Here is a 228,286-nt window from a genome sequence, read left to right on the forward strand (position 1 = left end):
TTTCGGCGGGCTATCCCCCAGTTCAGGGCAGGTTGGTTACGCGTTACGCACCCGTGCGCCACTAGTAGTATTGCTACTACCCGTTCGACTTGCATGTATTAGGCCTGCCGCTAGCGTTCATCCTGAGCCAGGATCAAACTCTCCATTGTAAGATTTCTCTACACCATAGCGAACTATGGCTGATGTCAAGTGCTGATCCGACCCTTAATATGTCACTCTCCTAAAAGAGCAACTGATTCGCGTCAATCATTTGCCTTCCACCTCGCGGTTTCAGGCCTTACCTATATTGTCTTTTCCAGTCATTCAAAGAACGTGTGCATCCCTCCGCGTTTGGAGTATGCCGTGCCCTTCACTAAGTGAAGTTGGTTTGTTGTGGGCCCCTTCCGATCGAAGCGGGCTGCAAAGGTAAGTAGCTTTTCGCTACTTGCAAGGGAAAGAAGAAAAACTTTTTTTTCGAAGCGTTTCTTTTCTCGACTTACTGTATCCCCTTCCGGTTGAAGCGGGCTGCAAAGGTACGCCGCTTTTCGGTTGGTGCAAGGCTTAGAGAGAAAAAGTTTTTCTCTTTTTCGGCCTTCCCGCTAGTGCCAGTCGCCTTTTCAGCGGACTTAGCGAAGGTGGGTAGCAGCGCCTCCGGTTGAAGCGGGGTGCAAAGGTAGCAAATCCTTTTTGACTTCCGCAACTGCCAGGGCAACCTTTTTTTCAGGAACCCTTCCGGGGAAGTGGCGGTCCCGACCGCGTTCCGGTTGGGGATGCAAAAGTGGGGCATTGCGCCGGATTACGCAAACCCGGGAGGAAACTTATTTCTGGCGCCCGATAACTGTTGAGGTTAGCAGGCTGGATGATAACCAATTGGGGCGGTGAGTTAGTTCAGGTAAGTGGTGATATTTCTTTGCTGTGCGGGGTTGTGGGACACAAAAAACCCGAATTGCTGGCGGCAATCCGGGTTTTGAGGGGCTGTTTTACTTTCGAAAATCAGTTCATATGCAGCGTGCTTACCCGGTCGGGGCCGACGCTGACGATGCTGATGGGCACTTCGAGGTGCTGCTCCAGGAACTGCACGTAGCTGATTAGCTCGGCTGGGAGGGCCTTGGGGTCGGAGATGGCCTGCAGGTTGGTGCGCCACCCGGGCATGCTTCTATATACAGGAGTCAGCTTTTCCAGGTCGCCGTGGTCGGGCAGGTGGTCGGTTTTTTCGCCGTTGGGCAGCTCGTAGTGCGTGCAGATGCGGATTTCGTCGAACTCATCGAGTACGTCGGCCTTCATGAGGTGGATTTCGGTGACGCCGTTGAGCATGATGCTGTAGCGCAGGGCGGGCAAATCAATCCAGCCGCAGCGGCGGGGGCGGCCGGTGGTGGCTCCGAACTCGCGGCCGGCGGCCCGAATCTGCTCCCCAACCTCGTCGTGCAACTCGGTAGGGAAAGGGCCGGCGCCTACGCGGGTGCAGTAGGCTTTGCTGATGCCATATACCTTATTGATGTGGCGCGGCGCAATACCGAGGCCGGTACAGGCGCCCGCCACGATGGTGCTGGACGACGTAACGTAAGGATAGGTGCCGAAATCGATATCGAGCATGGAGCCCTGGGCGCCTTCGGCCAGTACGTTCTTACCCTCTTTCAGCAGATCGTTGAGCAGGTACTCGGTGTCGGTGAGCTGCAGGGTGCGCAGGAACTCGACGGCGGAAAAGAAATCGGCCTCGAACTCTTCAATGTCGAGGCCGCGGCCGTGGAATTCAGCAATGGTGGCGTGCCGGGCAACGGCTTCGCGGTAACGCTGCTCAAAATCGGGGAGCAGAATGTCGCCGACGCGCAGGCCGGTGCGGCCAATTTTGTCCTGGTACGTAGGGCCGATGCCCTTGAGGGTGGAACCGATTTTGTCGCCGCCGCGGGATTCCTCGTTGATACGGTCGAGGGCGCGATGCGAGGGCAGAATCAGCTGAGCCTTGCGCGAGATGTAGAGGTTGCGGCTGTAATCGACGCCCCGGTCGGTGAGCTTCTGGAGCTCTTGGCGGAATACTACCGGGTCGAGCACTACGCCGTTGCCGACGACGTTTAGGATATGAGGGTGAAAAATACCCGACGGCACCTGGTGCAGCACGTGCTTGATGCCATCGAAGGTGAGCGTGTGGCCGGCGTTGGGGCCGCCCTGGAAACGGGCTACTACATCATAAGTGGGGGCGAGGACATCGACAATCTTGCCTTTACCCTCATCACCCCACTGTAATCCTACCAGTACGTCAACAGGCATTAGTTTGCGGTTTTCAAAAGTTGAGCGGCCGCTGATTCATCATCGGCCACAGAAAAAATTGCGTTCAGCTTGGTCAGGGCCAGCATTTTGCGGGGGTGGTCGGCGGGGTTGATGAGCACCAGCTCGCCGCCGCGGCTGCGAAACTTGGTGAGCAGCGACACCAATACCCCGATGCCGGTGCTGTTGATGTAGCGAATGCCCGACAAATCGACGGCACAGTGCAGCAGGTCTTCGCCAAGGTGCTGGTCGACGCTTTGCAGCAGCTGCTGGGTGTCGGGGCTGCCGATTAGGTCGCCGGAAAGGCGCACAAACAGAATGCCGTCCTGGACGGCGGAATCAGTTTTCATGAGGTTTGGAGGGCGGCGGCCTGGGCGCGGCAGTCGCCGCACACGCCATAAAGGTTCAAAGAGTGGTGCAAGATATGGAAGTTGAGTAACTCCCCGACCATCGTCTGGATGCCGTGGATGCGCGGGTCGCAGAACTCGACCACTTTATGGCACTCGGTGCAGATGACGTGGTCGTGCTGGCGGTAACCGTAGCTCTTTTCGTACTGGGCGAGGTTGCGGCCGAACTGGTGGCGGCTCACGAGGCCGTGCTCGACCAGCAAATCGAGCGTGTTGTACACCGTGGCCCGGCTTACGCGCAGGCCCTGCTCCTTCATGCCGGCATACAACTGCTCGACGTCGAAGTGACCGGTGCGAGAGTATATTTCCTCCAGGATGGCGTAACGCTCCGACGTTTTGCGCAAACCCTTATTTTCGAGGTAAGCCGTGAAAATCTTCTTGACCTCCTCGTACTTTTCTTTATCGAGATGCTTCTCGGAAACTGCCATGCTTGGGGACCTTCTATTATAAGGAGTGAAACCAGTGAAAAAGGCTAACTCCGGAATGCGTTACAGTAACTACAGCCAGGTACGCAGCTCTTCTCTTATACCGTTTTATACTCTTCGTTTTGTGGAATACCTTTTAGAGCTACTGCAACAACTATTCTCTTCCAGACCTCCCTCCTACCGGGCTCCTATGCCTTTCAGGAGTCGAACCGCTCTACGGTCATCACGCCGTTTACCTTGTTCAAGCGCTGAATCAGGCGGTCGAGGTGAGCCGTGTCGTTGACAAAAACCATAATCTGGCCTTCGAAGATACCATCGTTCGAGTCCATGGTGATGGAGCGCATGTTCACCTTAAGGCTGGTGCTGATGATGCGCGTGACGTCGTTGACGAGGCCCACGCGGTCGGCGCCCTTGATGCGGATGCCCGCCAGGAAGGCCAGCTCCAGCTGCTCGGTCCATTTGGCGCGCACGATGCGGTTGCCGTAGTTGGACATCATCTGCACAGCTTGGGGGCAGGACGTACGGTGGATAACGATTCCCTCGTCGGTTTCGAAGCCAAACACGTCGTCGCCGGGGATGGGGTTGCAGCAGGGCGCAATGGTGTAGTCGAACTTGTCGGTCCGCTCGCCGATTACCAGCATGTTGGCATTCACGCCCCGCACTTTCTGCACCTCGTGGTCGAAAGAGCGCGGCTCCAAGCGCGAGGGCAGCCGGGGCGACTCGCCGCCCTCGAAAACGCCGCGAACGATTTCGCGGCCGTCGAGCTGACCGAGGGCGATGCGGTAGAACAGTTCGGGCAGGTTGCTGACGTTGAAGTAGGCCAGCAGGCGGTTCAGGTTTTCCGGATTCACCTCCACGCCGAGCAGTTCCAGCCGTTTTTCCACCAGAAAGCGGCCGTCTTCCGACTTGGCTTTGCGGTCGTCGCGGAGCCAGTCTTTGATGCGCGTGCGGGCCTTGGAGGTGGTTACGTACTGCAGCCACTCCTCGGTGGGGCGCTGCTTCTGGGACGTCAGGATTTCGACCTGGTCGCCGTTGTGGAGCTGGTAGCTCAGGGGCTGCAGCTTCTGGTTTACCTTGGCGCCGAGGCACTGCAGGCCAATCTGGGAGTGAATCTCAAAGGCGAAATCGAGGGCCGTGGCCTTATCGGGCAGGATGATGAGCTTGCCCTTGGGCGTAAAGGCGTACACCTCCTTCACGAACAGGTTCTGGCGGAACTCGTCCATGAATTCGAGGGCACTGGAATTGTTGGTTTCCAGCATCTCACGCACCTTATTGATCCAGCTTTCCAGCGTCGATTCGGGCTGGGGCACGCCGGTATCCTTGTATTTCCAGTGAGCGGCATAGCCTTTCTCAGCAATGTCGTCCATGCGGCGGCTGCGTACCTGCACTTCTACCCACTGCCCGGTGCGCGACATAACGGTGGTGTGCAGGCTCTCATAGCCGTTGGCCTTGGGCGTGCTCACCCAATCGCGCAGACGATCGGGGTTGGGCTGGTAGAAGTCGGTGACGATGCTGTAGACCTGCCAGCAGGCTGCTTTTTCCTGTTCCGGCGGCACGTCCAGAATAATTCGGATAGCAAACAAATCGTACACCTCATCAAAGGAGATGTTCTGCTTGCGCATCTTTTTAAGGATGGAATAGATGCTTTTGGGCCGGCCTTTTATTTCATACTTAAAGCCCTGGGCGGCCAGCTCGTCATCAATAGGCTGCACGAACTCCTTGATAAAGCGGTTGCGCGAGATGCGGCTCTGGCGCACCTGAGTTACCAGCTCCTCATACACCTCGGTGTCGGTGTACTTCAGGTAGAGGTCCTCGAGCTCGGTTTTGATGGTGTACAGCCCCAGGCGATGGGCCAGCGGGGCGTAGAGGTAAATGGTTTCCGACGAGATTTTGAGCTGCTTGTGCCGGGGCATCGACTCCAGCGTGCGCATGTTGTGCAGGCGGTCGGCGAGCTTGATGAGAATCACGCGCACGTCGTCGGAGAGCGTGAGCAGCATTTTGCGGAAGTTTTCGGCCTGCTCGGAGGTGCCGTAGTCGAACACGCCCGAAATTTTGGTGAGGCCATCGACGATGCGGGCCACCTTGGAGCCGAACTCGCGCTCCACGTCGGCTACCTCCCAGGGCGTGTCCTCCACCACGTCGTGCAGCAGGGCCGCCACGATGCTGGTGGTACCGAGGCCGATTTCCTCCACCACAATCTGGGCCACGGCCAGCGGGTGCAGAATGTAGGGCTCGCCCGACTTGCGGCGCATCTCCTTGTGGGCTTCCAGGGAAGTATTGAAGGCCTTTTTGATGAGCTTGGCGTCGCCGGGCTTGAGGTAGGGCTTGGCGGTACGGAGCAGGCGGCGGTACTGGCGCAGGATTTCCTGGCGCTCTACCTCGGGGTCGATAACGATAGACATGGCGGACGGGCGGCACCCCACGGTGCCGAAAAGAACGAGTAACGAAGATACGAGGCCCTAAGCTGGAAAGTAACAACCCCGGGCCGGACTTGGTGCGGCAGTACCCATAGCGCAAAGCGGCTGAACGGTTCGGGCAACGACAATGAACCGGAATGAGCGGTGAAATACCCCGCAAAGACGCAACTCCGCCTTACTTCCCTAACTCTTATTGGCTTTTCAACATTGCGCAGAAGGTTTTACCAAGCGTTTATCAGAAAATACATTGGTTTTGTAATAGCACTTGCGTAGTTTTGCGCCCCCGAGGCAGATGGCTTCGTACTGCGGATGTGGCGAAATTGGTAGACGCACCAGACTTAGGATCTGGCGCCGCAAGGTGTGTGGGTTCGAGTCCCTCCATCCGCACAAAGTGGGTTTCAGCTTGGCTGGAATCATTTTTAAACCCTCAACCCACCCGTTGGGGGTTTCTTTTTGGGGGTCGGTTCCATCCCGGCCCTTTTTACCCCAACGTAGCACCTTTAACCGACCAGCAGTGGATATCACCCTCGACAAGCAAGACGACCAGCTTCATGCCATCCTGACAGTAAACCTCACGGAGGCTGACTACGCCACCGCCGTGGAGAGCAAGCTGAAAGAGTACAGCAAAAAGGCCCAGATCAAGGGCTTCCGGCCCGGCAAGGTGCCCGTAACGCTGGTACGCAAGATGTACGGCAAGGGCATTCTGGTGGACGAAATCAACGAGCTGCTGGGCAAGTCGGTGGATGGCTACATCAAGGAGAACAACCTGCGCATTCTGGGCGAGCCCCTGCCGGTAGCTTCCGATATCGACTTCGACAACCAGAAGGACTTCTCGTTCCAGTTCGAGCTGGGCCTGCTGCCTGATTTCGAGCTGCCCGCCGATCAGGCTATTACTGTGGACCGCCACAAGGTGACGCTCGACGAGAACACCAAGAACGAAACCTACGAGCAGCTGGAGCGCCAGTTTGGCGAAACCACCGAGCCCGAGGCTGCCGAAGCCGGCGACTACTTGGTGGGTCGCCTGCGCAAGGACGGTGAGGAGGGCGAAGGCCGCCTGCTGATGCTGCCAACCAACAAAATGAAGAGCGAAGCCGATAAGTTCGTGGGCGCCAAGCCCGAGGACGTTATCAGCTTCGACCTCAAAAACGCTTTCGACGGCGACGCCAAGGCCATTGCCAACTTCACCGGCATGAGCCGCGAGGAAGCCGAAGCCGTGGAGGGTACCTACACCCTGACCGTGGAGAAGGTGCAGCGTACGGCCCCCGCCGAGTTCAACCAGGAGCTGTTCGATAAAGTATTCGGCAAGGACATCGTGACGTCGAAGGAGGATTTTGATGCCAAGGTGACCGAAACGGTGATGGAGAACTACGACCGCGAGTCGGACAACCTGATGAACCGTCAGATTATCGACAAGATGCTGGAGAACGTAAGCATCGACTTGCCCAAGGAGTTCTTCAAGAAGTGGCTGGTGCGCGCCAACGAAGGCAAGCTGACGCCCGAGCAGATTGAGGAGCACTACGACGACTACGCCAAGGAGCTGAAGTGGTCGATGATCCGCAACAAGGTGGTGGAAGCCAACGAGCTGAAGGTGGAAAACGAGGAAATCGTAGACCGCACGATGCAGAAAATCCTGGGCCAGTTCAACATGGAGATGACGCCCGAGCTCGAAGAGTCGGTGCGCGGTTTCGCCGACAACTTCCTGCGCCAGGAGAACGGCAAGAACTACGTACAGGAGTACGAGGCCATTCTGGCAGAGAAAGTGCTGGAAAACCTGCGCGGCAAAGTTGTTGTTAACGACAACGAGATTACGGCCGAGGACTTCCGCAATCAGAACGCCGGCTAAGCCCTGCCGTCGTTTCGGTTTTCAAAACCACCAAAAAGCCCTTACTTGTTTGTAGGGGCTTTTTTGTTGAGAAGCTAGGAGATAGAAGTTAGGAGCTAGAATCATTTTTGATTTCCGCTCCTTGACTACTCCAATTTCTGGTCTCTCAATTCTAGCTCCTAGCTTCTATCTACTAACTCCTTTTTTCCCCCCATGCTGAATAAACAAGAGTTCCGCAAGTTTGCCGTGAAGGGCCAGGGTCTGAATGGCCTGGGCGTTGACCAGTACATCCAGCACGTAGAAGGCCAGACCCGCGGCGGGCTGATTATGCCTTCCAACATGACTCGCTCGGTAATTGAGGAGCGCCCCACCCGCTTCGCCGAAATCGATGTATTCTCCCGCCTGATTATGGATCGGATTGTGTTCCTGGGCACGGCCGTGGACGATTACGTGGCCAACATCCTGACGGCCCAGATGCTGTTTCTGGAGTCGGTTGACGCCAAGAAGGACATTCTGCTCTACATCAACTCGCCCGGCGGCTCGGTGTACGCCGGCCTGGGTATCTACGACACCATGCAGTACGTGAACCCCGACGTGGCCACCATCTGCACCGGTCTGGCGGCCTCGATGGGCGCCGTGCTGCTGGCCGGCGGTGCCAAAGGCAAGCGTTCGGCCCTGCCCCACGCCCGCGTGATGATTCACCAGCCCTCGGGTGGCGCGCAAGGCCAGTCGTCGGATATCGAAATCACGGCCCGCGAGATTCTCAAGCTTAAAAAGGAGCTCTACGACATCCTGGCCGACCACACCGGCAAAACCTACCAGGAAATCCATGACAACTCCGACCGCGACTACTGGATGCGCGCCGATGAGGCCAAAGAGTACGGCCTGATTGACGAGGTGCTCGAAAAGAAGAAAGCTGACTAGTTGCACGGCTGAATAAACCGTCATGCTGAGCGAAGCGGAGCGTAACCGAAGCATCTCTACCGCCAAAGTAACTCTGACGTTTGATTAGCACTGCGGTAGAGATACTTCGACTACGCTCCGCTTCGCTCAGCATGACCCGCTCTTTAGCAGTCAGATACCAAAAAAGCCCGCGTTTGCGGGCTTTTTTGTTTACTTCACGTTCAGCGCCGGTGGCACGTTTTTACGGCTGCTTGGCGTTGGGCTTTTCGTACCTTTGAAGCCGGTTGGTACCAGCAACCCGCTTCCCTCCTATTTCAGCGAGTTCCTTTAGCAATGGCAGATATTACGTGCTCGTTCTGCGGCAAGAACAAGAAAGACGTTACGGTGATGATTTCGGGCATTAATGCTCACATCTGCGAGCGATGCGTGGGGCAGGCCCAGCAAATCCTGAACGAGGAAAATAAGATTCGGGCCAACTCGAAGACTCCGAAATTCAACCTCGTGAAGCCCCGCGAGATGAAGGACTACCTCGACCAGTACGTGGTGGGCCAGGATGAAGCCAAGAAGGTGATGTCGGTGGCGGTGTACAACCACTACAAGCGCCTGATGCAGACGCCGCAGAAAGACGATGTGGTGATTGAAAAGTCGAACATCATCATGGTGGGCGAAACCGGCACGGGCAAAACCTTTCTTACGCGCATGCTGGCCAACATCCTGCAGGTGCCCTTCTGCATCGCCGACGCCACCGTGCTCACGGAGGCCGGCTACGTGGGCGAGGACGTGGAAAGCATCCTCACGCGCCTGCTCCAGGCCGCCGACTACAACGTGGAAGCGGCCGAGCGCGGCATTGTGTACATCGACGAAATCGACAAGATTGCCCGCAAGAGCGACAACCCCAGCATCACGCGCGACGTGAGCGGCGAGGGCGTGCAGCAGGCCATGCTGAAGCTGCTGGAAGGCACGACGGTGAACGTGCCGCCCCACGGCGGCCGCAAGCACCCCGAGCAGAAGATGATTACGGTGAACACCGAGAACATCCTCTTCATCTGCGGCGGCGCCTTCGTGGGCATTGAGCGCATCATCAAAAACCGCCTCAACACCAAGCCCATTGGCTTCGCCAAAACCCAGCTCGAGGAGCAGCACGACACCAACAACTTCCTGCGCTACGTCACGGCCCAGGACCTCAAGTCGTTTGGCCTGATACCCGAGCTGATTGGCCGCCTGCCGGTGCTCACCCACCTCAACCCGCTCGACCACGCCACGCTGCGCAAAATCCTGACCGAGCCCAAAAACTCCATCGTCAAGCAGTACCAGCGCCTGTTCGACATGGAAGGCATTGAGTTGAGCTTCTCGGAAGGCGCCCTCGAATATATTGTGGTGAAAGCCGACGAGTACCGCCTCGGCGCCCGCGGTCTGCGCAGCATCTGCGAAGGCATTATGACCGACGCCATGTTCGATATGCCCTCCGAGGAAGGCGTGAAGGAACTAGTCATCGACGAGGACTACGCCCGGAGCAAGTTCGAGCAGACCGCTATGAAGCAGCTGCGGGCGGCGTAATAATTTCACAAGTGCTCTTTCAAATGGAAAGAGCGAAGAGCCTGAGTTTAAAGGTTGCTTTGACTATTGACTTTACGATGTCGTTAGTTGGGATTCTGACGTTCTCACCACTCCTATTTGTGTTGCTGACCCAAAACCTGACGAACATGCTGACAAAGTTCACAAGTGTAGTAGGTGGAGTAGCTCTCGTGGGGGAACGGTTTCCAGACTCCGTACTATCAGACATTGGAAGCATAGAAGAAGCATCCTGAATTCAGGACTGAGAGCGGGGGTTCGAGTCCCCCACCCCCACCAGACTCAAAAGAGCCTCACTAGAAACTTCTGGTGAGGCTCTTTTTCTATCAATTCTTAGAGCGTGCGGGCAAGCCAAACATTCACTTCCCGAAACTCACCGTTTTTTAAGGTAACAAATACTTGGCAGCACTTTTTGCCACCTGAACTGCACCTACAGCGGATTTCAGGTTGGTGTACCGGGTCGTTCTGGTGTCGCGCCTCACCCCCCGGCCCCCTCTCCGAAAAGGAGAGGGGGAGCCAGTCGAATGCAGGCTGTACACCAACCCGAAATTCGCTCTAACTACGGCAGTAGCAGTAGCAACTCGACCAGTTCGCCAATAGTGCTTCAAGTTGCCAAATCACTATTGGCGAGCTGGGGATGGGGCTATTTTGAAGGACTGCACTTTATTTCGCTCGTGGGCACCGCCGGGATGTTGTTAGTAGCTAACCTGATTATCCACCGGAGGGTCGCCCCGGGCTAGATAGGCCTCATCAACGCGCAACTGGGCCGCCCCGAGTGGCAGGGCGGCCCAGTTCTTATTGGTCAATGGCGCTCAGATGGCGGTTACACGCTCAGCGTGGCCGGACCGAACTCCTCGAAGTGAATGGCCTCGCGGGGTACGCCCAGCGCGGCCAGGTCCTGCACCTGCTTGCGGATGAAGGGCGCGGGGCCGCAGATGTAATAGTCGGCGTCGGCGGGCAGCAGCGTGCCGCCGTTCAGAGTATTCAGGTCCACGATGCCCTGGTAGTGGCCCTCCTGCTCGGGGCTGGTGGCCAGCTTGTCGTAGAAGATGTGCTGCTGTACCTGCTCATGGCGGGCGGCCAGCTCGGCTACCGGCTGGCGAAAAGCGTGCACCTGCGGATTGCGGCTGCCGTGCACCCACAAGACCTCGCGGGGGCTGTTGGTGGAAATCAGGTGTTCGAGCATGCTCAGCAGGGGCGTCTGGCCCACGCCGCCGCTCACCAATACCACGGGGGTCGGCTTGGCGGTGTCGAGCATGAAGTCGCCGGCCGGAGCGGCCAGCTCCACGATGCCGCCTTCCTCCACAAAGTCGTGCAGGCGGTTGCTGATCATGCCGTTGGGGTGCTGGGGGTTGCCAGCCTCCTTTTTCACCGAAATGCGGTAGTACTCGCCGTTGGGGGCGCTGGAGAGGCTGTACTGACGGGGCTGGAACAGGTTCAGCTCGGGCAGGAACAGCTTCAGGCTCACGTACTGGCCGGGCTGGAAATCGGCCACCCGGCCGCCGTCAGTCGGGTACAGGTAGAAGGAGGTAATTTCATCGGATTCGGCCACCTTACGCTTTACGGTGAAGGGGCGCCAGCCGGTCCAGCCGCCCTCCTGGTTGGCCGCCTTTTGGTAGAGGCCGCTTTCGAGGCCGCTCATCAGGCCGGCCAGCTCGTTGTAGGCGGTGGCCCAGGCGTCGAGCAGTTCGGGCGTGGCGGCGTCGCCCAGCACCTCCCCGATGGAGGCAATCAGGTGGCGGCCCACAATGGCGTAGTGCTCGGGCCGGATATCGAGGCTGACGTGCTTGTGGCCGATTTTGGTAACGGCATGCACGAGCACCGAGGGGTCCTCGATGTTTTCGGCGTAGGCCAGCACGGCCATGGCCAGCGCCATCTGCTGCTTGCCGTTCTGCTGATTGCCCATGTTGAAGACGTTCTTCAGCTCGGGGTTGTGCTCGAACATGCGGCGGTAGAAGTGCGTCGTGAGGGCCACGCCGTGCTCGCGCAGGGTATTTACGGTGGCCGTTACGAGGGCTTTCTGATCGGTATTCATAAAGAAGAGAACTAGGTTATTACCGGATGATTTTGTCCGGTATCTGGATAAAAAAAGGGTTCAACTGAATTGGCGCAGGAAGCCCAGGCCGTCGTGCACCTTGCCGGCCAGCTCGCCGATGGTGTGGGTGCGCAGTACTTCGTTGAGCTGGTCGCGGATGGGCAGGAACTGGTAGTGCAGCGGGCAGGGCTGCTTGGCCGAGCATTGCGTCAGCCCCAGCGCGCAGCCCTGCAGCATCTGGCCCCCATCAATGGCCAGCACCACCTGCCGGAGCGTAACGGTGCGCAGTTGCTCGGGCGTCAGGGTAAAGCCGCCGGTGGGGCCCTTCACCGAGGTTACCAGCCCGGCGCGAACCAGCTGCTGGAGCACCTTGGCGGTGAAGGCTTCCGGCGAACCAACTTCGGTGGCAATGTCGCGCAGGCCTACCCGGCGGCCACTATCGGCCGACTGCTGCCCGATGTAGATAGCAGCCCGGATACCGTACTCGCAGGCCTTGGAGAACATTGCCATGATGGGACAAAGGTACGGCCGGATTCAATACCGGACAAATACATCCGCTATAAAATCCATCCTTTTTGAGCCAATTAAGGCCCCTTCCCTCCTGCTTAGGCCGGAACCAGCCGGCTCGATTTCAGGTACACCACCGTGCGGTTGAGGTAGGGCAGCAGGCCCACCAGCAGCAGCGTGCCCACCAGCAGCCAGGCCATCAGCTCGTAGTAATCCATGGCGTAGCGGATCTGGCTCTGGCCGTTCACGGCGGCCACCAGCAGCTTGGCGGCGGCTTTGCCCGAGCGGTCGGGCGCGAGGCCGTGGGCCAGCAGCCGGCCGGCCTGGGCGTCGAGCGTGTGGCGGACTACGGGGTTGGTGCGGGTGAGCACGTCCTGGAAAGCGCTGTAGTGGCGGCCCTTCTCCAGCAGCTCGAAAAAATTGAGCAGCGCCACGCTGGCACAGTACCCCATATAGCGCACCGCCAGGCAAATGCCCGCCGCCGAGGGCCCCAGCGCCACCGGCACCGAGGCAATGGCGAACACGATGGTGGGCACCATCACGAGCCCGATGCCCAGGCCCTGCACGAACAGCGGCCCGTAGAACGTATCCTCGTTGGCCTGGGTATCAAACAGGAAAAACATGACCACGTGGAAGCCCAGCAGCAGCCCGAAGCCCGCCAGCCAGATAAAGCGGATGCGCACCTGTTGCAGCGTGAGGGCCGCGGCTACCACCACGCCCACCACCAGCCCGGCCAGGTTCAGCAGGTTGAGGTAGGAAACGTGCATCGGGTCGAGGCGGAGCACGGTGGCGAAAAACCCGTTGGTGATGCCGCCCGCAAACCGGCACAGGTACAGAATGAACAGCAGCAGCAGCCCGATTTTGTAGTTGCGAATCCGGAAGATGGCCAGCGCGGTGTAGGGCCGCTTGAGGCTGCGCTGCCGCAGCACGTACAGCCCCCCCAGGCCCAGAATGGCCAGCACGCTCCGCCGGATGCGCAGGTCGGCGAGCCAGTAGTACTCTTGGCCGTAGATGGCAATGTAGCCCAGCAGCACCAGCACGATGCTGTAGAGCGCGAAGCTCTGCCAGTCGAGCCGGCGCAGCGGGAAGTGCACGTCGAGCCGGATGTTGTTCATGCTTACCAGCAGCGCCAGCAGGCCGGGCACGTAGGAGAAGATGACGCCCTTGTACACGGCGTTGAAGTTGAACGAGTCGATAAGGTCGGCCGTGACCAGGTTGTTGAAGGGCAGCGCGCAAATCAGCATGCCAAAGAACACCGAGAAGCTGATCTCCCGGGCCCGCTCGCTCCGCAGACGCGTGAACATGAAGGCCAACGACAGGTTGACGGCGCTGGCAAACAGGATGCCCTGCACAAAGCGCAGCGGAAACAGCACGTACAGGTCCTGGGTCTGGTAGCAGCCGTAGGCCACCGCCAGTTGCAGTAGCGTGATGACGATGAAGTACTCCTTGGTGGCCAGATACTGGAAAAACCGCCGTTCCAGGGCGTAGAACCCCGCGTAGCCCGAGTAGAACAGGGCTACGGCAAACTGAATGTCGGCCGGCTCGCTGCCGTAGTAGCCGGCGGCGGCATTGGTGTTGGCCAGCGGCAGGAAGAACAGCACCAGCCCCGGCAGCAGCACACTGAACAGAACGACCTTCACGAGCCATTCGGGCATCCAGGGCCGGAACAGCGGCAGCAGCGGCAGGGGCTTATCCACGGCGCGGGCGCTGGGCGGCTACTGTTGCGCCGGTTGCGTGGGGCGGCTGCTCCTTGGTCACCGACACGTTCACGTTCATGCCCACCTTCAGCAAATCCAGTTCGGCCCGGGCGCCGGTTACCCGGATGCGCACGGGCACGCGCTGCACGATTTTGACGTAGTTGCCGGTGGAGTTGTCGGGCGGCAGCAGCGAGAAGCTGGAGCCCGTGGCCGGCGAAAACGAAATAATGGTACCCTTGAACAGGTGGTCGGGGTAGGCGTCGGCGGTGAAGGTGGCCGTGTCGCCGAGTTGCAGGCTGGCCAGCTGGGTTTCCTTGTAGTTGGCTACCACCCACTTGTCGGTTTCGTTGTTCACCACGTAGGCCAGCACCTCGCCGGCGTCTATCATCTGGCCCGCTTCCACGGTGCGGCGGCCCATGCGGCCGTCGTAGGGCGCCACAATGGTCGTGTAGCTCACATCGAGCTTGTGGCGGTCGAGCAGGGCCCGCAGGTTGGCAATCTGGGCTTTCACCACGCCTTTTTCCAGCTCGGTGTCGGCTATTTTCGAGCGGGCCGCCGCGTAGGTATCCTGGGCGGCCTGGTACTCGCTACGGCTCACATCGAGCGTGGCCTGCATGGCTTCGAGCTGCTGCTGGGTGGCCGATTCTTCGGCCGTAAGCTTCTGGTAGCGGTTGTAGTCGAGCTGCTGCTTCCAGAGGCGGGCCTTGGCGGCCGTTACCTGGGCGCTGGCCGCCCGGGCCGATTCGCCCAACGTCTGCACGTTGCTGGCCAGTACCCGCAGGTGGGCTTCTTCGCGCTCAATGGCGGCCTCGGTCTGGGCCTGCTGGATGGTGTACTCGCGCGGGTCGATGAGCAGCAGCGTATCGCCCTTGCGCACCACCTCATTTTCCTCAAATTTCACCGCCACAATAAAGCCGCCGGCCCGCGAAATAACCGGGTTTACGTACTCCTGCACCTGGGCGTCGTTGGTTTGCTCGGCCACGTGGAAATCCCACAGCGTGCGCACGCCCCACACGGCCAGCACCGCCACCGTGAGGCCCGCCAGCCAGCCCGTAATCCTGGTAATCAGCCGGTCGGTAACCGTGTATCTTCTTTTCATTTTAGGGTAAATTCGGGGTTGATGGTACTGTCGTACTGATTGACCGTCATGCTGAGCGGAGCCAAAGCATCTCTACCGCTTCGTTGAGAGTGAGTTGATTACTGTTGCGGTAGAGATGCTTCGACTTCGCTTCGCTCCGCTCAGCATGACGGGCTGAGGGCTGAGGGCTACCAGCTTTCAGCTAAAAGCTCATAGCGTGCCGACTACGTTTTGCAGCCGGTAGTATTTGTTCTGGGCCTGAATGCGGGCGGCGGCCAGCTCGAACTGGGTTTGCAGCACCTGCACGTCGGCGTCGAGCAGGTCGGTGATGAGGGCGGTTTGGTGGAAGTAGGTGTTTTTGACGATGCGGCCGTTTTCGCGGGCCTGGGCCACGTTCACCTCGGCCACCCCAATGCGCACCAGCGCCTCCTGGTAACGCAGGTAGCCCTCGTTCACCTGCTGGCGCACGCGGTCCTGGGTGTCGTGGTGCATTTCCTCTTCCTTGGCCAGCTCCAGGCGGGCCGCCTTTTCCTTGTGCACATTGTGGTAGAGCGCCGAAATCGGGAACGAGGCCCGGATGCCGGCAATGCCCAGTGAGTACCAGTAGGGGTTGTAGGGATAGAGGAAAATCTGGGGGTTGGCGTAGTAGAAGTCGCCGTACATGCCCACTTTGGGCCGCACGTTGGCCTGCACCTGCCGCACGTTCAGGCGGCTCAGCTCGGTTTGCTGCTCCGAAAGCTGGTTGAGGAAGGAGTGCTCCAGCGCCTCGGCCAGGTAGGCGGGGTAAGCGTGCAGTTCGTTGGAAGCCGGGTCGGCCAGCGGCGCAGGCTGGATGGTGCGCTCGTCGGGCTCGCCGATGAGCTGGTTGAGCTTCTGGCTGGCCAGGCGCAGGTCGTTTTCAATGGTTACCAGGGCCAGCTTGCGCCTTGACAGTTCCAGGCGCACCCGCAGCAGGTCGCTTTTCAGCACCACGCCGTTGCGGTGCAGCGCCTCAATTTCGAGCAGCTGCTTTTCCTGGTTGCGGATATCCTCGCGCAGCAGCCCCCGGAAAATAGCGGCCTGCTGCAACTCCAGGTAGCGGCTAGCGGCCAGGTAGCGGATATCGGACACGGCCTGGGCCTGCTCGACCCCGGCCAGCCGCAGCCGGATGCGCTCCTGCTCAATTTTGAGGTTGAGCTTGTTGCCGTTGTAAATATTGAGGTAGAAATCGGCCCCCACCCGGTAGAGCGTGTGGATGACTTCGTGCTGCTCGGGGGCGCTAAGCAGGCCGTTGGTGTAAATGGGAATGTTGGTGGCCTTCTCGGCGCTGCCCATCACGCCGATTTCCGGCAGGCGCTCGGTTATGGCGTCCCGCACTTCCTCCTGGCCCACGGCCACGGCCTGCTTTTTAATAGTCACAACCCGGCTGTGCTCATCGGCCCGCTGCCAGACTTCGGGCAGCGTCAGGCGGAGCGTATCGGTGGGGGGAGATTGGGTTAGGGAAGTGGGGTGATGCTGGGCTCGCAGAGCGCCGCCGGTGAGTGCTAGTGCCGCCGATAAAAGCAGCCGTCCCTGTCGCATAATGGGGTTGTCGTGGTTTCGAGGGGCAAAAGTACCGGGGCGAAAAGGCGCATACTTTTTATAAACGGCCAATTCGTTATTGATTCCGGCCCAGTGCCGACTTTTGCCTGAATTTGCGCCCGGCCCCTGCGTACTTCGTAAGGTTGCCGGCGCTTACGGCGCCACGCTGCCCGCCCTCCCCTACCCTGTTCAACCCTGCTACCCAATGGGACTTATTGCCGCCCTGCCCGAAATCGACCGGCACCCGGATTCCGTGTTCGTGATGCACGAGGCGTCGGAAAAGCTCATTCCGCTGCACGCCCACACCAAGGGGCAGCTGAGCTACGTGGAGGGCGGGGTGGCCCACATCACCATTGGGTTTCGTACCTACGTGGTGCCGGCGCGGCACTACTTCTGGGTGCCCAAAGGCCTGGAGCACGTGGTGCGCATCGGCCACTCGGGCACGGTGTTCCGCTCGCTTTATTTCTACGCCGAGCACGACGAAAACCATCCGTTCTACAGTCAGCTGGGCATTTATCCGGCCTCCGAGCTGCTTATCCAGATGATTGGCTACTCCAAATGCTGGGACGGCCGGCACGTGAGCCGCACCGACGAAAACTTCGAGTTTCTGATGGCCCTCAAGCAGCTGCTGCCCCAGCTGGGCCACAAGTCGCTGCCCATCGTGCTGCCCATCACCGACGATGCGCGCATGAACACCATCACGCGCTACCTCCGGCAAAACCTGGCCGAGCCCTTGAGCCTGCAAACGCTGAGCAAGGAGTTCAGCATGAGCGAGCGAAGCATGTCGCGCCTGTTTCAGGCCCTGCTGCACATCTCGTTTTTGCAGTATCTTAAAACCCTGCGCATGATTCAGGCCATCGAGCTGCTGCTTAAATCGAGGCAGAGCATCAGCGAAATTGCCTTTCAGGTGGGCTACCACAACATCGGCTCGTTCAGCAACGCCTTTTTCGAGTTCACCCAGGCCCGGCCGTCCGACTTCCGTAAGAACTGACACCGGCCGGCCCACCAGCCGCGCTACCTCACCCCACAAACCCCAGCGCCATGCCCTCCCGACCCGCCACCATTGCGCAACGGCAGCAGCTGGCGGCCCAGCGGCCGCCCGAATTACCCACGGTGCCGGAGCGCCCGCCCTACGCCGCCGACTTTGCCGAGGGGCTGGCCTATGAGCTCGCCCACGCCCGGCCGCCGCAGGTGCCGGCGCTGCTGCACGCCCACTTCCCGGCCCCCGACCAACCCGACTGCGACTACCTGGCCGGCGTGCTCCGGCAGATTGACGAGGCGCGGTACTGCGAGCGGGCAGTGGGCTGCGGCACCGATTTCGTGTTCTGGGGCATCGAGTACTCGGCGCCCAATATGGCCGCGGCCCGAAAGTGGCTGGCCGCGGCCGGCGCTACGTTGGTTGCCCAAAATAGCGCCGGCCGCGGCCAGCCTTAAGTCGGCAGTAGCTGCCGGCTTAGTCGAAGTTGGAGTCGCGCAGGTGCACGGGGCCGGCGGGCGACTTCTTGCGCAACCGGATGTTGAACAGCTCGACCAGCAGCGAGAAGGCCATGGCGAAGTACAGGTAGCCCTTCTCGATTTCCTGGTGGCCGGCTTCCATCACCAGCATCACGCCAATCATAATCAGAAACGACAGCGCCAGCACCTTGATGGTGGGGTTGTTGTTGACGAAACCAGCCACCGCGCCCGAGAAGGCCAGCATCAGGCCCATCGAAATAACCACGGCCACAATCATTACCAGCACGTTATCCACCAGGCCCACGGCCGTCAGAATGGAGTCGAAGCTGAACACGATATCGACCACGATAATCTGGAAGATGACGTTGGTCATGGTGGCCGAGCCGGCGCCGGGGGTTTCGGTTTCCTCTTCGCCCTGGAGCTTGGTGTGCAGCTCGGTGGTGCTCTTGTAAATCAGGAACAGGCCGCCGGCCAGCAGAATCAGGTCGCGGCCGCTCACGCCGAAGGGCTCGTCCTGCCAGGGCAAGTCGAGGGTGAACAGCGCCGCCCGCAGCCCGATAATCCAGCTGATACTCAGCAGCAGCCCCAGCCTGAACACCAGGGCCAGCATCAGCCCGATGGTGCGCCCGCGCGCCTGCTGGGCCGCCGGCAGCCGGCTGACGATGATGGAAATGAAAATGATGTTGTCGATGCCCAACACTATTTCCATCAGCGTGAGCGTGAGCAGGCTAACCCAGGTAGCGGGCTCGGCAAAAGCGGCAAAATCGTACATCGTTCAATTAAAAATCAGCAGTGAAAAAGTAAAAACCCGGGGTTCCGGGGCTTTCTTCCGGGCTATTTATGGCAGCTGCGCATCAGTCGTGTTTTTTGGCCGGGCATTGAGTGGCGCGGCGCTACAATTTGGTTTCGCTGTCAATCGGAGAAATTTTTAATTTTTCACGTTCGGTTTTTAATTCGGTCCACTCAGCCGGCTATGTCGCCGCTGGCTTCGGGCTGGTGCAGCACGGCCTCCACGAAATAGGTGGCCTCGCCCTTGGGCATGGGCCACACCACTTTGTCGCCGGGGCGGCAGCCGAGCACGGCGGTGGCTACGGGGGCCAGAATGGATATTTTGTTGGCTTTGATATCGGCGTGGCGCGGGTACACGAGCGTGATTTCGAGCATGCTGTTGTTGGTCGCGTTGCGCAGCCGCACGCGCGAGTTCATCGTCACCACGTCGGGCAGAATGTCGTACGAGTCTACCATTTCGGCCCGTTTCAGTTCCCGCTCCAGGCCTTCGACCACCCGGTTGCCGGTTACCTGACGTTCCTGGCGCACCAGATCAACCAGGTGCTGGTAGTCGACTTTAGTGATGTAGATGGGGCCGGAAGTGGACGGGATGTTTTTCATGAATGAAACGAGTAGAAAGTGAGAGGTTAGACGCTACCGGAGTGGTTTGGCTTGCTCAAGTTACCATAAAGGTATCGGGCTGGGCCGCGGCCAGGGCATGGGGCCGGCGAAAACAGGTGGGCCGGAGCAGCTGCGGTATGCTGCAGGGGCGTAGCAGGGTTGCTGAGGGGCCTAATCCAGCGTCTGCTCGCCCCCGCCGTTCACGAACAGCACCTGCCCGCTCACCCAGCCCGAAACCGGTGCCGCGAAATAGAGCACGGCCCCGGCAATGTCGTCCACTTCGCCCAAACGTTGCAGCGGCGTGTGGGCCAGCATACGCTGCTCGATTTCGGGCGTGAGCACGGTGGCCAGCGCCCCGGTGCGCACCGCCCCCGGCCCAATGGCATTCACCCGGATGATGGGGCCGTAATCGAAGGCCAAGTTGCGGGTCATGTGGTTGATGGCGGCCTTGGAGGAGGCGTAGGCGCTGATGGCCGGGCTGTGGTTGATGCTGGCCATCGACGACATGTTGATAATGGAACCGTAGCCGGCCTGCTGCATGTGCGGAGCGCACAGCTGGCACAGGCGCCACATGCTGAACACATTCAGCTCGAACACGCGCGCAAACTGCGCGACCGTAAGCTGGCTCGGACTTTCCTTGCCCGCGCCGCCGCCACCCACGTTGTTCACCAGAATATGAATGCCGCCAAACTCGGCCAGCGTCTTGTCTACCAGGTTGGTCAGGTCCTCGTCGTCGGTAACGTTGCAGGCCAGGCCCCGGGCCTGGCCGCCGCGGCTGGCAATGCTGGCGGCAGCGCGCTGGGCATCTTCCAGCTTGAGGTCGGCAATAACCACGTTGGCCCCGAAAGCGGCCAGCATCTGGCTGCTGGCCAACCCGATGCCATTGGCTCCACCGGTTACGATGGCCGTTTTACCGCTCAGGTCGAATAGTTCGGAAGGCTTCATGGCTCCAGCAGTTGGCCGCCGGCGGGCAGCAGGAATGAATGATGCCCGGCAGACAGGCTGGCCGGGTATTGGTGCATACGCACAACAAAACAGTGCAGAACCCTCCGGCCCATCGCGAAGCGAAACATGCAGCTCCCGCCTGACGACGGGCCGGAACAGGCCCCATCCTACTAACTACGCCGCTGAACGAATTTGGATGAGGCCGGGCAGCGCCGCCGGAATTGAAAGCTGCCCCGCCAAGAGCAGCAGAAGCGCCTGTCAGCGGAGGCCGGCACCTGGCCGAAGCGCGTTAGTACACCGCGTGGAAGACGGCCAGCGGGGCACGGCGGCCCACGTTCAGCATCAGCGTATCTCCTTGCAGGGTAAAGTTGTCGGCCTGGTTGAGCACTTCGAGGAAGCCGCGCTCATTCTCGGGGCCGGGGCAGGCCCGAAGCGTAGTGAGCAGGTTGCTGAAGCGCAGGCGCATCTGCTGCTCGTTCAGCTCGTACGAGCCGTTGAGGCTGTTGCAGCCGCCGTAGCCAACCACCCGGCTGCTGTCGGTGAGCATAAAGTAGGCGTCGCGCTCCTGGCCGGCGGCCATCTTCACGGGCTGGCCCTCCAGCATCACCAGCTGCCAGTGCTTGTTTTTGATGCCCTCGGTTTTCTGGCTCATGCCGGTCGAAGTATCAGGAGTGGTGATGGTATTCCTGGTCGATTCGCAGCCGGTGAGCAAAGCGGGCGTGAGCAGCAGCGCAAACAGGTACTTTTTCATAAGCAGTGGCAGTCAGGAGGGTGAGAGGAATCGGGCCGGGCAATCAGCTGCCCCGGTAGGTGGAGTAGCCGAACGCCGACAGCGTAATAGGTACGTGATAATGCGCCCCGTCGGTTAGCTCGAACACCACCTCGATGTAGGGGTAGAACGATTCCTGCTTTTTGGCCGCGAAGTAGGGCTTGGTCAGAAAGGTGAGCTTGAAAATGCCCTGCTGGGTGCCATCCTTGCCGGCTGTGGGCAGAAAGTCGCCAATGCGGCCAGCAGCGTCGGTTGTTTTTTCGGCCACGGCCATCCAGGTTTTTTTGGCCGGGTCGTACTTTTCGAGGCGCACCGTTACGCCCGCCGCGGGCAGGCCCTGGTTGATGTCGAGGATGTGGGTGCTGAGCTGGTAAGCGGGTGGGGTTTGCGGCTTTTGTTGGGCCAGGCCCAGCAGGGGAAGCAGGCTCAGCAGGGTAATAAGCAGGGTTTTCATAGGGAAATTCAACATGACAAACGGGTAAAAGAACTGACGGCCACCATGGGCCGCCACAGGTTAAGGCGTGGTAATGCCCGCTTCGGGCAGGCTGGCCGCGTGGCCGATGAGGTCGTCGTTTTCGGCGCCACCGCCGCCCGATATGCCCACCGCCCCAATCACCTGGCCCTGGTAGCGCAACGGCACGCCGCCGCCCAGCAGCAGCAATTCGGGCAGGTTGGCCAGGTTCTGGGTGTCGGGGTTGGTGCGGGCCTTGCGGCCCAGCAGCAGCGTGGGGGTTTTGGTAGATACAGCGGTGAAGGCCTTGCGGCGGGAGGCTTCCGTGTTGTGCGGTCCTACCCCGTCGCCCTGAGAAAGCAGAATCGTCTGGCCGCTGGCATCGACCACGGCCACCGATACCTGCTGGTTGAGGGCCGCGGCCTTGGCGCGGGCCCGCACGGCCAACTCCAGGGCCGCGGCCTGCGTCAGCCGGAAAGTGGGGGCCACGTAGGTAGCAGCGGCCGGGGTGGCAGGGCGGGCGGTTTGCGCCGAGGCCAGCACCGGCAGTAGCAGCAAAGCCAAACTCAGGCCCGCCAGTTGTTTCAAGTTATGCATCAAAGGCTGGTTTTAGGAATTGTAGTTGCCGCACTCAGCGCTGCTCGCGAAACAGATGCACCATTGCCTGGCCCGATTTTTTTCCGGCTTCGGTGGCAATGTACAGGTCGCCTTCGGGCGTGAAAGCCAGCCCTTCGGCCTGCGGAAACAGGTTGCCGGGCAACGGCGCGACGGCCAGCAGCTCGCCGGCCTCGTTCAGCTCCACCAGCGCGTTCTGGCGGGCCGACAGCACGAATACGTGGCCCGTGCGCGGATGGACGGCCACGGCCGAGGGCGCGAAGCCCTTCAGCCCGCCCGCCTGCTTGCTTTTCTTGCCTTTCTTGCCCTTTCTAGCTGTTTCCGGCGCGACATCTGCACCAGCAGGCTTGGGCACCGAGGCCACAATAGCGTCCACGTCGAGTACGTAGGCGGCGGGCGTCTGCACTTTGAACGTGGTGGGGTCGAGGCGGTAGATGGCGCGCTTGGTGGCAGTCAGGTTGCCGCCGGGCGAGCCTTTGCAGGCCACAAGCAGGGTTTTCGAGCGGGCATCGTAGGTAAGGCCCTCGGCGTTGTTTTCGATGGTGAGACCGGTCTGGTACTGCCGGGTGCCGCTGGCCGAGTGGCGGAACAGCGTGCCGTCGCTGCGCAGCACAAACCAGTCGTTGCCCACGCGGGCCAGGTCCTCGTAGTCGCCGGCCGGCCCGAAATCAACGGTGCGGGTGACGCGCTTATCGGTCAGGCTGTACTCGTAGAGTCGGCCGGTTTCGTCCTGTACGCCGGTTAGCTGCCCCTGGCCACTGAACACAATGCCCGACAGCTCGGCCAGCTCGGCGGGCATGGGGTAAGTGGCAGCCGGCTGGCTGAAATCGTAGGCCAGGCGGCCGGAAACCGGCGCGCTCGGGCCGGAGCTGGCCGCGCTGCTGCGAGAGTCGGGGGCGGTTAAGGCTGACGCATCGGAAGTGGGCGCGCAGTAGTTGAGCAGCAGCGCCAGGGGCAAAAACAGGGGGTTAATCATACCAGTGCGGTTGAATTCAGGTTACCAGCAGAAAGTTGGGGTACCGACTTAGCGCAGGGCCAGCGTATCGGGGGCGGCAGCTTGGGCAGCGGCCCGGCTCTGGCAGGCCGCCAGGCGCTGCCGGGTCTGGCGCAGCTCTTCGTGCAGGGCCGTCCAGGCGCTGTCCTGCTCCTCATCGTCGTCGTCGCCATCGAAGAGACCCAGCGTGTTGGGCGCCCCGGCCCGGTTTTGCCGCACCGACTGGTAGTCGGGCGTGAGGCAGTACAGGTTTACGCCCACCGACAGCACCAGCGCCCCGGCCAGCAGCCAGGTAAGCAAAGAAGCAGGGGTAGACGAATGAACAGGAGCGGCCATAAACCGGGAGCTACATAAAGTACAACACAAAAGTATTTCAACGGTATTAACGCCGTCTGAGCGCCACATTAAAAGAACATTAAGCGGCCGGCAGCAACAGCTCGGCCTGCGTGCCCTCGCCCACCACCGATGTTATCCGCAGCTGCCCGCCGTGGGCCTGCACAATTTTCTGGGTGATGGGCAGCCCCAGGCCAAAGCCCGGCCGGTCGCGGCTGTTTTCGCCCCGGAACAGGGGCTCGGTGAGGCGGGCCAGTTCGGCCGCCGGCAGGCCCGTGCCGGTGTCGGCTACGCGCAGCCACAGCTGCCGGGCGGGGTTGTAGTTCAGCTGCACACTTACGCCGTCGGCCGAGTACTTGCAGGCGTTGTCGAGCAGGTTGAGCACGGCCGTGTGCAGCAGCTGCTCGTTGCCGCGGGTGCCGAAGGGCACCTCCACCGTGTCGGGCCAGGAGCCAAAATCGACCTGCACGGTGCGGCCCGGGTAGCGGGCGCGGCAGCTGGCCACGGCCCGCAGCACCACATCATCGAAGGGCACGAGCTCGGTTTCCGGCGCCGCTCCCTCGGCTTTGGCCAGCGCCAGCAGGCTGTTGGTCAGGTCGATGACCTTCTGGATTTCCTCCACCGCCGACTCCATACTGCGGCGGGCCGTGGGCAGGTCGGGGTCGTAGGCGGCGGCCGTTTCCAGCGTGCCCAGCACCGTGGCCAGGGGCGTGCGCAACTCGTGCGAGGCGTGGGCCACGAAGCTTTTGTGGGCCTCAAACGCCTGCTCCAGCCCGCGCAGCATCTGGTTGAAGGTGATGGCCAGCTGGGCAATTTCGTCGCGGCGGTTGCCCTCGTCCACGCGCTGGCGCAGGTTGCTGGCCGTAATGCCGCGCACTTCGGCCACCATGCGCGCCAGCGGCCGCAGCAGGCGGCCCGCAAAAAGCCAGGCCGCCCCAATAATGAGCACCAGCGCCCCCAGGTTGCCGCCCAGCAGAATGGCGCGCAGCGTGGCAAACTCACGCCGCCCAAATACGTCGCGCCCGGCCACAAAAATGAAGTAGCGCTGCCCGCGGTGCCGGTACTGCATGCCCAGCACCTCTACGGCACCCCGATGAAAGCGGGCCGGCTGGCTGCGCGTAATCTGGCCGAAATACACCGAATCGGCCTTGGATATGGCTTCTTTCTTTTTCTGGCTGATCTGGAAAACCAGCTTTCCATCGGGCGCATAAATGCTGATGCGCTCATTGTGCATGGTCAGCAAATCCTTTTTGCGCAGGCTGCTTAGCGCCTCGGGTTGCAAATCGAGGCGGCCGATGAGCAAGTGGGCCGTCTGCTCGGCCTTGCTTTCGAGGCGGTGGTAGAAGCGCAGCTCCCGTGCCCGCACGCTGTAGTAATAGATGAACCCCGTCAGGCACAGCTGAATGGTGAACACCAGCGCCATAAACCACAGCATCAACTGGTTCCGAAACAGCATTTTTTAGTGGTTAGTGATTAGCGGTTAGTGATTAGCGGTTAGTGAAGAACGTCATTCTGAGCGGAGCGAAGAATCTCGCGTGTTATCGTTGAACAATCGGTACAACGTCAGCACGCGAGATTCTTCGCGCTGCTCAGAATGACGTTCTTCACTAACCACTATTCACTATTCCCGCATTACGTAGCCCATGCCTACTACGGTGTGGATGAGCTTGGGGGAGAAGCCTTTGTCGAGCTTGCGGCGCAGGTGGCTGATGTAGACGTCGATGACGTTGGTGTTGGTGTCGAAGTCGAGCTCCCAGACTTTCTCGGTGATGTCGACCCGCGAGATAATGCGGCCGCGGTTGAGCAGCAGGTATTCGAGCAGGGTGTATTCGCGGGCCGTGAGCTCGATGCGCTGGCCGGCGCGGGTGACGGTTTTGCGCTCCAGGTTCAGCTCCAGGTCGGCCAGGCGCAGGGTGCGGGCCACGGCCGAGCGGCCGGCCTGGCGCTTGGTGAGGGCGCGGGCCCGCAGCAGCAGCTCCTGAAACTTGAAGGGCTTGGCCAGATAGTCGTCGGCGCCGGCCTCGAAGCCGCGCACTTTGTCGTCGAGGCTGTCGAGGGCCGTCAGGAACAGCACCGGCACGTCGGGGTTTTCCAGCCGGATCAGCCGGCACAGCTCAAAGCCGTTGTAGTGGGGCAGGTTCACGTCGAGGATGATGAGGTCGTACGCGTGCTGCCGAAAAAACGACAACCCCAGCTGTCCGTCGAAGGCCACATCAAGCTCGTAGCCTTCCCCCCGGAACCCTTTTTCGACAAACGACGCGAGCTTGGGCTCGTCTTCCACCAACAGTACTTTCATAAACCGGCCTTGCTGAGTCGCTGAGATGGTTCAAAGCTACGGCAAACCCGCCGGCTACGGCCCGGCCACCCGGTAATCGGCGCCTTTTTCGCAATTTGCCCGCATGCACACTCCCGGCTTCAGTTCCCCCGCCCTGGTTCCCGAGCTCCATACCGAGCGGCTGCTGCTGCGCGCCTTCCGGCTTGAGGACCTTTCCGAGTACAGCGCCCTGCACCAGGACCCCGATTTCTACCGTTATCTGACCAAAAAACCAACGCCTAAGGAAGACAACTGGCGGCGCATACTCACGCTCATGGGCCACTGGGCGCTGCTGGGCTACGGCTACTGGGCCCTGGAGGAGCGGGCCACCGGCCGCTTCTGCGGAACCGTGGGCCTGGCCGAGTACCAACGGGGCCTCACCCCTTCCATCGACAACGTGCCCGAAGCCGGCTGGGTGCTGGCCCCACGCCTGCACGGGCAGGGCTACGCCGCCGAAGCCGTAGCCGCCGCCCTGGCCTGGGCCGACGCCCACCTGGCCGCCCCGCGCACCGTCTGCATCATCAACCCCGAAAACGCCCCCTCCCTGCGCCTGGCCGCCCGCTTCGGCTACCGCGAAATCGCGCGCCCCCAGTACCACGACGAGCCCATCGTACTACTGGAGCGGCGAGGTCGGTGAATGAGTGAGTTGGTGAATGAGTGAATTGGTGAATGAGTGAGTTGGTGAATGAGTGAATTGGTGAATGAGTGAACTCGTCTGTCATTGCGAGCGAAGCGAGGCAATCTGCCCGGCCAAAGCAGTAAGCTGCGGAAAGCGCAAAGCCCCTAATGCCACGACGGACACTAGAGGCTTTGCGCTTATTCGGAGCTTGCCGTTTGGTTTCTACCGGATTGCTTCGCTCCGCTCGCAATGACAGACGAGTTCACTCATTCACCGAGTCACTCATTCACCGAGTCCCTCATTCACTTACTGAATGAAGTCCGGGCGAATCAGGTTTTCGAAGGTGAAGATTTCGTCCCACTTTTCCTGGGTGAGCAGCTGGCGCTCGGTTACGGCAATATCGTGGACGGATTTGCCGGTTTTGAGGGCCTCCTTGGCGATGTCGGCCGAGGCCTCGTAGCCGAGCAGCGGGTTGAGCTGCGTAACGATGCCCACGCTGCCGTACACCAGCTCGGCGGCGTGCTGGCGGTTGGCCGTAATACCCACCACGCACTTTTCGCGCAGCGTGCGGCAGGCGTTGCTCATGTAGCTGATGCTGGTAAACAGCGCAAAGCTGATAACCGGCTCCATCACGTTGAGCTGCAACTGCCCCGCCTCGGCGGCCATCGTTACGGTCAGGTCGGCGCCGATGACGTAATAGGCCGTTTGGTTGACTACCTCCGGGATAACCGGGTTCACCTTGCCAGGCATGATGCTGGAGCCGGGCTGCTGGGCGGGCAGGTTGATTTCGTTGATGCCGCAGCGCGGGCCCGAGGAGAGCAGGCGCAAGTCGTTGCAGATTTTGGAGAGCTTGACGGCCGTGCGCTTGAGCACGCCCGATAGCTGCACGTAGGCGCCGGTGTCGTAGGTGGCCTCGAACAGGTCGCCGGCCAGAATCAGGTCCAGTCCGGCAATGGTGCTCAGGTGGCGCGTAACCAGCTCGGCGTAGCCCTGGGGCGCATTTACGCCGGTGCCAATGGCCGTGGCGCCCATGTTGATTTCGCTGATAAGCCGGCGGCTGTCCTCGATGCGGGAAAGCTCCTCGCGCAGGTTGGTGGCGAAGGCGTTGAACTCGTCGCCCATGCTCATCGGCACGGCGTCCTGGAGCTGGGTGCGGCCCATTTTCAGCACGTCCTGGAACTCCACGCCCTTGGCGGCAAAGGCCCCGGCCAGCTCGCCCAGCCCCTCGCTGTAGCTCACCAGCTTGTGGCTGAGGGCAATGCGGAAGGCCGTGGGGTAGGCGTCGTTGGTGCTTTGCGAGCAGTTGACGTGGTTGTTGGGGTGGCAGAACTGGTACTCGCCCTTCTGGTGGCCCATAATTTCGAGGGCCACGTTGGCAATTACCTCGTTGGCGTTCATGTTCACCGAAGTGCCCGCCCCGCCCTGAATCATGTCGGTCGGAAACTGGTCGTTGAACTCACCGCTGGCCACCCGGTCGCAGGCGGCAGCAATGGCCCGGGCAATGCCTTCGGGCAGCACGCCCAGCTCGGCGTTGGCCAGCGCGGCGGCCTTTTTCACGTAGGCCAGCGCCCGCACAAACAGCGGCTCGGAGCTCAGCGGAATACCCGTGATGGCGAAGTTTTCGAGGGCCCGCAGCGTCTGGATGCCGTAGTAGGCGTTATTCGGAATCTCACGCTCACCCAGAAAATCGTGTTCGAGGCGGAAGTCGGCAGTTGTCATAAGCATAGGGCAGCGAATGGGGGGAAGTAGAACACGAAGGTAAGCCGCCCAACCGAAGCAGCCTCCCGGCCACGCCTGGCTGGCACGGCCGGGAGGCTGCTTGGGCTGAGTTGGCTGCCCCGGTTCGCCGCCTAGAAGTTGTAGGCCAGGCCGCCGGTCAGGGCCGTGGATTTGCCCACGTTGCGGCCCGCCACGTAGGTGCTGCCGCCCAGCACCAGCCCGAAGCCCTGGGCCAGCGGCCGGAAAGCACTGGCCCCCACCCGGATGAAGTTAACCCGGGTAGCCGGAAAAAAGCCATCGAAGCCCGGCTGCAGAATATCGGTGCCGGGGCCCGAGCGCTGCATGGTAGCCCAGCCATCGACGTAGATGGCTGGGCCGGCGTAACCGGTTTTCAGCTCGGCCAGGAAGGCGTTGGGCACCCGGCCCGAGCGCAGGCTGTAGCCCGCCTGGCCGGTTACGAACACGCCCGAAGCCGTTTGCAGGTGCGCAATGCCGGCCGTGGAAACCTTGGTGGCCCGGTTGCCGATGGCAATAATATACTCCAGGCCCTGCTCGCTTTTGTACTTGCTGGCCGGCGTGCCCACGCTCACGGCGCCCAGCAGGTTCAGCACGCTGCTGCCCAGCACCGTGGAGTAGGCCTTGAACTTGAGCAGCCCGGTTACGTCCTGCAGGCCCTGGCGCACATTGGTGTAGCCCAAATCGTTGAGTACCTGCTCGCCGGCGTGGCCCTCGGAACGCACGAAGGGCAGACTGACCACGGCCTCAATCTTATCGGTGAGGCCGTAGTTGGCAAACAGGTTGACCGACTGGATATGAATCCGCTCGAAAATCGGTACCCGGTCAACTTTCTCAGGCACCAGGTACACCTGCTGGTACCACTCCTGGGTGGTGGAAACGGACAGGGAGCCATGCTTGCGGCCCGACATAAAGCCGTTGCTCAGGCTCTGGGCCGAAGCGTGCACTCCGCTCAGCAGCAAAACGGCCACGATGGGCGAGAAGTAGCGTTGTTTCATCGAAAAAAAGAAGTTAACCGAGAAAGAAAGGTAAGCACACTTAACCGGAATAACACAATTCCCGAATCAGGAACAAAAGTAGTGTACGCAAGTTATTCCAGCGGCTCACCTACGCGAAATAATCGGCCAGCGGTTTGCATCTTCCCTAAATCCGGGGAACTTTTGTTCTCGTTAATAGAGCCTGAACCTGGCGACGAACGCCAGAAAAGCCAACTTTTGCCTTGCCAAAATATGCGTAACCTCTCCTCTCGTTGTTTTTACCTGGCAAGTGCCGCCGTCCTGCTATTAACGGGTTGCTCCGAGAAGCAGGATGTCACTCCCTCTATTGCCGCCGTTGCCGTTAATACGGCCGAGTTCCAGATTCTGGAAGACGCGGCCGTGCGCGGCGGAGTGGTTCCGCTGCTGTCCAATAAAAATCCTAACGACCCCAGCGGTAACTTCACGGTCTTCGCCCCCAACAATGCCGCCTTCGCCCGGCTGGGCCTCACTGCGGCCGCCGACCTGAACGGGCTGCAGAAGGACTTCCTGACCAACACACTTTATTACCACGTAGCCAACGGCAACCTGCCGGGCTCCGAACTAACGGCCGGCAGCGCTTCAGCTTCGGCCTTCAAGGAGGCTGGCCGGCGCATTATTGTGCGGGCCGATGGCGCCCGCTACGTTAATGGCTCGCGCCTCGTTGCTACCGACGTACCGGCCGCCAATGGCACCATTCACGTCATCGATAAAGTACTGCTGGCCACCAACCTCGACATCGTGCAGTCGGCCGTGGCATTGAGCCAGGCCGAAGTATTCGTGAAGCCGGAGCTGACGTTTCTGGTAGAAGCCGTGCTGTACGCCGACCTGGCCAGGGAGCTTTCGGTCACACCCGGCGGGCCCCAGCTAACCGTTTTTGCCCCCACCGACCAGGCCTTCCGGGAACTGGGCACTTTGCTGGGCGTACCACTGCTGGTGCCGAACGACATCCGCAAGCTGCCCAAAGAAACGGTGAAGGCTGTGCTGCTCAACCACGTAGTAGCCGGCGGCCGCTTCACCCCCGAGCTGCCCGAAAACGCCGCCCTACCCACGCTGGGCGGCGGTAGTCTGCGCCTGGGTCCCTTCGCGGCCGGCACGCTGTCGGTGCAGGGCGCCGGCAACGCTGCCCCGGCCGGCATGGTCATTCCCGACGTGCAGTGCCTCAATGGGGTAGTGCACGTGATTAACCGCGTACTGCTGCCCTAGCTGCCCTGGCAGCCTGCCCGGGCAGCTCAACAGTAGATTCAATACCTTGCAAACCCCGGGGTTCCGGTCGGCTTCAACTTCTATGACTGCTTACTTGTACTTCCGCCGTTTGCTGCGCACGCTGCCTTATCTGAGGTTGCCGGTGCTGCTGCTGGCCCTGCTGGCGGGGCTGCCATCGGCCCGCGCCCAGGGGCCGGGTAAGTATTCGCTCGAAGGCGAGTGGAAGGGGCCGCTGGCTGTGCCGGGCGGCAGCCTCCCGATTCAGCTTTTTGTGACGGAGCTGGCCAGCGGCAACCGCTTTGCCGTGCTGAACGTGGTGCCCCAGCGCATCAACCGCATTCCTACCTCGGTGGAGCAGCGGGGCGACACGGTGGTGTTTGTGGCCGAGCAGGTGGGCTGCCGGTTTAAAGGCGTGCGCACCGCCGAGGGCAACCGCCTGACGGGCATCTGGAGCCAGCCCGGCTATCAGGCCCCCCTCACGCTGGAGTTTGTGCCGCCCCCGGTGGCCGCCGCGCCCAAAACCTTCCGGTTTCCGCCGCCCTACCGGGTGCAGGAAGTGAAATTCGCCAACGAAGCCGACAAGATTGTTTTTGCCGGCACGCTCACCATCCCGGCCGGCGAGGGCCCTTTTCCGGCCGTAGCGCTGCTCTCCGACTGGGACGCCCAGGACCAGGACGGCCGCTACGGCGACTACAAGCTGCTGGGCGGACTGGCCGATTATCTGACCCGGCGCGGTATTGCCGTGCTGCGCTTTCCTGACCGGGGCGTGGGTGAAACCGGGGGCCGCACCGAGCTGGCCAGCCCCGAAGACCGCACCCGCGACGCCCAGGCCGCACTGCAGTTCATGCGCACCCAGCCCCTGCTCGATGGGGCGCACCTGGGGCTGCTGGGGCACGGCGAGGGCGGCAACGTAGCGCTGCTGGCGGCCGGCCGGCTGCTGCCCCCCGCCTTTGTTATCACGCTGGCCGCGGCCGGGCAGTCGGGCCTGGAGGTGCTCAGCACCCAGCCCGCCGTGGGCTGGCCCGCCGCGCTGGCCGATTCGCTGCTGGCCCGCACGACCCGCGAGCAGACGGCCAGCCGGGCCATCGGGCAGGCCCGGCTGGAGAAGATGCGCAGCAGCGGGGCCAACGCGGCCCAGCTGCAGGTGCAGCAGGAGCAGGTTTTTCTGCGGCAGCGGGCCGAGGAAAAAAAGCGCCTCGAAGCGCTGGATCGGGCGCAGCGGCCGCTGCTCGATATCGTGCGCCGCACCCCCGATGATGCCACCGCCCGCGGCCTGCTGCAGGCGCTGCGGGCACAACGGCCCAACCAGCCCGATTCGGCCTACGCCGCGGTGGCCGACCGCCTCACCACGCCCTGGGCCCGCTCGTACCTGCGCTTCTATCCTCAGCAGGAACTGGCGGCGGTGCAGTGCCCGGTGCTGCTGCTGCACGGCGCCGACGATTTACTGCTCAGCGCCGACACCAACCTCAGCCTGCTTACCAAAAACCTGAAGGCCAACAAAATGGTGGAAAGCCGGCAACTGAGCGGCGTCAATCACCTGTTCCAGGGTCCCGCCAGCGAGTGGCCGCTCATCGACGGGCGGCAGGCGCCGGCCGTTTCGACTGCCGCCCTCGATGCCATCCGTACCTGGATTCAGGCCCTGGCCCCGCCGGCAAAGTAGGGCGCTGCCTGCAAAGCGGAACCGTGCCCAGGGAAAGGAGTAGCCCCTTCCGGAGCCCTGGTTGCCGGAGGGGCGCCGGCAGGATTTTGAAACCGTACGTCTGCTTTTCTGCCGGACCCGTTTGGCCTTGGGGCCGTCTGGGCATTTTGCTATCTTGCCGCCTCCGGTCTGGTAGTTTAGGTCGGCTGGATACATTTTACTGATGGATTCTTACGCTCCCGGCCTGCATATTCTGGCTACGTTTACGGCCCCGGAGCCGGCTCTGCGCAACATGGCGGCCTGCCGCGCCTTCTTCGATGAGCAGATTACCGCGCGCGGCCTCACGCCGGTCGGCGCGGCCTACCACGCCTTCGACGAGGGCGGCTTCACGGCCGTGGTGGCCCTCACCGAGTCGCACCTGAGCATTCATACCTGGCCCGAGCACGGCCTGGCTACGTTCGATGTATTCCTGAGCAACTTCCGGCGCGACAACGCCGACCGGGCCCGGGCGCTGTACGCGGCCACGCTGGATTTTTTTGGGGCCACCGAGCAGCACAAAACCGAAGTCCGCCGATGAGCCAGCCCGCTCCTGCCTTTGCTCCGGCGGCCGTGCGCTGCCCCCACTGCGGCCGCGAGATACGTTATTTCGATGTGCAGCAGAGCACCTTTTTTGGCTGCCCCGAGTGCCATACTTTTTTCGAGCAGGCTGCCGGTGGGGCTTCTAAACAATTGCGTCGCTTCAAACAGTACCCAAAGCCCCCCCGGCCGCTGGCGCTGGGCAGCACCGGCCAGCTGGCGGGCGAAACTTACCGCGTTACGGGCTACCAATGGCGCTGCGAGGCCAAGGGGCCCGATTACCGCTGGGAGGAGTTTCAGCTCCGCCACGAAACCACCGGCGCCAGCCGGCAGCTGGCCGTGTACCAGGGCCACTGGCTGCTGATTGAACCCACCGCCGAGCAGTATAAGCCCGACAAAGAGGGCTCCATTACAACCACGGAACATAATTTCCAGCTTTACAACCGCTATTCGCCCCGGGTGCTGTACGCCGAGGGCGAATTCGACTGGAATATCCTGGCCGATGAAAGCCTGAAGATTTCCGAATACATCGATCCACCGCAGATGCTGGTGCGCGAGCGGAACGCCAGCAAGCACGATACCTGGTACCTGGCCCGGCACCTGGAGCCCGCCGAGGTGGCCGAAGCGTTTAGCGTGCCGCTCACGCAGCTGCCCGACCGCAATGGCGTGGGGGCCGCCCAGCCGGCCCCGGGCGGCACGGCCTGGCCCCAGCTGCGCACGGCCGCCCTGCTCATGGCCCTGCTCGTGGTGCTCACCCACGTTGCCCTGATGAAGTGGGGCAACGAAACGGTGTTCAACCAGGAGTTCGTCAGCCCAGCTCCCGCGCCGGGGGCCCTGGAGGTACCCGAGCGGCCGATGCAGGTGTCGCCCTCGTTCACGGTGCCCGGCACCGGCGCGCTCACCGTCGACCTTTGGGCCAGTGTGGACAACAGCTGGGTGGAAATCCCCTACGCGCTGGTAAATGAGCAGACCGGCCAGCAGTTTGCCGCCACCAGCAGCCTGGAGCATTACTCGGGCGTGGAAGGCGGCGAGAGCTGGCAGGAGGGCAACCGGGAAGCGGCCACGCTGCTCAACCAGGTGCCGGCCGGCCGCTACCACCTCAACTTCTACCCCCTGGCCGATCCGGTTAAGGCCGAGCAGGTGCAGTTTCGGGCCACAGTGCAGGCCCGGGCCACGGCCGGCTCCAACGCCGTGCTGGCCCTGGTGCTGCTGCTGCTCTATCCCGCCTACATGTACTTCCGCCGGGCTGCCCACGAAAACACCCGCTGGTCAAACAGTGACTTCGGCCCCTAACAAACCTGCTTTTTCACCCGCCGCATGGACTGGCTTCGCTCGCTCTGGAAAATCCGTTTTTACGCCCTGTTTGCCGTGTTGGTGTATAGCGGCTTCGTATGGGCCGGCCTCTCGGGCCTGCGCCTGCTCGGCGACGACAACGAGGCCGAGCCCAACCGCAACGGCACCGCCCGCACCGGCGGCTCCCGCGGCCGGGTCATGTATTTCCATAAGTGATTTTTTGAGAAGCCAGGAGATAGAAGCAAGGAGTTAGAATTTGTTCTTCTGGCCCAAAGGCCCTTCAAGAAACCCATCTGCATCCTTGCTTCTCAGTCCGGGTGCCGCGTCGGCTGCCTTCTGCTTCTCCCCTGATTCTAGCTCCTAGCTTCTAACTCCTAACTCCCCCCCAATGGAATATCTCAACTTCAAGCTCGTCATCTCGTCGGTGCTGTATTCGGTGCTGGGCATTATCATTTTGATGCTCAGCTTTTTCATTATTGATAAGCTGACACCCGGTACGCTCTGGAAAGAGATAATTGTGGAGCACAACGTGGCGTTAGCCATTATGGGCGCGGCCTTTATGATTGCCGTAGCCCTGATTATCAGCTCGGCTATTCATGGATAAAGTACCCGTGCGGCGGGTGAAGCGGCCGGCCCTCGGGGCCTCTACCGCCGCTGCCGTCGCCCCCACCGACTACCGCTCGACCCTGCTGCTGGGCTCGGTGTTCGTGATTGCCACCTGCGGGCTGATTTACGAGCTGATTGCCGGCACGCTGGCGTCGTATCTGCTCGGCGACTCGGTGTTGCAGTTCTCCACCATCATCGGGGCCTACCTCTTTGCGATGGGCATCGGCTCGTGGCTGTCGCGCTATTTGGGCGGCTCGCTGCTGCGCTGGTTTATTCAGCTCGAAATTCTGGTGGGCCTGGTGGGCGGCTTCTCGGCCCCGCTGCTGTTTCTGGTCTTCGAGCACGTCAGCTCCTTCCGCCTGATTCTGTACGCGCTGGTGGGCCTGACGGGCGTGCTGGTGGGCCTGGAAATTCCGCTGCTGATGCGGATTCTGGAGGGCCGCTTCGAGTTCAAGGACCTGGTGTCGCGGGTGTTTACCTTCGACTATATCGGGGCCCTGCTGGCTTCGCTGGTGTTTCCGCTGGTGCTGGTGCCGCAGCTCGGGCTTATCCGCACCTCGCTGCTGTGCGGGGCCCTGAACGTAGTGGTGGCCGGCATCGCGCTGTACCGCTTTCCCGAAACCCGGCCTTTTAGGCGCAGTATGGGTGGGGCGCTGGTGGCCTCGCTGCTGGCCCTGGCTGTGGCCTTCGGCTTTGCCGAGCGCCTGCAGGCTTATACCGAAGGACTGGCGTTTCAGGACCAGGTGATTTACACCAAAACCACGCCCTACCAGCGGCTGGTGCTTACCAAAAACCAGCGCGAGCTGCGCCTGTTTCTCAACGGCAACCTGCAGTTCAGCTCGGCCGACGAATACCGCTACCACGAGGCCCTGGTGCACCCCGTCATGCAGGCGTTGCCCCAGGCCCGCCGGGTGCTGGTGCTGGGCGGCGGCGACGGCCTGGCGGTGCGCGAGCTGCTCAAGTACCCCCAACTCCAACACATCGACTTAGTGGACCTCGACGCGGGCATGACCCAGCTGTTTCAGCACAACCAGATGCTGCTCGAACTCAACCACCGGTCCTTACTCAACCCCAAGGTGCGGGTCATCAACGCCGATGCCTACCAGTGGGTGCGCCAGGACAGCAGCCGTTACGACTGCATCATCGTCGATTTTCCCGACCCCGGCAACTACTCCATTGGCAAGCTCTACTCGGCCGCCTTCTACCGGGCCCTGGAGCAGCGGCTGGCCCCCGGCGGCTGGGCGGTGGTGCAGAGCACCTCGCCCTACGTGGCGCGCCGCTCGTTCTGGTGCGTGGCCCACACGCTGGAAGCCGCCGGCTTCACTGCCCTGCCCTACCACTGCTACGTGCCCTCGTTCGGCGAGTGGGGCTTCGTGCTGGCCGGCCGCAACCGCCACTGGCGCCCCGATGCCGGCCCCCTACCCCCCGGCCTGCGCTACGTTACGCCCGCCACCATCCGCGCCATGCGCTTCTTCCCGCCCGATATGAGCGAAGTGCCCACCGAAATCAACCAGCTCAACAACCAGGCGCTGGTGCGCTATTTCGAGGAAGACTGGGGGCCGTATGTGCATTAAGGGACTGGGGGACGTGGGAGATTGGTCGTCTGTCATCCTGAGCGGAGCGAAGGACCTTATCACGTGAAAACAACTCGTGCTGACATAATAAGGTCCTTCGCTCCGCTCAGGATGACATTATCTTTGCCCAGTCCCCCAGTCCCCACCTCATGCCCTCTTCCCGCCGCCATTTCCTGCAACGTGCTGCCCTGGGGGGCGCGGGGCTGCTGCTGGCCCCGCTGGCGGGGCTGCACTCCTGCGCGCCGGGCAGCAGCCGCAGCCATATCAGCGGCAGCCTGCACGGGGCCAACCGCGCTACCGGCCACCTGCTGCGCGACCCCGCCAGCCTGCCCGCCCCCACCCGCACCGAGGCGGTGGAAGTGCTGATTGTAGGCGGCGGCGTGGCCGGCCTAACGGCCCGGCGGGAGCTGGCGCGGCTGGGGCTGCGGCCCGAGCAGGTGCTGCTGGTGGAGCTGGATGAGCAGCCCGGCGGCAACTCCCGGGCCGGCCGCAACGCCGTGTCGGCCTACCCCTGGGGGGCCCACTACCTGCCCGTGCCCGACCCGCGCAACCACGAGTTGCTGGCGTTTCTGGCCGAAGCGGGCATCCTGACCGGCACCGATGCGGCCTCGGGCCTGCCCATCTACAACGAGTATTACCTCTGCCACGACCCCGAGGAGCGCCTGTTCATCAAGGGCCACTGGCAGAACGGGCTGGTGCCCGAGCTGGGCGTGCCCCCGGCCGAAAAGGCGCAGCTGGCCCGCTTTTTCGCCCTCATCGACGAGCTGCGCCAGACCGTGGGCACCGACGGCCGCGACGCCTTCCGGATTCCGGTGGACGAGTCGTCGTGCGACGAGCAGTTCCGCCACCTCGACGAGCAGCCGTTTGCCGCCTGGCTCGATGCCCAGGGATTTACCGGCTCGCACCTGCGCTGGTACCTCGACTACAGCTGCCGCGACGACTACGGGGCCCCCGCCGCCCAGGTGTCGGCCTGGGCGGGGCTGCACTACTTCGCCGCCCGCAAAGGCCGCGCCCACAACGCCAACGGCGCCGATGTGCTGACCTGGCCCGCCGGCAACGGCTTTCTGGTGGAGCAGCTGCGCGCCCAGGCCCCCTCCCCCATCCGCCCCAACACGGTGGCCTTCGCCCTGCACGCCACCCCCACCGGCCTGGCCGCCGACTGCTACAACGTAGCCACCCGCCAGACCGTCCGCGTAGCGGCCCGGCAGGTTATTATGGCTACGCCCAGCTTTATTACCGAGCGGCTGCTGGCCAGTCTGCCCGCCGCCGCCTACCGCCCGCTGCCCGTCCACCGCGCCCCCTGGGTGGTCGTCAACCTCACCGTGGAGGGGCTGCCCCAGGGCCCCGGCCAGCCCCTGAGCTGGGACAACGTGCTCTTCGGCACCGATTCGGTGGGCTACGTGGACGCCGGGCATCAGAGCCTGAGCCTCACCGACGCCGGCCCGCGGGTGGTTACCTGGTACCGCCCCCTGTCGGCCCCCAACCCCGAAGCCGCCCGCCGCCAGGCCTACCAAACCAGCTACGACGACTGGGTGCGCCAGGCGCTGGCCGAGCTCGAAACGGCCCACCACGGCCTCACGGCCCAGGTATTGCGGGCCGATGTGTGGGTTTGGGGCCACGGCATGGTGGCCCCCACGCCCGGCTTCGTATGGGGCCCGGCCCGCGCCGCCGCCGCCCGGCCCTGGCAAAACCAGCTCTTCTTCGCCCACACCGACCTGAGCGGCATTTCCATCTTCGAGGAAGGTTTTCACCAGGGCCAACGCGCCGCCCGGCAGGTGCTGGCGGCTCGCAGTACGGGCTTAGCGTAGCTTTTTGTAAAAACAGACCGTCATTCAGAGCAGCGCGAAGAATCTCGCGTGCCAAAGTAATTATGACGTCAGGTTAGCATGGCCCGCGAGATTATTCGCTGCGCTCAGCATGACGGTCTTTCGTATTTTCGGTTCCTATGATGCCAGTTGCTACCACTGCTCCTACTGCTCCGCCGCGCCTGCGCCCTACTGCCAGCCAGCCCTGGATTCGGTCGGCGTGGTTTGATGGGCTCTGGATTCTGGCCCCGCCGTTTCTGGCGCTGGTGGTAGTGGCCGCTTTGCCGGCGGCCGGGCGCACGGTTTCGGCGCTGCCGCTGTGGGCCTGGGTGCTGCTGGTAGTGCTCATTGATGTGGCCCACGTGTACAGCACCCTGTTTCGTACTTACTTCGACCGGGTGCGGCGGCAACGGTTCCGGACGCTGCTCTGGGCCGTGCCGCTGGGCTGCTACGTGGTTGGGGTGGGCCTGCACGCACTGGGCGGCAGCCTGTGGTTTTGGCGAATACTGGCCTACGCGGCCGTGTTCCACTTCGTGCGGCAGCAGTACGGCTTCCTACGCCTCTACAGCCGCCACGAACAACAAACAACCGCCGGCCGGCACCTCGATACCGGGCTGATTTACGCCGCCACGCTCTACCCGCTGCTCTGGTGGCACCTGTCGGCGCCGCGCAATTTCAACTGGTTTGTAGCGGGCGACTTCGTGCAGCATAACTGGCCCGCCGGGCGACTCGCGCTGGGCGTTTTATACGTCGGGCTGCTGGCCGCCTACCTGCTGAAAGAAGCGGGGCAGTGGCGCCGCACGGGCCACCTAAACTGGCCGCGCAATCTGCTGCTGCTGGGCACGACCGCCTCCTGGTACGTGGGCATCGTGCTGTTCAACGCCGATTTGGTCTTCACGCTGCTCAACGTAGTGGCCCACGGCATTCCGTACCTGGCCCTGGTCTGGACCAGCAGCCGGCCGCCGGCCGCCGCCGCGGCCCCAGGCAGCCGGGGCTGGTGGCAGGGGCGCTACGGGGTGCTGCTGTTTCTGGGCAGCCTGTTTGGGCTGGCACTGCTGGAGGAAGGCCTCTGGGACGGGCTGGTGTGGCGGGAGCACGCGGCCGTGTTCGGCTGGTTCCAGCAGCTGCCCGCCGTTTCCGACTCGACCCTGCTCACGCTGCTCGTGCCCCTGCTGACCCTGCCCCAGGCCACCCACTACGTCCTCGACGGCTTTATCTGGCGACGCGGCTCTTGACTTTTTGAGCTGTTAGCTCTCCGACCAGCATTGCATCAGTTCAAATGAAAACGCCCATCTTCCAAAGAAGACGGGCGTTTTAAATCGGGTATTTGGTGGCAGCATTTACGCGGCGCGGGCCAGCGGAGCCACTACCTCAATGTCGAGTATCTCCACCACGAAGCCCTGCTCGGGCGCGTAGCTTTTGCGGTACGACACCAACAGCGTCCGCCCCTTGGCCGACTCGGCCGTGGTGGTGCAGATTTCACCGTAGGCCTGCTCTTTTTCGAGAAAAGGCCTTAATTGCTCAATGGCCGGCAGAAACTCGGCGGGCAGCAGACCCTGCCGCTCCTGCAACTGCACAGCACTCACGGGATACAGAAAACGAGTGGGAAGAAGCAACATATAGTCGGGGAAGAAGTGGCTAAAAATCAACTCCCCCAAAACACCCCTAATCGCCCGATAATTCCCCCTTGCAGCAAGCTGACAGTCTTTAATTATCAGCCATTAACCACCATTACAGTTAGTTGATTTGCTAATACATACACTTCCCTTTTACCATTAAAAAAAACGGATGTATGCCTTTGATTTAGGACTGAAAAAGCTCCAGCAAAAAGCTGTCAGCCAACAGCTCAAACAACCAGCTCCGCTACTACCGCCGTCGAGCCGCCCGCGTCGTCGTCGGTTACCAGCAGCAGCTCGAAGCGGCCGGATGCCAGCTGCCGCCGCACGGCCACGCTTTCCACTTTACCCAGATAAGACCGGCCGTCGGGCCAGGCCAGGCGGGCCAGCGCCGCGGGGCCGCCGTCGAGCGGCAACACGCCCACGAACGAGCCCAGCACGGCCCCATCGAGCACCGCATCTGCCGTGTCCTCGACTGAGGCCGTTACGAAGAGTCGGTTCGCAAACCAGGCGGCGCCCGAGAAGCCGGCCGGCTTGCCGTCGATAACCGGCAGCCGAAAGCCTTGCACCCGCACCGGGGGCGGCAGCGGCTGGCGGCGGTGCAGAAAAGCCAGCGTAGCGGCCAGCGGCAGCCGAAACAGCAGGTTGCCAGCGGCCGCTCCTACGGTGCGCTGGAGCAGCAGCAGCTCGGTTTCGGTGGCGGCGGCGGCTTCCAGGTTGAGCGTGGCGCCGGCCGGCAAATGGGGCCGCAGCGCCGCGTATAGGCCCGCCAGACTCAGCGGGTACACGGTGCCGGGCAGGCGGTCGGCCCCGGCCAGGGGCACCCAGTAGCCCTGCTCGCGGGCCGGCGTGGCGCCCGAGCCCAGCGCCAGCAGCCCGGTCTCGCCGCTGCCGGCACGTAGCAGCGTCAGGCACTCCAGGTCGGGCTTGAGGTGCTTGGGAATGCGCCCCTGGCTGAAATGGGCCGTTTCGAACAGTGGCGTGGGCCGGCCGGCCGCCAGCGTGGCCGCATCGAGCCGGTAAAGCCAGGGCGAGTCGTCGCCGATAATGTAGAGCGCATCGCCAATCAGCTCAGCCCCCGAAGCCGAGGGCAGGTTGGGCAGGGCAACCTCACGGTGAACCAAGGCGTGCATAGTGGGAACTGTTAGCTGTTAGCTGAACTGACAAGCTAAATTGGTAGGCAGAACGTCATTCAGAGCGCAGCGAAGAATCTGGCGTGAACTCGTTCAACGGCTGTTCGAGCGAGATTCTTCGCTGCGCTCTGAATGACGTTCTATACACCAACTTAAACTGTCAGTTCTGTTATCTGTTTTACTGAGTTGTGCCTTTAGCAGTTGTTATGCGCAAGTTCCGCCTCTTGAGAGCAACTGACAGTGGCCTGGCTTCGGCTTGCCGTCGCCGCTACTTGACGATGGTGAACTCGACGCGGCGGTTGAGCTTGCGCGTGTTTTCCTGGGCGTTGGAGGCCCGGGGCCGGCTGCCGCCAAAACCAATGGTGCTGATGCGCCGCTCGGCCACGCCCCGGCTCACGAGGTAGCGCTTCACCTCATTCACGCGGTCTTCCGAGAGCTTCACATTCAGGTTGGCCGCGCCCTGGTTGTCGGTGTGGCCTTCGAGGCGGATGTTGACCATGGGGTTGTCTTCGAGGGTGCGGGCCAGGCGGTTGAGCTCGGTATAGGAAGCCGGCAGCAGCGTAAACTTGCCCTGGGCGAAAATCAGCGTGGGCAGCTCCAGACTGGAGCCCACGGCGGCCGGCACCAGCGTCAGCTCAATGCTGCGCGACCCCGTCATCGAGATGGTATCAGTGGCCGTGAGGTAGCCTACGCGGGTGGCCTGGATGCGGTAACGGCCGGGGGGCAGCGTCATCTGGAAGGCCCCCAGCGCCACGTCGGTGCGGGCCGTGGCATTGAACATCAGGTCGTTGCCCAGGCGGTTTACCTGCACCTGGGTAGCCAGGGCTTTGCTGGTTTTGGCATCGAGCGTGCGGCCCGTGAGCAGCGTGCGGGGCGTAGCGGGCGTGGGCGTAGCCACGGCTACCGGCGGAGCTGCCACCGTGTCGGGGGCCGCGGGTTTGGCGCCGGTAGCGGTCCGGAACAGGTCGGCCGGGCCATTGATGGAGGCCGTGGACGAAAAGAAGGCCTGCTTCTCATCACCCGACAAACTCAGGTAGGCGTTGAAGCCGGGCCCGTTGATGGGGAAGCCCAGGTTGCGCGGCTCGGTCCAGTTGGTCCAGGAATCGTCGAGGCGGGTGCTCACAAAAATATCGGAGCCGCCGTAGCCTGCATGGCCGTAGGAGCTGAAATACAGCGTTTTGCCGTCATTGGAAAGCCAGGGTGCGAAATCGAAGCCCGGCGAGTTGATGACGGCTCCCAGGTTGAGCGGCTGGGTCCAGAGGCCGCTGGGCGTGGGGCGGCTCACGTACAGGTCGTTGGCGCCTTCCGAGTCGCTGCGCTCCAGGCTCAGCAGCAGAATCTGCTCGTCGGGGCTCATAAAGAAACCCGTGGATGCACCGGCCGAGTAGTAATTGGCCACCTGCACTTCCTGGGGGCGGTTTTTCTTGGCCGATACGCTGCGCGGCACCTTGCTCAGGCCCACGTCCTGAAACGAGCCGTCGCGCCCGTAGGAGCCGCGTACTATCAGCGCCTTGCCCTCTTCCACCAGGCTCATCACGCCGTTGTGCTGGGGCGTGTTCAGCTCGTCGAAGCGGGTGGCGGGCTGCCAGGTGCGGCCGTTGTTACTGGAGTTGCTCACCCAGATGTCGCCCGACTCGGTGATGCCCTCGGTGTTGCCGGCGTAGCGGGTCCGGCTGAAATACAGCGTACTGCCATCAGGCGACACCACCGGCTGCAACTCGTTGCCGGCGGGCGTGTTCAGACTCAGCAGCGGCTCGGGCACCCCAAAACCGGGCAGCGAGGGGTCTATGTTCAGGCGCAGCTTAAACAGCTTCCACTGCTGCGAGGCGCGGTTCTGGGGTTTCTGGCCCACCAGGGGCGTACCGTTGAACTTGTCGGCCGCGGCCAGCGAAACGCACTTATCGTTGCCCCGGCTAATGAGCATAAAGCTGCCCAAAGGTCCCGAGGGCACCAGTTTCCACTGCTGGTAAAAGCTGCCATCCCAGGGGCGCTGCGTAAGGGGCGCGTTTTCGTCGGGACTGGTGAGAGTGAGGCACTGGCCGGTGTGGCGCACCACAATCCGGAAGAACTCGCTGCCCGCCGCGGCCGGCACAAAGCGCCATTGCTGGCTGTCGGCGTGGGTGAACTCCCACTGCACGGCGGCCGCACCAGCTTCGGCCGAGGCATTGGCAATGTCGAGCGAGCGGCCGCTGCTGCGGGCAATTACCCCATACCAGGCCGAGGCATCGGGCAGCACCGGACCCGATTGAGCCCGGGCGGCGGTGGCAGACAACAGGAAAAATACGGGGAGCAGCCAGATGGTCCGGCGGAACAGAAGCTGAATCATGCACACAAAACGATGAACGAGGGCGCAAGTTACCCCAATTGCCGGGCTACCTGCCGCCACCCCAACACCACGGCACCGCGCCTCCCAGCGGAAGCGCGGTGCCGGTTTGCCTGGCTGAACAACCCGGGAGAGAGTTGCCGGGCGAAGACAGGGGACTGATTAGTTGTTGTGCATGTACTTGAAGCGCACGAACCGCTCGTTTTCGTAGATGGCCGCAAAATGCCCGCCCGGCTTCGGGGTTTCCGTTTTGCGCGGCACGGATTTGCGGTTGGCAGGGGCCGAAGAAGTGGCAGCGGAACCAGTACTCATAGCAGGTACATGGCAGATAAAGGAGAGGATTTTCGATGACATGGCAGCTGACAGTTGGAATCAGTGAAAGGTTCGCATTGGGTTGTTTTCAGCGGCCCGGCAGTTCCTCCCGCCTGCAGGAAGCGGTTCCGGTGAGGACTACACGAACATGAAGATTACTTTATTCAATTGAATGATGCTAAGGTATATTTTTTATTGGCAAAATCTAAATCACCCCGCCATTATTGTAAAAAATACGTGCCAGTACGTAGGCCCGGCTCCGCCGTGGCACGTACTGCGGCCTACGAGCCGGCCTGCCGCAACTTTTGCGGGCACCTGCTCTCTTGTAATCCCGCACTCGATACCGCGCCGGCCGAGCGCGGGCAGCACGGCAAAAAACCCCGGGCCGCGCCACCCCTTAACCAAGGAGTGGCGCGGCCCGGGGCGCTTATAACAGGTGGCTGCGCTGCTACGCGAGCAGGTTGTGGCGGATGGCGTACTGAATCAGCCCGACTGCCGACTTGCACTTGGTTTTCGTCAGCAGGTTGCGGCGGTGGGTTTCCACGGTTCGCTCGCTGATAAACAGGGCTTCGGCAATTTCCAGGTTGGAGTGTTCGCGGGCGATGAGCTGCAGGATTTCCCGCTCGCGCCGGGTAATGGCCGGTGGGCCCGGCGTTTCGAGGCTGGCCGTAATCTGCAGGTTCTGGAGCAGCGTATCGGCCACGTCCTGGCTGAAATAGGTGCGGCCGGCGGCCACCTGCCGGATGGCGGTGCTCAACTCGGCGCGGCTGGCGGTTTTCAGCACGTAGCCGGCCCCGCCGGCCTCCAGCACTTCGGCCACGGTGGCGTGGTCGTGGAACATGCTCAGGGCCAGCACCCGCACCTCGGCCCAGCCGGCGCGGATGGCGCGGGCCAGCTCTACGCCGCTCATGCCGGGCATGCTCAGGTCGAGCAGTACTACCCGTACTTCCGGATGGGCGCTGAGCAGCTCCAGCGCCTGCTCGCCGCCGTTGGCCTGGGCCACCACCCGCAGGTCGGTTTCGGGCAGCAGCATCTGCCGGATGCCTTCCACGACCATCGGGTGGTCATCCACCAGCAGCAAGTCAATCACGGCTTCGGATGCAGATAAAGCAGACATGGAAACAAGATAAGCCCCGGCTCCGGCTCCACTACGGCGGTCCGGCCTTACACGAAAGATACGCAAATCCAGCCGGGCCCGCCGGCGCGGCGCGGCCCGGCGGCAACGCGCCACCCGAATTGGCAGTAAAACCTAGCCTCCCTGCTGCCCATTCTTTCTTCTCACCGATTTTCTTTTTGTCACTCATGCGCAAAGGCACCCAAGTAAGCTGGAAATACGGCACCGGCACGGCCACCGGCAAAATCGAGGAAACCCACAAGGAAACGGTCAGCCGCAAGCTCAAAGGCTCCGAAATAGTGCGCCACGGCACCCCCGACAACCCTGCCTACCTCATTGTGCAGGAAAACGGCGACCGGGTGCTCAAGCTGAAAAGCGAAGTGAAAGCGGCCGGCTGACTGCCCTGACTGCCCGCCACGCAAAAGCCCCGTCAGAAGGTTCTGACGGGGCTTTGCCTTGGGTTGAAGCCGGTGGGCTGTTGCCTAGAGGTTGTCTTTATCAGGCTTGATGAAGGCTTCTTCGTCCATCTCGGTGGGCACTACCACCACGCCTTTCTGGAGCATGGAGTTGCGCTTGCCGTAGAGGAAGTACACGATAAAGCCCAGCAGCATCCAGCCAGCGGCCACTTCCAGCGTAGCCGAGTCGAGGCCGATGATGAGGGCCGTGCATACCAGGGCGCCCATGATGGGCACCAGCGGGAAGCTGGCCGACGAGAGCGGCGCGCGGAACGGCCGCGGCTGGTCGGGGTCGGACTTGCGCATAATCCACACGCCCAGGCTTACCAGCACGAAGGCCAGCAGCGTACCGAACGAGGTCAGGTCGCCGGCCAGGTTGCCGGGCACGAAGGCCGCGAACAAGCCCACGAACAGCATGAGCATGAGGTTGGATTTGTACGGCGTGTTGAAGCGCGGGTGCAGTTCGGAGAAGGCCTTGGGCATCAGCCCGTCCTTGGCCATGGAGAAGAACACGCGGCTCTGGCCCATGAGCATCACCAGCATTACCGAGGTGAAACCCAGCAGAATACCAATGGTAACGGCCGTAGCCAGCCAGCCGTAGCCGGTCATGTGCGCGCTGATGGCGTAGCTTACCGAAGCCTCGCCCCCGATGGCCGGATCGGCAAATTCGCGCCAGTTGGCCACCCCCGTCAGCACGTGGCCGAACAGGATGTAGAGAACGGTACAGATGGCCAGCGAGCCTAGAATACCGATGGGCATGTCGCGCTTGGGATTGCGGGCTTCCTGTGCGGCCGTGCTCACGGCATCGAAACCAATGAAGGCAAAGAACACGATGCCTGCGCCCCCCAGAATGCCGCCCCAGCCGTGCTTGTTCCAGCCTTCGTAGGTGCGGACCACCTCGCCGGCGGCGTTTTTCACTACGGCATCGGCCGGAATGAGGTAGGGCGTGTGGTTGGCGGGGTTGATGAACTGCCAGCCCACGGCGATGAACACGATAACAATCAGCACCTTCAGCACCACGATGATGGCGTTGAACATGGCCGACTCCTGGGTGCCTTTTACCAGCAACAGGCTCAGGGCCACGATGATGAGCAGCGCCGGCAGGTTGATAACGCCCTGCTCAGCTACCCCGTTGATGATGGCTTTCTCGAAGGGCGAGTGGCTTAAACTATAGGGTATACTGGTCCCAAACGTCTCCAGCAGCTTGTTGAGGTATTCGCTCCAGGCGATGGACACGGTGGCCGCGCCCAGGGCGTATTCCATAATCAGAGCCCAGCCGATAATCCAGGCTACCAGCTCGCCCATGGTGGTGTAAGCGTAGGTGTAGGCCGAACCGGCGATGGGAATCATGGCGGCGAACTCGGCGTAGCACAGGCCCGCGAATACGCAGCCGAAAGCGGCCAGAACGAAGGCCAGCGTAACGCCCGGCCCCGAGGCCTGCGCGGCGGCGGCGGCGGTGCGCACAAACAGGCCCGCTCCGATGATGGCGCCTACGCCCAGGGCGACCAGGTTGCCCGCACCCAGCGTCCGTTGCAGGGTGCCATGCCCGGTGGAGTTGGCCTCGCCCAGGAGCACGGCCAGCGGTTTTTTGGCGAAAATATTTGCCATAAGGGAAAACGAGGAGTTTAAGGAAGTGAAAAGATGAGAAGCTGATGTAAGCGAAGTGGGCTGCCAGTTCTTTGGCAGGCCCAATATAGGGCCATAATCCGGTTTCTAAGGCCCTGTTTGCCGACGCGGATAAAAACCCACCCCGTTAAACCCCGGGGCCGCGCCGGCATCTATCGGCCGTAAACCAAGTCCACAGACCCCCCGACTATGAAAAAGTTGCTCATCCTGCTGGCCGCCGCGGCCCTGACTGCCGGCGCCGCTACCGCCCAAACCACCAACCCCACGCCCCGATCGGCCGGCGGCCGCATGGAACAGGCCACGCCCGAGCAGCAGGCCGACCGCCTCACCAAGCAGCTCAGCCTCTCGGCCGACCAGCGCACCCAGCTGGTAACGCTGGAGCAGGCCCGCCGCGCAGAAATGCAAACCATGCGCGGCCAGATGCCGGCCGGCGGCGACCGCACCGCCATGCGCCAGACCATGCAAACCATGCGCGACAAGTACGACACCCAGCTCAAGGGCATCCTCACCGCCGACCAGTACACCCGCTACAGCCAGCAGCGCGAGGAGCGCGCCGAAAACCGGGGCGGCCGGAAAATGAAGATGAAAACCAAAAGCTAGCCTCCCGGCGGCGGCCCCGCGCGCCCTGCCCGAAGCCCCGAACCACCTGGTTCGGGGCTTTTTTCAGGCCCCGGCCCGCCGGCTGCCCGGCCGGCCGGCGGGCCGGGGTGGGCAACTTTTGCGGCGCGGCGTGGTTGGCTTGCGTATATTTGAAAGTATGCCCTCTGCAATGGCGGCCCGGCCGCCGGGGCACCTCTCACCACACCCAACACCCCATGAGTCCTCTGCCCAGTAGTACCGGCTCGGTACAAATTCAGCAGTTCTACGATAAAGGCCTGGCCCACGCGAGCTACGCCATCCGCAGCGAAGGCCAGATTGCCCTCATCGACCCGGCCCGCGACCCGCAGCCTTACTACGATTTCGCCGACGAGCACGAGTCGCGCATCGTGGCCATCATCGAAACCCACCCCCACGCCGATTTCGTCAGCTCGCACCTCGAAATTTCGCAGGAAACCGGCGCCCCTATTTATGTCAGCCAGTTGGCGCACGTCAGCTACCCCCACCAGGGCTTCGACGACGGCCAGCGCGTTGTGGTGGGCACCGTCGAGCTGCACGCCCTGAACACCCCGGGCCACTCGCCCGATTCCATCAGCGTGCTGCTCATGGATGAGCTGGGCCAGACCCGGGCCGTATTTACCGGCGACACGCTATTTGTGGGCGACGTGGGCCGGCCCGACCTGCGCGAGTCCGACGCCGTGGGCGGGCACAGCCGCGAGTCGCTGGCGGCCCAGCTCTACCAGAGCACCCGCCAGAAGCTGATGACGCTGCCGGCCTCGACCAGGGTATACCCGGCCCACGGCCCCGGCTCGCTGTGCGGCAAAACCACCAGCCCCGACCTCGACAGCACCATCGGCAAGGAAATCAAGACCAACTACGCCCTGCAACCCATGAGCGAGGCCGATTTCGTGCAGGTGCTGCTCGAAGACCAGCCCTTCATGCCCAAGTATTTCGGGCACGATGTGCTGCTCAACAAGCACGGCGCCGCGCCCTTCGAAGACAGCATCCGGACGGTGCCGCGCCTGCGCTCGGAAGACGAGATAGAGCCCGGTTTCCTGCTGATTGACACCCGGCCGGCCGAGGAGTTCCGGGCCGGCCACCTGCCGGGCGCCATTAACCTGATGGACGGGGGCAAGTTTGAAACCTGGCTGGGCTCGATTGTGGGCCCCGACGAGCCGTTCTACCTGCTGGCCGACTCGCAGATTGCCCTCGACACCGTCATCCGCAAAGCCGCCAAAATCGGCTACGAAACCAACATCAGGGGTGCCCTGCTCACGCCCCGCGAGCTGCCCGCCGGCAGCCCCGCCCCCGACGTGGAGCAGGTGCGCCGACAGCCCGAAGACTTTACCATCGTGGATATCCGCAACCGCACCGAGGCCAAAGAGCGGCTGTTTGAAAACGCGCTGGTGATTCCGCTGCCCGAGCTGCGCGAGCGGGCCCAGGAGATTCCGACCGACAAGCCCGTACTGGTGCACTGCGCCGGCGGCTACCGCTCGGCGGCCGGCTCCAGCATTGTGCGGGCCGCTTTGCCGGGCGCGGCGGTGTACGACCTCTCGGACGCAGTAACGTCGTTCCAGCCTGTTCAGTAATCGTTTCTCGCAGCGGTTCGCGGAGGGATACCAGAGGTGAAAGGGAATCCTCTTTTCACCTCTGGTATCCCTCCGCGAACCGCTGCGAGAAAACCCATAGCCCAATGCGCATCCTTCATACCGCCGACTGGCACCTGGGCCAGCGGTTTATTCAGGGCCACGAGCGAACCGAGGAGCACCGCCACTTTCTGGACTGGCTCATTGCCACCATTCAGCAGGAAAAGGTTGAAGTGCTCATCATTGCCGGCGACGTTTTCGATACCGGCTCGCCTTCCAACCAGGCCCTGGAGCTGTACTACGATTTCCTGCTGAAACTGCGCCAGACCGGCTGCCGCGACGTGGTGGTGGTGGGCGGCAACCACGACTCGCCGGCTACCCTGAACGCGCCGGCGCGGCTGCTGCGCCACCTGCGGGTGCACGTGGTGGGCTGCGTGCCCGAGTGCTTCGAGGAGCAGGTGCTGGTGCTCGACGATGCCAACGGCCGGCCCGGGCTGGTAGTGTGCGCCGTGCCCTTTCTGCGCGACCGGGACGTGCGCCTCTCGGTGCCCGGCGAATCGGCCGAGGAGCGTGAGGCCCGCATCAAACAGGGCCTGGCCGACCACTACGCCCGCGTGGCCGACATCGAGCAGGTGTGGCAGCTGAAGGCGCTGGGCGTGCCGGTGCTGGCCACCGGCCACCTGTACGCCGCCGGGGCCGCCCCCTCCGATTCGGAGCGCACCATTCATGTGGGCAACCTGGGCCAGGTAACCGCCGACCACTTCCCGGCCGTTTTCGACTACGTGGCGCTGGGCCACCTGCACCGGCCCCAGCGGGTGGGCGGGCGGGAGCATATCCGCTACTCGGGCTCCCCCATCGCGCTGTCGTTTTCCGAAGTCGACCACGGCAAGGAAGTGCTGCTGGTGGAGTTTGCCGCCGGCAAGCTGGCGGAGCTGCGCAGCCGGCCGGTGCCGGGCGCGCGGCGGCTGGTGCGCTTCCACGGCACGCTGGAAGAAGTTGGGGCTGCCCTCGTAGCCTACGACAATGCTGGCTACGCGCTGCCCGCCTGGGCCGATGTGCAGGTGCATTCGGAGCTGAGCCAGCTGGAGGTAGCCGAGGCGCTGCTGAAAGTGATTGACGCCCTCGACCGGCATCAACTGGTAGTGCTGGCCCGCCGCCACCTGCGCCTGATTGCCCTGCGCCCCCTGGGCTCCGGCCCCGACGACGACGAGGCAGCCGCCAGCCTCACCCGCAGCCTGCACGATTTCACGGCCCGCGAGGTATTCGAGCAGCGCCTCGATGCCGAGCCCGCCGAGGCCCGCGCCGAGCTGCTGCGCACCTTCGACGAGTTGCTGGAGGGCCTGTAGCAGCAGCAGCGGCGGCCGGCTTTCGGGGCGGCCGGCTTCGGTCGGTGGTTGTACCTTTGGGCGAGAAGCGCGGGTTGGGCCGTCCTGGCCCGCCCTTCGTTGTGGGTGGGCGGCACATGTTCGCCGGCCGCTCCTGTTCTCCCCTGCCCCATTGCTTTTATGGCCGTATCCAAAATAGTTCGTCCGCTGGTGCGGCCGTTTGCCGAGTTTTTCCGCCGCGAAGCGGCCGGCGGCATTATGCTGATGGCAAGTGCCGTGCTGGCCCTGATTATGGCCAACAGCAACTGGGGGCCGGCGCACTTTTTCCCCGAACTCTGGGACAAGCACCTCAACCTCTCGCTCAACGGCTACGGCCTCGACCTGAGCTTGCTGCACTGGATCAATGACGGGCTGATGAGCATTTTCTTCCTCATCGTGGGCCTGGAAATCAAGCGCGAGGTGCTGGAGGGCGAGCTTTCGGAACGGCGGCAGGCCACGCTGCCCATTGCCGCCGCCATTGGCGGCATGGTGGTGCCGGCGCTGGTGTACTTCTTCATCAACCGGGGCCACCCCGCCGCCAACGCCTGGGGCATCCCGATGGCCACCGACATTGCCTTCGCGCTGGCAGTATTGCAGCTGCTGGGGCCGCGCGTGCCGCTGGGCCTCAAGGTGTTCCTCACGGCCCTGGCCATTGTCGACGATTTGGGCGCGGTGCTGGTAATTGCCGGCTACTACACCACCAACCTGCACCTCAACTACCTGTATCTGGCCCTGGGCACCTGGGTGCTGCTGATGAACCTGAACCTGCTGGGCGTGCGCAGCCTGGTGGTATTTATGCCGCTGGGGCTGCTGCTGTGGTTTTTCATGCACGAGTCGGGGGTGCACGCCACGCTGGCCGGCGTGATGCTCGCCCTCACCATTCCCTCGCGCATCGGCCAGGCCAAGCCCGAAATCCTGCTCATGCTCAACAGCCGCCTGAGCATGATTCAGGACGAAGTGCACGGCGCCGATGCCAACCCGCGCATCATCAGCGAGGAGTTGGAGTACCTTTCCGACGCCATCAGCTCGCCGGCCCAGAAGCTGGAGCAGCGCCTGCACTCGGTGGTGGCCTTCGTGATTATCCCGCTCTTCGCCTTCGCCAACACCAGCCTCGAAATAGATGCCTCGGTGTTCCGCGACCTGCTCACGCCGCTGGGCCTGGGCATCATTCTGGGCCTCACGGTGGGCAAGCCGCTGGGCATCGGGGCGATGAGCTGGCTGAGCATCCGCCTGGGCTGGGCCTCGCTGCCGGCCGGCGTCACATGGCGGCACATCTGGGGCGCGGGCCTGCTGGGCGGCATCGGCTTCACCATGTCGCTGTTTATCACGCTGCTGGCCCTGGGCGAGCACACGGCCGGCGAGCCGGTAGCCAAGCTGGCCATCCTCACCGCCTCGTTCATCTCCGGCACCCTCGGCTTCGTGCTGCTGCGCACCATGCCGTTGCCGGAGGAAGTAATAGGTAGTAACGCTACGCGGTAGCCCCGGCGAGGCGGCCTGGCCCGGTAGCCTAATAGTAGCAGCAGCTACCAGAACCCCAGCGGGGCAACGCAATTGGGTTGGGTTAGCAGATACCGTTTTGGATGGCTTTAGCCAGCACCTTAGCGGCTCCATTGCTGCCCTATAATGTGCAGCAGGTTTACGCTTTGGTATCTACAATGACATTCGCGCCGACGCCAGCACTTGCGCTGGCCTGAACTCATAGGTAGTTTGAGCCAGTTGAAACGGACTCACAAAGCTGTACTGATACTTTCGGATATCAAAAATATTGTCCCAGCGCAACTCCAGGTCAATTTTGCGTCCTTTGGTGGGCAGCGCGTAGCGGTAGAGCACATCGGCAAACAGGGCGCGTACCGTGGGGGCCGGGCCGTGGCTGTCGTAATAATCGATGCTGAGCGTGAGTTGGTGCCCGCCTACCGGAAACAGGCTGGCGCTGGCCTGATGCTCCTGCACCAGGGCCGGGGTGCTGGTCCGGGTGGTTATCTGGCTGCGTAGCGTGGTGAGGCTGGCCCGACCTTCTACGCTGCCCCATGCCAGGGCTAATATGCTGGCCTTAAGGCTGGCTGTGCCGCTTTGGGTACGGGTGTTGGTTATCCGGCCATTTAGCATCTGGGGCTGCTGGCGCAGGTTACCGAGTACCTGGAAGCTCAGGTTGGTTTTCCAGGGGCTGATAAACTGACTTAGGTTCGCGCTGAGCAGATGCGAATTGGCACGGTTGGCGCGGTCGAGGGCCATGGTCGTCAGCGCGCCGTCGGCATTTATCTGGCTGCTGTAAAGCCGGTTGCTTAGCGCGCTGCTGAAAGCATAGCTGGTGTAGAAAAATCGGGAACGGAGAGGGTCCTGAAAATAGATACTACCCGCGTAGCGTTGCGTTTGGGTCCGGGCCAGGGGCGCATCGTTGCGCTGCATTGTGCGGTAGTCGCGCAGCAGGTAGCCGTAACTCAGTTGGTTGATGTCGCCAAACATATTACTCAGGCTCCCATCGGCCGACACTTGCCAATGTCGCCCCAGAGGGCGGGTCAGGTTCAGGCTGGGTTCGGCCACTACCGCGCGCAGGCGCTGGCTGGCTTCAAGCGGCGCATCGGTGGCCCGGAAGCCATAGTAGCTCAGCGGCACGCGCAAACTCAGGCTCCAGCGGTCAGTATTACGGCTCAGTCCGGGCTCGATGTAGTAGCGGGCATGGTTCCAGTGCAGCCTATTGCGCCGCAACGGGCCAACAGTAGTAGGCTCCGGAGTAGTGGTAGTCAGTGCCGAAGACAGCCGCTGGACTTCCTGCGAAAAGCCCACCTGGCCCGACCAGTGCCAGTTGCCCCGCCTAAACGTCAGCCCCGCCGAGTTGGTGGTCGAAAACGCCGCGAGCTGGGCCTGCTGCCGGACGGAGTCGTAGGCTACGCCCCCCGCAAGCAGTGGCGCAAAAGGCCCCGGGCTCACGGCCAGTTCCTGCGGACTGTTACTGAATCGCGTAAGCGACGAGAGCTGCAACAGCGGCCCGCCGCCGAGGGGGCGTACCAGTCTCAGCCGGTTGGTCAGGGCCAGAAATGGATTGTGCGCCTCCTGAGCCAGGCGCAGGCCGGTTTCGGGGCGGTAGATATTGCCGGTTTGGGCATCCCAGCGGCCGTCGAGGCTCAGCGTGTTTTTTAGGTAATAGCGCCGCACGTTTTTGCTGAAAGCCAGATCGGCCAGCAGCTGGCGGAACGTAGCCTGGGTGGCCTTGGCTTCTGTTAGGGTCACGGTTCGGTTATCGGGCAAGAAGAACTGCGTTTGGCTGCCTCCCCGCGCCGTTTGCACATCGTGCAGATAGGAAGCGTTGACACGCAGCTGGTTTTCGGGGCCGACCGGAATGAGGTGGTTGGCACTCAGCAGATGTACCTGGTTGAACAAGTAGCGGCTGGCCCCTGCCGGCGGGCGGCCTAGACCCACTATGTGCGTCAGGTCGGGCTTCTGGCTACTGGACTCATTACCGGACGGAAAATCCGCCGCGGTTAAGGCCCGGAGCTGGGTCGATATGTCCTGGCCGGTGTTGTTGGTCTGGTAGGTATCGAGCAGTTGCTGGCGTCCCGCAAAGAGCATAGGCGCCAGATTGGCGCTCCACAGCGCGCCCAGCGGGGCAGGCCCCCAGCCAGCTCCCAATTGTACCTGACCGGTAGCCGTCACCTTACGCTTGAGCTGCAGGTTGAGGGCCGCGTTATCGGGCCGGTTCAGACTGTCGAGGGCCCGGATGGGCTGGTGGCGCTCCAGTACCTGCACACTCTGCACGGCCTCGGCAGGCAGGTTATTGCTGGCCAGTGAGTACCGCCCTTCCAGCAAATCCTGGCCATTAATATAGAACTTGTTGATGAGATTGCCCTGATAGGAAATCCGGCCATCGCCGTCCACTTCAATACCCGGCATCTTTTTCAGCACATCGGCAATTACGCGGTCCTGCTTGCCAGTAAAGGCACTCACGGTATAGCTGAGCGTATCGCGGTGCCGGGTAATGGGCGCACTTCGTACCGTTACTTCCCGAAGCTGCGTTGGGATGGCCTGCAGGACAAGCGGCACGGTTTGGCTGCGGTTGACCAGCCCGAGCCGTTGGGCGGCGTAGCCCAAGGCGCGGGCATGCAGATACATCGAGTCGGAGACAGGTGTAGCGGCCAGTTTCAGGGTGAAGCTGCCATCGGTAGCCGAAACGACGAAGGCCGTAGAGGGCGGCTGGGCCTTCGTTTCCGCTTCGAGCAGCACCCCGGCCAGCGGCTGGCCAGCAACGTCGCGCACGGTGCCGCTCAGAATGGTTTGGGCGCAAACGTGGGTGTTAGCCAAAAGCAGCAGGCCCACCAGTAACAGCCACGCCAGTTGAGTTTTTACAACCTGCACGGCCCTACTTATTTCCGTTCCAATGGATTGTTGCGGCGCTTTATCATTTGAACGTGATTTTGACGCATGCTTTCTGGAAACTGATTGCCAGCAGCTGCCATTCGGTCCAAGAACGTCAAATCATCATTGTATTTAGCCTGCAGAAATTTAGCTTTTGAAATAACGGGAGCCGACAGTTTAGGTGCGAAAGGCGATTGGTCGTCAGTGGGAAAATCGATGGGCTGTGGATTGGTATCAAGGCAGAGCAACGAGAACACGTAGTTATCATGCGTATCGCGTACCTGCAGAATCAAGCCAGGCAGGCCGCAAAATTTATAGGGGCCGTCGCTCACCGGAATGGCGCGGGTGAACCAGGCTTCCCACACCCGCCCACCAAACGCGCTGTAGGCCTGCTGACATTCGTAGCTAGCAATAGTTTTTTTAGCCGACGTTGTGCGCCAAGTAAATACGGCTGCTTTTTCCTGGTATTGGTACTGCTCAGAATTAATGTTATCGTAATACGCAATCATATTTTTAGCAGGTTCTTTGATAATCGAATAGTGGAATTCGTTCTTACCTCCACTGCGCGATGCATCAAATGCCTGTTGCATGCGGTCCTTATCGGGAAGAGCTTTCAGGCTGGCATAAACGCTGTCTACAATATGCTCGCTGGTACTTTCAAAGCGAGAAGCACCGTTACTCACACGCAAAATCATTTGCACCCGTTTGGGGGTTGTAACAGCCGAATCAAGCTTGTAGTCCAATTGATAAACCGCCCGTAGACTGGTGCTAGTTGCTGACTGAGCGCTAACATAAAACGGTAAAGGCACAAACAATAGTGCTATTATCAAATTATTAATATAATTTTTGTGACTTTTCATAGAAATCGAAAAAACATTTTTGAAAAGAATTACTTTTGCTTAATTAATGCTTTTTGGATACAGTAAAACCAACAAGCAGTAGCAATAATGCACAGCATTAGTATTTCCCAAGGGCTTACAAGGGCTTATCCAAGGCGGTATTATCGTTTGCTTTAAGGGCAGTAGCTTTGCTAGCAAAGCCTATACCGCAAAGCGCGGTGGCAATAGACAGGAATCTTTTCATGGGTTTTGAAATGGATGATAACTAAACATAGCGCCTATTTTATTTTCGGCATTTACGGGCTAGCGAGTGCAATAATGGATTTTTTTTACACAGCAAAATACAGATAAAATCAAAATAGCAATAATTTTGATTTTTAAAGCTAAATGCCTGGCCACCAAACCTAAGACTATTAGGCATTATTTTTCAATTCTTATAGCAAATCTAAGCTGCGGAAGGCAATGTAGGGCGGGGCTTGCCTCCGCCCGCCGTCGGACGATGCGTAGACTACCTGCGTTGAGCCCCTGCAACGCCCGTGCAAACGGCGGGGGCAAGCTTTGCCCCTACATCGCGCAAACACAGACATGCCGCAACTTGGTTTACACGACTTAGTAATCATAACACAAGCCTCGCGTCACCTGCCAGCTCCCTCCACGCAAGCACCATATCATCGAATTTCGGAACGCATTGGAGTCGTACTGGCCACTTTTCATGTGGCAAAAGCGGTGCAGATAGGATGAGCCGAAGAAGTGGCTGATGCATAGGAGTAACTGGCAGTTTTCAACTCGCCGGATAAACCGCGCCCGTCCGAACGGCTTACCTTTGTTGACCTCCCTTCCGGCTCCACTCACCCCGCATGAAAATCCTCCGCGTCCGCTTCCTCAACCTCAACTCTTTGCGCGGCGAGCATTTCGTGGATTTCAGCCAGGCCCCGCTGGCCGATGCGGGCCTGTTTGCCATTACCGGGGCCACCGGGGCGGGCAAAACCACCATTCTCGATGCCATTACGCTGGCCCTCTACGGCCAGGTGCCCCGCCACGAAACCACCGGGCCCGAGCACGTAATGAGCCACGGCACGGGCGAGAGCTGGGCCGAGGTAGAGTTTGAGGTGAATGGCCGGCAGTACCGCAGCAAGTGGGGCCAGTACCGCGCCCGCAAGCGCGCCGGGGCCAACCTGCAGGACCCCAAAATGGAGCTCAGCGAGCGGAAGCAGGCCGAAGACGGCACCGAAACCTGGGAGTTTCTGGAAACCTACAAGGCCAAGGTGCCCCGGCGGGTGGCCGATTTAAGCGGGCTCGAATACAAGCAGTTTCTGCGCTCGGTGCTGCTGGCCCAGGGCGACTTTACACGGTTTTTAAAGGCCCCGGCCGGCGAGCGGGCCCAGCTGCTGGAGAAAATCACCGACACCAAAAAGTACTCCGACATCTCGCGGGCCGCCTTCGAGCGGGCCAAGCACGAAACCCAGCAGGTGGAGCAGCTGCGCCAGGGCCTGCAGGGCGTTGCGCTGCTCTCGCCCGAAGAAGTGGCCTTTCTGGAAGCCGAAGCCCAGGACCTGACCCGCCAACTAAGCGAGGCCACTGCCGGCCAGGAGCAGCTGCGCGAAATGCAGCGCTGGCACCAGCGCCTGCACGAGCTGCAGCAGAAGCAGCTGGGCGCCGAGCAGCGCCGCCGGCAGCTGGCCACCCAGGCCGAAACCCTGGCCCCGCTGCGCCAGCGGCTGGCGCTGCACCAACAGGCCCTCCCCTTCGCCCCGGCGCTGGCCCTGCTGCGCCAGGACGCCGGGCAGCTGGCCCGGCTGCAGGCCGAAGCCGAACACCTGCGCCGCCAGCTCCCCCAGTTGCAGGAGCGCCTCGCCACCGCCGAAACCGCCCGCCAGCTGGCTCGCCAAACCCACGAGGCCGCCGCCCGGACCCGCGAAACCCGGGAGCCCGATTTGCGCGCCGCCGAGCAGCTCGACGTAGTTATTGCCCAGCAAACCCGCGAGCTGGACGGGCGTACGCAGGCTTATAAGAAGAAGCTGGCCGAGTGTAAAAGCCTGAGCGCCGAGCTGGCCGCCACCACCGCCCGCACCCAGCAGGCCCGCACCCAGCTAACCGCCGCCGCCGACTGGCTGCGCCTGCACGCGCACCGGGCCGACATGATGGAGGCGTTCGGCGTGTTCACGGGCCTGGTGCAGGACCACGACCGGCTGCACGGTGAGGATGGCCAGCTGAATCTGCGCATTACCACCCTCGACGCCCGCCTGCACGAGGCCCGGCAGCAGGAGCAGCAGGCCGCCGAAGCCGCCCGCCTCGCCCGCCGCAGCCTCGATGATTACGAGCAGCAGGCCGCAGTAGCCGCCGCCACCCGCGACGAGCAGCTGCGCCGGCTGCACCACCACGTACAAACCCTGCGCCACGAGCTGGCCACCACCGAAACCCACCGCGAAACCCAGCGCCAGCTGGTGCAGGCCCAGCAGCTGATTCTGAGCCACGAGCAGGCCCGCCAGCAGCTGCAGCCCCACGAGCCCTGCCCGCTGTGCGGGGCCCTGGAGCACCCCTACGCCGCCGGCGTACTGGGCCTGACCGATGCCGGCCTGGCCCAGCAGCAGGCCAAAGCCGAGAGCCTCACCCAGCAAGCCCACGCCCTCAACGCCCGCGTCAACCGCCTCAACACCTTTCTCAACCTGCTCGAAAACGCGGGCGGCGACGCCGGCCGGGTGGCCCCCGATGCGCCGCTGCAGTTCATCACGCCCGCCCGCGAGGAGGCCCTGCCCGCCGAAAGCCGCGCCCTAGTCCAGCAGCTCAAGGACCTGGAGCAGCTGCGCGCCGCCGCCGAAAAGCAACTCGCGCAGGCCCTCTCGGAGCAGCAGGGCGCCGGGCGCGCCCAGGTGGGCACCCAGCAGGATTTGCAGGAAGCCCGCCGGCAGCTCGCCGACGTGCGCGAGCAGCTGCCCACCATAAAAGCCCAGCTCGAAAGCCTGCTCAGCAACTTCGGGCTCACGTTTACGGGCGAAAACGGGGCTGCTATGCAAACGCAGCTCCGGGCGCTGGAAACCGAATTCAAGAACCGCCAGACCGAGTTCAACAAAGCCAGCCAGGAAACTGAAGTAGGCCAGGCGCTTATCGAGCGGCTTACCCGCGACGAGCAGGAGGCCAAGGCCTGGCTGCAGGAGCACAAGCAGGGCCTGGTTGAGCAGCACCAAGCCATTGAGCAGCAGAAAGCCGAGCGCCAGGCCCTGCTGCCCGAGCCCGATGTGGCCGCCGTGCGCCAGGCGCTGGAACAGGCCCTGAAGCAGGCGGAGCAACGCCGCGAGCAGGCCGAGGAGCAGTTCCGCCAGCACGATACGGCCCTGACCATTGCTGCCGACCAGCTCCGCCAGCGCGCGCACGACGCCACCACCCAGCAGCAGGCCCACGACCAGCGCCACGCGGCCCTGACCGCCGAACTAACTGCCGCCGGCCTCGCCCCCGACCCCGCCGCGCTGCCGCCGCTGCTGCTGCCCGAAACCGAAGCCGCCGCGCTGCAAACCCAGCTGCGCCGCCACGAAGACGATGCAGTGCTGGTTGAGCAGGTGCTGATTGAAACCGGCACCGAGCTGGAGCAGCAGGCTGCCCGCGCCCTCACCACCAACGCCCCCGAGCACACCGCCCAGCAGCTCGCGGCTGCCAACGAGCAGCTGGCCACGCTCAACCAGCAGCTCGGCCAGCGCCAGGAGCGCCTCGGGGCCCACCGCAACGGCCAGCAGCGCCACGCCGAACTAGCCGCCGCCCTCGAAAAGCAGCAGCAGCAGGCCCTGCGCTGGCGCCACCTGGCCGAGCTCATCGGCTCGGCCGACGGCAAAAAGTTCAGCGAATTTGCCCAGGGCCTCACCCTGGCCCGCCTCGTGGACCTGGCCAACCGCCACTTGCACCGCTTCACCGACCGCTACCGCATCCTGCGCCACGCCGAGCAGCACCTCGACCTGCTCATTCAGGACGAATACCAGGCCGGCGGCGTGCGCTCGATGAATTCGCTTTCGGGCGGCGAGAGTTTCCTGGTAAGCCTGGCGCTGGCCCTGGGCCTGTCGGAGCTGGCCGGCCGCCGCACTCAAATCGACACGCTCTTCATCGACGAAGGCTTCGGCACGCTCGACCCCGACACGCTCGACGTGGCCCTTTCGGCCCTCGAAATGCTGCAGGGCACTGGCAAAACCATCGGAATCATCTCGCACGTCGAAGCCCTCAAAGAACGCGTGAGCACTCAAATCAACGTCCGCAAAGGCACCGGCGGCGTCAGCTCGCTGCAGGTGCTGGGGTTTGGGGAGAAGTGAGAAGTGAGAAGTGAGAAGTGAGAAGTGAGAAGTGAGAAGTGAGAAGTGAGAAGTGAGAAACGGTACGGGAGACGGGCAGTAGAAGGGGTGTCATTCTGAGCGGAGCGAAGAATCTCGCGTGCCATGGCAACTCCTGACGATAGGGTTACCATGGCACGCGAGATTCTTCGCTCCGCTCAGAATGACACGTTCCTGATTTCCCCATCACCTATCACTCCATCGCCCCATCACCTCTCCCCTTACATCCCCATCGCCTTTATCTCCGGCCAGGTCCAGTACCGCTTCGGCTCGATGCCCGCGTAGCCAGCCTCGAAAAACGCTACTACTTCCTGCTCCAGCACGTCGGGCATAATGGACGACTCAAAAATCGGGCGCTGGTCGGGGTCGGCGTAGCGCTGGGGCTTGCTGAGGGTGCGGCCGCTGAGGCGCAGCAGCGGGCCGGTGTCGGTGATGCCTTCGTGGGTCCAGCGGCGGGGGGTGGTTTCGAGGGCGTTCAGGCGGTCGGTGAGGGGCGCGAGGGGCAGGCGGGGCAGCGTGGGGCGGCTTTCCAGGTCGATCCAGGTGGTGTACTTGTACTCGAATTCATAGCGCTGGCCGTCGTAGAGGCTCAGTACCATATCGGTGCCGATGCTGGGGCCGAACAGGGCATAGTAGGGCAGCGGCGCGGGCGTCTGCACCACCGTCAGGCCGATGGCGGGGTAGCGGCGCACGGTGGTAGCGGGGCTCTGCACCACGGCTACGGCCTGTTGCACGCGCCCAAATTCGGGCTCCCAGGCGGCGCGCCCGGCTTCGGGGTTTTCCAACAACTCCGCGAAGCGGGGCAGGAACCAGGCGAACTTCTCGGCCGAGGCCTCGTCTTCGCGGCGGCGGCGGGCGGGGGCGCCAAAGGGTTCGTAGAAGCGGGCCTTCTCTTCGGCGTTCAGCCAGCACACCAGCTGCAGCGCGTGGCTGGCGAGCGGGTGCTGCCAGTCGATTTCGCGGAAGTCGCCGAGCGTGGCCACGAGGCGCAGCAGGGTTTCGTAGCGCAGGGCCAGCACGGGGTTCAGCAGCGCCCACACGCCCACGAACCCGTCGATATCGAAGTGGTTGGCCGTTACGGCGCGGGCCTGCAGGCCGGGTGTTTCGGGCGCGTGCAGGGCGCGCAGGGCCGAGCCGGCGCTGGTATCGTCGCGCAGAGCCTCGGGCGTGGCCGCGCCGCGCCAGTGCGCCAGCGTGAGTGCCGCGCCCAGCCCCGTACTATCCACCACAATAGTCGGCTGCCGGCGCAGCTGCTGGAACGGAACAAAGTATCGGGACATGCTGGAGTGCTGAGATGATAGGGTGATGGGGTGATGCAGGGGCGGGGTAAAGGTACTGTCATCCTGAGCGGAGCGAAGGACCTATATAGATGGTGTTATCTTTTGAAATTACCTTCTGTATAGGTCCTTCGCTCCGCTCAGGATGACAACGGCTCCTCTCCCTATCACCGCTTTCCCCGGCGGTTACTGATGCGCTCTATTCGGCTGCGGCGAATCCAGTGCAGGTATTTCTGCAGCTCCGGGGCGTTGCGCAGCTGCTCGATGCCGGCATAACGACGGGCCAGGGTTTTGTTGTCGAGCAACAGATGGATGGTGCTGTGGCAGGGCTGGCAGAGGTCGGTGGTGGGGCCGTGGCGGCCGCCCTCTTCGCGGGGCACCAGGTGGTGGCGGGAGGTTCGCTGCACTTCCCGCTCGCACAGCGCGCACCGGCTGCCACCCGGCTCTCCGGCGGCTATAGCAGAAGCAGCAGCAGGCATACAAACGAAAATAACAGTTGGGGTAACAGACGAAAAAACAACCCGCAGACCGCCGCTGGGTTTTGGTGATTTTGCCGCCCCGCCCCCGCCCGCCAGCGCTGGAGCACCGCCCGATGAGCCAGGACCCTGGGAACGAAAATCGAGCCCGATGTTGGCCGTCAAATCCCCTAACCTAGTTTTTGCCACTCGTCATTCAAATAATAATACTATTCGGATAAATTAAATGCCATAATGTTGTAAAAGTGTTCTGAATATGATTTATATTTGAATACGCCTTGCCTATATTCTCAAATAGTACCTGATTGCCACGCGGTAGTTGGGAAGTGCAGGCTACCTTTTCACCGACACGCTTTTCACACTTTAACCGCTTTCTATGCGTCTTTCTACTTTTGATTTTGTTCTGCGTCGGCTGTTGCCGGCCGCTGCCATGGTGTTCGTGCTCACCCTGTTTGCCCCTTCCCAGGCGAAGGCGCAAACCTGGCTGGTATCCACCGAAAGCTTCGTCAAGCTGGGCGTGGTGGATAAGTTCGGGCAACTGGGCGCCTTCACGGCCAAGTTTGTGGTAATCAGCCAGCGCAATGGCAAGGAGTACACGCTGGTTAAGGAAATTGAGAAGGGCCAGAACGGCATCGACGTGGTGTACCCCTCGCTGGCCACCGAGGCCGATTACTTCAAGGCCAGCTCGGGTGAGGCCGGCACGGCGGCCCCCGGCTCCTACACCTGGGAGTGCCAGGTAAACGGCAAGAAAGTCGTGGGTGGCCGTTTCAGCTTCTCCGAAGTAGCCAACGACGTGAACCTGATAAGCAAACAATAGCCAGTGGTTTAGTCCGCTGCATTTGTCAGGCAATGAAAGCCCGGTGCCGCTGCACCGGGCTTTTTTGCGTGCAGGTGCCCCGGCCGCCTACTTTTACCGGGCAGCTTCGTACAGACAGGCACCACCCGTTAGTGGGTCGGCAGCACACCTCATACTTCGCTCATTATGCCTAAGAAATCCTTTTCCGAGCTCATCAACAGCCCCGGCATGCCGGTGCTGGTCGATTTTTATGCCGACTGGTGCGGGCCCTGCAAAACCATGGCCCCCATTCTGGAGCAGGTGGCCAGCCAGCACCAGGGCAAGCTCAAAGTCATCAAAATTGACGTTGATAAAAATCAGGCAGCGGCCCAGCAGTTCCGGGTCCAGAGTATTCCCACGCTCATCCTGTTTCACAAGGGCCAGCCGGTGTGGCGGCAGGCCGGCGTGGTGCCCGCCGCCCAAATCAGCCAGGCCATCCAGGGAGCAATGAAGTAGCCCAGCCGCGCCGGTTACGGTTCGGATCCGTCGGGCTGCGGGCAGTTGGTTGCAGGCTGTTTTACGGGGGGGGGCGGCACTGCCGGAAAGCAGCGGCAACATTCGACCCGGCGCCGGGTTTGCAGAACGCGGACTTACCTTTGTGCGCTACTGCTCGGTTAGGTTTGATGAATTTACGGTTCGCCTTCGGGCTCTTTCTGCTGGCCTGCCTGCTGCTGCCCGCGGCCGCCTTTGCTCAGGTCCGGTACACGCTTGGTGGGCTGGTGAAAGCGGCCGGCACCGGCGAAACACTGCCCGGCGCCACCGTGGCCGTGCCCGCCCTGGGCCTGGGCGCTACCGCCGACGAAACCGGGGCCTACCGCCTGGAGTTGCCCGCCGGCCGCTACCAGCTGGTGGTATCGTTTATCGGTTATCAGCCCCTGAGCCGCGACCTGAACCTGACCCGCGACCAGCGCCAGAGCTTCCAGCTGCTGGCGGCCGGCAACGAGCTGGGCGAGGTAATTGTGCAGGGCAGCGGCACGCTGCAGCAGAAGCTGCAGACCACCCAGATGAGCGTGGAGCGCCTCACGGCCAAGGAGGCCAAACTGCTGCCCGCGCTGTTTGGCGAGGTGGATATTCTGAAAACGCTGCAGCTCAAGCCCGGCGTGCAGAACGGCGGCGAGGGCACCAGCGGCCTGTTTGTGCGCGGCGGCTCGGCCGACCAGAACCTGGTGCTGCTCGACGATGCGCTGGTGTACAACCCCAGCCATTTATTCGGCCTGTTTTCGGTCTTCAACCCCGATGCCGTGCAGTCGGTGGATTTGTACAAGGGCGGGTTTCCGGCGCAGTACGGCGGCCGGCTCTCGTCGGTGGTCGATGTGAAGCTGCGGCCCGGCAACTCCGACAAGATTGGGGTAAGCGGCGGGCTGGGCCTGATTTCGTCGCGCCTGACGGTGGAAGGGCCGATTAAGAAGGGCAAGGGCGCGTTTCTGGTGGCCGGCCGTCGCACCTACTTCGACGTGTTTACGCGCCAGATCAACAACCTGAACAAAGACGACCCCGACTTCAACCCCATTCCCGACTACTACTTCTACGATTTCAACGCCAAGGCCAACTACAAGCTGGGCGCCAAGGACGAGCTGTTTCTGAGCGGCTACCTGGGCAACGACGCGTTCAGTTTCGGCTCGGGGCAGGGTTTCAATTTCGATTTCAACTGGGGCAACCGGGTGGCGGCGCTGCGCTGGAGCCACCAGTTCAATTCGCGGCTGTTTCTGAACACCACTGCCTCCTACACCGGCTACAAGTACGAAATCAGCAACAAGCTCGACCAGTTTTCCTTCAACCTGGCCTCCGACATCCAGGACCTGAACCTGCGCTCCGACCTCGACTACCGGCCCAATGAGCAGCACACTTTAAAGGTAGGCCTCACGGCCACGGCCCACCGCTTCGGCACCGGCCGGCTGCGGGCGGGCTCCGGCGACGGCCGCCTCAACCTGGGCTCCGACATCCGCTACTTGGGCCAGGAGGGCGCGGTGTACGTGTCGGACGTGTACAATCCGTCGGAGAAGTGGCAGTTTGAGGCCGGTTTGCGGGCCTCGGGGTTTCAGTCGGGTGGGCAGCGGTACGGCGGGCTGGAGCCGCGCGCGGCGGCCCGCTACGCGGTGTCGCCCACCGTGTCGGTGAAGGGCAGCTACGCGCTCATGTACCAGTACGTGCATTTGGTCACCAATTCGGGCGCCTCGCTGCCGACTGATATCTGGTATCCTTCGCGCGGGTCGGTGCGGCCCCAGCGCAGCCAGCAGGTGGCCGGCGGCGTCAGCTGGCTGCTCGGCGACGGGCGCTACCTCATCACCAACGAGGTGTATTATAAGTGGGCCCAGCGCCAGATTGACTTCAAGGACGGCGCCCAGCTGTTCGTGAATCCCGACCTCGATTCGGAGTTCCTGTTCGGCAAGGGTTGGGCCTACGGCAACGAAATCTACCTCGAAAAAAAGCAGGGCCGCACCACCGGCTGGCTGGGCTACACCCTGGCCTGGACCAAGCGCCGCTTCCCGCCCCAGCGCGGCACCTCGGGCATCAACAACGGCAACACGTTCTACCCCAGCTACGACCGGCGCCACAACCTGACGGCCGTGGTTATCCACAATCTTTCGGAGCGGGTGAAGCTCTCGGGCTCGTTCGTGTTCAGCTCGGGCCAGGCCACTACCCTGCCGCTGGGCCGCTTCGGGTTCCAGGATGTGTACGGCTCCGAAGCCTCAGCCGTGCCCATCTACCCCCAGCGCAACACCTACCGGCTGGCCCCCTACAACCGCCTCGATCTGGGCGTGGTGTGGCAGATGAAGCCCACGCGCTGGTTCCCGGAGTCGGACCTGACGTTCAGCATGTACAACGCCTACAACCGCCGCAACCCGTATTTCGTGTATTTCGATCAGGTGAAGGACGAGCAGACCGAGCAGGTGACCAGCTTCCGGGCCCGGCAGGTGTCGTTGTTTCCGGTGATTCCGTCGGTGACCTACAACTTTAAATTCTAAGCGCCGATGATGCCGATTTCGGGAATTTCGCGGGGGTTGATTCCGGTTCGGGCGCTGCGGGCCGGGGTGCTGGCGGGGCTGCTGGCGGGCGGCGCGGCGCTGGCGGGCTGCGGGCTGCAGAAGGATATCGACGTGGTGCTGCCCGCCTATCCGGCCCAACTGGTGGTGGAGGCCTACCTCGAAAATGGCGACGTTCCGCGCATCACCGTCACCGAATCGGTGGACTACCTGGCCGCGCCCACGCCCCAGGTCCCCACCGACGTAACGGCCACGCTCACACTGCCCGACGGCCGGCGCGAGGCACTCAAGTTCGCGCCCGGCGTAGACAGGCGCACCGGCAAGGCCTACACCCACATCGGCCTGCGCAGCCTGACAGCCCGGCCGGGCCAGACGTTCGGCCTGGAGCTGGCCGACACCAGGGGCCGCCGCGTAACCGGCACGGCCACCGCGCCCGTGCTCGTGCCCATCGATACAGTCGAGTGGGTGTTCAACGACAAGCCCGAAGCCGACCGCCGGGCCTACGTGCTCATGCGCTTCCACGACCCCGCCACGCCGCTCGACTACTACCGCTTCCAGATTCATCGGCGCCGCGTGAACCAGGAGCCGGAAACTGACTACGTTATTGAGGACCGCCTCAACAACGGTACTGAGTATTCGCTGGGCACGGGCTACGATTTCAAGCGCGACGACACGCTCGTTGTCAGCCTCTACCACCTCGACCGGCCCTACTACCAGTTTCTACAGTCGGTGCAGGATGCGCGCAATGCCAACGGCAACCCGTTTGGCCAGCCTTCAGCCATCAAAAGCACTATTGAGGGTGGCCTGGGCGTGTTCACGGTGCTCAGCTACCAGCGCCGCCAGGTTATCGTGCGCTGAAGCAAGGGGTGAGGATGCAACCATTGCCCGGGCGGGGGCGCTCCTATCGGCAGTTCTCCTCCCAAACGGCTAAGCTTATGAAGCGTTTTCTGCTCCCGGTCCTGGCCGCCCTGGCCCTCACGCTGGGCAGCTGCGAAAAAGAACCCATCGACTGCGGTTGCACGCCGCCACCCCGCGAGCCGGTAACGGCCGCCTCCCTCACCCGAACCAGCACCTGGTACCTGAGCGAGTACACTGCCGCCAACCAAACCACCAGGGCCGACGCCATCAAGGACCGGTTTGCCCTGCGCTTCGCCCCCGATGGCAGCTACCGCCGCATCCTGCTCAGCGACTACTCGGAAACGGCCGGCACCTGGAAGTTCACCGACCCCGATAACCGCCAGCTCCATCTCATCGACCACAAAGGCGACCCGCAGAATTTCACGGTGGAAGCAGCCAACGCAGAAACCCTGTTTCTCTACCGCCCCGACAAAACGGGCATGGATGAAATGTATCTGTTTAAAACGGTGCGCTAACATTGCCCCTGATGAAAAGCGGCTACATGGCCCGAGCTGACTTTCGTAAAAAGCCCAACTCAAATTAAGCGCCCCCCTGAGGCCGGTACCGGCTTCAGGGGGTTTGTGTTTTATTAACTCGGCGCCCGATACTGCCCGGCCGCGCGGCTGGTCACTGATACCCGAAAGCTATTACCCCCTTATTGCTGTCCTTCCAGGGTTTTGAGGAAGAAAATATATTTTCCATGAAACTATGTATGTACATTATATGTATATACATTTGTAAGCGTACCGTAGTTAAACGTATGCTCATAGCTACCCTACAAAGGTCGCTTCCTTTCACCTCACGCAACAACTCCTACTCTATGGAACCCCGCATCTTAGGTCTGCACCACATCACGGCCATCACCAACAGCGCCCAGCGCAACCTCGATTTCTACACCAAAGTCCTGGGTTTGCGCATGGTCAAGAAAACCGTCAACTTCGACGACCCCAGCACCTACCACCTATACTACGGCGACGAGTCGGGCTCGGCGGGCACCATCCTCACCTTCTTCCCCTGGGAAGGCATGATGGCCGGCCGCCGCGGTACGGCCCAGGCCACCGAAATCGGCTACTCAGTGCCCGAGGGCAGCCTGGATTTCTGGATGAAGCGCTTCGACGCCCACGGCATTACCTACAACAAGCCCAGCGAGAAGTTCGGCGAAAAGTACCTGACCGTGCTCGACCCCGACGGCATGAAACTGGAGCTGGTGGTATCCAAGACGCCCGACCCGCGCACGCCCTGGACCACCGACGAGGTAGACGCCAGCGTGGCCACCCGCGGCTTCCACCACGTGACGCTCACGCTGGCCAGCATCAAGGGCACGGCCGATGTACTGACCGATATTTTCGGCTATAAGCTCATCGAGCAGCACGTGAACCGCTACCGCTACGCCACCGACACGGTGGAAGGCGCGGCCCTGGTGGAGCTGGTGGAAGTACCCAGCGAGAAACGCGGCCACGTAGCCGCCGGCTCGGTGCACCACGTGGCCTTCCGGGTGAAGGACGACGCGGCACACGCGCACTTTCGCCAGAAAATCGCGGCCAAGGGCTTCAATGTTACGCAGCAGATTGACCGCGACTACTTCCACGCCATCTATTTCCGCGAGCCGGGCGGGGTGCTGTTCGAAGTAGCCACCGACAACCCCGGCTTCACCGTGGATGAGCCGCTGGCCCAGCTCGGCACCGGCCTGATGCTGCCCAAGCAGCACGAGCGCCTGCGCCCTCAGCTCGAAGCCACGCTGCCCAAGCTCGATTACTAACGGAAACGCTGGCCCGCCGTAGGGGCGGGATTTGCCCCTACGGCGGGCTGGTAGCTCCGTAAACTGTCCTAACAAAAGCTACTAGCCATCCGCTAAAAGCTAACAGCTAACAGAATTGACAAGGTAAATTGGTAGGCAGAACGTCATTCAGAGCGCAGCGAAGAATCTGGCGTGAACTCGTTCAACGGCTGTTCGAGCGAGATTCTTCGCTCCGCTCTGAATGACGTTCTATACACCAACTTAACCTGTCAGTTCAGCTAACCACTGAATCCATGAACTATCAACCTTTGCAGTATATCTATCAGCCCGCCACCGCCGCGCCTACCGGCACCACGGTGCTGCTGCTGCACGGCACCGGCGGCGACGAGCGCGACTTGCTGCCGCTGGCCCGCAACTTCGGGCCCGGCGTGAACGTGCTGAGCGTGCGCGGCAACGTGTCGGAAGGCGGCATGCCGCGGTTTTTCCGCCGCCTGGGCATGGGCGTGTTCGATGAGGACGACGTGCGTTTCCGCACCCACGAGCTGGCTGCTTTTTTAAAGCAGGTCAGCGAGAAGGAAGGCTTTGAGGCCGACCAGGTGGTGGCCGTGGGCTACTCCAACGGGGCCAACATTGCCGGTAGCCTGCTGCTGCTCTACCCCGAGCTGCTGGCCGGCGCCCTGCTCTGGCGGCCCATGCAGCCGCTCACCCGCGAGGTGCCCGCAGTAACCACCACGCGCCGCGCGCCGGTATTCTTCAACCCCGGCAGCCACGACCCCATGGTGCAGCCGGCCGAATCCGACCGCTACGCGGCGCTGCTGGAAGGCGCCGGCTTCCAGCTCACCCGTCTCGACACGCCCGCCGGCCACAACCTCACCCCTACTGACGTAGACGCGGGTACCAAGTGGTTCCAGCAGCACTTCGACCGGCCGGTGGCCGACCAAGCCCGCTAGGCCGGAGCGCCCACCCGCAAGCCGCCGCCGGGCAACCGTTGCGCCCCCGCGCGTTCGTCGCTTTGGCGCCGGGGGCGGCCTGACAACCGGGGCCGGGAGGGCGACATCGTCTTCCCGGCCCCGGTCGTGTTGCTATCCTTATCTGCTCGTATGCCCCGCTTACTCGTTCTACCCGACAACCAGCAATTCGACAGCCGGCCCGGCGAAACCATTCTGGCGGCCGACCTGCGCCACGGCGTTGCCCACGTGCATGCCTGCGGAGGGCAGGCCCGCTGCTCGACCTGCCGGGTGCAGGTGCTCGACGGCCTCGAACACCTGCCGCCGCGCAACGCCCCCGAGCAGGCCCTGGCCCAGCGCCTGCGCCTGCCCGACAACATCCGCCTGGCCTGCCAGACCAGCGCAACAGCGGGCCCGGTACGCTTCCGCCGCCCCGTTATCGATGAGCTGGACGTGCGCCTGACCCGGCAGGAGCTGGCGCACCCCGACCAGCAGCTGGGCGAGGAGAAGCGGCTGGCCGTGCTCTTCTCCGACATTGAGGACTACACTGTTTTTGCCGAAACCCTGCCCGCCTACGATATCATCCATGTGCTCAACCGCTATTTCGAGCTGATGAGCGGGGTAGTCCGCGACCACCAGGGCCGCGTCAGCGACTTTATCGGCGACGGGCTGATGGCCGTTTTTGGCATGGACGACGAAGCGACGGCCGCCGCCGATGCGGTGGCCGCCGGCCGCGCCATGTTGCTGGCCGTCGAGCACCTCAACCCCTACCTGCGCACAATGTACGGGTGTGGCTTCCGCGTCCGCATCGGCATTCACTACGGCGACGTGGTGGTGGGCCACATCGGCGGCCCGGACACGCGCAAGCTGGCCACCATCGGCGACCCGGTGAACGTGGCGGCCCGCATCGAGGCCGCCAACAAGGAACTGGGCACGTCGCTGCTGGTTTCGCAGGCCGTGGTTGATGCGCTGGGCGACTCGCTAACCGTGCGCCGGGGCTTTCTGGCGCCCTTAAAGGGCAAGAAAGGCATGCACCGCCTGTACGAGGTTGCACCCGCCGACAGTGCCTGACGGCCCTGAATGACGCGGGCTTTTGGGCCCGCGCAACGGGTCTGGCAGGCATCTTTTGTCAACGGCCCGCCTTGCCTATTGCCCGCCTCCCCACGGCTGTTTCTCAACCAATTCACTACTTTCCTTACCCCCATGCAAACCAAGTTATTCCCCGCCGCTGAGCGCGGCATCAAAGACATTGGCTGGCTGAAAAGCAACTTCACGTTCAGCTTCAGCTCCTACGCCAACCCCACGCGCCCCGGCTTCGGCCTGCTGCGCGCCTTCAACGACGATTTCGTGGAAACCGGCAAGGGCTTCGGCATTCATCCGCACGCCAACATGGAAATTATTTCCGTGATGCTGGCCGGCAGCATGAACCACATCGACTCGCTGGGCTACAAGGAGGTGGTGCATAAGGACTGGGTGCAGATTATGAGCGCCGGCAGCGGCCTGCGCCACGAGGAGTACAACGTGGGCGACGACGAGGTGAACTTCCTGCAAATCTGGGTGGAGCCCAAGCAGCAGAACATCACTCCGCGCTACCAGCGGCGCCAGTTTCCGGAGGCCCAGCGCGTCAACCAGCTCACCACCATCGTGAGCGGTGAGGAAGGCGCGGCCCACTGCTGGATCAACCAGAACGCCAAGCTGATGCTGGGCTACTACGACGCCCCGCAAACCGTGGACTACCGCTTCAACCCCACCAACAAGTGCCTGTTTCTGTTCGTCATCAGCGGCAGCGTAACCGTGGCGGGGCAGGCGGTCGGCCCCCGCGACAGTATCGGCCTCTGGGAAACCGACCAGGTAAGCCTGGAGTGCGCCGCCGACACGCGCTTCGTGCTCATCGAGGCGCCCATCAACGGCTGATAGATGTTAAGTAGTCGCGCCTAACTAAACATGCGCTGGCCGTGCTGGCGTAGCTCCTCACCCTCCGGTATATTAACCTGAAAACTACTTTAAGATGAGCATTTCAAGCACAGGTAGCGCCTGTAATTCGTTTGTGAGCCCCGGCAGGGCGCTATGTTTATAGCCCAAGAATCCGGGAAACAAACCGAGCCCCGTGGGGGCGGCAACCATCGTTCAACGAGGTATGCCGCCCCCACGGGGCTCGGTTTGTTTAGGCAGACGGAAGGTCTCACCAAGGCTCAGAAGGCAGCGGATGCGCAGCCTTTACAGCTTGGCCAGCACGGCTTTAATGAGGGCGGTAAGGCGGGGTTCGGCGACGGCGGCGGTGCGCAGGATGTCGGCGATGTTCACTTTTTTAAGCTTGCCGGGGGCACACAGGTCGGTGATGACGGATACGGCCAGCACCGGCAGGCCCATGTGCACGGCGGCAATTACCTCGGGCACGGTACTCATGCCCACGGCATCGGCCCCGATGGTGCGCAGGTAGCGGTACTCGGCGGGCGTTTCGAGCATGGGGCCGGGCAGGCTGGCGTACACGCCGCGCCGCATATACTGGCTCAGGTCGAGGTCGCGGGCCGCCTCCTGGGCCAGGGCCAGCAGGCGCAGGTCGTAGGGCTCCAGCATGTCGGGGAAGCGCGGGCCCAGCTCGTCGAGGTTTTTGCCGACCAGCGGGTTGGTGGGTTGCAGGTTGATGTGGTCTTCGAGCAGCATCAGGTCGGCGTAGTCGTAGTCGGGGTGCAGGCCGCCGGCGGCGTTGCTCACCAGCAGGTTGCGGATGCCCAGCAGCTTCATCACGCGCACCGGAAACACCACCTGCGGCATGCTGTAGCCCTCGTAGAAGTGGAACCGGCCGTGCATCACCAGTACCCGCTTGCCGGCCAGCGTACCGGCCAGCAGCTCGCCGGCGTGGCTTTCCACCGTCGACACCGGGAAGTGCGGAATGTCGGCGTAGCTGAAGCGGTGCTGCACCTCGATTTCGTTGGCCAGCGCGCCCAAGCCGGTGCCCAGGATAATGCCCGCCTCGGGGCGGAAGTCTTGCAGGGTGTTCTGAAGGTAAGCGGTGGCTTCGCGGAGCTGCTGCATGATTAGTTGTCAGTTGTCGGTTAATAGTTGTCCGTTGAGAGGGGTTCCTTGATAGTTATCGGTCGTCAGTAAAACGGAAGTCAGCTGCCATTCCACAATCGGACTGACAACTGACAACCAACAACTGACAACTAAATTACTACCGCACGTTCAGCTCGAAGGGCAGGCGGGCCTGGGCGCCGCGCATCTCCGAGAGCTGCTTGTACTGCACGTACATGGGGTAGAACGGGCCCATTTCCTCCTTCACGGCCCGCTGGCGGGCTTCGGCCCCGAAGGAGCTGAAAATTTCCTCGGCGAAGGTTTTCTGGCGGGGCAGCTGCTGGATGCGGTAGTCGCCCTCTTTCAGCTTGGCGCGGCGGGCGGCAATGCGCAGGGCGTCATCCATCGAGCCCAGCACGTCGACGAGGCCGCGGGCCTTGGCATCGGTACCCGACCATACCCGGCCCGAGGCGAACCGGCGCAGACGCTCGACGGGCATGTTGCGGCCGGCGGCGGCTTTGGTGGTGAAGTCGGCGTAGATGCGGTTGATTTCCGCCTGAAACTGCTGCGTCTCGTAGGGCGTGAGGGCGCGCGTGACGGTCGGGAAATCGGAGAACTTGCCGGTGGTCACGCGGTCGGTGGTGATGCCGATTTTATCACTCAGGAAAGGCCCTAAGTTGGGCAGTACGCCGAACACGCCAATCGAGCCGGTGATGGTGGTGGGGTGGGCCACGATGGTGTCGCAGCCCATGGCGATGAAGTAGCCGCCCGAGGCCGCCACGTCCGACATACTGGCAATGACGGGCTTCACTTTCTTGGTCAGCATCACCTCGCGGTAGATGATGTCGGAGGCCAGCGAGGAGCCGCCGGGCGAGTTGATGCGCAGCACCACGGCCTTCACCTTATCATCCAAGCGGGCCTTGCGGATGGCCTCGGCGAAGCGGGTGCTGCCGATGCTGGAGTTGCCGCCCTTGCCGGTTACGATGTCGCCCTCGGCGTACACCACGGCAATTTTATCGGTGCCCGAGCCCAGGTCGTCCTCATTGTTTTTGGCGTAGTCGCCCAGGTCGAGCAAACTGAGCTTGGCGTCTTTTTTCAGACCCAGCTTGCCCTTCATGTAGTCGGTGGCCTGGTCGTAGTAGCCCAGGTCGGTTACCAGCTTGAGGCGCTTGGCGTCGTCGGCGTTGTGCACCAGCATCGAGTCGGAAATGACTTTGAGGCGGGCCGGGGCGATGCTGCGCGAGGCGGCCACGTCGGCGAGCAGGGCGTTGTTGAGCGAGTTGAGGAAGGTGGAGGTTTGCAGCCGGGCCGAGTCGGACATGCTGGTGCGGAAATAAGGCTCTACGGCGCTCTTATAGGTGCCAACCCGGAAAATCTGTACCTCCACGCCCAGCTTGTCGAACAGGTTCTTGAAGTAGGTCGGCTCAGAGCTCAGGCCGTTGAATTCGAGCGTACCCTGGGGGTTGAGGTAAAGCTTATCGGCCACCGAGGCCAGGTAGTAGCTTTTCTCCGACTGCGCATCGGCGTAGCTGACGATGAACTTGCCGCTTTTCTTGAATTCGAGCAGCTCGTGGCGGATTTCCTCCAGCGAGGCCATGCCGCCCTGCACCAGCTCCAGGTTCAGGAAAACGCCCTTGATATCGTCGTCTTTGGTGGCCCGGCGGATGGCCGTTTTCAGCTCGTGCAGCCCCAGCGTGCTGGCCTGCCCGCCCGTGAAACCGGCGAGCGGGTTCTCGAAGCCCCGCTCGCCAATCGGCTTATCGAGCTTGAGCTCCAGCACTGAGTTTTTGGCCACCGTCACGGTTTTGTCGGACGAGGCCAGCCCGGCAATAAGCGCTATCATCAGCAGCGTGCTGATAACGCCCAAAAGGAGCATGCCGGTGATGGTAGCCAGCACGTATTTAAAGAATTGTCGCATGGAAGTAGGGTAGACAAGTGAGGTCTGCTAACAAATGTAAGCAGTTAACGGCCCCGCCGCCGCCGATTCAACCAACGGGCCGTTTGGCGGGCGGAACAGCGTCGCTCAACCTTGAGCTACCCGTTTTCCACCCGGAAGCGGCGCATTTCAACCCCACAACACAAGCCGTTAATTTCAGGTTGCTGAACGGCCTGTAGAGCCGCGACCCATCGCGTCTCCTCGTTGCTGATGTTGCTGAGGTTGCGAAGGCCGCGCCGGGTGGGTCGTTCAACGCCGAGACGCGATGGGTCGCGTCTCTACAACCAATCCACAAATTCGAAAACCGCACTATAGCGCGGCCGTTTGAACTCGCAACGCGGCCGTTCAAGCCCGTAACGCGGCTAGTTGAACCCATAACGCGACAATTCGAACCTATAACGCGGCCGTTCGAACTCGTAACGCGGCTGATTGAACCTATAACGCGGCCATTCGAACCCATAACGCGGCCGTTCGAACTCGTAACGCGGCTGTTCAACGCCGAGACGCAAATAGGCGTCTCTACATGTCGTACTTCTGGCCCCACAGTTCGCGCAGCCGTTCCCGGGCTTTGGCTTCGGCGGGGTTGTCGGCGGGGTGGTAGAAGGTGGTGCCGCTGAGGGCTTCGGGCAGGAACTCCTGGTAGGCGAAGTGGCCGGGGTAGTCGTGCGAGTACTGGTACTGGCTGCCGTAATCCAGCTCCTTCATGAGCTTGGTGGGGGCGTTGCGCAAGGGCAGCGGCACGGGCTGCACGCCCTGCTGGCGCACCAGGGCCCGCGCCGCCCGGATGGCCTTGTAGCTGGCGTTGCTCTTGGGCGAGGTGGCCAGGTACACCACCGTCTGGCCCAGAATAATATCCGATTCGGGCAGGCCAATCACCGTGACGGCCTGAAAGCAGCTCTGGGCCAGAATCAGGGCGTTGGGGTTGGCCAGGCCCACGTCTTCGGAGGCCAGAATAAGCAGGCGGCGGGCAATGAACTTCACGTCCTCGCCGCCTTCGAGCATCACGGCAAGGTAGTAGAGGGCCGCGTTGGGGTCGGAGCCGCGGATGCTCTTGATGAAGGCCGAAATGACGTCGTAGTGCATTTCGCCGCCCTTGTCGTAGCGGGCCAGGTGCTGCTGGGCCAGCTGCTGCACGCCTTCGTCGGTGAGGATGATTTCGCCGGTTTTGGGGTCGGGGCGGGTGGCTTCCACTACGATATCGAGCAGGTTGAGGAGCTTGCGGGCGTCGCCGCCCGAGATGGTGAGCAGGGCCCCGTAGTCCTGCACCCGCACCTTTTTTTGCCGGAGCACCGCGTCTTCGGCCAAGGCTTTATCGACAAGGCTGGTGAGCACCTCCTTGCCCAGCGGCTCCAGCACGTACACCTGCGAGCGGCTGAGCACGGCCGGAATCACCTCGAACGAAGGGTTTTCCGTGGTGGCTCCAATCAGCGTCACCACGCCCTGCTCCACGGCCCCGAGCAGCGCGTCCTGCTGGCTTTTGCTGAAGCGGTGGATTTCATCAATGAACAGAATGGTGCCCGGCTTCTTGCGGGCCCGCTCGATTACCTCCCGCACGTCCTTCACGCCCGCATTCACGGCGCTCAGCGAGGCGAAAGGCTTGCCCAGCTCGGCGGCCAGCAGGTTGGCCAGCGTGGTTTTGCCCACGCCCGGCGGCCCCCACAGTATCAGCGAAGGCAGCCGCCCGGCGCTCAGGTAGCGCCGCAGCACCCCCTCGGGCCCAATGAGGTGCTGCTGCCCGGCGTACTCATCGAGCGTGCGGGGCCGCATGCGCTCAGCCAGCGGGGCATTGGCGGCCGGCGGGGCGGGTTTGGAAACAGGTGCGGGGTCGGAATCGAAAAGAGAACCAGTCATTTTTTTAAGCTGCAAGCTTCAGGCTGCAAGCTACAAGCTTTGGGCGGGAGGCTTTGTGAGCTGCAAGCTACAGGCTTCAAGCTTCAAGCTACAAGCTTCGGGCGGGAGGTGTCAGGGGCACCTTGTCATCCTGAGCGGAGCGAAGGACCCTATCACGTTTGAACGAACCTTTGACATGTGATAAGGTCCTTCGCTCCGCTCAGGATGACAGGCGGTCAGCTTGCAGCTTGTAGCTTGCAGCCTGAAGCTCAAAAGAAATGAAAACCTCCGTTAAGGTCCACGCGGCCCTGTTCGTGGTGGCCCTGATTTACGCGGCCAACTACAGTATCTCCAAAGACGTGATGCCGCGCTACATGGGCCCGTTTGGGCTGGTGCTGCTGCGGATTGTAGGCGCCACGCTGTTCTTTACCGTCGCTCACCGCCTGGCCGCGCCCCACGACCGCATAACGGGCCGCGCCGACAACCTGCGCTCCATTGCCTGCGGGGTGCTGGGCATCGGGCTCAACCAGCTGCTGTTCTTCTCGGGCCTCAACCTCACCTCGCCCATCAACGCCTCGCTGATTCAAACCATCGCGCCGGTGGTCACGGTGCTGGCCTCGGCGGTGCTGCTGAGCGAAAAGCTGACGCTGCGCCGGGTGCTGGGCGTGGGCATTGCCGGGCTGGGGGCGGCCAGCATCATCCTCAGCCGGGGCCCGGTGGTGGCCGGCGCCCCCAGCGAGCTGCTCGGCGACATCTATATCCTGCTCAATGCTATGTTTTTCGGCATTTACCTGGTGATTGTGATGCCCCTCATGCGCAAGTACCACCCGTTTACGGTGCTGAAGCGCATTTTTCTGGTGGGCGCGGTGCTGGCCGTGCCTACCGGCTGGCACCAGGCTACTACCGCCGACTACGCCAGCTTCCCGCCCGGTATCTGGGTGGCGGTGGCCTACATGGTTATCTGCGTAACGATTATGGCCTACCTGCTCAACAATTGGGCCCTCAAATACGCCTCGCCGTCGTTGCTGGGCGCCTACATCTACCTGCAACCCGCGCTGGCCGTGCTCATTGCCGTGAGCCTGGGCAAAGACCACCTCACCTGGGACCGGGCCGGCCAGGGCCTGCTGATTTTCCTGGGCGTGTTCCTGGTCAGCCGCAGGGCCAAGCCCGGCCAGCCAGCCAACCTGCCGCCGCTGGAGCCGGTGCAGGATTAAGGCTGGCGCATACCAGGCCCGTCCTTCAGCCGCTGATTAGCCCAGGGCTTCAGCCCTGGGATGCCGGGGAAGGCTTCGCGCCAGTGGTTACCTTTGCACCAGTGGACCCCGCCGCCGAAACCCGCAAAATTATTCACCTCGACATGGACGCGTTTTATGCCTCCGTGGAGCAGCGCGACCAGCCCGAGCTGCGGGGGCGGCCGGTGGCGGTGGGCGGCTCCCGGGAGCGGGGCGTGGTGGCGGCGGCCTCCTACGAGGCCCGGCAGTTCGGGGTGCGCTCGGCCATGTCGTCGGCGCTGGCGCGGCGGCGCTGCCCCGAACTGGTGTTTGTGAAGCCGCGCTTCGAGGTCTACAAGGAGGTGTCGCGGCAGATTCGGGCTATTTTTGCCGAGTACACCCCGCTGATTGAGCCGCTGAGCCTGGATGAGGCCTACCTCGACGTAACCGAGAACCTGAAGGGCGTGGCGCTGGCCAGCCAAGTGGCGCGCGAAATCCGGGCCGAAATCCTGCTAAAAACTCAGCTGACGGCCTCGGCGGGCATCAGCTACAATAAGTTTCTGGCCAAGCTGGCTTCTGATTACCGCAAGCCCAACGGCCAGTTCGTTATCCGGCCCGAGCAGGGGCTGGCTTTCGTGGAGCAGCTGCGGGTGGGCGAGTTTCACGGCATCGGGCCGGCCACGGCGGCGCGGCTCAACGCGCTCGGCATCTTCTCGGGCCTCGATTTGCGGCAGCAGTCGGAGGCGTTTCTGCGCCAGCACTTCGGCAAGGCCGGCGGGCACTACTACCTCATTGCCCGCGCCCAGGACCCGCGCCCCGTGCGCCCCGACCGGGTGCGTAAATCCATCGGCAACGAAACCACCTTCGAGCACGACCTGACCAGCTACGACGACCTCTGGGCCCGCCTCGTGCCCTGCCTGGAAAGCACTTGGGGCCACGCCGAGCGGCTGGGCGTGCGCGGCCGCACGCTCACACTCAAAGTCAAGTACGCCGACTTCCAGCAGATTACCCGCAGCCGCACGCTATTCGCCCCGCTCCAGCACCGCGAGCAGGCCGAGCGCCTAGCCCGCGAGCTGCTACAGGCGCTGCTGCCCGTGCCGCTGGGCGTGCGCCTGCTGGGCATCACCCTCTCCACCCTCGAAAGCCAGGACGACCAAATAGGCCAGCAGTTGGGCCTGGCTCTTTAGAGAGCTGCAATCTATTTGAGCTGCAAGCTGCAAGCACGTTCAAGCTTGTGGCTTATATTTTGTGGCTCAGATATTTTGCAGCTGGGCCAGGCTCTTTGATTGGACCACAAGCTTGAACGTACTTGCAGCTTGTGGCTTGTAGCTTGCAGCTCAAAAAAGCTCCTCAAACGACAAATCCAGCAGGTCGAACTCGGGCCAGCGGGGGTGGTCGAAGTGCCACCACTCGGCGGGGTAATTCTGGAAACCCTGCTGGCGCATGGCGGCCAGCAGCAGGCTGCGGTTGAAAAGCACGTGGGCCGGCAAATGGGGGTAGCGGGCGTGGGCGGCGGGCGTCAGCTCGTCGAAGGCGGTGGGCAGCGGCAGCGGCTGGCCGGTTTCGCGCAGCACCAGGCCCACATCGAGCGAGCAGCCGCGGTTGTGGCGCGAGCCGCGCCAGGGCGGAGCCGCGAAGTTCTCGTCGCCAATCAGCTCGTAGAATTCGCGCGTTACGTGGTAGGGGCGGTAGGCATCGTACACGCACAGGCCCGCGCCGTAGGGGGCCAGCGCGACCTGCACCCGCGCCAGGGCCGCCGCTACCGGCCGCCGGGCCAGGGCCCGGGCGCGGGGGTACAGGGGCCGGCCGGCCAGATTGTTGGGCGTGGCGTAGCGCAGATCCAGCACCAGGCCGGGCACTTCGGCCGCCAGCTCTACCAGCTGCTGGTCGGGGTCGGCGGCTACTTGCGCCCGGTACTCGTGCACGGAGCAAATCAGGGGCAGGTGGTAGGGGTTGCGCGACATGGCGGAGGGGCCGGTTCAGTAGCCGCCGATGCCCAGGCACTTAATGGTGCCTTGGTATTGGTTCTGAGGCCCTTTTCGGTCGATGTAATAGATGCCGCTTATCACGATTTTCTCCTCCTTCAGAGCACCCAAAACGTCCGGCCCCAACTCCCCTACCAAGGCGCTGAAGTCCAGGCCGATTTGGTCGGAGCTGTTGGGCCAGTTGCGGCGAATGGCCGCATTATCGGCGTTGTAAACGAAAACGCCGGGCACTTTTACTTTTTTCTGATCGAAGCCGGCGGGGTTTTGCAGGATATCGGCCATACTGCAAACCAGGAACCCGTCTTCCATTTTCGGCTCCGGCCGGGCTTCACAAGAGAGTAAGACGGAAACCAGCAGGCCTGCCAGAAGCAGCCTCGACAGAGCTGAAAGGATGTTCATGTGCAGGGCAATATAGCGGGCGGAAAGGTTATTTGCGGCGGCGGGTTTCGTGCTCGTACACCACTTCACCCAAGCGGCGCAGAAACGGGAAACCAACGGAATCGTAGTCGTAGGTGTCGTCGTTGAGCACGCCGTTGGAGTTCACGTAAACAACGGCACTAAGCAGGAATTCGACGCCCGTGGTGGGGTTGACAATGTAGGCGTTGTCGAGGAGGAAGCCGTAGGCCAGCCCGATTTTATTGTAGATACGCACGCCTTCCGGCAGCGGCCCGGCCGGGCCGCCGGCCAGCAGAAACTTGGCATAATTGTCGGGATACCCGGCCTCGGGGTAGCGCGGAAACCGGCTCTGGCGGGGCAGCTGGTACAGGCTGTTGAGCACCAGGCAGCGGTCGGCCGAATCGAGGCGCAGGCGCCGGGCCGGCGGCACGGTTTCGGGCAGCAGCACCAGCTGCAGGCTGCGCTGCAAATCGGCCAGGGTGGCGGCGTTTTTGTCGCTGAAATCGAGCGGGCCGCTGATGCGCTGGCCGCCCTGCAGGTACGCCCTGCCAATGCGGCGGCCCCGCCGTGGCCCGCGCGGCCAGCGCCCCCCGAAATAGGCCGCCGGCTGCAGGTACAGCGGCCGGCCGAGCGTGGTATCGGTGTACAGGGCCAGCGGGTTGGTGTGGCGGGCCGTGGAATCCTGGTCGCCGACCGAAAGGCGGTGGCGCAGCACGGTGCGGCGCAGGCCGTGGGCGCGCAGCCCCTGCTGCAGCCCGGCCGGCCCCACGAACTCATACAGGCGGTTGTAGGCATCATTATCACTCACGAGCAGCATTTTGTGCACGTAGTGGGCCAGGCTGGCGCGGCCGTCGGCGCTGGTGGTATCGCGCTCCACCGGCGTCTGGCCCCAGCCGGCAGCCCCGATGCGTAGCGGAGCGTCGCTGCGCAGCTCGGGCTGGGTCTGGCGCAGGTCGTGCAGCTTTTCGAGCGCCAGCAGGGCGGCGGGCAGCTTGATGGCGCTGGCCGGGTAGAAGTACTCGCGCGGCCGCAGCCGGTAGCTGTAGGAGCGCAAGTGCGGCCGCCCCTGCCGGTCGCGCCGGATTTGGGTGTACAGAATCTGCAGCCGATGCTCACCCGCCTGTTGGGCCACGGCCGCCAGCCCCGGATCGGTGCGCAGCAGCCGTGGCAGCGGGTTCTGGCCGTGGGCCGCACTGGCGGCAAGCAGCAGCAGGCAGAGAAGCAGGTTGCGCATGGGCCAGTTGTCTTTCGGTTTGCGTGGCTCGTTATTCGTTTGTTGACTTTCCAGATTCAGCAAGCGGCCCGCACTACCCGATTATCAGGTACTGCGGGCCGCCTGCTGAATAGCGAACTAAAGAACGAATAACAAATATGTTAGCCTTCCTTGCCGTTGGTCTGGTCACTGTCGCCGTAGCCGCCGCGGATACCCGCGCCGTCGCCCATGTCTTCCTGGGTGCTTTCGGGAATGGCGGCTTCGGGGTTGGAATCGGCTGTGGCCTGCGAATCGGTTTGCTGGGCGGCCGAGCCGGCGCCGTCGGCTACCATATCAGCGGCGTTGCCGGGCTGGTCTTTCTTAGCAGAGTCTTTCATCGGGTTGGAAAATTAAACGCTGTGGGAGTTGTGGTGGCGACCCGGTTTAGGCCGGATTGTTGGCGTCGCCCATTTTGCCGCCGTCGTTGGCCGAGCTGGGGGCCGAGCGGGCATTGGAGTACTCGGTGTTGTAGGCGGTAGTGTTCTTGGTCTGGTCGGCGTTTTCGTTGTCCGAGCCGCCACCGTCGTTTTTCTGGTCGGCGCCGGGCTGGCCGCCGCGGTTGCTGCTGCCCTGGGCGCTTTGGGCGCCGCCGTCGTGGCTACCGCCGCGGTTGCCCCCGTGGGTGCCCTCCGAGTCGGGCGAGGACGTAAGCGACTTGCCGCCCTGCTGCTGTACGCTGGTGCCCCCCACGTTTTCGGGGCGCGGGGCGTTGTTGCCGGTGTTGGCCACCTGCTGCTGGGTGCGGTTGTGTTCGTTCTGGAGGTCTTCGTTGGAATTATTCTGGTCAGTTGCCATGGATATGGGATAAAATGAGGAAATGAGAATAAGTGCGCCGACGGCCGACCGGATGCCGGTCAACCAGTTGGCGCCTGAAGGCTATACGGGCCGCGCGGCGGCGGCGTTGGCGGCGGCAGCTTGAAAAATCCGGGCTTTTTCTCAACTTGACGACCACTTTCAGCCCCGCTATCCGTTATGTCCGGCTTTCCTACCGCTCCTGATTCGTTTCAGCAAAAAACCACCGCCGAGCTGCAGTACCTCATCGAAAACCCGGGTTTCTACGATGCGGGCGTGGTGGCCCGCGCCCGCCAGGAGCTAAGGCAGCGTGGCGCGCTGGTGCCCGCCGCGCCCGCCTTTCCCGAAATTGCAACTCCGCCGGCTCCCACCGAATACGATGCCGCGCCGGCCGGCCGCGGAAGCAGATGGCTGCTGGCCGGGCTGGCGCTGGCAGTTGGCCTGGCCCTGGTCTGGTGGATAATGCGCCCCCAGGCCGTTAAACCCGCTATGGCCCCGCCCCGGCCCATTGTGCTCGAAGCCACCGTGGTGCGGCCGCTGCCCTCGTTCGAGTCCGAAGCCGCCGTGCAGGTAGCCCGCACCCGCAGCCTGCTGCCCGCCGCCGACCGCGCCGATACCACTGCCGCCGGCCGCTACGCCCGCATGGCCCGCCGCTACTGGCTGGCCGAAAATACGGCCGCCCACCTCACCGCCCAGGCCAGCACCGACTCCGTTACGGACGTATTCCCGGGGCAGGCCGGCATCGGGCTGGAGCGCATCGATTGGTTTATGGCAGCCAAGGGTTACAACCAGCACCTCACGCCCACCATGGAGGCCCGCCTTACGCTGATGCAGCAGGGCCTCACGCTGCGCCGCATTGCCCTCTCAAACTTTAAAACCCGCTACGAAATGTACGGCGAGCTGTTTACCGACCGCGACCAGAAACGGGCCGATGCCGAGGCCTCGGATATTGCCGGGCAGTTGCTGGGCCACTCCAGCAAGCAGGTAATGCAGGGCAATATTTCCGACCTCTAGGCTTACCCCCTACCGCTAAAGCCGCAACTCTGGCAGGCGCCGGGGGCTGGCAGGGTTTGTGAAGCCGGCCGCAGGAATGCGCCTTCAGCGGCGCGCTGCTTTTCCCGTGTCGCTCATGCCCGATTCTGCCGTTCCCGACCCTGCCCTGCTCCCCCCCGACCCGACCGACCCGCTGGTGGGCTACACCGAGGCCGAGCTGCTGTACCTGGCCCGCCACGCGGCCGAGTACCCGCCGGCAGTGGGCCAGGCCGCCGGCCGCGAGCTGCAGCGGCGCGGCCTCGTGCCCGACCTGACCGCGCCGCCGCGCCGGCCGGCCCCACCAGCCGGACCGGCCGAAAAGGGGGGGCTGGCAGCCACGCTACGGGGCATTTTCGGGTTCCGGCCGGGCTACCGCACCACCCCGGCGCTGTTCTGGCTGAACCTGGGGGCCTACCTGCTGCTGGGGCTGGCCGGCGCCAACCTGCTGCAGCCCGCCGGCGCCGACCTCATCCGCTGGGGCTCCAACTATTCGGCCCTTACGCTGCCCGGGCAGCCCTGGCGGCTGCTGACGAGCGTATTCCTGCACGGCGGCTTCGGGCATTTGCTGCTCAATATGCTCACGCTCGTTTTTCTGGGGCTGCTGGCCGAGCGCATGGTGGGCAGCAAACGCCTGCTGGGCGTGTACCTGCTGAGCGGAGTGGCCGGCAGCCTGGCCAGCCTGTGGTGGCACAGCCAGGGCGTGAACTCGGTGGGGGCTTCGGGAGCCATTTTCGGGCTCTACGGGCTGCTGCTGGCCACCCTAGCCCGCCGGCCGGCCTCGCTCAACCGCTCCGAGCGGGCGGCGCTGGGCGTGTTCGTGCTCTACTTTATGGTGAGCAGCCTGGTAGGCGGCCTCGAATCCCACACCACCGACAATGCCGCCCACGTGGGCGGGCTGCTGGCCGGCGCCGCCTTGGGCGCCGTGCTGCCGGCTCCGGCCGCTGGGGCAAACAACCCGCAAACCTGACGCGTTGTAGCTACGGCGCCTCTTCGGTTTAGCAGCTACCTTGTAAATTAGGTGTGCTGAAGTCCTTTTCGGGCAGTGATTGAGCGTTCAACCTTCAACAGCAGCGCAAGCACCGACGCCCGGCCGCTAACAACCGGCAACTGATTTTTCAATGAGCGAAGCTTCCGAGCCAATTCCTGAATCCGACGAGCACTTCGACTCCGAAGATGCCACTCCTGCGCCCCGGCGCCCGCGCTGGCGCCGGGTGGCTGCCGCCGTGGGCCGCGCCGCTCGTGCCCCCTTCGACGGGGCCGGCGCCCTCTACCGCATCGGCCAGGACAACCTGCACTTTACGCTGCCCGTGCTCAACGGGGCCTTCGGCGACCAGCTGGCCGCCCGCCACGACCGGCGCGCCATCCAGCTCAGCTTCCGCCGCTACGCCGCCGATGTGGCCGTGGCCGACCTCGACCTGCAGCCGGCACCCGGCGGCCGGCCGCGCACCACGGTGGTGTTTCTGCACGGGCTGATGGGCGACGAAGTTATCTGGCAGACCGGCCACGGCCCCGACGACCTGCGCTTCGGCCCGCGCCTGCAGCAGGATTTGCCCGACCTCTGTTGCCTGTACGTGCGCTACAACTCGGGCCTGCACATTTCTGAAAACGGCCGCCGCCTCCACGAGCTGCTCACGGAGCTGGTGGCCACTTACCCCGCAGCCGTGGGCGAACTGGTGCTGGTGGGCCACAGCATGGGCGGCCTGCTCATCCGCTCGGCCGGGTATTACGGGTCAGTTAAAAGTGAAATATTGGAAGTTGAGAAGGATGGGAATGGGCCTGCTGGGCAGGCTGCTGACGCGGCTCCCGAAACAGCTGGCCCCGCTGGCCCCGCGGCGGCTCTGGCCGAAGCTGATGGCCTGACCTCCTCCGAAAGTCAGCCAACGAAAAACGAACAGCGAACAGCGAATTACGCCCCCTGGCTGGAGCGGCTGCGCGACGTGTTTCTGCTGGGCGTACCCAACGACGGCTCGTTTCTGGAGCAGAACAGCCACCTGACCAGCCTGGTACTGCGCAAAATCAACCTCTGGCCCACCCGCGCCATCAGCGGCCTGCTCGACCAGCGCAGCAATGGCATCAAGGATTTGCGCCACGCCCTGCTCGTGGAGCAGGACTGGCAGAGCCCCCACGCCGACGACCTGTTTCCGCCCCGCACGGTGGTACCGCTGCTGCCGAAGGTGCGCTACCACGTGCTGGTGGGCTCGTTGCTGAAATCGGCCAGCTCGGCCCTGCACGACTACTTCGGCGACGGACTGGTGGGGGCCGGCAGCGCCGCCGGCCGCATTTTCCAGGACCCCGCCGCCCCGCCCGGCCGCCTCATCAGCACCCGCATTTATCCGCAGCTGCATCACGGCACGCTGCTCAGCAACCCCGAGGTATACCAGTATCTGCGGGAGCGAATTGGCGCGTGAGGAGTGAGGAGTGAGTGGACCGGCGGCTTGGCGGACGGTTTCTTGCGGGCGCTTCATGCCCGAATTTTGTATTGAAATCAGCTGCCATTAAGTAGCAAGCGAACAGGAATTCAGGCGCTCTTTTTAATGATTCCGATAAGGAGTTAGACCCAACCGCGGCCGGGCCCCGGAAGGCAGAATCAGGCGGGCATTATTACAGACAGTCAGGCGTTTGAGCCCCACGGCCGGTCGGGGCAGCTTGTCCTGGCAGTGCCGTTTCGTCCTCTGTCTGCCTGTATGCAACCAACCATTTCCTTGCTTCGGCCGCTGCTTTGCGGCCTGTTTTTCGCCGCCCTGGGCGGCCTACCAGCCCCGGCCGCGGCCCAGTCAACCTCCTCCGCCCCAAATGCAACGGCCGCCCAAACCTCGTCGCTTTGGGAGCCGGCCGCCGCGCCAGTGGCGGCCCGCGGCCCGGTGGCCGGAGCGCCCGCCCGCTGGTTCCGGCTCGATACCACCCAGCTGGCCGCCCGGCTGGCGCTGGCCCCAGCCGAAACCCAGCCCGCGGCCCCGGTTGTGCTGGAGCTGCCCCACCCCGACGGCACATTGCACCGCTATGCCTTCCGGCAGGCGCCCGTGATGGCCCCGGCCCTGGCTGCCCGCTATCCGCGCATCCGCACGTTTGCCGGCCGCGCCCTCGATGAGCCCGCCGCCACCGTGCGCCTGGAGTGGACGCCCACCGGCCTGCACGCCCAGCTGCTCGCCGCTGATGGCAGCATCAGCAGCATTTCGGGCGATGAGGCGGCGGCAGCACCCGCCCTCTATCAGAGCCGCGCCCAGGCGCCTGTCGTTTTCGACTGCCAGGCGCTGCTGCCACCCGGCACGCCCCCGCAGCGCCCCGGCGACACGCCCCCGGCCCCGCCCGCGCCCTACGGCGGGCAGCTGCGCACGTTGCGGCTGGCCGTGGCTACCACCAGCGAGTTTGTAAATAAGCTGGGCGGCGGCACTGTGGCCGGCACCATGGCCGAAGTGGTGAAGCTGGTTAACTCGCTCAACGGCGTGTACGAGCGGGAACTGGCCCTGCGCCTGCAGCTGGTGGCCAATAACGACAAGCTCATTTTTGCCAGTGCCGCCACCGACCTCTTCGGCACCAGCACTTCTCCCACTGCCTTGCTAGGTGCCAATGCAGGGATAGTCAACGACCTTATCGGCGCTGCCAACTACGACCTGGGCCACGTACTGGGCTACAATAGCGGCGGCTACTCGGGCGTGGCCTATGTAGGCGTGGTTTGTTCCGCTTCTCCGGGGCCCTCGGGCAAGGGCGGCGGGGCCTCCACGGCCAGCAGCGCCCGGTATCTGAACGAGGTAACCCTGCACGAAATCGGCCACCAGCTGGGCTCCAGTCACACCTTCAACGGCGACAAGGGCAACTGCAGCGGCGGCAACCGTGGCGCCAATCTGGCCTACGAGCCGGGGGCAGGCAACACCATCATGTCGTACGACTCGCGCTGCGACCCCGATAACGTGGGGCCGGGCATCAGGTATTTCCATGCGGCCAGCCTGAGCGCCATCGTACCCAAGCTTACCTGCGGAGTTACGGCGGCCAACAACGGCAACCGCCCACCGGCCGTGCAGGTGCCGGCCGGCACCTTCGTCATTCCTAAAGGCACGCCCTTCGCCCTCACCGGGGCGGGCTCCGACCCCGATAACGACCAGCTGAGCTACAGCTGGGAGCAGCTGGACCTGGGCGACGCCAGCGGCCTGGCCGGCGCCGCCACCGACCCCAGCGCCCCCCCGCTGTTCCGCAGCTTTACGCCCGTAGGCAACCCAACGCGCACTTTCCCGCAGCTGAGCGCCGTGCTGGCTAACGCAACCACTGCGGAAGGCGAGTTTCTGCCGCTGGTAGCCCGGCCGCTCAACTTCCGCCTCACCGTGCGCGACAACCGCGGCGGCGTGGCCGGCGCCAACCTGGCCCTGCGCGTGGCCGACGCCGGCCCGTTTCGGGTAACGGCCCCGGCGGCCGCGCTTGCCGCCGCCCCGGGCAGCGCCTACACCGTGGCCTGGGACGTGCTCGGCACCAACCAGGAGCCCGTAAACTGCAAAAGCGTGCGGATTCTGTTCTCCAGCGACGGCGGCCTGACCTTCCCGACGGTGCTGGCGGCCGAGGTGCCCAACAACGGCACGGCCTCGGTGCGCCTGCCCGGCCAGCCTACCACCCAGGGCCGCATCAGGGTAGAAGCGGTGGACAACGTGTTTTTTGCTCTGAGTCCGGCCACCATCACCCTGCGCGGCACGCCGGTTACGCTGCCCGTTACGCTGGCCGGCTTTACGGCTGAGGCCCGCGGGGCCGCGGCCCGGCTGCACTGGCGCACGGCCACCGAGCTCGGCAACGCGGGCTTCGCGGTAGAAGTGTCAACCGACGGCACGGCGTTCCGGCGCCGGGCCTGGGTGCCCGGCCGTGGTCAGGCCGCCACCTACGATTTCGACGACGACCAGCTGCCCACCTATGGCGCGCCGCTGGTGTACTACCGCCTGCGCCAGCTCGATTCCGACAGCACCGCCAGCCTGTCGGAAGTGCGGGCGGTGGCCGTGCCGGCCGGCAGCGCCACCTGGCAGCTCTGGCCCAACCCCACCCGCGAGGGCCGGGTAACGGTGGCCGGCCTGCCCCCCGGCCAGCCGGTGCAGCTGCTCGACCTGACGGGCCGCCTGCTGCTGACGACGACCACACCGCCGGCCGGCCCGCTGCTGCTGGCGCTGCCCACCCCGTTGCGCCCCGGCCTGTACCTGGTGCGCAGCGGCGGCCAGAGCCGGCGGCTGGTAGTGGAGTAGCGCAGCGTAGCGAGGGCAAAACCAGGGGTAAATGCGGCGTGGGGCCCGGGGGCCATTGCCTTTTTTTCTACCTTGCCGTACTCCTGGTATCTACCTCGACAGTTTGCCGCCCTATGTCCACTGCTTCTTCCCGCATATTGCTGCTTGGCTGGAATGAAGTGCTCCAGCCTCAGCCCGCCACCGCGCCGCCGCTCCGGGCGCTGGTGCAGCAGCTGGCCCCGCTCACGAACCTGGCGGTGCTGCTGCCCCACGAGCCGCAGCCCGCTTTTGCCGTGGCCGGGGGCACGGTGCGCACCACCGGGCTGGCCGAGCTGGACTTAGCTGCCATTCGGGCAGCAGCCCGCCCCAGCCCCAATCCGGCCGCCTGGCAGGCCCCGGCCGCCCCGTACCTGGGCAGCAGCAGCCCGGCCGCGCCTTACCTGGGCGCCACGCCCGCCGCTGCCACCGCACCCGCTGCCCCGGCATTGGCGGCGGCAGCGGCGGGCCAGCGGGCCGGGGAGCCGGCCGGGCCGGGGCCGGCTGCCGCCACCGCTTCGGCCAGAACCCCGGCCGACGGGGATTTTCCGGCCCTTGGTGCCCAGCCCAAGCGCGTCGAGCCAACCCAGGCCGACCCGTTACCGGTTTCGCGGGCCGCTGAACTGCCGCCGGCGAAAGACCAGTCTGGGCTAGCGGCCCCAGCTACTCCCGCTACTGCCCTGAGCCCGGCGCCGCCCACGCGGGTGCATGCCACGCTTGCGCAGGAGCTGGCGGCGCTGGGCCGTAACCCGCCCGACGCCACGGCCACCGACCTCAACTTTCAGGTAATTCAATACGCCCGTTTTGCCAGCAACTGGGCTTGCGGCAAGCAGTTTGCCGTAATTTATGCCGTAGATTGGCCAACCTGGCTGGCCGCCATGGAAATCCGGCAGCTCACGGGCTGGCCGCTTGTGCTGCACGTGCACAGCCTGGCCCAGGAACGGGCCTCCCCCGCCGAAACGGGCTGGGCCGTGGCCTTGGAACGCCTGGCCCTGCGCCGCGCCGACCTGGTGCTGGCCGCCTCGGCCGAAGTGGCCAGCCGCCTGACGGAGCGCTACCAGGTGCCCCCGGAGCGGCTGCGCACGGTTGCCATCAGCAACACGGCCGCCATCAACGAGCTGCTGTTTCACATCGAACACCACCGGCCGGGCCGTCCGGCCGTGGCCCCCATCACCCCTCCTTCCGCATGATTTCCTCCCCTTCCGCTACCCCCCGCCGCCACGAATTTGATGCCCCGCTCGAAATGGACGGAGCCGACAACGGCGTGTTCGTGATAGTGCCCTTCGATGTGCCGACCGAATACGGCGTTAAAGGCGCGCTGCCCGTGCAGGGCACCATCGACGGCTTCCCCATCCGCCTCAACCTGACGCCCATGGGCGGCGAGCACCACGGTTTCAGCGTGCGCAAGGAAGTGCGCAATGCCATCGACAAAACCTGGGCCGACACCGTGCACGTGGTGCTCTGGCACGACACCGACCCCAGCGGCCTGGAGCTGCCCGCCGAGCTGGCTCAGGCCCTCGACCGCACCGGCCTGCGGGCCAAGTTCGATGCCCTGCCCTTCACCCAGCGCAAGCAGCTGGCCCAGCACATCAGCCGCGCCAAAAAGCCCGACGCCCGCGACCAGCGAATCATAGAAGCCCTGGAACAGGCCGAATCGGGCCGCCGCACGAAAAATACATAGTAAGTAAGCTGCAAGCCGCCAGCCACAAGCGGCAAGCTGATGTTCGCATGTCAGCTTGCCGCTTGTGGCTGGCGGCTTGCAGCTCAAACCAACTCCAGTACCAGCGCGGTGCGGCTGGTGAGGTAGAGGCTGAGCTGGTGGCTGCCTTCGTGCTCCTGGGTTTCGTAGCGGTAGTCGTCGTCGATGCGGGCGAAACCGCCGAAGTCGGGCGCGTCGGAGTCGAGCACGATGCGGTAGCGGCCGGCGGCGGGCACCCGGAAGCGGTAGTCGGGGATGCTGCGGGTGGCGTGCAGGTTGAAGGCCAGCAGCAGCGGGCCGCGCTGGAAGATGAGCACCTGGTTTTCGGCATCGAGGTGGAGCTGGCGGGCCGGGCCGGCGGCCAGCAGGTGGCTGCGCCGGATCAGCTGAATCATGGCCCGGTCGAAGTTGAGCAGGTACTGAAACTTGAGGTCGGGGTTGTCGGCCAGGCTCCACTGGCGGCGGGCAAAATGATGGCTCCAGTTGTTGCCCTCGCGCGGGAAATCCACCCATTCGGGGTGGCCGAACTCGTTGCCGATGAAGTTGAGGTAGGCGTCGCCGCCCAGGCTGATGGTGAGCAGGCGGATGAGCTTGTGCAGGGCCACGCCCCGGGCCGCAATCGGGTCGGTATCGTGGCGGCCCATGTGCTGGTAAATGGCATCATCGAGCAGCCAGTGTGCCAGGGTTTTGTCGCCTACCAGGGCCTGGTCGTGGCTTTCGGCGTAAGCCACGGTTTTCTCGCCGTCGCGGCGGTTGCCCAGCACATACCACAGGTCGTAGATGTTCCAGTCTTCGTCGCGGGTATGCTTGAGCAGCTTGATCCAATAGTCGGGAATGCCCATGCCCAGCCGGTAATCGAACCCGACGCCGCCCTCGGCAATGGGCCGGCACAGGCCCGGCAGGCCGCTCATATCTTCGGCAATCAGCAGGGCGCTGCGCTTGATTTCGTGCACCAGCGTGGTGGCCAGCTGCAGGTAAAGCACCGCGTCCTCATCCACTTCGGGCCCGAAATACGACTCGTAACCGCCGAAGCTCACGCCCTCGCCGTGGTGGTGGTAGAGCATGCTGGTGATGCCATCGAAGCGGAAGCCGTCGACGTGGAACTCCTCCAGCCAGTAGCGCAGGTTGCTGAGCAGAAACTGCTGCACCTCGGGCTTGCCGTAATTGAAGAGGCGCGAATCCCAGCCCGGATGCTCGCCCCGGGCCCCGGCGTGGAAGTACTGGTGGCCCGAGCCATCGAAGTACGCCAGGCCCTCGGCCTCGTTTTTCACGGCGTGCGAGTGCACGATGTCGAGCAGCACGGCGATGCCCCGGCGGTGGGCTTCGTTGATGAGGTACTTGAGCTCCTCGGGCGTGCCGAAGCGCGACGATACGGCAAAGAAGTTGGCCACATGGTAGCCAAACGAGCCGTAATACGGGTGCTCCATGATGGCCATCAGCTGCACGCAGTTGTAACCGCCGGCCGCAATGCGCGGCAGCACCTGGTCGGCAAACTCCAGGTAGGAGCCCACCCGGCCTTCTTCCAGCGCCATGCCTACGTGGGCCTCGTAGATGAGCGGCTCGCGCACGGCATTGGCCACCCGAAACTTCTGGTCGGTCCAGGCAAATGGAGCGGCGGGCCGCCAGACCTGGCCGGCGAAGTCGTTGGTTTCGGCATCCTGCACGGCCCGGCGCAGCATGGCCGGCAGGCGGTCCTGGGCACCACGGGCCGATACTACGTGCACCTTGTAGTGCGAGTAGTGAGTGAGACGGCCCTGGTATTCTTTATCGGGCAGAAAAACCTCCCACACGCCATCCTCGGCCCGGGTCAGTGGGTTGGCCTGGCGGTTCCAGTCGTTGAAGTCGCCAATCAGGCTCAGGCTCTGAGCGGCGGGGGCCCACTCGCGGTACCAGTAGCCGCGGCGGCGGCCGTCGTAGTGCAGGCCCAGGCGCTGGTGGGCGGTGGCAAACTTGCTCAGCGAGCCGTACTGCTGGCTGATTTCGGCCAGCCGGGCCTGCAGCCGCTGCTGGCGGCGGCGCAGCACTGGCTCGTAGGGCGCCAGCCAGGGGTCGTGCTGCACGAGGGGCAGCGCGGAGGCGGGAGTGGCAGAATCGAGCGAAGTGGCAGGCGTGGTCATGGCGGAAGGGCAAGGGTGCAGGGTTGCTCCCAAAACTACGTGGAATCGGACAACGGGGGCTAACCCGACGCAAAGTTGGCGCCGCCGCCACTTATCCCCCAGCCACCGCAACACCACCTGGTGCGCCGCCGGCAATGCCGCGCATTGGCGCTGGAATAGTGCCTCCGTAGTACCCGGCCGGCTTATTTGCGGTGCTGAATGACGTTCTTACGGCTGAAATCGATTTATCTTCCCTCCATGAAGCACCTCTCCCACTACCTGCTGCTGGCGGCCGGGCTGGCGGCCTGCACCACGGCCCCGCCTGCTGCCGCTCCACCCACCGGCGCGGCCATGCTGGCCACGCCGGTGCCGGCCGCCACGCCCGTTGTTACGCGTAAGGCCATGGTGGTTTCGGCCCACCCCGAAGCCACCCGTATTGGGGTGGAGGTGCTGCAGCGCGGCGGCAACGCCTACGACGCGGCCGTGGCCGTGCAGTTTGCGCTGGCCGTGGCCCTGCCGGTGGCTGGCAACATCGGGGGCGGCGGCTTCGCGCTTTACCGCGGCGCCGACGGCCAGGAGGGCGCCCTCGATTTCCGCGAAACGGCTCCCGCCGCCGCCACCCGCGACATGTACCTCGATGCGGCCGGCAACGTGGTGCCTAACCTGAGCACCCGCGGCCACCGCGCGGCGGGCGTACCCGGCACCGTGGCCGGTATGTGGGCGCTGCACCGCAAGCTGGGCAAGCTGCCCTGGCGCGACGTGGTGGAGCCAGCCGTGCAGCTGGCCGCCCAGGGCCTGACGCTGACGGCCAGGGAAGCCGCCGGCCTCAACGGCCAGCAAAAAGATTTCGCGCAGTTCAACCCCGGCAGCGCCTACCTGAAAAACACCCCCTGGCAGGCCGGCGAAACTATCCGCTACCCCGAGCTGGCCCGCACGCTGGGCCGCATCCGCGACCAGGGCGCGGCCGGATTCTACGCGGGCGAAACCGCCGATTTGCTGGTGGCCGAAATGCGGCGCGGCGGCGGCCTCATCACCAAAACCGACCTGGCCGCCTACCAGCCCAAATGGCGCACGCCGTTGCGGGGCCGCTACCGGGGCTACGAGGTGCTCACGTTTCCGCCGCCCAGCTCGGGCGGGGTGGCGCTGCTGCAAATGCTGCAGATGCTGGAGCCCTATAACCTGGCCGCCGCCGGCTGGCACGCGCCCCAGGCCGTGCACTGGCTGACCGAGGCCCAGCGCCGGGTGTACGCCGACCGCGCCACCTACCTCGGCGACCCCGATTTCGGCCGCGTGCCGGTAACCCAGCTGCTCGATACGGCCTATAACCGCCGCCGCATGGCCACGCTGCAGCCGCGCCGGGCCACGCCCAGCGCCCAGGTAGCAGCCGGTGCGGGTTTGCCGGGCTACGAGTCGGACCAGACCACGCACTACAACATTGTGGATGCCCAGGGCAATGCCGTGAGCTGCACCACCACGCTCAACGGCGCCTACGGCAGCAAAGTGGTAGTGGCCGGGGCGGGCTTTCTGCTGAATAACGAGATGGACGATTTCAGCAGCAAGGCCGGCACGCCCAACCTCTACGGGCTGGTGGGCGGCGCGGCCAACGCCATTGCGCCCGGCAAGCGCATGCTCTCCTCCATGACGCCGGCCATCCTCACCAAAAACAGCAAGCTGGCCCTGGTGATTGGTACGCCCGGCGGCAGCACCATCATCACCAGCGTGCTGCAGGGCATTATCAATGTGGTTGATTACAGCCAGAATGCCCAACAGGCCGTGGCCGCCCCGCGCCTGCACCACCAGTGGCTGCCCGACCAGCTCGATGTGGAAGCCGGCGCCCTGCTGCCCGCCACCCAGGACACGCTCCGGGCCCGCGGCTACCAGCTCAACGCCCGCAGCCCCTGGGGCCGCATGGAAATCATCCGGGTGCTGCCCGACGGCCGCCTCGAAGGCGGCGCCGACCCCCGCGGCGACGACAATGCAGCGGGGTATTAGAGGGGAAATAGTAAGATAGTGAAATGGTGAGTTGATGTTTAAATGGTCCTGATGGCGCCACTTGCGCAGGTAGGGCCATTCGAACATCAACTCACCATTTCACTATCTCACTATTTCACCTCTAGCCCTGCAGCGACTTGGCGGCCTGGCTGAGGGTCTGGCCCAGCTCCTGGAGCTTGGCTTTCGCGTCGTCGGTGGCGGTGGCGGCGGCTTTGGTGGTGTGCTCGCCCAGTGTGCTCAGCGACTGGCCGATTTTAGCGCCGTCGCCGCTGCTGATGGCGGTTTTCAGGTTTTTCAGCTCGTCGGCAATGGCGCTGAGGCCCGCGTTGTTGGCCCCGTTGAGGGTGGAAATCCAGCCGTCGAGGTTGCCGGCGGCGGCAGGTGCGGCGGCGCTGAGGCCTCCTTTGAGCGCCTGCAGGGTAGCGTCGAGTTGGGCGGTTGGTTTGATGGCGGACGAATCCATAGTTACCGGGGGTTTGTGGTGGAAAGAAATGACTGCTATCTTTACCAAACCGCCGGCTGAAAGTTGATTGTCAACAGGTTAAACTTTCGGCGGCAAAACATATTGCGGCTTCGCCGGTAGCTCCGCCCACGAAGGCAGGCGACCCGCCAGGGGCCTCAGCACAACGGCCGGAGCCACCCCGCTAGGGGCCGCGCCGGCCGTAATCTTACACAATTAAAAAAAGCCCGAATAATGCACGGCGCCGGTTTTGAGCGCCAGTGGCCGGGCTACGACATTTTGAGGTTGCCCGAAGCCGTTACCAGCGTCTGGCCCAGGTGACGGAGCTGGTCGCCGGTACCGTCGGTGAAGCTGTGCATGTTGTGGGCGATGCGCGAGGTTTCTTCGCCCAGCAGCTGCAGGCTGGCGGCAATGGCGGGCCGGTCGTGGCGCTCAACGCAGGCGCGCAGGTTGCGCAATTCGTTCTGCAGCCCGGTCAGGGCCGAGCCACCCAGGCCGTCGAGGGCGTCAATCCAGCCATCGATGAAGCCCAGGCCGGCTTCTACGGGGTGCTCACTGGGTCGGTCGAAGGTGTCGTAAATGCCCCGGACGGTCTGGTCGATGCGGTCGGCGTGGTTCATAAGACGAAGGGTTTAAGGAAAACTGGTTGCGTAACGTGTACGCCGGCCGGCCGGCGGGTGTTGCCAACCGCTGGTTTCGCGGTGCGAAACCGAGCCCGCTGCAGATGCCCCAACGATTTGAATGGGCGCTGCTGTAATGGCGGGAGCCAGGACACTTTGGCGACGCTACATAAAAGTCAACGCGCCGGCATGCACCAATGCCCGGCGTGGCAGTAGCTTTATACCCGGCCTATTGCATTAACACCTCGTTGCCCGCTTCTTTTCTGTGTATGCCTGTTTCCGATAGGTTGCCTGCCGCTTCCACGCTCATTGCTGCTCCGGCGTCATCGGCCTACCTGCCTGTCCTCACTGGGATCCGGGTGGTGGCGGCCTATCTGGTGTATCTGCACCACTTTAATCCCTTTCAGGAAGGGCCCGGGCTTCAGGGGATTCCGGAGAGGGTGGTGCGCGAATTTCACGTGGGCGTACCGGTTTTCTTCGTACTCAGCGGGTTTCTCATCGCCCTGCGCTACGCGGGCACCGAGCAGATGACGGCGCAATGGTGGGGACGCTACCTGCGCAACCGGGTGGCCCGCATCTACCCCATGTATTTTCTGCTGACGGCCCTGGCTTTTGCAGGCATCTGGTACAACACCCGGGAGTTTTCGCCGACCCTATGGCTGCTGAACGTTACATTTCTGCGCAGCTTTTTCGAGGAGCACGTGTACTCGGGCGTGGCCCAGGGCTGGACCCTAACGGTAGAAGAATGCTTTTACCTGAGCGCCCCGCTCATCTTTCTGCTCGTCAGGTGGCGGCCGCGGCTGCTGTGGCTGCTGCCGCCCCTGCTGCTGGGCGCAGGGGCGCTGCTGGTGCTGGGGCTGGGGCCGCTGTTGTGGCACGGGCTGTTTGGCAACCTGCGCTTCATGCTCCTGTTCACTTTCTTTGGCCGGGCCACTGAGTTTTTCGTCGGGATTCAGCTGGCCCGCTGGTTTCGGCAGGGCCGGCTGCAGGCCAAAGCAGGCTGCTACCGCACCGTAGCCGGACTGCTGGCTATGGGATTCATTGTGCTGTTGCTGATGGTAGTTCGCGGTCCGTATACATTCGGGCAGGAGCATCCGGTGGGCATCGTTCTGAATAACGTGGTACTCCCCCTGGGCATTGCCCTCTGGTTTGCGGGGCTGCTCACCGAAGACACGCTTATGCGCCGGGTCCTCAGCACCCCGCTGGCGCAGGTGCTGGGGCGCAGCTCCTACGTGTTTTACCTGATTCATATGGGCGTGATGCACAGCCTTGTTACGCGGCTTATTACCACCCAGCCGCTGCTGGTTTTTCTGCTGCTGAACGTGGTGGCGGTCGGGCTGCATTACCTGCTGGAGGAGCCGCTCAATGGCTGGCTTCGGAAGGCCCGGCTCCCGCGGTGGCGGGCCGCCGCGTAGCCGCCACCGGGGCGCACCGCCAAAACTGCGTATGTTGGGCCATGCCTTTTCTGCCCCGCCTGCCTTTTCTGATGCTCCTGCTTGCCGCGGCCCTGCTGCCGGCCGCCTGCCAGACCAACTCCGTCGATACGCCGGCCGCCGACTGTGCGCCGCCGCCGGCCCCGTTTGCGGTGCGCCACCCGGCCTGGGCTGCCAACGCCAGCATCTACGAAGTCAATATCCGCCAGTACACGCCCGAGGGCACGTTTCGGGCCTTTGAGGCCCACCTGCCCCGCCTCGACAGCATGGGCGTGGGCATTCTGTGGCTGATGCCCGTTCAGCCCATCGGCCAGGAAAAGCGCAAGGGCACCCTGGGCAGTTACTACTCGGTGCGCGACTACCGGGCCGTAAACCCCGAAATGGGCACGCTGGAAGATTTGCGCCACCTCGTGGCCGCCGCCCACCAGCGCGGCATGCACGTTATTCTCGACTGGGTGGCCAACCATACCAGCTGGGACAGCAACCTGGCCCGCCAGCATCCCGACTGGTTCACGCGCGACTCGCTGGGCCGCTTCCAGCCCCCGGTGGCCGACTGGCAGGACGTCATCGACCTGGATTACAGCCAGCCCGCGCTGCGCCGCTACATGACCGCAAGCATGGCCTACTGGGTGCGGGCGGCCGATGTGGACGGGTTCCGCTGCGACGTGGCCGGGCTGGTGCCCACCGATTTCTGGAACGACACCCGCGCCGCCCTCGACAGCCTGAAGCCCGTGTTTATGCTGGCCGAATGGGACGAGCTGCACGCGCCGCCCTTCCTCAAACCCGGCCAATTCGACCCCAACACCCACCTGCTCGAAAAGGCCTTCGACGCCACCTACGCCCTGCGCCTGCGCTATCTGCTCGACAGCATTGGCCAGGGCCAGCAGCCCACCCGCGCCATCGATGCCTACCTGGCGGCCGAGCGGGCCCGGTACCCGGCCGGCGTGTACCTGATGAACTTTACGAGCAGCCACGACCTCAACAGCTGGAGCGGCACCGAGTACGAGCGGCTGGGGGCCAACGCCCTGCCCCAGGCCGTGCTGGCGGCCCTGCTGCCGGGCATCCCGATGGTGTACTCGGGCCAGGAGGCGGCCCTGAAAAAGCGGCTCAGCTTCTTCGAGAAGGACCCGATTGCGTGGAATGGCTACCCGCTGCAGGAGTTCTACACCACGCTGCTGCAGCTCAAGAAGCGCAACGCGGCCCTGGCCAACGGCGACGCCTGCGCCGAGTTTGCCGCCCTGCCCGCCAGCAGCAGTCCGGCAGTGTACTGCTTTGTGCGGCGCCGCCAGCAGCAGGCGGTGCTCACGGCCGTCAACTTCAGCCGGCAGCCCCGCGAGCTGACCCTGCACGACCTCGGGCCGGGCACCTACCGCGACATTTTCAGCGGGCAGATACAGCGGCTGGGCTCGGGCTCGAAGGTGGTGCTGCCGGCCCACGGCTACCGCGTGTACGAGCGGGTGCCCGGCCCCAATTAACCCAACGGGCAGGGCGCCGGAAAACCAATCAGACCGCTTAATACGTAGCCTATTCGCTATATAGACTTGCGTATTTTCAGGCGCCCGCCGGGCCATTGTGGCACGGACTTCGTGGCAGCCGCCGCTGATTCCCCTTGCCTGCCCTATGCCCAATCTTACCCCGCCCACCCACCCCGACGCCCAGCTTTTCCGGGTCCAGCATCCCGAGTGGGCTGCTTCGGCCACTATCTACGAAGTCAATATCCGCCAGTACACGCCCGAGGGTACGTTTCGGGCCTTTATGACGCACCTGCCCCGGCTGGCCGAAATGGGTATCAGCATCATCTGGCTGATGCCCATTCATCCGATTGGCGAGCAGCACCGCAAGGGCACGCTGGGCAGCCAGTACGCCGTGTGCGACTACCTGGGCGTAAACCCCGAGTTCGGCACGCTGGCCGATTTGCGGGCCCTGGTGGCCGAAGCCCACCGCCTGGGCCTGCGCGTGCTGCTCGATTGGGTGGCCAACCACACCAGCTGGGACAACCCTCTGGTGCACCAACACCCCCACTGGTACCAGCACGACGCCCAGGGCCGGCTGGTGCCGCCCGTGGCCGACTGGCACGACGTAGTGGCCCTCGACTACGGCCAGCCCGAGCTGCGCCGCTACATGATTGACGCCCTGTGCTACTGGGTGCGCGAAGTCGGCATCGACGGTTACCGCTGCGACGTGGCCGCGCTGGTGCCCACCGATTTCTGGGACGAGGCCCGGCCCGCCCTGGAGGCCCTCAAGCCCGTATTCATGCTGGCCGAGTGGGATGAGCTGTACCCTTCGGGCGGGCTGAGCTGGGAGGAATTCAACCCCGATACCCACCTGCTGGAGCGCGCCTTCGACATGACGTTTGGCCTGCGCCTGCACTACCTGCTCGACAGCATCGCGGCGGGTCGGGCCGAGTTGGCGGCCATCGACGAGTACCGCGCGGCCGTCCGGGCCAAGTACCCGCCGCGGGTATACCTGATGAATTTCACCAGCAACCACGACGTGAACAGCTGGGACGGCACCGAGTACGAGCGGCTGGGTCCGCTGGCGCTACCTTTCGCCGTGCTCACGGTGCTGCTGCCGGGTATGCCGCTGGTGTACTCGGGCCAGGAAGCCGCCCTAAGCAAGCGGCTGGCCTTTTTTGATAGGGACCCGATAGCCTGGCAGGATTTCCCCCTCCAGGACTTCTACACCCGCCTGCTCCAGCTCAAGCGCCGCCACCCGGCCCTGCTAAACGGCGACCCGGCCAGCCACTTCGGGCGCCTGCCCGGCGCGGCCAGCCTCTACGGCTTCATCCGCGAAAAGCAGGGCGCGGCCGTGCTCTGCGTTATCAATGCCAGTCCCGAGCCCGTTGTACTGCCGTTGCCCGAAACGGCTGCCGGCACCTGGCGTGACGTATTCAGCGAGGAGCAGCTCATGTTCCGGGCCGGCGATGAGTTGCTGGTGCCCGGCCATGGCTGGCGGGTGCTGGAGCGGGTAGTGGGATAAGACGGTGCCCTATCATGGCACGCTGTAGAGATGCATCTTTGCGCCAGGTCGTTGAACGGACCCGCCCGGTAGGCAACGTCAGCAACGACCGGACGCAAAGATGCGTCTCTACCTCCTTTACTCAACCCAACTATATGCAACAACGCGAACTGGGCCGCTCGGGTCTGCGCACCGCCCCCCTCGTGCTGGGCGGCAACGTATTCGGCTGGACCGCCGACGAAGCCACTTCCTTCCGGGTGCTCGACGCCTTTGTGGCCGGCGGCGGCAATGCCATCGACACGGCCAACGTGTACTCGACCTGGGGCGAGGGCCACCAGGGCGGCGAATCGGAAACGGTGCTGGGCAAGTGGCTACAGCGCCGCGGCCGCCGCGACGACGTGCTCATCTTCTCGAAGGTAGGCATGAAGATGGGCGACGGCCGCCAGGGCCTCGGCCGCGACTACATCCGCACGGCCGTCGAGGAGTCGCTCCAGCGCCTGAAAACCGATTACATCGACTTGTACCAGTCGCACCAGGACGATGAGGAGCGCACCGTAACCGAGCCGCTGGAAGCCTATGCCGAGCTCATAAAGGAGGGCAAGGTGCGCGCCATCGGGGCCAGCAACTTCGGGGCCGGGCGGCTGCGGGCGGCCTTGCGGGCCAGCGAAACCCAGGGCCTGCCGCGCTACGAAACCTTCCAGCCCGAGTACAACCTCTACCGCCGCGAAGGCCTGGAGCACGAGCTGCTGCCGCTCTGCCAGGAGTACGGCCTGGGCATCATCCCCTACTTCGGGCTGGCCTCGGGCTTCCTCACGGGCAAGTACCGCTCGGAGAAAGACCTGGCTAAGAGCATTCGTGGCAGCAGCATTGGCCCCAAATACCTCAACGAGCGGGGCCTGCAAATTCTGGCCGCGCTGGATGCCGTGGTGGCCCGCCACGCCGGCACTTCGCCCGCCCAGGTGGCCCTGGCCTGGATTATGGCCCGCCCCGGCCTCACCGCTCCCATTGCCTCGGCTACCAGTGTGGCCCAAGTAGAGGAGTTGCTGAAAGCCATGCAGCTGGAACTGACCGAAGCCGACATGCACCAGCTCAACGACGCCAGCGCGTAGCAACCGGCCTGGCGGCCCCGGCGGTTTATTTGCCGGGCGGGCGGGCATTGGGGTTGTTGGCGGCGGCCCGGGCATCAACCACGGTGTTATGGCCCGCCGTCAGCAGCCAGCGCCCGGCCTGCTTTACCAGCACCAGCGTGAGCAGGTCGTCGTTGTCGCCCTGCTTGTTGTGGCCGTGGTCGATGCCATCGGGTGGGTAGAACGCGCCTACGTGGGTGCGCAGGTTCACTAAGGCCACATCGGGCGTAACCGCCCGGATGGTCAGCTCGCCGGGGGTAAAGGTGTCGGGTTTGAACATGGCGTCGAAAATCTGCTGGTGGGCCGCCTGCACCGCCGGGCGGCCCCGCCACCACATGCCCACAATGTTCACCCAGCTCACATCGGGCGTGGTGTAGGCCGCCATATCCGCGAAGGCATGGTTGCGGAAGTTGGTCAGCAGTTGCTCAACACTGGCGCGGATAGCCTTGTCGTCGGCCGCCGAAAAAGCGGCCGGGCCGGCCGCTTGCTGCGCCCGGATGGTCGTTGTGGTGCTCAGGCTCAGGAGCAGGATGCAAAGCAGGGTTTTCATGGGAATGGGGTTGCGTGGAAACTGCCCCAAACGTACGCCCCCGCCGGGGTCGGCCGGAAGTAAAAATCCGACATTCTGCCCCGGGGTCGGCCTCCGGTTTCAGGCCCGACCTGGCTCCGGGAAACCGGCTACCGTGCGGGTATGGGCCGCTTCGGCGGCCAGCAGCCGGGGCGGCGTTACATGGGCAAACTCCTGGAAGTCGCGCACCAGATGGCGGTAGTCGTAGTAGCCGCACTGCACGGCCACGGCCAGCCAGTCGAGGTCGGGCCGGCGCTCCTTGAGCCGGAAGGCCCGGTCGAAGCGCACGATGCGGCCATAGAGCTTGGGCGACAGTCCCATTCGCTCCCGGAAGTTGCGCTCCAGCTGCCGCGGGCTCAGGCAGGCATCGTGGGCCAGCTGGTCGATGCTGTAGCCGGGGCCGGCGCTCAGCAGGCCGGGCAGCACGGCATCGAGGGGCCGGACCGGGCGGCGCACCTGCCGGGCCCGCCGGAGCAGATAGGTTTCCACCACGGCCCGCATGGCGGCGTAGTCGGGGGCGGGCAGGTGCGCCAGCCCGGCCAGCTGCTCGCTCAGCTCCTCCACGGCGGGGCCCAGCAACAGGCGGCTGTCGAGCGAAAAATCGAACAGCTCCTGCACCGGGGCATCGAGCAGCCGATGCAGCCCACCGGGCCAGAACGCCACGCAGAACACCAGGTGATCGGGCGGAAAATGCAGGTCGACCCGCGACACCTGGGGACCCACAATAATGCTGGCCGGCGACTCCAACCGGCGCTGCTGGCCGTAATGAAACGTGTGCAGTACGCCGCGCGGGTAGAAATACAGGCACTGCTGGGGCGCCGGGGGCATGGGTTTAATAGCCTGCTCGGCCGGGCAGTCGTAGCGGATATGCGCCAGCATATAGTGCTGCACGAACGGCCGCAGGGCCTCGGTGGGCGGGTAGAAGCAGGGCTGCATACGGGAGGTGCCCGGCGAACAGGACTGGCAGCAGGCGAACCGGAACGAAGGGTAATTTCCACTATTTAAGCGACAATCCGCTACTTTTCGGCCGTCTCTCCCGCCTGTTTCTTATGAACCCACCCCCCGTAATTCCCTTCGACTGGCACCGGATATTGTGGGCCGACGATACCACGTGGCCATTTCTGCTGGAAATAGCGGCCCGCTGCGGCGTGATGTACCTGCTGATTCTGGGGGCGCTGCGGGTGATGGGGCGGCGCGGGGTGCGGCAGCTGTCGATTTTCGAGCTGAGCATCATCCTGGGCCTGGGCTCGGCCGCCGGCGACGCCATGCTCTACGACGATACACCCCTGCTGCCCACACTGGTCGTGTTCGGGATGGTGACGGGCCTGTACGTGCTGTTCAACCGCCTCACCGAGCACTTTCCCCGCTTTTCCGACTGGCTGGAGGGCCAGCCGGTGCTGCTGCTAGAGGAAGGCGTCATCTATCAGCCGGGCTTCAGTTCTCAGAATATCACCCTGAAAGAGCTGTTCGGCGAGCTGCGCCAGCAGCAGGTGGAGCACCTGGGCCAGGTGCGCCGGGCCTACATCGAGTCCGATGGCGAAACCAGCATTTACTTTTTTACCGACGACGACGTGCGGCCCGGCCTGCCCATCTGGCCCGAGCGGCTGCGCGAGGCCCGGCCCACCGCCACCCAGGCCGGCCCCCACGCCTGCGCCAGCTGCGGCCACGTGCGCGAGCTGGCCCAGGCTGCCGCCGCCCGCTGCCCCGCCTGCCAGAACGACACGTGGCTGCCCGTCAGCACGGCCCGCCGGGTGGGCTGATTTGTTAGCTGTTAGCTTCTGCGTACCTCAGCGGGAAATTTGCCTGGCGTCATCCGGACAACCGGAAGGCCCCCTTAGCCCCGTTGCCCCACCGTGCCCTACCTTGCGGCCCGATATGCCCGACCAACTACCCGACTCCGCCGCGCCCCTGCCCTACCTCATCATCGACTTCGACAGCACCTTTACGCAAGTGGAAGGGCTGGACGAGCTGGCCGATATTGCCCTCGAAAACAGCCCGGAGCGCGAAAAAATCGTGGGCCAGATTCGGGCCCTGACCGACCGGGGCATGAGCGGGGAGCTGGGCTTTGCCGAGTCGTTGAAACAGCGGCTGGCGCTGCTGCCGGCCCGGCGCGCGCATATCGGGCGGCTGGTGGAGCGGCTGCGGGGCAAGGTGTCGGAGAGCATCCGGCGCAACCGGGGCTTTTTTGAGCAGTTTCCGGGCCGGGTGTACATCGTGAGCAGCGGCTTCCGCGAGTTTATTGAGCCGGTGGTGGGCGAGTTCGGCATCGGCCCCGAGTTCGTGCTGGCCAACACCTTTACATTTGCCGATGATGGCCGCATTACCGGCTTCGATGCCGACAACGTGCTGAGCCGCGACGGGGGCAAGATTGAGCAGCTGCGCCGCCTGCACCTAAGCGGCCCGGTGTACGTGCTCGGCGACGGCTACACCGACTACCAGATGCGTGAGGCCGGCCTGGCCGACCGCTTCTACGCCTTCACCGAAAACGTGGCCCGCCCCGCCGTGGTGGCCCAGGCCGATAAAGTGCTGCCTTCGTTTGACGAGTTTCTCTACCAGAACAAGCTACCCATGAGTTTGAGCTACCCCAAAAACCGCATCAAAGTGCTGCTGCTCGAAAACCCCGACCCGCGCGCCGCCGAGCTATTCAAGCAGGAAGGCTACCAGGTGGAGCTGGTGCCCGGCGGGCTGGACGAGGACGAGCTGGTAGAACGGATTGAGGGCGTGAGTATCCTGGGCATCCGCAGCAAAACCCAGGTAACGGGCCGGGTGCTCGAAGCCGCCAACCGCCTCATCGCCATCGGCGCGTTCTGCATCGGCACCAACCAGATAGCCCTGACCGAGTGTCTGCAAAAGGGCGTGGCCGTGTTCAACGCGCCCTTCAGCAACACCCGCTCGGTGGTGGAGCTGGCCCTGGGCGAAATCCTGCTGCTGGCCCGCCGGGTGCCCGAGAAAAACGCCCAGATGCACGCCGGGCGGTGGGACAAGTCGGCGGGCGGGGCGTTTGAGGTGCGGGGCAAGAAGCTGGGCATCGTGGGCTACGGTAACATCGGCTCGCAGCTGTCGGTGGTGGCCGAGGCCATCGGGATGCAGGTGCTCTACTACGATATTGCCGAGAAGCTCCAGCTGGGCAACGCCACCCGCTGCCGCACCCTGGCCGAGTTGCTAGCCCAGGCCGACATCGTGACGCTGCACGTCGACGGCCGCCCCGAAAACACCAACCTGTTCGGAGCCGAGGAATTCGCCCGCATGAAGCCGGGGGCCCTGTTTCTCAACAACGCCCGCGGCCCCGTGGTAAACGTGCCCGCTTTGGCCGCCGCCCTGCGCGCGGGCCAGCTGGGCGGGGCCGCCGTCGATGTGTTTCCCTACGAGCCCAAAACCAACGACGAGCCGTTTGAGAGCGAGCTGCGGGGCCTGCCCAACGTGCTGCTTACGCCCCACATCGGGGGCTCCACGGCCGAGGCCCAGCGCAACATCGGCGAATTCGTGCCCGAGCGGCTGATGCAGTACATCAACACCGGCAACACCCAGCAGAGCGTCAACTTCCCCAACATTCAGCTGCCCGAGCAGGCCGCCCACCGGCTCATGCACATCCACCACAACGTGCCCGGCGTGCTGGCCCAAATCAACCAGGTGCTGGCGGCGCATTCGGTCAACATCCTGGGCCAGTACCTGAAAACCAACGAGCACATCGGCTACGTGATTACCGACGTGGATAAGCAGTACGAGCCCGCCCTCATTCAGGAGCTGCGCGAGGTGGAGCACACCATTAAGTTTCGGGTGTTGTATTAAGAACCGACCCGGAATACTGTTTTCCTGCTCGAACTGCTACCTGCCATGCAACAACTGCCCACGCCAGCCGGCCAGCCGGCGCTTCAGCCCCTGTTGAACCGGCTGGACTGGTACTGGATGGCGGGCGTGGCGGCGCTTTATCTGGTGTACCTGCCGTTTTCGGGCTACACCCAACAGTACTTCGACGCCCAGAACTATTGGGAGCTGCCCGCGCGCTTCATCACGCCGGAGCGCAACTTTTCGCTGCTGCACTACAGCTCCCTCACGCGTGGCTACGCCTGGCCACTGGTATTGGCGCCGTGGCGGGCAGCCTGGAAGCTGCTGGGCGGCAACCCCATGCTCTATATTCAGGTGCTGGGCAGCCTGGTGGCTGCACTCTGCTACGGCTGGCTGGGGCCGCGGTGCTGGCAACTGCTGCGGGGCAACCTGCAGCCGCCTGGCCCGGTGGCACGGCTGGCTTTCGTGCTCACGGGCTTCGCCTTCTGGCGCGACTATTTCAACTTCGCCCTCACCGATTTCCCGGCCCTGGTGCTGCTGCTAAGCGCCCTGATGCTGGTGGCACGCGGGCTGCGGCCGGGCCCGGCGCCCACCTGGCCGGCCCTGCGGTGGTGGCTGCTGGCCGGCAGCCTGCTGGGCCTGGCGTGTAATTTTCGGGGTATCTATACTCTTAGCATCTATCCGGTGCTGCTGGCGGCGGCCTGGCCGACCCTGCCGGGCGCGGTGGGGCTACGGGGCGCCGGCGGACGGGTAGCCGCGCTGCTGCTGGGCGGGGTGCTGGTGCTGGCCCCCCAGTACCTGATAAGCCAACGGCACGGCCCCCCGGGCAGCTCCTGGCACCTGAGCGGGGTACTCAATCAGGACGAATTAGTGAAACGTCATTTGGGCCAGGGTATCCAGCACTTCCGCTACGAAGCCAACATCGGCACCGACTACCCCGAGGCGCGCGTCTGGCTGGTCGACCCCGTTGGGCGGGCACTGGCGCAACGGCATACCATTTCACCGGCTGGTATTACCCCGGCGGCGTACCTGGGGCTGGCTTTGCGCTATCCGCTGGAATTTGGCTCGCTGCTTACCCAGCGCCTGTTCAGCGGCCTTGACTTGCAGCAGCCCGGCCCTTATTACCGGCAGCTGTACACGGCCACCTGGCCGCTGGCGGCCGCCAACTACACGCTGCTCGGCTTAGGCCTGCTGGTGCTGGGCCGGCTGGTGTGGCGGGCCCGCCACCTGCCGCTGCGGCGGGCGCTACTGGCGGTTGCGCTACTGCTGCCGGCCTTGGGGGCGCTGCCCGTGGCGCTGGAGAGCCGCTTTTTGCTCCCGCTGCATGTGGGGCTGTGCATGGCGGCCACGCTGGGCTTTCCGGCGGCCTGGCAGCCGGCCCGGCTGGGGCGCACCCTGCGCCCGCTGCAGGGTGCCTTACTGCTGGGACTGTACGCAAGCTGGCTGGCTTTAAACTTCACCTTTTCGTCTTACACGCACATTCATCTGCAGTACGGCGGGCGCCTGTTAAGTGACTCGGAGCCGGTACTCTTGGATTCTTCGCAGCCATAATAGCCTGCTTCTCTACAGTGCCTCCCGCACTGCGGCTGGCAGGCATGTAAGTGTAGCGTGCAGAGTACCGGGGGGCACTACGCAGCTGTTTTGGAAGAAGAGGCCATCAGCCGGCCCGGGCGGGCGGGCAAGCAGCCAACGCAGGCACGGTCGGAAAAGGAAAATTCTGCTAACCTTGTGCACACTTTCTCCTTTCTACTCAGTACTTTCCGCCTTATGAAGAAGACCTTACTCGGCCTGCTGCTGGCCGCCCCGCTGCTGGCCCAGGCCCAGGCCCCCGCCCCGTTCACCATCAAAGGCCAACTCGGCAAACTACCCGCCAAGACCAAGGTATTCCTGCGCAACGAGAAGGGCATTATCGACTCGGCAGAAGTGAAAAACGGCGCGTTCGTGCTCAAGGGCACCGTGGCCGAGCCTACCCAGGTCCGGCTGATGCTGCTCAACAATGGCAACCGCTACCGCCTGCGCACGGGCCAGGCCGACCACACAATTTTCTACCTCGAAAAAGGCGCTATCAGCCTCGTGAGTCCCGATTCGCTGGGCCACGCCGCCATCACGGGCACGCCGCTGAATGCCGATTTTCAACAGCTACAGGCACTGCTCAAGCCCGGTCAGGACCAACTCAACGCTCTGTACGCCACTTACCGGGCCATGCCCAAGGAGCAGCGCACGCCCGAGTTCCAAGCGAAAAGCGATGCGCAGGAAGAGGCGCTCGATCAAATCATCAACCAGCAGTACGCGGCCTTTGTCCGCACCCATCCTGGTTCGGCGGTGAGCCTCGATGCCGTGAGGGACATGGGTGGGCCCGTGCCCAACTACGCCGAAGTGGCCCCGCTATTCGCCTTGCTGACGCCTGCCGTGCAAAGCAGCCCCTCCGGCCAGCGCTACGCCGCCGAGCTGGCCATCCTCAAAACCGTGTCGGTGGGGGCCGTGGCGCCCGACTTCACGCTGCCCACGCCCGAGGGCAAGGCCGTGGCCCTGAGCAGCCTGCGCGGCCAGTTTGTGCTCGTGGATTTCTGGGCCAACTGGTGCGGCCCCTGCCGCCAGGAAAACCCCAATGTGGTAAAGGCCTACAACGCCTTCAAGAGCCGCAACTTCACGGTGCTGGGCGTGTCGCTCGATGAGGCCAAGGACCGCGAAAAGTGGCTCAAAGCTATTGCCACCGACCAGCTGCCCTGGACCCAGGTGTCGGGGCTGGATGGCTGGAAGGGCGAGGCGGCCACCCGCTACCACATCCAGGCCATCCCCCAGAACTTCCTCATCGACCCCAGCGGCAAAATAGTGGCCGTAAACCTGCGCGGCACGGCCCTGCAAACCACCCTGGCCCAGCTGCTGAAGTAGCCAGGCATCGGTCCCGGCTGCTGCTGCTGCATATCCGCCACTTTCCATATCTATCTATGAAAAACTATCTGCTGGGAATGCTGCTGTTGCTGCCCGGGCTGGCCAAGGCGCAGGCGCCCGTGCCGTTCACTGTTAAAGGAACCATCGGTAAGTTGAATGCGCCGGCTAAAGTCTACCTGCTGCATGGGTCGGAACTGCTGGACTCCACCACGCTAAAAAACGGCGCCTTCGAGTTCAAGGGCACCACCGACCGACCCAAAACAGTAGATATTGTTGTGCAGCGCAACGGCCGGTTGCGCGATGTATACTCCATGTCGGCTAATCGCACCCAGATTTTTCTGGAGCCCGGCCCGGTGGTACTCACTACGCCCGATTCGCTGCCGAATGCCCGGCTTAAAGGCACCCAGCTCACCACCGATTACAACCGCCTGATAGCCTCTCAGCAGCCTATCTCCGACAAAATAGCTGCGGCCGGTACTGAATGGCAGAAGTCGACGCCACAGGAACAGGAGACCCCAGAATTCAAGAAGCGGATGCAGGCGGCGTTTGATGCTGTTGGCAAAGACTACCAGCGGAGCTACGCGGCGTTCATAAAAGCCAACCCGACCTCCTGGGTAAGTCTGGATGCCATGCAGAGCGCCGCGGGTATGGTGCCGCAGTATGCGGAGTTGGCCCCGCTTTACCAGGCCTTGTCGCCCACCCTGCAGAACAGTGCCGAGGGGCAACGTTACAGCCAGATGCTGACAGCACTCAAAGCCGTGGCCATCGGGGCTCCCGCTCCCGATTTTTCCCTGCCTACGCCCACGGGCAAATTGGTTTCTCTGGCCGACTACCGTGGCAAGTATGTACTTATCGACTTCTGGGCCAGCTGGTGCAAACCCTGCCGCCAGGAACACCCCAACATCACGAAAGCCTACAACGAATATCGGAGTCGAAATTTTGACGTGCTGGGTATATCGCTCGATATTGAAAAGAGCCGCGACAAATGGTTGAAGGCCATTGCCGACGACCAGTTACCCTGGACCCAGGTAGTAGAGCCGCACCTACTCGAAGGAGACGTTGCCCGGCGCTACAATGTGAAGGCCATCCCTCAGAACTTCCTGATAGACCCAACTGGCAAAATAGTGGCCGTGAACCTAAAAGGTGACGAGTTGCAAACCACGCTGGCCCAGTTGCTCAAGTAGTAGGGGCTTGGTTTATATGCCTCTCTCCCGAAGTGCATTGTGCGGGACGGATATTGAACTTCACCTCACCCTACCTTTTAACTACTATGACCAAATATCTGCTTGGATTGTTGCTGCTTGCTCCCGGGCTGGCCTGGGCCCAGGAGCCCGTACCATTTACTATCAAAGGCACTATCGGGAAGCTCAACGCGCCAGCCCGAATCTATCTGTTGCAGGGCGGCAGGTTCAGCAATTCCGCAGCCCTGACTAATGGCACATTCGAGCTAAAAGGCACGATGGATGCCCCTAATGGCGGGATGCTGGTACTGGCGCGTAATGGTAATCTGAACGACGCCCTCCGAAAAGTTGAACGGCTTGGATTGTTTGTAGAACCGGGGCCTGTTATCATCACCAGTGCCGACTCGCTGCAGAACGCCCGCGTTACGGGCAACTCCTTGAGTACTGAGCTTACTAGCATGTGGGGCGCTATAAAGCCGTTTGATGAGCAACTCAATAGCCTATATGCCCAACAGGAAGCAGCCGGCCAATCAGCAACGGCAACAGAACTTACCCGACGCCTAAAGGCCCAGGAAGCAGTCCTCAACCAGCAGCGCAGCCAGCAGCTTGCCGCGTATATCAGGGCACACCCTGATTCTTACCTCAGTCTGCACCTACTTATCCGAGTGATGAATAATGGGGAAACTCCGCGCTACACGGAGGCCGCCCCGCTTTACAACGCGCTTTCGCCGAGAGTACGCAATAGTGCAGGGGGCTACAAATACGGCGAGCTGCTGCAGGTTATCAAAACGGCTTCGGGCACTGCCACCACGCCCGATAGCCAGCAAGTAGCCGCGGCCGTGGAGGAGTACCAAGGGCAACAGAGCCGGATGACAACCGGCCAAGTTGATGAAAGCCTGAAAACCGACATGAGGACGCATCCCGACTCGTACACGCGGCTCTCGGCTATGCAACAGTACTACGGCCCCGCCCCCGACTATACGGAAGTGATGCCGCTGTTCAACGCCTTGTCGGCGGATGTGCGCAACAGTGCCGCGGGCCAGAAATACCGCGCTTTGCTGGAATCCCGCCGGGCGGTTACCATTGGCGCGTTGGCTCCCGCTTTCACCCAGCCGACACCCGAGGGCAAGCCGGTTTCACTGGCCGATTACCGCGGCAAGTATGTACTGGTCGATTTCTGGGCCAGCTGGTGCGGGCCCTGCCGGGGGCAGAACCCGTATTTATTGAAGGCATACGCGGCCTATAAGAACCGGAACTTTTCTATTCTGAGCATTTCTGTTGACACCGAAAAAACGCGCGCTCAGTGGCTAAAGGCTATTAAAGACGACCAGTTGCCCTGGACGCAGGTATGGGAGCCGGGCGCTTTTAAAAGTGAGCTTGCCAAGCATTACTTAGTCGAATCTATTCCCCAGAACTTCCTCATCGACCCCAGCGGCAAAATCGTGGCCGTAAACCTGAAGAACGAAGCTTTGGCAGCCACCCTGGCTCAGCTGCTGAAGTAGCTCGGGGGCGCGTCACTTCAGCCGCCTTCGGCCTGGCCAAGGTTGCCGGTATAGTGCTCGAAGCGCACCCGGCCGAAGTCGCGCACGGTTTCGACGTGGGTTTTTACCTTTTCCGGGTCGGCGGCATGGAAACTGTCGCCGCCGGCCCGGTGCAGGTACCAGTGCCGGTCGGCGGGGTCGTACCGGAAGGTGACGATGTGCGTCCAGCGCCAGCCCGAACCGCCGTAGTGCTCGACGGAGAAGTAGCCGTTTTTAATGACCAGCTGCTGAAACGGGTCGCCCATCATGCCGCCGCAGTTGCCGCACATAACGGCCTCATCGTTGCGGGCCGCCAGGCGGTAGCCTCCGCCGGGCTGCCCGGTCAGCACCAGCAGGGGTCGGCGGGCCTCGCTTTGTGGGCGCAGGCTGTCGGGCTGCAGCGTGTCGAGGGCCACGAGCCGGTCGGGGTAGGCGTCGCGGTTCAGGTCGCCGCTTAGCGTGGCCAGCACCTGGTAGCCGGCCGGCACAAACCGCCGCACGGCCGCCAGCGAATCGGCCGCGGCTGGCGCTGCTGCCGGCTTATCGGCGGTCGGGGCGGCAAGAACAGCGGCAGCAGCAGTAGTATCGGCCGCAACGGGAGTTTCCACGATTCCGGCAGCCGGCGTAGCAGGGCCCGATTGGCAGCCGGCTGAAATCAGCATACCGCCGGCCAGCAGGCAAATCAAGGGGTGTTGCATTGGAGTAAAATGGTGGGGTTGGCAGCATACTACTGTGCCGTTGTATGGCGGAAGCACTTGCCCGCCTGCCGGTAGCAACGGGCTTCTACAGCTCTTCTACAGCTCCTCCCGCACCCGCGTCAGCAGCCGCTCCATTTCGCGGCGCACGGCGGCAGTGGGCACCACGTAGTTGTTGTTGAAGAAGCTGAACGCCACCAGCCGGCCCGAGCGGGTGCGCAGGTAGCCGGCCAGGTTGTGGTTGTTGGTGAGCGTGCCGGTTTTGCCCCACAGCCAGGGCCCGGTTTTGCCAGTAGGCAGGTAGCCCCGCCGCAGCGTGCCCTGCCCCCCGCCGGCCGCCAAAAGGCTCAGCAGCCGCGGCTCGGGCACCTGCTGGTGCAGGCGCACGAGCAGGGCCGTGAGGAAGCGGGGCGTGAACAGGTTGAGGCGCGAGAGGCCCGAGCCATCCACCCACTGCGGGGCATCGGGCAGGGTGCGCAGGTAGTTCTGCTGCATGGTGCGGATAACCCGCGCCGGGCTCAGCGAGTCGGGGGCCAGGGTGGAAGAGCACAGCAGCAGCAGCTGCTCGGCCAGAAAGTTATCCGACACCCGCAGCATGCGGCGGTAGAGCGAGTCGGGCGGCAGCGTGCGCAGCACGCGTACCGAGTCGTGGGGGCGCAGGCGCAGCGGGCCGGCGGGCAGCAGCGGGCGCCGCAGCGTGTCCTGCAGCAGCTGCAGCAGCAGGGCGGGGCTGGTCCGGAAGGGCACCTCATCTACCCAGGCGCGGGCGGATGGAAACACGAAAAAGCGGTTTTCCTCGGCGGGCCGCTGCACGTGGTCGTTGGCCGGGTTGGGCCGGGTGCCGGGGGCGGGCCCTGCCAGGGGCCGGAAAAAGCGCGGCAGCACCCGCGGCGCGGCCGGGGCCGGGCGGCCATAGAAGCGCACGGTGTTGCCGTAAATGGGCATGGCGCTGCGCTCGGGCTGGAAATAGTAGCCGTAATCGTCCCAGCTCCAGCCAGGACCAAAGGCGGGCGGCATGGGCACCTGGGCATACAGCAGCACCTTTTCGGGGCGGCTGAGCAGGAACTCGTAGGCCCGGCGGGTGGGCACGTCGCCGTGCAGCAGCATAGGGTCGCCGGTGCCCCAGAACAGCAGCGTATCGGGCCCGCGCTGCACGTAGCGCAGGCCGGGCAGCGAGTCGGCGGCGCCCAGCAGGCTAAGGCCGGCGTAAAGCGTGAGCAGCTTGGTGGTGCTGGCCGGCGTGAAGTAGCGGCTGTCCTGGTAGCCGAACAGCGTCTGGCCGGTGTTGGCGTCGGCCAGGCTCAGGCCCACCTGGTGCTGGCGCAGCACCACCGATTCGCGCAGCTGCTGGCTTAGCCAGTTGAGGTCGGGAACCGGCGGGCCGGCGGGGCCGGGAACAGTTTGGGCGGCCAGCGCCAGGGGTAGCAGGATGCCGCCCAGCAGCAGGGCGAGGCGGCGAAACAGAACGAAAAGCATAGGCCCGCAAAACTAGGCAATAGGAAAGCGAAGTAGTCTAACAGCGGGCGGGGGACCAGCGCTGCCCCTACGGCGTTCCTGGTAACCTGCCAGCCACTACCTTACCCCCATATGCCCTCCCTTCCGGTTTCCCATGAAAACAACCTGCCTACTGCTGCTGCCCTTATTGACGCTACTGTCCCGACCCGCCGCTGCCCAAACCGTAAACGTGGATGCCGCCGAGCGCTACTGGGAGATGACTGACGCCCTACGCCGCGACCAGCCCCTGACCGACGCCATGTGGGCCGCTTTCGTGGCCGTGCCCGCCAACCGCCGCTACATTGCCAGCGTGTTCGATGAGCGCGGGCTGAAACGCTACCGCCACGCCATTGAGGTGGCCTACCGCCCCAGCCTCGACTCGGTGCGCCGGGCCCGCCTGAAGGCCGAAGACTGGTACTACGTGCTGGCCGACCAGTACCGGCAGCGCGAGCCCGAGTATCGCGCCTACCTCCGGCAAACAGTGCAGAAGCCCGCCTACTTCCACCTGATGTACCAGCTGGCCTACGAGTTTCTGCCGGCCCGCGCCCACACCCGCGTGGCCGACCTGCAGCTGGCCTACGTGGCTATTGGCAACGACGCTATTTCGGAGCAGCAGGGCCTTGTGTTCAGCCTCAAGGCCGCCGTCGATTCCGATAAGCCCAAGGTGGGCATCCTCGAAGCCCACGAAATCCACCACCAGCTGCGCCCCGGCCTCGATTTCAGTTTTGCGGATTCCGTCGACCGCCCCCTGCTGTACGCTTTGAACATGACCCTGAACGAGGGCGTGGCCGACCTGATTGACAAGAGCGTGCAGCTCCGCTCGCCCGCCGACTCGGCCGACATCCGGGAGTGGGCCCTGCGGCGCGCGCCCTCGGTGCTGCACCAGCTCGATTCGGTGATGCAGGCCCTGGCCGCCCGGCCCAGCGCGCCGCGGCCCGAGCTGCGCTACTACCGGCGCCTGTCCAACGGCTCCAACGGCCATTTGCCGGGCTTTTTTATGGCCCGCACCATCGAGCGCCAGGGCTTGCTGCCCCGGCTGCTGAGTGCCATCGACGACCCGATGGCCTTCTTTCTGCTCTACCAGCGGGCCGCCCGGCGCGATAAAACGCATCCGCCGGTATTCTCGGCTGCCTCGGTAGCCTACCTGAAAACGCTGCAAAAAAAATACGTGGCGCCGGCACGACGGGCGTCGGCGCGGGCGTTAGCGCCCTAGGGCCCGGGCGCGCAACCCTTGCCGTCCGCCCCGTATCTTTACGGCCTATGCTGCGCTCCTTTGTTACCTGGTTTTCGTTTTTGATTATGGCCACGGCCCTGGCCGCCTGCTGCGGCTCGACGGCCTGCGAGTGCGACGACCAGTATGCCGACGCCGTGGGCCTGCAGTTCAGCGCCGATACCACGGGCCCCAACCCTGTAGGCTTCCGGGCCCGGGAGGTGCAAAACGTGTACCTGGTGCGCGTGCCGCTCGATACCACCCAGCGGCCCGGCGCCGACACTGTGCTGCTGGTGCGCCCGGTAGCCCGGTACTCGCAGCCCGTGGTCATCAACAACACTACCCCCTTCGCCCAGGCCGGCAACCGCAAGCTCGACAGCTACTCCTACCTGCTCTACCTGGCCCCCAGCCGCACCAGCAAGGTGCATTCCTTCGATTTACGCATTGATAGTGTACAGTTGAACACCGTTTTCCGGGCCGAGGGCTGCTGCACCTGCTTCGACAACAACAACAAGCTGGTGTACATCAACGGCAACCCAACGCCCCAAAACCAAACCGCCCCGAAAGACAGCAAAGGCAGCGACGCACTGCGGCCAATTCTGGTCGAGCGCAAGCCTTAGGCGGCAGCCCGGGGCAAGGCTGCGCCACGCAGGCCGGCGGTTCGCCCCCGCTTGCAGCCCACCCGGCTTGCCGGCGCTGGCCCTCGCCGGTTGGGGTGGGCGCTTTCAGGTACATCGGCTATGGCGGCGCCGTTTTGCTGTTTCCCAACACCACCGGCCGTCCGGCGGCAACGTCCGGCGGGGCCGCGGGCTCGTATAGCTAACCGCAAGCCCGACTGTTGCCGCCGGGCGGCCCCGAACTCTATTTTTTTATGCCCCAGGAATCCGTTACCACCGCCGTTGCTTCGTTTCCGTTTCAGACCAGGCTGAGTCTGGAGCCGCTGATTGCCTACTGGAAAGCCGGCGAGGAATCGGCCAACGAGGGCATTGCCCTGTTTTCGCGGGCCGTAGGCGCCCAGGTGGAAGCCGCCGCATGGGTGCGCGGCCCCATCACCGACCTCGACCAGCTCGAATGCAACTGCGACCTGGTGGAAACGCTGATGCTGGCCGTGTTTCCGCCCGCTTCCTTCGAAACCGATATTGTGGGGGCTATAGCGCCCTTCCAGCGCCACAGCTTCTACCATACGCCCCACTTCGCCGAGGTGCTGCTCAACGCGCAGCACATCATCAAGCAGCCGCTCAACATCACCATGGACCAGCTGGAGGTGTACACCACCCGCATGGCCTACCAGCTTATTCTGGAAAAGGTGTACGGCGTGAAGCTGCCGCTGCAGAGCGGGGTGGTGTTCACGGTGCCCGACTACAAGGTGGGCCTGTACCGCCACTACAGCGTCGAGTTCAACTCGTCATTTCTGGATGTGCAGGTGGTGGGCGAGAAACCCGCGCTGAGCCCCGAGCAGCTGGAGTTTCTGAGCCGCAACCCCCACCGCCTCGAACTCTGGCTCGACCAGCTGCCGCCCGCCAGCTTCGTGCTCGAAGGCTTCAATATTCTGCACCTGGTAGATGTAACGGAGCAGGAAGTGCTGTCGGAGCTCAAGTACGACTTGCTGGAGCGCGACGTGCTGCAGGCCTCCGACCGGCTCGAACAGATTCAGGAAAAGCTGCGGGTGCTGTTTGGCAAGCCCACGCTGCAGCTCGGCATTGCCGCCTACGATGAAAAAAAGCGGGCCTTCGTGGATTTCGGCCGCAAAATCAACCACAGCTTCCTCACCAAGCAGCTCCACACCGCCGATGTCGGCTCGGGCTTCCGCCAGATTTACGGCCGCCTCTGGGCCGACCGCCGCCCGCTGGTGCTCGAGAACGTGGAGCAGGCCGACATTCCGGACGACTTGCGCGAGCAGATCCTGAGCCTGGGCATCCGCTCGGCCATTCTGGCGCTGCTGCCCTACGGTGATGATACGGTGGGCCTGCTGGAGCTGGGCTCGCCCACGGTGGGCGACTTAAACGAGTTCAGCCTGGAAAACGTGAACCAGTTTCTGCCCCTGTTCGCGGTGGCCGTGAAGCGCAACGCCGAGGATTTGCAGACGCGGGTGCAGGCCATTGTGAAGGAGAAATTCACGGCCATCCACCCCACCATGGAGTGGCGCTTCACCGATGCGGCCCAGAACCTGCTCCAGAAGCTGGAGGACGGCAACCGCCAGGCCGAAATGGAGGATATCGTGTTTCACGACGTGTACCCGCTGCACGGCGCCTGCGACATTCGGGGCAGCAGCACGGCCCGCAACGAGGCTATTCAGGGCGACCTGATTGAGCACCTCACGCTGGCCGGCAAGGTGCTCAAAAAGGCCTCCGACTTCCAGCACCTGCCCATTCTGGATGAGCTGAAGTTTTACGTGGGCAAAAACCTGCGCCGCCTGCGCCAGGGCATGGCCAGCGGCGACGAGGTCAGCATCTTCGACTCGCTGCGCACCGAAATGGAGCCGCTGTTCGAGTACCTGGGCAACAATACGCCCGAGCTGCGGCCCGTTATTGCCCAGTACTGGGCCCAGATCGACCCCGAGCTGGGCATCCTCTACAAGCGCCGCAAGGCCTTCGAGCAGAGCACCACCCAGCTCAACGACGCCATTGCCGCCTACCTCGACGAGCAGGACGCCGAGGCCCAGGCCATGTTCCCGCACTACTTCCAGCGCTTCAAAACCGATGGCGTGGAGTACAACATTTACGTGGGCGCCGCGCTGGTCGAAGACAAGCCCTTTGACCTGGTGTTTCTTAAAAACCTGCGCCTGTGGCAGCTCCTGGCAATGGTGGAGATAACGCGCCGCACGGCCGCCCTGCGCGACCAGCTGCCGCTGCCGCTCGAAACCACCCAGCTCATCCTCATCCACAGCCAGCCCCTGAGCATCCGTTTCCGGCAGGATGAGCGCCAGTTCGACGTCGACGGCGCCTACAACATCCGCTACGAAATCATCAAGAAGCGCATCGACAAAGCCACGGTGGCCGGCACCGGCGAGCGGCTCACCCAACCGGGCTGCCTGGCCCTGGTGTACAGCCAGCAGCGCGAGGCCGACGAGTATTTCGAGTACCTCGACTACCTGCAGGACCGCGGCCTGCTCGAAGAGGAAATCGAGGAGCTGGAGCTGGAAGAACTGCAGGGCACCAAAGGCCTGCTGGCTCTGCGGGTGAAGGTGAAGCTGGTTTAGAAGTGAGAAGTGAGAAGTGAGAAGTGAGAAACGGTACGTCATTTAGCCCGGGCGGATTGCCTCGCTCCGCCCGGGCTAAATGACAAGTATTATCAAGCGAAAAGCCCCCGACGCCAGCACGGACGTTAGGGGCTTTCTGCTTATTCAGGGCTTAGCACGCTACTCCCCCGGCTTGCTTCGACACTGGCTTGATGCGCCACAGGCTCGCCCTGACATTGCGTTTCTCACTTCTCTGTACTCACTTCTCATTTCTCATTAAAAACGCCCACCGCAGCAACATCAGCCACAGCACTGCCCCGGCGAAACCGGCCAGCACATCGGTGGGGTAGTGCACGTGCAAATACACCCGGGTGCCACCGATAAAGAGGGCGAAGAGCACCAGCAGAACTGCCCAGACGGGGTGGTGGCGGTGGCGCCACAGAATCCAGGCCAGGCAGCCGTAGAGAGCCAGCCCGATCATGGCGTGGCCGCTCGGAAAGCTCAGGCCGGGCTGAAAGAACAGGGCCGACGAGGGCCGGGGGCGCTGGAAATAGCCTTTGAGGAGTTGATTGAGCAGCGCCGAGCCGGCTACGGCCAGCAATACCTCCCAGCCCTCGCGCGGGTGGCCCCAGCGGTGCAGCAACACCGGAATACCGATGCCGGCCACCACCAGCCACGGCAGCGAGGCAAAGAAAGTCAACGACCGCACCACGGGCGTCAGCGCCGGCCAGGCGGCCCGCCCGGCGTCAAACTGCTCAAAAACCCAGTTATCGAACTGCACCGACTGGTCGACGAACACCACCCGCGTAATGAGGAAGAATAGCGCTGCCGATGCCACAAACACGCTTACCATCAGAATTGACCGCAGCGTAAGCCGCGGCAGGCAGGAAGCGGAACGAGACGAAGGCGTGCCCATAAATAACCGGTTTGCGCTAGGTGCTGCGCTGCGTACGCGGATACCAATACCACCGTTCCGAGGGCGCTGTTCAGGTAAGCAGCCGGGCCGGCCGGCAAAGTGCCCGAGCCGGGCCAGGCCGCAGCCCAACCCTAGGGCCGCGTAACCGGCGCAGAAAACAAAAAAGCCGGCCCATTGCTGGACCGGCTTTTCGTGCGCTCGGGGAGACTCGAACTCCCACACCTTGCGGAACTGCCGCCTGAAGACAGCGCGTCTACCAATTTCGCCACAAGCGCAGCTTTCTATCATCCGGCCTTCCGGGGAGGGCCTTTTGATGCTGCAAAGATAGGCGGTTTTTCGAACGCGCTGCAAGTATTCAGTTAAAAAAAGCTGAAAAACTACTGACTTAAATTTCGATTCCGGCCTATTGAGGCTGTTTTTCAGCCAATTGCGGGTCTTTACGAAAGCGGACGCTAACCCGCTTTTCCAGCTGCTGCAGCAGCGGAATGGCAATTATCAGCCAGGCCAGGCCCGCGGCAATGCCGGCCAGCACGTCGGTGGCGTAGTGCACCCGCAGGTACACCCGCGTCAGGCCGATGAGGATAATCAGGCCGGCCAGCACTGCCACCACGACGTAGCGCAGCAGCGGACGATGGCGCAACCGGCTCCATGCAAAGTAGATGAGCAACCCATAGAACGAGGCCGAAATCATGGCGTGCCCGCTCGGGAAGCTCAGGCCCGAGGCCGAAGTGAGGGGCAGCAGCGGGCGGGGCCGGTGGTAAATCTGCTTGAGCACCAGGTTGAGCGTGATGGAGCCCAGCGCCACCACCGGCACCAGCAGCGAGTACCAGTGCCGCCGCCGCACCAGCAGCAGCCAGGCTACCAGCGCCAGCCCCACCACGGTAACAAAGTTGCGCGAGGCCAGGAACGTAATGGCCTCCACCCACTGCTGCCGCTGCGGCCCCAGCAGCGCCTGCGTCCACTGGAAAGCCGCCGCGTCGAAGGTGGCGGCGTCCTGGTCGAACACTTCCCGGCTCAAAGCCAGGAAAGCCACCACGCCGGCCGTGCCCAGCAGCAGCGTCACGGCAAACTCGGTCAGAAACAGGGTAAAGCCGGCCAGCAGCCGGCGCAAATGCTTGGTCATAGTGCCTAAACATACGGCCCGGCGCGCAAAAGCCGGCGGCAGGCCGTAGCTTGGCGCCACCGCCGCTTCGCCCCTGCTCCCCTCATGCCCGCTTCCCTGCCCGATTCCGGTTTCGATTACGTGGCGGTCTTCTACGACCCGCTGGCCCGGCTCGTGTACGGGCGGGCGCTGCAGCGGGCCCAGCAGGCCGCCCTGGCAGCGGGGCTACCCACCACCGGCCGTCCCCGGGTGCTTGTTGCGGGCGGGGGCTCGGGCTGGGTGCTGGGCGAAGTGCTGAGCCGCTGCCCCGGCGCGCGCATCGTGTACCTGGAAGCCTCGCCCCGCATGCTGGCCCGCAGCCGCGCCTGGCTGGCCCGCCACTGGCCCCAGGCAGCAGGCCAGGTAGAATTCCGGCTGGGCACGGAGGCAGCGCTGCAGCCAACGGAGCAGTTCGAAGTGCTGATTACCTTTTTCCTGCTCGACCTGTTTGCGCCCCGGCGGCTGCGGCAGCTGGTGGCGCGGCTGGGCGCGGCGCGGGCACCCGGCGGCGCGTGGCTGCTGGCCGATTTCGGGCCGCCACGCCGCTGGTGGCACCGGCTGCTGCTGCGGCTCATGTACGGCTTTTTTGGGCTGACCACCGGCATCAGCGGGCGGCAGCGGCCCCCGATAGAGGCCGAGCTGGCCCGACTGGGGCTGCACCCCGCGCCGGCCGGGCAGTTTTTTGGGCAGATGGTGGAGGCCAGCGTGTGGCGGGAGTCGGGGGCTGAGCAGGCGGCGGGTTGAGCGGTCAGCTAGGCAATGATTTCGGCCTCTGCGGCCCACAGCCTGCGCAAATTGCTTAGGTTAGCGGTTCCATTCTTACTGCTGCTACCTTATGCTGATGCGCAAAACCGCGGCCCTGCTGCTGCTTAGCCTGCCCCTGGCCCTAACGCGCCCCGCCCGGGCCCAGGCGCCGGTGCACTACAACGTGGCCTTGCCCAACGCCGTCCACCACGAAGCCCGCGTCACGGTCACGTTCCGCGAGGTGCCCGCCGGGCCCCTGCAGGTGCGCATGGCCCGCTCGTCGCCCGGCCGCTACGCCCTGCACGAATTTGCCAAAAACGTGTACGACGTAACCGCCACCGACTCGCGGGGCCGCACGCTTACCATCACCAAACCCGACCCCTCGGGCTGGGACGTAAGCGGCCACGACGGCACCGTCACGTTCACCTACACCCTGTTCGGCGACCGGACCGACGGCACCTACGTGGGCATCGACGCCCGCCACGCCCACCTGAACACGCCCGCCACGCTGGCCTACGCCCAGAGCCTGGCGCAGCGCCCGGCCGAGGTGCAGTTCGCCGGCCTGCCGGCCGCCTGGAAAGTAGCCACCCAGCTGCAGCCCGACGCGGCCGGCACCACCTTCACCGCACCCCACCTGCAGTACCTGTTCGATTCGCCGATTTCCCTCGGCGAGCAGCAGATGCGCGTCTGGCAGGAAGGCGGGCGCACCATTGAAATCATGGCCCTGCACGACGGCACAAGCGCCGAGCTGGATACCTACACGGCCCAGACCAAGAAGATAGTGCGCGAGGCGGCCGCCGTATTCGGCGGAATGCCGACCTTCGACTTTGGCCGTTACACGTTCATTGCCAACTACCTGCCCCAGACCAATTCCGACGGCATGGAGCACCGCAACTCCACCTCCGTTACCAGCGCCCGGCCCTTGCGCGGCGCGGGGCTGCTAGACAACCTGGGCACGGTGTCGCACGAGTTTTTTCATGCCTGGAACGTGGAGCGCCTGCGCCCCCAGGATCTGGAGCCGTTTGATTTCAGCCGGGCCAACATGAGCAGCAACCTGTGGTTTGCCGAGGGCTTCACCCAGTACTACGGCGAGCTGCTGCAGCGCCGGGCCGGCGTGTACGCCACCGACTCGATGTACTGTGCCGAGGCCCTTTCGGGCTTAGTGGGGGCCATGACGCTGAGCCCCGGCGCGGCCCGCTTCTCGCCGGTGCACATGAGCCAGCAGGCCCCGTTCGTGGATGCGGCGGCCGCCATCGACCCCAACAACCGCGCAAACACTTACCTGAGCTACTACTACATCGGCGGGGCCAACGCCCTGGCTCTCGACCTGGAGCTGCGCCAGCGCTACAAAACCGACCTAGACACCTACATGCGGGCCCTGTGGCAGCAGTTTGGCAGCCAGCAGCAGAACTACGCCCCCACCCGGCCCTACACCATCCCCGATCTGCGGCGCGTGCTGGGCGAAGTAGCCCGCGACACGGCCTTCGCGGGCCGGTTTTTCCGCCAGCACATCCTCGGCCACCAGCGCCCCGATTACCCCAAACTACTGGCCCCGGCCGGCCTGCTGGTACGCCCGCTGCGCCCCGGCCAGGCCAGCCTGGCGGCCCGCCTGAGCTTCAACCCCACCGACAGCACCGCCACGCTGGGCGCCACCACCATCGGCTCGCCGCTCTACCAGGCCGGCCTCGACCGCGACGATGTGCTGCTGCGCCTTGACGGCCAGCGCCTGACCAGCGGCCGTAGCCTACCGGAGCTGCTTGGCAAGCACCGCCCCGGCGACGTGGTGCAGGCGGAGGTCCGGACCCGTACCGGCGTGCGCACGGTGCCCGTTACGCTTGCGGAGGAGCCGGGCCTGGAAGTGGTGACTTACGAGCAGGCCAAAATGCCCGTCAGCAAGGCCCAGCGCAAGTTTCGGGCCGCCTGGCTGGGCAGCCGGGCCCGCTAGCTTCGGCTCCGGTTCTTTCTATAACAAAGCCCCGTCGGCACGTGCCGGCGGGGCTTTCTTTGTGAACTGCTGGGTTTGGAAGCTGTTTGAGTTAGTTTTTGAAGAGTGGTGTAGAGACGCCTATTTGCGTCTCGTCGTTGCTGAGGTTGGCTGTTTCCACATGAGAGTTCAACGACCATTCAACGGCCGTTCAACGACGAGACGCAAATAGGCGTCTCTACACCGTGCCTAGACTGCGCCGGCAGCTTCTTAGCGGCGGCGGCCGAAAAAGCGCAGCAGGAACAGGAACAGGTTGATGAAGTCGAGGTAGAGCGTGAGGGCGCCGAGCAGCGAGGCTTTGTGGGTGGCATCTGCGTCGCCGAGGCCGGTGAAAGCCAGGGCCTTGAGCTTTTGGGTGTCGTAGGCAATCAGGGCCACAAACAGCAGCACGCCCACGCAGGAAGTGATGGTGTAGAGTAGCGAGTTAAGCCAGAACATATTCACGACCGAGGCAATGATGAGGCCGACGAGGGCCATCATCAGCACGTTGCCCCAGCGCGAGAGGTCGGTGCCGGTGAAGTAGCCGTAGAGGCTCATAACGGCAAAGGTGCCGGCCGCCACAAACAGCGTGGAGGCAATGGAGTCGGCGGTAAACACCAGGAAGATGACGCTGAGCGTGATGCCGTTCAGGGCCGCGTAGGCAATAAACGCGCCCGTCATGGTGCTGGCCGACATCTGGGCGGCGCGGCTGGAAATGTAGCCCACCACGAACAGCTCCAGCAGCAGCAGCCCGAAAAACACGAGCCGCTGGCCCGCTACCAGTTCCACCAGCTCGGGCGTGGAGCTGATGAGCAGGGCAATGCCACCCGTAAGGGCCAGCGCCCCGCCCATCCAGCCGTACACCTGCCGCATAAACGTGGCCTGAATCTGGCTGGCCTCTTCGGGGCTGAGGCGGATTACCGGCCGCTCGACCGATTCGTCGGAATGTAGTAGTTCGCTCATAAATACCGGTTGCTTAGATAGTAGGGAATGGTTGGTTGAACGGCGGAAAAGTAAAAGAATTCCATGTAATCAGCACCGAATATACCTGTGGCAAAGCAGGGTGCGGGCTGGCCAAGTGCCTGGCCCCGGCTAGCCCAGCTCGTCGTGAAAGCGCCACAGCAGCAACAGCCCGAAAACGACCACGCCCAGCACCAGGATGCGCAGACCGTGGGCGCGGTCGGCGGGCCGGAAGGCCGGCACCCGCTCGCCGGTGGGTAGCTGGCGCTGGTGCGCGTACAGGTGCCAGCCGATGAGCACGCCCAAAAACCCGCCCAGCAGCGCCAGTACGTAGCCGGCCAGCACACCGCCGGTCTGGCGGGGCTCGGGGCGGGCCAGCTCGTCCAGCCGCTGCCGGCGCATCTCGTCGAGCAGGGCGGGCGTTATCGGCTCGCCCCGCTGGGCCAGCAGTTGCCCGGCCAGGGCGACGTCGAGCGGGTTCCACTCATCGGGCCGCAGCAGAATGTCGTAGAGCTCGGAGCTGTTGAAGGTGAGCAGGTAGTGGTCGGCCGGCACTTCCGCGAGCTGGGCCTGGGCGGCCTGCTGCTCCAGAGCCTGGGCCCGGGCAAAATCGGCGGCGCGCAGCAGCACCAGGAAGTACCGGCTGGTTTCGTTGAAGGCGAAGGACGGGTCGATGGCGGGCTGGTCGAGCCGGGTCTGGGCCTCGAGGCCGTGGGCGTGCAGCAGTTCCAGCAGCGGCTGGGCCACCGTGGCATTGGGGAAGCGCTGGTAGGGCTGGAATTCGTGGTCGGACATAAAGGCGACTGGATAGGGCGTAAAGAAACAGCTTTGCCCCGATCAACCACCAAGCTACCACTCCCGATGCAACCAATTCGGCCGGCGCGGTCTTTGGTATGGGGCGCAGCGGTGCTTCGTCCTACTACGCGCTTTCGTATCTTTCGCCATGCCCCGATTCGTTTATCTGCTGCCCGCCGCTCTGCTGCTGGCCTGCGCCGCCCAGGCCCAGGACACCGCCGCCCCAACCGCCCCAAAACCGGGGCTGCGGCCCTCGTACAGCCTGCAGGCCGGTACCACTTTTGCCGGTCGCTACGGCTCAGCGGCCTACCTCAGCCCCACGGTTTCGCTGCCGCTGAGCAGGCGCTTTGCCGTGTTTGGCGGCCTGACTTACCTGCGCACTACGCCGGGCGCGGCCTACCTGCCGGCCGGCGACGCCACCGGCCGGCTGCCGCTGACGGGCGCCTACCTGGGCACCAACCACTACCTCATTCAGGGCGGCGGGCAGTACGCGCTGTCGGAGCGGGTTATGCTCACCGGCTCGGCCTGGAAAGACCTCACGCCGGCGGGCCAGTTCGGCCGGCTGGGCGTGAATCCGTACGCGGGTTTCGGCGGCAACCTGGGCCAGGGCGTCAACCTGCGGGCCGACTACCGTATTACCGAGAACTTCTCGGTGTCGGGCGGGGTACGCGTCAGCAACGGGGCCACCACCCAGCCGGGCGGCTACTATGGTTCGCCCTGGGGCTATTAGGACGATTTGGGCCGCATAAGACCTATCGGCCCGGCTTCCGCTTATTTCTCACTTCCTGATGCGCTGCCTTGGACTGCCTGCCGGGCCTGAGGCGGCGCATTACGCGGTTATTTTATCTTCTGCATGGCTTCCGTCCGCTACGTGCGCAACCCCGACCTGCCCACCATCAAGCCCAATTACCCCGGTAACAAAATGGTGGGCAACGAGTACTGCAACGGCCAGGAGTTGTACGAGCCCCAGCTCAGCACGGCCCTGAAGTGGCAGCTGACCAAGAACCCGCAGCGGGAAGAGAAGGCCGCCGACACCTGGACCCCGGACGTAGTGGACGGCACCGCTTTTTTACGGAGCCAAGAAGACGGGCTGCTGTGGCTGGGCCACTCCAGCTTCGTGCTGCGGGTGGCGGGCATCACGCTCATTACCGACCCGCTGCTGTTCTCGTCGGTGGGGTTGCGTCGCCGCCACGCCCTGCCCTGCCGCCCCGAAGACCTGGTGGGCATCGACCTGCTGCTGCTCAGCCACGGCCACCGCGACCACCTCGACGAGCAGTCCATTAAGCTGCTTTCCCGCCAGAACCCGCAGCTGCGGGCCTTCGGGCCGCTGGGGCTGCAGAAACTGCTGCGCGGCATGGCCCCCAAGCTGCCGGTGCAGGAAGCCGGCTGGTGGCAGCAGTTCGACCTGGGCCCCGCGGCGCCCTTCGAGCTGTTCGAGCTGCCGGCCTCGCACTGGTACCGCCGCGGCCTGCTCGACCTGAACGAGGTGCTCTGGGGCTCTTTGCTGCTGCGCCTGCCCGACGGCCGCACGCTCTACTTCGCCGGCGACACCAACATGAACGACCATTTCGAGGAGATTGAGCGGCAGTTCGGCCCCCTGGATATCGTGCTCATGCCCATTGGGGCCTACAAGCCGGCCTTCATGATGGCCGGCAGCCACACCAGCCCCCACGAATCGGCCAAGGCCACCAATCAGCTGCGCGCCGGCCATCTGGTGCCCATGCACCACGGCACCTTCGATTTGAGCGACGAGCCCGCCTCGGAGCCCCACCGCCTGATAACCGAAATTGCCGCCTCCGGTATGCTGCGCGCCGAGCTGCACCTGCCCGCCGTGGGCGAAGTGCTGCGCTGGCAGGACTGGGGTTGAGTTGTCAGTTGCTAGTTGTCAGTTGTCAGTGCCCGGCTCAGTAGTTGGCTGGTAATTGTAGCTTTGCTGATTCGCTTACTTTAGCTGCCTGATTGATTGTCGGCTCTTCTCGCCTGACAACTGGCAACTGACAACTGACAACTGACAACTAAATGTCCCCCACCCTTATTCTGAGTTTGATTGCGGGCTACTTTGTGGTTCTCATCATCATTGCCTACCTGACTTCCCGCGGGGCCACGAGCGAGTCGTTCTTTATTGCCAACCGCAACGCGCCCTGGTACATGGTGGCCTTTGCCATGATTGGCACCTCCCTGTCGGGCGTCACGTTCATCTCGATTCCGGGCATGGTGGCCGGGCAGGGCTGGAGCTACATGGCCGTGGTGCTGGGCTACACGGTGGGCTACCTCGTGATTGGCACCGTGCTTATGCCGCTGTATTACCGGCTGCGGCTGGTGAGCATTTACACCTACCTGGAGCAGCGGTTCGGCTTCTGGAGCTATAAAACGGGCGCGTTCTTCTTCCTGCTTTCGCGGGCCGTGGGGGCGGCATTCCGGGTATTTCTGGTGGCGGGCGTGCTGCAGCTGGCCGTGTTCGACAGCCTGGGCGTGCCGTTTGCCGCTACCGTCACCATCGCCATCTTCCTGATTTACCTCTACACGTTCAGCGGCGGCCTCAAAACCATCCTCTGGACTGATACTTTCCAGACCCTGGCCATGCTGATCTGCGTGGCCGTTAGCATCTACCTGATGGCCCACGAGCTGAACCTGGGCTTTGCCGGGCTGGTGAAAACGGTGAAGGAAAGCTCCATGTCGCAGATTTACTTCTCCGACCCCAAAGACGACAAGTTCTTCTGGAAGCAGTTTGCCTCGGGCGCCTTCATCACCATCGTGATGACCGGCCTCGACCAGGATCTGATGCAGAAAAACCTGAGCTGCCGCAACCTGGCCGACGCCCAGAAAAACATGTTCTGGTTCACCATCGCCATCGTGCTCGTGAACATCTTCTTCCTCTCGCTCGGGGTGCTGCTCTACCAGTACGCCGCCGCCAAGGGCATTGCCCTGCCCACCAACCCCGAAACCGGCGCCGTTATCGGCGACGCGGTGTTCCCGATGCTGGCCACCAACCACTTCACCCTGTTTGCGGGCATCGTGTTCATCCTGGGCATCATTGCCGTCACCTACGCCTCCGCCGACTCGGCCCTGACGGCCCTCACCACCTCGTTCTGCGTGGATATGCTCGGCATTGGCCAGTACGAGGAGAAGAAGCAGAAAAGCATCCGCCAGCTCACCCATTTCGGCTTCTCGGTAATTCTGATTGTGATTATCCTGATTTTCCGGGCCATCAACGACCAGAGCGTGATTACGGCCGTCTTCAAGGCCGCCGGCTACACCTACGGGCCGCTGCTGGGCCTGTACTCGTTCGGCATTTTCACCAGCCGCGGCCTGCGCGACAAGCTGGTGCTGCCCCTTTGCCTGTTCACGCCAATGCTCACGTACTTTATCAACCACAACTCCGAGGCCTGGTGGGGCTATAAGTTTGGCTTCGAAATCCTGATTCTCAACGGTCTGCTTACCTTCCTGGGGCTGTGGCTGATTTCGCGCCCCCGCAACCTCGAACTGAACCCCGTAGCTTAAAGGTTGTTCTTGGTTTAGAAGTGAGAAGGCGAGTAAACCAGCACGTCAGGCTTCGCTCCGCTCTGCCTGACGTGCTGGTTTACTGCCTGACCCTGTTCCACCCTCTCCAAGCCTCAGCCCAGCCCCCCGCCATGAAACATCTTTCCTTCATCCTGCTGCTCGTATCTTTGGGCCTTTGGGAAGCGCGGGCCCAGCAGCCGGCACCTTCCCGAAAGCCCATCGAGCTGAAGACCACGCAAATGCAGGCGCAGGCGAAGCCCGCCGCCAACCGTCCCGATGTGCCGCCCCAGTTTCCGGGGGGCGCCAAGGGGCTAAACCAGTTTTTCCAGCAGAACCTGAAATACCCGGAAGCGGCCCTCGCCCAGCAAATCAGCGGGCACGTGGTAATGACTTTTACGGTGGAAGCCGACGGCCACCTCACCAACCCCTCGGTGGCCCAGCCCCTGAGCCCCGAGTGCGACACGGAGGCGCTGCGGGTACTGGGCCAGATGCCGGCCTGGAAACCGGCCACCCGCAAAGGCCAGCCGGTGCCCATTCAGGTGCGCCTGCCCGTGCCGTTCGGCGTTTCCGAGGGCCTGCAGGTGGAGCAGGGCAAACCGAAATTTAATTAAATAAGGAGCTAGGAGTCAGGAGCTAGAAGATAGAATTGACTGATTTAAAAGAAGTATCATGTTCAGTGTGACCGTCCTTTTAAACGATTCTCCTACTTCTAACTTCTAGCTCCTAACTCCTAGCTTCTCAAGAAGAAATGGCCCGTAGTGGAATGAATACCAGCGGCAGCGACCCCGTAGCGGCCGAGCTGCCCAAACCGAAAGTAAACAAGGAGTCGCTCAAGCGCAGCCTGCGGATTTTCCGCTACATGCTGCCGTATAAGGGCAAGTTTATCGTGGGCATGCTGATGCTGTTGCTCAGCAGCAGCACGTTTATGGCCTTTCCGTGGCTGGCCGGCAAGCTCATCAACGCGGCCAACCACGAGCCGCTGGTGCTCAGCAACGGCTGGACCCTGGGCATCAACCAGATTGCGCTGCTGCTGTTCGCCATTATTGCGTTTCAGGGATTGTTCTCGTTCGGGCGCATCTGGTTTTTCACGCAGGTGAGCGAGTTTACGGTGCGCGACATCCGCCGGGCGCTCTACGGCAAGTTCGTGCAGCTGCCCATCCCCTACTTCGAGCAGAACCGCGTGGGCGCCATTACCTCGCGCATCACCTCCGACGTAGCCCAGATTCAGGACACGTTTTCGCTGACCCTGGCCGAGCTGTTCCGGCAGCTTTCCACCATGATTATCGGCATTACGGCCATCATGCTGGTGTCGGTGAAGCTCTCGTTGTTTATGCTGCTCACCTTCCCGCCCATTATTCTGGTGGCCGGGCTGTTCGGGCGCAAAATCCGGGTGCTGGCCCGCGAAACCCAGCTGGAGCTGGCCAACACCAATACCATCGTCGAGGAAACCCTGCAGGCCATCAACTCGGTGAAGGCCTTTACCAACGAGCGGTTTGAAACCCGCCGCTACGGCGCGGCCCTCGACCGGGTAGTGACGGTGGCGCTGCGCAGCAACCTGTTTCGCGGCGGCTTCGTGTCGTTCATCATCATCGGCCTGACCGGCGGCATCATTCTCATTCTGTGGCGGGCGGCCCAGCTGGTCTACAACCCTGGCCCCGACCACCTCGAAGTGGGTCAGCTGCTTACCTTCCTGCTCTACACGGCCTTCATCGGGGCCTCCATTGCGGGTTTGGGCGAGATGTACGGTAAGGTGCAGAGCACCCTGGGCGCCTCCGAGCGCATCCTCGAAATCCTGGACGAAGCGCCCGAGCCTACCCACCACGAGCCCGCCACCGGCCTGGTGCCCACTGCCATCGAGGGCGACATCCGCTACGAGCACGTGGCCTTCCGCTACCCCACCCGCCCCGACGTGCCCGTGCTCCAGGACATCGACTTCCACATCGGCGCGGGCGAGAAAATTGCCCTCGTGGGCCCCAGCGGCGCCGGCAAGAGCACCATTGCGGGCCTGCTGATGCAGTTCTACCCCTTAAGCGGCGGCCAGATTACCATCGACGGCCACCCGGTAGCCGACTACGACCTGACCGCCCTGCGCCGCCAGATTGGCATCGTACCCCAGGAAACGCTGCTGTTCGGTGGCTCCATCCGCGAGAACATCGCCTACGGCCGCCCCAACGCCACCGACGCCGAAATAGTGGAAGCCGCCGAGCGGGCCAATGCCTACCGCTTCATTCAGGGCTTCCCCGAGGGCCTCGATACGCTGGTCGGCGAACGGGGCATCAAGCTCTCGGGCGGGCAGCGCCAGCGCATCGCCATTGCCCGCGCCATCCTGAAAAACCCCGCCATCCTCATCCTCGACGAAGCCACCTCCTCGCTCGACTCGGAAAGCGAGCAGCTGGTGCAAAGCGCCATGGACGAGCTGATGCAGAACCGCACCAGCATCATCATCGCCCACCGCCTGAGCACCATCCGCAAAGTGGACAAAATCCTGGTTATCGACGGCGGCCGCATCGTGGAGCAGGGCACCCACGACGAGCTAAGCGACCGGGAAGGCGGCCTCTACGCCAACCTGCTGCGGCTGCAGTTCGAGCTGAGTTAGGCCTTCCTGAACTGGTACCGCAAGGGCAAAGCTTTGGCTTTGCCCTTTTTTATTTTCATGGGTTTCTGGAATACTTTTTTGTCGCTAGCTAGACACCAACCGGGATTCTGTGTTCTATAGAAATTGACTTATAACCTGTTACTTTCGGTCCTATGGAGCCTATTCTACTTACTAACGTGCATATCACCCAGGCTGATTATTTAGATATCAACTGGCCTATTGTCATGCGAAAGCGGGGTTGGATAAGCATACTGTTGACGAGTGCTCTCATCACTTATTTGTTTCGGAATGACGGCTTGTATGCATCAGAATCCTGGCTTTACCGGATAGGTATTACGCTGGCAATAGTTGCCATTATGACGGTCTTGTTAGGATTCGGCTATCGGCGGGCCATTAAAAAGCAGTACAACGGTACCCCCCTGATGCAACAGCTCGCCACATACCGGCTAACTGCAGCCGGCATCGAAAAAACTAGTGCCATGCAACACCTCGAATTGCCTTGGGCCAGCTGCCAGGGCGTGCGCCGACTGGGACGCTGGTACTTTTTGGTTACCGGACCTCAGCGGGGCGAATTTCTGGACCCAGCCTGCCTGGAAGCGCCCGCTACTGAAGTCGACTTGCGTGCATTATTGCAACAGCATGGCCTGGCTTTTATATAGCTTTATGATGGTCGTTTCTATTCCTGAGGTTCAGGTAAATTTCCGCCGTTACTTAGCGCTTAGCCTGCGTTACACCTTCCGCCGCAAACCGCTGACAACTATTCTGCTCGTGCCCTGGCTCCTATCGGTCTGGTTGGCCGGAACACTATTTACCGGTCCGGTTACCGTGCTCGATTTCCTGCAAAAGGAGCCTCTAGGCACGCTATTCATATTGTTTTTCCTGCTGTTGCCCCTACTTACAGTCTGGGGCACCCGACGGCAATACCAAGCGAGTAGCTTGCTACAACACGCCGCCGACTACATCTTGAGTGCCACCGGCGTAGGCATACGTGGGCCGGTTGTTAACGCTGATCTGGCGTGGCCTGCCTTTACACGGGCCGACCGGTTTGGCTCTTGGCTGCTGCTGCAAACGTCGGAGCAAAGCGCTTTTTTTCTCGACCTTGAGCAGGTGGCCGCACCCGCCAATTCGGCAGATGCTTTAGCCATGATACAGGCCAGTGGAGTTTCAATTCACTCGTGACAGGGTGCCGATGCTTATTCCCGCCACCCCGCCCACCTTCGCCGAGTACCAGCTGATTCATCAGACGCAAGAGCGGCAACGTACTCCTGCCCCGCAACAGGTTCGGCAGGTTTATACGCCGGTCACCTCCGACCCTTGGCCTAAGCTGCTGCACAGGTCACTGCAGTCCGCCTTCTTTCTGGCAGCTGGTTTTGTCGGGGCCTTATTTATACCAGGAGAGCTTAAAGGCAAAATCAGGGTTTTCGGGGTGATAGTAGTTATAGGACTGCTGGGAACTGCTTTTTCCCTACTTCACCAACGCTGGGAGTACTGGCGCGCCTTTAAGCAGCAACGGGCGCGGCCCCAGCCTGAGTCGTTGGAGTTTTCGGAAGCCGGCCTGCGGTTGCACTACCCCCTGGGCACCGTATTCCACCCCTGGGATTCCCTCTGCCGCATTCGTGAAATGGGCGACTGGCTGCTGCTTTACCCCGATATGGAGTTCTGCTACTACCTCAACCTGCAACGGCTGCCCGTGCCGCTGACCGCGGCTGACGTGCGGGCGCTGATTCAGTGGAGCGATATGCGGACCGGCAAGGCTATTTTTGCGGTTTAGTCCGGCCTCTTTTTGCGCATTTTTCGGTTGCGAAACGGTACCCTCCCCCCACCATGCCCAAACTGCCCTACCTGTTACCCGCCGTGCGTATGTCGGCCGACGAGTTTGTGGCCGTGAACTTCCGGCTGTGGCGGGCGCGGCCGGCTACGCGCCGCAACCACTGGCTGCTGGGCGCGGGCATCCTGCTGCTGGGTATCAGTATCGGGCTGGATGTGTGGCAGAACGGCCAGCCCGAACGCACGTCTACCTTCATATTTCTGAGCGTGGCGGTGCTTTACGGCCTGGCGCGGTTCGGGCTGGTGCGCTGGCAGCTGCGGCGCGGCTACGCCCGCAACGCCACGCTGCAGCGGCCCATCGACTTCCGGCTGACCAGTTCCGAAATCATTGGCCGGAGTACGCTGGGACAGTTTTCGGGCAAGTGGACCCGCATCCGGCGGGCCGTGTGGGTGGGCACCGACTGGCTGCTGCTCTACCCCACCGAAGCGGCCTGCTACTACCTCGACCTGCGCCGCCTGCAGGCCCCCGCCACCCCCGCCGATGTGGCCCAGCTGCTGACGCAGCACCAGATTCGGCAGCAGCGGGCGTAGTGGCGGCGGGAGCCTGCAGGCAACTTTGGTGCGGGTTGCGGGTTGCTGTTTCACCGAACCAAAAGCGAACTGTTAATGACTCGCCGCTGACTGCACCGGCGCGGCCGAGTTTGGTTTGCTTATTTTTACTCTGAATCAACTCTCACCTTCACCCAATTCCTGCTTCGTATGTCGTTTTCCACTTCCCGCCCTTCTACGGCCCGCATTCCCGGCGCTACCCTGGTGCTCACCGGCCTGCTGCTCGGCGGCGGCACGGCGGCCCAGGCCCAGATCAGCACGCCCCAGCCCAGCCCCAAAAGCACCCTGACGCAGCGCGTGGGCCTCACCGACGTTACCGTAACCTATTACCGGCCCAGCCTGCGCAGCCGCCTGGGCTTCGGCGAGGCCGGCGGCAAGAGCGTGGTAACGTATGGCCAGCGCTGGCGCACCGGAGCCAACAGCTCTACTACTATCAAATTTGCCGACGACATGATGGTGGAAGGCCAGAAAGTGGCCGCCGGCGAGTACGGCCTCTACACCATCCCCGGCAAAGCCGAGTGGACCGTAGTACTCAACAAGAACACCAAGGCCGGTGCCAACGTCGATGCCTTCAAGGACGACGAGAACGTGGCCAGCTTCAAGGTGAAGCCCATGATGCTCAAGGACAAGGTGGAAACCTTCACCATCGACCTCACCGACCTGACCCCCGCCACCGCCAACGTGGCCATGATGTGGGACCAGACGGCCGTTAAGTTCAAGCTCATGTCGGAAGTGGATGCCAAGGTGATGGCTCAGATCGACGAGAAGGTGGTGAAAAACGCCAGCCCCACCAGCGGAGACCTGGCCGCGGCCGCCGTTTACTACCTCGACAACAACAAGGACATGAAGCAGGCCCTGACCTGGATGCAGCAGGCCAACGCCAAGGACCCCAAGTTCTGGAACATGCTCACGGAGGCTAAAATCCGCATGAAAATGAAGGACTACAAGGGTGCCGTTACGGCCGCCGAAATGTCGAAGAAGCTCGCCACCGAAGCCAAGAACATGGACTACGTGAAGATGAACGACGAGCTGATTATGGAAGCCAAGAAAGCCAAGTAGATTTATCCTGAGCTGCCGGCTGAGAGCTGTTAGCTTTTCGTGCTGGAAAACTGAAAAGCCCCGTCTGAATCGTCAGACGGGGCTTTTTGCTGCCGGTTGGGCTCAGAGAAACAACGGGCCAGGCCCCGGAGGGGCAGCATATCGGTAGCAGCCAGGAGAAGAAGATTGTCAAAGCCCCGGAGGGGCGACATATCGGTAGTATTGAGGAGATATAGAGTGCTAAAGCCCCAACGGGGCGACACAGGCCGTTGGACGGTTTGTGCCGCCCCGCCGGGGCTTTAAAATCGGATGATTCCGGGTGGGCTACCGATATGTCGCCCCGCTGGGGCTTGAGGTAGCTAAGGCGGCACTTTACATCCGAACAGCAGGCTAACCGCTATCAGCTTTTAGCTAATAGCTCTACGAAAGGCGCAGCCCGCCACTACCACGGCGCAGCCGATGATGTTGAACCAGAGGTAGCCGATATCGGTGGCGAAAAACAGGGCGGCTACTACCGTTTGGGCCACCACGGCCGCCCAGAACACCGTGCGCCCCCCAATCGATTTCATGAAGAAGGCCACCATGAAAATGCCCAGAATGGTGCCGTAGAAGAACGAGCCCAGAATGTTGACGGCCTGGATCAGGTTTTCGAGGCGGGCGGCGAAGGTGGCAAAGGCAATGCCCAGCACGCCCCAGCCCACCGCCGCCCAGCGCGAGGCCGCCACGTAGTGCGCCTCGGTGCGGCCCGGCCGCCGCGGCCGGTACAAATCGACGACGGTGGTGGACGACAGAGCGTTGAGGCCGGCGGCGGCCGAACCCATGGCGGCGCTCAGCACCACGGCCACCAGCAGCCCCACCAGGCCCTGGGGCAGGTAGTTGAGCACGAAGGTCAGGAACACGTAATCGGTGTCTTTGGCCTCAACCGAGGGCACGGCCTGCTTCATCAGCTTCTGGGCCTGCTGGCGCAAACCCGCATTGGCGGCCTGTACGGTTTGCAGGTGGGTCTGGGCGGCGGCAATGGCCGATTCATCGTCGGTTTTAAGGGCCGTTACCAGCGCGCCGGTGGCCTGGGCGCGGGCCTTGAACAGGGTGGCGTGGGTGCGCTCCAGGCCCCGCAGCTGGGGGCCGTACTGCTCGGAGTGGGCCACCTCCAGGTACACCGGCCGGTTGAAGGTGAGCGGAGCCGGGTTGAACTGGTAGAACACGAACAGCAGCACGCCCAGCAGCAGAATCCCGAACTGCATCGGAATTTTGAGCAACCCGTTCATCAGCAACCCCAGGCGGCTTTCGGTCAGGTCGCGGCCGGCCAGGTAGCGCTGCACCTGGCTCTGGTCGGTGCCGAAGTACGAGAGGGCCAGAAACAGGCCGCCGGTGATGCCCGACCAGAAGTTGTAGCGGTCGTTGGGGTCGAAGTGGAAGTCAATCAGGTTGAGCTTGCCCTGGGAGCCGGCTACGCGCATGGCGTCGGTGAAGCCCACGTTTGCGGGCAGGTAGTGCACCAGCAGGTAGCCGGACACCACCATGCCGGTGAAAATAACGGCCACCTGAGCCTGCTGGGTTACGGCTACCGCCTTGGTGCCCCCGCTCACGGTGTAGGCAATCATGAGCCCGCCAATCAGCCAGACGGTTAGGTGAATGTTCCAGCCCAGAATGGCCGACAGCACCAGCGCTGGGGCGTAGAGCGAGAGGCCGTTGCTCAGGCCCCGCTGCACCAGAAACAGCAGCGCCGTGAAGGTGCGGGTGCGCCTGTCGAAACGGCCCTCCAGGTACTCGTAGGCGGTGTACACCTGCAGGCGGTGGTAGATGGGCACGGCAAACACGGCAATCAGCACCATGGCCACTGGTAGGCCCAGGTAGAACTGGATGAAGCGCATGCCGTCGTCGTAGGCCTGGCCGGGGGTGCTGATAAAGGTGATGGCCGAGGCCTGGGTGGCCATAATGCTCAGGCCCACTGCCCACCACGAAGCCGAGCGCCCGCCCAGCAGGTAATCGTCGAGCGAGGCCCCGGCGCGGCGGGTGCGCCAGGTGCCGTAGCCCACAATAAACAGCAGCGTGCCGCCCAGAATCAGCCAGTCGAGCGCACTCATGCAAACAGCCGGGTCAGGTACACGAACAAGCCGATTTCGGCCCCCAGCGCCCCCAGCACCAGCCAGTACCAGGCCCGCCACGACGGCAGCAGCGGCGGTTTATTGTCGGGGTTGGTGGGGGCAGCGGACACGGGCGGGGGGTTATAGGGCGAAAGATAGGCAGTAGGAGTTGATAGGGTAGAAAAAGCACGTCATGCTGAGCGAAGCGGAGCGTAGTCGAAGCATCTCTACCGCTTCGTTACAATCATCGGGATTACCACTGCGGTAGAGATGCTTCGACTACGCTCCGCTTCGCTCAGCATGACGTGCTATTCGTATTCCCGCAGTTTTGGCCGCAGCCACCACGTTGCCAGTTCAAACCCGCAGGTCAGCAGCAGGCCCAGCGCCGCACCGGCTACCACGTCGCTGAGCCAGTGGAGCTCCAGCACCACCCGGCCCAGGCACACCAGCCCCAGCCAGCTCAGCAGCCAGGGCCGCGCCTTCGGAAACCGCAGCGCCCAGGGCAGCAGCAGGCCCGCCGTACCGGCCGCGTGGCCCGAGGGAAACGCATCGAACTGGCCGCTAACCTGCCAGAAATTCGCGTTGGATGCCAATTGGTGGAACACATCAGATGGACGGGGACGGTCGAAATAGACCTTTAGCATACTACCAGCCACTGAACCACTTATCCACCCAAGCACCCCGACCAGCCAGATGGTGCTGCCGGGCCGCCGCCGCAGGCGCGTCCCGATGAACAACACCAGCAGCCCTGGCCACAGCCATACCGCCTGAGCATGCAACGTGTCTATTACGATATCATGCGCTTGCATCAGCCCCGCGAAGAACAGCCGTAGCGGGGCACCATGTGCGTGGAGCAAGTTGGCCAGCGGCTCATCCACGCAAACAATCAGCAGCAGCATAACCGGAACTGCCAGCAACGCGACGACTAACAGGCGTTGGTAGAAACGGATATTCATAGGGCCCCTTCAAAACGTACAGCGCAGGCCAGAACAGGGCTTACAGTGTGGCCCGGCAACTCCCACCGGGAGCCCCCCCTGCCCTACGGCCTGTTACCCGCCGCTGAAGGAGTGATTTTCCACAGCTCTCCGTTGCCCTCGTCCGTGACGACGTACAGCGCCCCGTCCGGCCCCTGCTTTACATCGCGCACGCGCTGCTTGCGGTCGGAAAGCAGGCGCTCCTCGCCCGTTACGCGGCCGTTTTCCAGTTGCAGCCGCACCAGATTCCTGTCTTTGAGCGAGCCCACGAACAGGTTGCCCTGCCAGGCCGGAAAGGCACTACCGGAGTAGAACTGGGCCCCCGACGGCGCAATTACCGGGTCCCAGTAGTAAACAGGGTCCACGTAGCCCGGCTTGGTCGTCACGGAATTGGGGATGGGCTCGCCCGAGTATTCCTCACCAAATGTCACCAGGGGCCAGCCGTAGTTTTTGCCTCCCTCAAGCCGGTTCAGCTCGTCGCCGCCCTGCGGGCCCATATCCACCGACCAGAGCTGGCCCTGCGCATCGAAGGCCGTAGCCTGCACGTTGCGCTGGCCCACCGTCCAGATTTCGGGCAGCGCTCCGGCCTGCTTGGCAAACGGGTTATCCGGAGCCGGCCGGCCCTCGGGAGTGAGACGAAGGATTTTGCCCATATGGCTGTTTAGCTGCTGGGCCTGGGGGCGGATTTGCAGGTCCGAACGCTCGCCGAGGCTCACGTACAGCATCCCATCGGGCCCAAATGCCAGCCGGGAGCCAAAGTGCTTGTCGCCGTTATAAGCCGGCAGTGCCTGAAAAATCACCTTCACCTGACTTACGCTCCGGCGGTCGGGCGAAAGCACGCCCCGGGCCACGCTCGTAGCGTTGCCGGCGGCCCCACGGGGCTCGGCAAACGACCAGTACAGCAGCTGGTCGGTGGCGAAGGTGGGGCTGAGGGCCACATCCAGCAGGCCGCCCTGGCCTGTAGCGTATACCGCCGGCAGGCCCTTAATGGGCTCCCCCGTCTGCCCCTGGGCCGATATGATGCGCAGCCGGCCCGGCCGCTCGGTCACCAGCAGGTCGCCGTTGGGCAGCGGCTCAACCGCCCAGGGGTGCTCCAGCCCTTTGGCCAGCACCGTTACCTCGTAAGCCGCCGCCGACGTGATGGCGCAGGCCCGGGTTTGGTCGGGGGTAGTGGGGCGCTGGCTGGGCACCTCGGCCTGCCGGGTTTCCAGGGGTGAGCAGCCGGCCGGCCCCGGATTCTGCGCGGAACTCTCCGTGCCGGAAGCCGGCGCGCTCGTCGGCGAGCCGGATTGTTGGCAGCCAGTTACCACGCCGGCCAGCAAAAGGGCAGTTATACTAACGAGTTGGCGGCTATCCATGAGCGGTTGGGTTAGCGTTGATAAGCTGGTGCCGTAACGGCCAGTCAGCTAAAGAATGAGAATAGTTGGCGCGAGAAGTTGCCGGTTCCCGGTATTGTGAGGTGCACGCCAGCACGAAGCTACTTCCCCAACGACACCATATTTGTCAATATCCGGTAGGCGCCGGGGACGCCGGCGGGCAGCTCGCGGAACAGCGAGAGGCCCGTGTAGATGTAGTGGCCCTTGCCGTAGTTGGCCACCAGAATAGCGCTTTCCTTAGGGGTTTCGCCGGGGTCGTGGCTGCTGATGACGGTTTGGTAGCGGGGGTCCCACTTCTCGGGGTAGTAGAGGCCCTGCTCCTGCACCCAACCGGTGAAATCCTGGGGGCTGATGCGGTTGGGGGCATTGAGCAGCGGCTGCTTGGGGTTGAGCAGCGTCACGGGCGCGCCTTCCACCGTCACCCGGTCGCGGCCCAGAGTCATCGGGTACGGGCCGATTTCGGGCAGCACCGTGCCGCGGTTCACCACGTACTGCACCACCACGTTGCCGCCGTTTTCTACGTACTTCAACAGGGCCGGCTGGCGGGTTTTCAGCTGCTCGACGGTGTTGTAGGCCCGGATGCCCAGCACCACGGCATCGAAGCGGCGCAGGTTGGTGTCGGTGAGCTCGTCGGGCTTGAGTAGCGTAACGGTGTAGCCAATCTGGCGCAGGGCCTCGGGCACCTCGTCGCCGGCCCCCATCAGGTAACCGATTTGCTGGCCCCGGCGCTTCAGGTCGAGCTTGACAAGCGGGGCGGTGGCTTCGGGAAACAGCGTTTGGGTCGGGATGTGCTCGTAGGCAATTACCTGGTAGCCACGCGAATACGCCTGGCCGTCCACGTTGGCTACGGCCCGCAGCTCGGCGCGGCCCTCCTTTGCCCCCGCCCCCGGCCGCACCTGGAACTGCACAGTTTGCTCGGCATCCTTGGCCGCCAAATCAAACGAAATGCTGGCCGGCTCCGACTGCCAGCCGGCCGGCAGCGTCAGGGCCACGTTGCCTTTCACGCCCGCCTTGCCGGCCCGCAAGGTTACGGGCACCGTTTTGGGCTGCTGGTCGGCAAACACGAAGGCCTGCCCGCCGAGGTTCACCATCACTGGCGGCACCACCGTCAGCGGCTCGTAGATTTCGCCCCGCACGGGGTCGGTGTGCTTGTATTGGACGGGGACGCTCATACGCCAACTCTCAACTCCTATCCTGAATAGCAGCGTCAAAGTTGCGGGATTTGGATTCTCTGGTACACCTATGAGGCTACTGCGAGAAATCCCAGTTCCGGTTTTGGCGGCCGAAGTTTCATCAATAACCTGAGAAACATCAACCCTTCCATTCCCTGCTGGCAAACTAGCTACTGGCAGGAATTTGGGAATAGCATACATGCCGACTGTCCCTTGCTCACGCAGCCAATAAGGTTGTGTGCTTTCCACAAATTCTGGCATCCGCCAGTTGCGGATAACTGAGCGAAATGGTTTATCAAGTGGATAAGGATTAGCAAATATAGAATCCTTCGCCTGCCCATTTACCTGACCGATTCCAACTAGCTGAATCGAAATATCAGTTCGTTTAAGCACATCTAAAGTAATCGTCATTAATTGTCCAGAGGCTACCGTCTTTTCACCGGAAATAGCTTCCGCGTACAACCCAAGTAAATATTGAATTAGCTCGTTGACCTCACCCAGCTTTTCATCCTTCCAATAATTCCCCCTTACAGGCTGAAGCTTCTGCAAGACCTCCCTCACCTTCAGCAGCCCTGCCACGCTCGCACTCGGATTGCTCGCGTCGTAGTTCCGAATCACCTCGTTCACCAGCTTGCCCACGGCCGCGCCGCCGGGTACGCGGTTCCAGGTCAGGTCTACGCCGTCGAACAGGTCGGTTTTGGCGGGCGCGCCTTTCAGCAGCTGGAAATACTCCGGGGCCTCACCGCGCTGAGCAGCCGAGCCGAAGCCCTGGCTTTTGTGCTTGGTGCGGCTTTCGGCGGCAATTTCGCCGTAGCTGCGGCCCAGCAGCGGGTTGTAGCCGCCGGCATCCACGCTCAGATACTGGCTCATGTCCTCGCCGGGCTTCACGAAGAAGCTGCCGGTGTTCCAGAGCAGGCGCCTGGCCTGCCAGGGCTGCACGGACTTGAGCTGTTCGGGGAAACGCTTGGGGTCGGCGGCGGCATCGAAGGCCTCGATGGCCAGCATGGCGCTGGCCGTGTGGTGGCCGTGGCCGGCGCGGGCGTCGGGCGGGAAGCGGGTTATCATGACGTCGGGCCGGCGCTGGCGAATCACCCAGACCATGTCGGCCAGCACCTGCTCTTTGTCCCAGATGGTGAAGGTTTCCTGCGCCGTTTTGCTGAAGCCGAAGTCGTTGGCGCGGGTGAAGAACTGCCGGCCTCCATCGACGCGGCGGGCCGCCAGCAGCTCCTGGGTGCGGATGACGCCCAGGCCCTCGCGCAGCTCGGGGCCGATGAGGTTCTGGCCGCCGTCGCCGCGGGTGCAGCTCAGGTAGCCGGTTTCCACGAGGCGGCCGTTGGCCAGGTAGGCCAGCAGGCGGGTGTTCTCATCATCGGGGTGGGCGGCAATATAAAGGGCCGAGCCCAGCACGTTCAGCTTCTTAAGCCCCAGCAGAATTTCGCCCGACGACCACGTTTTGGGGGCCTGAGCCTGCGCCGTGAATGCGTGAAGGAGTGAATGCGTGAGCAACACCAGCAGCAGGGCGGCGGCGCGGAGGGGGCAGCGAAGGGTCATTCGGAAAGCTGGAAACAAGCGCGGTAAAGATGCGGGCCGAAGCGGCGGGTTGCAGGTGTGGGAGTGTAGCGCGAAATTCCGTTTCGCGCTACGGCTTCCGTGCTACCTGGCGGCCGGAGCGGCGCCGGTGGGGTGCCAGCCGGGTTGGTCGCTGAGGTTGTATATTTCCTGGATGTCGTGCAGGATGTGCTCGAAATCGAGGTTCAAATCCTTCAGCAAGCCTGTTTTCAGGTCGAACACCCAGCCATGCACCGTCGGGAAACCGTCCTGCAGGTAGGCTTGTTGCACGATGGCCGTTTTTACCACGTTGATGCACTGCTCCTGCACGTTCAGCTCTACCAGCCGGTCGTAGCGCAGGGTGGTGTCGGCAATGGCGTCCAGTTCGCGGTGGTGCAGGCGGTACACGTCGCGGATGTTGCGCAGCCAGGGGTTGAGGATACCCAGGTCCTGGGCCTGCATGGCCGCTTTCACGCCGCCGCAGCCGTAGTGCCCGCACACCACAATGTGCTTGACGTGCAGGTGGCGCACGGCGTACTCAATCACCGACATGGCGTTGAGGTCGATGTTGATGACCAGGTTGGCGATGTTGCGGTGCACGAACACTTCGCCCGGCGTAAGGCCCATCAGCTCCTCGGCCGTTACGCGGCTGTCGCTGCAGCCGATATAGAGGTAGTCGGGCTGCTGGTCGGCGGCCAGTGAGGCGGGAAAATCGGGCCGGTTGGCGGTGCAGTCGGCCACCCATTGGCGGTTGCGCTCAAAAATTTCGGCGTACTGGGGCATTAGGAGGGGTAATAAGTGGGAAGAACGGGAGTGGGAGGCGAAATTTACGCACGGCGGGCCGGATTCGGTTGCCGGGCACGGGCGCGGTTATTGCACGCGGCCGGCCAAAAAACTACCGGCTCCGTACGTCGGCCGGGGCCAAATGCACGTTGGTAAGCCGCCGGCCGACGGGCCCCGTGCTATTTTTGCGTGGGCGACCCGCCGCTTGCCCCCGCTTTTTTTCTGCTGGTCCGCTTCCTTTACAGTATCCTTTTTTTGCGCATGTCCTTTCCTCTTATTGCCCGTTTGCGCCTCGGCGCGCTGGGCCTGGCCCTCAGCCTGCCCCTGCTGGCGTCGGCCCAAACCGCAGCCCCGGCCCTCCCCGCGCCGCCCACCCCCGAAGCCGCCGCCACCCTGCAATGGTACCTGCTCGACCCGACCGCCGACCGCGTGATGGGCGTGAGCGTGAACCGCACCTACCAGGAGCTGCTGGCCGGCCGCACCCCCACCCCGGTGGTGGTGGCCGTCATTGATGCCGGCATCGATACCACCCACGCCGATTTAAAGCGCATGCTCTGGCACAACGCCCGCGAAGTAGCCGGCAACGGCCTCGACGACGACAAGAACGGCCTCACCGACGACGTGTGGGGCTGGAACTACCTGGGCGGGCCCGACGGCCGCAACATCAACCTCGAGCAGCTCGAAGAAACCCGCCTGCTGGCCCAGCTGCAGCCCCGCTTCAAGGGCAAGAGCCGCGCCGGGGTGCCCGCCGCCGAGCGCGCCGACTTCGACCTGTACCTGAAGGTGAAGAAAAGCTACGACGCCAAGGTGAAGGAAAACACCGACCGCCTCAAGCAGTACAGCCAGGTGTACGCCGAGAACGTGGCCGTATCGGATATGCTGCGGCTGAAACTGGGCGTCGAGCGCATCGACACGGCCACGCTGCGCAACCCGCCCACCACCGACCCCAAGCTGCGCCAGCTGTCGGGCCAACTCTACGGACTGCTGCTCAACACCGGCTTCGGCTCGCTCGATGATATTCTGACCGAGATGAAAAACGGCCTGAAGGAAACCCAGGACCAGCTCGACTACGGCCTCAACCTGAGCTACAACCCCCGCCCCATCGTCGGCGACGACCCCTTCAACGTGAAGCAGCGCCTCTACGGCAACGCCGACGTGGCCGGGCCTGACCCGCTGCACGGCACCCACGTGGCCGGCATCATCGGGGCCGACCGCGTGAACAACCTCGGCATTATGGGCATTGCGCCGCCCGTGGTGCGCCTGATGGCCGTGCGCGCCGTGCCCGACGGCGACGAGCGCGACAAGGACGTGGCCAACGCCATCCGCTACGCCGCCGACCACGGCGCCAGCATTATCAACATGAGCTTTGGCAAGTACTACTCGCCCCAGCGCGCGGCCGTGGAGGAGGCTATCCGCTACGCCGACAGCAAGGGGGTGCTGCTGGTGCACTCGGCCGGCAACGAAAACGAGAACCTCGACCAGAAGCTGCAGTACCCGGCCCCGGTGTTCCTCAACGGCCAGCGCATCCCCAACCTGATTACGGTAGGCGCCTCCTCGCGCGACAACGACGCCGGCCTGGCCGCCGATTTCTCCAACTTCGGCAAAACCCAGGTCGATGTATTCGCGCCCGGCAACCAGATTTACTCGACTTTGCCCGGCGGCCGCTACGGCAACCTGAGCGGCACGAGCATGGCCGCCCCGGTGGTGTCGGGCATTGCCGCCACGCTCAAGAGCTACTTCCCCGAGCTTACCGCCGCCGACCTTAAGCGCCTGATCCTGGCCTCGGCCCAGCCCACCCACACCCAGGTGCGCCAGCCCGGCTCCGATAAGCTGGTTGATTTCGCCGACCTCTCCAGCACCGGCGGCATCGTCAACCTCTATCGCGCCGTGCAGCTGGCCCAGCAGGAGAAAGCCGTGAAGTGAGCTGAGCTAAGGGGGAAACAGCAAGAGCCGCCTCTTATCCTGAGCGCAGCGAAGGACCTTCTTCCGGCCGCCCACACACCACAACGCTTTATGCTGCCGGAGCAAGGTCCTTCGTTGCGTTCAGGATGGCCGTTATCTTTACACATCATCCTGCCTCATTTCCTGCTCGCCGCATTGCCTTATTACCTGCTCACCGCCCATGCTTATTCCGCAACTGATGCTCCTACGTAAGCGCCTGCGCGCCGCCGGCGACTCGCCGGCGCAACTGCCCGCGCCGCAGCGCAGCCGCCGCACGGGGCGGCGGGGGCGGCGCTGGTGGAAACTACAGATTACCAACGCCCTGTTTCTTACCCTGGGCGTGTTCTGCGCCGGTTTCGGGCTCGAAAGCTTTCTGCTGCCCGGCGGCTTCCTCGACGGGGGCGTAACGGGTGTGTCGCTGCTGCTGCGGCAGGTGTTCGGGCTGCCGCTTTCGGCCCTGATTGTCGTGCTCAACCTGCCCTTCATGATTATGGCCGGCCGGCAGCTGGGCAAGGGCGTGGCCATCCGCACGCTGCTGAGCGTGCTGGGCCTGGCCGTGGTGCTGGCCACCGTGCCGTTTCCGATAGTGACCGAAGACAAGCTGCTGATTTCGGTGTTCGGCGGCTTCTTTCTGGGAGCCGGCATCGGGCTGGCCATGCGCGGCGGCGGCGTGCTCGACGGCACCGAAATCATGGCCATCTACCTGAGCAAAACCAGCAGCCTCACGGTGGGCGACATCATCCTGTTTTTCAACATCGTCATCTTTGGCGTGGCGGCCTACGTGCTGTCCATCGAAACGGCGCTGTACTCGATTCTGGCTTACCTCTCGGCCGCCAAAACCGTCGATTTCGTGATTGACGGCGTGGAGGAGTACACCGGCGTCACCATCGTGTCGGGCCGCTCCGATGCCATCCGGCGCATGATTACCGAGAAGCTGGGCCGCGGCGCCACCATCTACAGCGGCAAGCGCGGCTACGGCTCGCACGGCCACCAGCCCAGCCCCATCGACATCGTGTTCACCGTCGTTACCCGCCTCGAACTCAGCCAGCTCAAGTCCGAAGTCGAGCAGATTGACCGCCAGGCGTTCATGGTATTCCACAGCGTGAAAGACACCAAAGGCGGCATGATCAAGAAGCGGCCGCTGCACTAAAAATTCGTTTCCCGTTATTTGTTGCTCGTTTTTCGGGCTTGATGAAGCCGGCCCATACCAGTACCCAGTTGATGACGAACACCGAACAGCAAAAAACGAAAGACGACATGGTGCTCACCGACCTCTACATCTACCCGGTGAAGTCGCTGGGCGGCATCCGCGTTACCGAGGCTGTAGTGGAGCCGCGCGGCCTGCGCCACGACCGCCGCTGGCTGATCGTGGACGCGCAGAACCGCTTCATGACCCAGCGGCAGACCACAGCCATGGCCAACCTCAAAGTGACCCCCGCCTACAACGGCTTCCTGCTCAGCCACCAGCAGCGCCCCGAGCTGCTGCCGCTCTACGTGCCATTCGAGGCCACGCCCGAAAAAACGCTGTTTGTAACCGTTTGGGACGATATGGTATTTGCCTGGCGGGCCCGGCCCGAGTGCGACGAGTGGCTTACCGAGGCGCTGGGCCAGCCCTGCAAGCTGGTATACATGTCGGATATGGTGCGCCGCGACACCGAGCCCGCCCTCAACCCCGAGGGTCAGCTGGTAAGCTTCGCCGATGCCTACCCGTTTCTGCTCATCGGGCAGGCCTCGCTGGCCGACCTCAACGGCCGCCTCGCCGAGCCCGTGGGCATGGAGCGGTTCCGGCCCAACCTCGTCTTCAGTGGCGGCGAGGCCTTCGCCGAAGACAACTGGGACCGGTTTCAGATTGGTGAGCTGGCTTTCCGGGCCGTGCGCGGCTGCGGCCGCTGCGTGCTCACCACCATCAACCCGGCCACGGCCCGGAAAAGCCCGCTGGGCGAGCCACTGCGCACGCTGGCCGCCTACCGCACCGAAGATGGCAGCGCCATGTTCGGCCAGAATGTAACCAGCGGCAGCCGGGGCCGGCTGCGCGTAGGCGAGTTGGTGGCCGTAGCCAGCCACAAGACGCCGGTAGCCTAAACAGCCCTGACAGCGCTTATGGAGCCGGTCGTTGCGTTTACCCTGGGCTTCCGGGCCGCGGGGAAAGCAACGGCACACTTTTGGCTGCTCAGGCTTTCCCGGCTTCTGCCTGCCGGCCGGCAATTCAGCCCGCACTTTTCGGAGTCGGCAGGGCTTTTTCCCAATTTGGGCGAATAATTCAATCTTTTGATTTGATTGCATTTTGCCAAGCAGGGAAAAACCTATACTTTTGATAAACCAATGGCATCCCGGATAAAACCTATTTCCTGGTCGCTTTCTGTCTGGCCCATGCGTCATGTACTATTGCCTTCGGGCCTGTTGCCCTTCCTGCTAAGTTTGTTGCTGCTGGCTTCCGTGAGCTTTGCCAGCCCGGTTACAACAGTTGACGATGCGCGGTTCGAGCAGCTGCAAAAACCCTGGACCAGCCTGCTGCGCCTGCACGTAACCCCCGACGGCCGCCTGGATTACGAGGGCCTGCTCAACGATGAAGAGCAGCTGCTGGGCTACCTGCAAAGCCTGCGCAAGGTGCGCCCATCGGCCGAGAACTGGACGCCCGACCAGACCAAGGCGTTCTGGCTGAACACCTACAATGCCGCCGCGGCCAACCTGGTGCTCGAAAACTACCCGCTGGCCAGCATCAACGACATTCGCGTTAAAGTCGTGGGTGGCTACGAGTCGCCCTGGGAAACGGTGGTCGTGAACGTGGGCGGGCAGAACTACTCGCTCAACCAGATCGAGCAGCAGCTGCGCCAGCAGTTCCGCGACCCGCGCATCCATTTCGCCCTCAACTATGGCGCCGCCTCGGCCGCTCCGATGCTGGCCGAGGCCTACACCCCCTCCGAGCTCAACCGCCAGCTCGACCAGCAGGCCAGCCGCTTCATCAACAACCCCGACTTCAACCAGCTGACCCCGCAGCAGGCCCGGCTCTCGGCCCTGTTTCACTCCTACGCCACCGAGTTCGGCGCCGGGCCGCAGCTGCTGGCCTTCATCAACCGCTACGCCCACACCCCGGTGCTGCCCACGGCCAGCGTCGAGTACCTTTCGTTCAGCTGGGCGCTCAACAACCGCGCGCCGCTCAGCGAAGGGCAGGCGCTGGGGCGCAAATAGGGCGGCTCCGCAGCGGCGGCGGCCAACTTCGGCCCGCACGGCCCCGTATCGCTTAGCGGTGCGGGGCTTTTTTACGCCCCGGCCGGTTTGCATAAATATCTATGGATTTAGCGCCTGTTCTCGACTTTCTGCGCGATTTAGCCGCCCACAACAACAAGGGCTGGATGGATGAGCACCGCGCCCGCTACCACGCCGCCCGCGCCGGGTATGCGGCCTTCGTTGAGGAGCTGCTCCGGCTGGCCTCGGCCGACCTGGAGCCCGACCTGCGCGGCCTGCGGGCCACCGACCTGATGTTCCGCATCAACAAGAACGACCGTTCGCAGCTCGACCCCGAACCCTACAAGCGCCACATGGGTGCGGGTTTCAAGCCGGGTGGCCGGCACGCCCCGCGGGCGGGCTACTTTGTGGCCGTGCAGCCCGGCGGCGGCACCTACGTGGGCGCCGGCCGCCGCCTGCCTGATGCCGCCGAGCTGGCCCGCATCCGGCAGGAAATCCACTACAACGCCCCCGCTTTCCACGCCCTGCGCCAGCAGCCGGAGTTGCTGCGCCACTTCCCGCAGGGCCTCGATATGGCCCAGGCCCTCAAAACCGCGCCCAAAGGCTACGACCGCACCGACCCCGACATTGAGTGGCTGCGGCTCAAAAGCTTCTTCGTGTTGCAGCACTTCCCCGACTCGGAAGTAGTGCGGCCCGACTTTCCGGACCGCGTGCTCGCAGCCTGGCAGGCCGCCCGCCCGCTGGTAGCCTTTCTGAACGAGGCGCTGGAGGGGTAAAATGAAGTCCAAGAGAAAAAGTAAAAGCCGTTGAACCTTGGCGCCTGGCCCGTTCAACGGCTTTTACTTTGTCTCTTGGACTTACCGCTAACCGGCTTTTACTTTTTACCCTTTCTCTTGGACTTCCCCTAAAAGAGTCCGAACAGGGTGCTGTTGATTTTGTCGATGACGATGCTCAGGTCTTCGGGGTTATTGACGTAGTCGAGGTTGTTGACATCGACGATGAGCAGCTTGCCCTGGCTGTAGCTGCTAATCCACTCCTCGTAGTGCTCGTTGAGGTGCTTGAGGTAGTCGATTTTGATGTTGTTCTCGTAGCCGCGGCCCCGGCGCTCAATCTGCTGCACCAGCTTGGGCAGGTCGGCGCGCAAATAAAGCAGCAGATCGGGCGGATCAACCATGCTGATCATGGAGTTGAACAGGCCCAGGTAGTTCTGGTAGTCGCGCTCCGTCATCAGGCCCGACTGGCTGAGGTTGGCCGCAAAAATATGGGCGTCCTCGTAAATCGTGCGGTCCTGGATGATGCCTTTGTTGGTTTGCTGCAGCTTTTTTATCTGCTGGGTCTGGCGGAAGCGGCTGTTGAGAAAATACACCTGCAGGTGGAACGCCCACCGGGGCATATCGTCGTAGAAATCCTTCAGGTAGGGGTTATCGTCCACATCTTCCAGAAATACCTCCCAGTTGAAATGGTGCGCTAACTTGTTTGACAGGGTGGTTTTGCCGGCCCCGATGTTGCCAACTATTGCAATGTGCATGAGCGAAAAACGAAAAGCAGAGCCGCAAAAATAGCGGTTCCCGCCGCACGGGCGGTCTACCGTTGGGCTGGCCGCCAATAATGCTATATTTACATGAAATCATCTTACGGTTTGCCGAAAGCTCTCTATGCCTGCGTTCGAGCTACAACTGCTGAGCACCATCACCGACGACAGTGGACAGCCGCTGGCGCGCATCGAGCACGATGCGCGCCAGCGGCTGCTGGCAGTGCACTGGTTCGGCAACCTGACGGGCCAGCAGGTGATTTCCGTAGCCCGCGCCACACAGCAGCTCAGCGCCACGCACCCGTACCACCTGTTGCTCAACGATAAAAGCCAGGCCACCGGCGACTGGAGCGAGGCGCTCGTCTGGCTGCAGTACGAGTGGCTGCCGCAGGTACTGGCGGGTGGCCTGCATGCGGTGGCCTACATTTTCACGCCTGACATGCACAATCAGCTGGCCAGCTACCGGTTCGTGGAGTATCTGGGGCCGTCTATGCGCATCGAAATTTTCCATGACCTGCCCAGCGCCTTGCAGTGGCTGGAACAGGAGGCCGCCCTGCCGGAGTCGGGCACCGTTTAGTCGCGCATGGAATCCTTTACGCCGCGGGCCTTTTCCAGCGTCCGGAATTCGCCCTGCAGCGTGCGGATGCGCAGGCGCTCTTCCAGCGGCAGTTGGGTGCGCACCTGCTCATAGCGGGCGTTCAGGCGGCCCAGCACCTCACTGGCTGTAGTCCAGTCGGTCTGCGACCAGCTTTTTTTCTCGGTCCGCATGGTTTCCACCAGCCGCTGGTAAAGGCCGGTCAGCTCGGTGGCACGCACCCGGCTGATGTTCACGTTCTCGTTCAGCAGGCGCGCCTGGGCCTGGGCGGGCGTGGCGGGCCGCTGGGCGGCGTCGAGGCTGTCCTGGCGGGTGGCCCATTGCTGATAGCGGGCTTTCTGGGCGGCGTACTCGCGCTTGCCTTCGGCCGAAAGGCTGTCGGCGGCCCGGTCGAGGCGGCGGCTACGGCGGTCGAACTCGGCCGTTACCCTGGGCATTTCGCGGCGGGTAGCGGCCTCGGCCCGGTCAACCTGCCGGCCTACCCAGTCGCCGAAGTCATAGAGGCTGCGCTCCAGATTGGAGCCGCTTTTGGCGGGCTGCTGGGCCTGGGCGGCCGGAGCCGTGAGCAGGCCGGCGCTCAGCAGCAGAGCGGTGAAAAGAGCAGTTTTGGGGGCAGAAGAAGTCATAGCAGTATGTTGGGAGTTGAAACCAATACCGGGCCGCCGCAGCGGACCAGCCGGGCAGCCGCGGGGCAATTTCCGGCCCAAAACTACCGAAAGCGCCCAAAGGGTTCGGTTTTGCGCCGGATTATCCCGTTTTTTGCCCCCTATGCCCGCTTCCTCCGCCGCTTCCACGCACATCCGGCCCGCCACCGCCGCCGACATCCCCACTATTCTGGCCCTGGCCGAAGCTACCTGGGAGCCCACCTACCGCTTCATCATCTCGCGCGAGCAGATTGAGTACATGTACCGCGTTATCTACACCGATGCCTCGCTACAGCGGCAGATGCACGAGCAGGGGCACCAGTTTCTGCTGGCTTACACCGAGGATCAGCCCACCGGCTATGCCTCGTTTTCGGCCCTGGATGAGGCCGGGCTCTTCAAGCTGCAAAAGATTTATGTGCTGCACTCGCACCAGGGCCGGGGCCTGGGCCAGCAGCTGGTGGAGGCCGTGGAGGCAGCCGTACGCGCCGCCGGCGGCCACACCCTCGACCTGAATGTAAACCGCCACAACCCCGCGCTGGCCTTCTACGAGCACCTGGGCTTTCAGCGCCACCGCGAGGAAGACATTGCCATTGGCCCCTACTGGATGAACGACTACGTTATGCGCAAGGAGCTTAGGGCTTAGGGCTTAGGGCTTAGGGCTTAGAAGGCTACTGCCTGCTGATGGCGGAGTTGCGCAAACGCTCGTATAGGTCAGCCTACATTACCAGTTCACTCATTTACTGCCTCACTCATTCACTGCCCATGTCAACCAAACTCACCGTCCTCAGCAATGGCTCGCTCCGCGTAGAGGGCACCGATATCGAAATCGTGGATGCCCAGGGCAACCCGTACGGCCTTGGTGGCCGGGAGCGAATCAGCATCTGCCGCTGCGGCCTCTCGGCCAATAAGCCGTTCTGCGACGGTTCGCACAAGGGCCACTTCGAGCACAACGCCGTGGCCTTCGACCTGCCCACGCCCGGCGCCCCGGCCAAGCCGGCAGTTTAAGCTACCAGCCTCAAGCTTCAAGCGGCAAGCTTTACGGCCTGTCATCCTGCGCAAAGCGAAGCATCTTACTACACCTGAACGGTAATCGTCACAACGACTCGTTCTCTCGTAATAAGGTCCTTCGCTTTGCGCAGGATGACAGGCCGTAAAGCTTGCCGCTTGCCGCTTGAGGCTTGTAGCGCTAGAAGAGCGAATTCACGAAATCGACGTACTCCTGGCGGGCATCGTCCTGGCTTTTGCCCTTCTGGCCGGCCCAGGCGTCGTACTTGGCAATGGCTTTAAAGTCGAAACCGCCCGGCCGGTCGCCCGATACGTCGCCCTCGCTGCCCTGCTTGTAGAGGGAGTACATCTTCAGGAGGGTCATGTTGTCGGGCTTGGCGGGCAGCTCTTTGCTGCGGACGGCGGCGGCTTCAAATTCTTCGGGAGTGGCCATAGTTGGGAATGGGCTGAAGGTGGAGAATGGGGAAAGTATGCGAAAATGATGGTGCTTTCTGCACCGGGCAGCCAAAGTGCTTTTGGCTGACCGCTGCCGGCGAAGGGCCAACAGCTCGTCCTAAAGTACGGATTGCCCCGGAAATAGTCGGCTTGCAGCGTTTATTTTCCGCTTATCTTCCGCAGCAACAAGCTTCTTTGTGGCTCATTTCCCTGCCTTTATGCTCAAACCCCTACTCGCTGGCCTGCTGCTCGGCGGCGCCCTGCTGGCCCCGGCTTCGGCCGCGCTGGCCCAGAAAACCTACCTGCACTGCGGCCGCCTGCTCGACATGCGCGCCGACCGCGCCCAAACGGCCATGACAGTGATTGTGGAAAACGGCCGGGTGCTGGCCGTGGAGAAAGGCTACTCCACCCCCACCGGCCCCAAAGACCAGGTTATCGACCTGAAAAACCGCACCGTGCTGCCCGGCCTCATCGACTGCCACGTGCACCTGGAGGGCGAAACCAGCAAGGACAATTTCCTGCGCGAGTTCACCGAAAATCCCGCCGATGTGGCCTTCGGCTCGCTGGAGCATGCCCGCAAAACGTTGCTGGCCGGCTTCACCACGGTGCGCGATTTGGGCGGCTCGGGCGTAAACATTGCGCTGCGCAATGCCATCAACCAGGGTAAAGTAGTGGGCCCGCGCATTTTCACGGCCCGCAAGGCCCTCTCGGGCACCGGTGGCCACATGGACCCCACCAACGGCTACCGCCTCGACTTGATGGGCGTACCCGGCCCGGTCGATGGCGTGATTAACAGCCCCGACGAGGCCCGGCAGGCTGTGCGCGAGCAGTACAAGCGCGGGGCCGACCTCATCAAGATTGCCAGCACCGGCGGCGTGCTCAGCGTAGCCAAAGACGGCTCGGCGGCCCAGATGACGGAGGCCGAAATTCGGGCCGTGGTGGAAACGGCGCGCGATTTGGGCCTGGCCGTGGCCTGCCACGCCCACGGCTCGGAGGGCATGAAGCGCGCCATTCGGGCGGGCGTAACGAGCATCGAGCACGGCACGCTCATGGACGATGAAACGATGAAGCTGATGGTTCAACGCGGCACCTGGTACGTGCCCACCATCACGGCCGGCAAGTCGGTGGCCGACTCGGCCAAAATTCCGAACTACTACCCGCCGCTCGTCACGCCCAAAGCCCTGGCCATCGGGCCCAAGTTGCAGGGCACCTTCGGGCGGGCCTATAAGATGGGCGTTAAAATTGCGTTCGGTACCGATGCGGCCGTGTTCCGGCACGGGGCCAACGCGCTGGAGTTCGGCTATATGGTGGAGGCCGGCATGCCGCCGCTGGCCGCATTGCGCACCGCCACCGTAGCGGCGGCCGAGCTGCTGGGCCAGTCGGCTAACCTGGGCACGCTGGAGGCCGGCAAGCTGGCCGACGTGGTAGCCGTGGAGGGCGACCCGCTACAGGATATCGGGGCCATGCAGCGGGTGCGCTTCGTGATGAAGCAGGGCGTGGTGTACCAGCCGTAGGGCCGCCGACGTTTCCGCATCAAGCTCGACCTAACCCTGCCCCCGGCGGGCTACGTACTTGCTAGTGATAGAAAACCCGACGACCCGCCCGGCCGCCGGGTTTTCGCTTGTAGCACCTCCCGCCGAGCCTTTCCTTTTCCAATGAAAAAAGACCTGCCGACCCAACTTGTCAAACTTTTCATTCAGCAGAAGCTGACGCTGGCCCTGGCCGAAAGCTGCACCTGCGGACTGGCTGCCGCCCAACTGGCCCCGGCCGAAGGCGTGAGCGAGGTGCTGCTCGGCTCGGTGGTTACCTACCACGCCGAGGCCAAGCAACAGCTGCTGGGCGTAAAGAAAGCTACGCTGGCCACCTACTCGGCCGAAAGCCAGCAGACCACCAACGAAATGGCCCTGGGCCTGCACCGCCAGCTGCCCACCGCCGATGTGTGCGTGGCCGTTACCGGCCTCTGCGGCCCCGGCCAGTCGGCCACGCCCGACAAGCCAGTGGGCACGGTGTTCGTAACCGTGCTGTTCCAGGACCGGGCCCACGAGTACCGCCAGCAGTTCAGCGGCGCGCCCGACGCTATCCGCCAACGGGCTGCCGAGTTCATCTACGAGAAATTGCTGGAGCTACTGGAACGCCAGCAGCAAGCCGCCGCCTGAGTCGGTTGCCAGTTGCCAGGGGCCGGTTGCCGGTTGCCAGGGGCAGGATAACAGCATCATGCCCTTTTGGGCGGAATCAGCATCAGCTTCAGGTTCAGGCGCACTATGTCGCCCATGCCGCGGCAGCGGCTGAACTGCTTGGTGCCGTGGTGGCGGTTGAGCTCCTGCTTGAGCTGGTTGACTTTCTCGCGGGGCGACACGGTATCGTGGCGCAGGCAGTCGATGAGGTCTTTGAGGCGGTGGCGCTCCGAGCGGGCCCGGCGGCCCATGAGGGTGCGCTCCTCGGCCTGGTACTGGCGGATGGTTTCGGGCTTGAGCAGGCGGCTGCACAGCTGCACAATGGCCCGGTTATCCTTGAAAAACTGCGGCAGGTACATGTTCTTCTTGCCCTCGTAGCACTGCTGGTCGAAGTCGATGGCCCGCACCCGGTACTGCTCGTCCTCGAAATCCAGGGTTACGTCGATGATGTAGTTGTAGGCCCGCATGTCGCCGAGCAGCCGCGCGAAGCACCGCTCGTTGAACTTGACGAACTCCTTGGCCATGCGCACCTGGTTGAGGTGGGGCCGCGGCAGGTGCAGCCGGATGAAGTCGTCGCCGGGGATGCCGGCAATGTGCTCCTCGATGAGCGTGTTGCCGTTGAGCAGGTAGTTGATGCTGTTGGGCGAGAGAATATGCTCCAGCTCCAGGCCGTACACCCGCGAGGCATCGGCCTTTTTCACGTAGAAATAGTCGTAGTTGTCGTTAAGCTGGTTGACGATGCGCACCCGGAAGGGCTGGCTGTTGCCGAAGCGGCAGTAGTCGACGCGGTCGGCAATCAGGTGCTGGGTGTACGAAAGGTCGCCGGCGGTTTTAAGCAGGGCGTACACTTCGGCCAGGCCCTCGCTTAATTCACGCAGGGCGTTGGGCTCGTAATACACCGTTTCCCAGAGCGTGTCGTTGCCCTGGCGGTTGAGCAGCGGGTAGGCTCCGGTAAAGCGGGCCAGATCGGCGTAGGTGACGGGCAGCGTGGTTTCGCGGTCGTACTCCACCAGGTAGCGCCGCAGCTGCTCGCCAACCGGATAGATGATTTTCTTTTTGGAAATAAGCGTCATGGGTAGGGTGGGGCGGGGCGCGGGGCTGGCTGAGGATAAAGGTGAAACGGCGCGGCCGTGGCCGGAGCCGCGTCGGCCGTTGGGACTAGTACGCCAGGGCGGGGGCAGGAGGCCGAAAATACGGCTTTCTGCCCCCGACTAGCGGCCAACTTGTATCTTCGTTGTCGTCAAGCTTTTGGTCGGAATCTGCTATGAAAAAACTCCTACTTACCCTGCTTATCGTGCTGCTGGGCCACAACCTGGCGCCGGCCTGGGGCACGTTTGCGCACCGCACCGTTACGCAGCTGGCCGTGTACTCGCTGCCGGCCACCATGCGCAACTACTACTTCCGCCACATGCCCGCGCTGGTAAACGGCAGCGCCGGCGGCAACGAGGCCCTCGACCGGGATATAACCGAGTCGCCCCGCCATTTTATTGCCATGGACCACTACGGCACCGACCCGTTTGGCATTATGCCCAAGGAGTGGGACAAGGCCGTGGCCAAGTACACGGCCGACACGCTGCGCAAGTACGGCACGCTGCCCTGGGCCATCATCGACACCAAAGCCAAGCTCACCACCGCCTTCCGCGACGCCGATACCACCGCCATCCTTACGCTCTCCTCGGAGCTGAGCCACTTGGTGGCCGACGCCTACGTGCCGCTGCGCACCACCGAAAACTACGACGGCCAGCTCAGCAAGCAGGATGGTTTGCTGGCCCTCTGGGAAAGCAAGCTGCCCGAGCGCCACATCGGCAAATACAAGCTCAAAAATGAGCCCGCCCGCCTCCTGAAAGACCCGCTGGCCGATATCTGGCAGGTAGTGCAGGAGTCGTACGGCTTCCTGGGGGCCACCTTCGACTACGAGGAAAAAACGACCCGCAAATTCACGCCCCAGACCAAGTACGTCTTCAGCCACAAGTACGGCCAAACCCAGCGCGCCTACTCCGATGCCTTCGCCGATGCCTACCACGCCGACCAGGTGGGCGGCATGATTGCCTTCCGGCTGAAGCTGGCCCCCACGCTGGTAGCCTCCATGTGGCTGACGGCCTGGAAGGATGCCGGCTCGCCCGACCTTAACAAGCTGCTCAAGCGCCCGGTGTCGAAAGACGAGAAAGACCAGCTCGACAACCAGCTCAGCGCCTGGAAGGAGAACGTGCTCGTCGACCAGAAAGACCTGCTGGCCCTGGAGCCCATGAAGCCCGAAGTTCGCCCCGACCTCATCAACGCGGCCCGCGACATGCCCACGCTTTCGCCCGACATGGAGGCCAGGCCCGCCGCCGCACCCGCCGCCACCCCGGCCACTGCCCCGGCCCCCACGGCGCCAATGACCAAAGTCAAAACCAAGGTGAAGCCCGCCGAGGGCCCCGCCGTGAAGGAAAAAGCCAAGGCTGCCCCCAAACCGGCCAAACCCAAAGCCAAGGCCAAGGCCGACGACGGCTGGGGTTCGCCCGCCGGCTCGGGCTGGTAACCGGGTTGGCCGAAGCCGCCTGGCCGGCCCGATACGGGTTTGGCATTACCTTTAAGGGTGGTTCCGCTTTCCGGCGGGCCACCCTTTTTTTGCGGCCCCACGGCCGGTTACTGTTCCTGTTGCTGCTATGATTCGCCCCCGCTCCTTCCTGCTCCCGCTGCTGGCGGCCGCGCCGCTGCTGCTGGCCGCCTGCAACCAGCGTCCGCCCGAAACGGCCGATTCGGCCACCCCACCCCCGCCGCCCCAGGTGCCCGGCCCCGACCTGATGGCGCTGGCCGATTCCAACGCCGCCCGGCTGCTGCTGGCCTACGGCCGCCAGTATCCCGGCCACGAAGTGCTGCTCCAGACCCGCCTGGGCAACATGCGCATCCGCCTCTACGACGACACCCCCATTCATACGGCCAATTTCCTGCTGCTCAGCCGCAAGGGCGTGTTCGATGAGTCGGTGTTCAACCGGGTGGTGCAGGGCTTTGCCATCCAGGGCGGCGGCTCGGAACGGCGCACCATTGCCATGCGCAGCTACCGGCTGCCGCCCGAAATCCGGCCCCAGCACATGCACAAGCGGGGCGCGCTGGCCATGGCCCGCTACGATGGCGAGGTGAACCCCGGCAAACTCTCCTCCAACAACGACTTCTACATTGTACAGGGCGAGAAGATGACGCCCGCCCAGGCGCAGGCCAGCGCCGCCCGCCCCCTCACGCCCGAGCAGCTGAAAACCTACGCCACGCAGGGCGGCACCCCCGGCCTCGACGGCCAGTACACGGTCTTCGGCGAAGTAGTTGAGGGCCTCGATGTCATCGATAAAATTGCCAACGAGCCGGTAGGCATGGACAAATGGCCCACAGAAGACGTGGGCATCAAGGTGAAGGTGCTGAAGTAATGGGGTGATGGATGGGGTGAGGAGGGGGGTGGAAAGAGGGTGATGGATGGGGTAATGGATGAGGAAAAGGGTGAGGAGGAAAAGGGGTGTCATTCTGAGCAGCGCGAAGAATCTCGCGTGCCATGCTAACCCTGTCGTCAGGAATTACTGTGGCACGCGAGATTCTTCGCGCCACTCAGAATGACACTCCTCACCTCCTCACCCCATCCCCTCTTCACCCCTTCACCGCCGCACCGCCACCAGCCGCGTGTGCTGCACGTCGCCGGGCTGCTCCTGCACCAGTTCCAGGGCTTCGGCGCGGGTGTAGGTCAGGGCTTTGTCGGTGAAAAAGCCGGCGGCGCTGACGTCGGCGGCCGGATCGGTGGACTCCTGGCGGGCGGGCAGCAGGTCTACGGTGGCGGGGCCGGCTTTACTCACGCGGTAGAAGAAGTAGCGCTCGGCCGTGCCACCGCCGGGCTGGTAGGCTACCACGTACACGTCGTTGAGTTGCGGGTGCTGAATGCGGCGCACCAGGCTGGTATCGGGCGGCGCCGCCAGCAGCCCCCGCGACGGAGTGGCAGCAGCAGTGGCCGGAATGGCAGCGGCCGGAACCGGGGCCGCCGGCGCAATGGGGGAAGTGGTTGCGGCGGCGGGCGCCGTGGGCTGCGACTGGCAGGCGGCGGCCGTCAGCAGCAACCCCAGCCCGGTAACGCGAAGAATAGTAAGCATACTTTCCTCTACGAAAAAGCGCGCCGGAAAAGTACAGCCAGCTTATTTTTGAATGATGGTTGCTGCCCTACAACCCCGATATAACAACCCGGAAACAGCCTTTTCGGCAATTAAAAAAGCAGCCCGCACAATCGTGCGGGCTGCTTTTTTAATTGCCGGGCTTCTCTGAAAGAAAAGCGAATAGCTACAGGCTAACAGCTCCCGAAAGGCTACCAGATTTTGGCGCGTTCGGCTTGGGCCCGCATCATTTTTGCGTTTTCCTTGCAGCCGAAGGCCTCGTAGAACTCGGGCATGTTCATGAGCGGCCCCACGGTGCGGTACTGGGCCGGCGAGTGCGGGTCGGTCATGACCTGCTGGCGCAGGTACTCGGGGCGGGCGTTGGTGCGCCACACCTGCGCCCAGGCCAGGAAGAAGCGCTGTTCGGGCGTGAAGCCATCGAACTTGGGCACGTCTTTGCCGGCGTTGGCTTTCTGCAGGGCCGAGTAAGCCAGGGCCAGCCCGCCGAAGTCGGCCAGGTTTTCGCCCATGGTCAGCTTGCCGTTTACGAACACCGAATCAAGCGGCGAGAAGGCCGAATACTGCTTATCCACCATGTCGGCGCGCACCTGGAACTTGTCGGCATCCTCCTTGGTCCACCAGTCGCGCAGGTTGCCCTGGGCGTCGTACTGGCGGCCCTGGTCGTCGAAGCCGTGGGTGATTTCGTGCCCGATGACCGCGCCCATGCCGCCGTAGTTCACGGCGTCGTCGGCGTTGGGGTCGAAGAAGGGGGGCTGCATGATGCCGGCCGGGAACACGATTTCGTTCATGCTCGGGTTGTAGTAGGCATTCACCGTGGGCGGGGTCATGCCCCACTCCTGCCGGTCAATCGGCTTGCCGAACTTGGTTACGTTGTCGGCGTAGCTCCACTCGCGGGCGGCCAGCACGTTTTTCAGGTACGACTCGCGCGAGATATTCAGGGCCGAGTAGTCCTTCCACTTGTCGGGGTAACCGATTTTTACGGTGAAGGCGGCCAGCTTCTTCAGGGCCTCGGTTTTGGTGGCGTCACTCATCCAGTCGAGCTTCTGGATATGCTCGCCCATGGCGGCTTTGATGTTGCCCACCATCACCAGGGCTTTCTGCTTGGTTTCGGGGGTGAAAGCCTTCTCCACGTACACCTGCCCGAAGGCCTCGCCCAGGGCGCCGTCGGTCGAGCGCAGCATGCGCTTCCAGCGCGGCTGCTGGCGCTTGGCGCCGGTCAGCACCTGCGAGAAGCGGAACTGCTCGTCGCCGTAGGCCTTGGGCAGCGCCGAGGCCAGCGACGACACCAGGTGCCAGCGCATGTACGTTTTGAGGTCGCCTACCGACTCCTGTTTCATGACATTGCTGAGCGCGGCAAAAAACTCGGGCTGGCCAACAATTACCTGCTGGGCGGCGCCCAGGCCCACTCCTTTGAGCGTGGCGGGCAGGGCCAGGTTGGGGAAGCGCTTGTTGGCCTCGGCCAGCGTCATCTTGTTGTAGTTGGCCTGCGGGTCGCGCAAAGCCACGCGGGTTTTGGAGGCCTTGGCCAGCTTGGTTTCGAGGGCCAGCACGGCGGCGGCGTTCTTGGCAGCCGTGGCCGGCGCGTCGCCCAGCATCTTAAACGTGTTGGTCAGATAGGTGGTGTAGGCCGCGCGGATGCCCTTGGAGCGGGCATCGTCCTTGAGGTAGTAGTCGCGGTCGGGCAGGCTCAGGCCGCCCTGGTACAGGTTCACGGCGTACTCGTCGCTCTTCTTCTCGTCCTGGCCCACATAGCCGCCGTAGAAGGCGCCGGTCTGCAGCTTCATTTCGTGGGGCAGCACGGCCTGCACGTCCTTTAGCGTCTTAATCTTGCTGATGCGGTCCAGCTCGGGCTGCAGGTACTTGAGGCCCGCCGCGTCGATGGCGGCCGAGTCCATGGCCGAGGCGTAGAAGTCGCCTACTTTCTGGGCGTTGGAGCCCTTGGCAGCCGAGGTGTTGGCCGCCGACTCGTCGAGAATCTGCCGCATCACGGCGTTGTTCTTGTCGGCCAGCTCGTTGAAAGAGCCCCAGCGCACTTCGGCGGCCGGAATGGGGTTGTTTTTGAGCCAGTTGCCCGAGGCGTACTCAAAGAAGTCGTCGCAGGGGTCGGCCGAGGTATTGATGTTGGCCACGTTCAGGCCCGTGCCCTTGGGGGCGGGAGCCGCCATCGGGGGCGTTTCGGGCGTGGCGGCGGGGGTGGTAGAAGCAACCGGCTGGCTGCTGGCGCAACCACCCAGCGCGAGGCCGGCCGCGGCCAGGGCCGCCAGGGTAAACGGATTCTTATGGTTCATAAAAAGGATGGGATGAGGAATTGTGGAGAAGTAAATCTAAGAAAAAGGATGGAATTAGGGGGCGGGGGGCTGACGGGACAGCGTGAGCATTGCAGAGAGATGTTTCCACTCCGCTCCGTCGCTGGCTCTGTGCGCCACATGCTCAGCACGACAGTTCTTTCCGCCCCATCCCCTCCAAACCCTGCCCCTGCGTAACTTGCGCCTGATGCCGCTTTACAACCGCCGCCCCGAACCGGGCCTCTCTTCTGCTGCCAGCGCCGGCCCGGCGCTGCCGCCCGCCGCTTTGCCGCTGGCCGAGCTGCTGGCCCGCGTGCGCCAGACGCTGAGCGAGCGGTTTGCCGACTCCTACTGGGTGGTGGCCGAAATTTCCGACCTCACGCTGCCCCGCACCGTGGGCGCGCACTGCTACCTCACCCTCACCGACCAGCACACCACTGCCCGCGGAGCCCAACTCAAGGCCCAGGCCCGCGCCACCATCTGGAGTCAGCGCTACCAGCAGCTGGCGGCCACCTTCGAGGAGCAAACCGGCCTGACGCTGCGGCCGGGCCTCAAAATCATGCTCCGGGTGCAGGTCAAGTTCCACGAGCAGTTCGGCCTGAGCCTCGACGTGCTGGCCCTCGACCCCACCTACACCGTGGGCGACCTGGCCCGGCTGCGGCTCGAAACCCTGCGGCGGCTGGAGGCCGAGGGCCTGCTGGCGCGGCAGCAGCGTCTGGCGCTGCCCATCGGGGTGCAGCGCGTGGCCGTGGTATCGTCGGCGACGGCGGCGGGCTGGCAGGATTTCGTGCAGCAGCTCCAGGAGGCGCCCTACGATTTCGCCCTGACGCTGTTTCCGGCCACCATGCAGGGCGAAGGCGCCCCGGCCAGCATCCGCGCCGCCCTAGATGCCATCCGTAACCGGCGGGGGCAGTTTGAGGCCGTGGTGATTATCCGCGGCGGGGGCTCGAAGGCCGATTTACTGGCCTTTGATGATTTTGGGCTGGTGGCGGCCGTGGGTGCGTTTCCGCTGCCCGTACTCACCGGCATCGGCCACGAGCGCGACGAAGCCGTGGTTGACCTGGCCGCCCATCTGGCCCTGAAAACGCCCACTGCCGTAGCCGCTTACCTCATCGAGCGGCTGGCCCGGCTGGAGGCGGCGCTGGAAGGCTACGGTGGCCGCATCCGCGAACTGGCCCAGCAGCAGGTGCGCCAGGCGGCCGAGCAGCTTAACCGGCGGCTCCGGCAGGCCCGGCGGGCGGTGCAGGGCCAGCTGCACGAGCAGCGCGAAATACTGCACCAGCGCATCCGGGCGGCGGCTACCGCACCCCGGGGCCAGCTGCGCCAGCAGGAGCAGCAACTGGGGCGGCGACGCCACCAGCTGCACCGGGCCGCCCGCCACACCCTCAGCCACCACCAGCAACTGCTGCGGCTGCGGGGCCGGGCCCTGGCCCAGCGTTTCCGGCGCCTGCACCGCCGCCGCCGCGAGCAGCTGTTGCGCCGCCGCTACGCCCTGCAGCTCACTGCCCTGCGCCTGCTGCACCGCCAGCAGCTCCGGCTGGCCGAGCTGCACGCGGCACCGGTGACAACCCGCCCTACCCCACCCGAACCCGGCACTGTGCGCCTGCTCACGCCCAAGGGCCGGCCGCTCACGGGCCCGCTACGGCCAGGCCAGGAGCTGCTGCTGCGCCTGCCCGACGCCTCGGTGGTACCGGCCCGCGTGGGCGGACAGCTGCCACTGCTACTTTAACAGAGGTATAAAGACTCCAATCGATGGCGTCTCTTCGGCTTCGCTAAAGCCCAAAAACAACTCCCTCATCTCCGCTTCCCCCTTTTACCATGCCCCCCAAGGAAAAAGAACTCACCTACCGCCAGGCCATCGAGGAACTCGAAACCATTCTGCGGGCCCTTGAAACCGATGCCGTGGACGTGGACGACCTCACGAGCCGGGTGCAGCGCTCGGCCGAGCTCATCCGCCTCTGTAAGCTCAAGCTCCGCTCGGCCGAACAGGCCATCGACCAGGTTTTCGAGAATCTGGAAGACGAGGAAGACACGGACGATTTCGCTTAGCCATAATCCAGGATGTTTAGAACTGAGCAGCTTACTAAGTCATACCCTTTCGCCTATATTTGGTGCTTCTAATCTGCCCTAAACGAGTAGTGCACCCATGACAAACAACGACCTGCAGCAGGCCAGCGCCTGGACCCGCAACTACCGCAACCAGAATCCGACCGGCATCAAAGCCCACTGCTTGTCGGCCGAAACCCTGCAAAGCATTCTGAGCCAGAAGGATTGCGTGGGCGTGCGCGCCTACTACGGCCTCGACGATGCCGGGCAGCCCCAACTGGTACTGGTCGGCTACGATGCCAACGACCACGACATGCTGCCCGCTTCGCCGATCATGGCATTGCAGAGTGTGGAGTCTAAGAGGTCGATCCAAGAGGCTGAACTTTCAGTGAGCGTGAGCACGAATCACCAGCCCTGTCCTCCATGCTGTAGTGAGGAGAATATCCTGAATAGTTAAAATATGCTGCTGCAAATTCTCCAGCAAACCCCCGACTGGTTTAGAACCTTATGTGATGGAGTAGAAGTAATTGCTTACACCAGCATGCTTGTACCGGCCACTTTGGCTTTTTATCGTAAGGGCGACTTGCACGGAGGCATGCGGACAATGGCTTATTTGCCGGCCTATCTATTCGGCATGTTTTTGCTGGCACGTGCTGGCGCCTACTTTTTTCGCTATAATCTACCTATCCTTCACCTTTCTACTATTGGCGAAACTCTATTATATAGCAAAATATATTACGACGAGTTTACAGATACACATATAAAGCAAAGAATTAAGGCCGTTCTTCTTTTTTTCGCGGCATTTTCCATAATAGATTCTCTATGGCTAGAAGGCTTACAGCGCATAAACTCTTACACTAATCTGGCAGAGAGCACCATAGTCATTAGCTTGGGTTTAGTGTTTCTTGATAAGAATGTAATTCAAAAGGAAAGAACGCACATTCACCTTATCCCGATGTTTGTAGCTACTGCGGGAATCATTATATATCTATCAGGAACCGTCTTACTATACCTTACTACAAACTATTACATCACCCTCAATGACGAGTACAATGCCAGACTGATGTACTTGCTTGGTTCGGCTCTGCTCTTACTATTGGCAATGTTGCTCAGCCGGGCTTTTTGGCTGGTAAGGCCAGCCAAAGCGCAACTCCTGTAGCTCTTGCTTTCTCCGATGAGTGTATTTGCGTGCTCATTTTGCGCATTCCTACAAATCATTACTCCATGAAGAACAACGACCCCATCCGTGACTTCAACCCCGATGCCGGCGCGCCTATCCCGATAGCCGAGGCGTCCGACTGGACCGCCAACTACCGCGCCGAGGCCCTTACTGAAGCAGAAGTAGCCGGTCGCAAGCGCATCAACGCCTACTACTTCGGCAATAAGCTGCTCGATACAATTCAAAGCCAGGAAGGCTGCGTGGGCCTGCGGTTTTATATGGGTCTAGAGAACTCGAAAGACGGAAAGGGCAAACGCGACGAATCACAACTGCTCGTAGTAGGTGTTGATAAGGACGGCCACGACATCGTACCGCGTCTGGGAGCTGATGGAGAGATGATGTACGATGACGGTATTGTGGGAGATAGTTCCATGAAATGCCCACCCGTTTGCGACCCTAACAGTCCTCTGTCTTAGCCCTCGCGCCATGGCCGACTGGCAAAGCACTATTAATCTACTCCTTAGAATAGGGGAAAGTGCCAGCCTTTTATTGTTAGGGGTCATATGGGGCCGGAAGACGAACCTTGGTTCAGCTTTCCGGCCCCTGCTTGGTTACTTAGCAAGCGATGCGTTAATTTACGTTATCGATTTTTTTGGCAGAAAAATACTTCATAATAATATTTTCATTTTCCAACTTTCCACTTTCTGTGATGTTACATGGCTGACTTTAATATTTATCAACTTAGCGTCTAACAAAACCAATAAATGGCTTATAACAGGCTGGCTAATATTTTTTTTTAGCACCGTTGTAAGTATCGTATGGGTAGATGGAATAACTACTAATATGAATACGCTTAGCCGAGCAGTAGGCAATACTTTCCTGGTCTTTATGGCATTTCGGCAGTTAAGCCAGATGATTCGCCACGAATATCTGTTTCCTCCGTTCAAAAGCCCACCGTTTGTTTTTTGTACCATCGTAGCTATTTATTATTCCTCCTCACTACCCATATTTCTTGGGCAGGATTTACCCCGCTATGGCTGGCTCATCAGTTCAGACATTGTCCTCAATACAAAGTATTTCATAAGAACAATTTCCTGGTTTTACCCCTTCCTGCGCGCCATCCAGTTTGGCCTGCTGCTGCACCTCATCACGCTTTTCCCGATGGGCGTAACGCCGCGCCACGCGCTGCCGCGGTGGCTGCGGTTCCGGCTGGGGTGGCGGCCGCCGACTAAAAACTGGCGCTACCGGGTGCTACCGCCGCATCTGGTCGGCTAAATCGGTATCTTGGCCCCGCTGACCCGGCCGGCCGGGCTGCTGGCCGCCCCTTTCCATGCCCGACGCGCTGCTTCCGCTTGTTCTCGTTACGCCCATCCTGCTGCTGCTGGCCCTGGGCGTGGTGGGCTTTGTGGTGCGCTACCAGCGCCGCCTCATTCAGCAGCAGCAGCAGATGCAGCAGCTGCACGAAGACGGCCAGCAGCAGGCCCTGGAAGCCGCTTTGCTGGCCCAGGAAGAAGAGCGCCGCCGCATTGCCGGCGACCTGCACGACGGCGTAGGCACCACGCTGGCTATTGTCAAGCTCCACCTCAACACGCTCAATCAACCGGCCCTCACCCACGAGGCCACGCTGCTGCTCGACCAGGCCATTAGTGAGGTGCGGCGCATTTCGCGCAACCTGCTGCCGGCGGCCCTCCAGAAATTCGGGCTGCCCTTCGCCCTCGAAGCCCTGGCCCGCACCATTCCGTCCGACGGCCCCACCCAGGTAAGTATCGAGCAGACCGGCACGCCCCGCCGCCTCGAAGCCCGTTACGAGCTGATTGTATACCGCATTGTGCAGGAGCTGGTGGGCAATGGCCTGCGCCACGCCCACGCAAGCAATATTCGGATGCAGGTGGAGTTTGGTAACGAGGAGCTCACGCTGCGCTACTCCGACGACGGCATCGGCTTCGACCCCACGCAGTCGGACCAGCCGCCGCTGCCCAGTACGCGCACCGGTCTGGGCCTCACCAATATGCGCAGCCGCGTGGGCGTGCTGCGCGGCACGCTGCAGCACCAATCGTCGCCGGGGCAGGGCACCACGGTGAAGATTTCGCTGCCACTGCCTTACCTTGCTTCTAACCCGCCCTCCATTTCCTCGCTGGTATGAGTACTACTTCCGTCCGCCTGGCCGTCGTCGACGACCACATTCTGTTTCGCAAGGGCCTGCGGGCCCTTATCAGCGGCTTTCCCGGCATGGAGGTGCTCTTCGAGGCCGGCGACGGCCAGGAGCTGCTCGAACGCCTCGACCAGGGCGTTATTCCGGATGTTATCCTGATGGACCTGCAGATGCCGGTGCTCGACGGGCTGCAAACCGTGCGGCTGCTGCGCAGCCAGTATCCGCAGGTGCGCTCCATCATCATTTCCATGCACGACGAACCCGAGCTGATTGACTCGCTCCGCACCGAGGGTGCCCACGGCTACCTGCTCAAGAATGCCAGCCCCGAAGAAGTGCTGGGTGCCATCCGCCAGGTAATGGCCGACACCCCGCACCCCACAATACCCGTGGTAAGCCGCTGATTAGGTGAACCAACCTACTCCAGCTCAGTGGCCGGGTCCCAGAACAGCTGCCTGAAATCCTGGACCTCATCATCGATTACCCGGATGCCTTCGGCTTCCAGGGCCTCCTGCATGGCGGTGGGCGTGGCAAAGTGCTGCCGGCCCGTGAGCTGCCCGTTGCGGTTGATAACGCGGTGGGCCGGCACGTACTCGTTGGCCGTGTGCGAGGCCATCATGGCCCAGCCTACCATGCGGGCCCCGCGCCGCGAGCCCAGGTAGTGCGCAATGGCGCCGTAGGTAGTTACCCGCCCAGGCGGCACCAGCCGCACCACTTCGTGAACTTCCTGAAAGAAATTGCGCTGCTCCATAAGGGGAGATGATGAATAGTGGGCGGATGAACCGGGAAGTTGCCCTTCGGCAGCCCCAACGGCCCCGAGGCGCAATTAGCGCAATCTGCGCGTCAACTCCCCGGCCGGCCAGCTTACTATTTCATCAGCTGCGCAACCCGGGGGCCGAATCGGTGTCTTACCCCCATTATGTATATCCGATGCCGGCAGGGTAAACCTGCGGCCGGGGCAGCGCGTTGTGGTAGGTGCGACGGGCAGCCCAGGTACGGCGGCACCGGTAAGCGCAACTGCTGTTCATGCAAACTCAGGATTATATCGAGGAGCCCCGGGTGGCCCCCGCCCGCACCAGCGGAGCCGGCCGCCGCATTCTGTGGCTGGTGCTGACTTTGGCCGTCGTGGCCGGGCTGGTGTTCGCCAAAATGAAGTACTTCCCGGCACCCGAAGCCAAAGGTGGCAAAGGTGCAGGCGGCAAAGGAGCCGCCGGGAAGGGTGGCGGCGCGCCCAAGGCCGGCCCTGCCCTGCCCGTAGAGGTGTATGTGGTAAAGGCCACCAACCTCTCCGACGCGGTGGCCGCCACCGGCTCGGTGCTGGCCGAGGAGGCCGTGGTCATCAAAAGCGAAGTGGCGGGCAAGATTACCAGCCTCAACCTGCGCGAGGGTCAGCCGGTGCGCAAGGGCCAGGTGCTGGTTACCATCAACGCCGACGACCTGCAGGCCGCCCTGCGCAAGCAGCAGTACAACATCAAGCTCTACCAGGACCAGGAAAAGCGCCAGCGCACGCTGCTGGACAAGGAGTACATCAGTGCCCAGGAGTACGAGCAGTCGAACAACCAGGTGCTCACGGCCCGCGCCGAGCTGGGCGCGCTACGGGCCACGCTGGCCAAATCCACCATTCGGTCGCCGTTTGATGGGGTGCTGGGTCTGACCACGGCCACCGTGGGCACCTACGTAAGCCCCGGCACCGAAATCACCACGCTTTCCAAGGTGAAGCCGGTGAAGATAGAGTTTGCCGTGCCCGGGCGCTTCGCCCGCCTCGTGAAACTCCAGGACCCCATCACCATCACCGATGAGGCTTCCAACAACAAGTACAAAGCCAAGGTATACGCCCTCGACCCGCAGATTGACCCGGTGAGCCGCACCCAGACGGTGCGCGCCCGCTACCCCAACACCAGCAACGAGCTGCGCCCGGGTGCCTTTGTGAAAGTAAACCTCGAACTCGGCCAGACCGAGGGCGCCCTGCAGGTGCCCACCGAAGCCGTGGTGCCGGAAGCGGCCGGCTACAGCGTGTACACCGTGAAAAACGGCAAAATGGAACCCCGCAAAATCAAAATCGGGATGCGTTCCGACAAGCTGATTCAGGTAACTGACGGGTTGAGCATCGGTGATTCGGTGATTCGGACCGGCATTTTACAAGTCAAACCAGGGGACTTGGTACGGGTTATCAAATAGCTACCACGCAGGCCCTGGCAGCGGCCAACCCGGAGCCCCGCCGCCCCGCCCGACCATGCCGCCGCGCCCCGCGCACCCCATCCCCAGCCACGACACTGCGCGCCATACCTCATGAGTCTATCCAGCACTAGCATAAACCGGCCGGTTCTCGCCCTTGTGATGAGCCTGGTGATTGTCATTTTCGGGGTGATTGGGTTTCGCTACCTGAGCATCCGCGAATACCCGAGCGTCGACCCGCCCATCATCAGCGTGTCGGCCAGCTACACCGGCGCCTCGGCCGACGTGATGCAGAGCCAGGTAACGGAGGTGCTCGAAGAAGCCATCAACGGCGTGCAGGGCATCAAAAACCTGACCTCCAACTCCCGCGACGGGCGGGCCAGCATCAAGGTGGAATTCGACCTCGATGCCGACCTGGAAACGGCCGCCAACGACGTGCGCGACAAGGTGTCGGGGGTGCAGGGCCGCCTGCCCCGCGACATGGACCCGGCCACCGTGAGCAAGGCCAACGCCGACTCGCAGCCCATTGTGCTCACTTACCTGAGCTCGAACCGCCGCACCCTGCTGGAGCTGACCGACTACGCCAACAACACGCTCAAGGAGCGCCTGCAAACCATTCCGGGCGTGTCGGAAATCCGGGTGTACGGCGAGCGAAAGTACTCCATGCACCTCTGGCTCGACCCCGTGAAGCTGTCGGCGCTGAGCGTGAGCCCGGTGGAGATTCAGCAGGCGCTGGCCCGCGAAAACGTGGAGCTGCCCAGCGGCTCGGTGCAGGGCCAGGCCACCCAGCTCACGCTGCGCACCATGGGCCGCCTCACCTCGGTCGAGGAATTCAACAACCTGATTATCCGCCGCGACGCGAACTCGCTGGTGCGCATGTCGGATATCGGCTACGCCGAGCTCTACCCCGAAAACGACCAGACGATTTTCCGGGTGAACGGGGTGCCGGGCGTGGCCCTGGCCGTTATTCCGCAGCCCGGCTCCAACCAGATTGACATTGCCGACGAGTTCAACAAGCGCATTGCCCAGTTCGGCAAAGACCTGCCCGACGACCTGGAGCTGCGCCAGGCCATCGACTACTCCATCTTCATCCGCAAATCCATCAGCGAGGTCGAGCACACGCTCATCGAGGCCTTCGTGCTGGTGGTCATCATCATCTTCCTGTTCCTGCGCGACTGGCGCTCCACCATCATCCCCATTGTGGCCATTCCGGTGTCGCTGATTGGCATTTTCTTCGTGATGTACCTGATGGATTTCTCCATCAACGTGCTCACGCTGCTGGGCGTGGTGCTGGCCATCGGCCTGGTAGTGGACGACGCCATTGTGGTGCTGGAAAACATCTACTCGCGCATCGAGGACGGCGAGGAGCCCCACGAGGCCGCCATCAAGGGCTCCGAGGAAATCCTGATGGCCGTGGTGAGTACCACCGTGGTGCTGGCCGCCGTGTTCCTGCCAGTGGTGTTCCTGACTGGCATTACGGGCCGCCTGTTCCGCGAATTCGGCATTGTGGTGGCCGGCTCGGTGCTGATTTCGGCCTTCGTTTCGCTCACGCTCACGCCCATGATGTGCTCGCGCCTGCTCAAGCGCCAGGAAAACCACAACTGGTTCTACCGCAAAACCGAGCCCTTCTTCCAGCGCGTCATCAACGGCTACCGGGGCAGCCTGGAAACCTTCCTGCGCAACCGCTGGATGGCCTGGCTGGTGGTGGCGGGCACGGGCGTAGGCATCTGGTTTTTCATGGGTGCCATTCCGTCGGAGCTGGCCCCGGTAGAAGACCGCAGCCGCATCAACCTGAACGCTACCGGGCCCGAGGGCGCTTCCTACGAGTTCATGGACCGCTACATGGGCCAGGTAACGCAGCTGGCCCGCGACTCGGCCGGCAGCGACCTGAGCAGCCTGTTCACGGTTACCTCGCCGGGCTGGTCGGGCAGCTCCAACTCGGGCATTGCCCGGGTACTGCTCAAGGACGCCGATGAACGCACCCGCACCCAAAGCCAGGTAGCCGACGCGCTGAGCGCCGGCGTCAAGGACCTGACTGCCGCCCGCACCTCCGTCAGCCAGGACCAGAGCATTGGCTCGGGCGGGGGCGGCGGCCTGCCGGTGCAGTTTGTTATCCAGACCCAGGACTTCGAGAAGCTGCGCACGGCCGTGCCCAAGTTTCTGGAGGCCGCCCGCCAGGACCCCACCTTCCAGTACGTGGATGTGGACCTGAAATTCAACAAGCCCGAGCTGCGCGTAAACATCAACCGCGACAAGGCCCAGAGTCTGGGCGTGTCGGTGCAGGATATTTCGCAGACGCTGCAGGCCGGCCTGAGCGGGCAGCGCTACGGCTATTTCATCAAGAACGGCAAGCAGTACCAGATTATCGGGCAGGTGGCCCGCGAAGACCGCAGCCAGCCGCTGGATGTGCGCCTGCTGTCGGTGAAAAGCCGGACCGGTGAAATCGTGCAGCTCGATAACGTGATTACGCTTACCGAAAGCAGTACCCCGCCGCAGCTCTACCGCTTCAACCGCTACAACGCGGCCACGTTCTCGGCCTCGCTGGCCCCTGGCCAAACGCTGGGCGACGGCATTGCCGCCATGCAGGCCATTGCCGACAAAAACCTCGACGACACCTACTCCACCGAGCTGGCCGGCGCCTCGCGCGACTTCCAGGAAAGCTCCTCCTCGCTGGTATTTGCCTTCGGGCTGGCGCTGGTGCTGATTTACCTGGTGCTGGCTGCCCAGTTCGAAAGCTTCCGCGACCCGGTCATCATCATGGCCACCGTGCCGCTGGCCCTGAGCGGCGCGCTGCTGAGCCTGTGGTACTTCAACCAGACGCTGAACCTGTTCTCCCAAATCGGCATCATCATGCTGATTGGGCTGGTGACGAAAAACGGTATTCTCATTGTCGAATTTGCCAACCAGAAAGTGGAGCAGGGCATGGACTACATGAGCGGGCTGGTAGAAGGCGCCACGGCCCGTTTCCGGCCGATTCTGATGACCAGCCTGTGCGCCATTCTGGGTATTCTGCCCATTGCCATGGCCACCGGCGCGGGCGCGCTCAGCCGCCGGGCCATGGGCATTGGCGTGGTGGGCGGCCTGTTTTTCGCTACTATTCTCACGCTGTACGTGGTGCCGGTGATGTACTCGTACTTTGCCACCGCCAAAAAGCACAAGTCGGCCGCCGAGCCCGAGCCTGAGAAAGTAGCAGCGTAGCGCCTCACCCCCTAGCCCCTTCTCCAGGGGGAGAAGAGGAACCAGATTCTAATTTTATATCCAGCATTCTAGCCTTTTATCCAGTTCTAAAAAATCTAAAAGCTAGTTCCCCTCTCCCCCTGGAGAGGGGGCTAGGGGGTGAGGCAACCCGCCTGCCCGGCAACATCTACTTTTCCTCTGAATGTCACTCCGTTCCTTTTCGCTGCTGCTATTGCTCACCGCCACCGGCCTGCCGGCCCTGGCCCAGCAGCCGGTGCTGCCTTCGCGGCGCGAAACCACCGGGAAGCCCCAGAGCAAGCCCCAGACCGAGAAGCCCGAAACCGTGGCCCCGGCTCCGCCCCTTGCGCTGGCCGAGGCCATCCGGCTGGGTGTGGAGAGCAACTACGCCATCCGGGTTTCGCAGCAGGATGTGCGGGTGGCCGAAAACAACGTGACGCGCGGCAACGCCGGCCAGCTGCCGGTAGTCAATGGCAACTTCGTCCGCACCTTCAACCGCAACAACCAGCGCCAGGAGTTCAGCCAGGGCGACCCGCGCATCACCAACAACGTTTCGTCGAAGCAGCTGCAGGCCAACGTGGCGGGCACCTGGACTATTTTCGATGGCCTGGGCATGTTCATCGCCTACGACCGGCTGCGGACCCTGGAGCAGGGCCAGCGCCAGCTGACGCGGGCGGTGGTGGAGGAAACCGTGGCCGCCATTTCCGATGCCTATTTTGTGGTGGTGCGCGAGTCGGGCAAGATTACTTCGCTCGAAGAAGCCCTTAAAATCGGCCAGGCCCGCATCGACCTGACCCAGGCCCGGGTAGACGTGGGCGTGAGTGCCAAGGTGGAAGTGCTGACGGCCCGCGTGGATTACAACGCCGACCGCTCGGCTCTGATTCAGCAGCAGGAAGCCCTGAAAACTGCTAAAATCAATCTCAACGCGCTGCTGGGCCGCCCCCCCGGCATCGATTTCCGGCCCCTGGACTCGATTGTGGTGGCCCGCGACCTGGAGCGCGACGCCGTGCTGACGGCCATTCGCCAGTACAACCCCCGCCTCGAACAGGCCCGCACCAGCATTGCCGTAGCCGACTACGACCGGCGGCTGGTCCGGGCCTCGCGCTTTCCGCGGGTGGGCCTCACCTCGGGCTACAGCCGCAACAGTAGCTTCAACGGGGCCTCGTTTCTGCCCGGCACCCGCGAGCTGGGCACGGCTACCTCGTACACCAACGGCTTCAACTACGGAGTGGTCGCCACCATTCCCATCTTCGACGGCTTCAACAAAAACCGGCTGGAGCAGAACGCCCGCATCGGCGAAGAGCAGGCCCGGCTGGAACTCGACCAGCTGCAGCTGCAGCTGGCGGCCGATGCCGAGCAGGCCTTTGCCCAGTACCAGAACCGGCTGGCGCTGCTCGAACTGGAAGAGTCCAACATTCTGCTGGCCCGCGAGAACGTGGCCATTGCCCTGGAGCGCTACCGCCTGGGGCTGCTTACGCCGCTGGCCCTGCGCGAGGCCCAGCGCACCCAGCTGCAGGCCGAAACCCGCCTGCTCGATATCCGCTACCAGGCCAAGCAGGCCGAAATTGTGCTGCGCCGCCTCAGCAGCGGGCTGGTACGGGAAGGCCAAGCGCAACCATAGGCTATTTCCGGGATACGTATAATTTTGCAGTCATGCTCCCTACCCTTCCGGCTACCTCCGACTATCTGAACCTATCGTACCGCCCCGATTTAGCCACGCTGGTGGTGCGGTGGCTGCGGGCAGTTTCTTTTGCCGAAGTGCAGGAGGGTTTCCGGGCCGCCCGCGAGATGAGCTACAGCTTTGGCGCGGCCCGCTGGCTGGTGGATGTGCGCCGCCGGACCGAGCTCGATGCCGCCTCCTCGGGCTGGGTGGCCACCACCCTGCTGCCATCAGTGGCCGCCGAAGCCGCCCCGGCCGTTTTGCACATTGCCTACCTGCTCTCGCCCGCCCGCGCCGATATGCTGGAACAGGACGGCGGCATGCGCGCCACCACGGCCACCGCCCGCGCCCACCCCAGCTATCAATTACAGCTGTTTCTGGACGAGGGCGAGGCCGTAAACTGGCTGATGGGTTAGCGCTGCGTGGAATCAACCGGTGTGGCGGCCCGTAGCGCCTGCAGGGCCTCCAGCAGCTGGGCGCGGTCCTTGGCTTCTTCCTTACCGCCCTTTTCTTCGCTCATGTCGCCGTCGTTGTCGTCGCCGGCCCCCACGGCCACTTTTTCGGGGTGCTGGAAAAAGGCGAGCAGGTTTTTCTTCTGATTGGCCGTCAGGTTCTCAAACTTCCTGGCGTCGAGCTTGCGTAGCCATTCGCCGTACGTTTTGTCGGTCAGCGCATATTCACCCGGCGCGGTGGCTTTGCCGGTATCGAAGTCGCGGTTGGGCAGCGGCGGCACGGCGGCCAGCGAGTCGTGGGGTTGCTTGCCCAGCAGGCCGCAGTAGTCTTTGAGCGCCTGCCGGAAGCTGTTTTTGAACAGCTCCTCGCCCTCGGGCGTGGGCACCGTGAAGGCAAACGGCTTGAGCGGGCCGATTTTGGGCAGCACCCGGATAAAATACGACAGCACCCGCGCCCCAAAGCCGGGGTGCTCGTAGGTGTTGCCGTAGCGCTTTTCGTAGGCGCGGCGGCTGTCCTTGTACACGTATTCGCGGCGGCGGGCCCGCGGGCTCAGCTCCCGGATTTTCTTTTTCTGGGTTTGCCAGGCCGCCCGGCTGGCCAGCGGAATCAGGTTGCGCACCGCAAACCGGAACGAGCCGATGGCTAAGTCCACGTTGAAAATCACCTGGCCCAGCTCCAGGCCGTAGGTTTTCAGAAAGGCCCGCTCCAGCAGCGGCTTGCTTACCTGAAAACCGATGTAGCGCTGGTAGTCGGCGGTGCGGTAGCGGCCCGAGGCCACCTGCACCACATCGAAGGCGAATTCGAGCTGGGTGTGCTGGTGCGGCGCCTGCTCGTAGGTGATGGGGGAGCCGAACTTGGCCTTGAGGTCGGGGTAGACTTTGGGCATGGCCAGGTTGGTGCCCTGCGGATGGCCGGCGAGGTCGGCGGTGTAGTGGGCCAGCGCCCCGAGGGCGAAGGCGTACTCGTTGCGGCTGCGGGCCTCGCCCAGCAGGTGGCGCACGAAGTCGCCCGAGCGCACGTAGTGGGTTAGATTAGTGAAAAACTCCGAGCCCATGGGGTAGTAACCCATGTCCTGCAGAATAGAGCCGCCGTAGGCGTAGCTTTTGGCCTCCAGCAGCTCGTCGTCGGTGGCGCCGGGGTAGCGTTGCTGCAATAGCGGCAGCAGGCAGGGCGTCCAGCTCGAATCAACCTGGGCCTGGTGGGTGAGCACGGAGTAGGCCGCGGCCGGCCGCGAAGCCAGCAGCCCGGCCAGCAGCAGCGCCGCGCAGAAATACCATTTCAACATAAAAAGCGCCGGGGCCGGGCATAGTGCGCAGCGGTTAGCTGCCTGCCTTACGCCGCTGCCAAGGCTGAGGTTGTGCCGCATCCCAGGTCGCTGGCAGTTTTCAGACCGATTCCAAATTTGCTTCAAAAAACGGCTTTCGCCAACAACCCGACGCCGGGCACGTTACCTTTGGCGTGATGAAGCCGGTTGTTGCCTTTCTGATGGGTTTTGTAATGTTGCTCGGCAGCCTGCTGCCCCAGCACGACCTCTCGGAGCTGGCCAAGCTGCCCGAGCTGGCCGAGCACTACCGTTACCACCGCGCCTTGGCCGGCGGCGACCTGTCGGTGGTGGCCTTCCTGGCCCTGCACTACGGCCCCCAGGGCGCCAGCCACCACCAGAATCCGGTTTCGCACCGCGACGCCCAGGACCACGAGAAGCTGCCCCTGGAGCAGCACCACCACAACTGCGTGCTGGTGAGCTTCGTGCTGCCCGCTGCCGCCCGCGTATCGGCCCCGGCCCCGCCCCTGGCCTGGCCCGCCGCTGCCTACCGGCCCGCGCCCGGCTCACTCTACGCTTTCAGCGTGAGCCGCACCCTGCTCCAGCCGCCCCGAGCGTAAGCCGCCGCGCCCCTGGGCGCAGTGTGTTCTTATCTTATTAGCTGTTAGCCTTAGCTGTCAGCGGTTAGCTTTTCGTTCGACGGATACTGACCGGCTGTTTGCTTATGGATGAATGCTCCGTTGAACGGAAGCTAACAGCTAATAGCTCAAAGCTAACAGCTGAATAAAATGATTTCTGCCATTATCCGGGCCAGCGTGCGGCATAAGCTGCTGGTGGTGCTGATGCTCGTGGGCCTAGTGGCCTGGGGCAGCTACTCGGCCCTGCACCTGCCCCTTGATGCCATTCCCGACGTTACCAACAACCAGGTCCAGGTTATCACCCAAAGCCCCGCGCTGGCCGCCCAGGAGGTCGAGCAGTTGCTCACTATTCCGCTGGAGCTGAGCTTGCGCACCATTCCGGGCGTCACGGGCGTGCGGTCCATTTCGCGCTTCGGGCTCTCGGCCATTACCGTGGTGTTCGACGACGACGTGCCCACGCTCGAAACCCGCCAACTCGTGGCCGAGAAGCTGCGCACCGCCGAGGCCGACCTGGGCGCGGGCCTGGGCCGCCCCGAAATGGCCCCCATCACCACCGGCCTGGGCGAAATCTACCAGTACACGCTGGGCGTGAAGCCGGGCTACGAAAAACAGTTTTCACTGGCCCGGCTGCGCGAGGTGCAGGACTGGGTGGTGAAGCGCCAGCTGGCCGGCGTGCCCGGTGTGGTCGACGTGAGCAGCTTCGGCGGCTTCGTGCGCCAGTACGAAGTGAGCATCAACCCCGAGCGGCTGAACGCGCTGGGCGTGAGCCTGGGGGAGCTGTACGGGGCCCTGGAAGCCGGCAACGGCAACACCGGCGGCTCGTACCTGGAGCGGGGCCGCAACGCCTACTTCATCCGGGGCGAGGGCCGGGCTACTTCGTTGCAGGACGTGGGCAGCATGGTGGTGAAGCAAACCAGCGCCGGGCTGCCGCTGCTGGTGCGCGACGTGGCCGACGTGCGCTTCGGCCACGCCGTGCGCTACGGGGCCCTGACGCGCAACGGCGAGGGCGAAACTGTGGGCGGCATCGTGCTCATGCTCAAGGGCGCGTCCTCGGAAAGCACAATTGCCGGCGTGAAGGCGCGGGTGGCCGACATCAACCAGCAGCTGCCCGAAGGCCTGTTCGTGCGCCCCTTCCTCGACCGCACCAAGCTGGTGGACACCGCCATTGCCACCGTGGCCAAAAACCTGCTCGAAGGCGGGGCCATCGTGCTGCTGGTACTGCTGCTGCTGCTGGGCAATTGGCGGGCCGCGCTGGTGGTGGCGTCCATGATTCCGCTGTGCATGTTGTTCGCGCTGGGCATGATGCGCGTGTTCGGCGTGTCGGCCAACCTCATGAGCCTGGGCGCTTTGGACTTCGGGCTGCTAGTGGACGGGGCCATCATCATCGTGGAAGCCATGATTTTCCACCTGGTACATTTCCGGGCGCGGGCCGCCAGTGAGACGCTGGACGAGGTGGCCGAAGCCTCGGCCAGCCGCATGATGCGCTCGGCCCTGTTCGGCCAGCTCATCATTCTCATCGTCTACCTGCCCATTCTGGCCCTCACCGGCATCGAGGGCAAGATGTTCCGGCCCATGGCCCTGACGGTGAGCTTCGCCATCGTGGGGGCCATGCTGCTGTGCCTGACCTACGTGCCGGCCGTGTCGGCCTGGGCCCTGCGCAAGGATATCCAGGAAGAAGGCACGCTGGCTTACCGCATTATGCGGCGGCTGTACCGGGGCTACGCGCCGCTGCTGGCCGGGGCCCTGCGCTGGCGCGGGGCGGTGCTGGCCGGGGCGCTGGCGCTGCTGGTGCTCACGGGCTGGGTGTTCAGCCGGCTCGGGGGCGAATTTATTCCGCAGCTTGATGAGGGCGACTTCGCCGTGAACATCACCGTGGCCCCCGGCTCGTCGCTGGCCCAGAGCGTGGCCACCACCACCGAAGTGCAGAAAATTCTGCTGGAGAAATTTCCGGAAGTGGAGCAGGTGGTGGGCAAAATCGGCACATCGGAAATTCCCACCGACCCCATGAGCCTGGAGGATTCCGACCAGATTGTGGTGCTCAAGCCCCAGGGCGAGTGGACTTCGGCTGGCTCGCGCGAGGAGCTGGCCAACAAAATGGCCGCGGCCCTGGCTGGGCTGCCGGGCGTGAGCATGGAGTTTCAGCAGCCCATTCAGATGCGCTTTAATGAGCTGATTTCGGGCGTGAAGTCCGACATCAGCATCAAGATTTACGGCGACGATTTGGGCTTGCTGTTCGAAAAAGCCAGCCAGGCCGCCGACCTCATCCGGCCCCTGCCCGGCGTGGGCGACCTGAAAGTGGAGCAGATTGCCGCCCTGCCCCAGCTGCGCGTTACTTACAACCGCGCCAAGCTGGCCCAGTACGGCCTGCGGGTAGCCGATTTGAACACGCTGCTGCGCACCTCCTTCGCCGGCGATGTGGCGGGCCAGGTGTACGAGGGCGAGCGGCGCTTCGACCTGGTGGTGCGCCTCGACACCCTGCACCGCCGCGGCATTCAGGATTTGCGGAGCCTGTACGTGGATTTGCCCGGCGGCCAGAAAGTACCCCTGGAAGAAGTGGCCGCCGTCAGCTTCCGTAACGCCCCCACCCAGGTCTCGCGCGACGACGGCCGCCGCCGCATCAACATCGGCGTGAACGTGCGCAACCGCGACGTGGAAAGCCTGGTGCAGGATATTGAAGCCAGGCTGAATACCGGCCTCAAGCTGCCGCCGGGATACTCGCTGGAGTACGGCGGCCAGTTCGAGAACCTGCAACAGGCCAAGTCGCGCCTGGCCGTGGCCGTGCCCGTGTCGCTGGCCCTCATTTTCCTGCTGCTCTACTTCTCCTTCGGCTCGCTCAAGCAGGCCGGCCTGATTTTCACCGGCATCCCGCTGGCCGCCATCGGGGGCGTGCTGGCGCTGTGGCTGCGCGATATGCCGTTCAGCATCTCGGCCGGCGTGGGCTTTATCGCCCTGTTTGGGGTAGCCGTGCTCAACGGCATCGTGCTGGTAGCCAGCCTCAACGAGCTGGCCCTGGCCGGCATCGGGCGCGTGCACGAACGGGTACGCCGGGCCACCGAAGAGCGGTTCCGGCCGGTGCTGCTCACGGCCGCCGTGGCCTCGCTGGGCTTCCTGCCGATGGCCCTGAGCACCTCCGGCGGGGCCGAGGTGCAGAAGCCGCTGGCCACGGTAGTCATCGGCGGCCTGCTCACGGCCACGCTGCTCACGCTGCTGGTGCTGCCGGTGCTCTACACCTTCTTCACCCAGGACGGCGAGCCCAGCCCCGGCGAAGCCACGCCGGAAGCCATTGCCCAGGCCAGGGAAAACCACGGGGTGGGGATGGAACAGGAGGATGCCGTTGAGCATGAGCAAGATGCTAAAGCTAGCAGCTAGCTCCCCTCCTTGGAAAGGAGGGGCTGGGGGTGGTTGATTCGTCAGAACGACCCATCAGTTTCTAAAGCCAGTCATCGTTCTATCATCCTCAACCACCCCCAGCCCCTCCTTTCCAAGGAGGGGAGCTAGCTGCTAGCTCTAACCTTAATTTACTATACCCTATCACATTAACCACCTTCCGCACATTCTCCACACTAGAAACATGCGCCTCCTCCTGCTCCTTCTGTTCTTGATTCCGGCCACCTTACGCGCCCAGAACACGCCCGGCACGCTGCCGCCCCCGGCCCCGCCCGGCCCTCCTGGCGGGCTCAGTCTCGGCCAGGCCCTGAGCACCGGTCTGCGCCAGAGTTTGCTTACCGAATCCAGCGGCCTGCTGGTGGAGCAGCAGCGGGTGCTCACACGCACCGGCTACGATTTGCCCCGCACCGTGGCCGACTACCAGTACGGGCAGATTTCGGGGCCGCTGCGCGACCACACGTTCAACATCGTGCAACAAACCTCCCTGCCGGGCGTGTACACGGCCCAGCGCCGGCTGCTGGAAAGCCAGGTAGGCACGGCCGAGCAGCGGGGCCGACAGCAGCGCCGCGAGTTGGCTTACTCCATCCGGAGCACCTACTACGAGCTGCTGCTCAGCTACCGCCGCGCCGCGCTGCTGCGCCGCCAGGACAGCCTCTACCAGCGCGCTGCCCGCGCCGCCCGCATCCGCTACCAGACCGGGGCCACCAACCGCCTGGAGCAGGTGTCGGCCGAGGCGCGGCTGCGGGAGCTGCAAAACCGCCAGGCCCTGCTGCTCACCGACCAGCAGGTGCTAACCCAGCAGCTGGCCGTACTGCTCAACCAGCCCCCGCCGGCCCTCATCGACACCACCGCCGACGCCCGCGTGCGCCTAGCGGCCGCTGATACAGCCGGACTCACGGCAGCCACCAACCCCACGCTGGGCCTGCTGGAACAGGAGCGGGAAGTGAGCCGCCGCCAGACCCGGGTCGAGGAGCTGCGCCGCCTGCCCGACCTGCGCCTGGGCTACTTCACCCAAACCATCAACCGCGAAACTGGCTTCCACGTGGCCCAGGCCGGGGTGGCGCTGCCGCTGCTGGGCGGGGCGCACCGGAGCCGCATTGCCGCCGCCCGCATCGGCGAGCAGGCCGCCGACGCCCAGCTGCGCTACGCCACGGCCCAGCTTGGCGGGCAGCTGGCGGGCCTACGCCAGCGCCTGCGCCGGGCCACGGCCTCACTCGGCTACTACGAGCAAACTGCCCTGCCCCAGGCCCGCCTCATCATTAACACGGCCGAAAAAAGCTTCCGCGCCGGCGACATCGACTACGTGGAATACGTGGTAAACACCGAGCCCGCCTGGCAAATCCGCGCCACCTACCTCGACCAGCTGCAACACTACAACGACCTGGCCCTGCAACTGCTGCTGCTCACGGGCCGGGATGAGTAACACCTATCATCCTGAGCGGAGCGAAGGACCTTACCACGGAACAACGAGTCGTTATTGCGTGATAAGGTCCTTCGCTCCGCTCAGGATGACAATAGCCAGAAATACCCCTCCTCATGAACTACGCCCCCCTTCTCCTGCTCTTGTTGCTGACCGCCTGCGGCCCCAACCAGCCTACCGAACCCGAAGCCGCTACCGAACAGCCCGCTCCGCCCGCCAGCCCCGACGAAGTGCGCCTCAGTCCGGCCCAGGCGAAGGCCGCCGGGCTTGAAACCGGGGTCTTCGCTTGGAAGAACATGACCTCCGACGTGCAGGCCAACGGTGTAATTGACGTGCCGCCTCAGAACATGGCCTCCATTTCGGCCATTATGGGCGGCTACGTCCAGCAAGTAGCCGTGCTGCCCGGCCAGCGCATCAGTAAAGGCGGCACCGTGGCCGTGCTCCGCCACCCCGACTACATCCAGCTGCAACAGCAGTACCTGCAAAGCAAGGCAAGGGTGCAGTTTTTAACCCAGGAGCTGGAACGCCAGAAAATCCTCGATGCCGAGGATGTGGGGGCCAAGCGCAAGCTCCAGCAGGCCCGCGCCGACTATGCTTCCGAGCAGGCTACCCTGCGCGCTACCACCGCTCAACTCAAGATGCTGGGTGTTCCACTGGGCCGCCTCAACCGGGGCGACATTACGCCCACCGTGGCCCTCACCTCCCCCATCGGCGGCTACGTGAAGGCTGTCAACGTGAACACCGGCCAGTACGTGAACCCACAGGACGTGTTGGTGGAGGTGGTCGACCGCTCCGACCTGCACCTGGAGTTGAAGGTATTCGAGCGCGACATCGTGCGGGTGAAAGTCGGCCAGCGCATCCTGTTCAAAATCCCCAGCCGGGGCTCCGACGAAGACCTGGTGGCGCGGGTGTTTCTGGTGGGCAAGGCCTTCAACGATGGCCCCCAGCGCACCGTGAGCGTGCACGCCCACCTCGAACCCGAGCGCGACGACGTGCTGCCCGGCCAGTACGTGTCGGCCCACATCCAGACCGCCGGTCGCTGCCAGCGCACCCTGCCCGAAGACGCCATCGTGCAGGCCGGCGAGTTCAGCTACATCTTCTCCCAAACCAAGCCCGGCGCCTACCGCCGCTACCGCGTGCAAACCGGCCCCTCCGAAAACGGCGACGTGGCCGTTACCCTGCTCGATGCTGGCGCCGATACCACCCGCCTCGTCCGCCACGGCGCGTATTTTCTGGACGCCGAGCTGAAAAAGGGCCAGGATGCCGAGTAATGGATAGTGGTTAGTGGTTACTGGTTACTGGTTACTGGTTAGTAGTAAAAGCACTGTCATTCAGAGCGGAGCGAAGAATCTCGCGTGCTACAGTAATTTCTGACGACAGAGTTACCGTTGCCCGCCAGATTCTTCACTCCGCTCTGAATGACAGTGCTTTTACTACTACCCATTCAGCTTCTGCCGCAACTCCTGCACTTCGCGCTCCAAATCCAGGGTGCGGAACATGATTTTGGCTTCGAGGTCAGAGTACGCGCGCTCTATCTGCTCCTGCAATTCCTTCTGCTCGGTGATGTCGGTGTTGGTGCCGCACCAGCGCAGCACGTTGCCGGCCTCGTTGCGCACGGGCAGCGCGCGGCTCAGAAACCAGCGGTATTCGCCATCGTGGCGGCGGAGCGGGAAAGTGGCTTCCCACGACTCCTGGCCCTCGAAAATGGCGCGGCGGAAGCCCGCCGTCACGGCTTCCACGTGGTCGGGATGATGCACAGTCTGCCAGTTCCAGCCCATCGTCTGCTCCTGGTGGTTTTCCGTGCCGGTGTACTCGAACCAGCGTTGGTTGTACCAGAAGATGGCGCCTTCGGCATCGGCCATCCAGGCCAGCTGGGGTATAGCGTTGGCCAGGGTTGTGAAATCCTGCTCGCGCTTGCGCAGGGCCAGCTCCTGCATTTTCTGGTCGTGAATATCGGTGCAGGTGCCGAACCATTTGGCAACGTTGCCGGCCTCGTCGCGCACGGGCACGGCCTGGCCCAGAAACCAGCGGTAGTCCCCGTCCTTGCTCCTGAACCGGTACTCGATTTCGTAGAACTCGCCGGTTGCAAGCGAGCGGCTCCAGCGTTTGCGGGCCCGCTCCCGGTCGTCAGGGTACAGCAGGTTGTTCCACATCTCGTCGCCGACGCTATCGGCCAGCGTGTAGCCGGTGTAATCGGTCCAGCGCTGGTTGAAGTAGGTGTGGTAGCCGGTAGGGTCGGTGGCCCATACCAGCTGCGGAATAAGCTCGGCCAGGAAGCTGAAATCGGCGGGTGTGGGACTAAGGGAAGCAGGAACCATGGGTAAACGAGCGAAAAGCAAACGAAAAACTTAGGCCTGGGTGAGCTGCATCTCCATGCCTGACTGAAAATAAAGATTCAGGTGGCTCTCCGAGCCGGTACGCGAACGGCGCAGCCGCGTTACCAGGGCGCGGGTCTGCTCCCGGCCCAGCTCCAGGGCCAGGTAAGGCCGGTTAAGCAGCTCGTCGCGCAGTACTTCCCAGCTGCCCTGGTCCTGCTGGTCGGGGCACTCCACCCGCACCCGGCCCGGCTCCAGCGCCAGCTGCTCGGCGCAGGCCATCAGGCTGGCGGGGTCGGTTTGGTTGAGTACCCGGCTGGCAACCCGCCACACGCCCGTCAGGAACTCGTCGGGCAGCTGCTGCAGGTTCACATCAAACAGGACTTGGGACATATAATGCAGAAAAAGTGCAGCGGGTATTCAGCAAAAAATAAGCCGCGCTGGGTTGCAGAAAGCCACTTAACACAAAGATAACCTTGGCCACCTGCCCGATCAACCTGAGCAGTAAGCGAGTAGGCTTACATAAAAAAAGCTCTTCGGCAGTAGCCGAAGAGCTTTTCTAAAAACCTGCCGCCGTAACCAGCGGCCAGGGCAGTAACTGCCTGCAGAGGAGGAGGGATTCGAACCCCCGGAGGTTTAACCCTCAACGGTTTTCAAGACCGCCGCAATCGACCACTCTGCCACTCCTCTTTAAAAAAATTAAAAGTGAAAAATTAAAAAGGTGGCTAAGAAATTGGCCAGGACGGCCAAACGCACCATTTCTAATTTTTCACTTTTAATCTTCAATTCAATCCGCAGAGAAGGGGGGATTCGAACCCCCGATACCGTTGCCGGTATAACGGTTTTCGAAACCGTCGCATTCGACCACTCTGCCACCTCTCTGGAAGGTCCCAATACCGTGGTTTGGGATGGCAAAATTAGCTATGATTCGGAAACGAACAAGGCATGGCGCGAAATTTTTCTTTCGGCCGGCCCTACCCTACTCACAATCAAGCCTTAATTGTTTTGGCATCCGGCCGGCGGCGGCGCGAAAAGAAACCAGGCCGGCTAAAGCCGCCCGTTACGGCGTCGATGCTCACGTTTACCTCAAAGCCCAGAATCAGGGTCATGCACACGAAATCGAGCCAGACCATAAAGCCCACGAGCGTGCCCACCGAGCCGTAGAAGTGGTTGTAGCTGTCGAAAATCTTGACGTAGAGAATAAACAGGAACGACACCAGAAAAATGAGCAGCGTGGCTATTATGGCCCCCACCGACACGAACGGCCATTTGTCGTGCACGGGCGGCACGTAGTAGTAAATCAGGCTGGTAGTGAGCAGGAACAGGAACACCACCGAGCCGTAGCGTAACGTGGTCGTTAGCTGATCGTTAAGGGCTTCGGGCACTATCTCCTTATACACCAGTGTATCAATGATATAAGTACCGAAGAAGATGCCGGTCACGGCAATCAGCAACACTACCGTCAGCACCACTGTGAGCAGCGTGGCAATCACGCGCTTGCGCAGGTAGGTGCGTTTTTTAAAGCTAGGGTACTTCTTCTCGAAGGCGTCGAGCAGGGCCATGATGCCGTTGGAGCTGAGCACCAGCGCCGTGGCGAAACCAAACGAGAGCAGCCCGCCGTGCTGAATGGTTACCACGTCCTCAATCGTGCCCGAAATAGCCTGGTACATCTCCTTCGGAATCAGGTCGGAGAGGAACTGCAGGATGTCTTCGTCGAGGTGCGGGACCGGAATCCAGGGGATGAGCGTGAACAGGAAGATGATGGTGGGAAAGATGGCAATAGTAAAGTTGAAGGCCATGTAGCTGGCCCGCTTGGCAATGCCGTCGAGCTTGATTTCCTGCATCAGCTGCACCACCACATCATACACCGAGGCGCGGCCGTGGGCAAACCGCAGCTTCTTCAGCCACACGATGAGTTGCCGGTACGAGCGGCGGCGCTGCACATCGGGCAAATGGTACCGGCGCACGGGAAACTTCATTGGCGGAACTGGGAAACTGGAAAGGTAGAAAGTTAAGGAAATCGCCTGTCATCCTGAGCCGAGCGAAGGCCCTGGACAGAAGCTATTCTCTTTTGGAGTCAGCTCCCGTATAGGTCCTTCGCTCGGCTCAGGATGACAGGCGGGCTCACCAACTGGCTAACTCAGAAATGCGGCGGGCGCCGGCGCATCGGTGGGGTTTTCGGGGGGTGTGAGGGGGCCGGCGGTTTCGTCGTCGGAGAAGTACGGGGCCAGCTTGGCGGCAATATCGGGCGGGATGGGCACGGGCCGGCCGGTGGCCATGCTCACGAACACCATCAGCGTGTGGCCCTCGGTGAGCAGCACCTGGGCCTCGTTGTAGATTTCGTACTCGAACAGAATGCGGGTACCCTCGGGCGGCTGGCGCAGCAGCAGGCGCACGGTCAGCAGGTCGTCGTAGCGGGCGGGGCGGCGGAAGCGGGTCCGGATTTCGCCCACCGGCATGCCCACGCCCTCGGCCTCCAGGGCCTTGTAGCTGATGCCCAGCTGCCGGAACGCCTCGGTGCGGCAGACTTCAAAATAGGCCGCGTAGTTGCCGTGGTACACGTAGCCCATCTGGTCGGTTTCGGCGTACCGCACGCGGATGTGGGTGTCGGATTGATACATTTTTCAGTTGACAGTTGATAGTTGTCAGTTGCTAGTTGTCAGTTGCCAGTTGCTAGTTGTCAGCTGCTAGTTGCCAGTTGCTAGTTGTCAGTTGCCAGCTGACAGTTTGATATTATAACGGCCTGACAACTGGCAACTAGCAACTAGCAACTGACAACTAACAACTCATTTCATAATCCCGGCCCGGCTGAGGGCGGCCTGGTAGCGGCGGGCATTGACGAGGTGCTCCTGCTCGTTGCGGGCAAAGGCGTGGTAGCCGCTGAAATCGTCCTTGGCGCAGAAGTAGAGGTACTGATGCTCCTCGGGGTTGAGCACGGCGTCGATGCTGGCAATGCTGGGCAGGTTGATGGGGCCGGGCGGCAGGCCGTTGTATTTGTAGGTGTTGTAGGGCGAATCCAGGGTCAGGTGCTTGTTGAGCACGCGCTTGATGGTGAAATCCTGGTTGGCGAATACCACCGTGGGGTCGGCCTGGAGCTTCATGCCGCGCCGGAGGCGGTTGAGGTACACGCCCGCCACCCGGGGCCGCTCGTCGGCGTGCTGCTGCTGCTCGGCTTCCACGATGCTGGCCAGTACGCTCACCTCGGCCCGGCTCAGGCCCAGCGCCTTGCGCTTGGCGTCGCGGGCGGGTGTCCAGAACTTCTCGTACTCCTTTTTCATGCGCTGCATGAGGTTGTCGGCCGAAGTGTTCCAGGCCAGGTCGTAGGTGTTCGGAATGAACATCGTCAGGATGCTCAGCGTGTCGAAGCCCAGGCTTTTGGTGTAGGTGGGCGAGCTCAGCAGCGAGTCGAATTTGGCCGCTGGCGCGTCGATGGCTTCGCCCAGGCGACGGGCCAGGTCCTGGCGCAGGCGCAGGCTCTGGAAGGTGAGGCGCAGGGGCAGGCGGTTGCGGCCGGTACGCAGGTCGCCGATGAGCTGGCGGTTGGTATAGCCGTCTTTCAGCTCGTAGCGGCCAGGCTTCACCAGTTGGTCGTACTTCATCAGGCGGGCCACAAAGTGCAGGCTGAGCCGGTCAACTACCACACCGCTGGCATCAATCGAGTCGAGCACCTGTTTGGCCGAGTAGCCGGGCCGGATGGTGACGTAGGTGGGCCGGCCCTTGGTTTCAATGTTGGCCTCGAAGAAAACCTGGTAGAAATAATAGGAGAACGTGATGAGCAGCAGGCCGAAAATGCCGGTCAGGTAAGCGAAACGCTTTCGGCGGCGGTCGGCGGCGGCCTTGTACTCTTCGATGCGGGAGGTAGCCATGAGGCGGAGCTGGGGTTAAAAAAACGGTAACATCGTTGGGGCCGCTTACGTGTTGCAACGTACGCCCGTAAACTGATATCTTTAGGGCTCAAAAGTACGTGTTCTGTTTCTTCACCCTTCAATTTCTTGTCCCATGCAACACGCTTACACTTCTTCCAACCGGTTCCGCTCGCTGCTGGGCCTGGCGCTGGGCCTCGCTGCCACCGCCGCTACCGCTCAAACGGTCACCCCCGTTAGCTTCAACGGCACGACCCCCTACACCCAGAACTTCGACGGCATGGGCACGGCTGGTATGGCTTACCCCGCTGGCTGGGGCGCTGTACGCCTTGGAGGTAGCGGGACTAATGGTGCCATCAATGCTCCACTTGACTTAAGTGTTACCGCTGGTGAAGCTAACTCGGGTGGTACGTACAACGTAGGTTCAACGAATGACCCCGACCGCGCATTGGGCTCCATTGGTTCGGGCAGTACGATACCTGCTTTCGGTGCAGCCTTCACCAATGGCAGCGCCGCCGCCGTTACCAGCCTCACTATTTCCTTCCGAACGGAGCAATGGAAGTCAGGTTCACGCGACGACCAGAATGAGATATTGGCTTTTGAGTACAGTCTCGATGCTACTAACCTGTACAGCGGGACTTGGACTGCCGTACCCGCGCTTGATGTTAAGGAAGTAGCTAACAGCAATACTGGTGGCACTCCTCTTGATGGTAACGCTGCTGCTAATTCGGCCAATGTAACCGGTAGCATCAGCGGCCTGAGCTGGGCTGCCGGCAAAACCATGTGGATCCGTTTCAAGGACGCCGATAATGCAGGCACCGACGCGCTGTTGGCCGTTGACGACTTCTCGCTGCGCGCTGGCACGGCTACCGGCGTGAAATCGGCCCTGAATGCCGGCAACGTGCTGGTGTACCCCAACCCTACCGCCGACCAGCTGACGATTCGCGTGGCCGGCCGCACGTCCAAGGCTGCCGTAACGGTAACCGACCTGCTGGGCCGCACCGTGCTGAAAGGCTCGTCGGACGCTGCCGGCAACTTCAGCCTGCGCACCCTGCCCGCCGGCAACTACGTGGTGCTGGTGCAGGATGGCGCTACCCTCACTTCGCACAAGATCAGCAAGCAGTAATTTTTGCTGCCGCTGTCGGCTAACCCCGTTACCCGACAACTCCCCCTCTGCAACGAGCTCCGGCCCCACGGCCGGGGCTCGTTGCGGTTTTTGAGCACCAATAAACGCGCTGGCCGACAACAAAACCCGCGCTTTTTTCGAAAACAGTAGCACCTTGCCACTTCGGCTATTACCTTGGCGAGTCCAGCCGGCCCGGTTAACCGGGTCTGCCGCCGTTCATTTTTCATTCCCTACTTCCCTGCCTATGTCCGCCACGCTGCTCCGCATTCACCCCGACAACCCGCCCCTCAACCGCATCCAGCAGGCCGTGGAAATTATTCGCAAAGGCGGCGTGATCATCTACCCCACCGACACGGTGTACGGCATTGGGTGCGACATTCACAATGCCAAAGCGGTGGAACGGGTGTGCCGCATCAAGGGGCTGAACCCCGAAAAAGCTAATCTTAGCTTTATCTGTCACGATTTATCGCACATCAGCGACTATGCCCACGGCATTACCACGCCCATTTATAAAGTGCTGAAGCGGGCCCTGCCGGGGCCATTCACGTTCCTGTTTGAGGCCAGCTCAAAAGCCCCCCGCCAGGGCGGCCGGCAGCGCAAAACAGTGGGAATCCGCGTACCCGACAGCCCCATTATTTTGCAGCTGGTGCGGGAGTTGGGCAACCCTATTATGAGTACTTCGGTGCGGGAGGACGAGAACACGTTGGACGAATACGTTACCGACCCCGACCTGATTTATGAAAAATACCGCTCCATGGTCGACCTGGTCATTGACGGTGGGTTTGGCAACAACGTCCCCAGCACCATCATCGACTGTACCAACGACGATTTCGAGCTGATTCGCCAGGGCGCCGGCGACATCGAGCAGTATCTGTAGGGAGGAGCTGCAAGCCGCAAGCTTCAAGCTTCAAGCTGATGTTGAACGTCAGCTTGAAGCTTGCGACTTGTGGCTGGTGGCTTCTCTTTTGTGTTTCCAGCGGCGGTGGCTCCAGAGGTAATCGGGGGGCGTGGCGCGCATGTCGCGCTCCAGCAGGCGGGCGAAGGCCTCGGTAAGCTGGTGCTCTTCGGGTGGCAGCGTGGTCTGGCCGTCGTGCAGCTCGGTGAGGGTGATGCGGTAGTAGCCGCGCCGGACGCGCCGGATGCCCACGAACACGGCCGCGCAGTGCAGCTGGGCGGCCAGCTTATCGGCCCCGGTGTAAAACGGCGTATCCTGGTGCAGGAAGTTGGTCCAGTACGGGTGGTCTTCGGGGCCGGCGGCCTGGTCGGAGAGCAGGCTGAGGACGCGGCCCCGGCCCCGGTTACGAATCAGGTTGCGCAGCGTACTGAGCATGGGCACCATTTCGGCCCCCATACGGCTGCGCAGCTTCAGCATAAACGCTTCGAAGAACGGATTGGTCAGCGGCTTATACACGCCCCCGGCCCGACCTGGAAAAACCAGCGCCCCGGTCGTGAGAATCCATTCCCAGTTGCCGGCGTGCGAACCCAGGGCGAGTACCTGCCGGTTTTCGGCCAGAAAACGCTCGATTACCTCGGGGTTTTCAATTACGGCCCGCCGCCGAATCTCGGCCGCCGAAATGGTGCGCAGCTTCAGAATCTCGACGACCACCTGGGCGAAGTGCCAGTAGAAGCCGCGGGCAATCTGGTCAATCTCGACGGCCGACTTTTCCGGAAACGAGTTGCGCAGGTTCTGCAGCACCACCCGCCGCCGGTAGCGCACCACGTAGGCCATCAGCCAGTACAGCAGCCGCGCCAGGCCATAAAGCACCGTCAGCGGCAGGGTCGAGATGCCCACCAGCAGCCAGTCGAGGGGCCGGAAATACCAGGGATAAGCGGGGGCAGCAGATTGGCTCATCAGTTTCTTAGCGGGGCATTACCGCCCCGGCCGGGGCGTAGTCGGTGGGGTTGCGCTGTACGGCGGCGGTTTGGGTGGCCAGCACCCGGTTTTTAGCGTCGCGCACTTCCAGCGTGAGGCTATAGCTGCCGGCCGGTACCTTGCTCAGGTCCAGCTCGCCGGTGAGTACCGTCGGGCGGCCCTCCGCGCCCTGGGCCAGGCCCTTGCCGCTGGCAGCACTGATTTTGCCGGCGGCGGGTTGCAGGCGGTAGAGAACCACCAGCGGCTGGGCTACGGTGGCGTTGTAGAATTCGGCGTAGAAAAACAGCTTGTCCTGGCCGCGGGCATAGAGGCCACCGGGCGCCCGCGTCAGGCTCAGGCCCTGGCGGATGAAGTTATTGGCCTCGATGCCCGAGCGGCTGGCCGGCTTGGCCAGCAGCACCATATCGCTCAGCTGGGGCTTGGCGAACCCGAACTCCACTACCAGCGGCTGCTCCACAATAACGGTCGAGGCGGCCCGGTTCTGGTCGCGCAGCTGACCGCGCAGGGTGTAGCGGCCGGCGGGCAGCAGCAGGCGCTTCTGGAAGCTGATGGGGTTTTTGATGGCCGCCGTCGTGTCGCGCAGCACCGGCGGCTTCAGGGTAATGGTTTCCTGGTAGGCGGCCGTGCCGTCGGGCCGGATGGCTTCAAGCGTAACCAGGGCCGCGGCCTGAAACACCTTTGGGGCCCGCCGCTTATACGTCAGGTGCTGGCCCGACACGGTGGCGTACACCTCCACCACGCCGCCCTTCACCGCCACATCGTCGTTGCGGAAACGGGCCGCGTCGAGCAGCAGCTGGGCGGCGGCCGGAGTGGCCGCCAGGGCCAGCAGCGGCAGCAGCAGTAGCAGGAAAAGGCGGAGGCGAACGGGCATTATGTCAGTTTGGCGGTACGGGCGGCGAAGTTGGCAGTGGCTTTGCAGCAGGCAAAATTGCGACTTTTCTGATTGGCAGCTAAGAGCATTGCTGACAACAGAACGATGCAGAGACGCATAGTTGCGTCTCGTCGTTGCTGACGTTGAACGACAGCACCCCACCTTCAACCTCAGCAACGACGAGACGCAACTATGCGTCTCTGCATCGTTCTTTCTATGCCCGACGTCCTCTTCGAAACCCAGTACCACCCGCCTATTGCCTTCTTCGCCGCGCTGGTCGGAGCCGAGGCGCTGTGGGTGGAGGCCCACGACCACTACCGCAAGCAGACCTACCGCAACCGCTGCCTCATCCTCACGGCCCAGGGCGTAAAACCGCTTACCGTGCCCGTTATCGACGGCAACCGCAGCGAGAAGGTGCTCAGCTCGCTTATCGAAATCGACTACCGCCAGAACTGGCGGCACCAGCACCTGCATACGCTGCAAACCGCCTACGGGGGCACGCCGTATTTTGAGTACTACATCGACTACCTGCGCGACATCTACCAGCAGAAACCCACCCGCCTCTTCGACCTGAACCTCCAGCTTCTGCACTTCTACTGCCGCTGCCTGCGCCTGCGCCTGCCCATCCACCTCACCACCGATTACCAGCCCGCCGGAACTATAGCCGCGCTACCCGATCCGGCCGGCCCACTGCTCGATCTGCGCGACTCGCTTTCGCCCAAACACCCCACGCGGCCGGCCCAACCTGACAGAGCGTCGGTACCGGCTTACGGGCAGCATTTTGGTAAAGATTTTGCACCCGGACTCAGCATCTTAGACCTGCTTTTTATGCAGGGTCCGGCCGCCGGCAGTTTTCTTGCGTAGTGCCTACCAGCGCCCGAACCAACGCCCGACTCAAGCTGTTTCAGTTTATATCGGCCACCTCTGCTCCGTGAACCATCTTTATTGGGCAGCAATCCGTTTTTCTTTTCTACCTTATCTGCATGGAAGCTAAATTCTCAAACAGAGTCAAGGAGGTCATCTCCCTGAGCCGGGAAGAGGCCATCCGGCTGGGGCACGACTATATCGGAACCGAACACCTGCTGCTGGGCATGATCCGCGAGGGTGAAGGTACCGCTTTGGGCTTGCTCAAAAAGCTGGGTGTCTCCGTCGAGGAGCTGAAATATGCTTTGGAGCAGGCCACCCGCAACACGGCCACCCAGGGCACCAGCATCACCGGCTCGATTCCCCTGACCAAACAGACCGAAAAGGTCCTCAAGATCACCTATCTGGAGGCCAAAATCTTCAAGAGCGAAATTATCGGTACTGAGCACCTGCTGCTTTCGATTCTGCGCGATGAAGACAACATTTCGTCCCAAATTCTGAGCAAATTCAACGTGAACTACGAATCTGTGCGCGACTCGCTCGACTACCACGGTAACACGGCGAACAACCCCACCTCCGGCCCCGAAGCCGACGACGACGACAACGACCGCCTCTTTGGGGGCGGCGGCGCCGGCCGCGGCGGCGCGGGTGCCACGCCCAAAAAGGGCAACGACAAGTCGCGTACCCCGGTGCTCGACAACTTCGGCCGCGACCTGACCAAGATGGCCGAGGACGACAAGCTCGACCCCATCGTGGGCCGCGAGAAGGAAATTGAGCGCGTGGCCCAGATCCTGAGCCGCCGCAAAAAGAACAACCCCATCCTCATCGGCGAGCCCGGCGTGGGCAAAACGGCCATTGCCGAGGGCCTGGCCCTGCGCATTGTGCAGAAAAAGGTGTCGCGGGTGCTGTTCGGCAAGCGCGTGGTTACGCTCGATTTGGCTTCGCTGGTGGCCGGCACCAAGTACCGGGGCCAGTTCGAGGAGCGCATGAAGGCTGTGATGAACGAGCTGGAGAAGTCGCCCGACGTGATTCTGTTCATCGATGAGCTGCACACGATTGTGGGCGCCGGCGGGGCTTCGGGCTCGCTTGATGCCAGCAACATGTTCAAGCCGGCTTTGTCGCGCGGCGAGATTCAGTGCATCGGTGCTACCACGCTCGACGAGTACCGCCAGTACATCGAGAAGGACGGCGCGCTGGCCCGGCGTTTCCAGATGGTGATGGTGGACCCCACCACGCCCGAGGAGACGGTGGAAATCCTCAACAACATCAAGGACAAGTACCAGGACCACCACCACGTAGTGTACACCGACAAGGCCATTGAGGCCTGCGTGAAGCTGTCGGACCGCTACATGAGCGACCGGTTCCTGCCCGACAAGGCCATCGACATTCTCGATGAGGCCGGTGCCCGCGTGCACATCAACAACATCGTGGTGCCCGAGGATATTCTCAAGCTCGAAGAGCAGATTGAGAACATCAAGGGCGAGAAAAACCGCGTGGTGAAAAGCCAAAAGTACGAGGAGGCCGCCAAGCTCCGCGACACGGAAAAGAAGCTCATCGACCAGCTCGACACTGCCAAGAAGGATTGGGAGGAAGAGACCAAGAAGAAGCGCTACACCGTGAAGGAGGAGAACGTGGCCGAGGTGATTGCCATGATGACCGGCATTCCCGTCTCGCGCGTGGCCCAGAAGGAAAGCGCCAAGCTGCTCAACATGGGCGAGGAGCTCAAGGGCAAGGTGATTGGCCAGGACAAGGCCATTCAGCAGCTCGTAAAAGCCATCCAGCGCACCCGCGTAGGCCTCAAGGACCCCAAGAAGCCCATCGGCTCCTTCGTGTTCCTCGGCCCGACCGGCGTGGGCAAGACGGAGCTGGCCAAGGTGCTGGCTACGTATCTCTTCGACAAGGAAGATTCGCTCGTGCGAATTGACATGTCGGAGTACATGGAGAAGTTTAGCATCTCGCGCCTGGTAGGCGCGCCTCCCGGCTACGTGGGCTACGAAGAGGGTGGCCAGCTGACGGAGAAAATCCGCCGCAAGCCCTACTCGGTGATTCTGCTCGACGAAATCGAGAAGGCCCACCCCGACGTGTACAACATCCTGCTCCAGGTGCTGGACGACGGCATTCTCACCGACGGCCTCGGCCGCAAGGTGGACTTCCGTAACACCATCATCATCATGACCTCCAACATCGGAGCCCGTGACTTGCAGGACTTCGGCGCCGGTATCGGCTTCGGCACCAAGTCGCGGCAGGACAACATGGACGAGCTGACCAAGGGCACCATCACCAACGCCCTGAAGAAGACCTTCTCGCCCGAGTTCCTGAACCGCTTGGATGATGTAGTGGTCTTCAACTCGCTGGAGAAGAAGGATATTCACAAGATTATCGACATCAGCCTCAGCAAGCTGCTCAGCCGTATCCAGACGCTGGGCTACAAAGTAGAGCTGACCGAGGCCGCCAAGGACTTCGTGGCCGAGAAGGGCTACGACCCCAAGTACGGCGCGCGGCCGCTCAACCGGGCCATCCAGAAGTACATCGAAGACCCGATTGCCGAGGAAATTCTGAAGGCCGAGGTTGCCCAGGGCGACGTTATCACCGCCGACTACACCGAAGGTGCGGAGGAACTCAGCTTCTCGACCAGCAAGGGCGACGGCGTAGCACTCCCCCAGGCCAGCGACGAGCGGCCCGAAGAAGCCCCCGAAGCCTCCGACGAGGAGCCCACCGACTCGAAGAGCAAGGGTGAGTAAGTAGATTCGGTTTATAAGTAGAACGGCCGGCTCCTACTGTGGGGGCCGGCCGTTTTTTGTGGCTATATTCAACGCAGCTTTAATTGAAGGTATACATGAGGCTAATTCTACTGCTGTTTATGTTACTGCCGCTTGCACTGTTTATTCAGTGCTCTACTCCGGAATATCCCTATGATCCTAAACTAATTACTACGCAAACTGAAATCAATTTTGCTCTTACTGCAAATAGAGGGATTTTGTCAACTGATGGAACTGTGTATTTTGTTTCTGATTCCGACCCATCTACAATTGTTGCTTACGGTAACGACACAGTATTGTGGCAAATAAACGTGTCCCGTGAATGTGGGCCCGATATTTTTAATCAGGCTGTGCGCTATATCAAGCTCACTCCTGGCAACTTAGAGGTTGTATTTAGCAAGCATAGCTTCTTAACTATTGCACGTAACACCGGACAGGTAACTTGCCAAGGGAGAGACTAATCTTTTTACGGGAGTATATACGCACCCGAATCCGGGGCCAGCCCTTTTGACCTCAAGCTGCCCCTATCGCATCACCAGCCACCAAAGCAGCCAGCTGTTACACAAGCTTCCGGTAGCGGCACTAAAAACGGCCGGCCCCCAAAATAGGGAGCCGGCCGTTTTTAGTGCCGCTACCGGAAGCCTCGCCCTAAACTGCCGGGCGGGGGTGGCTTAGGCTCTTGCAAACCGGTAGCCTCGCAGGCTGTTGCCGCGAATCATTTTGCGGAAGAACACGACCCGACGGTAGTTGAACTGGCCGTAGTGGTGGGTGAGCACGAAGAGGGCAATCGGGAAGAAGAGCAGGCACAGGCAGCCCAGCACCACTTTGCTCGACGCCATCAGCGCGTTTAGTTGCAGGGTTTGGTACAGGCCGCTGCCGGCCATGACGCCCGCATCGAGGGTGCCGGCCAGGTCGCTGAGGCTTTGCCACTGTCCGGCGTAGTTGGCCCAGCCGAACAGGGCGCTGGCCAGGGCGGTAGCGAAGAACGTGCGCACCATCAGCAGAATGGCCGTAATGCCCAGGCTCTGCTCGGGAGTCATGTTGACGGCGGCGTAGTACCAGACCACGATGAAAAGCAGGCCCATGCCCAGCCCTTTCAGGAACATGGGGAAGTAGAGGTACTCGATGTTTAGTTGCGGCTGAATGAGGAAGTACAGGCAGGCCGAATGCAGGAAGAAGGCGAAAAACCCGAGCAGGACGACGAATTTCAGGTTCAGGTTGTTCTTGAAGCCGAAGAAGGCCACGACGCCCGCCAGCAGAATACCCGGAATCATCCACAGGTTCAGCTGGGCGTTAATCAGGTTGCTGTAGCCCAGCACGCCCATCGAATACTGCACGTAGATGCCCGAGCTGGCCAGGTAGATGCCCACAAACAGCAGCAGCACCAGGCTGTGCCACACGTGCTCCCGCTTGAAAAACAGGTCGAACTGAATCAGCTTGCGCTTTAAAAACCGTTGCCGGATAACCGTGAGAGCCAGAAAAACCACGCCCGCCGCCAGGCTCAGCGGCACGTAGGCCGCCTGGAACCAACCCTGCTGCCGCATGAAGCTCAGGCCGTAGTTGAAAGCCATGGCCGAGGTGGCCAGTAGCAGCAGCGAAAGCCAGTCGACCTGGTAGAGGGGCATTTTGCGGGCGAACCGCTGGTTGTGCTGGAAAATGAGGCCCAGCGCGGCCACCCCGAGCATCAGGGCCGCCATGAGCAGGTAAGGGGCCTGGTAGCTGGTGTTGGCAATGAGGTCGGCGAACAGGTAGCCGGTTACCTGGCTGACGACGATGATGATGGGGTAAAACAACGAGTAGAACCGGCCCCGCTCGCCCTGGGGCGACAGAATGAACAGCACTGGCAGAATCATTTCCATCAGCCCGAACATCTTGAAGAAGCCAATGAGCAGGCTCCCGAAAATCAGCACGTGCGGGTTGTCGGTGGTGCCGTTCATGAGCAGCAGCAGCGCCACAATGATGGACGTGCCCACCAGGATTTCCTTGGAGCGGAACCGCACCTTCACCCGCATAATGATGCTCAGCGCCAGCCCCATGCCGATGGTGCCGGCGTTGTTGGCCGCCGCAATGTAGTCGGCATACACCCCCAGCGCGCCGGAAATATCGGTGATGTTGGTCGTGTATACGCCGCTGACCACGGCCAGCGGCGGGAGCATGAAGATGATGAGCAGCAACATCAGGGGCTTGGGCACCCAGGTTGCAAAAGGTCCTTGGTTGTACATGGTGGTTTATTGGAGCGTAACCTGCACGTTCATGCCGGCGCGGAGCAGTTCCAGGTCGGCGGGCTGGTTGCGGCCGGTGAATTCGATGCGCACCGGAATCCGCTGCTGCACCTTCACGAAGTTGCCGGTCGAGTTATCCACCGGAATGGCGGCGTACTTGGCGCCCGTCGCGCCCGAAATGGCGGTGATTTTGCCTTCGAACTCCTGGCCACCCAGCGCATCAACCCGGATAAGCGTGGGGCCGCCCAGCCGCACGTTGGCCAGCTGGTTTTCGCGGTAGTTGGCCGACACCCAGATGTTGCTGATATCCACGATAGTAGCCACCGGCTGGCTGGGGCTCAGCAGCTGGCCCACGTTCACCGTCCGGCGGCCCATAATGCCATCGTGCGGGGCCGTAACCACCGTGTAGCTCAGGTTGAGCCGGGCCATTTCCAGCGCGTTTTCGGTGCGCTTGATTTCGGCGTCGTTCAGGCCCAGCCGGGCCTGCACTTCGTTTACCGTCAATGAGCTGGAACTGCCGTTGTTGGCCACGGCCCGGAACTGGGCCTGGGCGGCCTCCAGCTGGGCTTTGCTGGCGTCGTACTCGGCCTTCACCTGGTCGAACTGCTGGTGGGTTACTGCCTCGTCGCGGAGCAGGTTCTGGTAGCGGCGGAAGTTCTGCTCGGTGTTCCAGAACCGGGCCTTGGCGGCGGCCATGCCGGCCTTGGCAGCGGCCGTGTTGGCCGAAGCCGTTGAGACGTTGTTGGAAACCGTGCGCACCGACTGGCGGGTGGCGTTTTTGGAAGCCAGCGCGGCCTGGTAGGCGGCTTCGGCCTGGCCCAGCTGGGTTTGCAGCTCCCGCCCATCCAGCACCAGCAGCGTGTCGCCTTTCTTCACCCGCTGGTGCTCAATAAACCGGATTTCCTTGATGTAGGCCGATACCCGGGTATTGATGGGGTTGATGTAGGACTCGACCTGGGCCGAGTTGGTGTACTTGTCGTTGCCCACGTTGTAGTAGGCGGTGGTTACCCAGTAGAGGCCGCCCAGCACCAGGGCCAGCACCAGCCAGTTCACCAGGTTCAGGCCCGATTTCTTCTTGGCTACAGTTTTTTTGGGCGGCTGCCGGGGCTCCGGCGACTGCACGGCGGCAGTTTCTTCGATAAGGTCGGTTTGGGTTTTTATGTCCGTTGCCATGGCAGGTAGGGGTAGCGTTGGTGGAGGGAGAGTAGCGCGGGCAATTATTACAGCTGCCCGCTGTCCTTCAGGAGTTTGTAGTAGGAGAAAACGATGTTGGCCTCGGCATTCGTGAATTGCAGCTCGGCGTCGAGCTTGGCGTTGCTGGCGTCGAGCAAATCCAGCAGAATGGCCAGCTGGTTGTTGTATTTGCTTTCCATGATGCGGTAGTTTTCGCCCGCCAGACTCTTCTGCACGCCGTAGGTATTGCGCTGCGAAACGGCCTCGTGGTACTTGATGTAGGAGGCATTGACGGCCACCTCAAGCTGCTGCTCGGTGTCGTTGGCCTGGGCCTGGGCTTTGTCCTGCTCGAAGCGGTTGAGCTGCACCTTGCGCGGCGTTTTGTAGAGCGCATCGAGGTTGATGTTGAGCGAGAGGCCGGTGCTCCAGCCGTTGCTGTACATATCCAGGGCCGGCACGCTGGTCGTCAGGGGCCGTTGCAGCTTGTTGCCGCTGAACAGCGACAACGACGGCGAGCGTTCGGCCCGGATTACCTTGTCGGCCACGTCGTACACTTCCACGCTGCGCCGGGCCAGCAGCAGCGAGGGGTGGCTTTTGCTCGCCAGCTGGTAGTCCTGCACCGCGCTTACCTCGGCCGTGGCCAGCAGCGCCTCTTCGGGCACCACCACCACCTCGTCGGGCAGACCCAGCGCCACGGTCAGCTGCTTGTTGAGGATGGCCCGGTTGTTCTGCACGACCTGCCGGGCCAGGTTGAGGTTGGAGAGTTGCAGCTCGGCCCGCACCACGTCGTTGCGCGTGACGATGCCTTCCTTGTGCAGGCGCTGGATGTTTTCCAGGCGCCGCTCGGCCAGGGCAATGTTTCTGGTATAGACTTTTTCCTGGTTGAGCAGCTTGTACACGTCGAGGTAGTGGCCCAGCACCAGCAGCTTGATATTCTGCTCGTTCGACTCGTAGTTGAGCTGCATCAGCCCTTCCTTCAGCGACTGAATCTGAATGGAGTTGCGCACGAGCCCGCCCTTCCACACCAGCCAGTTGGCTTCGGTCGAAAAGCTGGTGCCGTGGTGGGGCATGGCTACCTTCGTGGCATTCGAAAAGTCCTTGTCGAGCACCACCGAATTGCCCAGGTAGTAGCTCTGCAAGCCGGCCGACACCGAGGGCAGCTGGGCGTTCCTGGCTACTTCCGTGCTTTGGCGGGCAATATCAATATCGGCCTGGGCCACCTTCAGTTTGGGGTGGTTCTGCCGGGTCAGCTCAAACAGCTGGGCTACGGATACCCGTTGCTCGGTTTGCTGGGCCTGCACGGGCACCGCCAACAGCAGCAGAAGCATGGCCGTCAGCAGGTTAACAAAAACAGTGGGTTTCATTGCACTTACCTTTTGGTATAGTACAAAGGTCAGCACCCCGGCCCGCCCCCGGAAGGTTGGGAAAGCCTGAAAAAAGGTCTAAATGGTATCTACCCGCTGGTTCTGCTTGCGGAAGTTCAGGGGGCTGTGGCCGGTGTGCTTCTTGAAAAACTTGCCAAACGCGTACTGGTCTGAGAACTTCAGGGCCTCGGCCACCGCGTAAACCGGCTCCCGGGTGTTGAGCAGCTGCTCCTTGGCCTCGTTGACCAGCGCCTCGGCAATAAACCGGCTGGGCGGCTGCCGGGCCACTTCGCGCACGCAGTTGGAAAGGTATTTTATGGAAACGCAGAGCTTATCGGCGTAGAACTTCAGCTCCTTTTCCTCCTTGGCATACTGGCTCACCAGCTCGAAAAACTGCACCGTCAGCTGCTCCTTGCGCAGGTTGCGGTTTTCGGCCGGTTGCAGGCGCGAGAACATTTCGTCGGCTATCGTGAAGCCGATAACCGAGCTGAGGCCGGTGACGATTTCGTTGTTGAAGCCGTAGTCGCTGTGGTTGGCCAAATGGTATTCCAGCTGCCGGCACAGCTCCAGTAGATACCCGAACTTCTGCGCCGGCAGTTTCAGCACCTCGGTATTGGGGGCGCCACTGCCGCGCATAATCCGGAAAGAGCTATAGCCGTTGAAGCTGTAATTAATCCGCTGGCGCAGCTCTTTCCGATCAAAGGAAACGATGTAAAACCGCACGTCGGTGCTCAGCGCCGGAAACTGGTAGACGTTGCCAGGAGATAAAACGACCAAATCCTGGGCCAGCTGCCGCAACGGCTGCTGATTGATTTCCAGCTGCGCCGTGCCGCCATAAATCAAGATAAAGCCAACGCCGGCAGGCCGGAACGAACTGCTTGTATTCAGCTGATTTTGCAGGATTGTCTCGTTGTAGATTCTTATCATATAGCAGTTTCGCGAACCGTGTACCTGTTGCGTCTCTACATAACCATGGGTACACCGTTTGCAAAACCGCTATAGCTGGCAGGCGTTGCCGGATGGAGAGACGCACTCGTATCGCGCTTGTAATTAGCAACCCAAGGTAGCAGCCTTACTCTTTCCGTACGCACGTTGTCGGCAACTCCGAAGGCCAAAGAAGCCGCACTCGTATCCTGAACGCGGCTTCTTTGGCTTTATAAGGCTGCTTCAGCAACTGCTGCTGAAAGTGCTGGCAGGTTCGGGTAGTTCAATAAGCCAGGCTCTCCGACCGAAGAATGTCACCCAATACTCCTGTTACGGTCTACTTCCTCCTGGCGCCTTTTCAGGCTTTGCGAAGACTTGCGGCCAATTATAAAAGCAGCAACCACCAGGATACCCGTGAGAATTAAGCTTCCATGGGTAGCTGCCCAAAAAGCAATACCCAGCAACACCCCGATAAATGCAGCGGATGTGATTTTTTTGCGATTTTATTTTCTTCACTTCTGACGCTAGTTCTTCCGGCGTCATTTTCCCGTGGTTGTCGCTTGCATCCATCATCCTGTGGGGGGGGTAAGAAAATCACCTACACCATTGATTGCACCGCCCCGACTCAGCCGCGGCGGACAGCAGCACGTGAGCTACCAGGCTATCGTTACCGCCAGTAAGATAGCCAGACCTAACCGCCCGCGCAATTTTTAGCCGCCGCCGCCCCCCCAGCCACGCCTGAATCTGGGGCGCGGCTTTTCGGGCCTTGGGGCGCTTATGCAATGGCTGCTGCTGTGAGGATGTAGGACTTTAGATTTTCACTTATTATATTTCATCATGAAATTTATCACATCCTCCTTCGTCTTACTAACAGCCCTATTTCTTTCTACTGCCTCTTGGGCACAGGCTCCCGGCAAAGCGTTAGCCGCGGGTAGTTCTTATGATGTACGCTTGCTGATACGTGAGCCTGATCCGGCATTGGGCAACGCATCTTTTAAACCGTCGGCCCGGTTGCGCGGCCTGCAGGGCGACGATGGCGTGGTATACTGGCTCTCCGCGGACCGGCAAACCATCACCGCGTACCAGGGCAAAAAAACTCTTTGGGCAGCCAATGTAGCCTCGGCGCTGCCTAAGAACGCGCCCGGACCACTAACTGTTCGGCAGATGGCGTGGTGCTCTAATGCCCTGTTTTTCTCGGTTGGAGAATCCGGTTACGTTGAGTTGGACCGCCAGTCTGGCAAAGTAAACCAAGCTGGTATCGACTGACGCTCGGCCCAAACCCATTAGACTTTATAGAAAAGCCGCGCCCGAATCTTGGGCGCGGCTTTTCTGGCCTTGGGCCTTACCTTTGGCTTCCTGACGCTGATTACATCCTTTCGACTATTCCCACCCCGCAATGTCCGACCCGCACGCCGACGCCCAGCTGAGCCCGCTCGAAGTTCTCGCCCGCAAAAACCAGGAAGCCCTGCTCGGCGGCGGCCAGGCCCGCATCGATAGCCAGCATAAAAAGGGCAAGCTCACGGCCCGCGAGCGGATTGATTTGCTGTTCGATGAGGGTTCGTTCGAGGAAATCGGCAAGTTCGTGATGCACCGCTCCAAGGACTTTGGCCTCGATAAGGAGTACTACCTCGGCGACGGCGTGGTGACCGGCTACGGCACCGTGCAGGGCCGGCTGGTGTACGCCTTCTCCCAGGATTTCACGGTGTTCGGCGGCTCGCTAAGCGAAACCCACGCCGAAAAAATCGTAAAAATCATGGACCTGGCCATGAAGAACGGGGCCCCCGTTATCGGCCTCAACGATTCGGGCGGGGCCCGGATTCAGGAGGGCGTAGTGAGTTTGGGCGGCTACGCCGACATCTTCTACAAGAATACGCTGGCCTCAGGCGTAGTGCCCCAGCTCTCGGCCATTATGGGTCCCTGCGCGGGCGGCGCGGTGTACTCGCCCGCCATCACCGACTTCATCCTGATGGTGGAAGACACGAGCTACATGTTCGTGACCGGCCCCAACGTGGTGAAAACCGTGACCCACGAGGAGGTAACCAGCGAGGAGCTGGGCGGCGCCAGCACCCACTCGGCCAAGAGCGGCGTGACGCACTTCAGCTGCGCCAACGAAGTAGCCTGTATCACCCGCGTGAAGCAGCTGCTGAGCTACATGCCCCAGAACTGCGAGGAAACGGCCCCGATGCTGCCCTACGAGGCCGGCCAGGACGAAAGTCGCCCGGCCCTGGACAGCATCATCCCCGAAAACCCCAACCAACCCTACGACATGCGCGAGGTGATTGAGGGCCTGATTGATGCCGACTCGTTCCTGGAAGTGCACCAGAACTTCGCCGAGAACATCGTGGTAGGCTTTGCCCGGCTCGGGGGCCGGAGCATCGGCATCGTGGGCAATCAGCCGGCGGTGCTGGCCGGCGTGCTCGACATCAACGCCAGCACCAAGGCGGCCCGGTTCGTGCGCTTCTGCGACTCGTTCAACATTCCGCTGCTGGTGCTCCAAGACGTGCCCGGCTTTTTGCCCGGCACCGACCAGGAGTGGCGTGGCATCATCACCAACGGGGCCAAGCTACTCTACGCCTTCTGCGAGGCCACCGTACCGCGCATCACCGTCATCACCCGCAAAGCCTACGGCGGGGCCTACGACGTGATGAACTCCAAACACATCGGGGCCGATATGAACTACGCCTGGCCCACCGCCGAAATTGCGGTAATGGGCGCCAAAGGAGCCGCCGAAATCATCTTCAAGCGCGAAATTGCCGCCGCCGAAAACCCCGAAGCCAAGCTCCAGGAGAAAGTCGACGACTACCAGCAAAAGTTCGCCACGCCCTACCGCGCCGCCCACCGGGGCTTCGTGGATGAGGTGATTCTGCCCTCCCAGACCCGCCAAAAGCTCATCCGCGCCTTCAAGATGCTGGAGAACAAGGTGGACACGCTGCCCCGCAAGAAGCACGGCAACATTCCGCTGTAATTTTGTTTGCTGTGGATTGGCAATTAGTCAGCAAGGTATCGGCGCTGTCAGGGGCTGGTACTTTGTTTATCTGGGCTTGCCTAAGATTTCGGAAGTTGTTGATCTTCCGGGCATTCATCGGGTTTCTAACGCTGTTGCTGATTGTAGTGGTGATTATTGCTTCATTTGGAGGAGATGGTTCCGCTGAATTCGGCAATGGCTCGTGGTCTGAGGCGCAAAGCCGAACGCTTGCCAATTACCTCCTAATGATCAGCTTTGCGCTTTTCACGGTTTCTCTACTTGCTTTTGCTGTTCATTTGTTGGTGCAGTAGCCTTTTTATTTCTTCCAACCATGCGTCAAGAAAGCTTCGACTTCCTTCAGAAATACCTTAACAACCCCTCCCCCACTGGCTTCGAGAAAGAAGGTCAGCAACTGTGGCTGGAATACCTCAAGCCCTACATCGACGAGTATTTCGTGGATACCTACGGCACGGTAGTGGGCGTCATCAACCCCGAGGCTGAGTACAAGGTGGTGATTGAGGCCCACGCCGACGAAATCAGCTACTTCGTCAACTTTATCACCGAATCGGGCTTTCTGTACCTGCGCAAAAACGGCGGCTCCGACCCGCTCGTAGCCCCCAGCAAGCGCGTGAACATCCACACCAAAAAGGGCATCGTGAAGGCGGTGTTCGGCTGGCCCGCCATCCACACCCGCAAGCCCGACCAGGACAAGGCCCCGACGATGGAAACGGTGTTCCTCGACTGCGGCGCCTCCAGCAAGGAGGAAGTGGAGGAAATGGGCATCCATGTGGGCTCAGTCGTGACGTTCGAGGACGAGTTCATGGTGCTCAACGACAAATTCTACGTGGGCCGCGCGCTCGACAACCGCATCGGCGGCTTCATGATTGCCGAGGTGGCCCGCCGCCTGCACGAGGAAGGCAAGAAGCTGCCCTTCGGCCTCTACATCGTAAATGCCGTGCAGGAGGAAATAGGCCTGCGCGGGGCCGAAATGATTGCCCACCGCATCCAGCCCGACGTGGCCATCATCACCGACGTAACCCACGACACCCAGTCGCCGATGTACGAGAAGAAAACCTCGGGCGACCTGTTCTGCGGCAAGGGCCCGGTTATCACCTACGGCCCGGCCGTGCAGAACAATCTGCGCGACCTCATTATCGAAACCGCCCAAAACGCCGAAATTCCGTTCCAGCGCGCCGCCGCCACCCGCGCCACCGGCACCGACACCGATGCCTTCGCTTACTCCAACGCCGGCGTGGCCGCGGCCCTGATTTCGCTGCCCCTCAAATACATGCACACGACGGTTGAGACGGTCCACAAAGACGACGTGCAGCACGTCATCGACCTGATTTACGAAACCGTGCTCCGCATTGAGGACAAGCAGGATTTCCGCTATTTCACCTGATCACGGATTAGCGCGGATTTTAACGGATTTCACGGATTTTGTGAATGACTCAGCACCAGCGCCCCCGGAGGCGCTGGTGCTTTTTTTTAGGCCGTTCCGAAAGATTGCCAGAGCAGCCAGCAAACAGTGGCGGCAACAGCTTCAGCAAACTTTCTCCAGGCCGTGCAATAGCTGGCAGCGGGCTTTTTACCCTAAGCAACGTTCGGTACTCCTGTTGTCGGGCAGGGAACTGCCACTCCGCCTAGGTATTGCAGGCAGGCAATAATGGCCTGAATTCAACTAACGATTTTATAGCGTACCTGAATATTGTTCAGGTGTAGGCAGGCAACAATGGTCTAAATTCAACCTTAATCTTTTCACTATCAACCACCTGCATCGTATCCGGGGAAAATCTTTGAATCTTCACTTTGTAATTCAAAGTTCTTTATAGTACTTTCATGTAGAAATAACTGCTACTCGTAAATCCTGATGCCATGCCCCTGACCAAGAGCCTCACCCGGGTTTCCCTCGTAACCGGTGCCCTGTTGCTGATACCCCTGGTAGCCATGCAATTCACCCGGGAAGTCAACTGGACCCTGTCCGATTTTGTCATTATGGGCGCCTTGCTTTTTGGCACCGGATTCGTGCTGGAGCTGGTGGCCAGTCGGCCGAGCCCGCTGGTGTACCGGCTGGCGGCCGTTGGCGCTGTGCTTACCGGCCTGCTTCTGATTTGGGTGAACCTCGCCGTGGGCTTTATCGGGAGCGGTCCGAACCCGGCCAACCTGCTGTGCGGGGCGGTTCCGGTGAGTGGTTTGGTGGGGGCTTTTGCGGGGCATTTTAAGCCGCGGGGCCTGGCTTATGCCCTGACGGCCACGGCGCTGGCGCAACTGCTCGTACCGATGCTGGCGCTACTCGTTTGGCACATGCCGGTAAAGTCCCAGGAGTGGATAGCCAGCGCAGTATTTGCGCTGCTGTGGCTGGTTTCGGCTTGGCTGTTCCAGCGCGCCAGCTGGCATCAGGTACCTGCACAACGCGCTTAACAACCCCGAATATTTGTTTCGAGAGGCTCTGCGGGCAGAATGAAGATGTAACTTGCCGCCCTACTCTCCTGCCGCTTTGCAACTGCCGCCCGTTTTCCCGCCCCTTACCGTAACCGACCAGATGGGCCGGCAGGTAGCCGTGCCGTTTCCGCCCCGGCGCATTGTGTCGCTGGTTCCCTCACAAACCGAGCTGCTGTTTGATTTGGGGCTGGGTGCGCGGGTGGTGGGCCTGACCAAGTTCTGCGTGCATCCGGCCGAAGCCCGGCAGTCGGCCACGGTAGTTGGCGGCACTAAGAACTTCGATTTCGCGAAGATCGACGCGTTGCGGCCCGACCTCGTTATCGGCAACAAGGAGGAAAACTACCAGGAGGGCATCGAGCAGTTGGCGGCGCGCTATCCGGTCTGGATGAGCGACATTACGACCCTGCCCGAGTCGCTTGAGATGATCCGGCGCGTGGGCCTGCTCACGGGCCGCAAGGAAGCCGGCGATGCCCTGGCCGCCGACATTGCCGCTTCGTTTGCCGCGCTGGCCCCTGCTTTGGAACTGATTCCGGCCGCCTACTTCATCTGGCGCAAGCCCTACATGGTGGCGGCCACGGGCACGTTTATCGACGAGATGCTGGCCCGCGCCGGCTTCCGCAACGTGTTCGGACACCTGAGCCGCTACCCCGAAATCAGTCCCGAGCAGCTGCAAGCCGCCGCGCCCCGGCAGATTCTACTGTCCTCCGAACCCTACCCCTTCGCCGAAAAGCACCTGGCCGAGTTTCAGCAGCTCTGCCCCTCGGCTCGCGTCCGCATTGTCGATGGCGAGTTGTTCAGCTGGTACGGCAGCCGGCTCCGGCTATCGCCCCCCTACCTTCAATCACTGATTTCCGCTGATTAATCGTGATTTCGCTGATTTTTGACGTGCGGCTGTAACAGGCTGTAGTCCGGACTTCAGTCCGTATCTTCCGGCATCTGAACAGTGCCGTTCAGGCCAACAGCAGGTTACGGACTGAAGTCTGTGCCACATCAACTTTCTTCAGCCAGAAACCCCACCTTTTTCAGCTCCTGCCAGAACTGTGGGTAGGACTTGCGCACTACCTGCGGGGCCTCGATGCGGATTTCGCCCAGCAACGCCAAGGGCGCGAAGGCCATGGCCATGCGGTGGTCGTGGTAGGTGGCTACCGTTTGGCCGGCTACCCGGAATTTTTCGGCCGTTACCTCAAACCGTCCTTCGCCCGCGTCGGTCAGGGCGGCGCCGAATTTGGCTAGCTCGGCTTGTAGGGCGGCTATACGGTCAGTTTCCTTGATGCGCAGGCTTTCGAGACCGGTGAGGGTGGCCGGTACGCCCAGGGCCGCGGCTACTACGGCCACGGTCTGCGCCAGGTCGGGGCAGTCGGTGAAGTCCTGGGTGAGGCGGGCGGCGGGGGCGGCTTTGGTGAGGCGCAGGGTTTCATCGGCCAGAAACTCAGTGTGCACGCCCAGCCAGGCCATAATGCCCGCAATGGCCTGGTCGCCCTGCCAGGAATAGCGGCGCAATGTGGGCAGCGTCAGGTACGAGCCCTCGGGGGCCAGCGCCAACAGCGCGTACCAGTAGCTGGCCGCCGACCAGTCGCCCTCCACGGTGTAATCGGTGGGCTGGTAAGCCTGGGGGCGTACCTCCAGCACCTTGCCCAGGTCGCGGCACACGGCCCCGAAGTGCTGCATGAGTGCCTGCGTCATCCGGATATAAGGCCGCGAGCCCACTTTGCCCGTGAGCCAGATGCGCAGGCCGGCCGGCAGCGTGGGCGCAATCATCAGCAAAGCCGAAATGTACTGGCTGCTGATGTCGCCGCGCACGGTCAGTTCCAGCGGTTCGGTTTCTTCGGCGGTGGCGGGCTGGGGCGTGCGGCCCAGCAGGCGCAGGGGCGGGTAGCCTTCCCGACCTATGTATTCGAGGCGGGCGCCCAGTTCACGTAGGGCATCCACGAGCACGGCAATGGGCCGCTCCTGCATGCGGGCCGTGCCCGTCAGCTCCGTCTGCCGGCCCGTCATGGCCAGGTAGGCCGTCAGGAAGCGCATCACGGTGCCGGCGTCTTCGGCATCAAACTCCGGGGCGGCGGGGTCCTGTAGCAGCCGCTGCATTAGCTGGGTGTCGTTGGCGTCGGAGAGGTTGTGGAGCTGACCGCCGCCGGCCAGCGCCTGAATAATGAGGGCACGGTTGCTTTCACTTTTAGAAGCCGGCACCTGGGCCGGGCCCCGAAGCGGGCCGCCCGGCCAGGTAAGCGTGAGGAAGGAGCTGATAGCAGTAGAAAGTTGCAGGCTGGAGCAGCACTCCGCCTTCGGTTCAGATAAAAAGTGCGCCAGCCGGCTGTTGCGGCCCTAGCCCGGCAGGCGGTGGTAGTAGCGCAGCGAATCGGCAATTTCGGCCAGCGTTACGGGCTGGTCGTACACGCCCCGGCCAATGGCTTCGAGCAGCGTGCAGTTGATGGTGCTGCCGGCGTTTTTCTTGTCCTGGCGGGCATAGTCGGCAATGGCCTCGGTTTCGAGCAGCACAAACTGCACCTTTTCAAAAATAGAGAACAGGAAGGTTTCGATTTTGTCCAGCTCGGCCGCGCTCAGCCGGCCCTTATGATGGCTGAGCCAAGCCTCGCACACCATGCCGGCCGCCACCGCCTCGCCGTGCAGAATCTCGCGGCCCGGCTGCTGCAACAGGTAGCTTTCCAGTGCGTGGCCCACGGTATGGCCGAAATTGAGCAGCTTGCGCAGCCCGGTTTCCAGCGGGTCCTGCTCCACGATGCGCTGCTTGAGCGCCACCGACTCCTCAATAACCGGCGTCCAGTCATCCACCATAATGCCCACGTAGCGGTTGCGCTCGAAGGCGTCGGCGTCGGCAATCAGCCAGTGCTTTACCACCTCGGCGTAGCCCGATTTGAGCTGGCGGGGGTCGAGCGTGCGCAGAAAGCGTGGCTCGATGAAGACGGCAGCAGCGGCCTGAAACACGCCCAGCTGGTTTTTGAAGCCCATAAAGTCGACCCCGGTTTTGCCGCCCACGCTGGCATCTACCTGGGCCAGCAGCGTAGTCGGTACCTGCACGAAGCGTACGCCACGCTTGTACACGGCCGCCGCGAAGCCGCCCAGGTCGGTCACTACTCCGCCGCCCAAGTTCACCACCACGGCGTAGCGGTCGGCGCGCAGTTCAGTTAGTTCGGCCCACAGCAGCTGGCAGGTTTCGAGCGTCTTGTACTCCTCACCGGCGGGCATTTCCACGAGCCGGTAACCGGCCGGCAACTGCGGCTGGAGCAGCGGCAGGCACTGGCGGACGGTGTTCTCGTCGGCCAATACTACCACTTGGCTCACGGCCGGGGTATGCAGCAGTTCAGCCAGCCGGGGTAGCGCAATTGCTCCGATATGTACGGTCTGATCCATATTTATATGATTTTTCTCATTTATTTCAAAAACAAAGCATTAATCCAAACAAATAATGCTTATTTCGATACAAAATTAATTCATCCGCATTTTCTCATGCGCCCGCAACTTACGTCCCATTTTTCCATACCCTCGCTGGCGCGCTTTATCTGTTGGTTGTTGCTGCTGACCGGCGGTGGGTTGCTGGCCTCCTGCAGTCGTGAACCGCTGCAACCAGCCGTTGCGGCAGAACTGGTAGGCAACTGGGAGTGGACCCAGACAACCACCGAGCAGCACGCCACCCTCACGCCGGCCAATACCGGCCACCGCATGAGCATTCACTTCGACCGCCGGGGCCGGGCGCGCTTCTACCAAGATGAAGTGCTGGTGAGTGCCGCCAACTTCAAGGTAAGTCGCGATGGCTCGGGCCTGTGGGGGCCAAAACGCTATACCATTATCTACCACGGCTACCAGCGCCGGCAGACGTACTCCTTAACCGGCAACCAGCTGCAGCTGCAGGATGTTGCCAGCCAGCCGGCCACGCACCGCTTCCAGCGCACCGATTTGCCCGTTATAACGTCATCGGTGCAGCTTATCCGCTGATATCGGGCTGCTATTTGTGCTTTCTTCACTCCTGCTACGGCGCTTGCTGCCGGCAGGCTTGCTCAAAAGGGCTTCACCATTCAGGGTGAAGCCCTTTTTTGGTGCGCCACGGGACGGTTCTGGCCCGCAGCTGCGGCCGGGCCGGGTTATGCGCCGGCCCGATGCGGAGAAACTAGGTTGTCGGCTTATCTTTACTTATTCTTATTGCTACGCGTCCGTTTTGCCCGGCCGCTACTACCCGCTGCTTCCTATGTCTCAACTCCAGGCTCCCCCCATTTCCTTCGACGACACGGCCGTTGCATTCGCCTCCCGCTCCAATGGCGAGCTACGGAAAATGTACGCCCTGTTTGCCTCGATGAACAACCCCACGCTGGTAAAAACCGGCAGCGGAATCATGAAAACGGCCCTTAAGTGGCATGTACCCGGCACGAAGTTTCTCATCAAGAACTCCATATTCGAGCAGTTCTGCGGGGGCGAAACCATTCAGGAGTGCCTGCCCGTAATTGAGGAGCTGGGCCGCTACGACATTGGCACCATCCTCGATTACTCGGTAGAAGGTGAGGGCAGCGACAAAAGCTTCGATGCCACAACCACCGAAATTCTGGCCACGCTCGATCTGGCCCACCGCTCCAAGCACATCCCCTTCTCGGTGTTCAAAGTAACCGGCGTAGGTGAGGCAGCTATTCTGGAAAAAATACAGGCCGGCAAAACGCTGAGCGCGGCCGAGCAGGCCAGCTACGATAAAACTGTGCTCCGGGTGAATGCCATCTGCGCCCGGGCCCATCAGTACGGAGTGCGCGTGTTCATCGACGCCGAGGAAAGCTGGTTCCAGGATACCATCGACCAGCTGGCTTACCAGATGATGCGGCGCTACAACCACGAGTCGGCCATCGTCTGGAACACCTACCAGCTCTACCGCCACGACCGGCTGGAGGCCCTCGAAGCGTCCGCCGCCGAGGCGGCCGCCGGCCACTACCACATCGGAGCCAAGCTGGTGCGCGGGGCCTACATGGAGAAGGAGGCCCGCACCGCCTCGGCCCAGAGCCGCCCCACGCCCATCAACCCCAGCAAGCAGGCCACCGATGCGTTATATGACGAGGCGCTCAGGTATTGCATCGACCACATCGACCATATCAGCGTGTGCGCCGGCACTCACAACGAAGCCAGCTCGCTGCTGCTCACCCAGCTGATCCAGCAGGCCGGCCTGCGTCCCAACGACCCGCGGGTGTGGTTTGCCCAGCTGTATGGCATGAGCGACAACCTGAGCTATAACCTGGCCAACGCGGGCTACAACACGGCCAAATACGTACCCTACGGCCCCGTGGAGGCCGTGATGCCCTACCTGTTGCGCCGCGCCGACGAAAACACGGCCATTGCGGGCCAGACCAGCCGCGAGTTTCGCCTGATTCAGAAGGAGATGAGCCGCCGCAAGCTCTAGTAACCCAACGCACTCAGGCCTACCGGAGCTAAACGGCATAGTTTTGGCACCGGTAGGCCTTTTGCCCTTTTACGGGGCCGCATTTATTCACTCCCCTCTTCTCCCGCCCATGATTGGCCGAGTACGCTCTCACCTCATCCGCTTTTCCCGCAACCAGATTGGCACCACCAGCTACCTGAACCTGATTCAGGAAGCCGAGTTGGGCCTGAACCTGGAAATCACGCACGAAAAGGCCCGGCTCAACGAAATCCTGACCGAAATTTCGGAGCACGAGTTTCAGGCCGGCCGGCCGATTCTCAGCTGCCTGGTGAAGGTGAAGGGCTCGAAGGGGCAGGGCGACAACTTCTTTAAAATGTGCGAGCGGCTGGGCATGGGCGAGTGGCGCACCCTCAAGCAGGACGAGGACTTCCTGAAGAACCTACGCCAGGAATGCCGTGCTTTTTGGCAGGATGATGCCAATTTTGAAAAATTTGCGAAGCCGAAGAGTTAAGTCAAAAAGCGGCTTATAGGGGCCTGAGATGGGATTTTGGGGAGAGCAGAAAGGTTGCGTACATCATTTTGGCGCAACCTCGTTTTGGGGGCTGCGTTAAGAGCCTCGAAACCTCCGTTACTCTCTTCCTTTCCATTGGAGCACGGAAATCACTGTTTTATTTCCATTCCCATCTTAATTCTCCCTTCCCATGAACAACGATTCGATGAACCGCGACAACAATCCTAATCACGATTTCAGTGCTACCCAGAAGGGTGCTGCTGCTGCCGGCTCGGTAGGTGCTGCCGTAGGTGCTGGCATTGATGCCACCCAGAATGCCGCCGGCGATGCCGCTCGTGCCGTAACTGGCAGCAACGAAACGTATGGCTCGGGCAACAGCTACACTGCTGGCTCGTTCCGCGACCGTGACAGCGCCGAGCGTGCTTACCAGTCGCTGGCCTCGCGTGGCTACCATAAGGATGATGTGAACCTCGTAATGTCGGAAGATGCCCGTAAGCAGCACTTCGGCGACAGCACGGTTGATACCGAACTTGGCGATAAGGCCATGGAAGGTGCCGGTGTAGGTTCGGCCATTGGTGGTACGGCTGGTGCCATTATCGGTGCCATTGCTGCCATCGGTACTTCGGTAGCTCTGCCCGGCCTGGGCCTCGTAATTGCCGGTCCTATTGCGGCTGCTCTGGCTGGTGCCGGTGCTGGTGGCCTGACGGGTGGCCTGGTAGGTGCCCTGGTAGGCTCGGGCATTCCCGAGGAGCACGCTGCCGAGTACGAAACCGACGTGAAGAACGGCAACATTGTGATGGGCGTACGTCCTCGCAACGAAGAAGATGCCCGTTACTTCGAAGAGGAGTTCCGTCGTCACAACGGCGATAAAGTACGTCGCTACTAAGCATCTACGCCCCTGGCGTAACTAAGTAAACAAAAAGGTTCTTCCTGTTAAGGGAAGAACCTTTTTTTGTGAGCCACCCGCCAAAAAATTAACTTTAAGCCAGTTTTGGGCTTCTATTTGCTCACCTGCTATATTCACCACCGGCAAACGTGCCCGGACCGCTGAGTCCGGACGCTTTAATAAGAACAGCCGGCGGTTAGCATCAGGCACTTATTTCCCTGCCCGGTACGTTACCTGATTGAACCGGCCTTTTTGGCCAGCGGCCGTTGGTGGCCTCATCTGCTCGTTTTTCATTTCATCTTCTCCTGACCCATGCCTGCTCCCCGCATTAAAATAGGCCTGTACGTTTCGGTCCTGCTGGCCGTCTTCGTGCTGGCTTCCTACAAGCTCTACCGGCGCAACGACACGCAGCCGCTCCAGAAAGACGAGGTGCTGATCAAGGCAATGGTGCAGGGCCTGTCGCAGGCGCACTACCAGCCCGAACGGCTCGACGACGCTTTTTCCAAGCGCGTGTTCGACCTCTACCTGAAGCGCCTCGACGGCAGCAAAAAGTTTCTGCTGGCCACCGATGTGCAGCAACTGCGCCAGTACCAGAACGACATCGACAACCAGATTATCCGCGGCACCCACGAGTACCTGGACCTGGGCACCAAGCTCATGGCCCAGCGCGTGAAGGATGTGCAGGGCATCTACCGGGACATCCTGGCCAAGCCCTTCGATTTTACGGCGCCTGAAACGTTCGAGACCGAGGCCGATAAAATCACTTTCGCCTCGACTCCGGCCGCGCAGCGCGAGGAGTGGCGCAAGTTCCTGAAATACCAGACCATGGTACGCCTCTCGGAGATAATGGACGAGCAGGCCAAAAAGAAGGACAAGCCCCTGGCCTCCACCAACGCCAAGCCCTCGGAAGCTACGGTATCGAGCCCGGTGCTAACGGCCGAGCAAATGGAAGCCGAGGCCCGTAAGCGGGTGCTCAAGTACTTCGATGACTACTTCCATGATCTGGAGCAGACGGAGGCAACCGACCGCCTGGCCATGTACGCCAACGTAATTGCCAACACCTACGACCCGCACACCGAGTACTTCGCCCCGCGCCAGAAAGACGACTTCGACATTGCCATGACCGGCCGCTTCGAGGGCATTGGCGCCACGTTGCAGGAGAAGGATGGCAACATCAAGGTTAACGACATTGTGCCGGGCTCGGCCTCGTACCGGCAGGGCGAGCTGAAGGCCGGCGACATTATTCTGCGGGTGGCGCAGGGTTCCGAGGAGCCGGTATCGGTAGAAGGCTGGCGCCTGGACAAAGCCATTACCCTTATCCGGGGCCGCAAGAACACGGAGGTGCGCCTGACGGTGCGCAAGCCCGACAACAGCACCAAAATCATTCCCATCATCCGCGATGTGGTAGTGATTGAGGAAACCTACGCGCAGTCGGCCACCATCAACGACAATGGCAACAAGCTGGGCTATATCAAGCTGCCTAACTTCTACGCCGACTTCAACGACAATGGGGGCCGCAGCTCGGCCGCCGATGTGAAGAAGGAGCTGGAAAAGCTGAAGGCTGAAAACGTGAAGGGCATTGTGCTCGATCTGCGCTTCAACGGCGGCGGCTCGCTCCAGGACGCGGTGGAAATGGCTGGCCTGTTCATCGACAGCGGCCCGATTGTACAGGTGCGCGGCGGCCAGGGTGCCGCCACCATCCTCAACGACCGTGACCCGCGCGTGCAGTACAGCGGTCCGCTGATTGTGCTGGTGAACAAGTACAGCGCCTCGGCTTCCGAGATTCTGGCCGCCGCCATCCAGGACTACAAGCGCGGCGTGATTATGGGTTCGGCCAGCACTTATGGCAAGGGCACGGTGCAGCGTATTATTGATCTGGACGACGCGCTGCCGGCCGAGTTCAACAGCATCAAGCCCTTCGGCTCGCTCAAGCTCACCATTCAGAAGTTCTACCGCATCAACGGCGGCTCAACGCAGTTCAAGGGCGTTGTACCCGACATCATCCTGCCCGATGCTTACAGCTACCTCGATCAGGGCGAAAAGAGCCAGGAGTACGCCCTGAAGTGGGACGAGATTACGCCCGCCCGCTACCGGGTATGGGCCGGTAACCCGCCCATCGACAAGCTGCGGCAGGCCAGCCTGGCCCGCGTGAACAGCAACGCCAGCTTCAAGCAGCTCTCCGATATGGTACAGCGCATGGTCAAGCGTAAGGACGACACCAAGGTATCGTTGCAGCTGGCCAGCTACCGGGCCGAGCAGCAGCAGGCCAAGGCAGAAGCGGATAAGTACGAGGCCATCCAGAACGCGGCCCAGCCCATGGCCATTACGCCCCTGGCGTTCGATCTGCGCCAGATTGGTGCCGATACGATCAAGGTGAATCGGGCCTCGCGCTTCGTGAAGCCGCTGACCAAGGACATTACGCTGCGCGAAGCTGTAGCCGTACTGCACGACGAAATGTAAAGCAGAAAGGCCATTTAAAAGCCGCTGTGAAAGCCTCCCGGACCAAGGTCCGGGAGGCTTTTTTGCATTTGCACTGCTACTCTGCGTATTCTTAGTAATCGACCATGCAAACACAGTCATCATCAGCATTTATTTTTCATGTTAAAACACTGATATTCAACATGATTATACACTAAATATATTACCCAATATTTTTAGCAAATTAGAACTTATATCTTTGCTAAACGGTTTACTAATCATGACGACGACAGACATGGAAACTCCGATTATCCCCCTCATCACGGAGGAGCAGAAACAAGCCGAGGAAACCTGGCGCAAATCGATTCCGGCCCAGGTGTTTCTCAACTACTTCTTCGCCATCAACTACCACATCCAGCAGGCCGACGACGCGCAGGGTGGCCTGCGCCACCTCCCCTACTTCCGCGCCCACCAGGCCGAGCTGACCGAAACCGACGTGCAGGCCGTAACCAAGCTGCTGCACGCCTCCTGGAGTACCGAGTACGCGTTGCGGGCTACGGCCGAGCTGGGCGACGAGGACTACCTGCGCAACGCCCTGCACTGGACGTTTCCGCAGGCCTACCACACCATCACGGCCGGGCTCCAGGCGTTTCTGTACACCACCGGCGTGCGCAGCAGCAACCCGGCGCTGGTACGGCGCGAAGTGGGCCGGCTGGTAGTGCGTAATGCTTACCCGCGCCCCATCTCGTTCTACGCCGCCGGCGCCTACGGCGACTTCAGCATCCACCGGTTGCCGCTGGCCGGCTACAAGGCGGGCTTGCAGATTGCGGGCAAGGAAATCGACGCTCAAGCTCAGATCGGGCAGTTCCTGCGTACCACCCGCACCATCAAGGCCAAGGCTACGCGCCAGCAGGTACAGGCCAACCCCAACACGGCCCTGCGCAGCCAGAAAACCGGCAAGGTGCTCGACAAATGGACGCCCGCGCACTGGCAGCAGATTACCTGGCGGCTGGGCTACACCACGCTCTTCGACCTGCTGGGCCGCCTGCGCATCTCGCAGACCAGCCGCGAGATTGACCGTTTCGTGGAAGCCGACATCGACTTCAGCCTGTTCCACGACTCGCTGCTCAACATTGTCAGCTACCTTAACGGCATCCACGAAACCTACGTGGCCAAGGCCATGGGGCTGGAGCGCTACGAGCAGCTGGTAGCCGAGCTGCCCCGCCATTTGCAGAACTCGTTCGTAGAGGAGCGCCTGCGCACGCGGGTAGCTCCGCAACTCACCGATACCGACGAAACTCCGGTGCTGCGCATGGCCGCGTAGCTTTTGTCGGGAGGTATTAACCACTGGCTGATAGCTATTAGCTTGCCTGATAGTCCTTATTCCGTTGCACTTGTCCTACTCCATATACACCAAAGCGCCGGCCCTGTGGGTCGGCGCTTTTTGCTATGTGCCGGGCCATTCCAGCAGAAAAAGCTGACGGCTATCAGCCAAAAGCTAATAGCCCCACCCGCAGTTAGGTTAGGCGGGCGGGCTGCGCTATTTTTGCGGCTTGACTTCGTCCCGCCTTCTGGCGGGGCCGCTACCCCCTCGCCCTATGCAGCACCTCAGCGAACAGGAGATTATCCGGCGCAACAAACTCACGGAGCTTCAGCAGCTCGGCATCGAGCCCTACCCTTCGGAGCTGTACGATGTAAATTTCTATGCCCAGGAGATTCTCGATAACTACCACGTCGAGCTCAACAACTTTCAGGAAGTAAGCCTGGCGGGCCGGCTGATGTCGATGCGGGTGAAGGGCAAGGCCTCGTTTGCCGAGTTGCAGGACGCCTCGGGCCGCATTCAGCTCTACATCAACCGCGACGAAATCTGCCCCGGCGAAGACAAAGAGCTTTACAACACGGTGTTCAAGAAGCTGCTCGATCTGGGCGACTTCATCGGCGTAACCGGCCGCGTGTTTAAAACCATGGTGGGCGAAACCTCCGTGCACGTAACGGGCCTGACGGTGCTCAGCAAGAGCCTGCGCCCACTGCCCGTGGTGAAGGAGCGCACCGATGAGGCGACGGGCGAGAAAATCACCTACGACGCCTTCACCGACCCCGAGCAGCGCTACCGCCAACGCTACGTGGATTTGGTGGTGAACCCGCACGTGCGCGAGGCTTTCATCAAGCGCACCCAGCTGGTGCAGGCCATGCGCAACTACCTCAACGACAAGGGCTACCTGGAGGTGGAAACGCCGATTTTGCAGCCTCTGTACGGTGGCGCGGCGGCGCGGCCCTTCAAAACGCACCACAACACGCTCGACATGACGCTGTATCTGCGCATTGCCAACGAGCTGTACCTCAAGCGCCTGATTGTGGGCGGCTTCGATGGCGTGTACGAGTTCAGCAAGGACTTCCGCAACGAGGGCATGTCGCGGTTCCACAACCCCGAGTTCACCCAGATGGAGCTGTACGTAGCCTACAAGGACTACTACTGGATGATGGATTTGGTGGAGGAAATGGTGGAGCGCGTGGCCCTGGCGCTGCACGGCAAAACCGAGGTGCAGGTGGGCGACAACCTCATCAACTTCCAGCGCCCCTGGAAGCGCTACACCATGGCCGAATCCATCGAGCATTTCACCGGCTTCAACATTGAGGGCAAGAGCGAGGACGAGTTGCGCGCCGCCGCCAAAGATCTGAAAGTAGGCCTTGACCCGAGCATGGGCAAAGCCAAAATCATCGACGAGATTTTCGGCGAGCACGTCGAGCCCAAGCTCATCCAGCCCACCTTCATCACCGATTATCCGGTGGAAATGTCGCCGCTGGCCAAAAAGCACCGCAGCAAGCCGGGCCTGGTAGAGCGGTTCGAGGCCATCTGCAACGGCAAGGAAATCTGCAACGCTTTCTCCGAACTCAACGACCCCATCGACCAGCGTGCCCGTTTTGAGGAGCAGCTGGAGCTGGGCAAGCGCGGCGACACCGAGGCCATGGTGCTCGACGAGGACTTCCTGCGGGCCCTCGAATACGGCATGCCGCCCACGGCCGGCCTGGGCATCGGCATCGACCGGCTGAGCATGATTATGACTAACTCCAACTCCATCCAGGACGTGCTCTTCTTCCCGCAGATGAAGCCTGAGTACACCAAATCGGAAAACGCCCCGCACCCGGAGGAGTAAAACCCGCCTGTCATCCTGAGCTTGCGAAGGATGACAGGAAAATAGCTAAGCACACAGCCACAGTAAAAGCAGAAAGCCTCCCGCCGATAAGGACGAGAGGCTTTCTTTTGGTACAAACCACCTACCATTCAGGGCAGGGCCGTAGCAGAAATGTGCGATGGGCAACGATTAATTTTACTGTCAGGCTGTTTAACCAGGTCCTGCCAGAAGCTTAAACGGCCGGCAATTTTACTGATAAGGCTTCTCTACCCCTCTTTCAGGTGGCTTGCAAATGAGTTTACGGCGCAGCGGCGCGCAGGGTTACAGGCAACCAAAAAAGTTTGGCTTAGATGCCGGCGCCGGGCCCGGCGGGCTGGTTCATGGAGCTAAGTAAATCGTCGGCGGCCGAGCGGTCGGATGCCTGTTGCTGCGAGGCGGCCGGTGCCTTCCCCGTGAACGAATCCAGGCGGGCTTTGCCTTCTTTCAGCAGCCGGGCCAAGTCCTTGTTGAGCTTGCCGGCCGATTCCTTGATATCGGCGCGGGCTTCGTCGCCGGTTTCGGGGGCCAGCAGCAGGCCGGCCACGATGCCGGCCGTGGCGCCGGCCAGCAGGGAGAAAATTACTTTGCCTTTCGTGTCTTGCATGGTTGGGAGGGTAGAGCGATTCATGGCGGCCACGGCGGCCGGCCTGCATTTATAACGCGCGAACCGCAGGCGGGTTTACGCAAAAAGCCCCTGCTTCCGAAAAAACAGGGGCTTTTGTTAGCGTGAAGCCCGACCTACAGGTCGTTGAGCATCTTTACTACTTCGGCTTTGGCTTTGCCAAGCTTGTTCTGAAGACGGCCAATCAGCTCGTCGCCTTTGCCTTCGGCGTAGGTCAGATCCTCGTCGGTGAGCTGCGCGTACTGCTGCTTCAGCTTGCCCTTGAGGTCGTCCCAGTTGCCTTTCAGCTTCAGGCTGCCGCCCGAGCCAGTCAGGCCCATGTCTTCGAGCTTCTCGATGTAGCCTTTGAACTTGGAGTCGAGGTCTTCGCCGTACTTGGAGAGCTGGTCGCCCAGCTGGCCGCTGTACTTGGTGGCGGCGCTGCCGATTTTATCGCGGGTAGCTTTGCCTTTATCGGGGGCCATCAGCAGACCGGCAATGATACCGGCGCCGGCACCGGCAATAGCAGCGAGGAGAATTTTACCCGAGTTATCTTCTTCGTAATGCGACATGATTTGGGAGAGAAAGGTTGGAAATAGAGTTTCGAAAGGAGCGGAGAACGGGGCCAAAAAACGGCCCTCAACCTCCGGGTATGGCTCCCTATACGAAGCTGGGCGGTCGGGGTTATGTACAGGCAGAAAAATCGGCCGGAAAAATACCAAAACACCTATACTGCCGTAGTACTCGTTCTACATCTGCCTCTCAACCCCTTATTTTCGCCTCATGCTTACCCGATTCTGCACCCTGCTGCTGCTCCCAGCCCTGCTGGCCTGCCAGCGCAACTCGCCCCCAGCTGCCGCCAGCCAGCCCTGCATCGACCCGGCCAAAATCAGGCCCGATGCCGCCTGCACCATGCAGTACGACCCGGTGTGCGGCTGCGACGGCAAAACTTACGGCAACGCCTGCCAGGCCACCAATGCCGGCGTCACCAGCTTCAAGCCCGGCGAGTGCGCCGGCAAAACCAACAACTGATTTCCTGCATTTACCGATGTCTGAAAAACGCTATTTCCGCCAGCAGAACCCCTTTATTGTACCCACCAGCGATGGCAAGCTCATCGAAGAGCACATTGGCCAGGCCAGCACCGGCACCAGCCAGTACAGCGTGGCCCACATGGTGGCTCCGCCCCAGTGGAGCGAGCCCCACCAGCGCCCTGAATTCGACGAGGTAACCATTGTAGTGCGCGGCCGCAAGCGGTTTGAAATCGACGGCGACGTAGTGGAGCTGGGCGCCGGCGAGTCGCTGCTGATAAAGGCCGGGGCGCGGGTGCGCTACTCCAACCCCTTCGAGGCTGAGTGCGAGTACTGGTCCATCTGCGTGCCTGCGTTTAGCCCGGCCACGGTGAACCGGGAAGAAGAATAACTGGGTCCGGCGCTACTTCAGGCCCACCCAGCGGCGCAGATCGGGCGTGCGGTGGGTGCTGGCCGTGAGGGCCACGGCGCCGGGCCCTTTCAGATGCACTATTAGCGTGTCGTTGAAGTAGGGCTCCAGCCGATCGATGGCACTGAACTGTACCATTTCGGTGCGGTTGAGCCGGAAGAACTGCGCCGGGTCGAGCTGGGTTTCGAGCTGGCTGAGGCTTTCGTTGAGCACGAAGCTTTTGCCCTGCCCACTGAAAGCGTGCGTAACGCCGTGGCGCAGCTGGAAGTAGTGTAGCTCGGCCACATCCAGCAGGTACAGGCCCTGGCGGGTTTTGCTCACGAGCCGTTGCTTGTAGGCTGGCCCCGCGGCGACCGGTGCGGCCGCGCCCAACGTGGCGGCCAGCTGCTGCAGCGCCGCCCCCTGAAACGACTGCCGCAGCCGCTCGAACTTCTGCATGGCCGCCGCAAACTGCGCGTACTGCACCGGCTTGAGCACGTAGGCAATGCCGTTCTGCTCGAAGGCCTGCACCAGAAACGAGTCGTAGGCCGTGATGAAGATAACGGGGCTGCTGACCGCTACCTGCCCGAACAGCTGGAACACGTTGCCGTCGAGTAGTTCAATATCCGACAGAATGAGGTTGGGGGCCGGGTGCTGGCGCAGAAAGTCGGCCGCCTCGCTCACCTGCTGGCACTCGCCCACAATGGTGGCATCGGGGGCGTAGCGCAGGGCGAAACGGCGGAGCTGGTCGAGAGCGGGTTCCTCGTCTTCGATAAGCAGCAGGCGGAGCATAGGCGGAAAGGGAAGTTACAGTGACGGAAGCGGCCGTTACGCCGGTGCAGCGGAAGCCAGCCGGCCCAGCGGCAGCGTTACGCTGAACCACTCGTCCGATTCCTCCACCCGCACCGGCACGTCGTGCAGCAACGCCAGCCGGGCACGCAGGCCGGCCAGGCCGCTGCCTTCGCCCGCCGCGGGCCCAGGCCGGGGCACGCGGGCGTTGCGAATTTCCAGGCTGGTAGCCGTAACAACAAGCTGCACCCGCAGCGGCCGGGCGCGGCTGCCCAGGTTGTGCTTGAGGGCGTTGGTGAGCAGCTCCTGCCCTACCCCCGGCGGAATCAGTAGCGTTGCCAGCTCGGCGGCCGGCACCCGGATATCTTCCTCGAACACGTAGGCCGCCCCGAATCGGCGCCGGAGCAGAAACTGGTAGTCGCGCAGGAAAGCCAGCTCTTCAGTCAGCGGCACGGCGTCGAGCTGACGGGTGCGCACCAGGTAGCGGTAGAGGCTGGCCAGGTGCGTCACGTAGTCGTGGGCGGCGGTGTTTTCCGGCTCGATGAGGGCGGCCAGGATGTTGAGGTTGTTGAACAAAAAATGCGGGTCGACGTGCTGTTGCAGGGCCCGCAGCCGGGCCTGGGTGGCTTCTTTTTCCAGCTGCTCCAGCTCCAGCCGCAGCCGGGCCGCGTGCTGCTGGTACAGGAACGGCAGGTAAACGCCGCCCACCAGCAAATAGAAGAACAAATCCAGAAACAGCCCCCGGCCCAGCCGGTACCAGTCCCAGGCAAAGGGCCGGCCCGCCGGCAGCCAGCTGAAACCGAAGCTCACGGCCAGGGTCAGTCCCTGCATCAGCAGCGCATACAGCAGTCCGCCGCCCAGCAGCAGCCGCAGATAGTAGCTGGCGCCCTCCACCGCCGGCTGGCGTTGCCGGGCCCGCTGGTCCAGCTTATCGAGCAGATAAACGATGAGCAGCGTTTGCAGAAACAGCCAGAACGGCGCGTCGGGATACAGGTGAAAGTCCTCGGCCCGGCCGGCCATGGTCAGGCGCGTGAACAGGGCCAGCAGCGTGGCCAGCCCCAGCAGGGCAACGTAAAACCAGATGGACTTGCGCATAACCGGCCGAAAAGATACACCCCGCGCCGCTATTTGACCGCCGGGGCCGGCTTCACCTCCTGGCCCTGCTCGTCGAGGAAGCGCAGCACCGGCTGGTTGTTTTTATCGACGCCGATGCTCAGGCGGGTGCGGCCCTGGCTGTCCTTGAAATCGAGCAGCGACTGGTCGGTGTTGGCCACCAGCATCAGCCGGGTTTCGCCGCGCTGGTCCGACATGATCATGGCGGAAGAGCGGCCCGCGGTGGTGCCCACGAACATGCGGGGCAGCAGGCCATATTTGCCTTCCCGGTAAGCCTGCTTCTGTACCTCGCGCGAGGCATTTTTGTACTTGGCATTCGTTACGGCCATCGACTCTTCGGGAGCATCGTTGAACGTGAGGCCGGCCTCGTAGCCGCTGCCCTGCTGCTGGTATTTGAGGGCAATTACCTGGTCCTGCCCAAACCGGTCGAGCGACAACTGACTGCCCGCCGACACCTTGCCGTCCTTGTCCTTCTTGCCACCGAAGATGAGGCCGCCGCATTCCTCGCCCTTTTCATTATAGAAGAGCATGCCGGGGTTGGTGCGGGCGTAGTCGATGTGCTGGCCGTCGATGGTCACGCCCTGCGGAAACCGCTCCTTATTGCTCAGCACCATCTTCACGGTACCGTCGCGCTCCACCAAGTTGATGCGCTCCACGTTAATCTCGCCGAAGCGTACGGGCTTGTCGGGCTTGCCAAATGCGCACAGCAGCGCCACTACCGGCAGCAGGGTGGCGCCCAGGGCGTAGGTCTTCAGGAATTTCACGTCGCGGGCCAGTTTCTGGGTATCCATAGTAAGTGGGGGTTGGGGTTGATGATGTTCCAAAGGTGCGGGCCGGCCACGCCGAAAGCAGGCCTTTTCGCGCGAGTGCCGGAAAAATCGGGCGAGTGCCGGAAATCCGGGCGCGAAGGCGCAGGGCCTTGCGGCCGATTTGGTACCTTCCCCTTTTCCACCCTGCCCCCGCTCCCATGGACCAGCGCATTATTTCCCTCTTCGACGAGTACACCCACGCCCCGCTCAGCCGCCGCGACTTTCTCGACCGCCTGCATAAGCTAACCGGCAGCGCAACCCTGGCGGCGGCAGCGCTGGCCGTATTGGAGCCCGGTTATATTCAGGCCGCTACCGTAGCCGCTCCCGACGGCAAGCTGCGGGAGGAAACCGTGACCTGGCCGGGCGCGGCCGGAGTTACGATGCAGGGCTACCTGGTACATCCCGAGGGCCGGAAGAAGCGCGGGGCCGTAGTCGTCATCCACGAAAACCGGGGCCTCACGCCCCACATCAAGGACGTCACCCGGCGCGTGGCGCAGGCCGGCTACCTGGCCCTGGGCGTCGATGGCCTCTCGGAGTTCGGGGGTACGCCCGCCGATGAGGACGAAGGCCGCACGCTCATCGGCAAGCTCGACAAGGACCAGACACTAACCAACTACCTGGCGGCCCTCACCTACCTGCGCCAGCGCCCCGACTGCAACGGCCGCACCGGCTGCGTGGGCTTCTGCTGGGGCGGCGCGCTGGCCAACCGCCTCGCCGCCCACGACCCGCAGTTGAATGCCGCCGTGGCCTACTACGGCATGCAGCCGCCCGCTCAGGAAGCCGCTACCATCAAAGCCCACCTGCTGCTGCACTACGCCGAGCTCGACGAGCGGGTAAATGCCGGGAAGGATGCCTGGGAAGCGGCTTTGAAAGCGGCCGGCACCAACTATGAGCAGTTCGTGTATGAAGGCGTCAACCACGCATTCAACAACGACACCTCTCCCGCCCGCTATAATGCCGGGGCTGCCAAGCTGGCCTGGAGCCGGACTCTGGCACTGTTTAAAAAGGAGTTGCGCGGGTAGAGGCGGGCAGCCATTTTCCCGCTACGGGCAGCCTCAGCACTCCAATAGCTCCCCAGGCTTCAGCGCATAGCTGTTGCCCTGTTTTCGGGTGCCCCAGCCAAAGGCGTTCGGCCGATCCAGTTAACAGGCAAGCGGTTGTCTGCCCGCCACCTGCCGCTGCCTTTGCCTTTTCCTGGCAAAACACGCCAGCCTATTAAGATTACAGGGCCGCTTTGGCTGGCCTATAGCCTACGATTTACAGAGGCTCAGACAACTGAACGCACTTTTTTTATGCCGCTAAAACAGCTGTTTACAGGGGTATTAGGTGCGTTCATCTAAATTCCGCAGTTTCCGGCTAGGAAAATAGCAAATCTGTTTTATCCGCCATATATTAGCATATTGTCAAAAAGGGATTTGTCTTTTTTCGACTTCATTCAACTTCTCTGCTCTTCTTCTACTAATTTTTCATTTTCATGAAAAAAATTCTATTCTCTGTCTTACCGCTAATGGCTTTCTCGGTCACGCAGGTAACAGCGCAGACCAGAACAGTCTCGGGCAGGGTCACTGACCGGGCCACCAGCCAAGGGCTACCAGGCGTTACGGTGCTGCTGAAAGGCACCACCAATGGGGTTTCTACTAATTCGGATGGCACATTCACGCTGAACGTGCCGGCCAGTGGTGGTACGCTTATTTTCAGCTCCGTCGGTTTTCTGCCGATTGAACAGGCAATCGGCGACCAAAGCCAGTTTAACGTGGGCTTGTCGGTGGATAGCCGCCAGTTGAGTGAGGTGGTCGTTACGGGCTATGGGCAGCAGCAGGAGCGTCGTGAAATCAGCGGAGCCATTGCCACCGTAAAGGCCAGCGAGTTCAAAGATCAGCCCGTAGTTGGCCTTGATCAGGCCCTGCAGGGCCGGGCAGCAGGCGTACAGGTGTTTCAAAGTTCCGGTACTCCGGGTGGTGGCATTTCAGTTCGGATCCGGGGAGCCGCCTCCATCGGAGCCAGCAACGAACCCTTGTACGTAGTCGATGGCCTGCCGATCAACACGGGCAACACTACCCAACTTGGCGCGGGCAACCAGCTGACCAACGGACTCAACGACCTTAACCCCAATGACATCGAAAGCATTGAGGTGCTGAAAGACGCTGCGGCTTCGGCAATTTATGGCTCAAGAGCGTCCAACGGGGTAGTAATCATTACCACCAAGCGGGGCAAAGCGGGCAAAGCGCGGGTTGACCTCGAGTACTATACCGGCTCCCAGTCCATCTGGAAGCGGCCTGATATCCTGAACGGGGAGCAGCAGACCCTGCTCTTCATCGACCAGGCCGTGAACCGCTACCCGGCCAATGCCAACGGAAATTATCCGTACTCCAGCACGCTTACCTTCCGCACCAAAGAAGATCTGGCGGCCTACCTATATGGCCCCGGCGATGCGCAGGTTTCCAACGGACTGGCTTCTTACGTGGATGCGGGGCCTATTCGTCCGTTAAGCCAGTTCCAGAACCCGAGCACCTCTACTTCCACCAACTGGATTGATGAGGTAGTGCGCACGGCACCCATCAGCAACTACGGCCTTACTTTTTCGGGCGGCTCGGCTCAGAGCACATACCGCATCAACGCCAACTACTTCGATCAGCAGGGCACCATCACTGGCTCCGGCTTCAAGCGTGCCAGCGTCCGCACGGCGCTTACCAACAACCTGTCGGAAAAGATCCGCATGGGGTTGACGCTGGGCCTGACCAGCAGCATCAACAACCGCATCAACAACGATAACAGTATCTACGGGGTGCTCACAACGGCTCGGTTGTATGCCACCGACCTGCCCGTTTACAATGCCAACGGCACGTACTATAAAGTAGGCTCGTTGGAAAATCCGGTTGCCGCGGCGAAAGAGCCTTTCATCAAAAGCGTCAACAACCGGGTTATCGGCACGCAGTTCACGGAGTTTGAGCTCATTAAAAACCTGAAGTATCGGGCCACATTCGGCCTCGACTACACGTATGGCCGGGATGACCGTTTCTACTCAACCCTGACCAACGCCGGGGCCAATACCCGCGGCGAGGCTACCGTAGCAACGTTGCAGGACATCAACTACAACCACATCAGTTCGCTGAACTACAACAAGATATTTGCGGCCGACCACTCGGTAAATGCCTTGTTTGTGGTTGAATACCAGCGCGATAATTATCAGGACACCTTTTCCCAGGCAACGGGCTTCCCAAGTAACTCCATCCGGCAGCTGTCGGCCGGAGCCACTAAAACATCGGCTACCAGCTCGGCTACGGGTAACGCCCTGTTTGGCGTGCTGGGTAAGTTAGATTACGGCTATAAGAACCGTTATCTGCTTACGCTTTCCGTGCGCCGCGACCGGTCGTCGCGCTTCGGAGCCGATAACCAGGTGGGTTACTTCCCCGCCGTTTCGGGAGCTTGGCGCCTTATCGAGGAAGGCTTCCTCAAGGACCAGACGGTGCTGAGCGAATTGAAACTACGGGGTAGCTACGGCGAAACCGGCAACCAGCCCACTGCCAACTTCGGCTCGCGTGGTCTGATTGGGGTAGGCTTCAACTACCTCGATCAGGGCGGTTTGGCCCCGACGCAGCTGGCAAACCCGCTGTTGCGCTGGGAGCGCACCAAGCAGACCAACGCGGGAATAGACTTGGGCTTTCTGGATAACCGCTTCTACGTCTCGGCCGATATCTATCAGCGCAAGACCGACGACCTGCTGCTTCAACAGCAACTGGTTTCCGATACGGGCTACCGCAGCTACAGCGCCAACGTAGGCAATATCGAGAACAAAGGCCTGGAGCTGGCCCTCACTACCCTGAACGTTCGTAACGAAGGAACCGGCTTCAACTGGGATACCAACTTCAATATCAGCTTCAACCGTAACAAAGTAACCAAGCTCTCGGAAGACAACCCGATTGGCCAGGCCCAGGGGTTTGCCAGCCGCCTGATAGTGGGCCAGCCCCTCGGCGCTTTCTACGGCTACAAAGTGGATCACATCATCCAGAGTCAAGCGGAGCTTGACGCCCTCAATGGAGGCTCGCCAACCGGCGTCTACCAGGCTCTGGGTACCCGCGCCGGTGATATTAAGTTCGTTGATCTGGACGGGGATGGCCGGGTTACCGGTGCTGACCAGGCTATCATCGGCAACGCTCAGCCTAAGTTCTACGGAGGCATCAACAACACTTTCCGTTACATGGGCGTCGACCTGACGATTTTCCTGCAGTACAATGTTGGCAACGACATTTACAACAACTCGCGCTCCAGCACCGAGGGCATGAGCACCACGTATGGTCAGGATGCGTCAGTACTCGACCGCTGGACTCCGACCAACACCAACACGAAGATTCCGCGGGCAGTAGCTGGCGACCCGAACAGCAACACCCGTACTTCGGATCGGTTCCTGGAAGATGGCTCGTATGCGCGCCTCAAAAACGTAGTAATCGGCTACACCCTCCCAACGGCCGTCGCCACCCGGCTGCACCTGCGGACGGTGCGGATTTATGCGCAGTCGCAGAACCTCGTGACGTTCACGAATTACTCGGGCCTCGACCCGGAAGTAAGCACGTTCAGCAACTCCAATACGTCCATCGGCACCGACTTCTTTACTTACCCGCAGGCCCGCACCATCACGGGGGGTATCACCCTTGGTTTGTAATCTGGCCCCCTCACTTCCTGACTTCTTTACCCCATGTATATACCATCGTTTCGCAAATTTGCCACCCGCTCAGCCCTGTTGCTGAGTCTGGGCTTGGGTACCGTCGCCTGCGACAAGGCCCTCGAGGTTGAGCCGCAGAACAGCATCAGCTCCGATGCCGGTTACTCAACCAAAGAAGACGCGGCCGCGGCATTGAATGGCGTGTACGACGCCCTCCAGCTCACAGACTACTACGGCGTAGCATTCCCAACCATCTCTGACCTTATTTCGGCTGATGAGCGCCACGTGGGCACGTACACGACTACGCTGGGCCAGATAGCGCAGAATCAGACGCTGCCAGAAAATATTCAGGTTCAAAACACCTGGGATGCCATCTACATCGCTATTAACCGCGCGAATTATTTACTGCAGGAAAGCGAGAAAATAACCGATCCTGCTTTCCCTAAACTCGTTACGCAGGCTCAGGTACGGGCCATCCGGGCCTTGTGCTACATGGACCTGCTAGGAATGTGGGGAGGAACGGATCAGGGCTATGGCTACAGCGACGGTCTGGGCGTTCCGTTGCGCCTTACGCCCACTGTTGCCATTGGCCCCAGCACCGAGCCCGTCCCTCGCTCCTCGGAAGCCGACGTAGCGGCTGCTATCCGCGCCGATCTTGACTTTGCTATTGCAAACCTGGCGGTTGGTACCGGCTCCCGGGTAGGTAAGAACGCGGCTCTGGCGCTACGGGCCCGGTTTGAGTTACGGATGCGCAATTATGCCGATGCCCTCAAATTCGCGAATCAGGTACCCGTCCTGGCGAGCTTTGCTGCTTCGGCTCCGAGTGGTGCAACAACCGATGCGCTTTGGCAGCTGACCTACAGCGCCACCGATACCAACCTGTACGCCTTCTGGTGGTTCACGAGCGGCGGCCGAAATGAACTCGACCCGGGCGCAAACCTCGCTGCCGCTCACCCAACCGGCGATAAGCGCTTGCCCATCAACGTAGCGGCTGGCGGGACAACACTCAAGTATACCCGCACGACTACCCGTGACGACCCGTTCAATTTAGTCCGTTACGCGGAGGTAGTGCTGACTATTGCGGAGGGCGCGGCCCGGACTGGTGATTTGACCACGGCAGCCAAACAGCTGGATATTGTTCGGACCCGTGCTGGCCTCGCACCTACCACGGCTGTTACGGCTGACGCACTCATCAAGGATATTCTGCTGCAGCGGCGGCTGGAACTAGCTTACGAAGGAAGGTACTGGTACGACCTGCGCCGCACTAATTCGGTACAGACAGCGCTTCCTACATACAAGGAAACCTATCGTAACCTGTTCCCCATTCCGATCCGTGAGGTTCGCTTAGGAAATCTTGTTCAGAATCCTAAGTTTTAAACACCCATAAGCGAAAAGGCCTTGCAATCATCTGATTGCAAGGCCTTTTCGCTTATGGGTGTTCCTGGTTTAACAGCCCCGTGCGTAACACCTTAAGTCCCGGATGCAGCTCACAATGAGGATCCAGCTCCCACGACGCAGCTGGGTGAGTATCGTAAGCTACGGCCCAACCTGCTGGCCCGACAAGCCACGCCATAACACGTCGGAACGTGTCCGCCAACGTGCTTTGGTCTTTACCCATGAGCGCAGCTTGGCCCTGGCTGTAAGCTCTTCTGTGCTTTTGAGCCAGCCGCGCCTCAGAAAGAACAAGTGAGCTGATTGCAATCAGGCAAAGTGAAAATTAGTGATATGTCAAATTAATAGCTATTTTGGCTGCTTCTAACATAGTAAAACCGCCAAATGATGACATCATTTGGTATTGCTTGCCTCCTCACCAATTCCCTTTTTATGAAGAAAATATTACTAGCCACACTTCCTCTGATAGCCTTCTCGGTTACTCAGGTGGCTGCACAGACCAGAGCTGTTTCGGGCCGGGTGACCGACCGTAGTACCGGGGATGGCTTACCGGGAGTTACAGTCTTGCTGAAAGGCACCAGCAACGGGGTTTCCACTAATGCTGATGGCACTTTTACACTTAACGTTCCAGCCACGGGTGGTTCACTGGTGTTCAGCTCAATCGGCTATAATACGGTAGAACGTGTTATTGGCACCGATAACCAAGTCAATATTGGCTTGGCTGCCGACTCCCGGCAGTTAAGTGAGGTAGTAGTAACTGGCTATGGTACGCAGGAACGCCGGGATGTAACCGGCTCTATTGCCTCGGTAAAGGGCGAAACGATTGCTCAGTTGGCAACCCCCAGCTTCGACCAGCAATTGGCTGGGCGTGCGGCGGGTGTGCAGGTAACTACCCCTTCAGGTATTCTGGGGCAGGCGCCTCGTATCCGGATTCGTGGTACCAACTCTATTTCTTCGGCGGGCGACCCACTCATTGTTGTTGATGGTGTGCCCGTTGTTACCGGCAACCAGAGCGGTGTAACACCTAACAACCCGCTGGGCGACATCAATCCCAACGATATTGAGTCGTACGAGATTCTTAAGGATGGCTCGGCCACCGCTATTTACGGTTCGCGGGCCGGCAATGGCGTCATCCTGATTACGACCAAAAAGGGCAAACTGGGTAAAGCGAAAGTCACCTACGACACGTGGCTGGGTGTGGCCGAAACGCTCAAGCGTTACGACGTGCTGAATGCTGACCAGTTCATTGAAATTTCGAACGAGAAGTACCGGAACTCGGTCCCCGAATCAGACTATACGCCCATCGCAAAAGCGGGCGACAATAATGTCAATACCGATTGGCAGGACCTTATTTTCCAGTCTGGCTTTCAGCAGAATCACGCGGTATCCGTATCCGGAGCCACTGATAAAACTCGCTACTTCTTCTCCGGCGGCTACACCAACCAGGAGGGTGTGATTAAATCCAACTCGCTGAAGCGGGCTACTTTCCGCGCCAACGTGGATCAGGAAGTGGTTAAATGGCTGCGGGTAGGTGCCAACTTAGGCCTGACCCGCACCCAGAACTTTGGTCTTAATACAAGTCGTAACGGCTTGTCGGGTAACGTTACGAACGCTCTCTCGCTGTTTCCTAACGTTCCGGCCCGTAACCCAGACGGCACTCCTTACATAAGCGCGACCAACCCGGCGGTAGTAGGCGAAGGCAACAATGCCTCGACCATTGACTTCAACTACACCAACATTCTTTTCCCGCTGGAAAACAACAAGTACGAGGCTACCAACTACCGGATTCTGGGCAACGTGTTTGCCGAAATTGAGCCCGTAGCCGGCCTGCGCCTTCGTACTCAGTACGGCACCGACTTCTTCCTCAACGAGGACTTCCAGTACCTGGACCCCCGGCACGGGGATGGTCGTGGTTCCAGTGGTTTGGTTTATCAGCAATACCTGCCAACCTTCCGCTGGAACTGGCAGAACACCGTGTCTTACAACAAGACACTGGCCGATATTCATAAGATTGCCTTCGTGGGTGGCGTAGAATACCAACAGACGACGACCCAGTCTTTCTATGCTCAAGCAACTGGTTTGTCTGATCGGTACTTTGGCCCTAATAACATTATCACCGGCACTTTTGCTACTCCCAACGTGGGCGGCAGTTATGCCCAGGAGGGGTTCGATTCATACTTCGGCCGGATCAACTATTCGTTGAAAGACCGGTACCTGATCAGCTTGTCGGCACGTAATGACGCCCTTTCGCGCCTGCCAGAAGCCAACCGGCGCGGCTGGTTCCCTGGTGGCTCTATCGGCTGGCGTGTATCGGAAGAATCTTTCCTGCGCGAGTCTTCCATCCGTGAGGTACTGTCTGAGCTGAAACTACGGGCCAGCTACGCGGCAGTGGGCAACACGGCCATTGGCAGCAGCTTCTTCCCGTATGCCAGCCTTTTCGGCGCTGGCAAATACGGTACGCAGAACGGTATTGCTTATAACCGCAATGGCCAGTTTGGCAACCAGAACCTGAAGTGGGAATCATCCAAGAAGTTCGACGTTGGAGCTGACCTCGGCTTCCTTGAAAACCGCTTTACGCTGGGAGTCGACTACT

198 protein-coding genes, 4 tRNA genes and 1 rRNA gene (1 of these 203 cut by a window edge) are annotated in these 228,286 nt (G+C 62.4%); 117 read left to right on the forward strand and 86 right to left on the reverse strand.

From position 1 onward, the window contains the following. From BMY67_RS11580 to BMY67_RS11605, 5 genes are all read right to left on the reverse strand, one after another. A 16S ribosomal RNA gene (locus BMY67_RS11580) occupies nt 1-149 on the reverse strand; the annotation flags it as partial. A gap of 823 nt (nt 150-972) precedes the next feature. Continuing rightward, on the reverse strand, nt 973-2,244 hold the full coding sequence (locus tag BMY67_RS11590) for an adenylosuccinate synthase (protein WP_092771722.1): 1,272 nt from the start codon (nt 2,242-2,244) through the stop codon (nt 973-975). Then, the gene (locus BMY67_RS11595; protein ID WP_092771724.1) at nt 2,244-2,591 is read right to left on the reverse strand and encodes an STAS domain-containing protein; all 348 of its coding nucleotides are present in this window, start codon (nt 2,589-2,591) and stop codon (nt 2,244-2,246) included. Before BMY67_RS11595 ends, BMY67_RS11590 begins: the two co-directional genes overlap by 1 nt. Further along, nucleotides 2,588-3,076, reverse strand: a complete 489-nt coding sequence (locus BMY67_RS11600; RefSeq protein ID WP_092771726.1) for a Fur family transcriptional regulator — start codon at nt 3,074-3,076, stop codon at nt 2,588-2,590. The genes BMY67_RS11595 and BMY67_RS11600 overlap by 4 nt, the downstream gene beginning before the upstream one ends. 194 nt (nt 3,077-3,270) lie before the next feature. Beyond that, entirely contained in the window at nt 3,271-5,475 is a 2,205-nt protein-coding gene (locus BMY67_RS11605) for a RelA/SpoT family protein (protein ID WP_092771728.1), read from the reverse strand. A 320-nt stretch (nt 5,476-5,795) separates the two neighbouring features. Here BMY67_RS11605 and BMY67_RS11610 point away from each other — a divergent pair. From BMY67_RS11610 to clpX, 4 genes are all read left to right on the forward strand, one after another. Continuing rightward, a tRNA-Leu gene (locus BMY67_RS11610) sits at nt 5,796-5,877 on the forward strand. Nucleotides 5,878-6,004: 127 nt separating this feature from the next. After that, nucleotides 6,005-7,333, forward strand: coding sequence for a trigger factor (gene tig / locus BMY67_RS11615; RefSeq protein ID WP_092771730.1), 1,329 nt, complete (start codon nt 6,005-6,007; stop codon nt 7,331-7,333). Between the two features lie 192 nt (nt 7,334-7,525). Further along, nucleotides 7,526-8,236 (forward strand): ClpP family protease, encoded by a 711-nt coding sequence (locus BMY67_RS11620; RefSeq protein WP_092771731.1) that lies wholly within the window; start codon nt 7,526-7,528, stop codon nt 8,234-8,236. 312 nt (nt 8,237-8,548) lie between these two features. Further along, on the forward strand, nt 8,549-9,772 hold the full coding sequence (gene clpX, locus BMY67_RS11625) for an ATP-dependent Clp protease ATP-binding subunit ClpX (RefSeq protein ID WP_092771733.1): 1,224 nt from the start codon (nt 8,549-8,551) through the stop codon (nt 9,770-9,772). Nucleotides 9,773-10,610: 838 nt separating this feature from the next. Here the strand turns inward: clpX and hmpA are convergent. From hmpA to BMY67_RS11650, 5 genes are all read right to left on the reverse strand, one after another. Continuing rightward, nucleotides 10,611-11,822, reverse strand: coding sequence for an NO-inducible flavohemoprotein (gene hmpA / locus BMY67_RS11630; RefSeq protein ID WP_092771735.1), 1,212 nt, complete (start codon nt 11,820-11,822; stop codon nt 10,611-10,613). A gap of 60 nt (nt 11,823-11,882) precedes the next feature. Then, the gene (locus BMY67_RS11635) at nt 11,883-12,332 is read right to left on the reverse strand and encodes an RrF2 family transcriptional regulator (protein WP_245745026.1); all 450 of its coding nucleotides are present in this window, start codon (nt 12,330-12,332) and stop codon (nt 11,883-11,885) included. 95 nt (nt 12,333-12,427) lie between these two features. Next, nucleotides 12,428-14,026 (reverse strand): MFS transporter, encoded by a 1,599-nt coding sequence (locus BMY67_RS11640; protein ID WP_218144620.1) that lies wholly within the window; start codon nt 14,024-14,026, stop codon nt 12,428-12,430. Then, nucleotides 14,019-15,125: an HlyD family secretion protein gene (locus tag BMY67_RS11645; RefSeq protein ID WP_092771739.1), complete on the reverse strand. Its 1,107-nt coding sequence runs from the start codon at nt 15,123-15,125 to the stop codon at nt 14,019-14,021. The genes BMY67_RS11640 and BMY67_RS11645 overlap by 8 nt, the downstream gene beginning before the upstream one ends. Before the next feature lie 189 nt (nt 15,126-15,314). Next, nucleotides 15,315-16,664 carry a TolC family protein gene (locus tag BMY67_RS11650; RefSeq protein ID WP_092771741.1) on the reverse strand — a complete coding sequence of 450 codons (1,350 nt, stop codon included), beginning with the start codon at nt 16,662-16,664 and terminating at the stop codon, nt 15,315-15,317. Nucleotides 16,665-16,869: 205 nt separating this feature from the next. Between BMY67_RS11650 and BMY67_RS11655 the strand changes: the two genes are divergently transcribed. Together BMY67_RS11655 and BMY67_RS11660 are read left to right on the forward strand one after the other, a co-directional pair. Continuing rightward, nucleotides 16,870-17,655 (forward strand): AraC family transcriptional regulator, encoded by a 786-nt coding sequence (locus BMY67_RS11655; RefSeq protein WP_092771743.1) that lies wholly within the window; start codon nt 16,870-16,872, stop codon nt 17,653-17,655. A 50-nt stretch (nt 17,656-17,705) separates the two neighbouring features. Next, on the forward strand, nt 17,706-18,098 hold the full coding sequence (locus BMY67_RS11660; RefSeq protein ID WP_092771745.1) for a hypothetical protein: 393 nt from the start codon (nt 17,706-17,708) through the stop codon (nt 18,096-18,098). A gap of 19 nt (nt 18,099-18,117) precedes the next feature. On the opposite strand, the gene BMY67_RS11665 is transcribed toward BMY67_RS11660, so the two are convergent. The 10 genes from BMY67_RS11665 to BMY67_RS11710 all read right to left on the reverse strand — a co-directional run bounded on the left by BMY67_RS11665 (nt 18,118) and on the right by BMY67_RS11710 (nt 25,911). After that, complete coding sequence (locus BMY67_RS11665) at nt 18,118-18,891, reverse strand: TerC family protein (RefSeq protein WP_092771747.1); 774 nt, start codon at nt 18,889-18,891, stop codon at nt 18,118-18,120. A gap of 191 nt (nt 18,892-19,082) precedes the next feature. Then, nucleotides 19,083-19,508, reverse strand: a complete 426-nt coding sequence (gene rnk / locus BMY67_RS11670) for a nucleoside diphosphate kinase regulator (RefSeq protein WP_092771749.1) — start codon at nt 19,506-19,508, stop codon at nt 19,083-19,085. 171 nt (nt 19,509-19,679) lie between these two features. Further along, a complete protein-coding gene (locus BMY67_RS11675) occupies nt 19,680-20,453 on the reverse strand; it encodes a glucose 1-dehydrogenase (RefSeq protein ID WP_092771751.1) in 774 nt (257 codons plus the stop codon). Between the two features lie 289 nt (nt 20,454-20,742). Continuing rightward, nucleotides 20,743-21,204: an META domain-containing protein gene (locus BMY67_RS11680; RefSeq protein WP_092771753.1), complete on the reverse strand. Its 462-nt coding sequence runs from the start codon at nt 21,202-21,204 to the stop codon at nt 20,743-20,745. Nucleotides 21,205-21,247: 43 nt separating this feature from the next. After that, a complete protein-coding gene (uraH, locus tag BMY67_RS11685) occupies nt 21,248-21,691 on the reverse strand; it encodes a hydroxyisourate hydrolase (protein WP_245745027.1) in 444 nt (147 codons plus the stop codon). Between the two features lie 45 nt (nt 21,692-21,736). Then, complete coding sequence (locus BMY67_RS11690; RefSeq protein WP_092771757.1) at nt 21,737-22,270, reverse strand: heme-binding protein; 534 nt, start codon at nt 22,268-22,270, stop codon at nt 21,737-21,739. 34 nt (nt 22,271-22,304) lie between these two features. Continuing rightward, the gene (locus BMY67_RS11695; protein WP_092771759.1) at nt 22,305-23,264 is read right to left on the reverse strand and encodes an SdiA-regulated domain-containing protein; all 960 of its coding nucleotides are present in this window, start codon (nt 23,262-23,264) and stop codon (nt 22,305-22,307) included. Nucleotides 23,265-23,312: 48 nt separating this feature from the next. Beyond that, complete coding sequence (locus BMY67_RS11700; RefSeq protein ID WP_092771761.1) at nt 23,313-23,582, reverse strand: hypothetical protein; 270 nt, start codon at nt 23,580-23,582, stop codon at nt 23,313-23,315. 115 nt (nt 23,583-23,697) lie between these two features. Then, nucleotides 23,698-25,071: a sensor histidine kinase gene (locus BMY67_RS11705; protein WP_092771763.1), complete on the reverse strand. Its 1,374-nt coding sequence runs from the start codon at nt 25,069-25,071 to the stop codon at nt 23,698-23,700. A 165-nt stretch (nt 25,072-25,236) separates the two neighbouring features. After that, nucleotides 25,237-25,911 (reverse strand): response regulator, encoded by a 675-nt coding sequence (locus tag BMY67_RS11710; protein WP_092771765.1) that lies wholly within the window; start codon nt 25,909-25,911, stop codon nt 25,237-25,239. A 103-nt stretch (nt 25,912-26,014) separates the two neighbouring features. Here BMY67_RS11710 and BMY67_RS11715 point away from each other — a divergent pair, with 103 nt between their 5' ends. Continuing rightward, nucleotides 26,015-26,566: a GNAT family N-acetyltransferase gene (locus BMY67_RS11715; protein ID WP_092771767.1), complete on the forward strand. Its 552-nt coding sequence runs from the start codon at nt 26,015-26,017 to the stop codon at nt 26,564-26,566. Nucleotides 26,567-26,854: 288 nt separating this feature from the next. Here the strand turns inward: BMY67_RS11715 and aspA are convergent, their stop codons facing one another. Further along, nucleotides 26,855-28,273, reverse strand: a complete 1,419-nt coding sequence (gene aspA, locus BMY67_RS11720) for an aspartate ammonia-lyase (protein ID WP_245745028.1) — start codon at nt 28,271-28,273, stop codon at nt 26,855-26,857. 125 nt (nt 28,274-28,398) lie between these two features. Beyond that, a complete protein-coding gene (locus BMY67_RS11725) occupies nt 28,399-29,280 on the reverse strand; it encodes a hypothetical protein (RefSeq protein ID WP_092771771.1) in 882 nt (293 codons plus the stop codon). 231 nt (nt 29,281-29,511) lie between these two features. Between BMY67_RS11725 and BMY67_RS11730 the strand changes: the two genes are divergently transcribed. From BMY67_RS11730 to BMY67_RS11770, 9 genes are all read left to right on the forward strand, one after another. Beyond that, nucleotides 29,512-30,501: a fasciclin domain-containing protein gene (locus BMY67_RS11730; protein WP_092771774.1), complete on the forward strand. Its 990-nt coding sequence runs from the start codon at nt 29,512-29,514 to the stop codon at nt 30,499-30,501. 82 nt (nt 30,502-30,583) lie between these two features. Continuing rightward, nucleotides 30,584-32,161 carry a serine aminopeptidase domain-containing protein gene (locus BMY67_RS11735; RefSeq protein WP_092771776.1) on the forward strand — a complete coding sequence of 526 codons (1,578 nt, stop codon included), beginning with the start codon at nt 30,584-30,586 and terminating at the stop codon, nt 32,159-32,161. A gap of 202 nt (nt 32,162-32,363) precedes the next feature. Further along, entirely contained in the window at nt 32,364-32,717 is a 354-nt protein-coding gene (locus tag BMY67_RS11740; RefSeq protein ID WP_092771778.1) for an S-adenosylmethionine decarboxylase family protein, read from the forward strand. Next, nucleotides 32,714-34,009: a DUF4178 domain-containing protein gene (locus BMY67_RS11745; RefSeq protein ID WP_092771780.1), complete on the forward strand. Its 1,296-nt coding sequence runs from the start codon at nt 32,714-32,716 to the stop codon at nt 34,007-34,009. The genes BMY67_RS11740 and BMY67_RS11745 overlap by 4 nt, the downstream gene beginning before the upstream one ends. 24 nt (nt 34,010-34,033) lie before the next feature. Continuing rightward, nucleotides 34,034-34,225 carry a hypothetical protein gene (locus BMY67_RS11750; RefSeq protein ID WP_092771782.1) on the forward strand — a complete coding sequence of 64 codons (192 nt, stop codon included), beginning with the start codon at nt 34,034-34,036 and terminating at the stop codon, nt 34,223-34,225. 172 nt (nt 34,226-34,397) lie between these two features. After that, nucleotides 34,398-34,613: a DUF350 domain-containing protein gene (locus tag BMY67_RS11755; protein ID WP_092771784.1), complete on the forward strand. Its 216-nt coding sequence runs from the start codon at nt 34,398-34,400 to the stop codon at nt 34,611-34,613. Beyond that, a complete protein-coding gene (locus BMY67_RS11760; RefSeq protein ID WP_092771786.1) occupies nt 34,606-36,189 on the forward strand; it encodes a polyamine aminopropyltransferase in 1,584 nt (527 codons plus the stop codon). Before BMY67_RS11755 ends, BMY67_RS11760 begins: the two co-directional genes overlap by 8 nt. 149 nt (nt 36,190-36,338) lie before the next feature. Then, nucleotides 36,339-37,997 carry an FAD-dependent oxidoreductase gene (locus tag BMY67_RS11765; protein ID WP_092771788.1) on the forward strand — a complete coding sequence of 553 codons (1,659 nt, stop codon included), beginning with the start codon at nt 36,339-36,341 and terminating at the stop codon, nt 37,995-37,997. A gap of 137 nt (nt 37,998-38,134) precedes the next feature. Next, nucleotides 38,135-39,229 (forward strand): hypothetical protein, encoded by a 1,095-nt coding sequence (locus BMY67_RS11770; protein ID WP_245745029.1) that lies wholly within the window; start codon nt 38,135-38,137, stop codon nt 39,227-39,229. A 105-nt stretch (nt 39,230-39,334) separates the two neighbouring features. On the opposite strand, the gene BMY67_RS11775 is transcribed toward BMY67_RS11770, so the two are convergent. The 5 genes from BMY67_RS11775 to BMY67_RS11790 all read right to left on the reverse strand — a co-directional run bounded on the left by BMY67_RS11775 (nt 39,335) and on the right by BMY67_RS11790 (nt 44,495). Then, complete coding sequence (locus tag BMY67_RS11775; protein ID WP_143069799.1) at nt 39,335-39,613, reverse strand: hypothetical protein; 279 nt, start codon at nt 39,611-39,613, stop codon at nt 39,335-39,337. 227 nt (nt 39,614-39,840) lie between these two features. After that, nucleotides 39,841-40,743, reverse strand: a complete 903-nt coding sequence (locus BMY67_RS11780) for a DUF6929 family protein (protein ID WP_092771792.1) — start codon at nt 40,741-40,743, stop codon at nt 39,841-39,843. Between the two features lie 268 nt (nt 40,744-41,011). Continuing rightward, nucleotides 41,012-43,015 (reverse strand): RICIN domain-containing protein, encoded by a 2,004-nt coding sequence (locus tag BMY67_RS11785; protein WP_177189800.1) that lies wholly within the window; start codon nt 43,013-43,015, stop codon nt 41,012-41,014. 213 nt (nt 43,016-43,228) lie between these two features. After that, the gene (locus BMY67_RS19355) at nt 43,229-43,378 is read right to left on the reverse strand and encodes a hypothetical protein (RefSeq protein WP_177189801.1); all 150 of its coding nucleotides are present in this window, start codon (nt 43,376-43,378) and stop codon (nt 43,229-43,231) included. Nucleotides 43,379-43,826: 448 nt separating this feature from the next. Then, the gene (locus BMY67_RS11790) at nt 43,827-44,495 is read right to left on the reverse strand and encodes a response regulator (RefSeq protein WP_092771797.1); all 669 of its coding nucleotides are present in this window, start codon (nt 44,493-44,495) and stop codon (nt 43,827-43,829) included. A gap of 185 nt (nt 44,496-44,680) precedes the next feature. On the opposite strand from BMY67_RS11790, the gene BMY67_RS11795 reads away from it, so the two are divergent. Next, nucleotides 44,681-44,890: a hypervirulence associated TUDOR domain-containing protein gene (locus tag BMY67_RS11795; protein ID WP_092771799.1), complete on the forward strand. Its 210-nt coding sequence runs from the start codon at nt 44,681-44,683 to the stop codon at nt 44,888-44,890. An 84-nt stretch (nt 44,891-44,974) separates the two neighbouring features. Here the strand turns inward: BMY67_RS11795 and BMY67_RS11800 are convergent, their stop codons facing one another. Continuing rightward, nucleotides 44,975-46,555 (reverse strand): amino acid permease, encoded by a 1,581-nt coding sequence (locus BMY67_RS11800; RefSeq protein ID WP_092771801.1) that lies wholly within the window; start codon nt 46,553-46,555, stop codon nt 44,975-44,977. A gap of 207 nt (nt 46,556-46,762) precedes the next feature. Between BMY67_RS11800 and BMY67_RS11805 the strand changes: the two genes are divergently transcribed. From BMY67_RS11805 to nhaA, 4 genes are all read left to right on the forward strand, one after another. Further along, nucleotides 46,763-47,173: a hypothetical protein gene (locus BMY67_RS11805; RefSeq protein WP_092771803.1), complete on the forward strand. Its 411-nt coding sequence runs from the start codon at nt 46,763-46,765 to the stop codon at nt 47,171-47,173. A gap of 215 nt (nt 47,174-47,388) precedes the next feature. After that, nucleotides 47,389-48,759 carry an MBL fold metallo-hydrolase gene (locus BMY67_RS11810; protein WP_092771805.1) on the forward strand — a complete coding sequence of 457 codons (1,371 nt, stop codon included), beginning with the start codon at nt 47,389-47,391 and terminating at the stop codon, nt 48,757-48,759. Nucleotides 48,760-48,863: 104 nt separating this feature from the next. After that, nucleotides 48,864-50,102 (forward strand): exonuclease subunit SbcD, encoded by a 1,239-nt coding sequence (gene sbcD, locus BMY67_RS11815; RefSeq protein ID WP_092771807.1) that lies wholly within the window; start codon nt 48,864-48,866, stop codon nt 50,100-50,102. Between the two features lie 159 nt (nt 50,103-50,261). Beyond that, nucleotides 50,262-51,599 carry a Na+/H+ antiporter NhaA gene (gene nhaA, locus BMY67_RS11820; protein WP_092771809.1) on the forward strand — a complete coding sequence of 446 codons (1,338 nt, stop codon included), beginning with the start codon at nt 50,262-50,264 and terminating at the stop codon, nt 51,597-51,599. A 171-nt stretch (nt 51,600-51,770) separates the two neighbouring features. Here nhaA and BMY67_RS11825 read toward each other — a convergent pair whose 3' ends face one another. Together BMY67_RS11825 and BMY67_RS11830 are read right to left on the reverse strand one after the other, a co-directional pair. Next, nucleotides 51,771-54,416 (reverse strand): carboxypeptidase-like regulatory domain-containing protein, encoded by a 2,646-nt coding sequence (locus BMY67_RS11825; protein WP_177189802.1) that lies wholly within the window; start codon nt 54,414-54,416, stop codon nt 51,771-51,773. A gap of 62 nt (nt 54,417-54,478) precedes the next feature. Beyond that, complete coding sequence (locus BMY67_RS11830; protein ID WP_092771813.1) at nt 54,479-55,330, reverse strand: GLPGLI family protein; 852 nt, start codon at nt 55,328-55,330, stop codon at nt 54,479-54,481. Between the two features lie 836 nt (nt 55,331-56,166). Here BMY67_RS11830 and BMY67_RS11835 point away from each other — a divergent pair. Beyond that, nucleotides 56,167-59,601 carry an AAA family ATPase gene (locus BMY67_RS11835; RefSeq protein WP_092771815.1) on the forward strand — a complete coding sequence of 1,145 codons (3,435 nt, stop codon included), beginning with the start codon at nt 56,167-56,169 and terminating at the stop codon, nt 59,599-59,601. A 239-nt stretch (nt 59,602-59,840) separates the two neighbouring features. Here BMY67_RS11835 and BMY67_RS11840 read toward each other — a convergent pair whose 3' ends face one another. Beyond that, entirely contained in the window at nt 59,841-60,899 is a 1,059-nt protein-coding gene (locus BMY67_RS11840; protein WP_092771817.1) for a DUF6687 family protein, read from the reverse strand. A 164-nt stretch (nt 60,900-61,063) separates the two neighbouring features. After that, nucleotides 61,064-61,375 carry a restriction endonuclease gene (locus tag BMY67_RS11845; RefSeq protein WP_092771819.1) on the reverse strand — a complete coding sequence of 104 codons (312 nt, stop codon included), beginning with the start codon at nt 61,373-61,375 and terminating at the stop codon, nt 61,064-61,066. A 373-nt stretch (nt 61,376-61,748) separates the two neighbouring features. On the opposite strand from BMY67_RS11845, the gene BMY67_RS11850 reads away from it, so the two are divergent. The 9 genes from BMY67_RS11850 to BMY67_RS11890 all read left to right on the forward strand — a co-directional run bounded on the left by BMY67_RS11850 (nt 61,749) and on the right by BMY67_RS11890 (nt 70,687). Further along, complete coding sequence (locus tag BMY67_RS11850; RefSeq protein ID WP_143069801.1) at nt 61,749-62,189, forward strand: hypothetical protein; 441 nt, start codon at nt 61,749-61,751, stop codon at nt 62,187-62,189. A gap of 165 nt (nt 62,190-62,354) precedes the next feature. Further along, entirely contained in the window at nt 62,355-62,663 is a 309-nt protein-coding gene (trxA, locus tag BMY67_RS11855) for a thioredoxin (RefSeq protein WP_092771823.1), read from the forward strand. 167 nt (nt 62,664-62,830) lie between these two features. Continuing rightward, nucleotides 62,831-65,173 carry a TonB-dependent receptor gene (locus BMY67_RS11860; RefSeq protein ID WP_092771825.1) on the forward strand — a complete coding sequence of 781 codons (2,343 nt, stop codon included), beginning with the start codon at nt 62,831-62,833 and terminating at the stop codon, nt 65,171-65,173. 6 nt (nt 65,174-65,179) lie between these two features. Then, nucleotides 65,180-66,049, forward strand: coding sequence for a DUF4249 domain-containing protein (locus BMY67_RS11865; RefSeq protein WP_092771827.1), 870 nt, complete (start codon nt 65,180-65,182; stop codon nt 66,047-66,049). 77 nt (nt 66,050-66,126) lie between these two features. Further along, on the forward strand, nt 66,127-66,564 hold the full coding sequence (locus BMY67_RS11870; protein WP_092771829.1) for a hypothetical protein: 438 nt from the start codon (nt 66,127-66,129) through the stop codon (nt 66,562-66,564). Between the two features lie 344 nt (nt 66,565-66,908). Further along, nucleotides 66,909-67,847 (forward strand): ring-cleaving dioxygenase, encoded by a 939-nt coding sequence (locus tag BMY67_RS11875; protein ID WP_092771831.1) that lies wholly within the window; start codon nt 66,909-66,911, stop codon nt 67,845-67,847. Nucleotides 67,848-68,119: 272 nt separating this feature from the next. Continuing rightward, nucleotides 68,120-68,776 (forward strand): alpha/beta hydrolase, encoded by a 657-nt coding sequence (locus BMY67_RS11880; protein WP_092771833.1) that lies wholly within the window; start codon nt 68,120-68,122, stop codon nt 68,774-68,776. 150 nt (nt 68,777-68,926) lie between these two features. Then, a complete protein-coding gene (locus BMY67_RS11885; RefSeq protein WP_092771835.1) occupies nt 68,927-69,844 on the forward strand; it encodes an adenylate/guanylate cyclase domain-containing protein in 918 nt (305 codons plus the stop codon). 132 nt (nt 69,845-69,976) lie between these two features. After that, on the forward strand, nt 69,977-70,687 hold the full coding sequence (locus tag BMY67_RS11890) for a pirin family protein (protein WP_092771837.1): 711 nt from the start codon (nt 69,977-69,979) through the stop codon (nt 70,685-70,687). Nucleotides 70,688-70,990: 303 nt separating this feature from the next. Here the strand turns inward: BMY67_RS11890 and BMY67_RS11895 are convergent, their stop codons facing one another. From BMY67_RS11895 to BMY67_RS11905, 3 genes are all read right to left on the reverse strand, one after another. Further along, nucleotides 70,991-71,809 carry a purine-nucleoside phosphorylase gene (locus BMY67_RS11895; protein ID WP_092771839.1) on the reverse strand — a complete coding sequence of 273 codons (819 nt, stop codon included), beginning with the start codon at nt 71,807-71,809 and terminating at the stop codon, nt 70,991-70,993. A gap of 139 nt (nt 71,810-71,948) precedes the next feature. After that, the gene (sppA, locus tag BMY67_RS11900) at nt 71,949-73,706 is read right to left on the reverse strand and encodes a signal peptide peptidase SppA (RefSeq protein WP_092771841.1); all 1,758 of its coding nucleotides are present in this window, start codon (nt 73,704-73,706) and stop codon (nt 71,949-71,951) included. Between the two features lie 537 nt (nt 73,707-74,243). Continuing rightward, nucleotides 74,244-75,491: a replication-associated recombination protein A gene (locus tag BMY67_RS11905; RefSeq protein ID WP_092771843.1), complete on the reverse strand. Its 1,248-nt coding sequence runs from the start codon at nt 75,489-75,491 to the stop codon at nt 74,244-74,246. Between the two features lie 341 nt (nt 75,492-75,832). Between BMY67_RS11905 and BMY67_RS11915 the strand changes: the two genes are divergently transcribed. Both BMY67_RS11915 and dinB read left to right on the forward strand, forming a co-directional pair. After that, complete coding sequence (locus tag BMY67_RS11915) at nt 75,833-76,768, forward strand: DMT family transporter (RefSeq protein WP_092771847.1); 936 nt, start codon at nt 75,833-75,835, stop codon at nt 76,766-76,768. A gap of 101 nt (nt 76,769-76,869) precedes the next feature. After that, entirely contained in the window at nt 76,870-77,952 is a 1,083-nt protein-coding gene (gene dinB, locus BMY67_RS11920) for a DNA polymerase IV (RefSeq protein ID WP_092771849.1), read from the forward strand. 150 nt (nt 77,953-78,102) lie between these two features. Here the strand turns inward: dinB and BMY67_RS11925 are convergent, their stop codons facing one another. The 5 genes from BMY67_RS11925 to BMY67_RS11945 all read right to left on the reverse strand — a co-directional run bounded on the left by BMY67_RS11925 (nt 78,103) and on the right by BMY67_RS11945 (nt 81,193). Beyond that, entirely contained in the window at nt 78,103-78,729 is a 627-nt protein-coding gene (locus BMY67_RS11925; protein WP_092771851.1) for a M15 family metallopeptidase, read from the reverse strand. 15 nt (nt 78,730-78,744) lie between these two features. Beyond that, the gene (locus BMY67_RS11930) at nt 78,745-79,032 is read right to left on the reverse strand and encodes a hypothetical protein (RefSeq protein WP_143069802.1); all 288 of its coding nucleotides are present in this window, start codon (nt 79,030-79,032) and stop codon (nt 78,745-78,747) included. A gap of 145 nt (nt 79,033-79,177) precedes the next feature. After that, on the reverse strand, nt 79,178-80,380 hold the full coding sequence (locus BMY67_RS11935; protein WP_092771855.1) for a serine hydrolase: 1,203 nt from the start codon (nt 80,378-80,380) through the stop codon (nt 79,178-79,180). Nucleotides 80,381-80,520: 140 nt separating this feature from the next. Beyond that, on the reverse strand, nt 80,521-80,736 hold the full coding sequence (locus BMY67_RS11940; RefSeq protein WP_092771857.1) for a hypothetical protein: 216 nt from the start codon (nt 80,734-80,736) through the stop codon (nt 80,521-80,523). Between the two features lie 46 nt (nt 80,737-80,782). Then, complete coding sequence (locus tag BMY67_RS11945) at nt 80,783-81,193, reverse strand: hypothetical protein (protein ID WP_092771859.1); 411 nt, start codon at nt 81,191-81,193, stop codon at nt 80,783-80,785. A gap of 177 nt (nt 81,194-81,370) precedes the next feature. On the opposite strand from BMY67_RS11945, the gene BMY67_RS11950 reads away from it, so the two are divergent. The 6 genes from BMY67_RS11950 (at nt 81,371) to BMY67_RS11975 (ending at nt 89,131) form a co-directional block, all read left to right on the forward strand. Further along, the gene (locus tag BMY67_RS11950; RefSeq protein ID WP_092771861.1) at nt 81,371-82,204 is read left to right on the forward strand and encodes a hypothetical protein; all 834 of its coding nucleotides are present in this window, start codon (nt 81,371-81,373) and stop codon (nt 82,202-82,204) included. 115 nt (nt 82,205-82,319) lie between these two features. Continuing rightward, the gene (locus BMY67_RS11955; protein ID WP_143069803.1) at nt 82,320-83,189 is read left to right on the forward strand and encodes a rhomboid family intramembrane serine protease; all 870 of its coding nucleotides are present in this window, start codon (nt 82,320-82,322) and stop codon (nt 83,187-83,189) included. 151 nt (nt 83,190-83,340) lie between these two features. Further along, a complete protein-coding gene (locus tag BMY67_RS11960; protein ID WP_092771865.1) occupies nt 83,341-84,630 on the forward strand; it encodes an esterase/lipase family protein in 1,290 nt (429 codons plus the stop codon). Nucleotides 84,631-84,906: 276 nt separating this feature from the next. Beyond that, nucleotides 84,907-87,435 carry a zinc-dependent metalloprotease gene (locus tag BMY67_RS11965; RefSeq protein ID WP_092771867.1) on the forward strand — a complete coding sequence of 843 codons (2,529 nt, stop codon included), beginning with the start codon at nt 84,907-84,909 and terminating at the stop codon, nt 87,433-87,435. A 113-nt stretch (nt 87,436-87,548) separates the two neighbouring features. Next, nucleotides 87,549-88,640, forward strand: coding sequence for a glycosyltransferase (locus BMY67_RS11970; RefSeq protein WP_143069806.1), 1,092 nt, complete (start codon nt 87,549-87,551; stop codon nt 88,638-88,640). Then, complete coding sequence (locus BMY67_RS11975) at nt 88,637-89,131, forward strand: YdeI/OmpD-associated family protein (RefSeq protein WP_092771871.1); 495 nt, start codon at nt 88,637-88,639, stop codon at nt 89,129-89,131. The genes BMY67_RS11970 and BMY67_RS11975 overlap by 4 nt, the downstream gene beginning before the upstream one ends. 83 nt (nt 89,132-89,214) lie before the next feature. On the opposite strand, the gene BMY67_RS11980 is transcribed toward BMY67_RS11975, so the two are convergent. Next, the gene (locus BMY67_RS11980) at nt 89,215-91,266 is read right to left on the reverse strand and encodes an alpha amylase C-terminal domain-containing protein (RefSeq protein ID WP_092771873.1); all 2,052 of its coding nucleotides are present in this window, start codon (nt 91,264-91,266) and stop codon (nt 89,215-89,217) included. Between the two features lie 237 nt (nt 91,267-91,503). Here BMY67_RS11980 and ggt point away from each other — a divergent pair, with 237 nt between their 5' ends. Then, complete coding sequence (ggt, locus tag BMY67_RS11985) at nt 91,504-93,237, forward strand: gamma-glutamyltransferase (RefSeq protein ID WP_092771875.1); 1,734 nt, start codon at nt 91,504-91,506, stop codon at nt 93,235-93,237. Between the two features lie 121 nt (nt 93,238-93,358). On the opposite strand, the gene BMY67_RS11990 is transcribed toward ggt, so the two are convergent. Then, nucleotides 93,359-93,700, reverse strand: coding sequence for a hypothetical protein (locus BMY67_RS11990; protein ID WP_092771877.1), 342 nt, complete (start codon nt 93,698-93,700; stop codon nt 93,359-93,361). Between the two features lie 266 nt (nt 93,701-93,966). Continuing rightward, complete coding sequence (locus BMY67_RS11995) at nt 93,967-94,317, reverse strand: hypothetical protein (protein ID WP_092771879.1); 351 nt, start codon at nt 94,315-94,317, stop codon at nt 93,967-93,969. Nucleotides 94,318-94,586: 269 nt separating this feature from the next. Here BMY67_RS11995 and BMY67_RS12000 point away from each other — a divergent pair, with 269 nt between their 5' ends. From BMY67_RS12000 to BMY67_RS12015, 4 genes are all read left to right on the forward strand, one after another. Beyond that, nucleotides 94,587-95,732 (forward strand): acyltransferase family protein, encoded by a 1,146-nt coding sequence (locus BMY67_RS12000; protein ID WP_177189803.1) that lies wholly within the window; start codon nt 94,587-94,589, stop codon nt 95,730-95,732. Nucleotides 95,733-95,803: 71 nt separating this feature from the next. Further along, nucleotides 95,804-97,225 carry an alpha-amylase family glycosyl hydrolase gene (locus BMY67_RS12005; protein WP_092772881.1) on the forward strand — a complete coding sequence of 474 codons (1,422 nt, stop codon included), beginning with the start codon at nt 95,804-95,806 and terminating at the stop codon, nt 97,223-97,225. 145 nt (nt 97,226-97,370) lie between these two features. Then, nucleotides 97,371-98,729, forward strand: a complete 1,359-nt coding sequence (locus BMY67_RS12010; protein ID WP_092771883.1) for an alpha-amylase family glycosyl hydrolase — start codon at nt 97,371-97,373, stop codon at nt 98,727-98,729. A 134-nt stretch (nt 98,730-98,863) separates the two neighbouring features. Further along, nucleotides 98,864-99,817 (forward strand): aldo/keto reductase, encoded by a 954-nt coding sequence (locus BMY67_RS12015; RefSeq protein ID WP_092771885.1) that lies wholly within the window; start codon nt 98,864-98,866, stop codon nt 99,815-99,817. Between the two features lie 25 nt (nt 99,818-99,842). Here the strand turns inward: BMY67_RS12015 and BMY67_RS12020 are convergent, their stop codons facing one another. Next, nucleotides 99,843-100,385, reverse strand: a complete 543-nt coding sequence (locus BMY67_RS12020) for an SgcJ/EcaC family oxidoreductase (RefSeq protein WP_092772883.1) — start codon at nt 100,383-100,385, stop codon at nt 99,843-99,845. 99 nt (nt 100,386-100,484) lie between these two features. Beyond that, nucleotides 100,485-101,339 carry a helix-turn-helix domain-containing protein gene (locus BMY67_RS12025; RefSeq protein ID WP_092771887.1) on the reverse strand — a complete coding sequence of 285 codons (855 nt, stop codon included), beginning with the start codon at nt 101,337-101,339 and terminating at the stop codon, nt 100,485-100,487. 113 nt (nt 101,340-101,452) lie between these two features. On the opposite strand from BMY67_RS12025, the gene BMY67_RS12030 reads away from it, so the two are divergent. From BMY67_RS12030 to BMY67_RS12055, 6 genes are all read left to right on the forward strand, one after another. Then, nucleotides 101,453-102,163, forward strand: a complete 711-nt coding sequence (locus BMY67_RS12030) for a DUF421 domain-containing protein (protein WP_092771890.1) — start codon at nt 101,453-101,455, stop codon at nt 102,161-102,163. Nucleotides 102,164-102,278: 115 nt separating this feature from the next. Further along, a complete protein-coding gene (gene serA / locus BMY67_RS12035) occupies nt 102,279-104,192 on the forward strand; it encodes a phosphoglycerate dehydrogenase (RefSeq protein ID WP_092771892.1) in 1,914 nt (637 codons plus the stop codon). Between the two features lie 45 nt (nt 104,193-104,237). Further along, complete coding sequence (locus tag BMY67_RS12040; protein ID WP_092771894.1) at nt 104,238-105,740, forward strand: hypothetical protein; 1,503 nt, start codon at nt 104,238-104,240, stop codon at nt 105,738-105,740. Between the two features lie 216 nt (nt 105,741-105,956). Continuing rightward, a complete protein-coding gene (locus tag BMY67_RS12045; RefSeq protein ID WP_092771896.1) occupies nt 105,957-107,081 on the forward strand; it encodes a TlpA disulfide reductase family protein in 1,125 nt (374 codons plus the stop codon). Nucleotides 107,082-107,137: 56 nt separating this feature from the next. Continuing rightward, nucleotides 107,138-108,265 carry a TlpA disulfide reductase family protein gene (locus BMY67_RS12050; RefSeq protein ID WP_092771898.1) on the forward strand — a complete coding sequence of 376 codons (1,128 nt, stop codon included), beginning with the start codon at nt 107,138-107,140 and terminating at the stop codon, nt 108,263-108,265. Nucleotides 108,266-108,351: 86 nt separating this feature from the next. Next, nucleotides 108,352-109,764 (forward strand): AhpC/TSA family protein, encoded by a 1,413-nt coding sequence (locus BMY67_RS12055; RefSeq protein ID WP_092771900.1) that lies wholly within the window; start codon nt 108,352-108,354, stop codon nt 109,762-109,764. Nucleotides 109,765-109,781: 17 nt separating this feature from the next. Here BMY67_RS12055 and BMY67_RS12060 read toward each other — a convergent pair whose 3' ends face one another. Beyond that, nucleotides 109,782-110,480: a hypothetical protein gene (locus BMY67_RS12060; protein ID WP_177189804.1), complete on the reverse strand. Its 699-nt coding sequence runs from the start codon at nt 110,478-110,480 to the stop codon at nt 109,782-109,784. 96 nt (nt 110,481-110,576) lie between these two features. Then, a complete protein-coding gene (locus BMY67_RS12065) occupies nt 110,577-111,953 on the reverse strand; it encodes a D-alanyl-D-alanine carboxypeptidase/D-alanyl-D-alanine-endopeptidase (RefSeq protein ID WP_092771904.1) in 1,377 nt (458 codons plus the stop codon). A gap of 133 nt (nt 111,954-112,086) precedes the next feature. Here BMY67_RS12065 and BMY67_RS12070 point away from each other — a divergent pair, with 133 nt between their 5' ends. From BMY67_RS12070 to BMY67_RS12080, 3 genes are all read left to right on the forward strand, one after another. Continuing rightward, nucleotides 112,087-113,184 carry a DUF5700 domain-containing putative Zn-dependent protease gene (locus tag BMY67_RS12070; RefSeq protein ID WP_092771906.1) on the forward strand — a complete coding sequence of 366 codons (1,098 nt, stop codon included), beginning with the start codon at nt 112,087-112,089 and terminating at the stop codon, nt 113,182-113,184. A gap of 47 nt (nt 113,185-113,231) precedes the next feature. Next, on the forward strand, nt 113,232-113,801 hold the full coding sequence (locus tag BMY67_RS12075; protein WP_092771908.1) for a hypothetical protein: 570 nt from the start codon (nt 113,232-113,234) through the stop codon (nt 113,799-113,801). A 251-nt stretch (nt 113,802-114,052) separates the two neighbouring features. After that, complete coding sequence (locus BMY67_RS12080) at nt 114,053-116,380, forward strand: GAF domain-containing protein (RefSeq protein WP_143069808.1); 2,328 nt, start codon at nt 114,053-114,055, stop codon at nt 116,378-116,380. A 238-nt stretch (nt 116,381-116,618) separates the two neighbouring features. Here the strand turns inward: BMY67_RS12080 and BMY67_RS12085 are convergent, their stop codons facing one another. From BMY67_RS12085 to BMY67_RS12095, 3 genes are all read right to left on the reverse strand, one after another. Further along, on the reverse strand, nt 116,619-117,275 hold the full coding sequence (locus tag BMY67_RS12085; protein ID WP_092771912.1) for a phosphatase PAP2 family protein: 657 nt from the start codon (nt 117,273-117,275) through the stop codon (nt 116,619-116,621). Nucleotides 117,276-117,468: 193 nt separating this feature from the next. Continuing rightward, nucleotides 117,469-117,550 (reverse strand) — tRNA-Leu (locus BMY67_RS12090). A gap of 128 nt (nt 117,551-117,678) precedes the next feature. Continuing rightward, nucleotides 117,679-118,398: a phosphatase PAP2 family protein gene (locus tag BMY67_RS12095; protein ID WP_092771914.1), complete on the reverse strand. Its 720-nt coding sequence runs from the start codon at nt 118,396-118,398 to the stop codon at nt 117,679-117,681. Between the two features lie 84 nt (nt 118,399-118,482). Here BMY67_RS12095 and BMY67_RS12100 point away from each other — a divergent pair, with 84 nt between their 5' ends. Next, complete coding sequence (locus BMY67_RS12100) at nt 118,483-119,160, forward strand: class I SAM-dependent methyltransferase (protein ID WP_092771916.1); 678 nt, start codon at nt 118,483-118,485, stop codon at nt 119,158-119,160. A 91-nt stretch (nt 119,161-119,251) separates the two neighbouring features. Continuing rightward, the gene (locus tag BMY67_RS12105) at nt 119,252-121,105 is read left to right on the forward strand and encodes a M61 family metallopeptidase (RefSeq protein ID WP_245745031.1); all 1,854 of its coding nucleotides are present in this window, start codon (nt 119,252-119,254) and stop codon (nt 121,103-121,105) included. 249 nt (nt 121,106-121,354) lie between these two features. Here BMY67_RS12105 and BMY67_RS12110 read toward each other — a convergent pair whose 3' ends face one another. Both BMY67_RS12110 and BMY67_RS12115 read right to left on the reverse strand, forming a co-directional pair. Next, complete coding sequence (locus tag BMY67_RS12110; RefSeq protein ID WP_092771918.1) at nt 121,355-122,086, reverse strand: Bax inhibitor-1/YccA family protein; 732 nt, start codon at nt 122,084-122,086, stop codon at nt 121,355-121,357. Between the two features lie 129 nt (nt 122,087-122,215). Next, complete coding sequence (locus BMY67_RS12115) at nt 122,216-122,878, reverse strand: hypothetical protein (RefSeq protein WP_092771920.1); 663 nt, start codon at nt 122,876-122,878, stop codon at nt 122,216-122,218. A gap of 148 nt (nt 122,879-123,026) precedes the next feature. On the opposite strand from BMY67_RS12115, the gene BMY67_RS12120 reads away from it, so the two are divergent. The 10 genes from BMY67_RS12120 to BMY67_RS12165 all read left to right on the forward strand — a co-directional run bounded on the left by BMY67_RS12120 (nt 123,027) and on the right by BMY67_RS12165 (nt 132,410). Then, nucleotides 123,027-123,608: a hypothetical protein gene (locus BMY67_RS12120; protein ID WP_092771922.1), complete on the forward strand. Its 582-nt coding sequence runs from the start codon at nt 123,027-123,029 to the stop codon at nt 123,606-123,608. 123 nt (nt 123,609-123,731) lie between these two features. Next, nucleotides 123,732-124,745, forward strand: coding sequence for an MBL fold metallo-hydrolase (locus tag BMY67_RS12125; RefSeq protein WP_092771924.1), 1,014 nt, complete (start codon nt 123,732-123,734; stop codon nt 124,743-124,745). A 152-nt stretch (nt 124,746-124,897) separates the two neighbouring features. Continuing rightward, complete coding sequence (locus BMY67_RS12130) at nt 124,898-126,379, forward strand: sodium:solute symporter (protein ID WP_177189805.1); 1,482 nt, start codon at nt 124,898-124,900, stop codon at nt 126,377-126,379. Between the two features lie 131 nt (nt 126,380-126,510). Further along, entirely contained in the window at nt 126,511-126,990 is a 480-nt protein-coding gene (locus BMY67_RS12135) for an energy transducer TonB (RefSeq protein ID WP_092771926.1), read from the forward strand. Nucleotides 126,991-127,127: 137 nt separating this feature from the next. After that, entirely contained in the window at nt 127,128-128,975 is a 1,848-nt protein-coding gene (locus BMY67_RS12140) for an ABC transporter ATP-binding protein (RefSeq protein ID WP_245745032.1), read from the forward strand. Between the two features lie 152 nt (nt 128,976-129,127). Next, on the forward strand, nt 129,128-129,634 hold the full coding sequence (locus tag BMY67_RS12145; protein WP_092771930.1) for a hypothetical protein: 507 nt from the start codon (nt 129,128-129,130) through the stop codon (nt 129,632-129,634). Between the two features lie 4 nt (nt 129,635-129,638). Further along, a complete protein-coding gene (locus BMY67_RS12150) occupies nt 129,639-130,154 on the forward strand; it encodes a hypothetical protein (RefSeq protein ID WP_177189806.1) in 516 nt (171 codons plus the stop codon). Next, entirely contained in the window at nt 130,132-130,746 is a 615-nt protein-coding gene (locus BMY67_RS18990) for a hypothetical protein (RefSeq protein WP_143069809.1), read from the forward strand. The genes BMY67_RS12150 and BMY67_RS18990 overlap by 23 nt, the downstream gene beginning before the upstream one ends. A 53-nt stretch (nt 130,747-130,799) precedes the next feature. Then, entirely contained in the window at nt 130,800-131,333 is a 534-nt protein-coding gene (locus tag BMY67_RS12160; RefSeq protein ID WP_092771936.1) for a hypothetical protein, read from the forward strand. Nucleotides 131,334-131,501: 168 nt separating this feature from the next. Beyond that, a complete protein-coding gene (locus BMY67_RS12165) occupies nt 131,502-132,410 on the forward strand; it encodes a DUF2911 domain-containing protein (RefSeq protein WP_092771938.1) in 909 nt (302 codons plus the stop codon). Nucleotides 132,411-132,796: 386 nt separating this feature from the next. On the opposite strand, the gene BMY67_RS12170 is transcribed toward BMY67_RS12165, so the two are convergent. The 6 genes from BMY67_RS12170 to BMY67_RS12190 form a co-directional block, all read right to left on the reverse strand. Continuing rightward, nucleotides 132,797-134,476: a sodium:solute symporter family protein gene (locus BMY67_RS12170; protein ID WP_092771940.1), complete on the reverse strand. Its 1,680-nt coding sequence runs from the start codon at nt 134,474-134,476 to the stop codon at nt 132,797-132,799. Then, complete coding sequence (locus BMY67_RS19745) at nt 134,473-134,607, reverse strand: hypothetical protein (RefSeq protein ID WP_262490352.1); 135 nt, start codon at nt 134,605-134,607, stop codon at nt 134,473-134,475. Before BMY67_RS19745 ends, BMY67_RS12170 begins: the two co-directional genes overlap by 4 nt. Nucleotides 134,608-134,784: 177 nt before the next feature. After that, complete coding sequence (locus tag BMY67_RS12175; RefSeq protein WP_092771942.1) at nt 134,785-135,432, reverse strand: phosphatase PAP2 family protein; 648 nt, start codon at nt 135,430-135,432, stop codon at nt 134,785-134,787. Between the two features lie 83 nt (nt 135,433-135,515). After that, entirely contained in the window at nt 135,516-136,808 is a 1,293-nt protein-coding gene (locus tag BMY67_RS12180) for a PQQ-dependent sugar dehydrogenase (protein WP_092771944.1), read from the reverse strand. Between the two features lie 119 nt (nt 136,809-136,927). Next, nucleotides 136,928-139,549, reverse strand: a complete 2,622-nt coding sequence (locus tag BMY67_RS12185) for a PIG-L family deacetylase (protein WP_092771946.1) — start codon at nt 139,547-139,549, stop codon at nt 136,928-136,930. Between the two features lie 102 nt (nt 139,550-139,651). Continuing rightward, nucleotides 139,652-140,329: a carbonic anhydrase gene (locus BMY67_RS12190; RefSeq protein ID WP_092771947.1), complete on the reverse strand. Its 678-nt coding sequence runs from the start codon at nt 140,327-140,329 to the stop codon at nt 139,652-139,654. A gap of 261 nt (nt 140,330-140,590) precedes the next feature. Between BMY67_RS12190 and BMY67_RS12195 the strand changes: the two genes are divergently transcribed. The 5 genes from BMY67_RS12195 (at nt 140,591) to BMY67_RS12215 (ending at nt 146,232) form a co-directional block, all read left to right on the forward strand. Then, the gene (locus BMY67_RS12195; RefSeq protein ID WP_245745033.1) at nt 140,591-142,252 is read left to right on the forward strand and encodes a S8 family serine peptidase; all 1,662 of its coding nucleotides are present in this window, start codon (nt 140,591-140,593) and stop codon (nt 142,250-142,252) included. 199 nt (nt 142,253-142,451) lie between these two features. Continuing rightward, nucleotides 142,452-143,420, forward strand: a complete 969-nt coding sequence (locus BMY67_RS12200) for a YitT family protein (protein ID WP_092771951.1) — start codon at nt 142,452-142,454, stop codon at nt 143,418-143,420. Nucleotides 143,421-143,491: 71 nt separating this feature from the next. Then, nucleotides 143,492-144,352, forward strand: a complete 861-nt coding sequence (locus BMY67_RS12205; protein WP_177189807.1) for an MOSC domain-containing protein — start codon at nt 143,492-143,494, stop codon at nt 144,350-144,352. 288 nt (nt 144,353-144,640) lie between these two features. Further along, nucleotides 144,641-145,459, forward strand: coding sequence for a DUF547 domain-containing protein (locus BMY67_RS12210; protein ID WP_177189808.1), 819 nt, complete (start codon nt 144,641-144,643; stop codon nt 145,457-145,459). A gap of 101 nt (nt 145,460-145,560) precedes the next feature. Continuing rightward, on the forward strand, nt 145,561-146,232 hold the full coding sequence (locus BMY67_RS12215; RefSeq protein WP_092771957.1) for a DUF2461 domain-containing protein: 672 nt from the start codon (nt 145,561-145,563) through the stop codon (nt 146,230-146,232). Nucleotides 146,233-146,360: 128 nt separating this feature from the next. Here BMY67_RS12215 and BMY67_RS12220 read toward each other — a convergent pair whose 3' ends face one another. Then, nucleotides 146,361-146,984 carry a deoxynucleoside kinase gene (locus tag BMY67_RS12220; protein WP_092771959.1) on the reverse strand — a complete coding sequence of 208 codons (624 nt, stop codon included), beginning with the start codon at nt 146,982-146,984 and terminating at the stop codon, nt 146,361-146,363. A 127-nt stretch (nt 146,985-147,111) separates the two neighbouring features. Between BMY67_RS12220 and BMY67_RS12225 the strand changes: the two genes are divergently transcribed. Beyond that, the gene (locus BMY67_RS12225) at nt 147,112-147,564 is read left to right on the forward strand and encodes a hypothetical protein (RefSeq protein ID WP_092771961.1); all 453 of its coding nucleotides are present in this window, start codon (nt 147,112-147,114) and stop codon (nt 147,562-147,564) included. Here BMY67_RS12225 and BMY67_RS12230 read toward each other — a convergent pair. Further along, a complete protein-coding gene (locus BMY67_RS12230) occupies nt 147,561-148,208 on the reverse strand; it encodes a hypothetical protein (RefSeq protein ID WP_092771963.1) in 648 nt (215 codons plus the stop codon). The two genes, BMY67_RS12225 and BMY67_RS12230, sit on opposite strands and share 4 nt — an antisense overlap. A 142-nt stretch (nt 148,209-148,350) precedes the next feature. Here BMY67_RS12230 and BMY67_RS12235 point away from each other — a divergent pair, with 142 nt between their 5' ends. Together BMY67_RS12235 and BMY67_RS12240 are read left to right on the forward strand one after the other, a co-directional pair. Further along, nucleotides 148,351-148,869 carry a GNAT family N-acetyltransferase gene (locus BMY67_RS12235; protein ID WP_092771965.1) on the forward strand — a complete coding sequence of 173 codons (519 nt, stop codon included), beginning with the start codon at nt 148,351-148,353 and terminating at the stop codon, nt 148,867-148,869. Between the two features lie 119 nt (nt 148,870-148,988). Continuing rightward, a complete protein-coding gene (locus tag BMY67_RS12240) occupies nt 148,989-149,231 on the forward strand; it encodes a CDGSH iron-sulfur domain-containing protein (protein WP_092771967.1) in 243 nt (80 codons plus the stop codon). 181 nt (nt 149,232-149,412) lie between these two features. Here BMY67_RS12240 and BMY67_RS12245 read toward each other — a convergent pair whose 3' ends face one another. Then, nucleotides 149,413-149,664 carry an acyl-CoA-binding protein gene (locus BMY67_RS12245; protein ID WP_092771969.1) on the reverse strand — a complete coding sequence of 84 codons (252 nt, stop codon included), beginning with the start codon at nt 149,662-149,664 and terminating at the stop codon, nt 149,413-149,415. 220 nt (nt 149,665-149,884) lie between these two features. On the opposite strand from BMY67_RS12245, the gene BMY67_RS12250 reads away from it, so the two are divergent. Together BMY67_RS12250 and BMY67_RS12255 are read left to right on the forward strand one after the other, a co-directional pair. After that, entirely contained in the window at nt 149,885-151,180 is a 1,296-nt protein-coding gene (locus BMY67_RS12250) for an amidohydrolase family protein (protein WP_092771971.1), read from the forward strand. A gap of 141 nt (nt 151,181-151,321) precedes the next feature. Then, complete coding sequence (locus tag BMY67_RS12255) at nt 151,322-151,822, forward strand: CinA family protein (protein WP_092771973.1); 501 nt, start codon at nt 151,322-151,324, stop codon at nt 151,820-151,822. A 56-nt stretch (nt 151,823-151,878) separates the two neighbouring features. Here the strand turns inward: BMY67_RS12255 and BMY67_RS12260 are convergent, their stop codons facing one another. Then, nucleotides 151,879-152,913, reverse strand: a complete 1,035-nt coding sequence (locus BMY67_RS12260) for a hypothetical protein (RefSeq protein WP_092771975.1) — start codon at nt 152,911-152,913, stop codon at nt 151,879-151,881. 191 nt (nt 152,914-153,104) lie between these two features. On the opposite strand from BMY67_RS12260, the gene BMY67_RS19750 reads away from it, so the two are divergent. Both BMY67_RS19750 and BMY67_RS12270 read left to right on the forward strand, forming a co-directional pair. Next, nucleotides 153,105-154,361, forward strand: coding sequence for a phospholipase C/P1 nuclease family protein (locus tag BMY67_RS19750; protein ID WP_092771977.1), 1,257 nt, complete (start codon nt 153,105-153,107; stop codon nt 154,359-154,361). Nucleotides 154,362-154,488: 127 nt separating this feature from the next. Then, nucleotides 154,489-155,241 (forward strand): peptidylprolyl isomerase, encoded by a 753-nt coding sequence (locus tag BMY67_RS12270; protein ID WP_092771979.1) that lies wholly within the window; start codon nt 154,489-154,491, stop codon nt 155,239-155,241. Nucleotides 155,242-155,463: 222 nt separating this feature from the next. Here BMY67_RS12270 and BMY67_RS12275 read toward each other — a convergent pair whose 3' ends face one another. Then, nucleotides 155,464-155,949 carry a hypothetical protein gene (locus BMY67_RS12275; protein ID WP_143069811.1) on the reverse strand — a complete coding sequence of 162 codons (486 nt, stop codon included), beginning with the start codon at nt 155,947-155,949 and terminating at the stop codon, nt 155,464-155,466. Nucleotides 155,950-156,158: 209 nt separating this feature from the next. Continuing rightward, nucleotides 156,159-158,255 (reverse strand): M13 family metallopeptidase, encoded by a 2,097-nt coding sequence (locus BMY67_RS12280; protein WP_092771983.1) that lies wholly within the window; start codon nt 158,253-158,255, stop codon nt 156,159-156,161. Between the two features lie 205 nt (nt 158,256-158,460). Between BMY67_RS12280 and xseA the strand changes: the two genes are divergently transcribed. The 8 genes from xseA to BMY67_RS12320 all read left to right on the forward strand — a co-directional run bounded on the left by xseA (nt 158,461) and on the right by BMY67_RS12320 (nt 164,010). Beyond that, on the forward strand, nt 158,461-159,981 hold the full coding sequence (gene xseA / locus BMY67_RS12285; protein WP_092771985.1) for an exodeoxyribonuclease VII large subunit: 1,521 nt from the start codon (nt 158,461-158,463) through the stop codon (nt 159,979-159,981). Between the two features lie 89 nt (nt 159,982-160,070). Further along, nucleotides 160,071-160,301, forward strand: coding sequence for an exodeoxyribonuclease VII small subunit (gene xseB, locus BMY67_RS12290; RefSeq protein ID WP_092771987.1), 231 nt, complete (start codon nt 160,071-160,073; stop codon nt 160,299-160,301). Nucleotides 160,302-160,398: 97 nt separating this feature from the next. Next, on the forward strand, nt 160,399-160,755 hold the full coding sequence (locus tag BMY67_RS12295; RefSeq protein WP_092771989.1) for a hypothetical protein: 357 nt from the start codon (nt 160,399-160,401) through the stop codon (nt 160,753-160,755). Between the two features lie 3 nt (nt 160,756-160,758). Continuing rightward, nucleotides 160,759-161,457 carry a hypothetical protein gene (locus BMY67_RS12300; RefSeq protein ID WP_092771991.1) on the forward strand — a complete coding sequence of 233 codons (699 nt, stop codon included), beginning with the start codon at nt 160,759-160,761 and terminating at the stop codon, nt 161,455-161,457. Nucleotides 161,458-161,522: 65 nt separating this feature from the next. Continuing rightward, a complete protein-coding gene (locus BMY67_RS12305; RefSeq protein ID WP_092771993.1) occupies nt 161,523-161,933 on the forward strand; it encodes a hypothetical protein in 411 nt (136 codons plus the stop codon). A gap of 10 nt (nt 161,934-161,943) precedes the next feature. Beyond that, nucleotides 161,944-162,732: a hypothetical protein gene (locus BMY67_RS12310; protein ID WP_092771995.1), complete on the forward strand. Its 789-nt coding sequence runs from the start codon at nt 161,944-161,946 to the stop codon at nt 162,730-162,732. A gap of 55 nt (nt 162,733-162,787) precedes the next feature. Next, entirely contained in the window at nt 162,788-163,600 is an 813-nt protein-coding gene (locus BMY67_RS12315) for a sensor histidine kinase (RefSeq protein ID WP_092771997.1), read from the forward strand. Further along, a complete protein-coding gene (locus tag BMY67_RS12320; protein WP_092771999.1) occupies nt 163,597-164,010 on the forward strand; it encodes a response regulator in 414 nt (137 codons plus the stop codon). Before BMY67_RS12315 ends, BMY67_RS12320 begins: the two co-directional genes overlap by 4 nt. 14 nt (nt 164,011-164,024) lie before the next feature. Here BMY67_RS12320 and BMY67_RS12325 read toward each other — a convergent pair whose 3' ends face one another. Further along, nucleotides 164,025-164,357: an MGMT family protein gene (locus tag BMY67_RS12325; RefSeq protein WP_092772001.1), complete on the reverse strand. Its 333-nt coding sequence runs from the start codon at nt 164,355-164,357 to the stop codon at nt 164,025-164,027. A gap of 275 nt (nt 164,358-164,632) precedes the next feature. On the opposite strand from BMY67_RS12325, the gene BMY67_RS12330 reads away from it, so the two are divergent. The 4 genes from BMY67_RS12330 (at nt 164,633) to BMY67_RS12345 (ending at nt 171,052) form a co-directional block, all read left to right on the forward strand. Beyond that, on the forward strand, nt 164,633-165,784 hold the full coding sequence (locus tag BMY67_RS12330; protein ID WP_092772003.1) for an efflux RND transporter periplasmic adaptor subunit: 1,152 nt from the start codon (nt 164,633-164,635) through the stop codon (nt 165,782-165,784). 111 nt (nt 165,785-165,895) lie between these two features. Beyond that, nucleotides 165,896-168,979 carry an efflux RND transporter permease subunit gene (locus BMY67_RS12335; protein ID WP_092772005.1) on the forward strand — a complete coding sequence of 1,028 codons (3,084 nt, stop codon included), beginning with the start codon at nt 165,896-165,898 and terminating at the stop codon, nt 168,977-168,979. A 181-nt stretch (nt 168,980-169,160) separates the two neighbouring features. Then, nucleotides 169,161-170,597, forward strand: a complete 1,437-nt coding sequence (locus BMY67_RS12340; protein ID WP_092772006.1) for a TolC family protein — start codon at nt 169,161-169,163, stop codon at nt 170,595-170,597. A 32-nt stretch (nt 170,598-170,629) separates the two neighbouring features. Further along, the gene (locus BMY67_RS12345) at nt 170,630-171,052 is read left to right on the forward strand and encodes a hypothetical protein (protein WP_092772008.1); all 423 of its coding nucleotides are present in this window, start codon (nt 170,630-170,632) and stop codon (nt 171,050-171,052) included. Here the strand turns inward: BMY67_RS12345 and BMY67_RS12350 are convergent. Further along, nucleotides 171,049-172,374 carry a zinc dependent phospholipase C family protein gene (locus BMY67_RS12350; RefSeq protein ID WP_177189809.1) on the reverse strand — a complete coding sequence of 442 codons (1,326 nt, stop codon included), beginning with the start codon at nt 172,372-172,374 and terminating at the stop codon, nt 171,049-171,051. The genes BMY67_RS12345 and BMY67_RS12350 overlap by 4 nt on opposite strands. A 176-nt stretch (nt 172,375-172,550) precedes the next feature. On the opposite strand from BMY67_RS12350, the gene BMY67_RS12355 reads away from it, so the two are divergent. The 4 genes from BMY67_RS12355 to BMY67_RS12370 all read left to right on the forward strand — a co-directional run bounded on the left by BMY67_RS12355 (nt 172,551) and on the right by BMY67_RS12370 (nt 179,066). Then, a complete protein-coding gene (locus BMY67_RS12355) occupies nt 172,551-172,970 on the forward strand; it encodes a hypothetical protein (protein WP_092772012.1) in 420 nt (139 codons plus the stop codon). A 168-nt stretch (nt 172,971-173,138) separates the two neighbouring features. Further along, on the forward strand, nt 173,139-176,357 hold the full coding sequence (locus BMY67_RS12360; RefSeq protein WP_092772014.1) for an efflux RND transporter permease subunit: 3,219 nt from the start codon (nt 173,139-173,141) through the stop codon (nt 176,355-176,357). A gap of 202 nt (nt 176,358-176,559) precedes the next feature. Then, the gene (locus BMY67_RS12365) at nt 176,560-177,798 is read left to right on the forward strand and encodes a TolC family protein (protein WP_092772016.1); all 1,239 of its coding nucleotides are present in this window, start codon (nt 176,560-176,562) and stop codon (nt 177,796-177,798) included. A 140-nt stretch (nt 177,799-177,938) separates the two neighbouring features. Continuing rightward, nucleotides 177,939-179,066, forward strand: coding sequence for an efflux RND transporter periplasmic adaptor subunit (locus BMY67_RS12370; RefSeq protein ID WP_177189810.1), 1,128 nt, complete (start codon nt 177,939-177,941; stop codon nt 179,064-179,066). Nucleotides 179,067-179,231: 165 nt separating this feature from the next. Here the strand turns inward: BMY67_RS12370 and BMY67_RS12375 are convergent, their stop codons facing one another. The 7 genes from BMY67_RS12375 to mltG form a co-directional block, all read right to left on the reverse strand. Further along, nucleotides 179,232-180,113 (reverse strand): PAS domain-containing protein, encoded by an 882-nt coding sequence (locus tag BMY67_RS12375; protein WP_092772020.1) that lies wholly within the window; start codon nt 180,111-180,113, stop codon nt 179,232-179,234. Nucleotides 180,114-180,143: 30 nt separating this feature from the next. Continuing rightward, the gene (locus BMY67_RS12380; protein WP_092772022.1) at nt 180,144-180,503 is read right to left on the reverse strand and encodes a hypothetical protein; all 360 of its coding nucleotides are present in this window, start codon (nt 180,501-180,503) and stop codon (nt 180,144-180,146) included. A gap of 212 nt (nt 180,504-180,715) precedes the next feature. Then, nucleotides 180,716-180,800, reverse strand: a tRNA-Ser gene (locus BMY67_RS12385). 105 nt (nt 180,801-180,905) lie between these two features. Next, a tRNA-Ser gene (locus tag BMY67_RS12390) sits at nt 180,906-180,992 on the reverse strand. Nucleotides 180,993-181,099: 107 nt separating this feature from the next. After that, a complete protein-coding gene (locus BMY67_RS12395; protein WP_092772024.1) occupies nt 181,100-182,089 on the reverse strand; it encodes a YihY/virulence factor BrkB family protein in 990 nt (329 codons plus the stop codon). A gap of 156 nt (nt 182,090-182,245) precedes the next feature. Continuing rightward, nucleotides 182,246-182,731 carry an acyl-CoA thioesterase gene (locus tag BMY67_RS12400; RefSeq protein WP_092772026.1) on the reverse strand — a complete coding sequence of 162 codons (486 nt, stop codon included), beginning with the start codon at nt 182,729-182,731 and terminating at the stop codon, nt 182,246-182,248. A gap of 165 nt (nt 182,732-182,896) precedes the next feature. Then, nucleotides 182,897-183,976 (reverse strand): endolytic transglycosylase MltG, encoded by a 1,080-nt coding sequence (gene mltG, locus BMY67_RS12405; RefSeq protein ID WP_092772028.1) that lies wholly within the window; start codon nt 183,974-183,976, stop codon nt 182,897-182,899. A gap of 133 nt (nt 183,977-184,109) precedes the next feature. Here mltG and BMY67_RS12410 point away from each other — a divergent pair, with 133 nt between their 5' ends. Continuing rightward, entirely contained in the window at nt 184,110-185,099 is a 990-nt protein-coding gene (locus tag BMY67_RS12410; RefSeq protein WP_092772030.1) for a T9SS type A sorting domain-containing protein, read from the forward strand. A 244-nt stretch (nt 185,100-185,343) separates the two neighbouring features. Beyond that, nucleotides 185,344-185,976, forward strand: coding sequence for an L-threonylcarbamoyladenylate synthase (locus BMY67_RS12415; RefSeq protein ID WP_092772032.1), 633 nt, complete (start codon nt 185,344-185,346; stop codon nt 185,974-185,976). Between the two features lie 48 nt (nt 185,977-186,024). Here the strand turns inward: BMY67_RS12415 and BMY67_RS12420 are convergent, their stop codons facing one another. Together BMY67_RS12420 and BMY67_RS12425 are read right to left on the reverse strand one after the other, a co-directional pair. Continuing rightward, entirely contained in the window at nt 186,025-186,951 is a 927-nt protein-coding gene (locus BMY67_RS12420) for a lysophospholipid acyltransferase family protein (protein WP_245745035.1), read from the reverse strand. A gap of 7 nt (nt 186,952-186,958) precedes the next feature. Continuing rightward, nucleotides 186,959-187,843, reverse strand: coding sequence for a hypothetical protein (locus tag BMY67_RS12425; protein WP_092772034.1), 885 nt, complete (start codon nt 187,841-187,843; stop codon nt 186,959-186,961). Nucleotides 187,844-188,059: 216 nt separating this feature from the next. Here BMY67_RS12425 and BMY67_RS12430 point away from each other — a divergent pair, with 216 nt between their 5' ends. From BMY67_RS12430 to BMY67_RS18995, 3 genes are all read left to right on the forward strand, one after another. Then, entirely contained in the window at nt 188,060-188,707 is a 648-nt protein-coding gene (locus BMY67_RS12430; protein WP_092772037.1) for a WbqC family protein, read from the forward strand. A gap of 119 nt (nt 188,708-188,826) precedes the next feature. Beyond that, the gene (locus tag BMY67_RS12435) at nt 188,827-191,448 is read left to right on the forward strand and encodes an ATP-dependent Clp protease ATP-binding subunit (protein ID WP_092772040.1); all 2,622 of its coding nucleotides are present in this window, start codon (nt 188,827-188,829) and stop codon (nt 191,446-191,448) included. A gap of 119 nt (nt 191,449-191,567) precedes the next feature. After that, nucleotides 191,568-191,927, forward strand: coding sequence for a hypothetical protein (locus BMY67_RS18995; protein WP_143069812.1), 360 nt, complete (start codon nt 191,568-191,570; stop codon nt 191,925-191,927). Between the two features lie 210 nt (nt 191,928-192,137). Here the strand turns inward: BMY67_RS18995 and BMY67_RS12440 are convergent, their stop codons facing one another. From BMY67_RS12440 to BMY67_RS12455, 4 genes are all read right to left on the reverse strand, one after another. Then, nucleotides 192,138-193,688, reverse strand: a complete 1,551-nt coding sequence (locus tag BMY67_RS12440) for an MFS transporter (RefSeq protein WP_092772041.1) — start codon at nt 193,686-193,688, stop codon at nt 192,138-192,140. A gap of 6 nt (nt 193,689-193,694) precedes the next feature. After that, a complete protein-coding gene (locus tag BMY67_RS12445) occupies nt 193,695-194,861 on the reverse strand; it encodes an HlyD family secretion protein (protein WP_092772043.1) in 1,167 nt (388 codons plus the stop codon). 47 nt (nt 194,862-194,908) lie between these two features. Further along, nucleotides 194,909-196,225, reverse strand: a complete 1,317-nt coding sequence (locus BMY67_RS12450; RefSeq protein WP_092772045.1) for a TolC family protein — start codon at nt 196,223-196,225, stop codon at nt 194,909-194,911. 78 nt (nt 196,226-196,303) lie between these two features. Beyond that, nucleotides 196,304-197,152, reverse strand: coding sequence for a helix-turn-helix domain-containing protein (locus BMY67_RS12455; protein ID WP_092772047.1), 849 nt, complete (start codon nt 197,150-197,152; stop codon nt 196,304-196,306). A gap of 834 nt (nt 197,153-197,986) precedes the next feature. On the opposite strand from BMY67_RS12455, the gene BMY67_RS19000 reads away from it, so the two are divergent. From BMY67_RS19000 to BMY67_RS12485, 6 genes are all read left to right on the forward strand, one after another. Further along, nucleotides 197,987-198,415: a hypothetical protein gene (locus BMY67_RS19000; RefSeq protein ID WP_143069813.1), complete on the forward strand. Its 429-nt coding sequence runs from the start codon at nt 197,987-197,989 to the stop codon at nt 198,413-198,415. Nucleotides 198,416-198,545: 130 nt separating this feature from the next. After that, on the forward strand, nt 198,546-200,114 hold the full coding sequence (locus BMY67_RS12465) for an acyl-CoA carboxylase subunit beta (RefSeq protein ID WP_092772051.1): 1,569 nt from the start codon (nt 198,546-198,548) through the stop codon (nt 200,112-200,114). Between the two features lie 11 nt (nt 200,115-200,125). Then, the gene (locus BMY67_RS12470; protein WP_143069814.1) at nt 200,126-200,425 is read left to right on the forward strand and encodes a hypothetical protein; all 300 of its coding nucleotides are present in this window, start codon (nt 200,126-200,128) and stop codon (nt 200,423-200,425) included. A gap of 20 nt (nt 200,426-200,445) precedes the next feature. Further along, the gene (locus BMY67_RS12475; RefSeq protein WP_092772055.1) at nt 200,446-201,516 is read left to right on the forward strand and encodes a M42 family metallopeptidase; all 1,071 of its coding nucleotides are present in this window, start codon (nt 200,446-200,448) and stop codon (nt 201,514-201,516) included. A gap of 473 nt (nt 201,517-201,989) precedes the next feature. Then, nucleotides 201,990-202,535: a hypothetical protein gene (locus BMY67_RS19785; RefSeq protein ID WP_092772057.1), complete on the forward strand. Its 546-nt coding sequence runs from the start codon at nt 201,990-201,992 to the stop codon at nt 202,533-202,535. Nucleotides 202,536-202,656: 121 nt separating this feature from the next. Continuing rightward, nucleotides 202,657-203,418: a helical backbone metal receptor gene (locus BMY67_RS12485; RefSeq protein WP_092772891.1), complete on the forward strand. Its 762-nt coding sequence runs from the start codon at nt 202,657-202,659 to the stop codon at nt 203,416-203,418. Nucleotides 203,419-203,546: 128 nt separating this feature from the next. Here BMY67_RS12485 and BMY67_RS12490 read toward each other — a convergent pair whose 3' ends face one another. Together BMY67_RS12490 and aroB are read right to left on the reverse strand one after the other, a co-directional pair. Continuing rightward, nucleotides 203,547-204,743, reverse strand: a complete 1,197-nt coding sequence (locus BMY67_RS12490; RefSeq protein ID WP_245745036.1) for a 3-phosphoshikimate 1-carboxyvinyltransferase — start codon at nt 204,741-204,743, stop codon at nt 203,547-203,549. 135 nt (nt 204,744-204,878) lie between these two features. Further along, nucleotides 204,879-205,925, reverse strand: coding sequence for a 3-dehydroquinate synthase (gene aroB, locus BMY67_RS12495; RefSeq protein ID WP_092772062.1), 1,047 nt, complete (start codon nt 205,923-205,925; stop codon nt 204,879-204,881). A 96-nt stretch (nt 205,926-206,021) separates the two neighbouring features. On the opposite strand from aroB, the gene BMY67_RS12500 reads away from it, so the two are divergent. The 7 genes from BMY67_RS12500 to lysS all read left to right on the forward strand — a co-directional run bounded on the left by BMY67_RS12500 (nt 206,022) and on the right by lysS (nt 214,894). Next, entirely contained in the window at nt 206,022-206,507 is a 486-nt protein-coding gene (locus BMY67_RS12500) for a hypothetical protein (protein WP_143069815.1), read from the forward strand. A gap of 250 nt (nt 206,508-206,757) precedes the next feature. Beyond that, a complete protein-coding gene (locus tag BMY67_RS12505; protein WP_092772893.1) occupies nt 206,758-207,945 on the forward strand; it encodes a proline dehydrogenase family protein in 1,188 nt (395 codons plus the stop codon). Nucleotides 207,946-208,054: 109 nt separating this feature from the next. Beyond that, nucleotides 208,055-208,435, forward strand: a complete 381-nt coding sequence (locus BMY67_RS12510; protein ID WP_092772067.1) for a hypothetical protein — start codon at nt 208,055-208,057, stop codon at nt 208,433-208,435. Nucleotides 208,436-208,625: 190 nt separating this feature from the next. Then, a complete protein-coding gene (locus tag BMY67_RS12515) occupies nt 208,626-209,321 on the forward strand; it encodes a hypothetical protein (RefSeq protein WP_317040341.1) in 696 nt (231 codons plus the stop codon). A gap of 312 nt (nt 209,322-209,633) precedes the next feature. Continuing rightward, nucleotides 209,634-211,781, forward strand: a complete 2,148-nt coding sequence (locus tag BMY67_RS12520) for a carboxy terminal-processing peptidase (protein ID WP_092772069.1) — start codon at nt 209,634-209,636, stop codon at nt 211,779-211,781. A 238-nt stretch (nt 211,782-212,019) separates the two neighbouring features. After that, complete coding sequence (locus BMY67_RS12525) at nt 212,020-213,063, forward strand: hypothetical protein (RefSeq protein ID WP_245745037.1); 1,044 nt, start codon at nt 212,020-212,022, stop codon at nt 213,061-213,063. A gap of 274 nt (nt 213,064-213,337) precedes the next feature. Next, nucleotides 213,338-214,894, forward strand: a complete 1,557-nt coding sequence (gene lysS / locus BMY67_RS12530; protein WP_092772073.1) for a lysine--tRNA ligase — start codon at nt 213,338-213,340, stop codon at nt 214,892-214,894. Between the two features lie 325 nt (nt 214,895-215,219). Here lysS and BMY67_RS12535 read toward each other — a convergent pair whose 3' ends face one another. Further along, on the reverse strand, nt 215,220-215,516 hold the full coding sequence (locus BMY67_RS12535; RefSeq protein ID WP_177189811.1) for a YtxH domain-containing protein: 297 nt from the start codon (nt 215,514-215,516) through the stop codon (nt 215,220-215,222). Nucleotides 215,517-215,650: 134 nt separating this feature from the next. Further along, the gene (locus BMY67_RS12540) at nt 215,651-216,085 is read right to left on the reverse strand and encodes a CsbD family protein (protein ID WP_092772077.1); all 435 of its coding nucleotides are present in this window, start codon (nt 216,083-216,085) and stop codon (nt 215,651-215,653) included. Nucleotides 216,086-216,296: 211 nt separating this feature from the next. On the opposite strand from BMY67_RS12540, the gene BMY67_RS12545 reads away from it, so the two are divergent. Next, nucleotides 216,297-216,545, forward strand: a complete 249-nt coding sequence (locus BMY67_RS12545) for a Kazal-type serine protease inhibitor domain-containing protein (RefSeq protein WP_092772079.1) — start codon at nt 216,297-216,299, stop codon at nt 216,543-216,545. Nucleotides 216,546-216,561: 16 nt separating this feature from the next. Next, on the forward strand, nt 216,562-216,933 hold the full coding sequence (locus tag BMY67_RS12550) for a cupin domain-containing protein (RefSeq protein ID WP_092772081.1): 372 nt from the start codon (nt 216,562-216,564) through the stop codon (nt 216,931-216,933). Nucleotides 216,934-216,945: 12 nt separating this feature from the next. Here BMY67_RS12550 and BMY67_RS12555 read toward each other — a convergent pair whose 3' ends face one another. From BMY67_RS12555 to BMY67_RS12565, 3 genes are read right to left on the reverse strand one after another with little or no spacing between them, the layout of a single operon-like run. Next, complete coding sequence (locus BMY67_RS12555) at nt 216,946-217,722, reverse strand: LytR/AlgR family response regulator transcription factor (RefSeq protein ID WP_092772083.1); 777 nt, start codon at nt 217,720-217,722, stop codon at nt 216,946-216,948. Nucleotides 217,723-217,758: 36 nt separating this feature from the next. Beyond that, nucleotides 217,759-218,814 carry a sensor histidine kinase gene (locus BMY67_RS12560; protein WP_092772085.1) on the reverse strand — a complete coding sequence of 352 codons (1,056 nt, stop codon included), beginning with the start codon at nt 218,812-218,814 and terminating at the stop codon, nt 217,759-217,761. A 29-nt stretch (nt 218,815-218,843) separates the two neighbouring features. After that, complete coding sequence (locus BMY67_RS12565; RefSeq protein WP_092772087.1) at nt 218,844-219,623, reverse strand: hypothetical protein; 780 nt, start codon at nt 219,621-219,623, stop codon at nt 218,844-218,846. Nucleotides 219,624-219,799: 176 nt separating this feature from the next. Here BMY67_RS12565 and BMY67_RS12570 point away from each other — a divergent pair, with 176 nt between their 5' ends. From BMY67_RS12570 to BMY67_RS12585, 4 genes are all read left to right on the forward strand, one after another. Next, nucleotides 219,800-220,663, forward strand: coding sequence for a dienelactone hydrolase family protein (locus tag BMY67_RS12570; protein ID WP_092772089.1), 864 nt, complete (start codon nt 219,800-219,802; stop codon nt 220,661-220,663). Nucleotides 220,664-221,148: 485 nt separating this feature from the next. Then, nucleotides 221,149-224,301: a SusC/RagA family TonB-linked outer membrane protein gene (locus tag BMY67_RS12575; RefSeq protein ID WP_177189812.1), complete on the forward strand. Its 3,153-nt coding sequence runs from the start codon at nt 221,149-221,151 to the stop codon at nt 224,299-224,301. A gap of 33 nt (nt 224,302-224,334) precedes the next feature. Beyond that, entirely contained in the window at nt 224,335-225,678 is a 1,344-nt protein-coding gene (locus BMY67_RS12580; RefSeq protein ID WP_092772093.1) for a RagB/SusD family nutrient uptake outer membrane protein, read from the forward strand. Nucleotides 225,679-226,125: 447 nt separating this feature from the next. Further along, nucleotides 226,126-228,286, forward strand: partial view of a SusC/RagA family TonB-linked outer membrane protein gene (locus BMY67_RS12585; protein ID WP_092772095.1) — the 5' portion only. It continues 1,007 nt past the right edge of the window; 2,161 of the gene's 3,168 nt are visible here — the first part of the coding sequence; it begins with the start codon at nt 226,126-226,128; its stop codon lies beyond the right edge, outside the window.

It is taken from the genome of Hymenobacter actinosclerus (assembly GCF_900111515.1).
GTDB classification, from domain to species: Bacteria; Bacteroidota; Bacteroidia; order Cytophagales; family Hymenobacteraceae; genus Hymenobacter; species Hymenobacter actinosclerus.

What these genes read in the sequence shown, in the direction of transcription:
- BMY67_RS11780 (WP_092771792.1), bottom strand. Translation starts at nt 40,743, where the DNA reads ATGCACGCCTTGGTTCACCGTGAGGTTGCCCTGCCCAACCTGCCCTCG.
- BMY67_RS18995 (WP_143069812.1), top strand. Translation starts at nt 191,568, where the DNA reads ATGTTACTGCCGCTTGCACTGTTTATTCAGTGCTCTACTCCGGAATAT.
- aroB (WP_092772062.1), bottom strand. Translation starts at nt 205,925, where the DNA reads ATGGATCAGACCGTACATATCGGAGCAATTGCGCTACCCCGGCTGGCT.
- BMY67_RS12330 (WP_092772003.1), top strand. Translation starts at nt 164,633, where the DNA reads ATGCAAACTCAGGATTATATCGAGGAGCCCCGGGTGGCCCCCGCCCGC.
- BMY67_RS11690 (WP_092771757.1), bottom strand. Translation starts at nt 22,270, where the DNA reads ATGCATAACTTGAAACAACTGGCGGGCCTGAGTTTGGCTTTGCTGCTA.
- BMY67_RS12040 (WP_092771894.1), top strand. Translation starts at nt 104,238, where the DNA reads ATGCAACAACTGCCCACGCCAGCCGGCCAGCCGGCGCTTCAGCCCCTG.
- xseB (WP_092771987.1), top strand. Translation starts at nt 160,071, where the DNA reads ATGCCCCCCAAGGAAAAAGAACTCACCTACCGCCAGGCCATCGAGGAA.
- BMY67_RS12170 (WP_092771940.1), bottom strand. Translation starts at nt 134,476, where the DNA reads ATGAGTGCGCTCGACTGGCTGATTCTGGGCGGCACGCTGCTGTTTATT.
- BMY67_RS11965 (WP_092771867.1), top strand. Translation starts at nt 84,907, where the DNA reads ATGCAACCAACCATTTCCTTGCTTCGGCCGCTGCTTTGCGGCCTGTTT.
- BMY67_RS12305 (WP_092771993.1), top strand. Translation starts at nt 161,523, where the DNA reads ATGAAGAACAACGACCCCATCCGTGACTTCAACCCCGATGCCGGCGCG.
- BMY67_RS12350 (WP_177189809.1), bottom strand. Translation starts at nt 172,374, where the DNA reads ATGTTGAAATGGTATTTCTGCGCGGCGCTGCTGCTGGCCGGGCTGCTG.
- BMY67_RS11870 (WP_092771829.1), top strand. Translation starts at nt 66,127, where the DNA reads ATGAAGCGTTTTCTGCTCCCGGTCCTGGCCGCCCTGGCCCTCACGCTG.
- BMY67_RS11740 (WP_092771778.1), top strand. Translation starts at nt 32,364, where the DNA reads ATGGATTCTTACGCTCCCGGCCTGCATATTCTGGCTACGTTTACGGCC.
- hmpA (WP_092771735.1), bottom strand. Translation starts at nt 11,822, where the DNA reads ATGAATACCGATCAGAAAGCCCTCGTAACGGCCACCGTAAATACCCTG.
- BMY67_RS11890 (WP_092771837.1), top strand. Translation starts at nt 69,977, where the DNA reads ATGCAAACCAAGTTATTCCCCGCCGCTGAGCGCGGCATCAAAGACATT.
- BMY67_RS11885 (WP_092771835.1), top strand. Translation starts at nt 68,927, where the DNA reads ATGCCCCGCTTACTCGTTCTACCCGACAACCAGCAATTCGACAGCCGG.
- BMY67_RS11945 (WP_092771859.1), bottom strand. Translation starts at nt 81,193, where the DNA reads ATGGCAACTGACCAGAATAATTCCAACGAAGACCTCCAGAACGAACAC.
- BMY67_RS12545 (WP_092772079.1), top strand. Translation starts at nt 216,297, where the DNA reads ATGCTTACCCGATTCTGCACCCTGCTGCTGCTCCCAGCCCTGCTGGCC.
- BMY67_RS12115 (WP_092771920.1), bottom strand. Translation starts at nt 122,878, where the DNA reads ATGTCCGACCACGAATTCCAGCCCTACCAGCGCTTCCCCAATGCCACG.
- BMY67_RS12320 (WP_092771999.1), top strand. Translation starts at nt 163,597, where the DNA reads ATGAGTACTACTTCCGTCCGCCTGGCCGTCGTCGACGACCACATTCTG.
- BMY67_RS19355 (WP_177189801.1), bottom strand. Translation starts at nt 43,378, where the DNA reads ATGAGTACTGGTTCCGCTGCCACTTCTTCGGCCCCTGCCAACCGCAAA.
- BMY67_RS12245 (WP_092771969.1), bottom strand. Translation starts at nt 149,664, where the DNA reads ATGGCCACTCCCGAAGAATTTGAAGCCGCCGCCGTCCGCAGCAAAGAG.
- BMY67_RS12355 (WP_092772012.1), top strand. Translation starts at nt 172,551, where the DNA reads ATGAAGCCGGTTGTTGCCTTTCTGATGGGTTTTGTAATGTTGCTCGGC.
- BMY67_RS11755 (WP_092771784.1), top strand. Translation starts at nt 34,398, where the DNA reads ATGGAATATCTCAACTTCAAGCTCGTCATCTCGTCGGTGCTGTATTCG.
- BMY67_RS12080 (WP_143069808.1), top strand. Translation starts at nt 114,053, where the DNA reads ATGCCCCAGGAATCCGTTACCACCGCCGTTGCTTCGTTTCCGTTTCAG.
- BMY67_RS12230 (WP_092771963.1), bottom strand. Translation starts at nt 148,208, where the DNA reads ATGACTTCTTCTGCCCCCAAAACTGCTCTTTTCACCGCTCTGCTGCTG.
- BMY67_RS12140 (WP_245745032.1), top strand. Translation starts at nt 127,128, where the DNA reads ATGGCCCGTAGTGGAATGAATACCAGCGGCAGCGACCCCGTAGCGGCC.
- BMY67_RS12325 (WP_092772001.1), bottom strand. Translation starts at nt 164,357, where the DNA reads ATGGAGCAGCGCAATTTCTTTCAGGAAGTTCACGAAGTGGTGCGGCTG.
- BMY67_RS11795 (WP_092771799.1), top strand. Translation starts at nt 44,681, where the DNA reads ATGCGCAAAGGCACCCAAGTAAGCTGGAAATACGGCACCGGCACGGCC.
- BMY67_RS12130 (WP_177189805.1), top strand. Translation starts at nt 124,898, where the DNA reads ATGTCCCCCACCCTTATTCTGAGTTTGATTGCGGGCTACTTTGTGGTT.
- BMY67_RS12580 (WP_092772093.1), top strand. Translation starts at nt 224,335, where the DNA reads ATGTATATACCATCGTTTCGCAAATTTGCCACCCGCTCAGCCCTGTTG.
- serA (WP_092771892.1), top strand. Translation starts at nt 102,279, where the DNA reads ATGCCCGACCAACTACCCGACTCCGCCGCGCCCCTGCCCTACCTCATC.
- trxA (WP_092771823.1), top strand. Translation starts at nt 62,355, where the DNA reads ATGCCTAAGAAATCCTTTTCCGAGCTCATCAACAGCCCCGGCATGCCG.
- BMY67_RS11775 (WP_143069799.1), bottom strand. Translation starts at nt 39,613, where the DNA reads ATGTTGCTTCTTCCCACTCGTTTTCTGTATCCCGTGAGTGCTGTGCAG.
- BMY67_RS12085 (WP_092771912.1), bottom strand. Translation starts at nt 117,275, where the DNA reads ATGGGCACGCCTTCGTCTCGTTCCGCTTCCTGCCTGCCGCGGCTTACG.
- BMY67_RS11665 (WP_092771747.1), bottom strand. Translation starts at nt 18,891, where the DNA reads ATGTACGATTTTGCCGCTTTTGCCGAGCCCGCTACCTGGGTTAGCCTG.
- BMY67_RS12165 (WP_092771938.1), top strand. Translation starts at nt 131,502, where the DNA reads ATGTCGTTTTCCACTTCCCGCCCTTCTACGGCCCGCATTCCCGGCGCT.
- BMY67_RS12020 (WP_092772883.1), bottom strand. Translation starts at nt 100,385, where the DNA reads ATGAAAACCCTGCTTTGCATCCTGCTCCTGAGCCTGAGCACCACAACG.
- BMY67_RS12250 (WP_092771971.1), top strand. Translation starts at nt 149,885, where the DNA reads ATGCTCAAACCCCTACTCGCTGGCCTGCTGCTCGGCGGCGCCCTGCTG.
- BMY67_RS12500 (WP_143069815.1), top strand. Translation starts at nt 206,022, where the DNA reads ATGCGCCCGCAACTTACGTCCCATTTTTCCATACCCTCGCTGGCGCGC.
- mltG (WP_092772028.1), bottom strand. Translation starts at nt 183,976, where the DNA reads ATGGCTACCTCCCGCATCGAAGAGTACAAGGCCGCCGCCGACCGCCGC.
- BMY67_RS11960 (WP_092771865.1), top strand. Translation starts at nt 83,341, where the DNA reads ATGAGCGAAGCTTCCGAGCCAATTCCTGAATCCGACGAGCACTTCGAC.
- BMY67_RS12435 (WP_092772040.1), top strand. Translation starts at nt 188,827, where the DNA reads ATGGAAGCTAAATTCTCAAACAGAGTCAAGGAGGTCATCTCCCTGAGC.
- BMY67_RS12455 (WP_092772047.1), bottom strand. Translation starts at nt 197,152, where the DNA reads ATGATAAGAATCTACAACGAGACAATCCTGCAAAATCAGCTGAATACA.
- BMY67_RS12240 (WP_092771967.1), top strand. Translation starts at nt 148,989, where the DNA reads ATGTCAACCAAACTCACCGTCCTCAGCAATGGCTCGCTCCGCGTAGAG.
- BMY67_RS12120 (WP_092771922.1), top strand. Translation starts at nt 123,027, where the DNA reads ATGCCCCGATTCGTTTATCTGCTGCCCGCCGCTCTGCTGCTGGCCTGC.
- BMY67_RS11835 (WP_092771815.1), top strand. Translation starts at nt 56,167, where the DNA reads ATGAAAATCCTCCGCGTCCGCTTCCTCAACCTCAACTCTTTGCGCGGC.
- BMY67_RS11730 (WP_092771774.1), top strand. Translation starts at nt 29,512, where the DNA reads ATGCGTAACCTCTCCTCTCGTTGTTTTTACCTGGCAAGTGCCGCCGTC.
- lysS (WP_092772073.1), top strand. Translation starts at nt 213,338, where the DNA reads ATGCAGCACCTCAGCGAACAGGAGATTATCCGGCGCAACAAACTCACG.
- BMY67_RS12360 (WP_092772014.1), top strand. Translation starts at nt 173,139, where the DNA reads ATGATTTCTGCCATTATCCGGGCCAGCGTGCGGCATAAGCTGCTGGTG.
- BMY67_RS12400 (WP_092772026.1), bottom strand. Translation starts at nt 182,731, where the DNA reads ATGTATCAATCCGACACCCACATCCGCGTGCGGTACGCCGAAACCGAC.
- BMY67_RS12270 (WP_092771979.1), top strand. Translation starts at nt 154,489, where the DNA reads ATGATTCGCCCCCGCTCCTTCCTGCTCCCGCTGCTGGCGGCCGCGCCG.
- BMY67_RS12520 (WP_092772069.1), top strand. Translation starts at nt 209,634, where the DNA reads ATGCCTGCTCCCCGCATTAAAATAGGCCTGTACGTTTCGGTCCTGCTG.
- BMY67_RS12015 (WP_092771885.1), top strand. Translation starts at nt 98,864, where the DNA reads ATGCAACAACGCGAACTGGGCCGCTCGGGTCTGCGCACCGCCCCCCTC.
- BMY67_RS12560 (WP_092772085.1), bottom strand. Translation starts at nt 218,814, where the DNA reads ATGCGCAAGTCCATCTGGTTTTACGTTGCCCTGCTGGGGCTGGCCACG.
- BMY67_RS11650 (WP_092771741.1), bottom strand. Translation starts at nt 16,664, where the DNA reads ATGCGACAGGGACGGCTGCTTTTATCGGCGGCACTAGCACTCACCGGC.
- BMY67_RS12095 (WP_092771914.1), bottom strand. Translation starts at nt 118,398, where the DNA reads ATGACCAAGCATTTGCGCCGGCTGCTGGCCGGCTTTACCCTGTTTCTG.
- BMY67_RS12505 (WP_092772893.1), top strand. Translation starts at nt 206,758, where the DNA reads ATGTCTCAACTCCAGGCTCCCCCCATTTCCTTCGACGACACGGCCGTT.
- BMY67_RS11895 (WP_092771839.1), bottom strand. Translation starts at nt 71,809, where the DNA reads ATGCAGCAGCTCCGCGAAGCCACCGCTTACCTTCAGAACACCCTGCAA.
- BMY67_RS11850 (WP_143069801.1), top strand. Translation starts at nt 61,749, where the DNA reads ATGCGTCTTTCTACTTTTGATTTTGTTCTGCGTCGGCTGTTGCCGGCC.
- BMY67_RS12220 (WP_092771959.1), bottom strand. Translation starts at nt 146,984, where the DNA reads ATGCACATTGCAATAGTTGGCAACATCGGGGCCGGCAAAACCACCCTG.
- BMY67_RS12340 (WP_092772006.1), top strand. Translation starts at nt 169,161, where the DNA reads ATGTCACTCCGTTCCTTTTCGCTGCTGCTATTGCTCACCGCCACCGGC.
- BMY67_RS11975 (WP_092771871.1), top strand. Translation starts at nt 88,637, where the DNA reads ATGATTTCCTCCCCTTCCGCTACCCCCCGCCGCCACGAATTTGATGCC.
- BMY67_RS12565 (WP_092772087.1), bottom strand. Translation starts at nt 219,623, where the DNA reads ATGGATACCCAGAAACTGGCCCGCGACGTGAAATTCCTGAAGACCTAC.
- BMY67_RS11705 (WP_092771763.1), bottom strand. Translation starts at nt 25,071, where the DNA reads ATGCTGTTTCGGAACCAGTTGATGCTGTGGTTTATGGCGCTGGTGTTC.
- BMY67_RS12440 (WP_092772041.1), bottom strand. Translation starts at nt 193,688, where the DNA reads ATGTACAACCAAGGACCTTTTGCAACCTGGGTGCCCAAGCCCCTGATG.
- BMY67_RS12100 (WP_092771916.1), top strand. Translation starts at nt 118,483, where the DNA reads ATGCCCGCTTCCCTGCCCGATTCCGGTTTCGATTACGTGGCGGTCTTC.
- BMY67_RS11655 (WP_092771743.1), top strand. Translation starts at nt 16,870, where the DNA reads ATGGGACTTATTGCCGCCCTGCCCGAAATCGACCGGCACCCGGATTCC.
- BMY67_RS12310 (WP_092771995.1), top strand. Translation starts at nt 161,944, where the DNA reads ATGGCCGACTGGCAAAGCACTATTAATCTACTCCTTAGAATAGGGGAA.
- BMY67_RS11880 (WP_092771833.1), top strand. Translation starts at nt 68,120, where the DNA reads ATGAACTATCAACCTTTGCAGTATATCTATCAGCCCGCCACCGCCGCG.
- BMY67_RS11765 (WP_092771788.1), top strand. Translation starts at nt 36,339, where the DNA reads ATGCCCTCTTCCCGCCGCCATTTCCTGCAACGTGCTGCCCTGGGGGGC.
- BMY67_RS12275 (WP_143069811.1), bottom strand. Translation starts at nt 155,949, where the DNA reads ATGCTTACTATTCTTCGCGTTACCGGGCTGGGGTTGCTGCTGACGGCC.
- BMY67_RS12030 (WP_092771890.1), top strand. Translation starts at nt 101,453, where the DNA reads ATGAACCCACCCCCCGTAATTCCCTTCGACTGGCACCGGATATTGTGG.
- BMY67_RS12300 (WP_092771991.1), top strand. Translation starts at nt 160,759, where the DNA reads ATGCTGCTGCAAATTCTCCAGCAAACCCCCGACTGGTTTAGAACCTTA.
- BMY67_RS12050 (WP_092771898.1), top strand. Translation starts at nt 107,138, where the DNA reads ATGAAAAACTATCTGCTGGGAATGCTGCTGTTGCTGCCCGGGCTGGCC.
- BMY67_RS11990 (WP_092771877.1), bottom strand. Translation starts at nt 93,700, where the DNA reads ATGGATTCGTCCGCCATCAAACCAACCGCCCAACTCGACGCTACCCTG.
- BMY67_RS12425 (WP_092772034.1), bottom strand. Translation starts at nt 187,843, where the DNA reads ATGCCCGTTCGCCTCCGCCTTTTCCTGCTACTGCTGCTGCCGCTGCTG.
- BMY67_RS12225 (WP_092771961.1), top strand. Translation starts at nt 147,112, where the DNA reads ATGCCTGCGTTCGAGCTACAACTGCTGAGCACCATCACCGACGACAGT.
- BMY67_RS12075 (WP_092771908.1), top strand. Translation starts at nt 113,232, where the DNA reads ATGCTGCGCTCCTTTGTTACCTGGTTTTCGTTTTTGATTATGGCCACG.
- aspA (WP_245745028.1), bottom strand. Translation starts at nt 28,273, where the DNA reads ATGCTTATGACAACTGCCGACTTCCGCCTCGAACACGATTTTCTGGGT.
- BMY67_RS12485 (WP_092772891.1), top strand. Translation starts at nt 202,657, where the DNA reads ATGGGCCGGCAGGTAGCCGTGCCGTTTCCGCCCCGGCGCATTGTGTCG.
- BMY67_RS11845 (WP_092771819.1), bottom strand. Translation starts at nt 61,375, where the DNA reads ATGCCTGCTGCTGCTTCTGCTATAGCCGCCGGAGAGCCGGGTGGCAGC.
- BMY67_RS11620 (WP_092771731.1), top strand. Translation starts at nt 7,526, where the DNA reads ATGCTGAATAAACAAGAGTTCCGCAAGTTTGCCGTGAAGGGCCAGGGT.
- BMY67_RS12410 (WP_092772030.1), top strand. Translation starts at nt 184,110, where the DNA reads ATGCAACACGCTTACACTTCTTCCAACCGGTTCCGCTCGCTGCTGGGC.
- BMY67_RS11980 (WP_092771873.1), bottom strand. Translation starts at nt 91,266, where the DNA reads ATGACCACGCCTGCCACTTCGCTCGATTCTGCCACTCCCGCCTCCGCG.
- BMY67_RS11925 (WP_092771851.1), bottom strand. Translation starts at nt 78,729, where the DNA reads ATGTCGCGCAACCCCTACCACCTGCCCCTGATTTGCTCCGTGCACGAG.
- BMY67_RS11590 (WP_092771722.1), bottom strand. Translation starts at nt 2,244, where the DNA reads ATGCCTGTTGACGTACTGGTAGGATTACAGTGGGGTGATGAGGGTAAA.
- BMY67_RS11950 (WP_092771861.1), top strand. Translation starts at nt 81,371, where the DNA reads ATGTCCGGCTTTCCTACCGCTCCTGATTCGTTTCAGCAAAAAACCACC.
- BMY67_RS12575 (WP_177189812.1), top strand. Translation starts at nt 221,149, where the DNA reads ATGGCTTTCTCGGTCACGCAGGTAACAGCGCAGACCAGAACAGTCTCG.
- xseA (WP_092771985.1), top strand. Translation starts at nt 158,461, where the DNA reads ATGCCGCTTTACAACCGCCGCCCCGAACCGGGCCTCTCTTCTGCTGCC.
- rnk (WP_092771749.1), bottom strand. Translation starts at nt 19,508, where the DNA reads ATGAAAAACATCCCGTCCACTTCCGGCCCCATCTACATCACTAAAGTC.
- BMY67_RS11830 (WP_092771813.1), bottom strand. Translation starts at nt 55,330, where the DNA reads ATGAAAAGTCACAAAAATTATATTAATAATTTGATAATAGCACTATTG.
- BMY67_RS11715 (WP_092771767.1), top strand. Translation starts at nt 26,015, where the DNA reads ATGCACACTCCCGGCTTCAGTTCCCCCGCCCTGGTTCCCGAGCTCCAT.
- BMY67_RS12055 (WP_092771900.1), top strand. Translation starts at nt 108,352, where the DNA reads ATGACCAAATATCTGCTTGGATTGTTGCTGCTTGCTCCCGGGCTGGCC.
- BMY67_RS12065 (WP_092771904.1), bottom strand. Translation starts at nt 111,953, where the DNA reads ATGCTTTTCGTTCTGTTTCGCCGCCTCGCCCTGCTGCTGGGCGGCATC.
- BMY67_RS12375 (WP_092772020.1), bottom strand. Translation starts at nt 180,113, where the DNA reads ATGGTTCCTGCTTCCCTTAGTCCCACACCCGCCGATTTCAGCTTCCTG.
- BMY67_RS12295 (WP_092771989.1), top strand. Translation starts at nt 160,399, where the DNA reads ATGACAAACAACGACCTGCAGCAGGCCAGCGCCTGGACCCGCAACTAC.
- BMY67_RS12200 (WP_092771951.1), top strand. Translation starts at nt 142,452, where the DNA reads ATGCTTATTCCGCAACTGATGCTCCTACGTAAGCGCCTGCGCGCCGCC.
- BMY67_RS12535 (WP_177189811.1), bottom strand. Translation starts at nt 215,516, where the DNA reads ATGCAAGACACGAAAGGCAAAGTAATTTTCTCCCTGCTGGCCGGCGCC.
- BMY67_RS12110 (WP_092771918.1), bottom strand. Translation starts at nt 122,086, where the DNA reads ATGAGCGAACTACTACATTCCGACGAATCGGTCGAGCGGCCGGTAATC.
- BMY67_RS11940 (WP_092771857.1), bottom strand. Translation starts at nt 80,736, where the DNA reads ATGAAAGACTCTGCTAAGAAAGACCAGCCCGGCAACGCCGCTGATATG.
- BMY67_RS11810 (WP_092771805.1), top strand. Translation starts at nt 47,389, where the DNA reads ATGAGTCCTCTGCCCAGTAGTACCGGCTCGGTACAAATTCAGCAGTTC.
- BMY67_RS11970 (WP_143069806.1), top strand. Translation starts at nt 87,549, where the DNA reads ATGTCCACTGCTTCTTCCCGCATATTGCTGCTTGGCTGGAATGAAGTG.
- BMY67_RS12415 (WP_092772032.1), top strand. Translation starts at nt 185,344, where the DNA reads ATGTCCGCCACGCTGCTCCGCATTCACCCCGACAACCCGCCCCTCAAC.
- BMY67_RS12280 (WP_092771983.1), bottom strand. Translation starts at nt 158,255, where the DNA reads ATGAACCATAAGAATCCGTTTACCCTGGCGGCCCTGGCCGCGGCCGGC.
- BMY67_RS12105 (WP_245745031.1), top strand. Translation starts at nt 119,252, where the DNA reads ATGCTGATGCGCAAAACCGCGGCCCTGCTGCTGCTTAGCCTGCCCCTG.
- BMY67_RS11600 (WP_092771726.1), bottom strand. Translation starts at nt 3,076, where the DNA reads ATGGCAGTTTCCGAGAAGCATCTCGATAAAGAAAAGTACGAGGAGGTC.
- BMY67_RS12210 (WP_177189808.1), top strand. Translation starts at nt 144,641, where the DNA reads ATGCGTCATGTACTATTGCCTTCGGGCCTGTTGCCCTTCCTGCTAAGT.
- BMY67_RS11860 (WP_092771825.1), top strand. Translation starts at nt 62,831, where the DNA reads ATGAATTTACGGTTCGCCTTCGGGCTCTTTCTGCTGGCCTGCCTGCTG.
- clpX (WP_092771733.1), top strand. Translation starts at nt 8,549, where the DNA reads ATGGCAGATATTACGTGCTCGTTCTGCGGCAAGAACAAGAAAGACGTT.
- BMY67_RS12005 (WP_092772881.1), top strand. Translation starts at nt 95,804, where the DNA reads ATGCTCCTGCTTGCCGCGGCCCTGCTGCCGGCCGCCTGCCAGACCAAC.
- BMY67_RS11635 (WP_245745026.1), bottom strand. Translation starts at nt 12,332, where the DNA reads ATGGCAATGTTCTCCAAGGCCTGCGAGTACGGTATCCGGGCTGCTATC.
- BMY67_RS11695 (WP_092771759.1), bottom strand. Translation starts at nt 23,264, where the DNA reads ATGATTAACCCCCTGTTTTTGCCCCTGGCGCTGCTGCTCAACTACTGC.
- BMY67_RS11915 (WP_092771847.1), top strand. Translation starts at nt 75,833, where the DNA reads ATGAAAACCTCCGTTAAGGTCCACGCGGCCCTGTTCGTGGTGGCCCTG.
- BMY67_RS12070 (WP_092771906.1), top strand. Translation starts at nt 112,087, where the DNA reads ATGAAAACAACCTGCCTACTGCTGCTGCCCTTATTGACGCTACTGTCC.
- BMY67_RS12420 (WP_245745035.1), bottom strand. Translation starts at nt 186,951, where the DNA reads ATGAGCCAATCTGCTGCCCCCGCTTATCCCTGGTATTTCCGGCCCCTC.
- BMY67_RS12150 (WP_177189806.1), top strand. Translation starts at nt 129,639, where the DNA reads ATGATGGTCGTTTCTATTCCTGAGGTTCAGGTAAATTTCCGCCGTTAC.
- BMY67_RS12260 (WP_092771975.1), bottom strand. Translation starts at nt 152,913, where the DNA reads ATGACGCTTATTTCCAAAAAGAAAATCATCTATCCGGTTGGCGAGCAG.
- BMY67_RS11800 (WP_092771801.1), bottom strand. Translation starts at nt 46,555, where the DNA reads ATGGCAAATATTTTCGCCAAAAAACCGCTGGCCGTGCTCCTGGGCGAG.
- BMY67_RS12215 (WP_092771957.1), top strand. Translation starts at nt 145,561, where the DNA reads ATGGATTTAGCGCCTGTTCTCGACTTTCTGCGCGATTTAGCCGCCCAC.
- uraH (WP_245745027.1), bottom strand. Translation starts at nt 21,691, where the DNA reads ATGTTGAATTTCCCTATGAAAACCCTGCTTATTACCCTGCTGAGCCTG.
- BMY67_RS11595 (WP_092771724.1), bottom strand. Translation starts at nt 2,591, where the DNA reads ATGAAAACTGATTCCGCCGTCCAGGACGGCATTCTGTTTGTGCGCCTT.
- BMY67_RS19000 (WP_143069813.1), top strand. Translation starts at nt 197,987, where the DNA reads ATGAAATTTATCACATCCTCCTTCGTCTTACTAACAGCCCTATTTCTT.
- BMY67_RS12315 (WP_092771997.1), top strand. Translation starts at nt 162,788, where the DNA reads ATGCCCGACGCGCTGCTTCCGCTTGTTCTCGTTACGCCCATCCTGCTG.
- BMY67_RS12445 (WP_092772043.1), bottom strand. Translation starts at nt 194,861, where the DNA reads ATGGCAACGGACATAAAAACCCAAACCGACCTTATCGAAGAAACTGCC.
- BMY67_RS12160 (WP_092771936.1), top strand. Translation starts at nt 130,800, where the DNA reads ATGCCCAAACTGCCCTACCTGTTACCCGCCGTGCGTATGTCGGCCGAC.
- nhaA (WP_092771809.1), top strand. Translation starts at nt 50,262, where the DNA reads ATGGCCGTATCCAAAATAGTTCGTCCGCTGGTGCGGCCGTTTGCCGAG.
- BMY67_RS12255 (WP_092771973.1), top strand. Translation starts at nt 151,322, where the DNA reads ATGAAAAAAGACCTGCCGACCCAACTTGTCAAACTTTTCATTCAGCAG.
- BMY67_RS11790 (WP_092771797.1), bottom strand. Translation starts at nt 44,495, where the DNA reads ATGTCTGCTTTATCTGCATCCGAAGCCGTGATTGACTTGCTGCTGGTG.
- BMY67_RS12365 (WP_092772016.1), top strand. Translation starts at nt 176,560, where the DNA reads ATGCGCCTCCTCCTGCTCCTTCTGTTCTTGATTCCGGCCACCTTACGC.
- BMY67_RS12235 (WP_092771965.1), top strand. Translation starts at nt 148,351, where the DNA reads ATGCCCGCTTCCTCCGCCGCTTCCACGCACATCCGGCCCGCCACCGCC.
- BMY67_RS12060 (WP_177189804.1), bottom strand. Translation starts at nt 110,480, where the DNA reads ATGCAACACCCCTTGATTTGCCTGCTGGCCGGCGGTATGCTGATTTCA.
- BMY67_RS11645 (WP_092771739.1), bottom strand. Translation starts at nt 15,125, where the DNA reads ATGAAAAGAAGATACACGGTTACCGACCGGCTGATTACCAGGATTACG.
- BMY67_RS11865 (WP_092771827.1), top strand. Translation starts at nt 65,180, where the DNA reads ATGATGCCGATTTCGGGAATTTCGCGGGGGTTGATTCCGGTTCGGGCG.
- BMY67_RS19750 (WP_092771977.1), top strand. Translation starts at nt 153,105, where the DNA reads ATGAAAAAACTCCTACTTACCCTGCTTATCGTGCTGCTGGGCCACAAC.
- BMY67_RS11875 (WP_092771831.1), top strand. Translation starts at nt 66,909, where the DNA reads ATGGAACCCCGCATCTTAGGTCTGCACCACATCACGGCCATCACCAAC.
- BMY67_RS12025 (WP_092771887.1), bottom strand. Translation starts at nt 101,339, where the DNA reads ATGCAGCCCTGCTTCTACCCGCCCACCGAGGCCCTGCGGCCGTTCGTG.
- BMY67_RS12555 (WP_092772083.1), bottom strand. Translation starts at nt 217,722, where the DNA reads ATGCTCCGCCTGCTGCTTATCGAAGACGAGGAACCCGCTCTCGACCAG.
- BMY67_RS11725 (WP_092771771.1), bottom strand. Translation starts at nt 29,280, where the DNA reads ATGAAACAACGCTACTTCTCGCCCATCGTGGCCGTTTTGCTGCTGAGC.
- BMY67_RS12540 (WP_092772077.1), bottom strand. Translation starts at nt 216,085, where the DNA reads ATGTCGCATTACGAAGAAGATAACTCGGGTAAAATTCTCCTCGCTGCT.
- BMY67_RS19785 (WP_092772057.1), top strand. Translation starts at nt 201,990, where the DNA reads ATGCCCCTGACCAAGAGCCTCACCCGGGTTTCCCTCGTAACCGGTGCC.
- BMY67_RS11605 (WP_092771728.1), bottom strand. Translation starts at nt 5,475, where the DNA reads ATGTCTATCGTTATCGACCCCGAGGTAGAGCGCCAGGAAATCCTGCGC.
- sppA (WP_092771841.1), bottom strand. Translation starts at nt 73,706, where the DNA reads ATGCGACAATTCTTTAAATACGTGCTGGCTACCATCACCGGCATGCTC.
- sbcD (WP_092771807.1), top strand. Translation starts at nt 48,864, where the DNA reads ATGCGCATCCTTCATACCGCCGACTGGCACCTGGGCCAGCGGTTTATT.
- BMY67_RS12335 (WP_092772005.1), top strand. Translation starts at nt 165,896, where the DNA reads ATGAGTCTATCCAGCACTAGCATAAACCGGCCGGTTCTCGCCCTTGTG.
- BMY67_RS12125 (WP_092771924.1), top strand. Translation starts at nt 123,732, where the DNA reads ATGGCTTCCGTCCGCTACGTGCGCAACCCCGACCTGCCCACCATCAAG.
- BMY67_RS11660 (WP_092771745.1), top strand. Translation starts at nt 17,706, where the DNA reads ATGCCCTCCCGACCCGCCACCATTGCGCAACGGCAGCAGCTGGCGGCC.
- BMY67_RS12475 (WP_092772055.1), top strand. Translation starts at nt 200,446, where the DNA reads ATGCGTCAAGAAAGCTTCGACTTCCTTCAGAAATACCTTAACAACCCC.
- BMY67_RS12145 (WP_092771930.1), top strand. Translation starts at nt 129,128, where the DNA reads ATGGAGCCTATTCTACTTACTAACGTGCATATCACCCAGGCTGATTAT.
- BMY67_RS12190 (WP_092771947.1), bottom strand. Translation starts at nt 140,329, where the DNA reads ATGCCCCAGTACGCCGAAATTTTTGAGCGCAACCGCCAATGGGTGGCC.
- BMY67_RS12135 (WP_092771926.1), top strand. Translation starts at nt 126,511, where the DNA reads ATGAAACATCTTTCCTTCATCCTGCTGCTCGTATCTTTGGGCCTTTGG.
- BMY67_RS12010 (WP_092771883.1), top strand. Translation starts at nt 97,371, where the DNA reads ATGCCCAATCTTACCCCGCCCACCCACCCCGACGCCCAGCTTTTCCGG.
- BMY67_RS11675 (WP_092771751.1), bottom strand. Translation starts at nt 20,453, where the DNA reads ATGAAGCCTTCCGAACTATTCGACCTGAGCGGTAAAACGGCCATCGTA.
- BMY67_RS11710 (WP_092771765.1), bottom strand. Translation starts at nt 25,911, where the DNA reads ATGAAAGTACTGTTGGTGGAAGACGAGCCCAAGCTCGCGTCGTTTGTC.
- BMY67_RS12205 (WP_177189807.1), top strand. Translation starts at nt 143,492, where the DNA reads ATGACGAACACCGAACAGCAAAAAACGAAAGACGACATGGTGCTCACC.
- BMY67_RS11735 (WP_092771776.1), top strand. Translation starts at nt 30,584, where the DNA reads ATGACTGCTTACTTGTACTTCCGCCGTTTGCTGCGCACGCTGCCTTAT.
- BMY67_RS12510 (WP_092772067.1), top strand. Translation starts at nt 208,055, where the DNA reads ATGATTGGCCGAGTACGCTCTCACCTCATCCGCTTTTCCCGCAACCAG.
- BMY67_RS12550 (WP_092772081.1), top strand. Translation starts at nt 216,562, where the DNA reads ATGTCTGAAAAACGCTATTTCCGCCAGCAGAACCCCTTTATTGTACCC.
- BMY67_RS12175 (WP_092771942.1), bottom strand. Translation starts at nt 135,432, where the DNA reads ATGAATATCCGTTTCTACCAACGCCTGTTAGTCGTCGCGTTGCTGGCA.
- BMY67_RS11805 (WP_092771803.1), top strand. Translation starts at nt 46,763, where the DNA reads ATGAAAAAGTTGCTCATCCTGCTGGCCGCCGCGGCCCTGACTGCCGGC.
- BMY67_RS11995 (WP_092771879.1), bottom strand. Translation starts at nt 94,317, where the DNA reads ATGAACCACGCCGACCGCATCGACCAGACCGTCCGGGGCATTTACGAC.
- BMY67_RS11905 (WP_092771843.1), bottom strand. Translation starts at nt 75,491, where the DNA reads ATGCGGCCCCGCACGCTCGATGAGTACGCCGGGCAGCAGCACCTCATT.
- BMY67_RS11750 (WP_092771782.1), top strand. Translation starts at nt 34,034, where the DNA reads ATGGACTGGCTTCGCTCGCTCTGGAAAATCCGTTTTTACGCCCTGTTT.
- BMY67_RS11770 (WP_245745029.1), top strand. Translation starts at nt 38,135, where the DNA reads ATGATGCCAGTTGCTACCACTGCTCCTACTGCTCCGCCGCGCCTGCGC.
- BMY67_RS11930 (WP_143069802.1), bottom strand. Translation starts at nt 79,032, where the DNA reads ATGGCCGATATCCTGCAAAACCCCGCCGGCTTCGATCAGAAAAAAGTA.
- BMY67_RS12430 (WP_092772037.1), top strand. Translation starts at nt 188,060, where the DNA reads ATGCCCGACGTCCTCTTCGAAACCCAGTACCACCCGCCTATTGCCTTC.
- BMY67_RS12380 (WP_092772022.1), bottom strand. Translation starts at nt 180,503, where the DNA reads ATGTCCCAAGTCCTGTTTGATGTGAACCTGCAGCAGCTGCCCGACGAG.
- ggt (WP_092771875.1), top strand. Translation starts at nt 91,504, where the DNA reads ATGAAGCACCTCTCCCACTACCTGCTGCTGGCGGCCGGGCTGGCGGCC.
- BMY67_RS12345 (WP_092772008.1), top strand. Translation starts at nt 170,630, where the DNA reads ATGCTCCCTACCCTTCCGGCTACCTCCGACTATCTGAACCTATCGTAC.
- BMY67_RS12195 (WP_245745033.1), top strand. Translation starts at nt 140,591, where the DNA reads ATGTCCTTTCCTCTTATTGCCCGTTTGCGCCTCGGCGCGCTGGGCCTG.
- BMY67_RS12180 (WP_092771944.1), bottom strand. Translation starts at nt 136,808, where the DNA reads ATGGATAGCCGCCAACTCGTTAGTATAACTGCCCTTTTGCTGGCCGGC.
- BMY67_RS12515 (WP_317040341.1), top strand. Translation starts at nt 208,626, where the DNA reads ATGAACAACGATTCGATGAACCGCGACAACAATCCTAATCACGATTTC.
- BMY67_RS12395 (WP_092772024.1), bottom strand. Translation starts at nt 182,089, where the DNA reads ATGAAGTTTCCCGTGCGCCGGTACCATTTGCCCGATGTGCAGCGCCGC.
- BMY67_RS11840 (WP_092771817.1), bottom strand. Translation starts at nt 60,899, where the DNA reads ATGTCCCGATACTTTGTTCCGTTCCAGCAGCTGCGCCGGCAGCCGACT.
- BMY67_RS12450 (WP_092772045.1), bottom strand. Translation starts at nt 196,225, where the DNA reads ATGAAACCCACTGTTTTTGTTAACCTGCTGACGGCCATGCTTCTGCTG.
- BMY67_RS12570 (WP_092772089.1), top strand. Translation starts at nt 219,800, where the DNA reads ATGGACCAGCGCATTATTTCCCTCTTCGACGAGTACACCCACGCCCCG.
- BMY67_RS11935 (WP_092771855.1), bottom strand. Translation starts at nt 80,380, where the DNA reads ATGCGCAACCTGCTTCTCTGCCTGCTGCTGCTTGCCGCCAGTGCGGCC.
- BMY67_RS12185 (WP_092771946.1), bottom strand. Translation starts at nt 139,549, where the DNA reads ATGACCCTTCGCTGCCCCCTCCGCGCCGCCGCCCTGCTGCTGGTGTTG.
- BMY67_RS12000 (WP_177189803.1), top strand. Translation starts at nt 94,587, where the DNA reads ATGCCTGTTTCCGATAGGTTGCCTGCCGCTTCCACGCTCATTGCTGCT.
- BMY67_RS12525 (WP_245745037.1), top strand. Translation starts at nt 212,020, where the DNA reads ATGACGACGACAGACATGGAAACTCCGATTATCCCCCTCATCACGGAG.
- BMY67_RS12465 (WP_092772051.1), top strand. Translation starts at nt 198,546, where the DNA reads ATGTCCGACCCGCACGCCGACGCCCAGCTGAGCCCGCTCGAAGTTCTC.
- BMY67_RS11760 (WP_092771786.1), top strand. Translation starts at nt 34,606, where the DNA reads ATGGATAAAGTACCCGTGCGGCGGGTGAAGCGGCCGGCCCTCGGGGCC.
- BMY67_RS12045 (WP_092771896.1), top strand. Translation starts at nt 105,957, where the DNA reads ATGAAGAAGACCTTACTCGGCCTGCTGCTGGCCGCCCCGCTGCTGGCC.
- BMY67_RS11680 (WP_092771753.1), bottom strand. Translation starts at nt 21,204, where the DNA reads ATGAAAAAGTACCTGTTTGCGCTGCTGCTCACGCCCGCTTTGCTCACC.
- BMY67_RS11955 (WP_143069803.1), top strand. Translation starts at nt 82,320, where the DNA reads ATGCCCGATTCTGCCGTTCCCGACCCTGCCCTGCTCCCCCCCGACCCG.
- BMY67_RS11745 (WP_092771780.1), top strand. Translation starts at nt 32,714, where the DNA reads ATGAGCCAGCCCGCTCCTGCCTTTGCTCCGGCGGCCGTGCGCTGCCCC.